Here is a 179,514-nt window from a genome sequence, read left to right on the forward strand (position 1 = left end):
GTGGGGCCGGAGCAGGTTGTCGCCGTGCGGCTGCCGCGCTCGGTCGAGCTGGTGGTCGCGGTGCTCGCGGTGCTCAAGACCGGGGCCGCCTACCTGCCGGTCGACCCGGACTACCCGGCCGCCCGCATCGCGTACATGCTGGAGGACGCGCGGCCGGCGGTCGTGCTTGACGACCTGGCGGACGTCACGCCGGCGGGGGAGCAGCCGGAGACCGATCCGGTCGTCGCCCTGGACGCGCGGCACCCGGCCTACGTCATCTACACCTCCGGCTCCACCGGCCGGCCCAAGGCCGTGGTGATGCCCGCAGCCGGCCTGGTGAACCTGCTCGGGTGGCACCACCGCGCCGTCGGCGGCGAACCCGGCACGCGCACGGCGCAGTTCACCGCGATCAGCTTCGACGTCTCGGCGCAGGAGATGCTGTCCGCGCTGCTGTTCGGGAAGACCCTGGTGGTCCCCACCGACGAGCAGCGCCGCAGCGCCGAGCTGCTGGCCCAGTGGCTGGACCGGCACCAGGTCGAGGAGCTGTTCGCGCCCAACCTGGTGGTCGAGGCGCTTGCGGAGGCCGCCGAGGAGGCCGGGCAGGCACTGCCGAGCTTGCGGCTGATCGCCCAGGCCGGCGAGGCCATGCGGCTGGGCAGCGCGCTGCGCCGCTTCCAGCTCCGCCGGCCGGGCCGGGAACTGCACAACCACTACGGCCCCGCCGAGACCCATGTGGTCACCGCCTACCCGCTGCCGACCGACCCCGCCGACTGCCCGCTGCCGGTACCCATCGGCCGTCCGATCGCCAACTGCCAGGTTTATGTGCTGGATTCGGCCCTGCGGCCGGTCGCCCCGGGAGTGACGGGTGAGCTGTACCTGGCCGGGGCGGCGCTGGCCCGCGGCTATCTGAACCGGCCCGGACTGAGTGCGCAGCGGTTCGTGGCGTGTCCGTTCGGCCCGGCGGGCTCCCGGATGTACCGCACGGGTGACCTTGTCCGCTGGCGGGCCGACGGGGAGCTGGAGTTCGCCGGCCGGGTGGACCACCAGGTGAAGGTCCGCGGCTTCCGGATCGAGCCGGGCGAGATCGAGGCGGAGCTGGCCGCGCACCAGGGCGTGGCCCAGGTCGCGGTGCTCGCCCGCGAGGACCGGCCGGGGGAGACCCGGATCGTCGCGTACGTCGTGCCCTTGGCCGGGAGCGGGCCGACGGCGGCGGAGCTGGCGGCGTACCTGCGCGAGCGGATGCCGGACTATCTGGTGCCGTCGGCGTTCGTGCTGTTGGACGCGTTGCCGCTGACGCCGAACGGGAAGCTGGACCGGGCGGCGCTGCCCGCGCCCGACACCGGGAGCGCGGGGACGGGCCGTGCGCCGCACACCCCGCAGGAGCAGATCCTGTGTGAGCTGTTCGCCGAGGTGCTCGGGCTGCCCCAGGTGGGCGTCGACGACGGCTTCTTCGAGCTGGGCGGGCACTCGCTGCTGGCGACCCGGCTGGTGTCGCGGGTGCGGGCGACCCTCGGGGTCGAGCTGGAGCTGCGCAGTCTGTTCCGGACACCCACGCCGGCCGCGCTCACGGCCCAGCTGCACGACGCCGGCACCGCGCGGAAGGCGCTGCTGCCCAGGCCGCGCCTGGAGCCGATGCCGCTGTCGTTCGCGCAGCGCCGTCTGTGGTTCCTGCAGCAGTTCGGGACGCCCAGCGCCACGTACCACATGCCGTTGGCCCTGCGGCTGTCCGGCGACCTCCACCAGGGGGCGCTGGGGGCGGCGCTGGCGGACGTGGTGGCCCGCCATGAGACGCTGCGAACGGTGTTCCCGCACACCGCGGGTGTCCCGCGCCAGCGGGTGCTGGACGCCGCCGAGGTCACCATCGAGCTGACGGTACGTCACTCGGTTGAGGCGGAGCTGCCGGTGCTGCTGCGGGAGGCGGCGGTGCGAGGATTCGACCTGGAGACCGAAGTGCCGCTCAGGGCCGAGCTGTTCACGCTCGCCCCGGATGAGCACGTGCTGCTGGTCGTCATGCACCACATCGCCGGTGACGGCTGGTCCATGGGCCCACTGGCCCGCGACCTCGCCACCGCGTACGCCACCCGGCGTGGCGGCGGGGCGCCCGCGTGGCCGCCGCTGCCGGTGACGTACGGCGACTACACCCTGTGGCAGCACGAGATCCTCGGCGACGAGCGCGACGCGGACAGCGTGTTTGCCCGCCAGGTCGCCTACTGGAGCGAGGAGTTGTCCGGGCTGCCCGAGCAGCTGCGGCTGCCCGTCGACCGGCCGCGCCCGGCCGCCATGTCGTACGGCGGCGACCTGCTGGAACTCCGGATCGACGCTGAACTGCACGCCGCTCTAGTGGAGTTGGCCAGGAGGTCGGGTGCAAGTTTGTTCATGGTGCTGCTGGCGGCGTTGGTGGCGCTGTACACGCGGTTGGGCGCGGGGACGGACATCGCGATCGGGAGTCCGATCGCGGGGCGTACCGACGAGGCGTTGGACGATCTGGTCGGGTTCTTCGTGAACACGTTGGTGCTGCGGACGGACACGAGTGGCGATCCGAGTTTCGCGGAGTTGTTGGGGCGGGTGCGGGAGACGGCGCTGTCGGCGTACGCGCACCAGGACGTGCCGTTCGAGCACCTGGTGGAGGTGCTGAACCCGTCCCGGTCGCTGTCGCACCACCCGCTGTTCCAGACCGGGCTGGTCGTGCAGAACGCTCCGGGCGGCGACTTCGACCTCCCCGGCCTCCGGGTCTCCGGGGTGACCGTGCCCACCGGGACCTCGCGGCTCGACCTGACCTTCGGTCTTGCGGAGGAACGCGGTACTGACGGCGCGCCGGCCGGAATCAGCGGTGCCGTCGAGTACAGCACCGACCTGTTCGACCGCCCGACGGTCGAGGCCCTGGTCGCCCGGTGGACCAGGCTGCTGGCCGCGGTCGCTGTCGCGCCCGACCGGCCGATCGGCGGGATCGACCTGCTGTCCGCCGAGGAGCGCAGCGAGCTGCTTCCTTCCGTTGAGGGCGGGGTGGCCGCGGTGAGCCCACTGGAGATGTTCGCGGCGCAGGTAGCGGCGACGCCGGAGACCGTCGCTCTGGTCGGCGGCGAAACCGAAGTGACCTATCGTCAGCTCGATGCCTGGGCGAACCGGTTCGCGCATGCGCTGATCGCGCGGGGAGTCGGTCCGGAGCAGGTCGTGGCGGTGGCGTTGCCGCGGTCGGTGGAGTCCGTGGTGGCCATCCTCGGCGTCCTGAAGGCGGGAGCCGCTTATCTGCCGGTGGATCCGGCGTACCCGGAGTCGCGGATCACGTTCATGCTGGAGGACGCGCGGCCGACGGTGGTGATCGACGACCCGGCGCTGGTGGCTGAGGATGACTGGCCGGACACCGATCCGAAGATCGCGCTCGACGTCCGGCATCCGGCGTACGTGATCTACACATCGGGTTCGACCGGCCGGCCCAAGGGCGTCGTGGTCAGCCACGCCGGTGTGTCGGGCCTGGTGGCGGCGCAGGTCGAGCGGCTCGGCGTGGTGCCGGGCAGCCGGGTCCTCCAGTTCGCCTCGCCCAGCTTCGACGCGTCGTTCTGGGACCTCTGCAGCGCCCTGCTCACCGGCGCCACCCTCGTCCTGGCCCCGGCAGAGGCGCCGCTGGAGGCCCTGACGGACCGCCGACTCTCCGTCACCCATGTGACGCTCCCGCCCTCGGCCCTGGCCGCGCTGGACGGTGCCGAACTCACGGCCGCCACGCTGGTGGTGGCGGGTGAGGCCTGTGCGGCGGAGCTGGTGGCACGCTGGGCGCCCGGGCGGCGGATGATCAACGCGTACGGTCCGACCGAGACCACGGTGTGCGCGACCATGAGCGAACCGCTGTCGCCGGGGTCCGGTGTGCCGCCGATCGGCCGACCGGTCGCGGGCTTCCGGGTGTACGTGCTCGACGAGCAGCTGCGCGTCGTGCCGCCGGGGGTGGCAGGGGAGCTGTACGTCGCCGGCCCGGGGCTGGCCCGCGGCTACCTGAACCGGCCCGGGCTCACGGCCACGCGCTTCGTCGCCAACCCGTACGGGCCGGCGGGCGCGCGGATGTACCGCACCGGCGACGTGGCGCGGCGCCGGGCCGACGGCGAGCTGGAGTACGTCGGCCGCGCGGACCAGCAGGTGAAGGTCCGCGGCTTCCGCATCGAGCCCGGCGAGGTCGAGGCGGCGCTGGCCGAGCACCCGGCCGTCGCCCGGGCTGCCGTCCTCGCCCAGGACGACAGGCTCGTCGGCTACGCGGCGGCCCGTCCCGACGAGGCCGTCCGTCCGGCGGAGCTGGCGGCGTACCTGCGCGAGCGGCTGCCGGACTATCTGGTGCCGTCGGCGTTCGTGCTGTTGGACGCGTTGCCGCTGACGCCGAACGGGAAGCTGGACCGGGCGGCGCTGCCCGCGCTCGAGACGGCGTCCAGGGCGACGGTCCGGGCGCCGCGCACGCCGCAGGAGCAGATCCTGTGTGAGCTGTTCGCCGAGGTGCTGGGCCTGCCGGGGGTCGGGGTCGACGACGACTTCTTCGACCTGGGCGGGCACTCCCTGCTCGCCACCCGGCTGGCTGCCCGGGTTCGCTCGGTGCTCGGTGTGGAGCTGGGGCTGCGCGCGCTCTTCCAGGCGCCCACCGTGGCGGGCCTGGCTGCGGCGTTGGCCGGGGCCGACCGCGTCCGCCCGGCGCTGACCGTGCGGGAGCGGCTGGAGGCGGTGCCGCTGTCCTTCGCCCAGCGCCGGCTCTGGTTCCTGCACCGCATGGACGGCGCCGCCGCGACGTACCACATCCCGCTGGCGCTCCAACTGACCGGGACGCTCGACCGGGCCGCGCTGGACGAGGCGCTGGCCGATGTGGTGGCCCGGCACGAGAGCCTGCGGACGGTGTTCCCGGAGGTCGACGGCGTCCCGTGCCAGCGCGTCCTGGACCCGGCTGCGGCCCGGCCCCGGGCCCGGCTGGCCGAGGTGTCGGAGGCCGAACTGCCGGAGCGGCTCGCCGAGTTCGCCCGGCGGCCCTTCGACCTGGCGGCGCAAGTGCCGCTGCGGGCGGGGCTGTTCGCGGTCGCGCCGGACGAGCACGTGCTGCTGCTGGTCATGCACCACATCGCCGGTGACGGCTGGTCCACCGGTCCGCTGGCCCGAGACCTGGCCGAGGCCTACGCCGCCCGGAGCGAGGGCCGCGCGCCGAGCTGGCCGGACCTGCCGGTGCAGTACGCCGACTACACGCTGTGGCAGCGCGACCTGCTCGGCGACGCCGCCGACCCCCAGAGCCGGTTCGCCGAGCAGCTCGACTACTGGAAGCGGCAGCTGTCCGACCTGCCGGAGCTGGTCCAGCTGCCCGCCGACCGGCCGCGGCCGGCCGTCGCCGGCTGGCGCGGGGATCACGTCGGCCTGGAGCTGAGCCCCGAACTGCACGCCGCCCTGGCGGAGTTGGCGCGGCGCACCGGCACCAGTCTGTTCATGGTGCTGCAGGCGGCGTTGGCGGCGCTGTACACGCGGTTGGGCGCGGGGACGGACATCGCGATCGGGAGTCCGATCGCGGGGCGTACCGACGAGGCGTTGGACGATCTGGTCGGGTTCTTCGTGAACACGTTGGTGCTGCGGACGGACACGAGTGGCGATCCGAGTTTCGCGGAGTTGCTGGACCGGGTGCGGGAGACGGCGCTGTCGGCGTACGCGCACCAGGACGTGCCGTTCGAGCACCTGGTGGAGGTGCTGAACCCGTCCCGGTCGCTGTCGCACCACCCGCTGTTCCAGACCATCCTGGCCGTGCAGAACGCTCCGATGGGCCGGTTCTCGCTGCCCGGGCTGGACGTCGCCACCTACGCGGTGGCCACCGGAACCGCCAAGTTCGACCTGGGTGTGAGCCTCGCCGAGCAGTTCGGTCCGGACGGCAGCCCGGCCGGGATCGTCGGCGCGGTGGAGTACGCCACCGACCTGTTCGACCGCTCGACGGTCACCGCCCTCGCCAGGCGCTGGACGCTCCTCCTGGAGGCGGTCACCGCCGACCCGGACCAGTCGATCGGCGGGATCGACCTCCTCGACGCAGACGAGCGGCACCGGCTGCTGGAACGGGGCAACGCGACCGCCCGTGAGGTGGCGGCCGCCCCGGTGCCGCAGGCGTTCGCGGCACAGGTGGCGGCGACACCGGACGCGGTCGCGCTGGTGTGCGGCGATGTCGAGTTGACGTACAGTCAGTTGAATGCCTGGGCGAACCGGTTCGCGCACTCACTGATCGCCCGGGGCGTGGGGCCGGAGCAGATCGTAGCCGTGGCGCTGCCGCGTTCGGTGGAGTCAGTGGTGGCCGTCCTCGGTGTGCTGAAAGCCGGGGCCGCCTACCTGCCGGTGGACCCGGCGTACCCGCAGTCGCGGATCGCGTTCATGCTGGCGGACGCCCAGCCGGCACTGATGGTCGACGACCCGGCGCTGGTGACCGAGGTGTCCCCATGGCCGGAGACCGACCCCGTCGTCGCGCTCGACGTCCGGCAGCCCGCCTACGTGATCTTCACCTCGGGTTCGACCGGCCGCCCCAAGGGCGTCGTGGTCGGCCACGGCGGTGTGGCGAGTCTGGTCGCCGGACAGATCGAGCGCTTCGCGATCGAACCCGAAAGCCGGGTGCTCCAGTTCGCCTCGCCCAGCTTCGACGCCTCGGTGTCCGAGATCTACACCGCCCTGCTGCGCGGCGCGGCCCTGGTGCTGCCTCCTGCGGCCGAGCCGCTTGCCGCGCTGACCGACTCGGGCCTCAAGGTCACCCATGTGACCGTTCCCCCGTCCGTCCTCGCTGCCGTGCCGGAGGGCTCGGTGACCGTGTCGACGCTGGTGGTGGCGGGGGAGGCATGTCCGCCGGAGCTGGTGGAACGCTGGGCACCGGGCCGGCGGATGATCAACGCGTACGGCCCGACCGAGACCACGGTGTGCGCGACCATGAGCGACCCGCTGTCCCCGGGGGCGGGTGCACCACCGATCGGCCGTCCGATCGCCAACACCCGGGTGTACGTACTGGACGGGCAACTGGGGCCGGTGCCGCCGGGGGTGGCGGGGGAGCTGTACGTCGCGGGCGCGGGTCTGGCGCGCGGCTACCTGAACCGGCCGGGCCTGACGGCCGGACGGTTCGTCGCCTGCCCGTTCTGGGCCGGTGAGCGCATGTACCGCACCGGCGACCTGGTGCGCTGGCGCAACGACGGCCAGCTGGAGTACCTCGGCCGCGCCGACGACCAGGTGAAGGTCCGAGGCTTCCGGGTCGAGCCCGGCGAGGTCGAGGCGGTGTTGGCCGAGCACCCGGCCGTCGCCCGGGCCGCCGTCCTCGCCCAGGACGACCGGCTCGTCGGCTACGTCGTCCCGCGCCAGGACGCGGCCCGCGACAGCGGCCTCGAAGCGGATCACGTGGGCGAGTGGCAGGACATCTACGACGCCCTGCCCATCGCTCCCGAGGAAACCGCCTTCGGGCAGAACTTCGTCGGCTGGAACAGCAGTTACGACGCGAGCCCGATCCCCGTCGAGCAGATGCGGGAGTGGCGGGACGCCACCGTGGAGCGCATCCTGGCCCTGCGCCCCCGTCGGGTGCTGGAAGTCGGTGTCGGCACCGGTCTGCTGCTCTCGCAGATCGCTCCGCACTGCGAGAGCTACTGGGCGACCGACTTCTCCGCCACCGCGATCGACGCGCTGACCGCGCAGGTGGCCCGGCAGCAGGACCTGGCCGGGCGCGTCGTGCTGCAGACCCGCCCGGCGCACGACACCGACGGGCTGCCCGCCGGGGAGTTCGACACCATCGTGATCAACTCGGTGGTCCAGTACTTCCCGTCCGCCGACTACCTCGCGGACGTGATCAACCGGCTGATGGGCCTGCTCGCCCCCGGCGGCGCGCTCTTCGTCGGCGACGTACGCAACCTGCGGCTGCTGCGCCCGCTGGCCACCGCCGTCCAGCTGCACCGGATCGGCGACGGCGCCGACCTCACCGCGGTGCGCCGCGCGGTGGAGCAGGCCGTCAGGGTGGAGAAGGAGCTCCTGGTCGACCCGGACTTCTTCGCCGTCCTGCGGGGGCGCGGCACGGACATCGGCGCGGTGGCCGTGGAGGTCAAGCGCGGTCGGCACCACAATGAGCTGACCCGCTACCGCTACGACGTCACCCTGCACAAGCCGCCGGTCACCCCGGCGGCCCCGAGCCGGCGCGTCGAGCTGGAGTGGGGTCGGCAGGTCGCCGATCTGGCCGAGCTGGGCGAGCTGCTCGCCCGGCCGCACGCGGACGTGCTGCGGATCACCGGGGTGCCGAACCGCCGCGTGGTGCGGGAGTCCGCCCTGGCCCGGGCGGTGCAGAACGGGGACGGGTCGCTCGCCGAGCTGCTGGAACGGCTGCACGCCCCGGAGAAGAGCGACCTCCCCGACCCGGACGACTTCCACGCCCTGGGGCGGGAACTCGACTGCTGGGTGGGCGTCACCTGGTCGGCCACCGCGGCCGACGCCGTGGACGTGGTCTTCGCCGACCCGCGGGCGCTTCACGGCTTCCCGGTCGAGCCGTACCGGCCGGCCCGGGGTGCAGGCAGGGCGCTGTCGTCGCTGACCAACCACCCGACCGGCAGCCGGGGCACCGGTGCCCTCATCGGCGAACTCCGCGACTGGCTGCGCGGGCGGCTGCCCGACTACCTGATCCCGTCGGCGCTCGTGGCGCTGGAGGCGCTGCCGCTGACGGCCAGCGGCAAGCTCGACCGCCGCGCGCTGCCCGCTCCCGACTTCGGCTCGGCCGGAGCCGGGCGGGCGCCGCGCACCCCGCAGGAGCAACTCCTCGCCGAGCTGTACGCCGAGGTGCTAGGACTGGCACAGGTCGGTGTCGAGGACAGCTTCTTCGACCTGGGCGGGCACTCGCTGCTGGCGACCCGCCTGGCCGCCCGGGTCCGGGCGACCCTCGGCGCGGAGCTGGAAGTCCGGAGTCTGTTCGAGACCCCGACCGTGGCCGCTCTGGCGGCCCGCCTCGACGGCTTCGGAACGGCGCGGCCCGCGCTGACCGCCCGGCCGCGACCCGAACGGGTGCCGCTGTCCTTCGCCCAGCGCCGCCTGTGGTTCCTGCACCGGATGGACGGGCCGAGCGCGACCTACAACATGCCCTTCGCGCTGAGCCTGACCGGCGGCCTCGACCGGTCGGCCCTGCACGCCGCGCTCGCGGACGTGGTCGCCCGGCACGAGAGCCTGCGAACGGTCTTCCGCGAGACGGACGGTGTGCCGTACCAGGTCGTGCTGAGCGCCGCACAGGCGCACCCGGCGCTGCCGGTGGTCGAGCTCGACGAGAGCCGGCTGGCCGAGCGGCTGGCGGAGGCGGCCCGGCGCGGGTTCGACCTGGCCGCGGAGCCGCCGGTGCGGGCGGAGCTGTACGCGCTCGCGCCCGACCGGCACGTGCTGATGGTCGTGGTGCACCACATCGCCGCCGACGGCTGGTCGATGGGCCCGCTCTCCGGCGACCTCGCGGCGGCCTACGCGGCGCGCTGCCGGGGCGAGGAGCCGCGGTGGTCCCCGCTGCCGGTGCAGTACGCCGACTACACCGGCTGGCAACGCGACCTGCTCGGCGACGCCGCCGACCCGGACAGCCTGTTTGCCAGTCAACTTGCCTACTGGAAGGACGAGTTGGCGGGAATTCCGCAGCAGGTGCAGCTGCCCGTCGACCGGCCCCGGCCGCCGGTGGCCTCCCAGCTGGGCGGCCGGGTGGTGGTCCGGCTGGACGCCGAACTGCACCAGGCGCTGCGGGACCTGGCCACCACGCGCGGCGCCAGCATGTTCATGGTGCTCCAGGCCGGCCTCGCCGCGCTGCTCACCCGGCTCGGCGCCGGTACGGACATCCCGATCGGGAGCCCGATCGCCGGCCGTACCGACCAGGCCCTGGACGAGCTCGTCGGGTTCTTCGTCAACACCCTGGTGCTGCGCACCGACACCAGCGGCGACCCCGGCTTCGCCGACCTGCTCGGTCGGGTGCGGCAGAAGGCGCTCACCGCGTACGACCACCAGGACGTGCCGTTCGAGTACCTGGTCGAGGTGGTCAACCCGGTGCGGTCGCTGGCGCACCACCCGCTGTTCCAGATCATGCTGGCCCTGCAGAACGCGCCGCTCGGCGAGTTCGCGCTGCCGGGGCTGGAGACCGGCCACTTGGAGGCGCCAACCGGCACAGCGCGGGTCGACCTGACGTTCAGCCTGGCCGAGCAGTTCCGCCCGGACGGCGGCCCGGACGGCCTGGTCGGCGCGGTGGAGTACGCCACCGACCTGTTCGACGCGCCCACCGTGGAGCTGCTGTTCGAGCGCTGGGCACGGCTGCTGCGCGCAGCAGTCGCCGACCCCGACCGGCCGATCAGCCGGATCGACATCCTGTCGGGCGAGGAACGCCACCGGCTGCTCGGCGAGTTCAACGACACCGCCGCCGAGCTGCCCGAGGCTGCGGTGCCGGAGCTGTTCGCCCGCCAGGTGCGGGCCATCCCGGACGCGGTCGCCGTCGTCGCGGACGGCACCGAACTGACCTACCGGGAACTCGACCTGCGGGCCAACCGCCTCGCGCGGGCGCTGATCCGTCAGGGCGTGCGGCCGGAGACTCCGGTCGCGGTCATGCTGGACCGCTCGGCGGAGCTGGTCGTGGCGATCCTGGCGATCATCAAGGCGGGCGGCGCCTACGTCCCGCTCGACTCGCGCTTCCCCTCGTCCCGCATCGACCTGATCCTCCGGGAGACCGAAGCCGCGCTGGTGCTCACCGAGGACGTTCTGACCGCGCTGATCCAGGGTGAGCCGAATACCTCGGACGTGGAAGTCCGTTGTGACCAAGGGCAGTTGGCGTACATCATGTACACCTCCGGCTCGACCGGGCGGCCGAAGGGCGTGGCCGTCACCCACCGCGACGTCGTGGGCCTCGCGCTCACCCCCGAATGGCACGGCGGCGGGCACGAGCGGGTGCTGATGCACTCCCCGACCGCCTTCGACCTCTCGACCTACGAGCTGTGGGTGCCGCTGCTCAGCGGCGGCCGGGTCGTGGTCGCACCGCCCGAGCGCCTCGACCTCGACCTGCTCCAGCACACGGTCACCGCGCACGGGGTGACCGGCCTGTGGCTGACGGCCGGCCTGTTCCGTCTGGTCGCCGAGGAACGGCCAGGCCTTCTCGCCGGGGTGCGCGAGGTGTGGACCGGCGGTGACGTGGTCTCCCCGGCCGCCGTCGCCCGGGTTCTGGCGGCCTGCCCCGGCATCGAGGTGGTCAACGGCTACGGGCCCACCGAGGCCACGACCCTGGCCACCTGCCACTCGGTGCGCACCCTCCCCGAGCACGCCGCGACCGTGCCGATCGGCGGGCCGATGGCGAACATGCGTGCCTACGTGCTCGACGACCAACTGCGGCCGGTGCCGATGGGCCTGGTCGGCGAGCTGTACCTCGCCGGAGTGGGCGTGGCCCGGGGCTACTTCGGCCGGCCCGGCCTGACTGCGGAGCGCTTCACCGCCGACCCGTACGGGCCGCCCGGAAGCCGGATGTACCGCACCGGTGACCTGGCATGGTGGCTGGCCGACGGCACGCTGGAGTTCGCCGGCCGCGCCGACCACCAGGTCAAGCTGCGGGGCCTGCGGATCGAGCCCGGAGAGATCGAGGCCGTGCTCGCGAGCTGCCCGGGTGTCGCCCAGGCGGCCGTCGTCGCCCGCGAGGACCAGCCGGGCGACAAGCGGCTGGTCGCCTATCTGGTGCCCGCACCCGAGGGCGCTCCCGAGTCGGGCGAGCTGTCCGAGCGGCTGCGCCGCGAGCTGCCCGAGTACATGGTGCCGTCGGCGTTCGTCACCCTGGACGTGCTGCCGCTGACCGCCAACGGCAAGCTGGACCGGGCCGCCCTGCCGGCCCCCGAGTACGGCACGACGGGCACCGGCCGCGGCCCCCGGACGCCGCAGGAGCAGCTGCTGTGCGACCTGTTCGCCGAGGTCCTCGGTCGGCAGCAGGTGCGCATCGACGACAGCTTCTTCGACCTGGGCGGGCACTCGCTGCTGGCCGCCCGCCTGGTCTCCCGCGTCCGTGAGACCCTCGGCGTCGAGGTGGGCCTGCGCACGCTGTTCGAGGCGCCGACCGTGGCCGGGCTCACGGAACGCCTGGTCATGAACGATCCCGACGACGCGCTGGACGTGGTGCTGCCGCTGCGCACGACCGGGACCGGTACACCGCTGTTCTGCATCCACCCCGGCGGCGGCATCAGCTGGTCGTACTCCGGCCTGCTGAACCACGTCGGCCCGGAGTATCCGGTCTACGCGATCCAGGCGCGCGGCCTCGGCCGGCCCGAACCCCGGCCGACGTCCTTCGAGGAGATGGCGGCCGACTACACCGACCAGATCCGCAAGATCCAGCCGGAGGGTCCGTACCTGCTGCTCGGCTGGTCCGCCGGCGGGCTGATCGCCCACGCGATCGCGTGCGAGCTGCAGGCACGCGGCGAGCGGACCGCGCTGCTCGCGATCCTCGACGCCTACCCGGTGAAGGACGTGGTGTTCGAGGAGATGCCCGTTCCGACCGAGCGGGACGTGCTCGTCGGTGTGCTCGACGTCGACCCGGACGAGCTGGGCGATCGGCCGCTGACCTACGGCGAGGTCGCCGAGGTCCTGCGCGAGCGGGGCAGTGCGCTGGCCGGCCTGACGGAGCGGCAGATCGAGGTCATCGTCCACATCATGATCAACAACGCGAAGCTGGCAGTCGACTTCGTCCCCGGCAGGTTCGAGGGAGACCTGCTGCTCTTCAACTCCACGATCGACCGTGCCGAGGACAATGCCGGGCCCGGGACCTGGCGCCCGTACGTCGCCGGCCGGATCGAATCGCACGAGATCACCACCCGGCACGACCGGATGACCCAGCCCGGCTCGCTGGCCCAGATCGGACCGATCCTGGCCGCCAGGCTCGCCGAGGCCACCGGTGACACCCCAACCCGCAACCAGGAGGACTGATCCCCATGACCAACCCGTTCGACGACCAGGACGGCACCTTCCTCGTGCTCGTCAACGAGGAGAACCAGCACTCGCTCTGGCCCCAGTTCGCCGACGTCCCCGCGGGGTGGACCGTCGCCCACGGCCCCGACACCCACGCCGCCTGCCTGGAGTTCGTCGGGCAGAGCTGGACCGACATGCGGCCCAAGAGCCTCGTCGACGCCATGAACGCCCAGCGGTAGAGCGGCAGAAGTGAACCCCACCGACACTGTGGGCGAGACCCGCACCGCGGCGGGCCCAGTGGGGCCCGGTGACCCAGCGGCGGATCCGGAGGGGCCCGGCGACCTGGCGGCGGAGATGCACACGCCGGAGTTCCGCCGGGACCCGTACCCGCTCTACGCGCGGATGCGCCGAGAGTGCCCGGTCCACCGCAGCCCGCAGGGTATCTGGTACCTCACCCGGTACGCCGACGTCGAGGCGGCCCTGGGCGACCTGCGCCTGTCCAACGACCGCGACCGGGTGACCCGGGCCCTGGGCGCACTGGGCGGCAACCCGAAGGAGCTGAGCCGGCTCACCAGCCGGCTCGGCAGGGTGATGACCAACACCGATCCGCCGGACCACGCCCGGCTGCGCAAGCTGGTGAACAAGGCGTTCACAGCCCGGCGCGTCGAGGCCCTGCGGGAACGCGTCCAGGCGATCGTGGACGGGCTCCTCGACCGAGCCGTGGCCGCAGGGCCGGCCATGGACCTCATCGAGGCGGTCGCCTCGCCACTGCCGCTGTCCGTCGTCTGCGAGCTGTTCGGCATCCCGCCCGAGGACCGGTCGCGCGTCAAAACGTGGTTCCGTCGGCTGGGCAGCCTGACCCAGGACATCGTCCAGGCCGAGGCGGCCATCGACGAGTTCGAGGAGTACCTGTCCCGGCTCATCCGGCAGCGTCGGGCGGACCCGGGCGAGGATCTGATCAGCGCCCTGGTCACCGCGCAGGCACGAGGCGATCAGCTCACCGACGCGGAACTGTTGTCGACCTGCTTCGTCCTCGTCACCGCCGGCGACGAGACGACCACCCACCTGATCGGCAACGGGACCCTCGCCCTGCTGCGCCACCCCGACCAGCTGGCCCGGCTGCGGGACGAGCCTTCGCTGATCCGCACGGCCGTCGACGAGTTGGTCCGGTACGACACGCCGACCCAGGCGATCATCCGGGTTGCCGCCGAGGACGTCCCGATCGGTGGGGAGACGCTGCGCGAGGGAGAGCTGGTGTTTCTGTCCCTCGGCTCGACCAACCGCGACCCCGAGCGGTTCGACGACCCCGACCGGCTCGACCTGTCCCGCCCCGGCAACCGGCACCTGAGCTTCGGCAACGGCCCCCACTTCTGCCTCGGCGGACCGCTGGCCAAGCTCCAGGCCGAGCTGGCCATCGGCACGCTGGTCCGCCGGCTCCCACAGCTGCGGCTGGCCGACGGGGCGGTCCTCGAATGGCGGCCCAACCCGCTGCAACGGCGGCTGAGCGCCCTCACCCTCACCTACTGACACCTGACCGACGACAAAGGAGAACCGATCATGGCCCGAGAGTTCCAGGTCCGCAGGGAGCAGGAGCTGCCTGCCACGCCCGACCAGGTCTGGCGCACGGTCGCCACCGCCGGCGGCAACCTCGGCTGGCTCTACCCCATGGAGATCGAGCCGCACGTCGGCGGGAAGGTCTCCCGCGGTGACGGGACCGTCGTGGCGTGGGAGCCGCCGCACCACTTCGCCGTCCGGGCGACCAGGGACGGCGGGTTCTCCAACACGCTCAGCTACCACATCGAGGCGGCTGACGGCGGAACGAGCCACCTGCGCATGGGGATCCACTGGGTGCACGAGGGCGTCGTCGACGACGGCTGGGACACCAGGGCGGACGCGGCCGAGAAGCACGTCGACTTCTACCAGCACAGCCTGGCCGAGTACCTGACGCACTTCGCGGGGCGTCCCGCCGTCTACGTCAAGGCCGACCGGCCTGGGCCGAGCGCCGATCCCGCCGAGTTCGCCGCCCTGCGCCGGCGGCTCGGTCTGGCCGTCGGCACGGCCGTCGGCGACCGGCTCTCGGTCGACCTCCCGGGCGGGGACGGCCCGGTGGAGATGGTCGTGGACTGGCTCAGCCGCGACTTCGTCGGCCTGCGCGGCCCGGACGCGCTGTACCGCTTCTTCGACGGGAGCTCGTGGAACTGGCCGATCTGGCTGGGCCACCACCTGTTCGCCGATGACGCGGACGAGCAGCAGGCCACCAAGGCGTGGAACGCCTGGCTCAACGGCGCCTGACTCGTCGAACGACAGACAGCCGGAGGACCTCTGGTGGAAACACTGCTCTTTGCCGCCGAACTCATCGAGGAAGGCGGTACCTACAAGCTCGTCGTGCAGGACGTGGTGCGGGAGACGGTCCAGATCACCCCGGTCCCCAAATCCGCGGTGGACAGGCTTCCGACCTTCCTGTCGGCGCTCAGCGCCAAGCTCAACTCCGCACCGGGACGCGGCCGCTGGTAGACCGCCTCGGACTCCATGAAGCCGGTGCCGTCCGGCGCAGCAGTTCCGGACGGCACCGGCTTCGCGACGACAGCGGCCCAAGGCCCGGCGGTCCCCGTCAGGTGGAGAGGGCATCCGGTTTCCCGGATGCTCCGCCGGTTGAGGCCGCCGCTTCCCGCGGGTCGCGCACACGGCCGGGTGACACCTGCGAGGACTCGAGGACGTCCTCGTGCTCGCTGGTGGGGGCCGGAGTTGGGCAGGGCCCCACAGCTAGTTCCCTGTGCCTGCTGAAGCGGCATCCGTCCAGGTCGGATCCGGTACGCGGGCGGCAAGCGGTCCTTTCATCGCGCCTCGGTCACCCTCGTTGCCAGGTGGCTGCGAGGTGCACGCCGGCGAACGCGAGGGCCGTGCCGGCGGTCAGCGCGAGTGTCAGGGCGGACCAGCGACGGCCGCGGCCGGGGGCGGGTCGGCCGGGCTGGCTGGAACGACGGCGCAGGTCGGCGCCGAGCAGTCGGGCCAGGCGGGGCAGGTGCAACAGGACGTGCAGCGAGGTGACGCCGACCCAGCACAGGAACGCGGCCTTGTGCAGCAGCAGGACGGGAACGGGCCCGGTGTCGCGTCCGACCAGTGCGAGGGTCAGGCCGGTGGCGAGGACACCGACCGTGCTGGCCACCATCAGCGGGCCGAGTAGCCGTTGTGCGAGCGGCGGAGGGCCCTGGCGGCGGTAGGCGGGGGCGCCGGTGTAGTACCGGACGAACCGGTAGCCGGTGCTCGCGAGCTTCAGACAGACGGGCCCCGTCAGCAACAGCCCGACGAAGACGTGGACGGTCACCAGTCGGCTGATGGACAGGATGGTCCAGCCCTGTACGGCAAGCAGCAACACCAGCACCGCACCGGTGACGGCGGTGAGTCGGGCGTTTCCCTCGGGGTTGCCGGCGCCGCCGGGGTCCACGCCATTCACCTGTGGAGCATCGCTCGTCAGGGTCACCAGGCCATCCTCATGCTCGGTCCGGGCGCGGCTCGTCGACCGTGCCCTGTTGGCGGCTCGTGCCGGCGGGCTGCCGGTCGGTGAGCAGTGTGCCTGACGGATGCTGAAGAACCGGTTCAGCCGGCTGACAGGCACGGTGAGCCGTCAGTGGGGCCGAGCGGCCGCGCCGCGTCGAGTATCCCGCCCAGCGCCCAGGCGGCCGGCCCGCGTCGACGTGAAGACGGCCGGACACCGCAGCCGATGTGGCCGCACTGCAGCACGTAGTCGTTGAGCCCGTGCCGCGGTGCGACCCCGCCGTGTACCCGGTCACCGTCGACGATCCACTGGAGAATCAACGTAACGTGGTCACTCGGTAGCGGAACGGCACGAGGAGTGCGGTATGAGCACGGGCGAGGAGAGCGCCGTGGACGCCGTGGAGACGGCGCGCAAGTACTACGGGAACAGCGAGGTCGACGGCTTCTACTCCGTCGTGTGGGGTGGCGAGGACATCCACACCGGCACCTACCGCGACGAGCGCGAACCCATTGCGGCCGCGTCCCGGCGCACCATCGAGCTGGCGGCGGCGAAGATCGCCGATCGGCTCGGCCGCCCCGGGGCCACGGTGCTGGACCTCGGCTCCGGGTACGGTGGCCCGACCCGCTGTCTGGCCGAGCGCTTCGGGTGTCGGGTGGTCGCGCTCAACATCAGCGAGACGCAGAACGAGCGGCACCGCAGGACCAACGCCGAGCGCGGACTCGACCGGCTGATCGAGGTGGTCACCGGCTCGTTCCAGGACATCCCCTTCCCCGACGGTCACTTCGACGTCGTCTGGTCGCAGGAGGCCTTCTGCCACAGCCCCGACCGCGACCGGCTGCTCGGTGAGGCGGCCCGAGTGCTGCGGCCGCAGGGGGACCTGGTCTTCACCGATCTGATGGCGGCCGACGGTGTCGCGCCCGAGTCACTGCGGGCGGTGGTCGCGCGTCTTGGGGTGGACGCCCTCGCCACACCGGAGTACTACCGGAAGCGGATTGCCGAACTCGGGCTGACCCGGATCGACTTCGACGACCGCAGCGGGCAACTGCTCACCCACTACACCCGATTGGAGGAGGAGACCAGGCGAAGGGCGGCGGAACTGCGCCGGATCATCGGCCCCGCCTATCTGGATGAGCTGCTGGAGAACCTACCGCTGTGGGTGGACGCCTGCCGGGCGGGCCGGTTCAGCTGGGGAGTCTTCCACTGTCGCAATGACCGGTAACTTCCCCGCTTGCCCGGGAGGTCGGCTGTTTTCGGCGATCACCCGCCCGAGTCGCCGACAGCGAGTGCGCCGACCTACCGCAGTGCGCCGGTAGAGATTCCCTTCGGGCCCTGCTGCTCACCGCCTGGACGCCCGGTTGCCCGGCCGTCCAGTACGCCCTCGACGTCCGGGCCGTCCGGCGGGAGGCAGCCGCAGCGTGACCGCTGGTGGAAGCCGGGATCGCCCCACCGTCAGGAAGCCGGCGTGCCCCACCGGATCGCCGCCGCACCCGCGTAGTCACCCGCGTGTGCGAAGCCGCCCAGCACCACCAGGTCGCCGTCCTTCACCTGCCCCGACCGCAGGGCCCGGTCCAGCGTGACGGGGATGGCGGCGCCGAAGAGGTTGCCGCAGCTGTCGAAGGTGTCGGGGTGCCGCTCGGGTGGAAGCCCCAGCGCCTGGCGCCAGTTGTGCAGGAACGTGCGGTTGGGCTGGTTGGTGACCAACAGGTCGATCTCCTCGGTGGGGACGGCGATCCGCCCGCAGACCTCGGCGACGATCTCGGGCACCAGGCGGTTTCCGCGTTCCAGGACCGTACTGACGCTCTCCTCGGTGAAGCCGATCCGCAGCTGGGACCGTCCTGGTTCCCAGTAGCGGCGCCCGTCGTCCAGGAGGGCGGTCATGTCACCGCCGTACGCGCCTATGTGACGGGCGGACACCTCAAGTACGGGCGAGGCCGTGGAGGTGGTGACGTAGCCGACTCCGCAGCCGTCGCCGGGAATTGCGGCCTGGGCGAGACGTCGTACCTCGGACTGGGTGAAGAGCTGGCCGGCGGATGTCTGCGCGTTGCATATCAGCGCCGTCCTGGCCTCGGTGCTGCGAAGGATCTGCCGGGCCAGCTCCAGCATGTGCACGAAGGAGGCGCAGCCCCCGTTGGCGATGTCGATCAGCCAGGACGGGTTCAGTCCGAGCCGGCGGGCGACCTCGGTGCCGGCGCCCACGAACGGGGTGTCGGGCAGCTGACTGTGCACCAGCAGAACGTCCACGGAGCGGATCTCGGTCCGGCCGTGCCGCTCGATCAGCGGCTGTACCGCTCGCTCCACCAGGTCCACATTGCTCTCCCCGGCCACGTGGTGCCTCAGCGGCGGGACCCGGAACATCGGGCTGTCCCTGAGCCGGTCCTCCGCGCCCGGGTGGTCGGTGTAGAAGGCGGCCGGGACGGGTTCCCCGGGCAGGTAGCCGGAGACGTCGGTGAGGCTGACCGTCCTCACTGCGCGACCGCCGGACCCGTGGCGGCACCCGCCGGGCGCGGCGGGACGCTCACCGGAAGACCGCCCAGGTGGCGGTGTTCCAGGATCGCCTTGAGGTTGGCCAGCTCCACCGTGTGGCCGGCGTAGAACAGGTCCCAGTACGCGCCCACCCAGGCCCGGTCCGAGCGCGGGGCGAGGTCGGGGCGGGGGTTGGCGTCGTAGAACGGGTGCCGGCAGTTCGTCCACGTGATCACGGAACCGGGCCGGTCCAGCACCAGCTCGGCGGGCACGACCCGCATCAGGTAGATCATCCAGAGCTTCTCGCCCTGGTCCCAGGAGCAGTGGAAGTCCACGGTCCTGGCCTCGGCATTGGTCTCCACCCGGCAGTAGATCCGGGTCTGCGCCTCCAGCAGATCGTCACCGACCCACAGCCCGGCGGTGCCGGTGGGCGCGAAGTTCCGCAGGCTGAAGGTCCACTCCTCCAGGTGGTGACCCTGCCTCAGGTACGCGTACGCCTCATCCGGCGGGCAGTCGACGTACTCGTGGATCGTGCAGTACCGCCCGTAGACCTCCTGGTGCGGGTAGGCCGGGCGGGTGAGCTCCGCGCACCGGGCCGCCAGCACGGCCGGGTCGGTGTTCTCCACCCTGGTCAGCCCGGGAATCCCGGTCAGTCCGCGAACCTCGGTCGGGCCCGAAGGCCCGGTCAGGTGCGAAGGCTCAGCCGACGTGGACGGTGCGACGCTCATGGACGGACTCCTCGTGTTCGGCCGGCAAGTGGCCGGCGGCGGTCAGAAAGGGAAGGAACGGGGGAATCTCGGCGGGGTCGAGGTCCACTGCCACCAGGGCCGGACCGCTCCCCGCGTTGCTGCGCAGCAGCGCCCGGCGCAGCTGCGCGCCGGTCTCGGCCCGGCTGACGTCCAGGGTGGGGAACAGGCCCGCCACCCCTGCGGCGATGTCGGAGGGGAGGAACAGGTTGCCGGGGTGCGGGGCGCCCTGGAACAGCTGCTCGCGGGTGGCGCACATGGCGTGGGCGTTGTTGTTGAGGATCACGAAGGTGACCGGCGCGGCGTACTCGAGGGCGGTGTGCACCTCCATGCCGTGCATGAAGAAGGCGCCGTCGCCCGCGAGCACGTAGGTGCGCCGTCCGGTGGCGAGCGCCGCTCCGATGCCGGCGCCGAAGGTGTAGCCCATGCCGCCCATGCCGACGGCGACCACGAACCGCCCCCGGCGTGGGGCCGGGAGGCGGTGGATCGCGCTGGCGCCGGCGTTCCCGGCGTCCACGAAGACATGGGCGTCCGGGGGGAGCGCGTCCGCCACCGCCGCCACTGCCTCGGCGTGGGAGATGCCGTCGCTGGTGGGCGGGGTCGCCAGCGGGACCGGTCCGGCGTGCTCGGGGGCCGGGCGGCTGCCGGGAGCGAACCGGGCGGCCAGCCCGCGCAGCGTGTCGCGCAGATCGCCGGACAGGTGGAGCCCGGGGGAGCACGGGACGAACGGAGGCTCGGGATCGACGCAGATCACGGGCGTCCGGGCCAGCTCCTGCTCCAGTCCGCCACGGGCCATCACCGACAGCCGGGTGCCGACCAGCAGGCAGAGCCCGGCCCGCCGCAGGCAGTCCAGGACGTTGGGGTGCCCCATCACCCCGGCCACCCCGGCGAACCGCCGGTCGGTGTTGTCGAAGACGTCCTTGGCGTCCGGTACGACCGCGACCCAAGACCCCAACCTCCGGGCCAACTCAGCCAGTTCGACCTTCGCTCCGACCGTGGCGACACCCTCGCCGGCGATGATCAGCACCGGCCCGGCATCCCGGAGGCGCTCCGCCGCGAGGTCCAGCTGCCGCGGTAGCGTTCCCGGTTCGACGGGTGCGACGGGTTCGACCGGGAGCGCAGGTGGTGCGGGCCGAGGGGATGTCAGCGTGGCCTGCTGCACGTCCTTGGGCAGCAGCAGGACGGCGGGCCCCCGAGGATGCGCGTCGGCCGCCGCCAGCGCCCGAGCCAGCAGCCGCGGCAGGTCATCGGCCGCCTCGACCCGGGCGCAGAACCGGCTGACCGGCTCGAACACCGCACGGGCGTCGAGGGATCCGGCCCGCCCGCTGGAATCCTGGAAGGCGCCGCGCCCGTCCAGCGCGGTGGGCGGCTGCCCGACCAGGGCGAGCATCGGTACGCGTGAGGCGTAGGCCTCCGCCAGCCCCGGCAGCAGGTTCATCGCGCCGCCGCCGGAGGTGACCGCGACCACTCCGATCCGGCCGGTGGCGCGGGTGTGTCCGTCCGCCATCGTGACGGCGGAGAACTCGTGTTTGGCGATCACGGTACGCACCGCGCCGCCGGTGGCGTTCAGGGCGTCGTACAGGTCCTCGATGTTCGCGCCGCCGATGCCGAACACCTGCCGGACGCCGGCCCCGGCCAGAGCGGCCGCCAGGTGGTCGACGACGCGGACGGCGGTGGCTGCGGGAGCGATGGCGACCGCCTGCTGGGTCACCCGGATGTCGGTGGTCACGGGGTGGCACTCCTCTCCTCCGGAACGGTCGCGAGGACCAGGCCGGCCGGCGCCACGGCCTGGAAGCGCCGGCGGTACTCGTTCGGGGTGAGTTCCAGCGTCCGGCCGAAGGAGCGGAAGAACGTCTCGGCGGAGGCGAAGCCGCAGCGAACGGCTATCTGACCTGCCGTCAGTTTGGTGGATTCCAGGAGCTTGCGGGCCCGGGCGATGCGCATCTGCTCGATGTACTGGCCGGGCGGCGTGCCCACCTCGCGTCGGAACACCCGGGCGAAGTTGCGCACGCTCATGTTGGCGCGCTCGGCTATCTCGGGTACGGGAAGCGGCTGTTCGAGGTTCTCCAGGATCCACTCCTGGGCCGCGCGGATCGGCGGGCGGTCGGCGAGCTGGGCGTCCAGGATGGTGCTGAACTGCGACTGGCCGCCGTTCCGCTTGAAGAAGAGCACCAGGAAGCGCGCCACCTCCAGGGCGAAGGCCGCACCGTGGTCGGCCTCCACCAGTGCGAGGGTCATGTCGATCCCGGTGGCCACCCCGGCCGAGGTCACGTAGTTGCCGTCCCAGACGAAGATGGGCTCCCGCTCCACCGTCACCCGCGGGTACCGCCGGGCCAGTTCCTCGCAGTACGCCCAGTGGGTGGTGGCCCGCCGCCCGTCGAGCAGCCCCGCCTCGGCGAGGAGGAACGCACCGCCGCAGACCGACACGACCCGGCGCGAACGCGTGGCCGCCCGCCGGATCCAAGACACCAGATCCCGGTCGGCCAGCGCCTCGTAGAGACTCCAGCCACCCGGCACGAGGAGCGTGTCGATCGGCCCCTCACCCGCCTCCAGCGGCTCCGCCTCGATCACCATCCCCGCACTGGTCCGCACCCGTGGAGCATCGGCCGAGACGAACTCGACCCGGTACCCGCCCTCGCCACCTGGACGCTGCCGGCCGGCGGTGTCGAACACCTCGGCCGGCCCCGCGATGTCCAGGGCCTGGGCACCGGGGTAGACCACCACAACAACTCGTCGCTGAGACACCGTCACAGCCTGTGTCCGGATCCAGGGTGGCGGCAATGACGGCTTAGTGACGAATTCGGCCATCACGGCCGGTCACCACTCCGTCGACCAGCAGTGATGGCACAGCGTGACGATCGGATGTGAGGCGCGTCATAGTCGCCGTGCACGATCTGCTGCTCGCGTCACCCCGGGGCGAACCCGGCGGAGCCGTTCCGGAGCACCGGGACGCGGCCGGGGCGCCGGCGGTCCCGCCGGCTCGCCCGCGAGTTGAGGTACCGGGGAGGGAGCACCTCGTCCATGGTGGGATTCCGTTCTCGTCATCGGCGATTCCTGGGGCCGCAGCAAGTCCAGGACTGCTGTTCCTCGGGAAGGCGCAGGATCGCCTGAAGCCGGTCGCGGCGTGCGAGCGTCTCCGCCTGCTCGTCCTCGTTCGGTGGCCCTGGGCCGACTTGTCGGCCCGTGTCCGGAACTCGCCGCCCGGCCCGGGGGCATACCGGATCCGTACCACCGGTAGACCGGCTCTGAATCGGGCCTTCCTAGCTTCGGGGCTGCCAGGTCGCATCATCAGATCCACTTCCCCGAAGGCGACTTGCTCGACAGAAAGGGTTCGCCAGATGATCAGTCTCCGCACGCGTGCCTCGGCCCTCGCGGCCGTTGCCGCGATCGGGCTCGCTCTGACCACCGGAACGGCCAACGCCGCACCGGCCGAGCCGTTGAGGACCGGCCGACCTGCCATGACGGCGGCGGCGACGCTCAGCGGGGCGACCCAGATCGGCATGAACAGCGTGCTGGCGAAGAACACCGCGTGGTACTCGCCGGACGGGAGCACCGCGCTCTGGGTCCAGGACGACGGCAACGTCGTGCTGTACCACAACAACAAGCCGGTGTGGGTGGCCAACGGTGTCATACCGAACGGCAACGTCCTGGTCATGCAGAACGACGGCAACCTGGTCGTCTACTCCGCCGCCAACGCGCCGCTGTGGTCGAGCGGGACGGCAGGCCACGCCGGTGCGTACCTCGCGATCTACAACGACGGTCACATGAACGTCGAGCAGAACGGCACCGTGCTCTGGACCTCCGTCCACGTGGTCGTCAACCCGTGCTGGGTCTTGTTCCCGAAGCCGTGGTGGTGCCCGACGTTCCCGTGACCGGCCTGCCGGCGGCTTGCCGTGCGGCCCGGGCCGGGCGTGGGGTAAGGGGCTGTGGGCCGGGACCCCTGAGTCCCGGCCGAAGCAGCCGCCGAGTCCGACCGCGCCCCACTGCTCGGGTCGGGCCGCACCTCTCGTGCTGAAACGTCGTCGCCGCCCCGGCCGGCGGGGCGGCGACGACCGCATGGTCAGACCAGGGCCGCCTCGATCACGTCGGCGGCCTTGGCCGAGCTGCCGCCCGCGCGCACGTCGCGGCTGATCTCGGCCAGCCGGGCCGCCACCACCGGGTCGCCGATCAGCTCCAGCACCGCGGAACGCAGCGCCTCGGCGGTGGCGTCCGCAGTGTCCAGCCGCCGTCCGACACCCAGCTCGACCAGCCGGTCCGCGTTGGCGAACTGGTCGGCGGCCTGTGGCACCGCGACCATCGGCAGCCCGCAGTACAGGCCCTCGCTGCATCCGCCCATCCCGGCGTGGGTCACGAAGGCGTCGGCCTGCTGGAGCACGGCGAACTGCGGCACCCAGCGGTGCACTTCGATGTTGGCCGGGATGTCCCCCAGTTCGGCCAGGTCGGTCGTCTTGCCGACCTGGAGCACGACGTGCCAACCGGGCAGGTCGCCGAAGGCCTTCAGGCATTCGCGGTAGAAGCCGGGCTGGTGGGTGAAGGCCGAACCGAGTGAGATCAGCAGCACCTTCTCCGCGCCCTCCGGACGGGTCCAGCCGCCCTGGTGCTCGCGGGGGCCGAGGCAGGGCCCGACGAAGGAGAAGACCTCGGGGTCCACCAGGTCGATCTTGGGTTGGAGGACCCGAGGGATGACCGCGATCGCGCGATCCGGGCGCAGCATGTACGCGAACGGGTCGGGGGACTCCAGCCCGTTCTCGAGCAGCCACTGTGCGAACCGCTCCTGGTACCCCTCCGTCGCCAGGGCGTCCCGTGCCATCTGGAACCGGTCCGCCATTTCCTGCTCGAAGCCGTCCCAGGCGACCATGGACGGCGAGATCGCCATGGCCGGTACGCCCCAGCCGTCGGCCAGCACCCGGCCCGCGTACGCCATGAAGTCGTACAGGACGAGGTCGGGCCGGTCGTCCTGGAACGCCTCCCGCAGCCGGGGCAGCATCGTCTTCGCGTCCTCCAGGATGAGGCCGTGCACATTGGCGCTGGTTTCGGGGTCGACCGCGCCCTTGAGGAACGGCAGGGTGGTGTCGTAGGGCACCAGCCGGGCGCCGGTGGACTCGATCTGCTCGGCGAACGAGGGGTCGTTGAGGTAGCTGACCCGGTGGCCGCGGGCGACCAGCTCCCGGATCACCTCCAGGCTGGGGTAGACGTGGCCGTGCGCCGGGATGTTGACCATGGCGATGTGTGCTGGGCGGGACATACCGGGTCCTCTCGTCATACGTTGTTAAGCGTCCTGCACCCGCAGCCTGACTCGCCGTCAGCTTTACTGTCAAAGGCAATACCTATCCTCGCCTCGCCGAAGCGTGCGGCGGCTATCGGCTCCCTGACTGCGGACCTCGATCAACTCCTCGTCCGTCATTCGCTCCAGCGCCCCGTACGGGTGCCGACGGCGAGGTCGGCCCGGCCCCCGGACTGCTCCCGCGCCCGCTTGATGACCGCACAGCCGTGCAACGGCCCATCCGGCAGCGCGGCGAGGATGAAGTGCGTGGCCTCGCTCATCACGCTTCGTCGTCTGCTCGCGCGCCGACCATGTATCGACCGTCGAAGTAGGTGAAGAACCTTGGGGTGGCACGCGCCTGTCGGTCGGCGGACCTTCCGGATCGTCAGCAAGGTCTGCGTGGAGCTGGGTTCAGCGGGGCGCTCGACGTGATCGCCGCTATGGGCCTGCTGGTGGCCGGGTGCCGGTTGAGGGCGTGTTCTCGACCTACCTGTGCCAGGGCTGGGACGCGCAGGTCCTGCACAAGGTCTGACGGGCGCCGAGGGGGCGGTGCGCGGCTCGGGCAGGACGACCCGAGCCGAAGGCCGTCGCGAGCTGGTCGATCGCTCGGTCAGCGACGCGAAGTGCGGCGCGTGGGCGGTGTGATGCGTACCCGCTTCGCGGCGGGCGCCTCCTCGATGTCGTCGAGCTGCGCGATGACCGTGCTGCGCAGGTCGTCATAGTCCTCGAAGCAGTAGTCGTTGAACAGCGTGTAGCCCGTCCACATCAGGTTGGCGCACACCTGCGCCGGCACCCGGCCGGTCTGGGCGCCCATGCCGACCAGCGCCACCGACTCGATGCTGCCGGGCGACTTCCTGTTCTGCTGGTGGATCGCCTGGAACGCGGCGGCGCAGGCCAGGGCCACGTTCAGAGTCTCGCTCACGTTCTGCGAGGACGCTTCCATCGTCGGTGCCGAGATCAGGAACTTCGGGTTGACCGCCCCGGACGGAACGAACACCGCGCTTCCCACCGGAAGCTTTCCCGCGAACTGGGCGCGTATCGCACGCTGGACGCGCAGTTGGACGCCCGCTCCGAGGTGCCGCTTGATGACCGCGTCGACCCCGCCGTCCATCCGGCCGCGGGAGTTGGTGGGGCTGACCCAGGCATCGACGTTCTCATCGAGGATCGATCCCTTGCGGATCTCGATCCCTGGGGTGTCGGCGAACGCCGCTCGCCACGCCTCCACCACCGTCGCGTTGATGTCGGTCAGCACCACCTTGAGCGGCGACTGCACGCGGTCGTTGGTCATGGTGCACTCCAATCGAGATACGGTCTCTCTGCCGATCAGGAAGCTACCGTGGCCCACTGACAAGGCAGGTGCGGCCGGCAGGCGCTGATCCGCACCGACTCCGGTGACGCGAAGGAGTCCGTCGCCCGGCTCACCGTGCCGTGCCGGTGCTGTCAGACCCGGGCGATATGACTGTGGAGTCCGCCAGGCAAGCTGACGGCCTCTCATCAGCACGGTTCGATGATCTGGAGTCCCTCCACAATGAGCGATGCCAACGCCCCCGCCCAGCCCGACCCGAACGACCCGCTGGCGCTCGCGGAACTCTTCAAGGGCGGCGGTGAACCGTGGCTTCCGCTGCTGAAGCCGGTCATCGAGGCGCAGCCCGACGCGGCCGCGTTCATCGGCCCGGGCCGCAGCCCGGAGGTCGTACCCGTCCGCGAACTGACCTTCCAGGCGCTCAAGCCCAATGCGCCGCACAAGTGGAAGGTCGTCATCTTCGGCCAGAACCCGTACCCGCGGCCGGAGAGTGCCACCGGCATCGCCATGTTCGACAACACCTTCCACGACTGGAAGGACAGCCAGTTCGGCAGGGTCGTCAGCATCCGCTGCATCATCAAGGCCGCGGCGATGTGGAAGTACGGCATTCCCAAGAAGACCCCGATCGCCGACATACGCGCGCTACTGAAGAAGCAGGACACCGTCCAGCCGCCGGAGTGGTTCCAGGCGATGCTCACACAGGGTGTGCTGCTGCTGAACGCGGCACTCACCGCCAGCAGCGACGGGGCGACGGGAACCGACCGGCACACCGCGTTCTGGCGTCCGGTCGCCGAGCGGATCGTCGAAGAGATCCTCAAGGCAAAGCAGAACGCCGCCGAGGAGGACCGTGGGGTCGTCTTCGCGTGGTGGGGGGCACACGCGCGGAACCTGAAGAAGGTCGTCCTCCAGCTCCAGGAGAAGTACCCGGAGGTCGAAGTCCGGCACATCGACCACTCCAACCCCGCGGCGCAGGGTGACATCTTCTGCGACGGCGACCATTTCGGAATGGTGAACGACGCCCTCGCGTCGCTGGGCGCCGATGAGGTCGACTGGCTGCCGAGCAAGGGGTGGAACGAGCTCGCGGCGGAGACCGGCGGGACGGACAGCGACCTTGCCGAGCGCATGGGCGCGTTCATCGCGTCCACCATGGAGCTGCACCAGCTGTATCTGGAGCGACTCGCCAGCGTCAAGGACGAGGGGCTCGTCCTCCCCGCGATCACCGGTGTGTTCGACACCCCGATCATGGAGTTCCGCGACGCCGTGAGCCCGGTTGCCAAACTGCTCTCCGGTCTGGACCGGCATGTCCAGCGGTCGCACGAGTTCGGCAAGAGGCGGGCGGACGAAGCGACCGGCGGCCTGTCCGCCGACGCGATCGCCGCCCTCTACCTCTACACCTGCGAGTCCGCCTTCTACCGGGAGATCAACGCCATCCTGCGCTCCCCGGACCGGACCAGGCTCGTCCCGTACCTCCCGTACCTGCGGCTGCTGTTCTCGGCGGTGTCGCAACTCCCGGTCCGCACCGAACCCTTGTGGCGCGGGGTGCCGCTGGACCTGCGTGCGCAGTACCCGCTCGGACGGACGGTGACCTGGTGGGGCGTCTCCTCGTGCACGTCCCAGCTCGGCGTGGCCAAGGCGTTCCTCGGCAGCCGCGGCAAGCGGACGCTGTTCGAGGTGGTCCCCGCCCGGGCCGTGGGCATCCGCGACTTCTCCGCGTTCACCGGCGAGGAGGAGTTCATCCTCCTGCCGGGCACGCAGCTGAAGGTGACGGACGTGAAGACCGAGCGCGGCGGTCTGTGCACCGTGACGCTGGCGGAGCTGGAAGAGCAGACCCTGGTGTCCTGACGCAGCGCCGGCACTCCGCGGAGTGGATTGATCCGCATGCATGCGCGGAGTCCGGGCGCTCTGCTGCCGGAACCTCCCGCAGACGTGAAGCCTCTGGTAGGACAGCTCTCGTCACGGGACGCCGTCCAGGGCGACCGGAGGCTTCACGTCGTTTTCGGCACAGCAGAGATGACCGGAGGTCAGCACGTGCACCCGCAGTGTCCGCTCACCTATGAGGCGTTCCTCGACCGAGCCACCGCTGACCCCGACGTGGTCGGACTCATCCTCAAGGGTTCCCACACGCACGAGGGCATGGCCACCGGGCATTCCGATCACGACGTCTACCTCATCCTCGTGGACGACGCCACGACCGAGCTGGCCGCTCTCGACGGCTACCGTTCCGCCGCACTGGACGTCGTCGTCACCACGGTCGGCGGGCTCCGCCACCGTGGCGGCCTGGAGCGCTGCGCCCTGGCCCGGGCCCGTGTTCTGCTCGACCGGGCCGATGGCGAGATCACGGAGATCATTACGAGGAAGGGCCGACTCGGTGCCGAGGAAGCGCGCACGGCCGCCGCTCACCGGCTGGACGCCTACGCGAACTGGCTGTACCGCTCGGTGAAGAACGACCGCGACGGCCGCGGCCCGGCCGCCCACCTGGATGCCGCGGAGAGTCTCGGTCACCTGCTCGAACTGCTCTTCGCCCTCGACCGTCGGCCTCGCCCGTACAACAAGTACCTCGCATGGGAGTTGGAGAGGTTTTCCCTGCCGGGCTGGGACACCGGCATCCTGCTCGACACGATCGAGAAGATCCAGCGAACCGGTGACGTGTCCCTTCAACGACGGCTCTTCGCCCAGGTCGAGAAGACGGCCAGGGCAGCCGGCCACGCGGCGACGCTGGATGCCTGGGGCGAGGACCTGGCGCTGATGCGCCCACCGGCCAGGCGGGTTAGTGCCTCGTAGGGCGTCGGCGCAGCGCGGCATCCGGCAGGGCCCATAGCCTGGTCGGGCCGTTCGCCCGGGGTGGCCCGGAAAACCTGTGGCACCGACCCGGCCGGGGCGGGACCGTAGTGCCATGCTGATTACCCAATGTCAACAAGCCGATGTCGCGCTGCTCGAGGAGCATCTGCCGTCGCCGAGCCGGACTTCGTTCCACGCACAGCGCTTCGCCCGACAGGGAGTCGGCACCAGCACCTACCTGGTGGCCTGGCTGGCGGATCGCCCGGTCGCGAACGCCGAGATCCGCTGGAACGGGTGCGCCGCCACCGAGGTACGACAGGCCGTGCCCAACTGCCCCGAGATCAACGGACTTTCCGTCACCGAACCGCTGCGCGGCGGCGGCATCGGCACCGCGCTGATCCGCCATGCCGAGCGGCTGGCCGTCGAACGCGGCGTGCAGCGGATCGGCCTCGGAGTCGACGACGATGGAAACCCGCGGGCCGCAGCGCTCTACGCCCGGCTCGGGTACCGGCCCGTGGTCCGCTATCTCGACCGCTGGTCCTACACCGCCCACGACGGTGAAGTCCACGACGTCGAAGACCCTTGCGTCTTTCTGGCGAAGGAGCTCACCTCCGCTCCGACGCCAGACCTTGGCGTACGTGTGCAGTGATGCGGGTGGCGCCGCGGGCGCGCGGTATGGCGGAGGCTGGCGCGATGTCAGGGTGCGGCTGTCGTGACAACCGTCACGACCAGCCCGTGATCATCTGCGCTGGTGCGGGGTCCTGCCCGATCGGGATGATGGGCTGCGTGAACGGGGCGAGGTCGCCCAAGGCTGTTCGGACGGGGGTCCGGCGATGTCGCCGCACGAGATCGGGTTGTACGCGAGCGCCGCTGTGGTGGTCAGTGTGGGACTGCGGACGCTGGTACTGGTCAGCCCCACGGACGGCTCCGGGGCCGGCGGTTCCGCGGGGAACGGTGGCTCGCCGGGCGAGGTGCTCGCCGTCGTCCGCGCCGCCCTGGCGCGGCGGCCCTGGGCCACCCTCACGCTGTTCGCGGTGATGGCGGTGATGGCCGTGGTCCAGTACGCGCTGCCCGCCGTGGTCGACGACTTGATCCGCCAGCCGGGTGCGCTGACCGACGGGCAGTGGTGGCGGGCTGGAACCGCACTACTGGTGCAGTCCTCGGGAATCACGCAGATCGCGTGCAACCTGCCGGCCCTGCTCGTGGTCGGCGCCGTAGCCGAGTCGGTCTTCGGGCGCTGGCGGACCCTGGCCGTGTTCCTCATCAGCGGTGTCCTCGCCCACGTGGTCAGCCTGGCCGGCTGGTCACCGCGAGGAGGCGGCGACTCGGTGGCCATCTGCGGCCTGGCGGGCGCCCTGGCCGTCACCTGCCTGCTGCGCGGGAAGGCCCTGGGCCTGATGTTCAAGGGCAGCTGGTTCGTGCTGCTCGTCCCCGCAGCCGGTCTGTTCCTGTGCGTGCTGCACAACAACCACGGCGTCGGACTGTTGGCGGGCTGCCTGCTCGGCCTGGTCCTCGCCGTCCGTACGAGGACCAGGCTTGCGCAGCCCGGCGCGGCGTGACCTGAAGCCACTGGGGCGCGGGTCGGCGGTTTCGCGCAACCCCGGCCGTGCCCTCCCAACTCCCAAGCGGGTGAACCTATCTGAGTGCGGTGCAGTCGACGCCGCGCTCGCCGCAGATGCCGACCATAGCGCCAGGCCGGCCAGGTAACCGGGCCTCACCAGGTGGGCCTCGCGTTCGGGACCACCCGGTCCGCCACCGGGAATCCCGTCCCGCAGTCGGCGCAGGAGGCATGCCCGAACAGATACGACAGCCTTCGGGTGACCACCGGCAGACGTGCTCGATCCGGTCGGCAGTATTGCTCACAGTTGATCGATATCGCTATAAAGAGCTCAGCTTCGAGCAGGCGCTGGCGGCATTGTGCGCACAGGAGGGTCCGTCATGAACCACGTCGAGCGGTTCGATCCGGCCGCTGCCGGCATCGCGGTGCCGGGCACGGCCGACGAAGGGGCGGGAAGCTCGGTGCTCGCCGCCGACCTCGGCCGGAAGCGGTTACCGGTCCGACGCCAACTCGCCGAACATCCGGGCCTCCAGGGCGCCTTCGGCCACGACGTCCGGGCCGGCTGCCAGGGCGCGGCGCTGCCCGCCCGGGACCTGCTGAACGGGGAGGCCCGAGCGTGATCCTCACCGTCACGCTCAATGCCGCGCTCGACGTCACCCACCGCCTGGACCGGCTGCGCCGGTACGGCAGCAACCGGGTCCGCGACGTGGCGGAACGGGCCGGAGGTAAGGGCGTCAACGTCTCCCGGGTCCTGCACGCGCTCGGACAGCCCACCGTCGTGACCGGCCTGGCCGGCGGCCTCACCGGCGCCGCACTGCGCCGCGACCTCGTGGAAGCCGGACTGGCCGATCAGCTGCTGCCGATCGAGGGGGAGAGCCGCCGCACGGTTGCCGTGGTCGAGGAGCAGGCGGGCGACACCACGATCCTGCTGGAGCCCGGGCCGGTGGTCCGGCCCGGGGAATGGGCGCGCTTCCTGGGCCGCCTCGACGCGCTGCTGCCCGGCGCGGCGGCGGTGGTGTTCTCCGGCAGTCTGCCGCGCGGCGTGCCCGAGGACGCGTACGCCGTCCTGGTGCGCCGCGCGCACGCCCACGACGTGCCCGCGGTGGTGGACGCCGACGGCGCTGCCCTGCGCGCCGCGCTGCCCGCCGGCCCGGCGCTGGTCAAGCCGAACGCGGGAGAGCTGGCCGCCGCCACCGGCCTTGCCGATCCGGTCGCCGCCGCCCGTTCCCTGCGCGCCGCCGGCGCCGGAGCGGTGGTCGCCTCGCTCGGCCCCGATGGCCTCATCGCCCTTACACCGCACGGAGGTTGGCGAGCCCGATCGCCCGAGCGGCTGGCTGGCAATCCGACCGGCGCCGGGGACGCCGCGGTGGCCGCCCTCACCCTCGGGCTGGTCGCCGGTGCTCCCTGGCCGGACCTGCTGGCCGAGGCGGTGGCGCTCTCCGCGGCCGCCGTCGCTGCGCCGCTGGCCGGCGAGTTCGACCCCGCCGTCCACCGACGCCTGCGATCGCTGGTGGACGTCCGACCCCTTCGTACCTGAGGAGTTCCCGTGCCCCTGACCGGTACCGGCGCCATCGTCACCCCCGCTGTGAGCGCCGCGCGCGGGGTCGGCGCGTTCAACGTCATCCAGCTCGAACACGCCCAGGCCATCGTGGCCGGTGCCGAGGCAGCCGGATCGCCGGTGGTGCTGCAGCTGAGCGAGAACGCCGTCCGCTACCACGGTGCGCTCGCCCCCGTCGGCTCCGCGGTGCTGGCCGTCGCCCGCGCCGCCGAAGTGCCGGTGGCCGTCCATCTCGACCATGCGACCCGCCCGGAACTCGCCTACGAGGCTGTGGAGTTGGGATTCTCCTCGGTCATGTTCGACGCCTCCGCGCTGGACTACGAGGAGAACGTGCGCACCACCGCCGAGGTGGTCGCGCACTGCCACGCCGCTGGTGCCTGGGTGGAGGCCGAACTCGGGAAGGTCGGCGGCAAGGACGGTGTGCACGCGCCGGGCGTCCGGACCGACCCGGGCGAGGCCGCGGCCTTCGTCACCGCCACCGGAGTCGACGCGCTCGCCGTGGCCGTCGGCACCTCGCACGCCATGCTCACCCGCGACGCCGCGCTCGACTTCGAGCTCATCGCCGCGCTGCGCAAGGCCGTTCCGGTGCCGCTGGTGCTGCACGGCTCGTCCGGAGTGGGCGATGAGCACCTGAGCCGCGCCATCGAGCACGGCATGACCAAAGTCAACATCGCCACCCACCTGAACAAGGTCTTCACCACCGCGGTCCGCCGGGCTCTCGCCGAGAACGCGGAACTGGTCGACACCCGCCGGTACCTCGGGGCCGGACGAACGGCCGTGGCGGGCGAGGTCACCCGGCTTCTCGGCGTACTGAAGGCGGTGCCTTCCACGGCCTGAGCCCGGTCGGAACCTCAGTGCATCGGACGCGCCACAGGCCCGGCGGCGCGGCGCTGACACGCCGGTCGGCCGATCATCCTGTCGCGTTGCGGTACTTGCGCACCGACAGCCAGGAGAACAGCCCCAGGATCAGCAGCGACCAGAGCGTGGACGCCGTGACCGGATGCTGCATCGGCCAGGCGGGCGCGCCGTCCGCCCCCGGATTGCCGAACAGGTTCCGGCAGGCCTGGACGGTCGCGCTGAACGGGTTCCAGTAGGCGATCGCCTGCAGCCAGCCCGGCATGGTGTTCACCGGCACGAAGGCGTTGGAGAGGAAGGTGAGCGGGAAGAGCCAGATCAGGCCCGCCGAGGTGGCGGCCTCCGGGCTGCGCACCGACAGGCCGATCAGCGCCCCGATCCAGGAGAAGGCGTAGCCGAGCAGGAGCAGCAGCAGGAAGGCACCCAGCGCCGCGAGCACCCCGTGGTGCGCCCTCCATCCCACCAGCAGCGCCACGATCGCCAGCACCAGCAGGATGAAGGCGCTCTGCACCAGGTCGGCCAGGGTCCGCCCGGCGAGCACCGCCGAGCGCGCCATGGGCAGGGAGCGGAAGCGGTCCACCAGGCCCTTGGTCATGTCCTCCGCGATGCCGGCGGAGGCACCCGCCACCGCGAAGGTGACCGTCTGGGCGAAGATCCCCGCCATCAGGAACTCCCGGTAGCCCCCGCCCGGTACCTTGATCGCGCCGCCCATCACGTACGAGAAGAGCAGCACGAACATCACCGGCTGCAGCAGCCCGAAGACCACGATCTCGGGAATCCGGGTCATCCGGCGCAGGTTGCGCTTCGCGACCACCCAGGAGTCGCGCGCCATCTGGACGAGTCCGCCCCGCGGCTGCGGAATCCCGGGTCCCCCCGCCAGGTCGGTGACGACCGTCATGGTCATGCGTCCTTTCCGGGGCCGGTCTCCTCGGCCGCGTGGCCGGTCAGGAAGAGGAAGACGTCGTCGAGGGTGGGCCTGCCCAGGCCGATGTCGTCGATGAGGATGTCCCGTCCGTCCAACTCGCGGATGACGTCGGCGAGCACCCGGGCGCCCCCGCGCACCGGCACGGTGATCCGCCGGGTGTGCTGCTCCACACTGAGCCGGCCCGTCCCGTACGGGGTGAGCGCCGCGACGGCCGCACCGATCAGCTCGCGCTCGTGGACCACCACTTCCACCCGCTCGCCGCCGATCCTGGCCTTGAGGTCGTCGGCACAGCCGCGTGCGATCACCCGGCCGTGGTCGACCACGGCGATGTCGTGCGCCAGCCGGTCGGCCTCCTCGAGGTACTGGGTGGTGAGCAGCAGGGTGGTGCCCTCGGTCACCAGCGTCTCGATGACCTTCCAGAGCGCCAGCCGGTTGCGCGGGTCCAGGCCGGTGGTGGGTTCGTCGAGGAACATCACCGGGGGCCGCACCACCAGCGCGGCCGCCAGGTCGAGCCGGCGGCGCATACCGCCGGAGTAGGTCTTGGCCAGCCGGTCGGCCGCCTCGGCGAGGTCGAACGACTCCAGCAGCTCCCGGGCGCGCGCCTTGGCGTCCCTGGTCCGCATCTGGTAGAGCTCGCCGACCATCTGGAGGTTCTCCCGGCCGGTGAGGTACTCGTCGACCGCCGCGTACTGGCCGCAGAGGCCCATCAGGCTGCGGACCCGGCCGGGGTGTCTGAGCACGTCCACCCCCGCCACCTGGGCGCGGCCCGCGTCGGGCCGCAACAGGGTGGTGAGCACCCGCACCGCGGTGCTCTTGCCGGCGCCGTTGGGGCCGAGCAGACCCAGCACCGTCCCCTCCGGCACGTCCAGGTCGACCCCGTCCAGGGCCCGTACGTCGCCGAAGGTCTTCACCAGGCCCTCGGCTCGGATGGCTGCCCTCATGTGCCTCTTCCTCCTCCCGGTGAACCACCTGACGGTTAGGGCCGCTCCCAGCACCTGGCAGGACCTCTCATTGTGCTTTCCGGCGGGGGAACGACCCGGTAGCCCACGCGTCCCGTCGACCACCCCGGCCGACGACCGGCGGTCCGCTGCCGCCGGGCACCCGGGAGGCTGAAGCACCCCGTCCTCGCCCCGTCCGGATGCGAGCCACCCGGGTGTGATGAAAGGTTGGAGGAGGACTGGTCCCCGCCCCGGCCGGGCCACGGGTCCTCGACGGCCCGGCGCACCGGCCGAGGGCGACCGAGGACCCGCACAGAGCCGCGGCGCCGGCGCGGCGCCCGGCCGGAGGTCACCCCGTCCTTCGCACCACGTCAACACCGGATGCGTTCCCTGCCGAATCGAGGCGGTACCAGTGGATCTCAGGATGTCGGTCGAAGACCGGGAGAAGTTCCTCGCCGGCCTGCACGTGGGGATCCTGGGAGTGGACGATCCGCGCAACGGCGGTGGGCCGTTGCTGGTACCGCTCTGGTACTCCTACCGGCCCGGTGGGCTGGTGACGATCCAGACCGGGCGGGAAACGCAGAAGGCGCGGCTCATCCGCGGCGCGGGCCGGTTCAGCCTCTGCGCGCAGGACGAGACGGCACCCTACCGCTACGTCAGTGTGGAGGGGCCGGTGGTGGCCGTCGAGGACCCGCTGCCGCCGGCCGAACGCGAGGAACTGGCCCGCCGGTACCTGGACCCGGACACGGCGGAGGCGTACCTGGCGGCCAATCAAGGGCAACTGGCCGACGACGTCCTCATCCGCATGAGGCCCCGGAGATGGCGGACCGCCGACTTCGCCGCCTTCGCCGAGGAGTTCGAACAGTAGCTTCCCGTGCCACGTGGTCCATGCGCGGCAGAGAGCGTGATCTTCCGATGGACACTCAGACATTGACGCATCAGGCGGCGGCCGAGCAGACCGGGACGGGGTGCTATCCACGCGATCGCTGTCTACACGAGCTGTTCGATGCCGGGGCGGCGCACCGCCCGCAGGACACCGCCTCCGTGCAGCACGGTCGCAGCATCAGCTACGGCGAACTCAGGATCCGCTCCGACACGCTGGCCGCCCGGCTGCACGACTCCGGTGTGCGGCACGGTGACAAGGTCGGCGTGTGCGGAAGCCGGTCGCCGGAAGCACTGGTCGCCTTCCTGGGCATCCTCAAGACCGGCGCGGCGTACGTTCCGCTCGACGACACCTCACCGCCCGCGCGCCTGCAGGCGATGGCCGAGGACGCCGGCGTGCACACCGTCGTCACGCTGCCCGGCAGCACCCGCCGCATCCGGCGCGTGCGCACCCGCATCGACCTGGGCGGCCTCGCGGCGACCGCGCCGGTCGCGGTACCACAGGCCCGGGTACACCCAGTGGACTGCGCCTACGTGATGTTCACCTCCGGCTCGACCGGCCGCCCCAAACCGGTGGCGATCCCGCACCGCGGCGTCGTCCGGCTGGCCGCCTCCGACCTGGTCGGGCAGCGGCCGCGGCCCGGTGAGCGGGTGCTGCACGCCTACGGCCTCTCCTCGGACGCCTCCTCGATCGAGATCTGGCCCGCGCTGCTGGCCGGCGCCTGCATCGTGATCGCCGAGCAGGAGGAACTGCTGTCACCGGCCGCGCTGGAGTCACTGCTGCTCTCCGAGCGGGTCGGCATCGCCTACCTCACCACCGGGGTGTTCCACCACATCGCGCGCACCAGGCCGTCGGCACTGCGGTCGCTGAGGTTCGTCTCCGCCGGCGGTGAGGCGATGGACGCGGAGCTGGCCCGCGCGATACTGGAGGCCTGTCCGGACACCACCGTGGTCAACTTCTACGGTCCGACCGAGAACAGCGTGGTCTCGACCGCACACCTGGTGCACGACCTGGCTCCCGAGGTGACGGCCGTGCCGATCGGCCACCCGTTGGAGAACTCCACCTGCCGCGTGCTGCGCGCGGACGGCACGCCCGCAGGCGTGGGCGAGGAGGGTGAACTCCTCGTCGGCGGAGACGGGCTCGCACTCGGGTACCTCGGCGACCCCGAGCTGACCGCCGAGCGCTTCGTCGACGACCTCGTCGAGCCCGGCGCGCGGCTCTACCGGACCGGTGACCGGGTGGTCCGGCGCGCGGACGGCGTACTGGAGTACCGGGCCCGGATGGACCGGCAGATCAAACTGCGCGGGCACCGCATCGAGCCGGACGAGGTGGAGACGCGGCTGCGGGCGGACGACGCGGTGGGCGAGGCCGTCGTCGAACGGGACGGCGACGCCCTGATCGGATACGTGACGCCGGCCCGCCCCGGCCAGGCGCTGCCCCTGGACCGCATCCGCGGCTCCCTCGCAGGCTGGCTGCCCGCAGCCGCGGTGCCCGCGCGGCTGGTCGAGGTCGCGCGGTTCCCGGTGACCGCGGGGGGCAAGGTCGACCGCCACCGGCTGCGCAGGCTGGCGGCGACCGGGCCGACCGCCACCCCGGTCGCGGTGGACGGCCCCGGTCCCGGTCCGCAGGACACCCTGGCGAGGGTCTGGCAGCTGGTGCTGGGCGTGCACCCGGCACCGGGAGACGGCTTCTTCGACATCGGCGGTGACTCCCTGCTGGCAGCCGAGGTCGTCACCCGTACGCTGACCGCCTTCGACCTCGACGCCAGGTACGGCCGCACCCTGGTCCACAGCCTGCTGCGCCACCCCACGCTGGAGGAGTTCACCGCCGCCGTCGCCACCGTCAAGGACCGGCACGGCGGCGAGGGAGCCGACACGCGCCCGGTGGACTTCCGAGCCGAAGCGCGGCTGGGCTTCACCCTGCCGCCGCAGCGCGGACCGGACCCGGACTGGCGGCACCCCGGGGAGGTGCTGCTCACCGGCGCCTCCGGATTCGTCGGCGCCTTCCTGCTGCTCGGGCTGCTGCGCCGAACCGACGCCCGGGTGCACTGCCCGGTGCGCAGCCGGGACCGCGCCCACGCCCGGCAGAAGGTGACGCGGAACCTGGCCCGCTTCGGCCTGGCCACCGCCGAAACCGCCGATCGCACCGTGTGCTTCCCCGCCGACCTCGCCGAGCCCGGCCTCGGTCTGGAACCAAGCCATGCCGAGGAACTCGCCGACACCCTCGACCTGGTGGTCCACGCGGCCGCGCAGGTCAACTTCCTCTATCCGTACGATGCGCTGCGCCGCGCCAACGTGGAGGGCACCAGGGAGCTGGTACGGCTGGCGGCCGGACGCCGGGTGCCGGTGCACTTCCTCTCCACCATCGCGGTGCTGGCCGGCTTCGGGACCGCCGGCGTGCGGCACGTCGACGAGGACCTGCCGCTCGACCACGCCGACTGCCTCACCATGGGCTACGCCGAGAGCAAGTGGGTCGCCGAAGAGGTGCTGCGCGCCGCCGCGGGCCAGGGCCTGCCGGCGGCGGTCTACCGGCCGTACGAGATCACCGGGGAGCGGCGGACCGGCGCCTGCAACACCGACACCGCGATCTGCTCGCTGTTCAAGACGATCAGCGAGACGGGGCTGGCCCCCGACATCCCGCTGCCGCTGGACTTCGTCCCGGTGGACTACCTGGCCGACGCCCTGGTGCACATCGCCACCACGCACCGCACCACGCGCCGGACCTACCACCTGACCAATCCCCGCCCGGCGAGCCTGTGCGACATGCTCGACCGGATGGACGCCGCGGGCCACCGGATCCGCCGGCTCCCCTACGAGGAGTGGGTGGGCGAACTCGTCCGCCATGTCGCACAGCACCCCACGAGCCCCACGGCCCCGTTCGTCTCGCTGTGCGTGGACCGCTGCAGGCAGGCCGACATGTCCGTCAAGGAGATGTACTTCGAAGGCACCTTCCCGACCGTGGGGCGGGCCAACGTCGAACGTGACCTGGCCGCTTCGGGCCTGCGCTGTCCTCCGGTCGACGCGGAACTGCTGGACCGCTACCTGGAGTACTTCTACGCCACCGGCTACATCGAGCGCCCGTAGCCGGAGCAGCCGGGAAGGGGAGCGCGCATGACCGCACAGTCACCCGGTGCGCGGGGAAGCGGACCCGAGCCGGACGTCCTGGACTTCCCGCTCCCGCCGCCGGGCACCATGGGGCCGCCCGCGGAGGCCGCGCGGCTGCGCGAGAACTGCCCACTGGCGAGGGTCAGGATGCCGATGGACGCGACCGCCTGGTACGCCACCCGGTACGAGGACGTCCGGATGCTGCTCGCGGACCCCCGGCTGATCAGGCCGACCATCAACGACTGGCCGTCGCGCCCCGGGCAGCCCGCGGACGACGGGCCGCGCCTGGTCACGATCGCCGAACTCGACGGCCCCCGGCACGCGGCCCTGCGCCGGGCCCTGGCCCACCCGTTCAGCTCCCGGGCCGTGCGGGACCACCTGCCGCGCATCCGCCGGCTCGCCGAACGACTCCTGCGGGAATTCCATGAGGACGGCCCACCCGGCGATCTGGTCGCCGGCTTCACCGACCCCTTCCCCCTGCTGGTGCTGTGCGACCTGGTGGGTATCCCCTTCGAGGACCGGGACTGGTTCCTGCCGGTGCTGGAAGCGGCCCTCGGCGGGATGGTGACCTCGCAGGAGGGGCGCCGGGTCACCGATCTGCTGCGCGGGTACGTGGGCGAACTGATCGCCCGCAAGCGGAACCGGCCCGGCGACGACGTCCTGACGCAGCTGGTCCGCCAGTGCGACGACGGAGCGCTGACCCACGACGACGTGATGGCGTTCGGGCTGTCCATGCTCACCGTCGGCTTCGGCATCAGCAGCTTCTTCCTGGCCGACTCGGTGCACACCCTGCTGGAGCGGCCGGACCTGTGGGCCCACCTGCGCGACGACCGGGAGTCGATGCCCGGCGCGGTGGAGGAGTTCCTGCGCTACATGCCGGTGATGAACGGCACCGTGGTCCTCCTGGCGACCGAGGACATCGAGTTGCACGGGCGGACGATCGGCAAGGGCGACGCAGTCATCCCCGTGCCGGCCTCCGCCAACCGGGACGAGCGGGTCTTCGCCGACGCCGACCGGCTCGACCTGAGCCGGACCGGCGCGATCACGGGCCACGGGGGCCATCTCGCCTTCGGCCGGGGGACCCACAACTGCCTGGGCGCCCATCTGGCACGCGCCGAACTGACCGTCGGTCTGGAGGCGTTGCTCGACTTCTTCCCGCGACTGCACCTGGCCGAAGGACGGGAACCCACCTGGGACGACGAATCCGTGACCAAGTCACCGCTGACCCTCCCGGTCAGCTGGTGAGGCCGACCCGGCCACCTCGCACCCGACCAGGGGAGCCAGCCAGTGAGCAGCACACCGCCGGAACCCGCCATCGAGTGGCCCGTCATCGACCTGCCCCTCCCGCCGCCGGGCACCATGGGGCCGCCCGAGCAGTACGGCTGGCTGCGCCGCCAGTGCCCGCTGGCGCAGGTCCGGCTGCCGGCCGGCGCCACCGCCTGGTACGCCACCCGCTACGAGGACGTCCGGGACCTGATCGCGGACCCCCGGCTGATCAGGCCGACCATCAACGACTGGCCGCCCCGGCACGACCGGGCCGCCGACGACGAGCCGGGCCTGATCACGATGATGGAACTGGACGGCCCCCGGCACGCGGCCCTGCGCCGGGCCCTGGCCGAGCCGTTCAGCGTCCGGTCCATCCGGCGCCGGCTGCCGCGGCTGCGCCGGTCGGCCGACCGGCTGCTGGACGAGTTCGTGGCCGGCGGGCAGCCCGGTGACCTGGTCGGCGGCTTCCTGGAGCCCTTTCCGCTGCTGGCCATGTGTGAGCTGGTGGGCATCCCCTACGAGGACCGCGAGTACTTCCTGCCCAGGGCGGACGCCGCCCTCGGGGCGATTCTCACCCTGGACGAGGGCCGCCAGGTCACCGCCCAACTGCGCGATTACATCGCGTCGTTGCTCGATCGCAAGCGGCGCGAGCGGGCCGACGACATCCTCACCGAGCTGGTCCACGCGTGCGGGCGCGGCAGCCTGGACGGGGAGAGCGTGGTGAACTTCGGACTCTCGATGCTGGTCGCCGGCTACCGGACGAGCACCATGTTCCTGGGGGACGCCGTGGTGGCGCTGCTGACCGTGCCCGGCCAGTACGCCCGACTGCGTGACGACCGCGGCGTGATGCCCGGCGCGGTGGAGGAACTCCTGCGGTTCATACCGGTGATGAACGGTGTCGTGGTCCTCCAGGCCGTCGAGGACATCGAGTTGCACGGGAGGAGGATCCGCGCGGGCGACGCCGTACTGCCCGTCCTCGCCTCCGCCAACCGGGACGAGCGGGTGTTCGCCGACGCCGACCGGCTCGACCTGTGCCGAGCGGACAACCCGCACCTCACCTTCGGCCGGGGCGCGCACAACTGCATCGGCGCGCACCTGGCCCGGGCCCAGCTGACCGTGGGACTCCAGGCGCTGCTGGACCGCTTCCCGGACCTGCGCGTGCCCGACGGCCACCACCCCACCTGGGACGACGAATCCCCGAGCAAGTCACCGCTCACCCTCCCGGTCAGCTGGTGCGCCACCGACGCCGCGTAGGAGGCAGCCCTGCAACACGGGCTGGTACGGCCGGAATCCGGCAGATCGACGCGACGTGTTGGTGGTCCTCGAGGGACCGGCCCTTCCGCCGGGCCCCGGCGCCGTGGCCGCACCCGAGTGGGCCGGTGCCGACGGTGATAAATATGCACAGATATCTGATCTCAGCGGGTTCGCCCGGTAGATTCCGCAGCTCGGAGCGACTGCCGACACGGTGCGGTCCCGGTGGGAGCAGGTGCAGGATGCGCAATCAATCCTTGAGCAGGGCCGGTACGGTCATGGGGACGGAGCTCGCCCGGGTGCTCCGCTCCGGCCCCTTCGACCTAGCGCTGCGGACGGCGATCCGCGAGCAGGGCCTGAGCCTGGAGGCCATCCAGCGGCGGTTGGCCCGCCGCGGGATCCAGGTGAGCGTGTCCAGCCTCAGTTACTGGCAGCGCGGCCGGAGCAGACCCGAGCGGGCTGCCTCGCTGGACGCCGTACGCGCGTTGGAGGAGGTCCTGGAGCTGGAGCGCCACTCGTTGATCGTGCTGCTCGGCCCGCGCCGGCCGCGCGGCCGGTGGATCGACCATATCCCGGGCTCGCTGGACCACCGCCGGACCTTCGGCGATCAGGCCGTCGAGCGGGTCCTCGCCGACCTCGACCCGCGGGCCAACACGCGGGTGGAGACTCTCCACACGCGCATCGACGTACACATCGGACCCGAGCGCGAGGAGCGCCGGGTCGACGTCCTGCAGATCGTGCGAGCGCTCGACCGGGGCGCGGACCGGCTGGTCCTGGTCACCCGGGCCGGGCCGGAGACGTCGGCCGACGCCGATCTGTTCGGGCTGGTCGGCTGCCGACTCGGCCGGCGCCGCATCGACCGCGAACACGGCGTCACTGCCGCCGAGTTGCTCTTCGACCTCCCGATACCGCCGGGCGGCAGCACGATCGTCGAGTACAGCTATGCGTACCCGTCCTCGCACGTCGCCACGGAGTACGAACGGAAGGTGGGCGTCCCCGGCCGAAACCTGGCGCTGCGGGTGAACTTCGACGCCGGCATGCTGCCGGCCGGCTGCACCGCGGCCTGGCGGCCGCACCACGACACGCCGGCCCGGACGCTCCAGGAGGTGCGGATCTCCTCCACGGGTCAGGCGTGCCTGGTCGTCCCCGACGTCGCCCCCGGGGTGCACGGGCTGTACTGGGAATGGGACGGCACCTCCGCGGATCGGCTGGTCAGACCGAACCTGCCGATGAGTGCAGGGAGCTGAGCTCGACGATCGCTGCCGCCACCTCATCGGCCAGGCCCGTGGCCGTCCCCGGGGGTGGTGGGCCGCCCGTCTCGGCCAGCCGCTCGATCCGACGGCACCGGGCCGCCAGCGAGCGGGCGCCGATGGTAGCTGCAGCCCCTGCCAACCGGTGCGCCGCGGCACCCAGGGCGGGCAGGTCCGCTGCCCGGACGGCGGAGGCCACCGCCTGCGCGAGTCCGGGGGCGGTGATGCCGAACGCCTCTGCCGCGGCTGGAAAGGCCCCGCACTCCGCCAGATCGGCCACCACCTCGCTGTCCCATTCGATCCGCCCGGCCGGTGGCGGATCCAGGAACGGCGCACCGCCGGCCGTCGCAGCGGTGACCGGTGTCCGGTCGCCGCGCTCCGAGGCGCCGGTGCCTCGGAGCGCAGCGACCAGCGCTGGCCAGTCGACCGGCTTGCCCACCACCGCCTGGATGCCGGCCTCCCGGCAGGCCTTGAGCACCGCCGGTTCGCGTTCCCCGGTCACGGCGACCACGGGCGGTGAGGCGTGGTGCCGCCCGGCGCGGATCGCCCGGGCGGCGGCGAGCCCGTCCAGCCCCGGCATCCGCAGGTCCATCAGCACCAGGCCGTACTCGGCCCTCCGGGTGGCGGCCACCGCCTGCTCGCCGTCCGGTACGAGGTCCACGGTGAAGCCGGCACCCTCCAGCACGTCCCGGGCCACCTGTCGGCAGACCTCGTCGTCATCGGCGACCAGGACGGCCCTGCCCACCGCATCCAGGAAGGGCGGCAACCCGGCCTCGCCAGGCCCGGGGGCCGGCGCCAGCCCGAGCGTGAACCAGAAGCGGCTGCCCCGCCCGGGCGTGCTCTCCACGCCCATGCGCCCGCCCATGGCGGCGACCAACTCCCTGCTGATGGCCAGCCCCAGTCCCGCGCCCTCCACCGCCTGGCCCGATCCGGCGCACCGCGTGTAGTGGTCGAAGATCCGCTCCTGCTGGTCCGGCGTCAGCCCGTCCCCGGTGTCGCGGACCCCGAACCGCACCACGTACCCACCCGGCCCGGCCGCGTCGGCGACCAGATCGACCAGCACGTCCACCCGCCCGAGCGGAGCGTACTTCACGGCGTTGCCCACCAGGTTGACCAGCACCTGCCTGATCCGCCCGGAATCGCCGGCCAGCCGGTCCGGGACCTCGGGCGCAATCTTCGCGTCCAGCCGGAGCCCCTGCTCCGCCGCCTGCGGTGCCATCAGGTCGAGCACCTCGGCGCACAACCACCGGGGATCGAAGGAGATATGACGAAGCATCAGCCTGCCCGCCTCGATCCTGGACAGGTCCAGCAGGTCGTCCACGATGGTGAGCAGGGCCGCGGCCGAGCTCCGGGTGGCGGCGGTATAGCGGCGTTGGAGCTCGTCCAGTCCGGTGGCCTCCAGCAGCCCCGTCATGCCGACGATGCCGTTCATCGGGGTCCTGATCTCGTGGCTCACCTCCGCCAGGAGGGTGGACTTCCGCTCGGAGAGCAGCAGTGCCTCGTCCCGGGCCGCCTGCAGGGCGTCCTCGGCCCGGCTGCGCGCCCAGGCCAGCCTGACCTGGGCGGCCAGGCCGATCAGCAGGACCGTGCCGAGCAGCAGGACCGCGCCGACCACGGCTGAGCGCAGCGCGAGCAGCGGGGCGAGGGCCTGGCTCTCGGGCACCGTCGCGGTCGCGATCCAGCCGAAGCCGGGCACCGGCCGGGTCGCGGTCAGGACCCGGCCGTGACCGTCCGAGGACCGGGCGGACGGCCGGTCGGACGCCGACGACGCGACGGGCGCGCCCGTCTGGTCGGTGATCACCAGGCCGATGCCCTGTGCCGCGGCGATCTGGTCGGTGAAGGTCTGCAGCGCGTCCAGACGATATGCGGCGGCGAGCACGCCGCCGGGCCGGCCCGTCCGGTCGCGCACGGGTGCGGCGATCACCACCGCCCGCCCGGTGCCCTGCACCGCCGGCGCGTATCCTGCGGACAGATAGGTGCGCGGACTCGCCACCTCGGCCCGGAACCAGTCGGTCGCGGTCGGATCGCGCAGGTAGCCCAGGTCCGCCGAGTCGGCCAGCGGAAGACCGTCGCGGTCGCACAGCAGCACTTCGGCCACCCCCGGCTGGGAACTGCGCAGCTGCGTGACCTCCTGCATCGGCGACTCGCCCTCGGCGATGTGCCTCGGGTCGGACAGGTACGCGGCCAGTGCCGGGTCGTTCGCCGAAGCGGTGACCAGATCGCCGAGTGCTGACAACCGGTCAGCGGTGGCCACGGCGCTGGTGGTCGCGGTGGTGGTGAGCCCCGTGCTGACCTGGTGCCGTACCGCGTCCTGTGCCGACGACAGGCAGAACTGGGCCAGCGTCAGCAGGGGCAGCAGCCCGAACGCCACGTACAGCGCCGCCAGGCTCAGCACCGGCCGCCGGGGGCCCAGCAGCATGGCCAGGCGACCGGTTCGTCTCTCCATCCGCACCTCTCGCCAACCGGCCGGGACGCGCCCCATCCGGTGTCGCAGCATTATGGTGGGCCGATGCGGAGCGGGCCAGGGCCGGCGGACATGGACCTGCCAGCCGCTGACCGGCCGAGGTCGGGCATGCGTGGTGCAGATGTTCAGCAGGAGCGGGGCGGACTTGATCGCGACTCTTATCGTCGAGGACGATCCGGTGGCTTCTGCTGCCCTGACCCGCTTCGTCGCGCATGTGCCCGGCTTCACCGTGGTGGGCGTCGCCGCCTCGGTGACGGCTGCCCGGGCGGTGGCCGCGCAGCGCCGACCGCAGCTGGCCCTGATCGACATCAGTCTTCCGGACGGCAACGGTCTCGAACTCGCCGCGGAGCTGCGCGGCGGCTGCACCGGCACCGACGTGATCGTGGTGACCAGCAGATCCGACCTGTACGCCGTCCGGGCCGCCATCCGCAGCGGAGCCCTTCACTATCTGGTGAAACCGGTACGGCTGGCGGCGCTGAGCCAGCTGTTGCGCCGGTACCAGGCCCTCCAACGGGATCTGGCCGTGGAGGGGCTGGTCTCGCAGCCGCAGATCGACCGGCTCTTCGGCACCCTGCACGCCCCCGCGGAGCAGTTGCCCAAGGGACTGAGCGAGCCGACCCTGGACGCGGTCCGGGAGACCCTGCGGAGCGGCCCCGACCTGTCGGCCGCCGAACTGGCCGACAGACTCGGCGTCAGCCGGCCCACCGCGGGCCGCTATCTGGAACACCTGGTCCAGAGCGGCGTTGCCGAGGTGGAGCTGCGCTACGGGCAACGGGGCCGGCCGCAACGCCGCTATCGAGCACTGGGCTGAGCGGTGCGGCCGGCCGGAGCAGGTGCCCGGACCATCGGATGACGGCGGCGGCGAGCGTCGCCCGCAGCTGTGGCGTCGGGGCGCCGCCGTCGGTACACGGGTGACAGGGCGGCCTTCGTGGGGGAGAGGACGTCAGCACCGGCCGGGGGCGGGGCGCAGATGCGGGCGGAGGCCGTGCCTCAGCGGCGGCAGGACGGTCAACCCGGTCGGGGCGGGTGGCGGCTCACAGGCAGAGCACGGTCCGACTCTGTGGACACCGAGAGCCGCCGGACCGTCGCGGTACCCGGAACGTCGCACGGAGGGCAGGGCGGCACCGGCTCCAACTCTGCGGATTCGCCTGCTGCGTGGCGGCCGTCACCGTCCGGCCCAGCTGCTTCTGGCGAATCCACAGAATTGTCCGGCACACGGGGCGCTCGACCGCGTCGCCGCAGGTCGGAGGGTGGGTCAGCGGTTGTCGCGTTGCCAGACAACCCGCCGCTTCCGAAGTTCCGTTGACGTCAGTCCCAGCTCAGGGAACGCTCGGTGGCCAGATCCCGGCGGGTTCCCTCCGGATCCCCCCAGCAGCCGGCCGGCTGTGGCGGCCGCCCGCCGAAGCGCCCCTACGACAAGGAGACTTCATGCCCGTCATACCCAACTCGCCAGCACCGAGGGCCCGGAGACCGGTCGTCGCGGCCATCGCGGCCGCGGCCCTGCTGGCCCTGGGCCCGGGGCGTTCGTCTTCCGGACCTGCCGCTGCCCCCGGCACACCAGAGGAACCCCAGCCTCGAGCCACGGTCCGCTTTCCCCACAGGAGACAAGCAATGCTCAAGAAGCTCGCCATCGGTCTGATCGCCGGCACCGGCGTGTTCGCCACCGTCCTCGCCCCCGCTGCCCAGGCGTCCTCCGGCCTGCCCGGCAAGAGCCAGTGGGAGTCCGACGTCAACGCCGTCGCCAAGCCCCTCATGAGCTACGTCCAGCAGCGGCTGGCCGGGAGCAAGCCCGGTGACCACCTGGCGCTGGTCCTCGACATCGACAACACGTCCCTCGCCAGCCACTACGACCCCGGAAAGCCCGTCAAGCCCGTCCTGGCCGTCACCCAGTACGCTCACCAGCACGGTGCGGCGATCCTGTTCGCCACCTACCGCAGCGACAGCTCCCGCCGGTCCACCACCATGGAGCTCCACAACGCCGGGTACACCGTCGACGGCCTGTGCATGAAGACCAAGAGCGGCGCCGGCAAGGCCGACGTCAAGCTCTCGTGCCGCGAGTCCTTCGAGAAGCAGGGCTACACCCTCGTCGCCAACATCGGTAACAACGACACCGACTTCAAGGGCGGCCACTACGAGAAGGGCTTCGAGCTCCCCAACTACGGCGGGGCCCTGAGCTGACGACCCTGCCGCCTGCCACCCCCACCGGCCGGCTGATCGTCAGCGGAATCCGACGGTGACGCGGACACCGTGAAACGGTGAGATCCGCGGAGCCACAAGACCCCCTGACTGTCCGTGGGGCCGTCAGGGGGTCTCTCGCGCGCGGCTCGACCCAGACCGGCCCCGCCCCGGCGGGGCCGGTCGACCACCGGGAGTTCGCCTCCGAAGCGACCTCGATGATCACGGGGTTTCGCCCCTCCTCCCTGGCATCTAGGATCACGCGAGCGTGACCGAAAAGCTGGGGAGGGAAAGTGGGCCAGACGGGCTCGGAGCGATACCGGTCCATCGCTGCCGACACGACGGAGCCGCACCAACGGCGGACGGCGCCCGGTCGTGCGTCTCGACCAGGCAGCACTCGGCATGGGTGATCGGCTGGCGAACGTGGCCGCTTATCTCGCCTGCGGACTCGCCATCACCGGAACCGTGTTGAAAGCCCGGCTCGACCGCCACCGCCGAAAAGATCCCGCGATGCGCTTCGCCTCTGCCTTCGGCCTGAGCATAGGTACGGCGATGGCGGTCACGGCCCCGGCGACGGCAACGGCGGTCCGTCACTTAGGTCCCCTGCCCGACCTGCTCACGCTGATCGGCGACCAGTTGAAGCTGGTCGCGGCGGGCTCGCTGGCGATGATGGCGCACTCCCTGAACGCCCCTGGGCGGGCGCGGACCGGACTACGGCGCCAGAGCGTGCTGCTCGGCGTCACGGTGGTGCTGGAGATCGTCGCCTACCTCTCCGCCGGCGCCACCCGGGTCGGGGACGAGGTGACGGTGCGGGGCACGGGCCGGCTGATCCTGGTCGGGTACATCGTGCTGTTCACCGCTTACGGCATCTGGTGCCTGGGAGTGTTCAGCCTCCTGATCGGCCGCCGTGCGTGGGACGTGCCGCCGGGCCTGCTGCGGCTGGGGTCACTGCTGATGTCGGTGGCATCCGCGGTGGGACTGGCCTGGCTGGCCGACAACGGCCGCGACATGGCGCACGTCCTGACCACCGGTGGCGAGGATGCCGCCGAAAGCCCCTTCTCCGCCCTGGCGGCGCTCGTCTGCGTGACGGTGGGCTTCACCGGTGCGATGGTCTCGTCCTGGGTGGGCGCCCGGCCCGGTGCGGCACCGTCACCTCCCGCCACGCAGAACGACCACGGGCCATCCGACCACAGGCCATCCGACCGGACCGGCAGATGATTCCGAGCCGAGGGCCGGTGGCTATCTGAATCCCATCAGGACCGCCGCCGGAGCTCCCGGGGTTGCACGGGTGCGGCTGATCAAGGGAGTTGAAACAGGCATGGGCGAGGGGAGAAGCAGGCCCCGCCGTGCAGTTCGCCCGTGACACCAGTGGGGCTGCACGAGACCCGAAGAAAGCCCTCAACCGACGACGGATTATGACTGCCTCTCAGGCACCGCGGCCCGGCGGAGCGCGAAGGCCGCCGGGCGCATCGTGGTCGGCTACCGCGGTCCCGCCGTCAGGGACACCACGGCCTCGGCCGTGTGGACCAGGAATGTCAGCGTCTCCTCGACGTAGAGTCGGACGGTCCTCTCGTCGTGCGACTGGTAGCCGATCGAAACGTCCTGGCCGATGTACAGTTCGAAGTCGCCGCCCCGGGTGGACAGCAGAAAGGCACCGCCGATGGCCGGCGCCCAGACGATCTCGCCGTCCAGGAGCCGGGCGATGTGCTTGATGACCGGGTACCCGTAGTCAGAGGTCTCGCTGACGGCGGTGTACGCGTCGGCGCTCAGCGCCAGCGTGTAGGGTTCGCCCACTCCGGCCAGCCGCAGTGCGGTGACCGCCCGGCTGATGGTGTTCGGGTAGTCACGTACCTCAACCGGCAGGCTCAGGGCGGGGTTCGACGAGCTCTCGCGCATTCCGGCGATGCCCGCAGCCGCATATCCTTCGAACACCGTGCGGTCCTCGGCGAAGGCCATCCGGCGGGCGGCGTCCTTCACCGGCTGCCAGTCGGCGTCCTCGGCTCCGCGTGCGACGTCGTCGACCTGCCGGCGATCGACGGTGAACGGAACGCGTAGTTCCACCATCGGCTGGAAGTGGCGGGTGTGGGCGATGATCCCGTCGGCCGGAGGGTCGACCGCCTCCAGGTGTCCGGTGCCCACCCCGGCCAGTCGAAGGCCGCCGGGCGCGGAGACGTCCGCGATCCGGCGGGCGGCCACATGGCGCTCGAAGGTGCGTCGCGCTTCGTTCTCCAGGTCGGCCCAGGCGACCGCGGAGATGGGCGCAAGTTCACGGTGCAGATTGTTCATTGACGATACCTCTTCATATCGCCGATCCCCAGGGACTCGTCGGCGGTCGGCGACCGGACATCGGGTGCCGGGTCCGCCGCCGACTCCGTGCGGCTCGCGCCGGGCGGATCGGGAAGGTCGTCGAGGAAGTCGGTCGTGGGCACGAAGAACAGGGACCCGGTGACCGCGGTGGAGAAGTCCAGGATCCGGTCGTGGGAGGCCGGCGGGTTGCCCAGGAACATGCGCGTCAGCATCGTCTCGGTCACTGCCGGGGTTCGGGCGTACCCGATGAAGTACGTGCCGAACTCTCCCTCTCCCACGCTGCCGAAGGGCATGTTGTCGCGCAGGATCTCGTGCTTCGTCCCGTCGGGATCGACGAGCGTGTTCAGCGCGACGTGTGAGTCGGGCGGCTTGATCTCGTCGCTCAGCTCGATGCCGGACAGTTTCCGACGCCCGATCACCAACTCCTGCGCCTCGGTCGGGAGGGCGTCCCAGCCCGCGAGATCGTGCAGGTACTTCTGCACGATCACATAGCTTCCACCGGCGAACTCCGGGTCCTCGTCGCCGACCAGGACCGCCGTACGGGCGGCCTCCTCCACCGGGTTCTCCGTCCCGTCGACGAAGCCCAGGAGGTCACGCTCGTCGAAGTACCTGAACCCGTGCACCTCGTCGCGCACCGTGACAGCACCGCGGAGCCGGTCCATGAGAAGGGAGGCCAGCGCGAAGCAGAGGTCCATCCGCGCGGCCCGGATGTGGAACAGCAGGTCACCGGGGGTCGACACCGCGAGGTGCCGTGGCCCTGCCAGTTCGCGGAACGGGTGTAGCTCCGCCGGGCGTGGCGCACCGAACAGGCGCTCCCAGACCTGTGACCCGATGCCGGTGACACAGCTCAGCGTCCCGTTCGGCGCCCGGAAGCCGACGGCCCGCTGCAACCCGGAAAGGTCGGGAAACAGCTCCCGTACGACCGGCTCGCCGCCGGGATCGACCGTCACCACCAGAAAGACCGCTGCCGCCGTCAGCGGGGACAGCACCGGCTGTGGAACCGGCTTCCGGGAGACCGCGGCCATGGCCACACCCCTCCCCAGTCGTCACGAGCAGGGTACGGACGGGCGGCCGAAGCGGGCAGCTGTCCGATGGCCGCTCCGCACCGGCCCGAGGGCAGGCGCATCGGCCGCCCGGTGTGAAGGAAACCCGACTGGAAACGCCTTCTCACCATAGGCCGAGCGGTATGGCACCTGCCACCGCTGCACCGTGACCGGCACGGCCGGTTCCGACGGGGGCCGGGCCACGGCAGCGTGACCCGGCTTCCCGGCTCAGGGGGCTGACCGAGGCCAGGGCGGCTTCCGCTTCCGCGGCCTGCCGGTCCCGCAAGTGCTCTCGGCGGCGACGGTCCGCCTCCGGGCCGGCCGCGTCCTGTCGGGAGGCCCGGCCCGTGCCTGACACGCACTGAGCGCGGGTCGGGCAACAGGTCGCCTGCTCCGGGGCGCGGGTGGATGCTGTTGCGGGTGATGCCCACTGACCCGTACCGACCAGTCCACCGACGGAGGTGCCGACCATGTTGCGAATCCCTGTCCTCGCCGCGCTCCTGAGCCTCGCCTGTTGCGGTGCGGCCGCCGGCGTGCCTCAACCGGGAACAGCCGTCGATCAGACGGCTTCCCCCACCCCGGCCGGCTGTCTGACCCCGCCGCCCGTCGCTCCGGGTGAGACCGCGACACAGACGCTGACGTCCGGCGGGCAACAGCGGAGCTACCTCGTCCACGTGCCCGCCAGCTACCGGAACACCGAACTGACACCGCTGATCCTGGCCTTCCACGGTTCCGGTGAGAGCGACACGCAGATCGAGTCGTACAGCGATCTGTCGGCCCTGGACGCCATCGTGCTGTATCCCGAGGGGACCACCGGCACCAACGGCGAGACGTCCTGGGAAGGCGCGCCCTACTCGTCCGGCGCCGACGACGTACGGTTCGTCGAGGACCTGCTCGACCGGACGCAGCAGCAGTTCTGCGTCGACCAGGGTCGGATCTACGCGACCGGGAAGTCGAACGGCGGTGGCTTCACCGCCCTGCTCGCCTGCCAACTGCCGAGCCGGATCGCCGCCTTCGCGCCCGTCGCGGGCGCCTACTACCCGGAGACGACGCAAGGCTGCCCAACGAGCCCGCCCGTGCCGATGCTCGAGTTCCACGGCACCGCTGACCCGGTCATCCACTACGACGGGGGAACCAGCCACGGTGAGCAGTACCCTTCGATCACCCAGTGGTTGGGCACCTGGACCGAGAAGGACCAGTGTCCGGCGGGGAGCCGGCGCAGCATCGGCTCGGACGTGGTCGAGTTCGACTGGACGCCATGCGCCCAGGGCACCGAAGTCACCCACTACCAGGTGATCGGTGGCGGCCACACCTGGCCCGGAGCGGTGGCGCCGAGCGGCCCGGGGCACACGACGCAGACGATCTCGGCGACCGCGGTCATGTGGGACTTCTTCACCCGGCACCCGCTCAACCGGCCGACACGCCCTGGCGGAAGGTGACGAACGGAGCGGAGCCGCAGCCCGCGCGTTCGCCGATCCCGCCCTTCCAGCGGGGGCGGGTCCGGGCCGCGTACGCCCGGTGGGGAACACGCGGGCAAGGAGGGAACCCGGGCCCTGCCCGCGCACCGCATGTTGCGCACAGGGACTGCGGGCCCGGCCGGTGGCAGCTCACGGTTCACCGGAGCAGCGGGATCTCGCCCAGCTCATGGACGCAGCGTGGTCGGGACCGGCGCACGGCCATCTCGAAGAGCGCCCCTGAGCGATTGCCGGTGACCGTTCTGACCCACTGCCAGCCGTGGGCGCGGTAGTAGGCGTGCAGACCCGCGTTGTCGCTCCAGGCGTTGGTGCGGACCAGCTCGGCGCCCGCGCCTGCGGCCCGCCATCGGGCCCAGTCGGTCAGGTGTGCGCCGATGCCCCGGCCGGCGTAGCGGCGGTCGACGATGAAGCGGCTGAAGTAGCGTGCGGGGTCCGCCAGTTCCTGCGGCGTCCAGAGCAGGCGGCTCCCGGTCGGCCGGTCCGTGACGGTGGCCACCGGCTCGCCGTCGGGCTCCAGCAGCGCCACCACGGTGGCGGCCCGCTCGATCCAGACGAGACTGCGGGTGGCGTCGAAGGGATCGGACCACTGGCGCGAGCCGTGCTGCCGGGCGATCCAGGCGGCGGCCTCGGTGCGCAGCGCGGCCAGTCGGTCCAGGTCGGCCGGTACGGCCGCGCGGACGTACAGCGGAGGCGGCGCGCTCAGCACGGCTCGAGTGTGAACTGCGCGTGCAGCGCGTCCACCAGTTGGCGTCCGTGGGGGCGGAGAGTGCTCCCGTCGGGTGTGGTCAGCGAGTAGCGGGCGACGAGGCGGGCCAGTGGTGCGCCGGGGTGCAGTACTGTGCCCGCACTTGGCAGTTGGAGCAGGACGCAGTCGTCCGTTCCGCATTCCAGCAGGCCGAAGCCGTCGCCGCAGCGGTGCAGCAGGCCGTCCTTGAGCCGGTGCACGCCGCCGGTCGGCGCCGCCAGGACTCGGGCGGGAGCACCGGTGTGCCGGATCACCAGCTGGCAGCCGCCGGCCGGGTCCAGGCCGGGATCGGCCCGGGTGGTGAGGCCGTACCGCTCCAGGACGTGCCGCAGCGAACTGGGCAGCGCGTTCTCCGCCAGTTCGAGCTCGCCCAGCAGCCAGGTCGACCCCTGCATACGGCAGTTGGCCTCCAGCAGCAGCGGCTGATCCCCGCACAGGACGAAGTCCGCGCCGAACAGGCCCCGGTATCCCAGGCCGGCGAGCTGCCGGCCGATCCGCTCCACCACGTCACGGGCACGGGAGAGCGCGAGCGGCGGCAGCAGCGCGGGCGCCTCGAAGTCGCAGCCGGAGTAGGCGCCGAACGGTGCGCCGATGCCGTCGGTCCGGGTCAGCTGAACGGAGGCGCGCAGTACCGAGACCGCGTCGTCCGCCGAGACCAGCCCGTGGATGTTGACCGGGACTCCCTCGGTGTACTGGCTCACCAGCCAGGGGCCGGTGGGCGTGATCCGGCCGAGGTCCTCCGCTCCGGTGACGAGGTGCGTGCCCCGGCCGTTGGAACCCCTCGGCGTCTGCACGACGTAGCTGTGGCCGAACCGGCGACGCAGCACCAGGTGGTCGAGGTCGCCGACGACGGTGTCGAGCGGCGTCCGCGCTCCGATCGATCGGAACCACTCACGCTGCGCGATCTTGTCGGACAGGACGCTGACGGCGGGCGGGGAGTACGGGAGCACCAGACGGGCGCCCAAGTCCTCCAGTGCGCTCTGCCAGCGCGGCTTCAGTGCCAGATAGGAGATCAGACCGAGTTCGCGTCCCCGCCAGGTGCCGCCGTCGGAGCCGGGGAGCCGGCGCACCAGGTCGTCGATCCCCGCCGAGGTGACCGTGTTGTCACGGACCCGGGTGAGCTTCTCCAGGGAGTGGAACTCGGCGTCGAACTGGCCCTCCCAGGCCTGATCCGCCGCCTCGACGCTGAGTACGTGCGAAAGGCATCCGGCTCGCAGCAGCGGCAACAACAGGAACGGACGGGCGGCGAGGGCGAGACCGGGCCGGACCGTTAACCGGCGGATCGCTTCGTCGTAGGAGGTGATCACCAGGCGATTATGGGGACCGGCGAAGGCGGCCCGTGTCCCGCGCGGTGCCGGTGGCGGCGGCACGGCTGGCGGGCGTTGGACGCCGACACGCACAGCCGTCACCCTTGGGGACACCGCGCCCTGTTGACGACCCGGACGAAGGCACGGATCGGCGGATCCGTCGGTTGCCACCGGCGGCAGGTCCGCCGACTCCCCGGCAGGGTCCGGCGGGCGCGGGACCTCACCCGCCGAGCAGCAGCCGCTCCAACGCCGCCCGGGCGCGGGCGTCGGAGCGGGCCCGGGCGGTGACGGCCGCCGCCAGCTCGCGCGTCCACTCGTCGAGCGGGACCGGCCGTCGCGACAGCACCATCTGCCGCTCGACGTGACGGCCGTCCGCCCCGGTGCGGACCAGGCCTCCGCCCCGATGCCCGGTCGGCCCGGCGGAGAGGCACCTTCTCCACCGGGCCGGCCGATCGCGTCGGGCTGGTGCTCAGGAGAGCCGACCGTTGTACGAGGGCAGCTTGAAGCCCTTCTCGTAGTAGCCGCCCTCGAAGTCGGTGGACCGGTTGCCGATGTTGGCGGTGATCCGGTAGCCCTTGTTGGTGAGCTCCTCCCGGCAGCGGGCCTTGCCGCCGTCCTTGCTCTCGCCGTGCTGCCGCGTGCAGATGGCGTCCACCGGGTATCCGGCGTCGGTCAGTTCCTGGCGGGCGGACGACGAGGAGGTGCGGGCCGTGACGAACAGGACGGACATGTTGTGGTCCTTCGCCCACTGGGCCACTCTGAGCACCGGCACGTTGGCGTTGCCCGGGTGGTAGTGCGTCTCCAGCGCGGTGTTGTGGTGAACAGGCGGTCGGTCGCCCGAGGCCATGGTTGCGCTCGGTGCGGGGCGCCGCACCTGTGGGAGGCCTTTCGGCTGGTCTTCTGCGGTCCGCTTCTGGGAACGCGGAGGATGACGACCGTCCGTCTCCCCCTGGGCAGGCCCGGGAGCTGAACTCCGGACGGGCTGCGGAGAGGCGAGAACGCCCGTGGCCCGCTCCGGGTTCACCCGGTCGGCCGCGCGGGGCGAGCGCCTGGTGGCGACGGACGGCAGATCCGCCGAGACTGCCGATTGCGGGTTGATGGGCGCGCCGGCCGTCGTGGCGGGGCGGGCCGCCGGGAGGCCCGTCCCGCCAGGGAGTTCATGGACGGCCCGGGAGTGCTGTCGCCGTACCTCCGACCCCGGTCCGGGGTCGGAGGTACGGCCTTCGGTTTCGCCGGGAGGTACCGCCACCCCGGCGGGTGCCGGTGGTGAGGGAACCCAGTTGAAAGGATGGCGCCGATGCATTTCGGGGTCTCGACGTTCGTCACCGACGAGGGCATCGCACCGGTCGCGCTCGGCCGTGCGCTGGAGGAACGCGGGCTGGACTCGCTGTTCCTGGCCGAGCACACCCACATCCCGGCCAGCCGGGAGACGCCGTACCCCGCCGGCGGCGAGCTGCCACGGATGTACTACGGCACGCTGGACCCGTTCCTGACCCTGGCCGCCGTCGCGGCCGTCACCAGCAGGCTGCGGTTGGGCACCGGGATCGCCCTGGTGGTCGAGCGCGACCCGATCACCACCGCCAAGGAGGTCGCCACCCTCGACCTGATCTCCGGTGGGCGGGCCGACTTCGGCATCGGCGCCGGCTGGAACCTGGAGGAGATGCGCAACCACGGCACCGATCCGCACACCCGCGGCCAGCTGTTGGACGAACGGGTGCGCGCCATGCGGGAGTTGTGGACCAAGGAGGTGGCCTCCTTCGACGGAGAGCTGGTGCGCATCGAACCGTCGTACTGCTGGCCCAAGCCGGTGCAGCAGCCGCACCCGCCGATCTGGGTCGGCGGGAACAGCCCGCGCACCTTCCGGCGGATCGCTGAGTACGGTGTCGGCTGGCTGGTGGTCGGCCTGTCGCCCGGACAACTGGCCCAGCGGATCGCGGAGTTGCGAGAGGTGGCGGGCCCCGAGAAGCAGGTGCTGGTGTACCTGACGCGACACCAGGAGGAGCAGGTCGACGAGTTCCTGAAACTCGATGTAGCCGGAGTGCTGTTCCAACTCCCGACAGTTCCCGAGGAGCAGACCATGCCGTTGCTCGACCGGTTCGCCGAGCTCGCCGCCGCGCGCCGCTGACCGGCCCGTGCCCGAACTGACGGCAGGAGAAGCCCGGCGGCGCTTCGCGGCTGCCAGGGTCGCCGTGCTGGCCACCGTGGACCGGGACGGCCGTCCGCATCTGGTCCCGGTCACCTTCGCCGTCGCCGACGACCGGGTGGTGACCGCCGTCGACCGCAAGCCCAAACGCACCCCGCGGCTGAAGCGGCTGGCGAACATCGCGGCGAACCCGGCCGTCTGCCTGCTGGTGGAGCACTGGGACGAGGACTGGCGGCTGCTGTGGTGGGCCCGGGCCGACGGCGAGGCCCGCCTGCTGCCGGACCCTGAGGCAGTCGAACACGCCGCCGCCGTCGGCCTGTTGACCGCCAGGTACCCGCAGTACGCGGACCTGCCGCCGGACGGCACCGTTATCGAGGTGGCCGTCCGGCGCTGGCTCGGCTGGTGTGCCGGCCCGAGCTGAGAGGGTGCGGCCGCCGGGGGAGTTCGCAGGTGTCATGCTCCGGTGGGGGCCAGACGGTCCAGCCGGCCGTGGCGATCTCCGTCTCGATCGCCACTCGCTCGTCTCGCGGTCACCGCCCCGACGCCAGGTACCGGCGGCCCGCTATCTGCTCGAAGATCAGGTTGGTTCGGGTCTGGGCCACCGCCGGGTGGGTGGTGAGGTTGTCCACGACGAAGTCGCGCAGGGCCTCGGGGCCGGCGACGCCGACGTGGAGCAGGTAGTCGTCGGATCCCGCCATGTGGAACACCGCCAGGACGCCGGGAAGCTCGGGGGCCGCGCTCCGGAAGCTCTCGTTCTGCTCCCGGGTGTGCGCCCGGAGCCGGACCGAGATCATCGCCTGCAACGGCAGTCCGATCGCGGCGGGGTCCACCTCGGCGCGGAAACCGCGGATGATCCCGCGGTCCTGCAGTGCGCGTACCCGGGCCAGGCAGGTCGAGGGGGCGATGCCCACCGCCTCGGCCAGCGCGTTGTTCGGCACCCGGGCGTTGCCGGCGAGGGTGCGGATGATAGCCCGGTCCACGTCGTCGATGGACGCCCGCCGGTTCTGCGGATTATTCGGCACGCCCTCCAGGATCCCCGCAGATACCGTCGATTTGCAAGACAACACGCGTCTGCACCGAATTTCATTCGGGAGACCTTTCGCAGAACGTCGAGAAGTTCCATCCTTGCCGCGAGCGGCGAACGCCCCTCCGCCGTTCCCCCGTGCTGCGGATCGGCCGACCAGTGACCCCGGAGTTCCGTGCCCATGAGCCCGACCGCCACCTTCGCCGCCGCGCCCGCCGTCGACCCGGGGCCCGACCTGGACGACCGCGACTTCGAGCTCCCGGCGAGCGGCCTGGACGACGCCCGGCGACTGCGCGCCCTCGACACGGTGGACGAGTACCTGACCCGGAAGCGCCGGCACCTGGTCGGCTACCAGGCCACCCAGGACATGCAGGGCTGCGCGCTGGATCTGGCCCGGTTCATGCCGAACAACATCAACAACCTCGGCGACCCGTTCCAGAGCGGCGGCTACAAGCCGAACACCAAGGTCATCGAGCGCGCGGTGCTCGACTACTACGCGAAGCTGTGGAACGCCGAGCGGCGGTACGACCCGGCCGACCCCGAGTCGTACTGGGGCTACATGCTGTCCATGGGCTCGACCGAGGGCAACATGTACGCGCTCTGGAACGCCCGGGACTACCTGAGCGGCAAGGCGCTGATCCAGCCGCCGACAGCCCCGTTCGACGCCCTGCGATACGTCAAGGCCCGCCCCGACCGGAGCAACCCCAACGCCCACCGCCCGGTGGCGTTCTACTCCGAGGACACCCACTACTCCTTCGCCAAGGCAGTCCGGGTGCTGGGCGTCGAGACCTTCCACGCCGTCGGCCTGGAGCTCTACCCGGACGAGTGCCCGCTGGTCGACCCCGCCACGGGGCGCCGCGAGTGGCCCACCGAGGTGCCCTCCAGCCCCGGCCCCTCGGGCCAGTCCTGGGACGGTACGGGCGAGATAGACGTCGACGCCCTCACGGTGCTTGTCGAGTTCTTCGCCGCGAACGGGCACCCGGTCTTCGTCAACCTCAACCTCGGCAGCACCTTCAAGGGCGCCCACGACGACGTCCGCGGGGTCTGCGAGCGCCTGCTGCCGATCTTCGAGAAGCACGGCCTGATCCAGCGCGAGGTGGTCTACGGCACCGACCCGAAGACCGGTGAGCCGCTGGTGGACCTGCGCCGGGGCTTCTGGATCCACGTGGACGGCGCCCTCGGCGCCGGCTACGCGCCGTTCATGCGGATGGCCTCCCAGGACCCGGCGGCCTACGGCTGGGCCCCCGAGGCGGAGCTGCCGCAGTACGACTTCGGCCTCACGCTGCCCACCCGGGAGTTCGGCGACCTCGACATGGTCTCCTCGATCGCGATGAGCGGCCACAAGTGGCCCGGTGCGCCGTGGCCGTGCGGCATCTACATGACGAAGGTCAAGTACCAGATCTCGCCGCCGTCCCAGCCGGACTACACCGGTGCGCCGGACACCACCTTCGCCGGTTCCCGGAACGGGTTCTCCCCCCTGGTCATCTGGGACCACCTTTCCCGGCACTCCTACCAGGACCAGGTGGACCGGATCCGCAGCGCCCAGGAGCTGGCCGGCTACCTGGAACGGCGTCTGCGTGAGATGGAGCAGGAACTGGGCGTCGAGCTCTGGCCGGCACGAACCCCGGGCGCCATCACGGTGCGCTTCCGCAAGCCCAGCCCCGAGCTGGTGGCGAAGTGGTCGCTGTCCTCGCAGGACGTGCTGATGGTCCCGGGCGACGAGTCGACCCGCCGCTCTTACGTGCACGTCTTCCTGATGTCCTCGGTCGACCGGACGAAGCTGGACGCCCTGCTGGCGGAACTCGCCGACGACCCCGCCATCCTGGGCCTGCCCACCCGGATGCCGTGACCACCGGCCGGGGCCTCCCGGCGGCGTCGGGGCGTCGACAGTCCACGCTGCCGTCGGGATGTTGACGATCCGAGCTGGAACATCCCGCCCCGGAACGGTCCGCGCCGGCTCGCGAGCCGCCCGGTCGTAACCGCGTGGGGCGGTCGACTACGCCAGCGCCAGCGCCGCTTCCGCGGCCACCGCCGCGGCGACGGCCGCCAGCGCGGGCGAGTCGAGACGCCACTGCTGCCAGTGGAGCGGGACCTCGACCGTGCGGCCCGGGAGGAACTCGACCAGCGCACCGGCGCGAAGCCGGGGTTCGGCCTGGCCGCGCGGGACGAGGCCCCAGCCGAGGCCGGCCGTCACCGCGTCCGCGAAGCCCTCGCTGGACGGAACGTAGTGCCGCAGCAGGCTTGCGCTCTGACCGCCGGTCAGCTCCCGGGCGAAGGCGTCCTGCAACTCGTCGCGACGGTCGAAGCAGACCACGGGGGCGTCCGGCAGCAGCAGGGCCGGGTCGCCGTCGAGCCAGCGGGCGGCGAACTGCGGTGCGGCGACCGGGAGGTAGACCATCGCGCCGAGCCGGCGCACCGAGCAGCCGGCCACCGGATCGGGCGAGGAGGTGACCGCCGCCATCACCTCGCCCGCGCGCAGCAGGGCGGTGGTGTGCGCCTCGTCCTCGCGGCGCAGGTCGACGTGGATCCGCGCGTCCCGCGCGAGCGAGGCCAGCGCCGGTACGAACCAGGTCGCCAGCGAGTCCGCGTTGACCGCGATCGGCAGCCAGGAGGGCCCCGACGACTCGCCGTCCTCCCCGCCCTCGGCCATCCCGAGCGCGGTACGCGCATCGCCTTCCAGGCGGGTGAGCTGACGTCCGAAGCGCACCACGATCTGCCCGGACTCGGTGGCCCGGACCGGTCGGGTGCGGGTCAGCAGCACCCGACCGGTGCGCTGCTCCAGCGCCTTGATCCGCTGGCTCACCGCGGAGGGCGTGACGTGCAGGGCCGCGGCGGCGGCGTCGAAAGTGCCTTCGTCGACCACCGCGAGCAGGGTCTGGACCAGGTCATGGGGCAGCTCGCTCTTCATGGGTGCTAATGATACGTAAAAATCTTTAGCTGGCCTTATGCGGAATCCGCTGCCTACGGTGGCGCCCATGGGAAACACGCTCACTGCCGCCGTGGCCGGATTCGGGACCGGCATGTCACTCATCGTCGCCATCGGGGCGCAGAACGCCTTCGTCCTTCGCCAGGGCGTCCGCCGGCAGGCGGTGCTGCCGGTGGTCGTGATCTGCGCGGCCTCCGACGCGCTGCTGATCGCCTGCGGCGTGGCCGGACTCGGTGCACTGGTCACGGCGTGGCCGACGGGGCTGACGGCGGTGCGCGTGCTGGGCGCGGCCTTCCTGCTCTGCTATGCCGTGATCGCCGCGCGCCGCGCCCTGCGGGCCTCCAGCCTGGAGGGCGGCGGACCGGCCGTCAGTTCCCGGCGTCGCGCGGTGCTCAGCTGTCTCGCGATGACCTGGCTCAACCCGCACGTCTACCTCGACACGGTGCTCCTGCTCGGCGCCGTCGCGGCCACCCACGGCACGCTGCGCTGGCAGTTCGCGCTCGGTGCTGCACTGGCCAGCCTCTGCTGGTTCGCCGCGCTGGGCTTCGGTGCCCGACTGCTCGCCGGCTTCTTCCGCAGGGCCTCCTCCTGGCGGGTCCTGGACGCCCTGGTCGCTGCGACGATGCTGTTCACCGGCCTGTCCCTGGCGGCGGGAGCCTGACGTCCGCGAACTCCCGACGGCGGACGGCTCCGGCCGTCCGCCCGGCCACGGGGGAGCGGGAGGGCGGAGCGGCTGCCGAGCTGCCGCGCGGCCGGCGGGGCCAAGTCCCGGGCGGTGCGGGCGCGGTGCGCACTCAGGACGGAGGGAGCTCGATCGCCTTGCAGGCGGCCGCGGCCAGGGTGTCGGCGGTGGCGTCGGAGAGCTGCCCGGTGAGTAGCCAGTGGTAGATGAGCGGGCCGAACAGCAGGTCCCGGATGGTGTCGGGGGCCAGGGCCGGGTTCAGCCGGCCGTCGGCGATCCCCTGCTCGATCAACTTGGTGATCAAGGCGTCGCGGGGATTGAGGTAGTGCTGCCGCAGGGGAGCGGCGAGTTCGGGGCGGCGGCCCGCTTCGGCGTGCACGGCCAGGACGGCCCGTCCGAGCGGGGAGCCCGCCAGCCGTAGCGCGAACCCGACGGCGAGTTCCCTGAGATCGTGCACCGCGTCGCCGCTGTCCGGTGCTTCCAACGGCGGCACCGCGTGGATGAGGGCGTGCACCACCAGGTCGTCCCTGGTGGGCCAGCGCCGGTAGACCGCGGGACGGCCGACCCCCGCGCGCGAGGCGACCGCCTCGATGGTGAGTACGCCGTATCCCGGCTCGATCAACAGCTCGACGGTGGCCGCGATGACGGCCTGGTCGACGTCGGTGCTGCGCGGGCGGCCGCGGCGCGGGCGCGCATCCCTCTTGCTTTCCTCGCTCACTCGATGAATATTACGTTACGGCTCGTAACGTAATCTAGGGAGGGTGCTGATGGTCAGCAAGAAGGTCACCTGGGGGCTCCTGCTGGCGTGGGCGGTCAACGATGCCGAGGAGTGGTTCACCATGGCGCCGTGGTCCCGGCGGTACGGCGGCCAGGCGCGGGGGAGGGTTCCCGGCCCGGTGTGGCTCCGGCGCGAGATCTCGCCCGCACAGGCCCGTACGGCCATCTCGCTGATGGGAGTGATCATGCTCGCGGCCTCGGCGGACGGAGACCGGACAGCGGGGCGCTCGCGCTTCTTCCAGGCGGCCCTGGCCGCCTTCGGGCTGCACGGGGTCGGGCATCTGGCGCTGAGCGCCCGGCACAGGGGTTACACGCCGGGGGTGGTCACCGCGCCGACGGTCGTCCTGCCGTTCTCGCTGTGGGCATGGCGCGAGCTGGGCCGAGCCGGGGTGCGCCGCAGCGCGGCGGGTGCCGTACGCGACGCGGCCGTGCTGCTGCCGGCCTCGCTGGCGGCCGTCCACCTGGCCGCGGGTGTGCTGACCGGTGAGGCCCGCCGCCGCGGCGTGAACGGACGGGCGACCTCCCGAGCGGACCGGCTCGGCTAGGCGGGCCGAGGAGTGGACACGGCCTGGTCGTCGACGGGCGTCAACGACCAGGCCGGCTGCGGGTGTTCCCCCGGTGGTCGGTGAGTCGGCCCGGCCTCGGGGCGGGCACCCGCCTGCCTGTGCGGCGGAGGTCTCCTCCGCGGGGGACCGAGGTGAGGTGGCTCGGTCCGGGCGGCCTCCGGGTGGCCGGGACCACGGCCGTGTCGTCACACCTCGGTTTCGGGGCGGCCGGGTTGCGCCCAGTGGGTGTGGAAGGTTCCCGGGCGGTCGGTGCGTTGGTAGGTGTGGGCACCGAAGTAGTCGCGCTGGCCCTGGATGAGGGCGGCGGGCAGGCGTTCGGCGCGCAGGGTGTCGTAGTAGGCCAGGGCGGCCGAGAAGGCGGGCGTGGGGACACCGCGGTGGGCGGCGGAGGCGACGACCTCCCGCCAGGGAACCTGGGCATCGGCGATCTCCGCGGCGAAGGTCTCCTCCGCCAGCAGGCTCACCAGGCCCGGATTGGCGGCGTGGGCGGCCCGGATCCGGTCGAGGAAGGCGGCACGGATGATGCACCCGCCGCGCCAGATCCTGGCGACCGCGCCGAGGTCGATGTCCCAGCCGTACTCGGCGGCCGCGTCCCTGATCATCGTCCAGCCCTGGTCGTAGGCGATGACCTTGGACGCGTACAGCGCATGCTCGACCTGCGAGACGAAGCGGTCGGCCTCGTCGTGGCGCACCGGCGGGCGGGTTCCGCCGGGCATGGCGCGGTAGGCGGTGCGCAGTTCACCGCGGCTGGAGGCGACGCGGGCGAAGGTGGCCTGGGCGATGGCGGTGACCGGGGAGCCGAGGTCGAGCGCGGTCTGCACGGTCCAGCGGCCGGTGCCCTTCTGGCCGGCGGCGTCCGCGACGATGTCGATGAAGGGCTGCCCGGTGGCCGCGTCGGTGTGGGCGAGGATGTCGGCGGTGATCTCGATCAGATAGGAGTCCAGGCGCCCCTCGTTCCAGCCGCGGAAGATCTCCGCGATCTCGGCGGGGGTGTGGTCGGTGACCTGGCGCAGCAGGTCGTACGCCTCGGAGATGAGCTGCATGTCGGCGTACTCGATGCCGTTGTGGACCATCTTGACGAAGTGGCCGGCGCCGTCGGAGCCGATGTGGGTGCAGCACGGCTCGCCGTCGACGTGCGCGCTGATGGTCTCCAGCATCGGCCCCAGGACGGCGTACGCGTCCACCGAGCCGCCGGGCATGATCGAGGGGCCGTTGAGGGCGCCCTCCTCGCCGCCGGAGACACCGGTGCCGACGAAGTGGATGCCGCGCTCGCGCAGCGCGGCCTCGCGGCGGCGGGTGTCGGCGAAGTGGGCGTTCCCGCCATCGATGATCATGTCGCCGGGTTCGAGCAGCGGGGTGAACTCGTCGATGACGGCGTCGGTCGCCTCGCCGGCCTTCACCATGATCATCATTCGGCGGGGGCGCTCCAGGGCCGCGACGAACTCCTCGATCGACTCGGCGGGAACGAAGGCCCCCTCGTGGTTGAACTCCTCGATGAGCTCCCGGGTACGGGCAGGTGTGCGGTTGTGGACGGCGACCGTGTATCCGTGGTGGGCGAAGTTCCGGGCCAGGTTACGGCCCATCACCGCCAACCCGGTGACGCCGATCTGGGCACGTGCCTGCATGGTGCCTTCTCCTCCGTCTGTGCTGCGTCCGTCTGTGCTGCGTCGCGAGGCTCCGGGCCGGCAGATGTGGGCGAGCCCCACACGGCGGCCGTGCCTCCACAGTGGCTGCTCGCGGTCCGCCCCGCGACTGGGAGCCGGTGACGTCGGGTATGCCCGGCCGCCCGTCCTCGGCCGTGGGTGACCGGGAGGCGGCCTTCCGCGCCGGTGCGCCGCCGAGCCGGTCGTCGTAGCCGACGGTTGCACCGAGCCGGTGATCGCCCCGAGCCGCGACCCCCGACGCCCTGGCGGCGGTCGAGGTGGCACCCACGGCCGAGCTGACGACACCCTGCTGCGCTGGACGGGGTACTCGGTGCGAAAACGGGCTGCAGTGCGGTGGTTGGACGGCGGTGGCGCGCTCGGGCGTTGCTAGGCGAGGGGCACGGGCCCTGCGACCGGGGGCGGATGGTCCTGGACCGTGACCACGGCCTGCCGGGCGGCGCTTCGATCTCGCGGAGGCGTCGCTCGCGTCGTCGAGGAGGGACTGGAAGTCGCGGTCCCCGCTCAGGACTCCGCCGCAGTGGGCCGGGCCGACGCGGTGGTGAACGCGAGGACCGCGAAGACCAGCAGGACGGCGGACGCCGCCACGAAGCCGGCGCTGGCGGGGGTCAGATGGAGGGCCAGGGTGACCGCGGCGACACCGAGGGCGGTGCCCAGGCCGCGGGTCATGTTGACCATGCCGCCGCCGGTTCCGGCGGCGCTGCGCGGCAGCGCGTGCATCACCACGGCGTTGTTGGCCGGGATGAACACCCCGAGCGCCAGGCCGAGCAGGAGGAGCGGCACCGGCAGCAGCACCGCGTCGACCGGCAGCAGGATGAGCAGGACCAGCGCCGCGACGCATCCCGCCGCGCCCGCTCGGCTGCGCCTGCGGTCGTCCCAGCCCAGTGGCAGCGCACGCTCGGCCAAGGTCGCGGCCAGGGCGAACCCGACCGGCAGGGCGGTGAGGACCAGCCCGGCGGTGAGGGACGAGAGCTGTCGGCGGGCGAGTTCGACGGGCACGAGCACCAGCGGTCCGAACAGCACCAGGTATCCGCACAGTCCGCCGAGCAGACCGGATCCGACCGGGCCACGGCGCAGCAGGTCCAGGTCGATCAGCGGATCGCGGTGCCGGGCCTGACGGCGCAGGAAGGCCCAGCTCGCGACGGCCGCGGCGGCGCCCAGGGCGGCGGCGGTCCATGCCGGGGTGCCGAGTCCGGAGACGACGGACAGGGCGAGCAGGGCGGAGGTGGTGGCGCCGGCCAGCAGGGCGACGCCGGCGGCATCGGTACGACGGACGCGGGCGCGTTCGCGGGTGCGGGGCAGCAGGTAGTGCCCGGCGATCAGGGAGAGGACGCCGACCGGGACGTTGATCCAGAAAACCCAGCGCCAGCCGAGGGTGGCGACGATGGCGCCGCCGACGGTCGGTCCGAGGGCGAGGCCGATCGCCTGGCCGGCGGCCTGGATGCCGAGGGCGGCGCGCATCCTGCCCGGCGGGGCGCTGGTGGTGACCAGGGCGACGCTGTTGGCCTGCATGAGCGCGGCACCGACGGCCTGCACGAGGCGGAAACCGACCAGGGCCGCCAGAGTCGGAGCCAGGCCGCAGGCGGCGGAGGCGAGGGTGAAGACGGCGAACCCGTACAGGTACATGAGCTTGCGGCCGTGCATGTCCGAGAACCGGCCGATCGGTACCAGCAGGGCCACGAGCGTGAGCAGGTAGGCGAGCGAGACCCACTGCACGGCGGCGAGCGTGGTGTGGAACTCGTCGCGCAGCGCCTGGTAGGTGAGGGTGACGATGCTGGCGTCGAGCTGGCCCATGAAGGCGCCGAAGCAGACGGTGAGCACGGCGAACCGCCACGCTCCCGCATGGCTGCGGACGGCCTCGGGTCGCGGGCGTTCGACGGTGAGAAGCGTACGGATCATCGGTGCGGCCGGTCGGGTGTCGGGGCGGCGTGAGCGGACCGCCATCGGCGTTCCCCCCTCGGCGAGTGCCCTGCGGGTCGGAGGTCGGTGGGCCTCGACGGCAGCAGGCTGCCCCAAGGCATCTCACATCCTGATATTACATCGCCATCAGACATAATCGGAAGGGGAGGTAGTGGGGCGGGAGTGACGGGCGCCGGGCGGGCCCGCCGCCGGCGCCTGCCGTGGCGCGGTTGCGAGCGGTCTCCGAGCCGGTCCACGGCGGTGGTTCCGCTGCGCGCGGGACGCACCACAGTACATCGGTCACCGATTGAATTGGTGACCGAACCTCGTCGGCGCGCCCTGTCCGCCGGGACGCGCCGACGCCCGCCGGACGGGCGTGACCACGCGGGGTGCGGCGGAGGCCGCCGGGCGGGCAACGGCGCGTGCTGAAGGGGCAGCTCGATGGTCGCCGGGAAGGTGAGCAGTGCGACGGCCGGGCTCAGGACACCGGTGGCGTGCTGTGCGCTGCGGGCGCGCCGGTTCAGTCCCGGAGTCGGCCGAGCCATGGCACGCATCGCCACCCGGGGGAACCCTGGAACTGAGGGGGCGGTACGCCGCCTGCTCGATGGCCGACGGAGGTGATCGGAGCATGAAGGCGCTGACCTATCACGGACCTGGCTGTCGCATCTGGGGCGAGGTGCCCGACCCGGTGGTCCGGGTGCCGGAGGACGCCGTCGTCCGGGTGGACGCGGTCACCATCTGCGGCACCGACCTGCACATCCTCAAGGGCGACGTCCCCGAAGTGACCGACGGCCGGGTCCTCGGCCACGAAGCCGTCGGCACCGTCGTCGAGACCGGCCAGGGCGTACGGACCGTGGCCGACGGCGACCGCGTGCTGGTCTCCTGCATCTCCGCCTGCGGCCGCTGCGCCTACTGCCGACGCGCCGTCTACGGCCAGTGCACCGGCGGTGGAGGCTGGATCCTCGGCCACCGGGTCGACGGCACCCAGGCCGAGTACGTCCGCACCCCGTTCGCCGACAACTCGCTGTACCGGCTCCCCGACAGCGTGGCCGACGAGAGCGCACTGCTGCTCGCCGACATCCTGCCCACCGCCTTCGAAGTCGGCGTCCGCAACGGCGGCGTCGAGCCGGGCGACACGGTCGTGATCGTCGGAGCCGGGCCCATCGGGCTCGCCGCGATCACCACCGCCCGTCTCTACAGCCCGGCCCGGATCATCGCCGTCGACCTCGCCGCGAGCCGCCTCGCCGCCGCCAAACGGGTCGGCGCCGACGCGACCGTGGACGCCGCCAGGGCCGACGAACGCACCATCCGGGCCCTCACCCCCGACGGACTCGGCGCGGACGCCGCCATCGAGGCCGTCGGAACTCCGGAGACCTTCGAACTCTGCACCCGAGTGGTGCGCCCCGGCGGCCGGGTCGCCAACGTGGGCGTCCACGGCAGACCGGCCACGCTCCACCTCGAAGACCTGTGGGGCAGGAACATCACCATCACCACCGGACTCGTCGACACCAGCAGCACACCGCTGCTCCTCGACATGCTCGCGGGCCACCGGCTGGATGTGGCAGACCTGGTCACCCACCGCTTCGGGCTGGACGAGATACAGGACGCCTACGAGATGTTCGTCGAGGCCGGGCGGCACGACGCCCTGAAGGTCGCCCTGTTCCGGACCTGACCGAGCCCCTCCGCGGGCCGGTGCCGGCCCCGCGGAGGAGCTTCCGGACGGTCGGGACGGCCGCCTCCGCCGCGAGGAGGATCACCCCCCAGCGGCCTTCCTGAGCCGCCGTCGCCGCAGCACGGAGCGGATCAGCGCGGCCTCCACCGCGCCCATCACGCCGTAGAGGACGTACGTGGCCGGGTCGGTGAGCATCGAGGTGTCGCCGGCCGCCCCCGCCACCGCGAAAGCGAGGATGACGCCCCAGACCCAGGCGGCGGCGGTGAACACGGTCAGCATGAAGCGCTGCACCTTGGTGAAGGGCGGTCCGGCCGGTGCGGCTTTCGCGGCCTGCGCGGCGGCGGTTCTGGGGGCGGCCGGGCGCTGCTGACGGGGCGGCATGCGGACCAGGGCGTGGGCGGGGACGGCGGCGTCGACCATGGCGAGGGACTGCACGTCGACGTCGAAGCAGCCGGGTTCGAGCTGGATGGTGATGCCGTCCGTGCCGATCAGCCGGCGGCCGCCGTCGGGCCAGTTGAGCACGGCCGCGCAGGCGTCGTACCGCACGGTGGCGGCGCCCTCGTCGTCGACCAGGCTGACGCCCTCGGGGCCGAGCACGAGATCCGGGGCGTCCTTCTCCCGGGAGCGGTGGCGCTTGCCGGCGACGGCCACCGACGAGGTGGTCGGCGCGGCGGTGTACCCGGCCCAGTCCGCGCGGCGGCCGTTCGGCACCCGCAACAGCCCTGCGGCGTGGGCCTGTCGGGCGACGGCGTGGACCTCCTCCGCGGTGGTGGACCAGAGTTCGGCGCGCAACTCCTCGATGGTGCGCGGCGGCAGTCCGCTGAGCAGGTCGGCGGCGAGGCCGGAGAGCCGGCCGGCCTCGGCGTCGGGCTGGGTGTACTCCTCGTCGACCCGCCTGCGCAGCGCGTCGAGTTCGTGCTGCGGCACGCCCACGGCGGCGAGGCGGGCGAGCACGTCGACGAAGCCGCCGAGCACGGCGTCCTGCTGCTCGGGCAGTGCGTCGGCGAGCGCGACCACGGTGGACCAGCCGTCGCCGCGGTGGGCCTGGGCGGCGGTGGCGGTGTACGAGTAGCCGCCCTCCTGCCGCAGGACGCGGAAGAGCTCGCGGTCGAGGCAGGCCGCGTACAGCGCGGTGGCGGTGGACCGCGGCAGGACGGTCTCGAAGAGCACCTGCCCCTTGCCGCCGGAGAAGTACGCGGGCGTGACGGGAAGCGCGGAGGTGGCGGCGGGGACCGGCATCCGCCGACCGGGCCGCAGCGGCAGGCGCAGCCCCTGGGGCAGCCGCTCGCCGGCCACCCAGAGCGCGGCGTTGCCCTGGGTGAACCAGGTGTCGGCCCACTGCTGCACGGCCCGCTCGTCGACGCCGTGCAGCCCCCACTCCGGGTAGCTGCACAGACCGTGGCTCTGCGCGCCGTACCGCCACTGGCCGGTGGCCTCGGCGGCGCCAGGCGAACGGCCGGCCTCCTCGGTGCGCAGGATGTCCTTCTCGGTCTCCAGCCGCTCCATCGGAAGGGCGGTCAGCGACTGGCAGACGCTGAGCAGGAAGGAGCTGACGTCCGCTTCGGTGCCCTCCAGATGGAAGTGCGTGTGCAGCGGGCCGGTGGTGCCGTTGAGGTGGTGGTCGGCGACACCGCTGCGGTACAGCGCGAGGTGCTCCACGAGGTGGGTGACGCCGTGCCGGGCCAGGGTCTCGTCGGCCCAGCCGACCCGGAAGACCAGGCCGGCGGCGAACCGTCCGGGGCGCTGGACGAAGACGGCGGGAACGCCGTCGACCTCGAACTGGTGGATCACGGTGGAGCCTCCGGCAGTGGGGAGCACGTCAGCCCTGGGCCAGGGCGCGGTCGCGGTGTTCGGTGAAGACGGCCTCGGCGTCGCCGCCGAGGAGCGCCCAGGGGTAGGTGTGGCCGTACGGGCCCATGGCGCGGAAGTGCGCGGCGGCGGCCCGCTGGTCGTCGGCGAGCGAGGCGAGCATGGCGAACATGCTGTGGGCGGTGATGAAGCCGTAGCGGGCCCGGCAGGCGGGGTGCAGCACCGAGGCGGCGGCCTCGGCGAGCTCCTGGCGCACCTGGGGGCGCCGCAGGTACTCGGGCCGGTCCTGCGCGGCGAAGCTGCTCCACCGATCGACGTGGTACATCGCCACGATCGCGCCGCCCAGCCCGCCCGGCGGGGCCTCGCGCAGGCACGCCTGGGCGAAGGCGTGCGCCGCCTCCCAGCTGCCGCCCCACTTGGGTAGCAACTGCTGGAGGCGGTTGCGCTGGCCGCCGTACGGCGAGGGGCTCGCCTTGGCGAGGTTGCGGTAGCGGCGCTCGGACTCGCTCTGGCCGAGTGAGAGGCCCATCGCGGTGGTGATCCGCATCGTCCAGGCGAGGGCATGGCCGGGGTCGAGCGCGGTGGCCCGGATGAGCAGCTGCTCGGCCTGGTTGAGGTGGGCCCGGAAGCCCGCCCACCCCTCCGGGGTGACGCCCTTGGCGGGGGCGTCGGTGCGGGCGTCCCAGGCGAGGTGGGTGTGCCGGCCGGCGAGCAGGGCGGTGGCGAGCAGGTTGTGCGGCTGGTACTCCAACACCCGGCCGAGCAGCTGTTCGACGCCCGCGATCTCGCTGAGGGTGTCGGCGAGGACGACGATGCCGTAGGGGTCGGGTTCCTCGGCGAACAGGGTGTCGATGGCCTGCCAGTCACCGGCCACGGCGGCGTGGTGAAGCCGCGTGAGCTCGGGGACGACGGCAGCCGGGTCGAAGACGGGGCGCATGGCGGCGATCGTAGAGGCCTCGATCCGAAGAATAGTTCGGGTGAAATTCGGTCATAGTCGGGCAATGGCACCGTCTTGTGCCAAGTTTTTACGGAACCGTTCCCTCCGGTTGTGTTTGATCTGCCTACGCTTCCGACGCCTGATCGGACATCAGTGCGATCACCGACCCAAGGAACAACATGAACAACAAGCGTCGGCAGCAGCTGCTCGAGGTCGCCAACCCCCTGCTCACCGCCGGCGAGCAGGTCGAGCTGGCGACCCTCGTCAAGGTCGGCTCCGTCTCCGTGAAGCGCAAGATCGCGACCGCCGCGGTGGTCGGCGTCCTGACCGCCGGCACGGTGATCGCGACGGCGAGCCCGCGCCCGATGTACCTGGCGATGACCAATCAGCGCATCCTCTTCTTCGAGGTGGACGGACTGACCGGCAAGCCGAAGAAGCTGCTGATGGTCGTGCCGCGCGAGCTGGTCACCGCGACCCCGGTCGCCAAGGCGCTGCTCGGCCTCGGCCGGGTCACGCAGCTGGAGATCGACGGCCAGGAGCGGGGCCTGAAGGTGCTCTTCCCGCCGGCCACCAAGGCCGATGCCGCCGGTTTCGTCGCGGCGCTCGGCACTGCGGTCTGACCCCGTCCCGCCGCGCCGCCACCGGGCGGCGCGGCGGGTCCGCGGCCTGAGCGCCGCGGCAGGACGGAGACGTCCAGGACCGTGAAGTCCCGGTGGACGGCGCCCGATTCGCATCGATCGCCGCGAGCCGGCGCGATGCACGGGCGGACGGCGGGTGCCCGGTCGACGGCAGAGCACCGGATGGCGCGCCGGCCCGGTCCCGGCCTCGTAGTCCGGCCGGGCGCTGCCTGAGACGGCGCCCGGCTCGTTCGGGTGCGGTCCGGCTCAGGCCAGGCCGAGGGCGCGCATCACCTTGATCTGCGCCTCGTCCCGGGCGGACTCCAGCTCCTCGACCGACGCGCCGAAGTCGGCTTGTTCGGAAAGGAGTTGGACGGTTGCCTGGTCGGGTTTCGGGGTGCCGAGGTCACGCCACATGCCTTCGAGGCCGGGGCCGAGGTGTTGCAGGAAGTGCGGCAGGCCACCGGGGCCGCCGCCGAGATGGAAGCTGCGGAAGGGGCCGGCGACGGCCCAGCGCGGACCGATGGACGAGGTGACGATCTCGTCGAGCTCCTGCTCGGTCACCACGCCCTTGACGACGAGGTCGACCGCCTCGCGGAAGAGCGCGGCCTGCAGCCGGTTGGCGACGAACCCCGGCACCTCCCGGCGCAGGACCTGCGGCTTCTTGCCGAGCGCCGTGTAGAAGGCGACCGCGCGCCGCACGGTGTCCGGATCGGTCCGCTCACCGGGGACGACCTCGACCAGCGGAACGAGGTGCGGCGGGTTGAAGGGGTGGCCGATGACCAGCCGTCCGGGGTGCTTCATCGCCTGGGCGATCCCGGTGGCGCGGATGCCGGAAGTGGAGCTGAGCAGCAGGGTGTCCGGACGGGCGGCCTGCTCGATGCGGCCGAAGAGCTCCTGTTTGAAGTCCAGGCGCTCGGGTCCGTTCTCCTGGACGGCGTCCGCATCGGCGACCGCCCGGTCCAGGTCGGCCTCGAAGCGCAGGTTGCCCTCGAGGCCTGCGGTGGGGAGACCGAGCGCGCGCAGGCCGGGGACGGCCTGACGCAGCTGGTCGTGGACGACCCTCTCCACGTCGGGGAGCGGGTCGTTGACGGTGACGGTCAGGCCCCTGGCGAGGAACAGGGCGGTCCACGAGGCACCGATGACCCCGGCGCCGATGACGGTGACGCGCCGGACGGTCTCCGGAGGGCCGGCGGTGGCGGCGGGAGTGTCGTTCATGGTGGCTCCAGGGGGACTTCACCGGGTGAGGTAGTCGTGGACGGGCTCGGGCGGCGGAAGGGTGAGGTCGGTCAGGACGTGGTCGGCGGAGAGGACTTCCAGGACCGGGAGGTCCGCCAGCGGCGCCAGTGCGTGCTGGAACAGCTGCAGCCGGGCGGGACCGGTCCACGCACCCCTCACGGTGATGTCCTCGATCCGGAACCGGACCAGTTCGCAGATCCGCGGCTCGCCGGTGTATCCGGGCAGGATCTTCAGCATGAAGGTGGGACAGCAGATCCCCTCCCGGGCCCGGTCCGCGTCGAGCGGCGCGTGCTTGTAGCCCATGGTGGCGGTGGCGACCCGCAGCGAGCCGTAGTCGAGCGTGCCGACCAGGGTGTCGGAGTCGACGGCCAGTCTCGGTGCACCGAGCTTCTTCGGCTAGGCGCTGATCTCCCGGCCGCTGGCGATGGCCGGGAGGCTGTCCGCGTACATCGCCAGGACGTACTCGCCGCGCTCGCCCTGGTACTCGACCGAGAGCAGCTGGCCGGACTCGGTGTAGTCGCCCAGGCCCGTGGTGTCGGGCATCCGGATGACCTCGAAGCGCGCACGGTCGGCTCGGCGATCCGCAGGGGTTCGGGGACGAGGCGTTCCAGCGGACGCGGGTCGGTGCGGTAGGTGATGGTGAAGTACTCCCGGTCGGTGAAGCGGTACGGGCCGGGAGGGTAGGCGGGGGCGTTCAACGGGGTGGTGAGCTGCTGGGTCACGTCTTGGCTGCGCATGGTCCGACCTGGGTTTCCTCGCGTGGGACGGACGGCTGCGCCCGCAGGCGCAGCCGGTGGCGGCTGGCGGGGGCGAGGTCAGCGGCGCTGCCAGTGCGGCTCCCGCTTCTCCGCGAAGGCGCGGGCGCCCTCCTTGGCGTCTGGGAAGCCAGCACGGGTACGACGATCCGGTCATGCCGCGAATGCCTTGAGGTCCATGCCCGCGCTGAAGACGCCGCCGACGCCGGTGAGGACGCCGACCATGAGGTCGTCGCGGGCATCGAGCTGGTCGAGGGCGGCGGCCAGTGCCCGGGCGGTGGCGCCGTCGATGGCGTTGCGTGCCTTCGGCCGGTCGATGGTGATCACGAAAGTGCCGTCGTGTTCCTCGGTGCGCACCGTGGCACTGTCAGCGGCCTCAGTCATGACGAGGACTCCTTCTCTTCTTCCTGGGTTCAGGCGATGGCTTCCGCCTTGCGCAGGTCCTCGATGCCGGCGTCGTCGAAGCCGAGGTCGCGGAGCACGGCCTCGGTGTGCTCGCCGAGGTCGGGGGCGGGCCGCGGGGGGACCTTCCGTTCCTGGTCCAGCCGCACCGGGCTGTCGATGGTCAGGTGGGGTTCGGCGCTGCCGTCCTCGATGGGTACCAGGACCTGGTTGGCGAGGAGTTGGGGGTCGTGGGCGCACTCCTCGAGCGTCTGGACGATTCCGTAGGTGAGGCCCGCGGCGTCGAGCAGCTCACGCCACTCGGCCAGGGGACGGCTCGCGAACGTCCGGTCCAGCACTTCGACGATCTCGGCGGCGTTGGCGCGGCGGCTCACGGTGTCGGCATGGTGCGGGTTCCTCGCCGCCTCGGGCTGGCCGATGGCCATCAGGAACAGCGGGACCTGCTTGTCCTCGTTGGCGAAGGCCAGCAGCAGCCAGCGGTCGTCCGCCGTCCGGTACACGTTCGCCAGCGCGTTCGGCGGGTGGAACCGGTCGACCGGGCGGGGATGGCGTGCACCGACCAGCATGGCCTGGAGCCATACGCCCGCCGCCCAGGCGCCTTCCGCCAGCAGTGACGCGGTGACCCGCGCCCCCTGGCCGGTCCGCTCACGGCGGTAGAGCGCGGTCATGATCCCGGCGTACAGGCTGATCGCCGTCGCGTGGTCGCCGGCCCCCGACACGTTGATCGCCGGCGGCGCGTCCCGCTGGCGGGTCACGTCCATCAGGCCGCTGCGTGCCCAGTACGCCGTCACGTCGAAGCCGGGAAGGTGCGCGTCCGGGCCCACCTCGCCGAAGCCGGTGACATCGGCGTAGATCAGCCGCGGATTCCAGACGGCCAGATCCTCGTACTCCAGACCCAGCTTGGCCCGCGTCCGTGGCGGGAAGTTGGTCACCAGCACGTCGGCCCAGTTCACCAGCCGTTCGAGCACGGGCCGGGCGCCGGGCGACTTCAGGTTGAGCGCGATGCTGCGCTTGTTGCGATTGTCCAGCTGCCAGGCGTAGTTGACCCCTTCGACCTGGGGGTTGGGAGGCACCCGGGTGAGCGCGCGGTAGGTGTCACCGACGTGCGGTGGTTCCACCTTGACGACGTCGGCGCCGAAGTCGCCGAGCACGGTGGCAGCGGCGGGACCCGCGATGAAGCTGGCGAGATCGACGACGTGCAGCCCCTCCAGCAGGGGTGTGTTCTCCATGACCGATCCTCTCCTCCGGAGGGCTGCGGTACGGCGAGTGCGCTCGCACCCGCGGCGGTCGGCGTCGGTGCGGGGCGTCCCGGCTCAGCGGCTGGGAGCCATCGGCGCGAAGGCGTTGTACCCGGTGATGTCCCGGCCGACGATCAACGCCTGCACGGTGTCGGTGCCCTCGTAGGTGTCGATGGCCTCGATGTCGCACAGGTGCCGGGCCACGTGGTAGTCGAGCACGATCCCGTTGCCGCCGAGAAGTCGCGGACCCGCTGGCGAAGGGCCCGCTGCTCGTCCGTCAGGAGTTCCCCCAGCAGGTAGTAGTCGGAGTGCTCCGGTCCGCCCAGCACCGGCGGCTCAACCTGCCCGTTGCCGCTCGGGACGGCTGCACCCGGGACGCCCTGCCCCTGGCCGGCTCCGGTGGCGTGCGTCGAGTTCATGGCCTGCGCTCCCTCCGGTTCAGGATCGGATTGCGCCACGTCACACAAGCTAGGGGCAGGCGGACGGGCGGCCATCGGGCGCGGGACACCATGTTCCGGCCCGGGCTGGTGCGCACGGACCAAACCGCCAGGTGCGGTGCCGGGATCCGAAGACCAACCCGCGAGCCCCGCAGCGAACAGCACTGCGAGGCTCGGTGTTGCTGCGGTCAACGGATCGCCCTCGATGGTTTCGCCGCGCCGCTACCTAGCACTGCGGAAGCGAATTGGAGCTGAGATTCACGAAGTCACGGGGAATGTAATATCCGCCGGAGCTGGACATCTTGAAGAACGGGTACTGATGCGTAGGGTTCGTCCAGCAGGCGAAAGAAATCTTCTGATCCTTATAGGCCATTCCCATCTTCTGGCTGTCGAGGGATGGGCTGAAGTAAATGCCAGTGTCGCGTATAATCGTCCCCTCGACGCTCGCAGGGGCTTGGGGAGCGGCGAGAATTTCCGCCGCAGACGCAGGTCCAGCGGCCAGCAGGCCTATCGATGCCACAGTCACGATTGCAGCAGTGGCGGGGAATGCGCGAAGGTTCATGTTCATCACGGACACCCTTTGAGCTGGGGGAGACCTTCTTTCCCTGGGTAGCAGACGGTGTCAGGTGCCGCAATCCGGGCTTCAGATCGTGATGCCGGATTACTCCGAGCCCTTCCGATGGCCGGGGGAGAGCCCCCGAGCAATGACGTTTTCCCAACCGGATTCCCTCAGTCACCCCGCCGTCACCAACCTAGCCGCCCCGACCAGCGAGATCGTCACCCGGACACTTCTGAATGCTCCGTAGGTTCCGGACACCTCGTGCCCGAGACTGAGCGCACCGGCGGGCGAACGCCGGTGGCCGCCCGCCCGGCGGCTCAGCGCCCGCCGACCATCGCCGAGGTGCCTTGAACTTCCCCGAGGGCGCGGCGGGTTCAGCCGCGGGACACCGTTCTCTTGGTCAGCTCCAGGAGTGATTCGAGGTCGTGTGATGCCTCCGCGGCACACAGGCCGGTGGCGATGAGCAGGACGATCAGGGCGCTTGAGGACAGCAGGTGCCCGCGGCGGCGCGGGGCGAGCAGGGCGGTGACGCGACGGGGGACCGGACCGGTGCCGCCCGGTCGCAGGCGGTCGAGGACGCCCCGGGCCGCCGCCGCTCCGAGGAAGCCGAAGAGGGGCTGCCGGTTGCGGGCCCGGGTCCGCTTGGCGGCGATGGCCGCCTTGCCGATGGTGCGGGCGACCCGTTCGCGGCTGCCGGTCGCGGCGGCGGCGCTCTCGTCGGCCCAGCGCTCGACGGTGTAGCCGACGGTGTCGGCCAGCGGCCGGAGCAACGGGTTCGCGGCGGCGGCGAGTTGGGCGAAGGCGACGAACAGGTAGTGGTGGTGGCCGAGATGGGCGCGCTCGTGGGCGAGCAGGATCTCGCGTTCGGCGGGGTCGAGGGCTTCCAGCATGCCGGTGGAGACCACGATCCGGCCGGGCCGTCCGGGGAGGGCGTACGCCTCGGCGGCCCGGTCCTCGACGACGACGAGCTGGTCGCGGCCGGGCAGGCAGGCGGCCTCGGTGGCGCAGTCGGCCAGGGCGCGGGCCCGGCGCCACAGCAGGCGGCCCGCCATGGCGGCCGCCACGGCCAGGAGCAGGCCGGCGAGCACGGCGGTGGAGAAGGCGGCGGGGTCGTGGCTCTGGGCCGCGTGCGCGGACCAGTGGTCGTGTGCGAGCCTGGCGAGCAGCGGGATGCGGATCAGCCCGGTGATCGCGAGCATGCCCAGGACCGCCGTGCTCCCGGCGGCCAGCACCAGTGCGCCGACGGTCAGCAGCCAGGTCGCCTGACGGGGCGGCAGCCGCTCGCCGGCTGGGCGGGCGATCAGCGCCGCCAGCAGCGGGAAGAGGAGCGGCAGGTAGACGGCGACGCGCATCCGGGCGGCTCCTACTTCCCCGTGTCCAGCAGCCGGCGCAGCAGCTCCTCGTCGTCGTCGGACAGCTCGTCGACGAAGTGGGTCAGGACGGCCTCGCGGTCGCTGCGCCCGTCCAGGAGCTTGCGCATCTGGCGGGCGGCGAGCCCTGAGTCGTCGGCGACGGGGGAGTAGGCGAAGGCCCGGCCGCGCTTGGTGCGCTGCAGCAGGCCCTTGGAGTGCATGCGGGACAGGGCCGTGACGACGGTGGTGTACGCGAGCCGGCCGTCGAGGCGTTCGCGCACCTCGCCCGGGGTCAGTGCCCCGGGGGTCGCCGCGTGCAGCGCGGCCAGGACTTCGGCCTCCAGCTCGCCCCTGGCCCGGCCCTCGGACGTGCTGGGTTCGTGTACGCCCATGGATTTGATCGCCTCCTCCGCCATCTTCTACCTTCTCGTAGAAGTTCTACGATCTCGTAGAAGTTGCTGCCTGCCCAGATTCTGTCATGCCCGCACACCCCGGGCCGGCTCAGGGCGGCGAACCCAGGAGGATCTGCGTGAGCACAACAATGGCGGTCGACACCCCGCCGCCGGCCGCCGCGGCCCGCGCCGAGGGACTGACCAAGGCGTACGGCTCCGGCGAGACCCGGGTGGTGGCCCTGGACGCGGTCAGCGTCAGCGTGGCGCGCGGCGAGTTCGTCGCGATCATGGGTCCGTCGGGTTCGGGCAAGTCCACCCTGATGCACTGCCTGGCCGGCCTGGACACCGCGACCGGCGGGCAGATCTTCATCGGCGAGAGCGAGATCACCCGGCTCAAGGACAAGAAGCTGACCCAGCTGCGCCGGGACAAGATCGGCTTCATCTTCCAGGCGTTCAACCTGCTACCCACCCTGACCGCGCTGGAGAACATCACCCTCCCCACGGACATCGCGGGCCGCAAGGCGGACCCGGCGTGGGTGCAGCAGGTGATCGACACCGTCGGCCTGGGCGCACGCCTGAAGCACCGCCCGACCGAGCTGTCCGGCGGCCAGCAGCAGCGCGTCGCGTGCGCGCGGGCGCTGGCGGGCAAGCCGGAGATCATCTTCGCGGACGAACCCACCGGCAACCTGGACTCCCGGGCGGGCGGCGAGGTGCTCGGCTTCCTGCGCGGTTCCGTCGACGACCTGGGCCAGACCATCGTGATGGTCACCCACGATCCGGTCGCCGCCTCCTATTCCGACCGGGTGCTGTTCCTCGCCGACGGGCGGATCGTCGACGAGCTGCTCGACCCGACGGCGGACTCGGTCCTCGACCGGATGCGCAAGTTCGACGGCGCCGGACGGAAGAGCTGACCGATGTTCGAAGCAAGCTTCCGCAACTTCCTGGCCCACAAGGGCCGGATGGCGCTGTCCACGCTGGCCGTGCTGCTGGGTGTGGCGTTCGTCTCCGGCACGCTGGTGTTCTCCGACACCATCAACGTCGCGTTCACCGGCATCGCCGGCTCCACCGCAGCAGACGTGACGATCAAGCCGAAGCAGGCGTTCACCCCGGAGGTGGAGGACCGCGGTCTGTCCGGCGAGGTGCCGGCCCTGCCCGCGTCCGTGGTGGCGAAGGTCTCCACCGTCCCCGGAGTGCGGGCCGCACACGGGCAGGTGAGCCTGCAGACCCTGACGGTGGTGGACCGGGCCGGCAAGCCCGTCGGCGCGACCACCGGCGCACCCACACTCGGACAGAACTGGTACGACGATCCCCAGGTCCGCCTGGTCCAGGGCCACGCCCCCACCGGAGCCGGCGAGTTGGTGATCGACCAGGCCAGCGCGGAGCACAAGGACATCCGCCTCGGCGACCCGCTGAACATCCTCACCCCGACCGGATCCACCCCGGGCACCGTGGTCGGCATCGTCGCCTTCAGGAGCGGCAACCCTGGCGTGACGATGGTCTACACCGACACCGCGACCGCCCAGCGGCAACTGCTCGGCAAGCCCGGCCAGTTCACCGGAGTCACGGTGGACACCACCCCCGGTACCAGCCACACCACCGCGCAGACGAGGATCAAGGCGGCGCTCGGCGACGGCTACTCGGTGGCCACCAAGGAGGAGCAGGCGCAGACCGCCGCACAGCAGATCAGCTCCTTCCTGAGCGTGGTCACCCTCGCCCTGCTCGGCTTCGCCGCACTCGCCGTCCTGGTCGGCGCCTTCCTGATCCTCAACACCTTCGCCATGCTGGTCGCCCAGCGCACCCGCGAACTCGGCCTGCTGCGCGCCCTGGGCGCCGGACGCGGCCAGGTGATGCGCGCGGTGCTCACCGAGGCACTGCTGCTCGGCGTCATCGGCTCGACCCTCGGACTCGGCACGGGCATCGGCCTCGCGACCGGACTGAAGAGCCTGATCTCCGGCTTCGGCGTCGACCTGTCCGGCACCGCGCTGGTCATCAACCCGCTCACCCCGGTCGCGGCCTACGCCGTCGGCGTCCTCGTGACCGTCGTCGCCGCGTACCTGCCGGCCCGCCGTGCCGCCCGGATCTCCCCGATGGCCGCGCTGCGCGAGGCGGCCGCACCGCCCACCAGGCCGCTCGGCCCGCGCACCGCGCTGGGCACGGCGCTGCTGCTCGCCGGCGGCGCCGCCCTGGCCGGGGCGGCCGAGTACCACGACACCCTGGTGACCGGCGCCGGCCTGCTCGGCGGCGGCATCCTCGCCACCCTCATCGCTCTCGTGATCCTCGGCCCGGCGCTCTCCAGAGCGGTCGTGTACGGGCTCGGTGCGGTCTATCCGAGGCTGTTCGGCGCCGTCGGCCGGATGAGCCGCCTGAACGCCGTACGCAACCCGAGGCGCACCGGCGCCACCGCCGGCGCGCTGATGATCAGCCTCTCCCTGGTCGGCGCGGTCGCCGTCCTCGCGGCCTCGCTCACCACCTCGGTCGACCGGGACGTCGACAGCACCTTCGGTGCCGACTACGTACTGTCCGGCAACGGTGCCACCCCGATCGGCCAGGAGGTCACGGCCAAGGTCAGGGCCATCCCGGGCATCCAGACCGTCACCCGGCAGCGCTACGCGGTCGCCCACCTGAACGGGTACCAGCTGGTGCTCTCCGGCGTGGACGTCGCCACCGTCGACCGGGCCGTCAAGCCGCAGTACCTGACGGGTTCCACCGCCGATGTCGCGGCCGGGAAGCTGATGGTCGACCAGACCACCGCGAACGCCGACCACCTCGCGATCGGCTCCAAGGTCGAACTCCACTTCCTCAACGGCAACGTGGGCACCCTCACCGTCGGCGCGATCTCCAAGCCCCCGGCCGGCGCGGGCAAGGACGGCGGCAGCTGGGAGGTCTCGCTGGACACCCTCAACAGGTTCGCCCCCGAGGCCCGGGACTTCACCCTCTACCTCAACACCGCGCCCGGCGCCGACCGGAAGCGGGTCCAGGCCGCGCTGGACGCCGCGCTCGCGGGCTACCCGCAGGTCAGTGCGCAGAGCCAAGCCGACTACAAGAAGCAGATCACCGGCCAGGTCGACACCGTCCTCTACCTCGTGTACGCCCTGCTCGGCCTGGCGATCGTGATCGCCGTCCTCGGTGTGGTCAACACCCTTGCCCTGTCGGTGATCGAGCGCACCCGGGAGATCGGCCTGCTCCGGGCGATCGGCACCTCGCGCAGCCAGGTCGGCAGGCTCATCCGGCTGGAATCCGTCCTGATCTCCGTCCACGGCGCCCTGCTCGGCCTCGGTCTCGGACTGGCGTGGGGCATCGCCGGGCAGAAGGTGCTGGCCCTGTACGGGATCACCGCACTCAGCATTCCGTGGACCACCATCCTCGCCGTGCTCGCCGGATCGGCGCTGGCGGGCCTCGCCGCGGCGGTCCTGCCCGCCACGAAGGCTGCCCGGATGCCGGTGCTGGGGGCCGTCGCCACCTCCTGAGACCGCCGGTCGGCCCCGCACCCCGGACAGCCGGGGCCGACCGGCAACCCGCGTCGGGGGCCGCCCCCTGAGGGGGAGCGGCCGACCTGTGGACGCGACGATCCGGGGAAGTCAGGGGCGGACGCGGGGTGGGTGGGGCCGGCCGGCCCGGCGTCCCCGTACCCGGACCCGGGGTCGGGCGGGCCGCAGGCCGCGGTCGTCCGGGGCCCGTGGTGGGGAACGCCGTCGGTCCGGCTAGAATCGCTGTTCAGCCTGTGCAATCAAGAGGCTCGGCCCAGCAGGTGCGCGGGGCTTCACCGGCCTGGCACCTCCCCGCATCCGAGGAAGACGTGAGTAGCGAACAGTCCGCCCCCGTCCTGCACGTCCTCAGCGAGGCCGGCCGCCGCCGGACCTTCGCCGTGATCAGCCACCCGGACGCCGGCAAGTCCACGCTCACGGAAGCCCTGGCCCTGCACGCGCGGGCGATCACCTCGGCCGGCGCGGTCCACGCCAAGGGCGGGCGGCGTGGCGTGACCAGCGACTGGATGGAGCTGGAACGCGAGCGCGGCATCTCGGTGACCTCGGCGGCCCTCCAGTTCGAGCACCGCGGCCAGGTGATGAACCTGGTCGACACGCCCGGTCACGCCGACTTCTCGGAGGACACCTACCGGGTCCTGGCGGCCGTCGACTGCGCGATCATGCTCGTCGACGCAGCCAAGGGTCTCGAGGAGCAGACCCGCAAGCTCTTCGCGGTCTGCCGTCATCGCGGTGTCCCGGTGATCACCTTCATCAACAAGTGGGACCGCCGGGGCCGTGACGCCCTGACCCTGCTCGAGGACATCGAGACCCACCTGGGCATCACCCCGGTGCCGGTGGTCTGGCCGGTCGGAAACGCGGGCGACCTGCGCGGCCTGGTCGAGGCCGGGAACACCGAGCAGATGCTCCGCTACACCAAGGTGCCCGCCGGGACGCACGCGGCGATCGAGGAGAAGCTCACCGCCGGGCAGGCCGCCGAGCAGGAGGGCGAGGCGTGGGAGACCGCGCTGGAGGAACTGGAGCTGGTGCTCTCCTCCGGCCCCGGCTACGACCAGCAGGCATTCGAGGAGGGCAAGATCAGCCCGGTCTTCTTCGGTGCGGCGCTGACCAACATCGGTGTGAAGCTCCTCCTGGACGCCGTGGTCGACCTGGCCCCGTCGCCCGGGCCGCGTCCGCTCGCCAACGGTGGCGTCCGCGAGGTCGGGGAGGAGTTCTCGGGCCTCGTGTTCAAGATCCAGGCGAACATGGACCCCGCGCACCGCGACCGGATCGCGTTCATCAGGGTCTGCTCCGGCGTGTTCGAGCGCGGCATGAACGTGACCCGGGCGGCCAGCGGTCGCTCCCTGACCACCAAGTACGCGCACACCGTGTTCGGGGCCGAGCGCACGGTCGTCGACAAGGCGTACCCCGGCGACGTGGTCGGCCTGATCAACGCGAGCGCGCTGCGCGTCGGCGACACCCTCTACACGGGCGGGAAGGCGGAGTTCCCCGGACTGCCGGCCTTCGCCCCCGAGTACTTCGCGGTGGCCCGTCCGAAGGACATCAGCCGCTCCAAGCAGTTCCGCAGGGGCGTCTCGCAGCTGGACGAGGAAGGCGTCGTCCAGGTGCTGGTCTCCGACCGGCGCGGTGACCAGGCGCCGGTGATGGCGGCGGTCGGTCCGATGCAGTTCGACGTCGTGCTGCACAGGATGGAGCACGAGTTCTCCTCCCCGATCACCCTCGACCACCTCCCGTACCGGCTGGCCCGCGTCACCGACGCCGCCGGCTCCGACGCGCTGGCCAAGGACCGTCTCACCAACGCCGAGGTCCTCACCCGCCGCTCGGACGGCGTTCTGCTGGCCGTCTTCGCCGACAAGTGGCACCTGAACTCCTTCCAGCGCTCCAAGCCGGACGTCCTGCTCCAGCCGCTCATCGCCACCGCGGACTGACCGACAGCCGCCCGCCCCAGCGCCGCCTGGGGGCCGTCACCACCTCCTGAGACCGCCCGTGGGCCCCGCACCCCCCAAACGCCCCTCGGCGGTCCGATGACTCAGGGACATCGGACCGCCGAGGGGCGCTGTCGTCTCCGACACCCCGGTGCGTCAGGTCCTACCCGGCGTCATTCGTTGGTCAGCACCACGCTTCCGTAGCGCGGGCGGGATCCGGGCGGGGGGACCGTCAACGCGGCGGCCAACTCGGGAGGCGCCTCGAGAGGCACGGGTGCCAGGACGACGGAGGGAACGCTGGTGCCGTCCCACAGGCCCTGCTCGCGCAGCGCACGGAGCTGGTCGGTCACGTCGAAACTGAAGTCGAATCCGCGGCCGCCGTGGTGGTGGATGTCACCGCCGATCGCGCCGAAGAAGTCGAGGTGGCCGACGAAGTACGGGCTGTCCGGGGCGAGGTCTGCCTCCCGGTCCTGGTCCGCGCCCAGCAGGACCCGGAAGGTGGTCCCGGGCGACTCGTCCGCGCGCACGTCCCTGATGGTGAGCACGACGCGTTGCCCGTTCCGCGCGCTCTCGGCCTCGGCCATGCTGCTCAGTGCCCGGGTGGCGCTGGTCTCGGGCTGGACCGGGACCGTGACCGGCTCGGGCCCCAGTTCCCCTCCTCCCGCGGTGCCGAGTACCTGGCCCGTGGGGCCGGGGTTGGCGGCGACCAGCACCACAGCCTTGCGCTCGGCCTTCACCGGGTCCTCCCAGACCTCCAAGTCCTCGTACTTGTAACCCAGTTGCTTCTCGGTGTCGAGCATGCTCTTGGCGGAGATGGTCTGCTTCTTCGCGGTGCGGTCCCAGAAGGTGAACGGTTTGAGGAGCCAGTCCTCGGTCTCCGGGTTCTTGCGTCCTCCGCCCTTCGCCAGCCAGGCGGGCCAGATCCGGTCGATGTTGGCGTGGTGGAGCCAGAAGATGGGGTCGCGCGGGGAGATGAAGACGCCCATCCAGCCGCCCACGAAGAGGTGGATCTTGTTGTGCGGCACCGACTCCAGGCAGCCGAAGTTCCCCTTGTCATGCGGTAGTTCGGCGCCGGTGTCCTTGCTGCCGAAGTGGTCCGGCCGCACGCCGGGGTACCTCAGGGAGCGCATGGCGTCGGTGGGATTGACCAGCTCCCAGGCGACACCGAAGCCCTGGTTGGCCGTGCTGTTCCGCTTGATCATGTCGTACAGCGGGTTGTCGACCTCGACCCCCAGTGCGTAGTGGGGGATCTTCGGAGTCCGGAACGCCTCCGGGAGCTTGCGGAACTCCTTCGAGGCGTCGTTCAGCGGATCGTGGTTCGCCACGCGGGTGTAGTTCCAGTACGGAAGTGCCCAGTTCTCGGGCCCGCCGAGCTTCTTGACGACCGAGCGTACGATGTCCTCGAAGTAGTACAGATAGCCGCGGTGCCAGGGCAGGAAGAACCATCCACCGTGCGGACAGTGGTTCCAGTCCGGGTTCGGCTTGGGCGGGGGGCTGTCGGGATCGGGGCTGCCGGAGCCGTGGATGTTCGCCTGCCAGCGCCAGCTGCGCGGGTCCTCGTCGTAGTCGTTCATCATCACGCCCACCGCGTGGGCGTACCAGAAGATGTCCGAGTTCACGTCCCAGCCGCTGGGCCCGGCCTTCATCTTGGTGACGTCACGTCGTATGCGCACGCTATTGGTCATGGCGATCTCCTCTTCCGAAGTTGCTCACACGGAGCTTGAGTTGGGCGGCGGACAGACTGTTCGGGATGGTGCGGCAGCGGGGATGTGCGGCGGAACGCCGGATGGCCCGTCAGTGCAGCAGCAGGACGACCACGGTGGTGACGGCCAGTGCCGCACCGAGGGCCAGCACCGCGAGCGGGCCGCCCTGCTGCGTCGCCAGGTGCCGCCGCCGGGCCAGGGCGGCGGCCGCGGCCGCGCCGCGCAGCAGCACACCCGCGGCCGCGGCCACCAGCAGCGCCTGGGCGCTCTCCGGTAACCGGGCGACCTCGGTGACCAGGCCGCCGAGGAGCGGGCCCGCACAGGCCAGCGCCAGCCAGGGGGCCAGTCGCCGTCGTCCCTCGGCCTCCAACAGGGCCGTCAACGCCAGCCCTTCGCCGGCGGAGTGTGCAACCAGGGCCGCGACGACCGGGAGTGAGGGGAGCAGGACCACCGCCATGCCCTCGATCACCCGGTGCAGGACGAGGGCGGCCGCCGTGCCCACGCCGTGCGGCCGCCGCCCCCGATCGCACCGGGCGAGCAGGGTGCCGCAGGCGGGCACCACGACGCACCCTCCGACGACCATGGCGGGCACCGTCCACAGCGGAAGCCCCGTCTCACGTGCGTCGTCAAGTGCGTGCGGCAGGAGGTCGACCGCCGCCATGGCCAACAGGACTCCGCAGGCCGCGGGCAGCAGAACCATCCCGTGCCGTGGCCAGTGCCGAACGGACCAGGCGCCGGCCAGCGTCCCGAGGGTGATCAGCAGTAGCCCGAGGTAGGCCCCGGGTGCGAAGCCCAGCAGTGAGACGGCCGACAACGTCCCGGGGGTCGTCGCAGCTCTCATGGAAGTCCTCTCGCACGACCATCTGCATGCATACTTACCTGTGATGTGGATCCTTGCCATCCAGCGGCCCCATCGTGACGCTCAGTTGCGTCTTCGATGGACCGTCACGCATCGCCGAGCACGGCGATCCGGGTGGTGAGGAACGTCCACCGTGCGCGCCACAGTGCCGGGCAGGCCGGGCGGCGAACGCGTACCCGGTGTCGTCACCACCGATTGCGGGGCAGAGTCGGCCAGACGGTGATGGCCTCGGGCGGCAGGTGGATCCGGCAGTCGCCGGTGGTCGCGGGTACGGCCGGTGTGGTCACGGCGATGCTCAGGGAGTGCCCGTTGGCCAGTACGGCGTGCATCTCGGTGACGGCGCCGACCTGCACGGTGTCGAGGATGGTCGCCGGGTGGCCGCCGGTGTTGGTGAGGCGGACGTCCTCGGGTCGGATGCACCAGGTGACCGGCGTGCCGGCGGGCAGGTCAGTGGCGGCCACGGTGATGCGGGTGCCGTCGACCACGAGGGTGCGCGGGTCGGCGAGGCGTCCGGTGTGCAGGTTGCGGATGCCGAGCAGATGCGCGGCTTCCGGGGTGGCGGGGTGAGCGAAGACCTCCCGCTGGTCTCCGGCCTGCAGCAGTCGGCCGTGGGCGACGATGAGGATCTCGTCGGCGAGCAGGGCCGCGTCCTCCGGATCGTGGGTGATGATCACGGTCGTGGGAGCGGTGCCCTGCTGCAGCCGGCGCAGCTCCCAGCGGAGTTCGTCGCGTACCGGGGTGTCCAGGCCGGTGAACGGCTCGTCGAGCAGGAGTAGCCGCGGGTCCCGCGCGAGGGCGCGGGCCAGGGCGACGCGCCGGCGCTGGCCGCCGGAGAGCTCGTGGGGCAGGCGGTGCTCAAGACCGTCCAGGTGGAGCTGGCGCAGCCAGTAGACGGCCAGGGCGGGGTCCGTGTCGGGGCCGAAGGTGATCTGGTCCCAGACGGCCAGGTGCGGCAGCAGGCTGGCGTCCTGCGGCACGTAGCCGACGCCGCGGCGTTCGGGTGGCAGTGCCGTGAGGTCGTCCTCGTCGAGGCGGACGTAGCCGGCCTGCGGAGTGGCGAGCCCGGCGACCAGGCGCAGCGTCAGTGACTTGCCGGACCCGGACGGGCCCAGGATGGCCAGGTGGCGGCCCTGGGCGGCGTGTGCGATCCGCAGTTGGAAGGTTCCGGCCCGTGCGCGCAGGTCGAAGGTGAGGCGTGAGCTGGTCCGGGCACGGGGGGCCCGGGGCGGGGGCAGCGCGGTTCGGTGGCGGCGGTGTAACCGCAGGTGCGCGGTGTAGTGGCTGACGGCCAGGACGGCCACGGCGGCGACCAGGCTCACCGCGACGGGCAGCACGGTGGTGTCGAGCCCGGCGCTGCCGAACTGGACGTAGGTGTACACCGGCAGCGAGTAGGGGTGGTAGGCGAGGACCACGGTGGCGCCGAACTCGCCGAAGGCGCGCAGCCAGGCCAGCAGCAGCCCGGCCCGGATGCCCGCGGCGGCGCCGGGCAGGGCGACCCGGGCGAACCGGGAGAGGCGTCCGTGGCCGAGAGTGGCGGCCACGTCCGCGAGATCCGGGTCGAGGGCGGCGAAGGCCGAGCGCGCGGCGACGATGAGGAAGGGGGCCGCCACGAAGACCTGTGCCAGCACGATCCCGGCCGCGTGGTCGGTGAGCCGGCCGCCGAAGAGCCGTCCGAGTGGGGCGTAGGGTCCGACGACGTACAGCAGCAGGATGCCGCTCATCAGCGGTGGCAGGGCCAGCGGGAGCTGCACCGCGATCCCCAGCAGGGTGGCGATCCGGCCGTGGACCTGGGCGAGCAGGTAGGCCAGGGGTACCCCCAGGACGGTGATGATCGCGGTGGCGACGGTCGCGGTCTCCAGTGAGACGGTCAACGCGTCGCCGATGCCGGGCGCGGTCAGCACACCGGGAGGCGCGTTGGTCGCCCGCGCGACGAAGGCGCCCAGCGGTGCCAGCAGGTACAGCAGGAGGAGGGCGCCGAGCCAGGGGAGCGGCGTGCCCAGGAAGCGCACCTGGTCGCGGGGCTGCGTCGGTCGTGGACTCACCGTCCGGCTCCTTCCTCGGGCCCGCGCGCCGTCAGCCGGTGGTCCCCGGCTGCGCCAGTTCGGAACGCAGCGACGCCGGGACGGCCGCTCGGTCGCCGGAGACGGTGGGCGGTGAGAGGGTCACGTTGTGCGCGGCCAGGCTCGCCCTGCCCCGGTCACCCAGCAGGTATTGAACGAAGGCGGTGGCGCCCGCGGGGTCGGGTGCGCGGCCGACCACCGTCACGGTGAAGTGGGCGGCGACCTTCACCTCGCCGAGGTCGACCGCGGGTACGTGCTGCTCGACCGCTTCGTTGCTGTAGAAGAAGGCGGCGTCCAGTTGTCCCGCTTCCAGCCGTCCGTCGAGCTCCTGTTCCGGGAAGACCTGGGAGGACTTCTCCACCGAGGAGGCCAGGCCGGGATCCCGGTAGATCTCGGACGCCTGCTGGAGGGCCTGTACGGCCAGTTCTCCCTTGGGATCGAGCTTGGGGTCGGTCCGGCCCAGCCGGAAGCCCGGTTCGGTGATCACCTGGTACCAGGGTTTCGTCTTCAGCTCGGCGGCGAACGGGCTGTGCGGGTTGTAGGCGATCATCACCGGTGCGCTGCCGAACGTCACGTACCAGGACACCCAGTCGCCGTTGGCCGCTCCCGCCAGGGAGTCGTTGACCTTCGGGCTGGCGCTGACGAAGACGTCGGCCTGGCGTACCTTGCCCTTGATCTGGTTGGCGAGCTCGGTGGAGCCCCCGCCGACCCCCTGGTACCGGTAGCCCGTCGTGGCACTGAACTTCGGGCCGAGGTCGTGCTCCATCAGGTTCTGCAGCGACCCGCAGTACAGCACCTGAACGGTGCCGTGGCCGCCGCCGGCCGCCTGGCCGCCCGTCCGGTCGCCGCCGTCCCCGCTGCAGCCGGCGACCAGGGCCACGGCCGCCGCCAGCACACCCGCCACCCGCAACCGCGTCCGCCGCCGAGCCGGCACTGCCATCCGCACGAGCCGTCACCCTCTCCGTCCACCGCGGGGGAAGAGCACGCACCGATCGGAACACAGCGGTCCGGCCGGCATGCTCCGGAGGGCGGCTGCCGGACTTGGTGACGCTGCCGCACGCCGACCAGGCTCCGGGGATCGCGCTGGAACGCGCGCTCCGCTCCATGCGTACTGGCCACCCGGACCCGCGGACCTGCGTGGGAGCCCCGGGCGCGTTTCACGTACCTCGGCCCCGGACGGCCCGGGACCGAGCCGACCAGGAAAGATCCGTCGAGCACCACACTATCCGCATCCGCGTTGGACCACCTCGTTCGCATCCGCGGACGCCGGAGCGGCCGTGGTCGGCGAACTCTCGGCTCCGGGCAGCAGGCTCTCGACGGAGCGCGGCCGCAGTGGGCGCACCGTGGTCGACGACCCGTCCGTCGCGCACATCACCCCGCTTTGGAAGGGCGGTCGCGGAGCGGGCACCGCCGACTGGCTCGCCGAGCACGGCTGGCGGACCGAGATCCATCCGCTGGGCGAGGTGGCGGCCCGGTACGGACGGGCGGTTGTCGGCCCGGCCCACACGGGTTTCCTCACGGCCGTGCGGGAAGGGACCGCCGCCGCGTCGGGACGCTGAGGAGTCCTCCGCCTTTCAGTCAGCCCAACCGGCTCCGGATCACCGGAGGGCGCCCGAGGCACCTCATCCGCCGCACCGTGGACCGGCGCAGCATGCGGACGCACAGCCGCCACAATCGGACAACTCCCGTTCCCTGCAAGGCCGTAAGAGCTGGCTTGGATCAGGTCAGCTCGGTGCTCCGCCGCGGCTGGGCAGAGCCGGCCGAGTCGGCGGCGGTGTAGCTGCCGAGGAAGGCCAGAGCCTCCTCGGCGGGACTGCCGGGCGGGGCCGTGTAGATCACGAGGAGGTGGTGGGCGGCGCCGGGGGCCCGGAAGGTCTGGTAGTCGAGTGTCAGGTCACCGACGGCGGGATGCCGGAAGTGCTTGAGCCCGTGGGTCTTCTCGTGTACGTGGTGGCCGGCCCAGAGCTTGCGGAAGACCGCGCTGCCCAGGGAGAGTTCGCCGACCAGGCGGACGAGTTCCGGGTCGTGCGGCCGGCGTCCGGCGGCCATGCGCAGGATGCCGACCGTGGTCCGGGCGGCTTCGTCCCAGTCGAGGTGGACCTCCGGTGCGTCCGGGTCCAGGAAGATCCGGCGGGCCATGTTGCGCTCTCGTGGCGCGAGGTTGGGGAAGTCGGCGATCAGTACGGCCGCCAGCCGGTTCCAGGCCAGGACGTCGTTGCGGTCGTTCATGATCAGGGCGGGGTTGGCCGGGATGGCCTCGACGACCTGACGCAGTGCGGGGCGCAGCACGGCGTCGCGTCCGGTGGCGGCCGCCCTCGCCACGGCGCGGCGGGGCGGCCGGGCCAGGTCGTACAGATGGGCGCGCTCGGCGGGTCCGAGCCGCAGAGCTCTGCCGAGCGAGTCGAGGACCTCGTCGGAGGGGCGGTCGGCGCGGCCCTGCTCCAGGCGTATGTAGTAGTCGGTGCTCAACCCGACCAGTTCCGCGACCTCTTCGCGGCGCAGGCCGGGTACGCGGCGGCGGCCGGTCGGCGGCAGGCCCACGTCGGCGGGTGACACCAGGGCCCGCCGGGTCCGGAGGTAGTCGCCGAGGCTGTTGGCGGTCATGAGGGTGTCGGCCATGGGCCCCAGTATGGGGGCCGCCATCGGGGGCGCGGCGGCCGGAAGGTGGCCCTGTCACTCCCAGGGAACGGCGGTCTCTTCATCCGGCGATCACGCCGGCGAACGATCGGGGGCATGACCACATCCCCCTCTTCCGAAGTCTCGGACCGCCCTGGTCCGGAGCGCACCCGCGGCACGGGCGGTGCCGAGGCCGCACCCTCCTCGGCATCGGCACCGCACCGAGGTGTGGACGGCGGTGAACGCGGCTACTGGGTCACGGTGGTGGCGGTCGCGTGTGCCGCCATGCTGCTGCCGTTCTCGGTGACCGGGGCCGCGGTGGCACTCCCGAGCATGGCGGCGCACCTGGGCGCCTCGGCGGACACGGCCCAGTGGATGCTGAACGCCTTCAACGTCACTTTCGCGGCCCTGCCGCTCGCGGCCGGCGGCCTCGCCGACCGGTTCGGCAGGCGCCGGGTGCTGCTGACCGGTATCGCGCTGGTCGGCGGCAGCTCCCTGCTGGTCGCGGTGGCGGCCTCGATGCCCGTGGTCGACGCGGCCAGGGCGGTCCAGGGGTGCGGGGCCGCGGCCGTCCTGGCCTCGGGAGCGGCGGTGCTCGCCCACGCCACCTCAGGACGGCGCAGGCAGCTGGCCTTCGGGATGCTCGGTACCTCCTTCGGTACGGGCCTGGCGATCGGACCGCTGGCGGCCGGTGCGCTGGTAGACGCGGCGGGCTGGCGGTCGGTGTTCCTGTTGGTCGCGGCGGTGTCCGTACCCGTGTGGCTGTGCGCGACCCGGGCTCCGGAGTCCCGTGACACCGACCAGCCCGCCTTCGACCTGGTGGGGCCGGTCTGCTTCACCGCCGGGCTCGCCGCGCTGTCCTCCGCGTTCGTGCGGGCCGGCGGTGCCGGCTGGACGGCGTGGAGCACCCTGCTGCTGCTCGGCACCGCCGTCGTGCTGATCGCACTGTTCGCGGTGGTGGAGCTCTGCCTGGCCGAGCGTGCGATGTTCGACGTCCGGCTGTTCCGCAGGCCGGAGTTCCTCGCCGTGGTCTGCCAGCCGTTCACGGTCACCCTCGGCTTCGTCGTGCTGCTGGTCTACCTCCCGGCCTACCTGCAAGGAGTGGGCGGCCGAAGCGTCCTGAGCAGCGGTCTGATTCTGCTTCCGATGACGACGCCGGTACTGCTGCTGCCGCTCGCCGCAGGCCACCTGGCCGCCCGCAGCTCCGTGCGGGCGGTGCTGACCGGCGCTTCCGCACTGATCGCGGTAGGCGCCCTGCTCCTGGTGACCGTGCGCAGCGACGGATCGTGGACGGCCCTGGCGCTGCCGCTGCTGCCCTTCGGTATCGGCGTGGGTCTGGCGTTCGGTGTGATGGACAACGCGGCCGTCAGCACCGTCCCGGTCCAGAGGGCCGGGGCCGCCGCAGGCATCTTCAACACGATGCGCATCACCGGGGAGTCCGTCGCGGTCTCCGGAGCCGCAGCCCTGCTCACCACGCTCGCCGCCGCCCGGCTGAACGACAGCGGCCTCTCCTCCGGCGAGGCGGCCCGGATCGCCGGGCAGGCCGTCCAGGGCCACGTCGCCGAGGCGCACCGGGCGGCCCTGGCCGCGGGCCTCACCAGCGCCGTCCACACCCTCGGCCTCGCACTCGCCGCCCTGTCCGCACTCGGCGCCGTCCTCACCCACCTCGCGCTGGCACCCACCACTTCGCGGCAGGAGAGGACGAGGGGCTGAGGCTCGGTCAAGCGCGAGCCCGGACAGGCGCCGGGCGCGGGTGGAACGCCCCCATGGCGCGGGACGCCCGGACTTGCGTGAGACCCGCATGCCAAGGGCGTCTCACACGAGTCCCGGCCCGTACGCATCGAGGGCGGCGGTGAACGCGCCGGTTCATCGGCGACCTGGTTCTTCATCGCGTCGGAGAACGCGTCGCCGTTGAGGAAGACCATGTCCCGCCCCGCGGCGCGGGCGAGGCCGGCGGTTGCCGCGGTGCGGTACCAGCCGGCCGTGGCGGTGCGCCGCGGGCCGGGTGCCTTCTCGAAGCAGACGCCGATGCCCCGGATGCCTGCGCGCTTGAGTCCGGCGAGGGTGGCAGCGAGGCCGTACCCGGCTGACGAGCCGATGACCACGGCGACCGGCCCCTCATCTCCGGGCTCTTCGTTGGGGGAGGGAATGTCCCGCCACATGCCGGCCACCAGCTCGTCGCAGCCCGCCGGGTGTGAATCGAGGAAGAGGAAGCCGCGGCTTCGGGGGGTGATGACGCGATCGTTCGCCAAGGGAGTCCTCCTACTGGCCCGGACGGGACGCGACGACCAAGCCGGCTGTCGCGTCCTGCAAGTCTTGTGTGTTGTGGACACGGGCAGTGATCTCATCGGGCACAACAATGCCGTGGCGGTTTTGGAGTGTTTCCATCACTCCGAGGAGCGCCGAGCTGTCCGGCTCCGGGCCGCGTCGGTCCGGGCGCTCATCCCGCGGCCTTGACGGCATGGTGCGTCGGCAGTTGTTGTCTTTGACGGTGCATCAACAGAATAAGAGGGCCGTGCCGATGTGGTGTTGATGGAGTGACGCACCGTCGGCGGAAACGGGATGCAGCTCCGACCGGTGTGACGGCCTGCCGATTGTGGCGCTCACCGTGGACCGTCATGGTTCGTCAACATCCGGGCCGGCGCCCTGATGTGGCGGATTCGAGGAGGAATTCAAGAGATCGCGCCAGGCTGGCAGGCCGCCGTTTCAGCATGATCGCTAGCCTGTGCTAACGTCTGACGCATTGTTATGCATGCATCTGTTCACGGGGGTATCTGATGCAGCTCGCACCAAAAGTAGGTTCTGCCGCAGCCTTCGAGCCGGCAGCTGTCAAGCGAAGCCGACAGCAGGCCATTTCCTTCCCGCTCTCCGCAGCTGTTTCTTCCGCCGAATCCGGCCGCTGACACCTGCTGAAGCGGTCGGCCGCAGAATCGGCCACCGACTGCCGTGTTCAGCGAACACCCGCTCCGGTCGGTGCCGGATCGGGTCGCATCTCGCCGCCCTGCGGTCCGCCATTCTCGGTTCCCTGTCGCCGGACCGGCAGACGATCCATTCTTGCCCGGAGTAATTGAGTGCCATCCTTCTCGATCCTTGTTCCATTTGTGCCGCGCCGACCGGAACAGCTGGCCACATATGCGGCGCTGGTGCACTGGACCCGGGCCGAACGCCTGTGGCAGGGGCAGTCGTTGGCGGTCGAGGCGCACCAGGGGTTCGCGCACGCGGCGGGGACGGGTTTCGGCGTGCCGACGGGGCTGGGCGTCAGCCTGATGCCGCTACGCCACCCCTATGAGGCGGCCATGCAGGCCCGCTCGCTGGCGCTCTCCACCGGGCACCCGGTGCTCGCGGGCTTCGGCCCCGGCGGGCGCTCGCTGCAGAGCGCCATGCGCGGCGAGCCCTACGCCAGTCCGCTGACCGCGGCCGAGGAGTACCTCACCATCGTCCGCGGCCTGCTGCGCGGGCAGTCGCTCGACTTCAGCGGCGAGTACTACCACTGCCAGGGCGCGCTGCTGCCCTCTCCGTCGCCGGAGGTGCAGGTCGGGCTCGGGGTGCTGCGACCGGGTATGGCGCGTCTCGCCGGCCGTCTCGCGGATGCCGCCATCACTTGGCTGACTCCCGCCTCCTATCTGCGCGAGACGGTGCTTCCCGCGCTGCGCGAAGGCGCCGAGGCGGCGGGACGGCCGCTTCCCAGGCTGGTCGCGATGGTGCCGATGGCGCTGCCGCTGCCCGACGTGGACGCCGAGGCCGTCGCGGTCGCCAGCAACGGATCGCACCTGCAGGCGCCGCACTACGCCGACATGCTGAAGCGCGCCGGAATCGACGTCAGCGGCAGCGACCCGCTGGTGAACGCGCGAGCCCTGATCGAGGGAGGCGCCTTCCTGGCGGGCGAGGTCGACGAACTCGTGGCGCAGATCGAGGAGTTCTGGAATTCCGGTGTGGACGAAGTGGTCATCAACCTGACCGGAGTCGCCAATATCCGCGGGCCGCAGGCGGCCATGCGTCAGGTCAAAACGATCGTCACTGCGCTGAGTGGCATGGAGGAAACGCGATGAGCGGCGAGAAGCGCGATCTGATGGCTTGGGCCACCGGCAGGCCGGGCCGGAGCCGGGCCATTGTCCTGGAGGACACCCGGCATGTCGGGACGGTGCAGGAAATGCTCGGCGCGGAGTCCGAGGGCCGCAGCCACCTGATCTTCGCTCCGGGCGAGGGGACGGAATCCGACGAGAACGTGGTCGGTTACGGCGGCTCCTTCGCCGAGTGCAACGCCGAAGCATCCCTGGGCGACGACTTCTATCTCCAGGTACAGAATTACAGCATCAGCCAGTACGTTTCGACGATGGGGCCGACACTGGTCCGCATCGCCGACGAAGCAGATTTCGAGGTCTGGCTGAGCGACGCCGACACCGCTCGCGAGAAGGGCGAATTCGCGGAGTTCCTGGCGGATCCCATGCTGCTGCTCGCGGATCTCCCGGGGCTGGGCGCGCCGCTGGACGGAGCCGGTCCGCGTCATCGGCTCTACGTCCGGGCCGACGGCGAGGTGACGGTCTCACCGTACGGTTCGGCGCTGGGCAGGGTGGGCGACGACCTGAAGGACCTGGAGGCCGCCTGGCGACAGGCGAACGCTGCCGGCGCGCACCCCTGCGCCGTCACACTCGCCACCGCGGTCCCCGAAGCCCTGCGCGCCGCGGCTCTGGAGAGCCGTCCGTGGCTCGCCGAGTACCTCCTGGCGGTGGACGCCCTGCGGGACCTGCGATCCCGCGGCGTCCTGCGGGCGCACGTCTCCGGCTTCGGCGGACGCCTGCGGCCGGAGAACCGCACCACCGAACAGGTTCAGACGCAGCACGTGCTGCTGTGGACCGACGAGTCCGCCTACCTCCATACCTCGGAGGGATCCCGGACGTTCGCCCTCAACCGTGCGGCGGGAGAACTCGCCGAGTTGATCCTCTGTCAGGGGTCCGTCGACGCGGCCGCTCAATACGCCGGTCGGCCAGCGGTCCTGAAGGTCCACGAGTTCTTCGAGCGGGCGGGAGTCGTCCTGTGAGTGCACAGCTGAGGGCCGCCGTTCCCGGCCAGGCCGGTGCGCTGCTGGCCGAACTCGGCGACAAGGCCGTGGTCCACGACCTGTACGACGAGGTGGGCGCACTGGTCTACCACGCGATCGCGGGCGACGACACCTTCGAGGTGCGCGAGCTGGTCGGTTCGCTGCGCTCGACCACCGGCCCCATCCTCGAGCTGGCCGCCGGCTCGGGTCGGCTGACGCTGCCACTGCTCACCCTGGGACGCGAGCTGGTCGCCCTCGAACTGGCGCCGGGCATGATCCGGCTGCTGGAGCAGCGCCTGCGGACCGTACCCGCCTCGCGCAGCGACCGCTGCACCGTCGTCGCGGGCGACATGAGCGACTTCGACCTGGGCCGAACGTTCGGTGCGATCGTGCTGGGCACGACCTCGATCTCGCTGCTGGACGCGGCCGGCCGGGCCGGCCTCTACCGGTGCGTGCGCCGCCACCTCGCGCCCGGGGGGAGGTTCCTGCTCACCGCGGTGGACGTGCCGGGCTTCGGCTGCTCCACCACCGAGCAGGTGCTGGACGTCGACTGCGCCGACGGCACCCGGTTGCGCATGCACGAGCACTGGACGGAAGGTGCCGACGTGCGCACGGTCACGATCTTTCCGCGTCCCCTCGAGACGGCGGAGCCGCCGATCACGGTGTGCACCACCCGGATCGGGGTCTTCCCGGCGACGCAGCTGGAAACCGAACTCGCTGCGGCCGGACTGCTGGTGACGACTCGCCAGGCCCTTCCGGCGACCGCCAGTCACCACCACGACGTGCTGCTGGTCGCGGAGGTGGCCGGATGAGCGCCCTGTGGCCCGCACTGCTCGCCCCGAGCCGGCACGGCCGTGACGATCTGTGTGCGGTATCGGCCCACGGCGTACGAGTGCGGTTCGCGGACGGCCGTGAACTGCTCTGCGGCTCCAGCGGGTTGTGGAACACCGCACTCGGGTACGGCAACGAGGCCATCGCCGACGCCATCGCCCGGGCTGTCCGCGACGCGTCGTACCTGAGCGTCTTCCGCTACGAGAACACCCATGCCCGCCGAGCCGCCGAGGCACTGGTCGACCTGTGCGGCAGCGACCACTTCAGCCGGGTGCTGTTCTCCACCTCCGGCGGCGCGGCCAACGACCTGGCGATGAAACTCGCCCGCCAGTCGCAGGCCCTGCGCGGCGAGGCGCAGCGCACCCTGGTGGTCGGCCTCCGTACGAGCTACCACGGCCTCACCTTCGGGGGCTTCGCGCTCTCCGGCAGTGACATGGGCCAGCGGACTTACGGGGTGGACCAGCGGCTGATCCGTCACATCAGCCCCAACGCGGTCGACGAGCTGAACGCTCTGTTCGCCCGCCAGGGCGGGCAGATCGCCGCCGTGGTCGTCGAACCGGTGCTGGGCAACGGTGCGGTGCCGCTCGACGAGGAGTTCCTCGCGGAGCTGCTGCGGCTGCGCGAGGAGCACGGCTTCCTGCTCGTCGCCGACGAGGTCGCCACCGGATTCGCCCGTACCGGCCCGTACTTCGCCTCCAGCCGGTGGCCCGTGCGGCCGGACCTCCTGATCCTGTCCAAGGGGCTGACCAACGGCACCTGCGCCGCTGCCGCGGTCCTGGTCGCCCACCAGGTGGATGCGGCCTTCACCGACGCCGACGCGGTGTTCGTCCACGCCGAGACCCAGGCCGGAACTCCGATGACCTGCGCGGCGATCGTGGCCACACTGGCGGAGATGCGGCGGCTGGACGCGGAGGCGCTCAGCCACCGCCTGTCCTCCCGTCTGGACGTCGAGTTGAAGTCCCTGAGCGACCGGCTGCCCTTCCTGACCACCACCGAGGGCGTCGGCTGCTTCCGCTACCTCGGCTTCGGTACCCCCGACGGCGGTCCTCTGACGGCGCAGCAGGTCGCAGACCTGGTGGCGGCCATCCGGGAGGCCGGTGCGATCGTCCACCCCGGCCCGCAGGGCGTTCAGCTCATCCCGGCGCTCACCTACACCGACGAGGACCTGGACGAACTGCTGGACTGCGTCGCCCGCGGCGCTGAGACGTTCTTCGCTGCCCTCGGCACATCGGCGGGAGGCGGCCGGTGACCGGCGGATGGCAGCAGCCCACCCGGGTGCTGTACAGCGCGGCGGAGTTCGCCTCGTGGGCGGCCGAGCAGGAGCCCGGGACCGCCACCACCCTGCTGGTGGACGCCCGGCTCACCGACAGCGCGATCACCTCGCTGGTGGCACGGGCGCTCGGGGTGCACGAGGTGATCCCGCTCGACGGGCCCGGCGAGGTGGACACCGTCGTCGACCTCGCCGACCGCCTGCGGCACGGCCCCGGCCGGCTGGTCGCCGCCGTCGGAGGTGGCAGCCTCCTGGACCAGGCGAAGCTGGCGACCGCACTGGCGGGTGACCGCGGTGTGCTGTCCCGGCTGACCGCCCCGCAGCGCAGCGGGCTGATCCTGCTGCCCCGGCACACCTCGCGACCGCTGTCGCTGCTGGCCGTTCCCACCACCCTCGGCACGGGCTCCGAGGTCAGCCAGGTCGCCTGTCTGCGCACCCCGCAGGGCAAGCGGCTGGTGGCGGGCCGTTCGCTGCTGCCGGAGCTGGCCGTGCTCGATCCGCTGGCCACCAGCACGCTGCCGGCCGAACTCGTGGTCGAGGGCGTGCTGGAGGCGCTGTTCCGGGTGGCCGGGGTCTACGCGGGCGATCTGCGGGACCGTCCGGTCGAGGACGCGCTCGCCCTGACGATCGCCGGCCAACTCCTGAACCTGGGCTACCGGGCGGCCGACGACGGCGGGGACGACCAGGTGCGCGGCGCGATCGCCCGGCTCAGTGCCCTCACCCAATGCGACTGGCTGCAGCTGGACCGCGAGCCCTTCGCCCTGCGGGGCTGGTACATCGCCAACGAGTTGTCCACCTCCCTCGGCGTCCGCAAGATGACGGCCGTCGCGGCCCTGCTCCCCTCGCTGTTCCGGCGCATCGCCGCCGGCGACCGGCGGCTCGGCTCGGCCGAACGGCTCGAACGTCTGTGGCGCGGGCTGCGTCCGGCCGCCCCCAGGCCGCTGCCCGCCGATCCGTCGGCCGGCATCGCAGCCCTGCTGGAGCACTGGGGCGTCGAGCGCCGTCTGACGGCGCATCCCGCCGACCTGGGCGCGATCGCACAGCGCACGGTCCGCGCCTGGGGAGCAGGACTGCCCGCCCTGGGCGAGCTGACGCTGGGCGACGTCCGGGCGGTGCTCGGCGACGCCGTAGCCACCACACCCGGACCCGAGGCGGGCTGAGCAGCCCGCAGCGGCGCCTGACCAACAGCTTCCGGTCCATGCCCGAGCGCGGACGCGGACCGGACCACTGACCGTTTCCGAGCACCGGAGAGGAGGAGAACACAATGCAGGAGAACATCAACAGCTCGCTGGAGCTGGAGCTGGGCATGCAGGACCTGGAGCTCGACATGCAGGAGCTCGAGGGCATGGACGCCCCGTTCAACGTCAACTGGAGCAACGCCGTGTGGAGCGTTGCGACCGTCAGCATCGGCAGCATCATCGTCGCGACCTGACGGCATGACACCGGGACCGCCGCGGGATGCCCGACGTCCCGCGGCGGGCCACGGAGTCCGACCGTTCCCGACCGTCGGAGAGGAGGAGAACAGAGTGCAGGAGAACATCAACAGCTCGCTGGAGCTGGAGCTGGGCATGCAGGACCTGGAGCTCGACATGCAGGAGCTCGAGGGCATGGACGCCCCGTTCAACGTCAACTGGAGCAACGCCGTGTGGAGCGTTGCGACCGTCAGCATCGGCAGCATCATCGTCGCGACCTGACGGCATGACACCCGGCGGTGCCGGGCCGCGGCGGAGCCCTCCCCGCGTCCCGGCACCCGCTCCCGTCCTCGGCCGCAGCCGGGTCCCGGAGCGACCTGAGGGAGAGACCTTGACCAGCGATACGGCCGTCGCCCCGCAGGAGGGGAACGGAACGGGCGGCGAGTACGTCAGCCGCCCCCGGCTTGCCGACGACGTGTTCGTCCATCCGCCGATCAGTGTGGACGCACCGTGGATCATCCAACGCGGCGAGCACTACCTGCGGGTGGGTGCCGACCTGGCGCGGCTGGCCCAGGCCGCCGACGGCACCCGGGGACACGAGGAACTGGCTGCCGTCCTCGGCGCTCGCTGGACCACCGCCGCGGTGGACACGGGTGTGCGCAAACTGGTTGCGGCGAAGGTGTTCCACGGCGGTGCCGACATGCATCGCAGCGCGCCCCGGCGCCTTCCCCGCCTGAAGGTCGTACCGCCGTTGACCGTGCAGCTGACCGTCGTCCACCCGCAGCGGCTGCTGTCCGGCGTCCTTCCCGCCATGGCCCTCCTGGGGCTGAAGCGGTGGGGCGTCATCGGCGCGCTCCTCGCCGCCGGCGGCCTGGCGGCGCTGGCGGGGCTCGGCCCCGAACTGTCCGGGCTCCTCGGACGACCACTGCCGCTGAGCGTGTACGCCGGCGTCATCGTCGCCATGCTCGTCGCCAGCGCACTGCACGAGCTGAGCCACGCGGCGGTCCTCGCCTACTACGGCGGACGGCCGAGCCGCATGGGCGTGATGCTGTTCTACCTCTCGCCCGCCTTCTTCTGCGACGTCTCCGACGGCTGGCGGCTGTCCCGCAACGAGCAGCGCGTCCGGGTCTCCCTGGCCGGCATCGCCACCCAGTGGGTCATCGCCGGCTCCGCGGCGCTGGCCGCGCTCGTTCCGCCGCCGGGCCGGTGGCAGGACGGCCTGCTGCTGTTCGCCACGGCCTGCTACCTCGGCGGAACGATCAACCTGCTGCCGGTGGTCCGGCTGGACGGCTACCTGGCCCTGATGAGCCACCTGGACATCCCGCACCTGCGCGACCGGGCGATGGCCGATGCCCGCCACCGGATCGCACGACTGCTCTACGGTGGCCGCTACCGACCGGAGCTGCCGCAGCTGCGGTGGGCCGTCGCTTTCGGCCTCGCCTGCATGGCCGCCCCCCTGTTCATCGTGATCCCAGCGCTGGGCAACTTCGCCTCGCTGCTCCAACGGATGGGCACCGCCGGAGCGATCCTGATGGTGTGCGCATCGGGCTACCTGATCTGGCTACTGATACGCGGCGTGGTGCGCACGGCCGTCGAAGCCCGCACGGCCGGCGCCACCCGGTGGCGGATCGCCCTGTCCGCCACCGCGGTCACAGCCGCCGTGGTCTGCGCCCTGCTGTTCGTCCGCATTCCCTGCACCGTGGCCGGCGGCTACACCGTACGTGACGGCGGGCAGGTGGAACTGCTCCTGCCGTCCTCGGTCGACCGTTCCGTCATCCACGCGGGAACGGCCGTACACCTCTACCGAGCCGGGTTGATGGGACGCACCACGACGGGCGAGGCCGTGATCGGGTCCGAGCGGAGCACGGCCACCACCGCGCCGCTCTCGGCATTCGCCCCCGTGACCAGCACCACCCTGTCGCTGCCCGCTGCTGCTTACCCGCTCATCACCACCCGGCCCCCTTCGGACCGGACCGGCAACGCCCAACTCGCGCTGGGGAAAAGCACCCTGGCCCACTGGCTGTACGACACCTATCTGGCTCCCTGCTGGCGCTGAGCCGCTCCGCCACCCGACCTGACCCTGGAAGCACACGGTGTTCCTCCACTACCTCCAGCACTGCCAACCGGACAGCCCGTACTTCGACCTCCCGTCAGAGGACCATGCGGCGGCCGACTATCCCGCTGTCCGCGAGCCGCTTCCCGATGGCTGGACCCGTGAACTCAACCCCCACTGGTCCTTCCACGTCCCCCACGGCTGCCGGCTTCCGCTGCAGGGCTGGAAGATCCACGTCTCGACGGTGCCGGACCGGGCCGAGCCGGTCCTGGCGATCGTGCGCGCCTTCTGCGAGGCCCGGCGGATCCCCTTCAAGTTCATCCGCAACCCGCACGTCCTCACGAACCGAAACAGCAAGTACGGCGACCGCAGCAGCAGCGGCAAGTTCATCACCGTCTACCCGCTCGACGAGCAGCAGTTCACGACCATCCTCACCGAGCTCGGCGAACTGCTCGACGGCGAGCCGGGGCCGTACATCCTCAGCGACCTGCGCTGGCGCAACGGCCCCCTGTACGTGCGCTACGGCGGTTTCGTACTGCGCTGCATCACCGACGCACGCGGCCGGCAGATCCCCTGCATCGAGGACCAGGACGGTCGCCTGGTGCCTGACAAGCGCGGCCCCGGCTTCCACCCGCCCGCCTGGGTGACCCTGCCGGAATGCCTCGACGAGGCCGTGGCCGCCCGCAGCGCCGGCACCACCCGCGCCCTGCCCTTCAAGGTGCGCAAGGCCCTGCACTTCTCCAACGGCGGCGGAGTCTACGAGGCGACGGAACTGGCGACCGGTCGCACCGTTCTCGTCAAGGAAGCCCGGCCGCTGGCCGGCCTGGACGGTCAGGGAACGGACGCGGTCACCCGCCTGGAGCAGGAGCGCTGGGCACTGCAGACGCTGGCCGGGATCCCGGCCGTTCCGGAGCTCATCGACTATCGCAAGGGCCACGAGCACTACTACCTCACGCGTGAACTCGTCGACGGGGTCGCGCTGAACCGCGGCGGCGGCATGGCCAATCCATGGGTGGAGGGCACGCTCGACGACCGAAGCGGCCACCGGTACACCGCCTGGGCGCTCGACGTCCTCGCGCAGACCGAGCAGACGATGGACGCCATGCACGACCGCGGCGTCGTCTTCGGTGACCTGCACCCCGGAAACGTTCTCGTCCGGCCCGACGGCACCGTCGCGTTCATCGACCTGGAGACCGCCACCCCGATAGCGGCCGCAGCACCCCAGGTCATCGGTGTCCCCGGGTTCCGCGCCCCGAACCACTACCGCGGTGCGGCGCTGGACCGCTACGCCCTGGGCTGCCTCCGGCTGGCCCTCTTCGCGCCGATGACCGCCCTGCTCGACCACTCACCGCAGAAGCTGGACCAGCTCCTCGCCCTGATCACCGCCCGCTTCCCGGTCCCTGACGACTTCGAGCAGCAGGTACGCCGTGACCTCGGCGCCGGACCGGACGCCGGACCGGCCACCGACCGGATCCGGCCGACGACTTCGCCGTCGGAACCCACGGCGGCGGACTGGCCCGCGCTGCGGGACGCCATCGCGGGCGGCATCCTGGCCAGTGCGACCCCCGACCGCACCGACCGCCTCTTCCCCGGTGACATCGAGCAGTTCACCACCCCGGGCGGTGGAGCAGCCTTCGCCCACGGCGCGGCCGGAGTGCTGTGGGCCCTGGCCGAGACCGGGGCCGACGTCCCCGACGCCCACATCCGCTGGCTGGAGGACGCCGTGCACGCCATGGCCGAACCCCGGCTCGGCTTCTACGACGGCCTCACCGGCATCGCCTTCGCCCTGCACCGGCTGGGCCGCACCGACCGGGCCCGCGAGATCCTGGACCGGGTGGTCGGCTCCGGCCCGGACGGCCTGGACCACAGCTTGTTCGCCGGCCGGGCCGGCATCGGACTCGCCCTGCTGCACTTCGCCGAGTGCACCGGCGAGAAGGAACTGCTCGTCCACGCCCGGGCACTCGGCGACCGGCTGACCAGTGCCACCGGGGCGGCCAAGCCCGGACTGCTGCACGGACGTTCGGGGGCCGCGCTCTTCCTGCTGCGTCTCGCCGAGGCGACCGGCGACCAATCGCTGCTGCCGGCTGCGGCCGAAGCGCTCCGGCAGGACTTCGCCGACCTCGGCCTCCCGGCGGCCGGACCCGACGAGCGGCCCGAAGCCCGATGGCGCATCCCGTACCTTCGCGCCGGCAGCGCGGGCCCGGCTCTGGTCGCCGCTCAGTTGCTGCCGCACCTGGCCGAGCCCGATCCTCACCTCAGCAGGGCACTGGAACGCAGCCACTCCGCGCTGACCAGGGAGTTCCACCCGCGGGTCGGCTTGTTCACCGGCCGGGCCGGCGCGGTGGTGGCCCTGCGGCAGCTGCACCGCGGCACCGCTGACGACACCGAGGCCATGCACCGCCACCTCGCCGCCTTCGACTGGCACGCCATCCGCACCGGGCAGCACACCGCCTTCCTCGGCGAGCACTCCCTGCGCCGTTCCACCGACCTCGGCACCGGAGCGGCCGGGGTGCTCCTCGCCCTGGACGCCGTGCTGGGCACCGGGGCCGCCAGCCTGCCGTTCCTGGCCGGCCGGGGGTGAGCCGGGCCGTCCGGCAGCCGGCCCGGGAGCTCATCCGGGCCGGTACTCGGTGAGCAGCAGGGCGATGTCGTCGGAGCGGAGCGGCGAACGCCGGGCCTTGCGCAGCAGGTGGTCGGCGAGTTCATCGAGGCTGCCGGCGCGGGCGTGGGCGAGTGAGGCCCGCAGGTGGTCGATGCCCAGACCGACGTCGCTGCCGCGCTCCTCGACGAGCCCGTCGGTGTAGAGGGCGAGGATCGATCCCGGCGGAAGGTCCACCCGGGTCTCGGGGTAGGTGCTGGCGACGTCGACGCCGAGGAGCGGGCCGCCTGCCAAGTCCAGCACGTCGGTGCCGCCGTCGGGGCGGCGCAGCAGCGGCGGGCAGTGCCCGGCGCGGACGGCGTGGGCACGGTCGGTGCTCGGGTCGATGCGGATGTAGCAGCAGCTGGCCAGCAGCCCGGGGTCCAGGTCGGTCAGCAGCCGGTTGGTCCCGGCCAGGACTGCGCCGGGGGAGTGGCCGGCCGTGGCGAAGGCCCTCACCGCGCTGCGCAGTTGGCCCATGGTGCCGGCGGCGGCCACGCTGTGGCCCTCGACGTCCCCGACGACCAGGGCGACCGCGTCCTCGGTGGGGATGACGTCGTACCAGTCGCCTCCGATGTCCATTCCGCTGGTGCCGGGCAGGTAGCGGCCGGCGGTGCGGATACCGGGCAGGTCGGGCAGCCGGTGCGGCAACAGCGCGGTCTGCAGGCCGTGGGCGAGGGCGGACTTCGCGTCGTAGAGGCGGGCGCGTTCGAGTGCCTGGGCGATCAGTCCGCCGAGCGCGGTCAGCAGGCTCCGGGCCTCGGGGGTGAAGCGGTGGATCTCGTCGAAGCCGAGGATGCAGGTGCCGACGGGACGGTTGGAGGCGATCAGCGGCAGGTACGCCCAGGCCCCGGCACGGTCCAGGGAAATCACCGGCGGGACTTCGGTGAGATCCTGCTGTGACTCGATGAACCTGGGCAGCCCGGAGCCCGGCGTCCGCGTCCCGGGTAGCGGGGCACCGAGCGGTCTGCCCTCCAGCCAGCGCAGGAAGTGCTCGTGGCGGCTGGTGTGGAAGAGCAGGCGGAGCCGGCCGTCGTCGATCACGTAGATGGCCAGGTGCTGCCCGCCGAAGGCCGGCAGGAGCTGGTCGGCGACCACATCGCACACCTCACCGGTGGTGACGGCCTCGGTCAGCGCGCTGCCCAGCTGCAGCACGTGGTAGATGGCGCCCAGCCGCGCCGGTACGGCCTGGGCCGCCGGGGGAGGGCCGAGCGCGGTGAACGCGGGTGGGGAGACGGACCGGGTCTCCCGCCCGGGCGCCACCGCGGGCCCGTCCGGGGCCGCCGACGGGTGGGGTGGCCCCGAGGATGCCACTCGGCCGGTCACGCCGTTCGCGTCCGGGTGGAGGGCGAAGGCGAGCCACCGGTCCGGCGGGCGGCAGGCCAGGAAGGCGGTGGGCAGCTGCGAGACCATCGCGGCCCGGTGCCGGTCCTCGAAGGCCGGATCGGACAGCCACGGCAGGACGTCCCACAGGCGGTGGCCGAGCAGCTCCCGGCCACTCACGCCGAGCAGTTGCTCCAGGCTGCGGTTGGCGTAGGTGATCCGCCCGTCCGGGTCGAGGGCGAACAGCCCGTCCCGCAGCCGTTCCACCGCGGTGACCGCCGCAGCGCCGGGCCCGGCGTCGAGTACGCCGCCGATCAGGTGGGCCCGCGCCTCCTCCCCTGGAGCCTCGGGCACCCGGCCCCAGAGCTCCACGGTGCGGTACCCGTCGCCGGCCCGGACGCGCAGCCGCCTGGCGAGGACCCGGCCGTGCGTGACGGCCGCGCGGGCGGCGGCCCGGAGCGAGGCCCGGTCGCCGGGGTGGAGCCGGGAGGCCAGTGTGTCGGCCCGCCCGTCGAAGGCGCCGGGCGTCAGCCCGAAGATCGCGCACAGCTCCTCGTCGGCGGCCAGGGCGCCGGTGTCCAGCCGCCAGTCGAACAGGCCGACCCGTACCGCCGGTGCGTACGGCGCCGGGATCTCGACCGGGACGGTCCTGGTGCCGCATTCGAGGGTGTCCCCGCGGGCCCGTAGCGCGGCGAGAGCGGTGCCGAGGCGGTTGGCGACGGCCCGCAGGTGGCGGAGCTGCGATTTGGCGAGCCCCGGGTGCCCGGGCGGTGCCGCCCACACCACCGCGAGCGCTCCCAGGCTCTCCGGCCCCGCCCGCACCGGTACCGACGCCGATCCGAAGGCGTACGGCAGGGCCACCGCGAACTGGGGGAAGCGGCGCACCGCCTCGTCGGCGTTGGCCAGGTGGACCGTCCGTCCCGACCGGTAGGCCACGGCCACCGGGATCGGGCTGTTCACCGGGATGAACCGCCAGCCGCCGATCAGGGAGGGCGGTGTACCGCAGGCGGCGGCCAGCACGATCGAACGGCCGTCCCGGGAGCGGAGGAAGACGCTCCCGGCGTGGGCGCCGGTCTCCCTGACCGCCCTGACGGCGGCCGCCACCAGCACGTCCTCGCGCTCCGCCGCCATCAGCTCGGCCACCGCGGTCTCGGCAGCCCGTCCGGGACGGCGAGCACTTCTCACGACATCCGGGCTCGTCGCCGTACCGTTCCCGACGTGCGGGCCTGCCCGCTCCGCCGGCTCGGGCCGACCCATGCTTCTTCCTGTACGTCCGGTTGCTGCCGGTGTCAAGGCGGGCCACGCCGGACCGGGTCCTCGACCACCGCACAATGCAGGTCAGGAACGGTCCTGACCTGCAACGTGCTCACCGCCTCACATCGAGACCTGGGCGCCCATGATGACGCAGCGGTCGCTGGGAAGCCCGAAGTACGTGACGGGGCTGCTCGTGTTGTTGGCGATGGTCAGGAAGAGCTTCTTGCGCCAGCGCCGCATGCCCGGCTCGTCGGTCCTGATGATCGTCATCCGCGACAGGAAGTAGGACACCTCGTCGACCTGCAGCCCGTGGATCTGGCCCGCATCCGGGAGCTGTGAGGCGAGCCGCAGGACCTGCGGGATGTTCGGCTCGTCCATGAAGCCGAAGCGCGCGGTGAGGTGCGTGATGCCGTCGTCGCTATGGCCGAGGTCGTCGAAGACGCATCGCTCCGCCTCGGGGACGTGCGGCACCCGTTCCACTACGGCCGACAGGATGACCACGTTCTTGTGCAGGGTGTGGTTGTGCTCGACGTTGGCGCGCAGTGCCAGCGGAGTGGTCTCGGCGTTGGCGTTGAGGAACACCGCGGTGCCGTCGACCCGGTGCACGGGCGGGTCCATCGCGTCGACCTCGTCGACGAACGCGCGCAGCGGGCCCTCCAGCGCCGTCCGGTTCGGGGTGACGATCTGCCGTCCCCGCTGCCAGGTGATGAGGATCGTGAAGACCGAGAACGCGACCAGCAGCGGCAACCAGCCGCCGTGCGTGACCTTGGTGAGGTTCGCCGCGAAGAACGCGATCTCGCTGGTCAGGAAGACGACGGCGCCGAGCACGATCATCCAGACCGGCTTGCCCATCATGATGCGGGCAACGGCCAGGAAGAGCACGGTGTTGAGCACGAAGGTGGCGGTGACCGCCACGCCGTACGCGGAGGCGAGCGCGGCGGATGAGCCGAAGCCCAGCACCAGGGCCACGACCGCGCCGAACAGACCCCAGTTGATCATCGGTGCGTAGACCTGGCCGACCTCGTGCTCCGAGGTGTGCCGGATCGTCAGGTGGGGGAGGACACCGAGCTGCACCGCCTGGCGGGTGACGCTGAACGCACCAGAGATGACCGCCTGCGAGGCGATGACGGTGGCCACGGTCGCCAGGATCACCATCGGGAACTGCGCCCAGCCGGGCATCAGGAGGAAGAACGGGTTCGCGATCGCCGACGGCGAGCGCAGGATGAGCGAGCCCTGGCCGAGGTAGTTGAGCGTCAGGGCCGGGAAGACCAGGAAGAACCAGGCACGGTGGATCGGCGCTCGGCCGAAGTGCCCCATGTCTGCGTAGAGCGCCTCGGCACCGGTCACGGCCAGCACGACCGAGGCCAGCGCGACGAACGCGATCATCCCGTGGTCCACGATGAACTGCAGGCCGTACACCGGCGACAGCGCCTTGAAGATCGCGGGGTGGCTCGCCACCTCGAACGCGCCGGCTGCGCCGATGATGACGAACCAGACCGTCATGATTGGGCCGAACAGGTTGCCGACCAGATTGGTGCCGTAGCGCTGGATCGCGAAGAGCAGCACCAGCACCGCGATCGTCACCGGGACCACGAAGTCGCTCAGACCTGGTGCCGAGACCTTCAGTCCCTCGACCGCCGACAGCACCGAGATCGCTGGCGTGATCATTCCGTCGCCGTAGAACAGCGACGCCCCGAAGATCCCGAGCGCCACCAGGATCACCTTGGTGCGCACCGACTTGAAGGACAGCTTCTGGACGAGGGCAGTCAGCGCCATGATGCCGCCCTCGCCGCCGTTGTCGGCGCGCAGGATGAACGTGACGTACTTGACCGACACGATCAGTGTGATCGCCCAGAACACCAGCGAGATGACCCCGTACACCTGGTCCGGAGTCGTCCCGACCGCGCCGTTGTCGGCGGTGAAGACGGTCTGGATCGCGTAGAGCGGGCTGGTGCCGATGTCACCGAAGACGACACCCAGCGCACCGAGAGTCAGGGCTGCCGTACCGGGGCGGATGCGGCGGGGTCTGTTGCCGTCGGGCGCGCCGCCGGGTTCGGGGGAGGCAGGACTGTCAGGCGCGCTCTTAGCGGGTTCTATACGCATAATGAGCGACGATGATACGCATGGCGCGATCGGGCGACGGAGCCCTGGCGCCCCCCGGAACACAGCAGGAGCCGTTGTTTCGGGACGGCTGTCGGACCTGGCGGAGATGCACATCGACGCAGGTCAGCTGCTACGGTCCAGTCGTCCCTTAGTGGTTGTGCCTTCTGGACGACGTCGGGACGCCAACAGGACAAGGCCCAGCGGAAGCCGGCTGGCCCGTCATCCGTTAACGCTTCTCTAACACTCCTTTTTACGATTCTTTGACGGGTGGCGATCCATGCGTCGCGGAGGGCACGCTCGTCGGTCTCCGAACGGTAGCCGGTGGACGACTCTCGGTGCTCGGCGGAATCACCTCTTATCCGCACCAGGGACGAGGGGAGCCCATGGGGAACGTCGATGCGCGTGGTCGGCTCGAGGACAGGATCACCAATGGTCGTCTCGCATTCAGGCACCACACCCTGAACCGGTATCAAACCCCTGAACGGGTGGAGTCCCCACACCGCTTCCTGGACGCAACCGCAACCGCAACCGCAACCGCAATCGTCGACCAGGTACTGCGACATCCCGGCCTCCAGCGACGTGCCGCGCACCAGGACACCGACCCGCGCCGCGTATTTGGCGAAGTGGATCGCGGCCTGGCCAGGGAGGCGCGCCTACACCTCGATGTGCGAGCCCATGATGACCGTGCCGTCGCGGGGGAGACCGAAGTACTCGGCGGCGTCGGCGGTGATGTACGAGGTGGCGATGAACAACCGCTTGCGCCAGGGCGCCATCGTCGGCGCCGTCCCGCGCCTGAGCTCGATCTTCGACAGGAAGTAGGAAGCGTGCTCCAGCTGTAGCCGCCCTTCGGTTTCGGCTGGCTCCAGCAGCGCCAGCGCGCCGGGCACGTCCGGTGTCTCCATGTAGCCGAACCGGGCGGCGACGTGGATGATCCCGTCCTCGGCATAGCCGAGGTCGTCGACGACGATCCGCTGGTCGGCCGGGACACGGGGCACGGGCTCGGTCTCGATGGACAGAATCACGACCTGGTCGTGCCGGACGTGGTTGTGCTCGACGTTGGCCCGCATGGCCAGTGGCGCGGTCTGCTTGCCCCGGTTGAGGAAGACGGCCGTGCCGGACACCCGGAGTGCCGGCATCTCGCCGGTGTGCAGCTGGTCGACGAACTCGCGCAGCGGGCCTTCGTGTCGTGCTCGCTCCGCGGTGACGACCTTGCGGCCGCGTTGCCAGGTCGTCATGACGGTGAACGCGGTGAGGCCGATCAGCAGGGGCAGCCATGCGCCGTGGAGAAGCTTGGTCGCGTTGGCCGCCACGAACAGCAGGTCCACGGTGAGCAGCACGGTCGCGCCGACGGTGACCAGCCACACCGGCGTGCCCCACCTCGCGCGGGCGACGTAGAAGAACAGCAGGGTGGTGATGGTGATGGTTCCGGTGACCGCCATGCCGAACGCGAAGGCCAGCGCCGTGGAGCTGCGGAACGCGAAGACCAGGGTGAGGACCGAGACCATCAGCAGCCAGTTGATCCAGGGCACGTAGATCTGACCCATGGTGGACTCGGAGGTGTACGCGATCCGCAGCCTCGGCAGGTAGCCGAGCTGAGCGGCCTGGGAGGCGACCGAGTACGCGCCGGTGATCACCGCCTGGGAGGCGATCACCGTCGCCGCCGTGGCGAGCACGACCATCGGCAGCCGTCCCCACGCGGGAGCGAGCAGGAAGAACGGGCTGCTGATGTGCTTCGGATCGGCGAGGATCAGCGCGCCCTGGCCGAGGTAGCTCAGTACGCACGCGGGGAAGACGAGGATCAGCCAGGCGCGGGTGATCGACCGGCGGCCGAAGTGCCCCATGTCGGCGTAGAGCGCCTCGGCGCCGGTGACCGCGAGCACGACCGCGGCCAGGGCGAAGAACGCGGTGCCGAGGTGGCCGACCAGAAACCCCAGGGCATAGCTCGGTGACAGCGCTCTGAGGATCTCCGGGTGGTCGGCGATGCCTGCCACACCGCACGCGCCGATGGCCGCGAACCACGCGATCATCACCGGCCCGAACACCCGGCCCACGGCTGCCGTCCCCCTGCGCTGTACCAGGAACAGCACCACGATGATCGCCGCGGTGCCCGGCACCACGGCGCTCTCCAGCGACGGCTCGACGACCTTGAGCCCCTCGACTGCGGACAGTACCGAGATCGCCGGGGTGATCATGCTGTCGCCGAAGAAGAGCGACGCCCCGAAGATTCCCAGCGCGGCCAGCGCGGCGGTGGTCCGGCGGCCGCGCCGTGAGTCCGACCGCCGCAGCAGGGTGATCAGTGCCATGATGCCGCCCTCGCCGTCGTTGTCGGCGCGCATCGCCAGCAGCACGTAGGTGACCAGGACGATGATCACCACCGACCAGAACACGAGCGACACGACCCCGTACACGTTCTGTGTGGTGACCGGGACGGGGTGCGGGTCGCTCGGGTTGAACACGGTCTGCAGGGTGTAGATGGGGCTGGTCCCGATGTCACCGAAGACCACGCCGAGAGCACCGATGACCAGTGCGACGCGCGCCGTGTCGTGTTCGCTCGAATGGCGAGCCTCCGGCGGCCGCGGTGTGGAACCGCTATCGGCCATGGTGGTGGTCCTCCTCCGGGCGAGCTGCTCCGCTTCAGAACTGGTTCCTTGCGGCGGACGATACCGATCACATGGCGCAACCGTCGGCAGGCGTGCACAGCTTCATCCCGATCGGTGTCCGTTGCCTGGCTCATGATCAGCGAGCGTCCGGCGGAGGTTCCTCGCGCAGGCATCGGGACGGCCCGGACGCGGCGGGCGCCCGCTCGGGTCGAGCGGGCGCCCGGAACCTGTTCGGGTCCACCCGGCCGCTGCGCCACTCGCGACCGGTGCGCGGGTGGACGCCCACGAGCCGGGACGCCTCTTTGCTGCTATTGCACTGCACGAGCCGGAAGTGTTCCTCCCGCTCGGCACGGAGCTTCCCGGGCCCCTGCGGCTTCCGGTCCCGGCGGATCTCGAAGTCCATCGCATCCCCTGAACCGGGATGTTGCGACGAACGCTCGAACCCAAGCGCGGGGTTCCCGGGGCTTAGGTGGTGGTGAACCCGGCGCCGGTGGCACGCGGCGCCGGGTGGCTCGGGACGGTTACTGGCCGGACTTGCGGCCGTGGTTCGCCTTCTTCTTGCGGCGGGCTTTCTTCTTCCGGGCGCGCTTGGACATGGCTCTCCTGATCTTCGGGGGATTCAGGCCCTGGTGGCGGTCAGCTGGTCGGCGAGCTTGGCGAGGCGTCGCTGTGAGCGCTCCTCGTGGACGGCGACGGCGGTGGGCGCGATGTCGCCGCCGTCGTAGTACTCACCGTTGCTGAGCGGAACCGTGGGCAGGCAGAGGCGGACGACCGCGGCCGCTCCCTCGGCCGGCGGCGCGCCGACGCGCCCGTACAGCGGGAGCAGAGCGGTGTCGCACAGGCCGGGGTTGACGCTGACGGCGGTGATGCCGGAAGCCTCGGGAGCCATGTAGCGGGTGGCCATGCTCAGCGCCAGCTGGGACTGGGCGTAGGCGGCGACCCGGGAGTACTTCTTGACCCGGTTGGGGTCGGTCCAGTTCATCGAGGCGGTGCGGTGCAGGGAGGAGGAGACGTTGATGACCCGGGCGCCGCCGGCGGCCGCGAGCGGGCTCTGCAGCAGCTTGGCGAGCAGGTGGGCGGCGAGGAAGTTGACCTGGAAGGAGACCTCCACTCCGTCATCGGTCAGGGTGCACCGCTCGGGGGCCATGATCGCGGCGTTGTTGATCAGGAGGTGCAGTGCGGGGAAGGTGCCGGTGATGGTGTCCGCGAGGTTCGCCACTGAGGCGAGTCGGGTGAAGTCGGCTGCGACCATGTGGAGTTGGCTGCGGGACGCGCCCCGTGCCACCAGCCGTTCGAGGGCGCGCTCGCCCTCGTCCGCGGTGCGGGCGTGGACGATGACGGTGGCCCCTTGATCGGCGAGCAGCCGGGCGGCCTCCCACCCGATGCCGGAGGAGGCTCCGGTGACGAGGGCGGTGCGGCCGGAGAGGAATGCGGACATGTTCCATCCATGGGTGTGCGGGCACGCCCGGGGTGTCGGAGGCGCACGAGCGCGCGCAAGGCCGGGTGCCGGAGGTGCGGGAGGTGAAATCGGAAGGCCCGGACGGCTTTTGACCCCAGTGGCCGGGCGGCGGGAAGCGCAGACGCCGCTGCCGTCGTCCGTCTGCGCTGAGCGCTCGGTGTGCCGCTGCGGGGAGGCCGCGGCGCTACCGGAGGGCGCTGGTGGCCGTGGCGGCAGCGCGCGTCCGCGGATGCGGCGGACGGTCGTGGTGGCGTGCCGGACGGTTCATGTCGTTCATTCAAATCCAAAGGCAGCGGAGGGACAAGGGAGAGGCGCCCGCTCTGATGATTCCTTGATGCGCCGGTCAGAAGAGGAACTGAACGACCAGCAGGTCGATCAGCTTGATGCCGATGAACGGCAGGATCAGTCGACCACGTTCGAGCCCAGCTGATCGACCTGCTCCAGCTGCGCGGCTGCCGCTTCGAGTACGGCCCGTTCCTCGGCCACCCGCCGCGCCTGGAACACGACGGCTCGATCGCCGTCGGATGCAGGGCCGGGGCCACCGATGTCCTCGGGATGCCCGCCGAGGAGGTGGAGCTGCGGCTGTTCGACAACGGCAGATACATCGGGCGCTTCATGCTCGACCCCGTGCCGGGGAGCATGCCCGGTCGGCAGGTGCTGCTCGTCGCGGTGACCCTGGCCGACCAGGCCGGTGCGGCGCTGGACTCCGTATCCCGGCCCACGGCGGCGGCCTGAATCCCGTGCCGCGTTCGGGGCATCCGTTCCTACGGGCTTCCGAGTGCGGCTTCCTCCCGGTCGAGGTCGTGCTGCAGGCGTCTGCGGGTGGTGTCGCTGACGAGGTGCTCGTCGTACAGACGGTGCAGTTCGGCGTTCTGGACGGCTATCACCTCACGCCGCAGCTGGCGGTAGGTGGCCTCCGCGTTGCCGCCGTCCGGGCCGTCCGGGCTACGGTCGAGCCGGGCGCTCAGGTTCCGCCGGACCCGGTCGACGACCATCTCCGGTACGGCCTCAAGGGTGGCGAGGTGTTCGACGTGGTCGAGCCCGGAGCGGTTGAGGGAATCACGGGCATCGGCCTCTTCACGTGCGGTGTGCTCGGGCTCCAGTGCCAGCCCCGAGCGCCCGACCACCGCCGCCAGCGTCAGACCCTGCACCACCAGGGTGAAGACGACCACTGCCGTCGTGAGCACGAGGATCAGCGGGCGTCCGGCCAAGGCGGTGCCGCCGGTCCCGGTGAGCGGGATCGACAATGCGGCGGCCAGCGGCATGACGCCCCTGGTCCCGGCCCAGGTCACCACTCCGGCCACCCGCCAGGACAGCCGCCCCCGGCTGGGCTTGACCGTGCGGGTCAGCGGCAGCGTCCACAGCACCCGCACGGCGATCAGCACGACGGCCAGAGCGAGCGCCTGCAACGGCCACTGCCCGCTGCCCTTCGGCAGCCCGCGCACCAGCTCGGGCAGCTCCAGGCCGACGATGCTGAACACGACGCTCTCCAGCAGAAACACCACCACGGCGTAGACCGCGTGCAGCTGCAGCCGGATGTGGGCGTCGGTCAGGCGGTGGCTGGAGCGACCCAGCAGCACGCCGGTGACGACCACCGAGGTGACGCCGGAGGTGTGCGCGGACTCGGCCAGCACGTACGCCGCGTAGGGAGTGACCAGGGCGATCACGGTCTCCAGCACCGGATCGGTGGTACGCCGCCTGACCAGCGTGACCAGGCCCGCCACAGCGGCGCCGATCACACTGCCGCCACCCCCGAGCAGCAGCAGCTCCCAGCCCGCCGCCGGCAGGTCCACCGCGCCCCCGGCCACCACGGCCACGCCGACCGCGACCTTGAACAGCACCAGCGACGTCGCGTCGTTGAACAGGCTCTCCGCCTGCACCAGCACCTGAACCCGGCCTGGCAGGGCCAGGCGCCGCCCGAGTGCCGTGACGGCTACCGGATCCGTGCTGGACAGCACCGCGCCTAGGACGAACGCCATCGCGGGCGGCAGGCCGGTCACCGCGACGGCGACGAAGCCCACGGCCGCCGCAGAGGCGAACACCAGCCCGAAGGCGAGGATCGTCACCGGCCGCCACACGACCCGAAGGTCGCGCAGCGACAGCTCCTCTGCCGACGAGTACAGCAGGGGCGGGAGTACCACCAGCGCGATCGCCTGTGGCGGGACGTGCAGCGCCGGCACACCGGGTATAAGCGCCACCCCCAGTCCGACCAGGACCAGAAGTGACGGAGCGGGCACACGCAGGCGCCCGGCGAAAGTGGACACGGCGGTCGCCAGGACCACCAGGAGGAGAACGATTCCCACGGCGTGCATCTACCGAAAGACCCCATCACGACGAGCGGGGTCACCGCCGCCCGTCGCTGCAGTCGTCCCCCGAGCCGACCAGGCTTCCCGGCACACCTTGAATAATTTTATCGGGACATTAGCACTGATCGACAGATTTTCGTGGGCGCCGTCTGCAACGGGGGAGCCGCAGCGGTCGGTCGGCGATCGCGCCGACCGACCGCTGCGGCTGCTCATCACGTCAGCTGGCCGGTTGTAGCTGAAGGACGCTGTCACGATCGGCACCGCACCCGGTCAGTCCAACGCCGACCTCGACCTTCTCGGGCTGTGCGAAGCCCCTCCGAAGTACGGCCCAGCCACCGGACTGCGGAGTTTGCGGACGGGCCTTCCGAAGAACCAGGAAGCCGGGGGCACCAGGCGGACGGGCGGAGCACACCGTGAGCAGCGACCGACCCGCCTGACCGGTGGTAGTCGAGCCCGACGACACGCGACCCGCCGGGTGCGCGCGTCAGGATGCCGCTAAGAAACCGCACGCGGACACCGACGGACAGGACAGACCCAGGTGACCCGCCTACTGTCGGGGCCGTGGAACGCAGTAACCCTCCCCGACCTCTCCCGGCAGCCGGTAGTGGCCAGCGCCGCGACAGCCAACCGGAACCGGTCGTCAGCGACCGGCATTGGCCTGCCGCCTCACGCTGTGCCATTGGCAGCGGCGTCATGTTCCTCGTGCTGGCGGTACTGGTCGACTGGGAATCGGGCGGACTGACGCCGGAGCGCGCCGCACTGTGGGCGCTGTTGGGGGGCGCTGTCTTCGCGCTTCTCCTACCGCCCCGGGTGGTCGCAGGCGAAGGATGGCTCGAGGTGCGCACCCTGGCTCGCCGCCGTCGAGTGCGCACCGATGCCCTGGTGACGGTCCAGCACTCGGGGGCCATTGCCGCGCGCCTGATCCTTTGCGATGCCTTCGGTGGCCGGGCCGAGGTCGACCCGCGAGTTCTCGCGGCCAATCCGCTTCTGTGGCACCGTCTGGACACCGACGCCGGCCGCGCACGGCGGCGCGGCACGCTGCGGGCGGGCGTGGACGTGCTCCGCCGACTGGAGGAACAGATCTCCGGCGACCAGGCCTGGGCAGTGTTCACGTTCTCCGGCCTCATACAGCGGCCCGGGTCCGGCAGCGGTACCCGACCGGGTTCCTCCGATGCCTGAGTTCTCCCGATAAATGCTGCGACCGGCCCCGACCCGGCCGGCCCGCCATCGAGGACACCCTGGCCGCACTCCGGGGATGACCGCTGGCCGGGCCCGCGCCGTCCGGTGGATCGGCCAGCGGTCCGAACGCCCGGCCGTAATACCCCCTGAGGTATGCTGATGGGATACCGGGATCAGTCCAGCGGAGGTGGCCCATGCAGGTCGACGATGATGCGGTCGGCGCGGTACTGAACCGACTCCGCCGTGCGCAGGGGCAGCTCGCGGGCGTCATCGCGATGATAGAAGCCGGTCGCGACTGCAAGGACGTCGTCACCCAGCTGGCCGCAGTCTCCCGCGCCCTGGACCGTGCCGGATTCAAGATCGTCGCTAGTGGCATGCGCCAGTGCATGGCCGCCGCCGACGGCGACACCCCGCCGATGACCGAGGCCGAACTCGAGAAGCTCTTCCTGGCCCTGGCCTGACGCCCGGCACCGGGGAGCCGGGCGCGCCGTTCAGCAGTCCGCCGCTCGGTGCCCGGGCGGCGGGCGGGGCCAGCAGGGCGGATGGTGGGCGGGGCCGAGTGGGCCCCGCCCTGGCCGGCCGGTGGATCAGCTCTGGACGAGCTTGCCCATGGCGTGGACCTCCTGGACGTCGCCAGTGTCGAAGAAGCTCCACGGCACGGTGACGAAGCCGCCGTCGCCCCAGCTGCTGCCCCAGCTGTTCTCGATCTTCACGCCCTGGTCGTTGTAGCCGAGGATGGTCACCTCGTGGCCGCCGACGATCGGGTCGCTGTCGGAGTCACCGGGCAGGTAGCTGTAGTTCGAGGCCGACTGGGCGTTCAGGTCCATGAAGCTCTGGTGCACCTGGAAGCCGATCGGCACCGGCATGCCCCGGGATATCGCGTTCTCGATGGCGCTCCTCGCCGCCGAGCCGCTGGTGGGCAGCTCGGTGAAGCCGGACAGCTTGTACCGCGCGGCGTTGGCACGCTCGTTGTCGTCCGGCTGGGTGGTGTAGTCGGAGTCGCCCTGCCAGTAGTCGGACTTGGTGTCGATGCCCTGCTGCTGCTCCATGGGCAGCGCGACGCTCGCGTAGGTGCCCGTGTCATTGCCCTGGGCGATCTGCGAGTAGATGAACATCGGGGCCATCGGGGTGCCGCTGATGTTCTGCTCGTTCATCAGGATCCCGTAGCCCGTGTAGCCGGTGGCCCAGGTGACACAGGCGCCGACCTGGCCCTGGTCGCCGGGCGAGAGCGCGTACCCGCTCAGGTCCGCGCTGGCCGGCGCGGCGCCGGCCCGGGCGAACGGGGCGAGCGCGTCCGCAGCAGCCACCGCGGAGGGGTGGGCGGCGCGCTGGTGGGACTTGAGCGCGGCGAGGTCGAGGCCCAGGCCGTGCCGCAGGTGGTGGGAGTGGTGGGCGGCCGGACGCTGGACGTCGGGCGTCGCCGCCGTGGCGGCGGTCGTGGTCGTGAGACCGGCGAGGGCAACGGCGGTGGCGATGCCGATCGCTCTGGTGATGCGCATGCAGAGGCTCCTAGGGGGTTACCCGGCTGGGTCCCAGCGGGCACGCCGTGCCCGCCGCGTTGGGGGTGCGGCGGGCACGGAGAAGCGAATGGTGGGGGTGACCCGGATGACTGTTCGTCAGGCGGGCTGCGGATCACCGTAGATGACCGGGCATGCTCCTGTCATGGGGGGTTCATGACAACGTCGTGAACCTGACATTCCTGAATCGGCGGCGGGCCGCCCTGGTAAGGCCGCAGGCCCACTCGCAATTGGGCGCGCCCCGGTGGTTGCCGGATGCCGAGGCGAGGCCGGCGGTCGCGCCGGTCCGCACATGGGCTACGTTTTTACTGGTGTGGCGTTCTCATGGCCGCGGAACTCGGGTCGACCAACTTGCTTGATGGACAGGAAAGTTGGTCGAAGCCCGGGCCGGGATGAGCCGGCCGGGCAGCTGTCGGAGCTGCTGGCTCGGGTCCGAGCCCATCGGGGTGGGGCGGGTGGGTCCACGCCACACTCGCCACGGCGCACCGGCCGCTGACCGCGTCCCGGTTCCGCTCGTCGGCACCGCTTCGTCACCGTCCGTGGCGTCGGCTGGAGGAATGGCCACAGAGGTACCGCCACCGGCTCAGGGCCCGGTGCGGGCAGGAGTGCAAGGCCTCGTACCCGGTGGTCCGGCCCGCATCCGAGTGCTCCGCGTCCGGCTTGTCCCGGCCGTCGCCGCGTGCGTCACTGGGAGCACGGGTCGTCCAGCAGGCCGAGACGGGAGGGGCCGCCCATGGGAGCCGTCCGCACCGTCGGGGTGGTGCTGCACCCCGAGCGCGACTGCGTGCGCGTGTTCGAGGCGATCTCCGGCTGGGCGCGGGGGCGCGGAGCCACCGTGATCGCCTCCAAGGACGAGTTGGCTCGGCTGGCCGGCCTGGCGGTCCCGGTCGATCCCGAGTACCTGGCTCAGCACTCGGACCTCATCGTCAGCCTGGGTGGGGACGGCACCATGCTGCGGGCGATGCGGATGGCCGCGCGCGGCCACGCCCCGGTCCTCGGTGTCAACCTCGGCCGCCTGGGGTTCCTGGCCGAGATCGACGTCCCCGAATTGCCGCAGGCGCTGACGGCCATCGACGAGTACCGCTTCACCATCGAGCCCCGCTCAGGGGTGAGAACCGTCATCGCCGGTCGGGAGGCGACGGCCTTCAACGACATCGTGCTGGTCCGTCGGCCCGGATGCCGCACGGCGGCCGTCTCGCTGCAGGTCGACGGACGCCCCTTCGTCCGCTACGTCGCCGACGCGGTGATCGCGGCGACGCCGACCGGGTCCACGGCGTACAGCTTCTCCGCCGGAGGCCCACTGGTCTCCCCGAACACGGAGGGCATGCTGGTGGTCCCGGTCGCCCCGCACTCGGCGTTCAACCGGGCGTTGTTCCTGTCGGCCGGCGAGAACCTCACCCTGGAGATCCTGCCCACCAGTGGCGAGCTCTCCGTGGAGGCGGACGGCGAGCTGGTAGGGGAGGCCCACCCCGGCGATGTGATCGACATCGTGCAGCTGCCCGCCGCCGCCCGGGTGGTCCGGCTCGGCGGAACCACCTTCTACCAGCGCGCCCAGCGCAAACTCCGGCTCACCGGCTCGGTGGAGGCGGAGTGAGGCGGTCCGCACGGCGCGGCCACCGGGCGCGGGCGGACCGCCGGGCAGTGCGCCCCGGAACTCGGCGGCGCCGGGCCGTCGCGACGGGCGGCGGGACGACGCCGGCGCCGTCCTCGGTGGTCAGCGGCTGGCCTCGACCAGGCGGGCGACCAGCCGGACCAGGGCGGCGGCGCCTCCTGCGGCCACGGCGGCGAGCCGAGCCAGCAGCCGCATCAGCGGGGCTGTCCAGAGCCGGAGTTCAGCCGTCGGAGCCGGCGGGGAAGTCGGACGAGACCAGTCCGGCAGCGCGTGCGGGGTCGCCGTCCGCGCGGTCGAGCAGCAGCGGTACGGAGTACTCCGTCGGCCCGGCGGGGGTCGCAAGGCCGAGGGACAGGCCGGGGTCGAAGCGCTCCATGGACACGCTGGCGCCCAAGTCGGGGCGGAGCCGGTGGAGTTCGCACACGAGGTCCCAGGCCGAGGCGTCCAGCCGTGCCCGGCGTACCGGGTCGCAGGCGTGCACGGCCTCGGTGACTCCGGGGCTGCCCGGGTCGTAGTCCAGCAGATACGGCAGCAGTTCGGGACTGCCCATGATCTGTGCCGCGCTGAACGTGAGGTGGTGTGCGCCCTCGGGTTGGTCGAGCAGCTCGGCCAGCAGCGGGACGGCGCGCGGGTCGTGCCGTCGGGCGAGTCCGTGGATGCCCTCCTCGCGGGTGTCCATGTGCTCGTCGGCCGTCCGCTCCCAGAGCGCGGACCGGATCGCGGGGCTGTCGGTACAGATCTGGAAGCCCAGTGTGAAGGTCGCCCAGTTGCGGACCTCGGGGTCATCGTCGCGGGTGAGTTCGACGAGTGCTCGGATGTCCGGTCCGTCCGGCCGGTCGGTTGAGACCCCCGCGAAGGAGATGGCCGCCCGCCGGCGGACCTCGGCGTCGGGATGCCCGGCGAGGGAGACCAGGACGGGCACGGCGCGCTGGTCGTACGTCAGCTCGATCGCACGCGCGAGGGACCACAGCACGTCAGGGTCGGTCTCGTGCTCCGCGAGCGCGACCAGCGCGTCCACCGTGGCGGCGCGGACGGTTCCGTCCTGGTCGCTCGCATGTCCCAGCAGGTCGCAGCCCGTCGCACGCTCGACCCGGTCGCCCGAGCCGATCAGTTCCAGGCCGAGCCGCAGCGACCGCTGCCCGTCGGCGGCGGCCCGTCGCAGCAGCGCCTCGTACCCTCCCCACTCACCCGTCGTCTCGGCGTCCCGCGCCGTGGCCAGCGCCTGTCGGACCAGTTCCACGACCGGCTCTCCCTTCAGCTTCGGACGATTCGGACCGCTCCGCCTCGGCGTCTGCTGCGGCGATGGCGCCAGCGTTCGGTGCGGGACATGCCTTCGAGTACGGTTCGGTCGTGCTCGTCCGGCGGCAGTCCCAGCCGGGTACGGACCGCTAGCCGGCCCTTGGCCACGAGGCTGAACGGGCGGATCGCCGACCGACCGGCCGGTGGGGCGTCGGGCTGGTCCAGCGCGAGGACCAGCAGCAGGGCCGCGTCGTAGTCGGTCAGGGCGTGTTCCAGCCGGCCGGCCCGGACCAGGTATCCGGCGAACTCCTCGTACGCCTCCCAGTCCTGTTCGGCGGCGGCCCGTTCCTCGACCGCGCGGGCCGCGGCCCGGCCCTGCTCCTCCCGGCCGACCCTGAAGAGGCAGTAGGCGAGCAGCGGGTCCGCCGCGCACTGTGCGGGGTCGGGGCTCTGCTCCGCGACCAGGTCCAGCAGGTCGAGCGCCCGCTGGTGCTCGTCCGCGTCGGACCAGAACTCGGCGGCCTGGTAGAGGTGGTTCAGCCGGTCCGCACCCTCGCAGCGTGCGGCGACCTCCTCCTCGTAGCGGGCCTCGGCCGCCCAGTCCCACTCGGTGCTTCCCACTGTGCTCTCTCTTCGGTTCCGGGTGACGTTCCGTCAGGTCGTACTGCGCATCCCGCGCAGGCGGTCACGCAGGGTGCGCCGGGACGCGGGCTGCTCGGCGGCGAGCTCGCGCTCGGCGGCGAGGTCGTGCTCGTCCCGGGGGAGGCCGAGCTGTTCGCGCAGGCGGCGGCGGTCGGTGCGGATCCGGGCGACCGGCGAGGTTTCCCGAGGGTGGCGCGTCACCGCCGGTTCCCGGTCGCCGCCGTCGAGCAGCAGGTCGAGCGCGGCGGTGTAGTTCCGCTCCGCGCGCTCCAGTTGGCCGGCGCTGTCCAGGTAGTCGGCGAGCCGCTGGTGGGCGGCGGAGCTGTGCCTGGCGCGGGCGTGTGCCTCGGCGGCGTCGACCGCGGCCCAGGCCTCCTCGGTCCGGCCCACGGCGAACAGCGAGTACGCGTACGCCGGGAGCGCCCAGTCCAGTTCGGGGTACTCCCGGCGGCTCTCGATCACCTCGGTGAACAGGGTCAGTGCCCGTGCGTGCTCGTCGTCCTCGGCCCAGTGCTTGGCAGCGTGTGCGAGGAGGTCCAGACGCTCCTCGCCGTGACTCGCGGCAGCCGCCTCCTCGAGTTCGAGGGCCATCTCGGCCTGGGTGTAGGAGAACGTGCCGGAGCGCCTCGTCATGTCGTCTCTCTCGCTTCGGTGGTCACGCCGCTCTGATGTTACTCGGCCGTAAGCAGCGTCGGCCGTGGGGTGGTCGGCGGCGCGCGGTCCTGAGTGCTGGAGTGCTGTCCGGGACCGATGTGGGAGACGAAGAGTAAGGAGGCCTTAGGGCTATGAGAACCAACTCGCTTGGGAGAGAACGGGTTTCGGACATCGTGAGGCTCTGGGCGACACCGTCGCAGCCTCCGTCCCACGTCGGCGGGAGCGGCGATCGCCGCGTCGGGTGTCCGTGCGGTGGGCTACCTTCGGCGCATGGAATCCGAGCCCAGGGTCTTCCCGCCCCGTCCGATCCGAGGTGTCCGGGCGCGGTATGCCCGCCAGGCCGGCTGCCCCTCCGACTTCGCGGACGTCACCGTGGACTTCGAGCCCTGGGAGGAGGGTTTCGCGTTCGAGGCGGCCGACAGCGCCGATGTGACGGAGGGCTCCTGCCGGGAGCAGCTGCCCGGGTTCCACGCGGCCCTGGCCGCCGGTATGCGCGAGGAACTGGCCGACCAGGGAGACGGTTTCGCCGTGGCGGTGGCCGTCGTGCTGCGGAGCGTCCGGGTGCACGATGTCGACTCCCACGACCGGTCGTTCCACATGGCGGGCCGCCTGGCCGTCCGCGAGGCCCTCGCCCAGGCCTACGGTCCGCCGCCCCTGCCCAAGCACCGCGCCTGATCCGCTCCGCGCCGCCCCGGGTTCCGCGATCGCGAACTCGCCCTGGGCGACGCTGACTTGTTCGGCCTCGACCAGGTGCCGGCCGGTGCCGACGACAGACCGCCCGGCCGTCATGAACGCCTCGCTCTGCGGTCGTGCGAGGCGTTCACGATGGTCGGGCGGCGTTCAGTCGGGCGGTTCCTCCGGGCGGGGATGTACCGGATCCGGCGGGGGCTCGGGCTCCCCGCCCGGCTCTCCCGGCTCCTCTCCGGGCCCTGTCGGCTCCGGCGGCACCGGAGAGCCGGGTGGTTTCGGCGGGTCGGGCGGCACCGGCGGGGCGGGTGGCTCAGGCGGGGCGGGCGGAGGCGGTGGCGCGGGCGCGACATCGGGGTCCGGCGGTACGGGTATGGAGGCCATCGCGCTCCTCCTAGCGGCCGAGAGCGTTCGCGAGCTGCTTCTTGTTCATCTTGGAGCGGCCCTTGACGCCGCGCTGCCTGGCCTCGTTGTACAGCTGGTCGTACGTGGGGCCCCGGGCTCCGCTGCGCGAGCGCAGGCCGCCGCGGCGGCCGGAGGAGATGTCCTCGATCGAGGTGCGGCTGGCAGTCCTGGACTCGCCGTGCCGGGCGCGTTCCTTGTTGACGGTGCGGGCCGCGATCTCCTCCGCGGTCTCCTCGTCCCGGCCGCGATCGAGCAGGCCCTCCTTGATGTGCTCATACTGGCGTTCCCGCTTGGGGCTTGATCCTCGGGGCATGTCTCACGCTCCTCTCCTGCTGCCGCACGGCGCGCCTACCCCGCATTCCCGCTCGCAATCCGCCAGGCCCCACCGCCCGTTCCCGCCGCCCGTTCCCCCACCGCTGGGGAAGGTCATCAGGCGGGCCCCGGCGACAGCGCGGGCGGTGGCGACGCGCAAGAGTGGCAACAGCCCGTCGTCGGAGGGGGGTTGTCACTCCGACGCGGCCAGATCGCCCACCTCGCGGGCGACGGCCCGCCAGAGGGCCGCGGGCAGGTCGTGACCGACGCCGGGGAAGGTCACCAGACGGGCCCCGGCGATGGCGCGGGCGGTGGCGCGGGCCGCGGCGACCCGCAGGAGCGGATCCTGTTCCCCGTGCAGGACGAGGGTGGGCCGGCGCAGCTCGCGCAGCGGCGGACCGTGCCACTGCGCGCCGATCTGGCGGCTCTGTGCCCTGGTGTCGCGCGGGCCGCTGTCCACCTGGGCCTCGACCCAGGCCCGGGCGGCCGCCTCGTCGAAGGGGTAGCCGGGGGAGGCGATACCGCGCCAGACCGCCAGGGACGCTTCGATGTCGCCCTCGCGCCCCTCGGGGAACCTGGCGCGCGCGAGCCTGGCGGGCAGGCCGAACCGCAGGTAGCGCAGCACCCTCAAACCGGAGACGTCGCTGGGTAGCGCCGCCGAGGACGTCACGCTGAGCACCCGGTCGGGGTGGCGAAGGGCGAGTCGCTGGGCGATCACTCCGCCCAGGGAGTGGCCGAAGACGTGCGCCCGGTCCCAGCCGAGCGCATCCAGCACCGCGACGGCGTCGTCGGTCATGTCCTCGGAGGTGTAGGCGTCGCCGCGCCTGCCGAACAGCGCCTTGAACGGGTTGGTGGTGGCGGTGTCGGGCATCCGGGTGGATTCGCCCGCGTCGCGCTGGTCGTAGCGGGCCACGGCGAACCCGGCGTCGGCGAACGCCTCGCACAGGCCGTCCGGCCACCAGAACCGGGCGGTGGCCAGCCCCATCACCAGCAGCAGGGGCGCGCCGCGCGAACCCCCCAACGCGTCGTAGGCGACATCCACGGATCCGTTGTGTGCGTACCGGGTCCCGGACCATGTCAACCCCGGTCGTGCCTCGACCATGACGGCCTCCCCTTCCGTACGGCGACTTACTGCGATCGATGTTCGCAGTTCTGATGTCCACTAAGGTACTGCATACGACGTTCGCGGAAAAGGAGGGGCCCGTGACCGACCAGCCCACCACCAGCATCTGGCTGCGCCCCGAACGCTCCGGGCGGGGACCGGCACCGACCTTCGACCGCGACCGCCTCGCCGCGGCCGGCGTCGCCCTGGCCGACACCCACGGCCTCGCGGCCGTCACCATGCGGGCGGTGGCGCAGTCCCTGGGATCGGCTCCCGCCTCCCTGTACCGCTATGTGACCACCCGTGACGAGCTGCTCGAGTTGATGATCGATCAGGTCAACGGCGAGATGTGCTACGACGGCCTCGGAACCGGGCGCTGGCTCGACGACCTGCTCGCCCTCGCCCGCCAGGGCAGAGGCACCTATCTGCGCCACCCGTGGCTGCTGGACGCGCTCGCCTCGAGAAGCCCGCTAGGGCCCGAGGCGGTCGGCTACCTCGAACACGCCCTGGCCGCGCTCGCCGACCACCCGGCCACCTGGCGGACCAGGCTCGAAGCCGTCAGCGTCATGAACTCCGTGGTCGCCTCGCTCAGCCGGGCCGAGATCACCCGGCAGCTCCCCGGGCAGACCGCGCCGCAGTGGCAGCAGGCGCAGCAGGAGTACCTGGCCGACGTGGTCGCCTCCGGCCGCCACCCCTACCTGACCGCCGCCCTGGCCCAGGCGGCCCCGGCCGCCGGGCCCGAACCCGCTGACCGGATCTTCGACCGCATCATCACCCGCGTACTGACCGGGCTGCTGGGGGCCGACGGCGTCTGACCAGCCCCCCGAGGAGCAGCCGCGGCAACGCCCGCTCACGGCCGCCGCACCGCGTCGACCCGGTGAGGACCGGTGTCCGGCCCCGCGCTGCTCAGGAGTGGAGCAGCTGCTCGGTCCAGACGGTCTTGCCCTCGTGCGTGTAGCGGGCGCCCCACCGTTGCGTGAGCTGCGCGACCAGGAAGAGACCGCGGCCTCCCTCGTCGGTGATCCGGGCCCGGCGCAGGTGGGGCGCGGTGGTACTGCCGTCGGAGACCTCGCACATCAGGGTGCGGTCGAGGATGAGCCGCAGCTCGATCGGGCCGTTGCTGTAGCGGTAGGCGTTGGTGACGAGTTCAGTGGCGATCAGCTCCGTGGTGAACGCCATTTCGTCCAGCCCCCAGGAGTTCAGCTGCTTGATGACCAGTGATCTGGCCAGGGCGGCCGCCTGGGGCTCCGGCGCCAGCTGCCAGACCGCGACCTGGTCGTCGGCGAGTGCTCGGGTCCGCGCGATCAGCAGGGTGGTGTCGTCGACGAGGGGCGGGGCCAGCAGGGCGGTGACGACGGCCGTGGCGGTCTCCTGGAGCGAGCCGTGCGGGGCGCTCAGCGTCCGGCACAGCCGGTCGAGGGTCTCGTCGAGATCCTGGTCGGCCGCCTCGATGAGGCCGTTGGTGTACAGGGCGATCGTGGAGCCCTCGGCCAGGACCAGCTCCGCCGTCTCGAAGGGCAGCCCGCCGAGGCCGAGCGGAGGGCCGGTGGGAAGGTCCACCAGGCTGGCGGTGCCGGACGGCGTCACCACGACGGGCGGCGGATGGCCGGCCCGGGCGAGGGTGCAGCGCTTGGTCACCGGGTCGTAGACGGCGTAGAGGCAGGTGGCGCCGATCAGGTTCTCCTGCGGGGAGCCCGGGGCTGAGGCCTCCTCCTGTTCGCTGGCCAGGCGGTCGACGAGGTCGTCCAGGTGCGTGAGCGCCTCGTCCGGTTCGAGGTCGAGATCGGCGAGGGTCTGGACCGCGGTACGGAGGCGGCCCATGGTGGCTGCGGCGTGGATGCCGTGGCCGACCACGTCACCGACGATCAGGGCGACCCGGGCACCGGAGAGCGGAATGACGTCGAACCAGTCGCCGCCCACCCCGGTGACCGAGTCGGCGGAGAGGTAGCGGTGCGCGACCTCGACCGCGGGATGGCCGGGCAGCACGCTCGGCAGCATCCTGTGCTGCAGCGCGAGGGCCGCCTCGTGCTGCTGGGTGAACCGGCGTGCGTTGTCGATGCAGACGGCGGCGCGGGCCGCGAACTCACTGGCCAGCACGAGGTCGTCCGCCTCGAACGGCTCGACCTGCTGGGTGCGGCTGAGGCTGATCACGCCCAGCACCAGGCCCCGGGCCACCAGCGGCACCGCCATCAGCGAGCGGATCCCCAGGTTGCGCGCACGTTCGACCCAGTGCGTGCCGATGAGGGGCGCGGAGAGGAAGAGGTCGACGTCCCGTTCGAGGACCGGTTGGAGCTCGGCCAGGCACCGGCCCTGAGGGGTGTCCGGGGTGAACCGGATCGACTCGCCGATCGGGACGAGGAACCGCTCGCTCTGCGGGACGACGGTCTTGATGGCCACCCGCAGCACCGGTCCGAGGGCGAACGGCGCCGGCTCGCCGCCGCGGGCCACGGATTCCAGCAGGTCCACGGTGATGCAGTCGGCGAGGCTGGGGACGGCGACCTCGGACAGCTCCCTGGCCGTCGTGGTGACGTCCAGGGTGGTGCCGATGCGGACACTGGCCTCGTTCAGCAGAGCCAGCCGGCGCTGCGCCCGGTGCCGAGCGGTGACGTCCTCCACCAGCTGCGCGACCCCGAGAACGGCCCCGGTGGAGTCCTCCATGCGGAACGCCGAGACGGACACGTACCGCTCCTGGGTGGGTTCTCCGCGTAGCCTGCACGATTGCTCGGTGAAGATCATCGGCTTGCCGGTCTCCAGGACGCGCTTCAGACCCGCCTCCACGGTGCGGGCGTCCGCCGCGACGAGGAAGTCGGAGATGCGGTGCCCTTTGGCCGCCTCCGCGGTCGGCAGGCCGCCGACGTGGGCGAGAGCCCGGTTTATCCGCAGGACGCGCAGATCGGGGGCGTGGCTGGCGAACCCGATCGGAGACCGCTGGAACAGGCCGTCCAGGACCGCCCGGTCGGTCTCCCACCGGATCACCTCCTCCGCCGGTGCGCCGACCAGAAACCATTCGCAGCCCACTTCGGCACGCAGCACACACCGAGCGCGGATGCCCAGCATCACGCGGCTGCCGTCACGGTGACGAATGGGCAGCACCCCGAACCAGCCGGTCATCCGCTCGCAGGAGAGCGCCGCCTGCGTGATCCACTTCTGGTCGTCCGGGCCGACGAGCAGCTCGGCCGCGGCCCGGCCGATGACCTCCTGCGGCCGGTAGCCCAGCAGCTGCTGCGCCCGCTTGCTCCAGCCGGAGACCTTGCCAGTCCGGTCCAGCGCCGCAGTGGCGCCGTGGTGCAGCGCGAACGGGTCATCGGGGCTCTCCCCGAACGCCGTCACCGTTTCGTCCATCACGGCCATCCCTCTCCGGGTTTCCGGCCCGCAGGCGAGCATCCGACCGTCATGTCCAGCGTGACGCGCTTAGCGCCGCTCCGCCGCCCCAACGGGGGTCCGGGCCGCGGAGAGCACGCAGCGGACCCCGAGCGCACGATCACCCGGGCCTCGCCCGATCGGGTGACGGTCCGGTGCGGGCGGCGTATCGCGGCGCGCTGCCGACGAGTGTGCGGGGCGAGGATCGGCGCAATCGCACCATTCCCATTCACACGCCATCCCTGAAGGAGTAGATGTCCCATGCTGGAGCGTGTTCGGAGCAAGAATCTGGCTGAGGTGACCTTCGTACTGCCCGCCGACCATCCCGCCGGGGAAACGAGCGTGGTTGGCGATTTCAACGACTGGACGCCAGGCATCCACACCTTCGGTATGCGTCCGGACGGCACCCGGGCGGTCACCGTCGCGATGTCGCCGGGTGAGCGGCACGCCTTCCGCTACCTCGCGCATGGGGACTACTGGTTCGACGACCAGGGGGCGGACGGCCACGACGGCCGGAACAACATCCTGCAGACCTGACGCGCTCCGGGCGCCCCTCCCGTGAACGGAGATCGCGGGAGCGGCACCGGCCGTGGCGCCGGGTTCGCCGCCGCCGGCCGGAGGTCCTCAACGCCGCAGCTCCATCCTGCTGGTTGACGGACCGCGCTGATCAGGTGGGGGAGCGTCGGGCCGGGCGGGGCAGCTCGCTGGACGGGCTTGGCCGGCCCGGCCGGCTGCGGCGATCGCCGTGGGAGGACTGTGCTCGATCAGCCGTCCCGAAGGAGGACCACGGATTGAACGCCAAGTTGTCACCCCCGATGAGAGCCGACGCCCGGCGCAACCGGGCACGGGTGCTGGAGGCGGCGCAGGCCGCCTTCGCCTCCGAGGGCCTGTCGGTCCCGCTGGACGAGATCGCCTGCCGTGCCGGGGTCGGCGCCGGGACGGTGTACCGGCACTTCCCGACGAAGGAGGCGTTGTTCGACGCGGTGATCCTCCATCGCCTCCAGGGCCTGGTCGACCGGGCACGGGAGCTGGCCACGGCCGAAGATCCCGGCGGGGCGTTCTTCGACTTCGTGGCCATGCTGACCCGGGAGGGCTCCGCGAAGAAGGACCTGATCGACGCGCTGGCCGGGGCCGGTATCGACGTCACCGCGAACCTGGTCGAGGTGAACCGCGAACTACGGGAAGCGATCGCCGAGTTGCTGGTCCGTGCGCAGAACGCCGGCGCGGTCCGCCCGGATCTCGGTATCACCGATCTGATGGCCCTGCTGCGGGCCGTGTTCCTGGCCACCTATCGGGCGGAGGGGGACGAGGGCATGGCCGGCCGGGTGATGTCCGTGCTGTGTGACGGGATCGGGGCGCGGGGCCAGGCCGGCTGACCGCGCCGGGACCGCGCGTGCCCGCGCGGCGCGCCGAAACGCGCGGCCGGCCGCCGGAGCCGGCCTGACCTGTGCGGCGCGTCGCGGCGGATCGGGTCACACCCCTCGCGCCGATCTGCGTGGACCGCTCGGGGGCGATGTGTGGCGGGTCTGCCCGGCCGCGCATGGAGGGCTGCCGCCTCAGTCGCCTTCAGGTGCCCGCGATGCCGTTCGGCATGTCGAGGAAGGGCTCCAGGGCGGGCTCGTCCGCGGCGGTGACCAGCGTGTGCAGGGCCTGGACCAGCGTCGATCGCTGGTCGGGCGACAGGCGTGCGACGATCTTGGCGATCTCGCGGTGCCGGTGGGTGAGGACCTGGTCCACCAGGCGGTCGCCCTGCGGGGTCAGACGCAGGACGACCTCGCGCCGGTTGACCGGGTTGGTCTGGCGATCGACCAGCCGCAGTCCCTCCAGCTTGTCGACCGTGCGCATGGCCGTGGACGGGTTCACCGCCAACGCGCCTGCGAGAACGGCGAGTTTGATCGGCCCCTGGTTCTGCAGGACGACCAGGGCCCGCAGCTGCGGCAGGCTGAGTGGCGCGTCGACCCCGGCGACCGCACGAGCCGACAGGGCCACGAAGAGCCGCGATGCGGTCATGACCGCCGAGACGACCTCGGTCGTGTCGCGGGACAGGCCGTCCTGTCCGCCAATGGGCCGACTCGGCTCGGTCTGCGCGTCATGTCCCATGCCGCCCTTTATATCGCGCGGTCAGGAGCGGAACGTGCGACTCGTGTGGCGAGTGGCCAGGGTGATCGTGCGCGTGATACCGCGTCGGGGGCGGATCGTACGACGTCGAGCCGGCCGCCCGGCCAGGGCAGGGCGCCCGCCTCAGCCGCCGATGGCGGACATCGGCCGTTCCGGCTGGTGGAAGTCCGGATCACCGATCCCGCCGCCGGCCTTCTTGCCCCACATGGCCGCCCGCCACAGCTCGGCGATCCGCGCGTCCGTGCGCGGGTCGTCGCCGCCCTCGCGCAGGGCGGTGCGCAAGTCCGTCTCCCCGGTGGCGAACAGGCAGTTGCGGACCTGGCCGTCCGCAGTGAGCCGGGTACGGTCGCAGGCACGGCAGAACGGCTGGGTGACGCTGGCGATCACACCGACCCGGGCCGGCCCGCCGTCGACGATCCACCTCTCGGCCGGTGCGGAGCCGCGCCGCCCCGCCGGCTCCGGGGTGACCGTGAACCGCGTGCTCAGCCGGTCGAGGATCTCCGCCGCGGTGACCATCGTGCTGCGGTCCCAGCCGTGCTGCGGGTCCAGCGGCATCTGCTCGATGAAGCGCAGCTCGTAGCCCCGCTCAAGGCACCAGGCGAGCAGGTCGGGTGCCTCGTGGTCGTTGATTCCGCGCATCAGTACGGTGTTCACCTTGATGGGTGAGAGGCCTGCCGCCCGGGCGGCCGTCAAGCCGGCGAGCACGTCGTGGTGGCGGTCCCGCCGGGAGAGCCGCTGGAAGGTCCGCGGGTCGAGGGTGTCCAGCGAGACGTTGACCCGGTCCAGGCCCGCCCCGCGCAGTGCCGCGGCGGTACGGGCGAGGCCGATGCCGTTGGTGGTGAGCGAAAGCTCCGGCCGAGGCTGGAGGCGGGCACACGCGGTGAGGATGCCGACCAGACCGGGCCGCAGCAGCGGCTCGCCGCCCGTGAACCGCACCTCCCGTACACCCAGCAGGGTGACGGCGATCCGGACCAGCCGGACCACCTCCTCGTCGGTCAGCAGCGTGGGCTTCGCCAGCCAGGTCATGCCCTGCTCGGGCATGCAGTAGGTGCACCTCAGGTCGCAGCGGTCGGTCAGCGACACGCGCAGATCGACGGCCTGCCGCCCGAAGGTGTCCAGCAGCACGCGACCCCACCTCCTGACCGGGACCTCCGCCACTACCTGCCCCTCACCAGTGTCCGTCGTCCGCAGCGGTCGGAGGTACCGCAGTCCCTCATCCGGTGCCGGTCACGGCCTGCAGAGCGAGGCTGGTCAGCGAGACGGTCACCCACAGGCAGCCGCCCAGCAGGAGCGGACGCGGACCGGCCCGGCGCAGCCCGGGCAGGTCGGTGGACAGTCCGATCGCGGACAGCGCCATGGTGATGAGGAAGACCGAGATCTGGCTGAGGGCGTGGTGCGCGTGGGACGGAACCAGGCCGGCGGTGTTGGCGGCGGCCACCAGCAGGAAGCCGACGAGGAACCACGGCACCAGTCTCCACGGGCGGACCCGCGAACCCGGGGTGGCCCCGCGCCGCCCGCGAGCGGCCAGCGCGGCGAGTCCGAGGCAGATCGGGATGATCAGCAGGGTCCGGGTCAGCTTGACGACGACGGCGTAGTCGGTGGCCGCCGGGCCGTACGTGGTGGCGGCGGCGACCACCGAGGACATGTCGTTGACGGCGGTTCCGGCGAACAGGCCGAAGGCGTGCTGGCTGAGTCCCAGCAGGTGGCCCAGCGCAGGGAAGGTGAGGACGGCGGCGATGTTGAACAGGAAGATGGTGGAGACCGCGTAGGCGACCTCGGCGCCGGCGGCGCCGATCACCGGCGTGACGGCGGCGATGGCGGAGGCGCCGCAGATGCCGGTGCCCACGCCGATCAGGGTGCGGAGGTCGCCCACGACGCCCAGCCGGCGGCCGATGAAGTACGCGGCCGTGAGACAGGCCGCCAGCGACCCGACCATCACCGGCAGTGACCCCAGCCCGACACGGAGGATCTGGGCCAGAGACAGCTGGGCGCCGAGGAGGACGACCGACAGTTGCAGCACGAACTTGCTCGCGGTGGTGATCCCCGGGCGCAGCCTCGCGCCGGGCCTGATGACGGCGGCGACCGCGATGCCGATGAGGATCCCGCTCACCGGCCCACCGACCAGCGGCACCAGCCCTCCCGCGAAGGTGGCGACCGCGGCGATGCCCACTGCGAGGGCCAGACCGGGGACTCGGGAGAACGGGCCGGCCGATCGGGGCACCGGCGACGGGTGGGACGGGGCCGCTTCGGCGTCCGGAGCGTCCACGATGTGAGCTGTCATGCCTCCACACTGGCTTCGGCGATCCAGTCGTGGTAGAAGCCGATCGCTGATGGATGCATAGGGTGACTCTATGGCTTGATCGAGGCGGACCGGCGAGGTGACCGCCTGTGGTCCACCACCGTGCCGGCTCGCCGCCACAGCGGACGCCGCCGGGCGCATGTCCCTGGAGCATCCGCGCAGCCGCCACTGACAGAGAAGCAGCCGCCCGGCGAACAGGCCCGCCCGCTCCTGGCACGACGAGCCGTCACCGTGCACGGAGCGGCCGCCAGACGGCGATGCACCAGGCCGGACGGAACGCCGCCGCGTCCGCACCGCCACTCCTCGCACCCCGGGCACTGCAGTGGCGATCCGGACCGGGAGGGAGCCGTCGTGGAGATCCTGCTCACCGGCGCCGCGGGACGGATCGACGCCCTGCTGCGCACCCCCGACCTCGGGTTCGAGATCGTGTACGGCATCTCGGCCAACTCCCGGGCCTGGTGGGACCTCGGCGCGGCCCGCCGCCTCGACTACCGGCTGCAGGGCGACGCCGAGCGGTACGCGGACGCCGTGCTGGCGGCCCACGGACCGCTCGACCCCGCAGACCCCGACGCCCGCTACGGCGGCGGCCGTTTCACCGTGTGGTCCGACAGCGGAGACGGCGTCCGCAGGGCAGGCCGAGCCGGGCTGGAAGGGCCCTGAACGGACCGCCTCCGGCCGCCCGCGGCGCCGGACTCCCGGCAGCCGCCGCCGGCATGCGCTCGCTGCCGTTCAGGTCATCCGTCTTCGACGTCGTCCTCGACGGGGCGGAGCAGGAACCAGGAACGACGGGGCGGAGCAGGAACCAGGAACAGGGACGGACGGGCGTACCCGCCAAGGGTCCTGACCGCCCGTCTCCCGGCAGCTCGTCCGGCCCTGCCCGGGTCGGCTGCCGTAGCCCCCTGGGGTCGGGAAGCGGCTCGGCCGCCTGCCTCAGCCGGGCGAGACCCGGCCGCGCCAGGCGCCGGTCTCCTCGCCGCGGGACTCGACGAAGCCCTTGAAGCGGCGCAGATCGCCCCTGACCCGGCGGTCGAGCATGCCGAGCATGTCGGCGGCCTTCTCGACCATGCCCTCCGGTTCGACGTTCATGGCGAGCCTGACCCGGGTGTGACCCTCGTCCAGCGGCTGGAACGTCACCACGCCCATCTGCTTGACATCGCCCCCGACCGTCCGCCACGCCACCCGCTCGTCGGGCAGCTGGTCGACGATCTCGGTGTCGAACTCCCGGTCGACCCCGGCGATGGAGGTCCGCCAGTGGTTGTGGCGGTCGTCCAGCTGTCGTACCTCCTTGACGCCCTCCATGAAGCGGGGGAACTCCTCGAACTGAGTCCACTGGTTGTACGCCGTGTGCAGCGGGACGTCGACGTCGATCGACTCCTGCACCTTGCTCATGGCCTTCCTCCTTCGCGCGACTCATGCGGACGGCCCGGTGCTGTGGACCATGGAGCGCGTCTGCCCCGGTTCCGCCGGTCGAATCCCGCAGGCGGCGGTGGGCCGTCGGGAGGGCGGTCCCGCAGGAATGGCCGCGTGGATTCGGGGCAGGCGCGGGCGCGGAGGTTGATAGCCATGGTTCTGCTGATCGTCGTTCTGCTGCTGGCCGTGATCCTGGCCGGTGCCGGGTTCGCCCTCCACCTGCTGTGGTGGATCGCGCTCGCCGTCTTCATCCTGTGGCTGCTCGGGTTCGTCGTCGCGGGCGGTGAGCGCCGGCGCTGGTACCGCTGGTGACCGGACGGTGCGAGCATTGGGCCGGCGAGGTCGCTGCTCCTCGCCGGCCCGGCTCGACGCCGCGCGGAACCGGGCCGCGCGGTGAGGGCACCGGGCGGCCCGACAACGGCAGGAGCCGTACGCCCTACCCGGCGGCGGGCAGTATGCCGAGCCGGTGTCGAAACCGAGCTCCGCAAAGGCTCCGCCTCGGCGCGGGAGGGTTCGCCGAGCCTGGTGCGGGTAGGAAGTTCACACGGAGGGATCCGGGCCCGTGGCCCGCCTCCGTTCCGGCGACTCCTCGCCGTCGATCCAGCGGCACGCCCGCCGTGCCGGGACACCGTGGCCTCAAGCAGCCGGGCCGAGCGGTCTCCCACCCCCGCACCTCGTGCGAAGACGTACCGTCGGCATGTACCTCGTCGCGACGACACGCGCACCGGTGTGGGCCCGACGACCCGGGAGATGACCCCGTTGTCCACTCCTACCGCCCTGCGTACCGTCATGGCCCCGCCCGCCCCGGCGACGGCCGGTGCCGCCGTGCACACCGCGGCCCCCGTCCCGGAGGAGGCCGCGCCCGTCCTCGATGCCGAACAGCGGCCCACACCGGAGCAGATACGCCGCCTGGGCAAGAGCGAGGCGCGCGAGCTCAGCGACGCGCTGTTCCGCCGTCTCGCCGAGCTGGAGCCCGAGACGCACGCCTACGGCTACGTCCGCGGCACCATCATCGAGCTCAACATGCCGCTGGTCCGTTTCGTCGCGGCGGGCTTCCGCCATCGCGCCGCCGAGATGGACGACATCCTCCAGGTCGGTACCATCGGCCTGATCAAGGCCGTGGACGGCTACGACCCGGACCGCGGCGTCGAGTTCGTCACGTACGCCCTGCCCACCATCACCGGCGAGATCAAACGGTTCTTCCGCGACACGTCCTGGCCGCTGCGCGTTCCCCGCAGCGTCCAGGAGCTCTACCTGATGACCGCCCGCGGCTCCGACCGGCTGGAGCAGCGACTCGGCAGGCTGCCCACGCCCGAGGAGCTCGCCGACGACCTCGGCCTCACCCGCGAGCAGGTCGCCGCCGGCCTGGACGCCGGACGTGTCTACCGCTGCGACTCGCTGGACGCCCTGCACGACGACGGCACCGACGACTCCGGCAGCGCCCTGCTCAACCGGCTCGGCGACTGCGACCGGAACCTGGACCTGGTGGTCTTCCGGGAGGCCGTCCGCCCGCTGCTCCGCCAGCTCACCGACCGCGAGCGCACCGTCCTGCTGCTGCGCTTCTGGGGCGATCACACGCAGTCGGAGATCGCCGAGCGGATCGGGGTCTCCCAAATGCAGGTCTCCCGGGTGCTGAGCGCCACCCTCGCCCGGCTCAGGGCGCAGGTCGAGAACGGCGAAACCGGCCGCCGAGCAGACGGTTGACCGGCCGCGGCCGGGGTAGGCGCGGACACCGTCAGGAGACCAGGCAGAGCCGGGGTGAGGTGGTGTGTGTCAGATGCCCGTGCTCGCGCTCGACCTGGACGGGCGCGTCGGATCGGTCCGCAGGGCCCGCCACGCGACCGAGCAGTTCTTCGCGGAGCTCGCGGCCGGAGCGGGACCCCGCTTCCGGGACGAGACCCGGGGCGACGTTCTACTCGTGATCGCCGAACTGGTCTCCAACGCCTGCCGGCACGCGCCCGGGCCGTGCCGGCTGACGGTCGCACCCGCCGCTGACGGCACCGTGGAGGTGGCCGTCGAGGACACCAGCCGGGAGCTGCTGGCCACCGCCTCGCCTCCGGCGGGATACGGGCTGGTCGTGGTGACCGGGCTCTGCCGGGGCGTGCACGTCCTCCGGATGCCCCAGGGCAAGATCGTCCAGGCCACCGTGGTCGAGCGGCGACTCTGGTGAGCGCCCTGCTGGCCGCGCCCGACCGGCCCGGTGACTGACCGCCCGCACCGGCGCTGGTCTCCGCAGAGTGATCCGGCCTACTCTGGTGCCGCACTTGCAGGGCGTTTTGCGGCGTTTTGCACCCGGAGGCTTCCGATGAGTGACGATTCGGTCGATCGCGCCGTTCTGCAGGCCACGGTGGACCGGTTGCGAGCCGAGGTGGACGGCCTGCGCGCCGCGATGCGCACCAGAGGGGTCATCGAACAAGCCAAGGGCCTGCTCACCCAACGGCTCTCCTGCACCCCTGACCAGGCCTTCGAGGAACTGGTACGGCGCTCACGAGACAGCAACCGCAAGGTGGTCGAGCTGGCCGCCGAACTGCTGGGCGTCGCCGCCCCGCCCGAAGCCGCCGGCACGGAAGCCGAGCCCGAGTCCCCGCCAGGTCCGGAACCGGTACCCCCGCCCGCGACCGGTGCCGCGCGACCGCAACCGCCGAGCGACGGACCCCCGCCCGCCGAGGGCTTCGCCGCCCGCTACCACCTCGCTGCCTCCGCCCTCGCCTCCGCCGACGGCCCCGACGACCTCGCCCGACTGCTCCACCAGTACGCGCTCAGCCCGCTCGGCGCAGCCGCGGTCGTCCTCGCACTGCTCGAACCGGACGGCGCGCTGCGCCTGGTGGGCAGCCACGGCGTGCCCGCCCACCAGGTGAGCCAGTGGCAGCGGATCCCGCCGCGCACCGCCGTACCGCTCACCGAGGCGGCCCGGCTCGGCACCACCGTCTGGGTGCACAGCCGGGAGGAGTTCGCCGTCCGCTACCCCGACCTCACCGGCGAGGACCTGATCCCCGGACGTACCGTCTGCGCGGTGCCGCTGCGCTCCGGCCAGCGGCTGATCGGCGCGATGAAGCTCGGCTGGCCCGAGGACTTCCGGCCCGATGCGGCCGCAACCCGCTACCTCTCCGCGCTCGCCCGGCTGACCGCCGCGCAGCTGGTGCGGGTGGTAAGCGCGGACGCCGAGGGATTCGGTCCGCTGGAGCCCGCCACCGAGCCCTGGTTCCGTGCGGTGCTGGACGCGCTGCTCGACCCCGTGCTGATCCTCGCCGCCGTCCGCGAGCCCACCGGCAAGGTGGTCGACCTGCGGGTCGAACACGCCAACGCGGCCACCGTCGACATGGCCGACCGCACCGGCGAGGACATCGTCGGCCACCGGGTCACCGAGCTCTACCCGGGCATGGTGGCCTCCGGTACCTTCCAGCAGCTGCTGGACGTGGCCGCCACCGGCACGCCCTACGAGGGCCAGATCGAGCAGTTCATCGAGGTGGTCGGCGGGAGGGTGCACGCCTCGTGCATGAAGCTGAACGCCACGCCCTTCCTCGACGGTGTCCTGGTCAGCTGGCGCACCCACGACGAGCAGGAGCGGCGGGAGACCCAACTCGCCCAGGCCCAGCGGCTCGCCCGGCTGGGCACCTGGAGCTGGCAGGCCGGTGCCGGCAGGATCGCCTGCTCGCCCGAGCTGCGGCGGCTGCTGCGGCTGCCCGAGGGCTCCGAGGGGCTCGAACCGGGCATCGTGCTCGCCGCGATCGCCCCCGAGGACCGGGACGAGGTCCGTGCGGCCGCCGCACGGGTGCTCGCCGGACAGAGTCCCGCGACCGCCGAGTTCCGGCTCGCCGGGCTCGGCAGCGGGGCCGGTGACACCCGTCGCAGCCTGCGGGCGATGGCCGAGACGGTGCCCGACACGGCTTCCGGTGGGGTGGTGGCCGTCCGCGGCGTGGTCCAGGACGTCACGGCCTGGCGCCGCACCGAGCAGGCCCTCACCAGCACCCGCAGCCAACTCGCCGAACAGCGAAGGAAGACCGCGATCGAACACCGCGCCGTCCAGGCACTCCAGCACGCCCTGATGGACGTACCGCGCGGCCCGCACGAACCCGGCCTCGAAGTCGCCGTCCGTTACCTGCCCGCCGAACGCGAGGGCAAGGTCGGCGGCGACTGGTACGACGTCCTCACCCTCCCGAACGGCGCCGTCCTGGTCGTCGTCGGTGACGTCTCGGGCCACGGACTGCGCGCCGCCGCCGGAATGGCCCAACTACGCCACGCACTGCGCGGCATGGCCTACACCGGGCTCCCGCCCCAGGAGATGCTGCGCCGGCTCAACGGCATGCTCTGCCATGAACGCAGCGAGTACATCGCCACCGTGGTCTGCGGACTGCTCGACCCCGCCGTCCGCACGCTCACCTGGGCCCGCGCCGGACACCTGCCGCCGGTGGTGGCGCTGGACGGGTCCGTCCGCCTGCTCGGCCTGCCCGACGGGCTGGTGCTCGGCGCGGCGCCCGCCGCGCGGTACCAGAGCGCCGAACTGCCGCTGCCGCCCGGCAGGACCGTCCTGCTCTACACCGACGGGCTGGTCGAACGGCGCGGAGACGACCTCGGCAGCGGCCTGGACCGGCTGCTCAGAGCCGTCGAGGAGTACCGAGCCGCGGAACTGGAGGGCTGCCTCGACCACGTACTGCGCCGCCTCGGTGCCCCCAACCCCCAGGACGACACCTGCCTGGTCGGCCTCCGGCTGCACTGAGCGCGCCGCCGAGCGGCCTCTGCGGGATCCCGGGACGGTGATCTATGGTGAGAATGCGTGGCCCCGGGGGCACGGGAGGAGCGCAGTCGATGGATGCACACCCGACGGAAACCGGTGAATTGACCGTCTCCGCCCGGCCGTGGGTGTACGGGATCGTGCTCACCCTGGAGGGCGAACTCGACCACGACAGCGCCGGGCCGCTGCGCGAGGCGCTGGACGAAGCACTCCGGCAGTCCCCGGAGCAGCTGGTGGTGGACTGCTCGGGCCTCGCCTTCTGCGACTCCACCGGCCTCAACCTGCTGCTCAGGGCCAGGCTGACCGCCGAGGCGGCCGGCGGACGGATCGTCCTCACCGGACCCTCGCCGATCGTCGCCCGGATGCTGGAGATCACCGGCGCGCAGGACGTGTTCCAGGTCTTCGCCACGGTCGAGCAGGTAACCGCGGCGCCGGACGGGGACTGACGGCGGGTATCTGATGGCGGACGCCGCGGGGCAGGCACCGGGCTCGCAGAGCCGAAGGCTGGTACTGGCCGACCCCCGGGGGGCCGTCCACCGCTGCCGTGAGTTCACTCGGGAGGTCCTGCACGACTGGGGCTGGCTGCCGGCCGTCGGAGCCGAGCAGCGGATGGCGGCCGAGGACGTGCTGATGATGACCAGTGAGCTGGTGACCAACGCCTGCCGGCACGCCGGAGGGCCGAACGAGCTGGTGCTGCGCCGTACCGGCCCGGTGCTGCGGGTCGAGGTCTCGGACAGCAGCCCCCGCCCGCCGGTGCTGCTCCTGGCCGGCCGGCCCTCCCAGCCCGGCGGCCACGGACTGAGGGTGGTCGACCGGCTGGCCCGGGCCTGGGGCAGTGAGCCGGCGGGCCCGGGGAAGCGGGTCTGGCTGGAGGTCCGCTCCCCGCAGCCGTGTCGACCGGACTGACCCGGCGCCTCCCGTGGCCACCGGCACGCCGGGCCGCGAACGGTGGGACAGTGGAACCGGCGCAGGTCCACGGCACGGTCGCGGTCCGGCGCGAGCACCACCAGCCGAGGCCAGCCGAGGTCCGAGAATGAACGAGCCTGCCCGGCGTACGAATGAACCCGCCCGGCCACCCGCCGAACACTGGCGGCGGACCGGCACGCCGACCGGGGAGCGGGACACCGCGGCGGCCCCGACCGACGATGGCCTGCGCCGGCTGCTGGCCGGACTGACCGCCGTCCGTGACGGCGACTTCGGGATCCGCCTGCCTCCCGACCCCGGACTGCTGGGCGAGATCGCCGCCGTCTTCAACGACATGGCCGACCAGCTCTCCCGGGTGAACTCCGAGGTGACCCGGGTGGCCCGTGAGGTCGGCACCGAAGGCAGGCTCGGCGGCCAGGCCCAGGTGCCGCAGGCGGTCGGCACCTGGCGGGACCTGACCGACTCGGTCAACGCGATGGCGGGCAACCTGACCGCCCAGGTCCGCAATATCGCCCAGGTCACCACGGCGGTGGCCCGGGGCGACCTGACCCGCAAGATCGACGTGGCCGCCCAGGGCGAGATCCTGGAGCTCAAGACCACCATCAACACCATGGTGGACCAGCTGTCCGCGTTCGCCGGCGAGGTGACCCGGGTGGCCCGCGAGGTCGGCAGCGAGGGCAGGCTCGGCGGCCAGGCGGACGTCCGGGACGTCTCCGGCACCTGGCGGGACCTCACCGACTCGGTGAACTCGATGGCGGGCAACCTGACCGCCCAGGTGCGCTCGATCGCCCAGGTCGCGACGGCGGTGGCCAAGGGCGATCTGACGCAGAAGATCGACGTGGACGCGCGGGGCGAGATCCTCACCCTGAAGAGCACCATCAACACGATGGTCGACCAGCTCTCGGCCTTCGCCGGCGAGGTGACCCGGGTCGCCAGGGCGGTCGGCACCGAGGGCGACCTCGGCGGCCAGGCCACCGTCCAGGGCGTCTCGGGCACCTGGAAGGACCTCACCGACAACGTCAACGTGATGGCGTCCAACCTGACGGGTCAGGTCCGCTCGATCTCCCAGGTGGCGACGGCCGTCGCCCGGGGTGACCTCTCGCAGCGGATCACCGTGGAAGCCAAGGGCGAGGTGGCCGCGCTGGCCGGCGCGATCAACACCATGGTGGACACCCTGTCGGCGTTCGCGGACGAGGTGACCCGGGTGGCCCGCGAGGTCGGCACCGAGGGCATCCTCGGCGGCCAGGCGCGGGTCCCCAACGTGGCCGGGACGTGGAAGGACCTGACCGACAACGTCAACTTCATGGCCCACAACCTGACCAGCCAGGTCCGGAACATCGCCCAGGTCACCACGGCGGTGGCCCGCGGCGACCTCACCCGCAGGATCGACGTGGACGCGCGCGGCGAGATCCTGGAGCTCAAGACCACCATCAACACCATGGTCGACCAGCTGTCCGCCTTCGCCGCCGAGGTGACCCGGGTGGCCCGCGAGGTCGGCAGCGAGGGCAGGCTCGGCGGCCAGGCGGAGGTGGCCGGCGTCTCCGGCACCTGGAAGCGGCTCACCGAGAACGTCAACGGCCTGGCCGGGAACCTGACCCGGCAGGTGCGGGCCATCGCCGAGGTCACCAGTGCGGTGGCCGAGGGTGACCTGACCCGCTCGATCACCGTGGACGCCTCCGGCGAGGTCGCCGACCTCAAGGACAACATCAACGCCATGGTCGAGTCGTTGCGCGTCACCACCAGGGCCAACCAGGAGCAGGACTGGCTCAAGACCAACCTGGCCCGCCTCACCGGCCTGGTCCAGGGGCACCGGGAGATCGCCGCGGTGGCCGAGCTGATCATGGACGAGCTCACCCCGCTGCTCTCCGCCCAGTACGGAGCGTTCTACCTCGCCGAGGAGGCGGTCCACGCCGGGCAGGGCACCGGACTCGTCCTGATCAGCTCCTACGGGCTCCAGGACGGCACCAGTACCGCTCCCGAGCGGATCCCGCTCGGACACCGCCTGGTCGGCCAGGCCGCCCGCAGCCACCGGACCATCACCGTCACCGACCTGCCGCCCGGCTACGCCGCCATCTCCTCCAGTCTCGGCCGGGCCGCGCCGCGCGAGTTGGTCGTGCTGCCGATCGTGGTCGAGGAACAGCTGCTCGGCGTGGTCGAGGTCGCCTCCCTGCACCCCTTCACCCGGCTGCACCGCGACTTCCTGGAGCGCTTCGGTGAGGCGGTCGGCGCCAACCTCAGCACCCTGCTGGCCAACGCCCGCACCGACGAACTGCTGGAGGAGTCCCGGCGGCTGACCACCGAACTCCAGGCGCGCTCCGAAGAGTTGCAGCGAGGCCAGGAGGAGCTGCGCCGCTCCAACGCCGAACTCGAGGACAAGGCCGACCTGTTGGCCGACCAGAACCGCGACATCGAAGCGAAGAGCCTGGAGATCGAACAGGCCCGCCGCGAACTGGAGGACCGAGCCAGGCAGTTGACCCGCACCTCGATGTACAAGTCCGAGTTCCTCGCCAACATGAGCCACGAACTGCGCACCCCGCTCAACAGCCTGCTCATCCTCGCGCAGCTGCTCGCCCGGAACCCGGCCGGCAATCTGACCCCCAAACAAGTCGAGTACGCCGAGGTGATCCGCTCGGCCGGCTCCGACCTGCTGCAACTGATCAACGACATCCTCGACCTGTCCAAGGTCGAGGCGGGCAAGATGGACATCAGCGCCGAGCGCTTCCCGCTGCGCGAACTGCTGGAGTACGTCGAGTCCACCTTCCGCCCGCTCGCCGGACAGAAGAACCTGGACTTCGCGGTGGTCACCGCCCCCGAGGCCCCGGAGGAACTGGTCACCGACCAGGCCAGGTTGCGCCAGGTGCTTCGCAACCTGCTGTCCAACGCGGTCAAGTTCACCGACCAGGGCCGGGTGGAACTGCGCATCGAGCCCAGCAGCGCGGACGAACTCCCCGAGGAACTGCGCCACTCGGGGGGCTGCCTGGCCTTCCGGGTCAAGGACACCGGAATCGGCATCCCCGAACAGCACCTGGAGTCCATCTTCGGAGCCTTCCAGCAGGCAGACGGCACCACCGGCCGCAAGTACGGTGGCACCGGCCTCGGCCTGTCCATCAGCCGTGAGCTGGCCCATCTGCTCGGCGGCGCCATCACCACCAGCAGCACCCTCGGCGCGGGCAGCTGCTTCACCCTGCACCTGCCCGCCGTCGCGCCCCGGGACGTCTCGACCCCCGCCGAGCAGCAAGCCGAGCCACCCGGACTCCTGGTCGTCGAGGCCGACCCGCCGGGTCTGCTGACCCTGCTCGCCGAGAGCACCGCGGCCGGCCGGGACCCGGCGATCACCGTCAGCAGCGCCGGTACCCCGGCCGAGGCGCTGACGGCGCTGGCGGCCGGGCCCTGCCGCTGCGTGGTACTCGACCTCGCCCTGCCCGAGGACGGCGCCCGGCGGTTGCTGGCCGCGCTGGCGGAGGGAGGGCACGCCGTCCCCGTACTCGGCTGCCTGGGCGGGCCCACGGAGCAGGGGCAGACTCCGCAGGCCGAGCTCCTGTACGTGGTCGCGGGCCTGGACGAACTGCGCGAGCGGATCGTCCGCGCGATCGAGGGCGGGAGCGTCGTCCCTCCCGGCGTGCCCGTCGCCGCGCCCGGAGCGGCCGGGCAGCCCGCCGAGGCCGAGGACCCGCTGTCCGGGCGGACCGTACTGGTCGTCGACGACGACACCCGCAACGTCTTCGCGATCACCGGGATCCTGGAGCAGCACGGCGTCCGGGTGCTGCACGCCGCGAACGGGCGGGCCGGGCTCGACCTGCTGTACGCCAACCCCGACACCTGCCTGGTCCTGATGGACATCATGATGCCCGGAATGGACGGCTACGCTGCGATCGAGGCGATCCGGGACACCGCCGAGTTCGCGGCCGTCCCGATCATCGCGGTGACCGCCAAGGCGATGCCGGGGGACCGCGCCAAGAGCCTCGCCGCCGGTGCCGACGACCATGTCACCAAGCCCGTGGACGCGGACGACCTGATCGGCCGGATCCGGCGCCGGCTGGAGCGCTGACGAGACCCGATGACCGGCACCGAACCCACCGCCACCCCGCGACCGGGATCCCCGCGGCCGGGATCTTCGGCACCGGACCGACCCGGGCCGGGCACCCCCGGAGCCGAGGCGTGCGGACCCGGCGGACGCGAGCCCGGTACCGGCGAACCGGGTGCTCGGGAACTGGCCGCGGCCGTCTGCCGGCTCCAGGGCGAACTGGCCCGGTTGCGAGCCGAGTCGGCCGCCAGGCCGGTCGTCGAACTGGCCACCGGCATCCTGGCGGAACGACTCGGCTGCCCGCCCGCCGACGCCGCCGAGCAGCTCGCGGTACTCGCCGACCGGGCCCACGTCCGGGTGGCGGAACTCGCCGCCGAGATCGTCGGCGAGCGCGTCGGCATCGGCACCGCGCCCGGCGCCGGGGCCGGGTCGCCCGAACCGGATTCGCCGTCCACCGCAGGTCCGGCGCCGCCCGCGACCGCCCGCACCGACCCGCAGGCCGCCGCTGAAGCGGTGCTCGAACACGTCGGACTCCTGACCGGCGCCACCGGCGTGCTGGTCTGGGCCGCGGAGAGCGGCGGAGGGCTGGCGCTCGCCGGAGCAGCCGGCTTCCCGGCGGCGGCGGTCAGCGGATGGCGGCACATCCCGCCCGGAGTGGACTGCCCGGCGCAGCTCGCCGCCGCGACCGGACGTGAACTCGGCCCGGACGAGCCCGAGGTGACCCGCGCCCCCACCCCCGGCCGGAAGGAGGCCCCCTACCGGGCCGCACTGCCGATCCGCCGCCGCGCCCGCCTGCTCGGTGCGCTGGAACTGGCCTGGCCCACCCGACCGGCCGAGCCGACCGGGGCGGTCCGCCGCCAGCTCCGGGCGCTCGCCGACATCTGCGCGCTCACCCTGCCCGCGGCCCTCCCACCGCCCGGCCCGGCCCCGGACCGGCCGGCGGCCGACACAGGACCGGACTCCGTCTTCGAGACGGCATCCGAGTCGGCCCTCGATGCGGTGCTGACCCCCGCGCTGCTGCTCGTCCCGGTCCTCGGCGAGGACGACGAACTCACCGACTTCCGGATCCTGCGCGTCAACGCGCACTTCACCGACCCGGCCGGCCGCTCCGCCCACACCCTGGAGGGCGGCTCCCTGGTCGAGGCGTATCCGCTCGCCTGCGCCGACGGGCTGCTGGAGCGGCTCCGGCGGGTGTACGCCACCGGCGAGGCGATCCGGGGTGAGGAGCTGCGCCTGGGCTTCCTGATCGGTGAACTGTCGCTGCCGACCGGCCTGGAGATCGCCGCGGCCCGCCTCGACGACCACCTGCTGCTCAGCTGGCGCTTCGCTGAGGACGACGCCAGACAGAACGCGCTGGTGCGCAACGCCCAGCGGCTGGCCCGTCTCGGCGGCTTCGAGGAGGACCTGACCACCGGCACCATCCGCTGGAACGCGAGTCTGTACGAGCTGCACGGACTGCCGCCGTCGGCCGTCCCGGTGCCGTTCGCCGCGCTCCCCGCCCACGTCCACCCCGAGGACGAGCAGACCGTCCGGCGGCTGGTGCGCAGCGTGCAGCGACAGCGCAAGGCGTCCTCCGCGGTCTTCCGGCTGGTCAGGCCCAACGGGCTGACCCGCTACACCCGGGTGGTCGCCGAACCGGTGCTCGACACCACCGGGCGCCTGGTCGCCCTCCACGGCGCCTACCAGGACGTGTCGGCGCAGCACTGGATCGAGATCGCCCTCGCTGCCACCCGCGAACGGCTCGCCGACAGCGAGCAGCAGGCCGCCGAGCGACACCGCCTCGCGCTCCGGCTCCAGCAGGCCATCCTGCCGCCCGAGCCGCCGTCGCTGGACGCCGCCGGGCTGCGCGCCGCCGTCCGCTACCGCCCCGCCGCCCAGCAGGAACGGGTCGGCGGTGACTGGTACGACGCGGTGCTGCTGCCCGACGGCGCCGCCCTGTTGGTGGTCGGGGACGTGGCCGGGCACGGCGTCGAGGCCGCCACCGGGATGGTCGCGCTGCGCAACGCCCTCCGCGGCCTCGCGGTCACCGGGGCGGGACCCGCCCGGCTCCTCGACTGGCTCAACACCGCGGCCGTCTCGTTCACCGAGCCGGCCACCGCCACCGCCGTCTGCGCCCGCTACGACCCCGCCCGCCGGCAGCTGTGCTGGGCCAGGGCCGGGCACCTGCCGCCGATCCTGCTCCGGGCGGGCCGGGCCCGGCCGCTGCCCATGCCGTCCGGCGTCCTGCTCGGCGCGGACCACGGGGCGGTGTACGAGGAGCAGGCCCTGCGACTGGAAGCGGGTGACATCCTGCTGCTCTACACGGACGGACTGATCGAGCGCCGGGACCGCTCCGTCGAGGACTCGCTGCGCGAACTGGTGGACGACGTCGGCAGGTCGGAGGAGGACCTGGACGACCTGCTGGACCGGCTGCTGGACCGGAGCACCGCCGACACCGACGACGACATCTGCCTGATCGCCGTCCAGGTGGCCGCCGAACCCCGGGACTGACCGGACCGCCCGGGCGCCCGGGCCGGGCGCGGGATGCGCCCCGCGCCCGGCTCAGAGGTCGGATGCATCACCGCCTGCGGCGTCCGGTCGGCCGAACCTCCGCCAGGCGCTGTAGTCGCCCGTCACCCGGCGGCCCGGCCCGGCGGGCCGGCAAGGCCGGGGGTGTCCCTCACGAAGGTGTCGAAGCCGGCCGGGGGGCGGCCGAGGAGCTCGGCGACACCGTCGGTGGCGCGGTCGTACCGGTTCTGCCGGTGGAGCCGGGCCATCGTGGCGATGTGGTTGCGCAGGTGGGGCGAGAGGTCCAGTGCTCCGAGGTCCTTCTCGAGCCACTCGTCGTAGGGCACGTCGACGTAGCTGACCGTCCTGCCCAGGGCGGCGGAGAGCTCGGCGGCGATGGCGGTCATGTCGCGGGACGAGGCACCGGTCAGCTCGTAGACCCGGCCGGCCTGCGGCGAGGGGTCGGTCAGCACCCGGGCGACCGCGTCGGCGACGTCGCTGATGGCCACCGGTGAGGTGCGGGCGGAGCCGAACGGCAGCCTGATCGTGCCGTCCCGACGGATCGAGGCGACGGCGAGCATCGCGAAGAGCGGGTTCTCCATGAACACCGTCGGCCGGATGTGCGTGACGGGCAGGCCCGACCAGTCCAGGACCTGTTCGGTCAGCCAGTGCAGTCGTTGCTGCGTGGACTCGGTCGTGCTCGTGACGTCCATCTGCGAGACCGTCATCTGCGACATGTTCACCAGCAACTCCACGGAGCCGTTGTGGCGGGCGGCGACCGCCACCGTGGCGGCGGCCTCCAGGTAGTCCGGTGAGACGCTCATCCCGAAGTAGAGCCGCCGGCAGCCGTCGAGGGCCGCCACCACGTCGGGGGCCCGGGTGAGCTCGCCGACCACCACCTGCACGCCGTCGAGCGCCCGCAGCGACTCGGCCCGCTCGTCGTCGTGGTGCACCAGGGCCCGGACGGGTACCTGCCGGGCCCGCAGCTGCTCGACCACTCGCCGTCCCACTCCGCCGACGGCTCCGGTCACCAGGATCGGATGGGGATCCGACATGGCCATCTCCTGTCGTTCCGGCCCCGGGCGGTCCGGGGCGTGTCACCCGGGCGCGGTACCGGGGGCCTCCCGGCCGAGGCCCTTGACGAGCACCGTCGGGATGCCCCGGCCGCCGCTCCGCGACAGGTGCCGCGGAGCAGGGCGGGGTTTTCGCGCCGCAGCGGTTTACCACCACCAGGGGCAGTGTGCCGGTCGGAGGCCGGTTGCCGCAGTCCGTGCGCCGGAGCGGGGGAGCGTACGCGGCGCGATCGGGTGTGCCGGGCGCCGGCCTACGGGCTTCGGGCGCACCCCGCGCGCCGGGCGGCCGATGCCCCGGGCGGCGGAGGGGGCCGGGCCGAGCGCTCGCCGGAAGGAACCCCGGAGCTTACGCTGGCACGGCGGTGTGAAGCACCGGCATCCCCGATTCGGGCTTCGGCGCATCCCGCGGACGGGGAGCAGCACCGCGGGAGTGCTCCTGCTGGCCCGTCGGTGCGGTCTCGGTGGGGCGCCCGGCGGGGCATCCGGACCCGGCGCGGCCCGGACCTGATCCTCTTCCCTCCGATGTGAATCACCGATCCGCGGGCCCGCCCCGAGGAGGACGCACGGTGGCACTCAACGCACGGTGGCACTCATGAGCGAGCCGGGCACGGGTGGGGCCGGCGCTGGGCGGCGGGCCGTGCTGGTGGCCGTCGTCGCGGCGGCCGACGAGCTCGGCCACGCCAGCCTGAGCGGACTCGACCCGGTCGCGGACGGGCTGGAGGTGCGCGCCGACCTGGTGGGCGACCCCGAACCGCGCAGGCTGCGGCGGCTGTTCGGCGGCCGGCTGATCTACACCCTGCGCACCCGCCGCCAGGGCGGGAACCACGGTGGGGCTCCGGCGGAGCGGCGGGAGCGGCTGCTGCGTGCCGCCGCCGAGTACGACCTGGTCGACCTGGAGTGGCCCGACGACCTGGTACCGGAGCTGACCAGCCGCATCCCGCCGTGGCAGCGCCGGGTCTCCTGGCACGGTCCGGAGCGCGAGCACGGAGGTATGCGCTCCCTGTTCGGCGCCATGGCGGGCGTACCGGCGGCGCTCTACCTGCTGGTGCCCAAGAGCAGCCCGGCAGCGGCGCCGGGCCTGCTCGCCGCCCTCGGCCGGTCCGATGTGACGGCCTTCGGCATCGGCGAGTCCGGCCTGTGGACCCGGGTGCTGGCCCCCTGGCTGGGCGCCCCGGTGGCCTTCGGCCGGGTGGGTGAGGCCGGAGCGGACGGGATGCCGAGCGTACGCCGACTCGCCCTGGACTACGGGCTGCCCGCGCTCCCGCGGCTGGACGCCCTCTACGGCATCGCCGGCCCCGCCCCCGAGCACTCGCTCGCACCCCGGCTGTACAACGCGGCCCTGCGCGAACTGGGCCTGCCCGCCCTCTACCTGCCGTTCGCGACCGACTCGCTGGCCTGCCTGCTGCGCAGCGCGGCCGTCCTCGGCGGGCGGACCGGACTGGCGCTGCGAGGGCTGACGGTGACCGCACCGCACAAGGAGGACGCGATGGGCCTCGCCGACCAGGTGACCCCGTCGGCGCGCGGAGCCGGGGCCGCCAACGTCCTGTGGCACCGGGACGGCCGCTGGCACGCCGACACCACCGACGCCGCCGCAGCCCTGGACGCGCTGGCCAGGGCCGGCGTCGACCCGGCCGGGCGGCGCGCCGCCGTCATCGGCTGCGGCGGCGCGGGCCGGGCCGCCGCCCTCGCCCTGCACCTGGCCGGCGCCTCGGTGACCCTGGTGAACCGCGGCCGGGCCCGGGGCCGGCAGGCCGCCGCGCTGACCGGCCTGCCCTTCGTGCCACTGGCCCGGTTCTCCGCCCGGGGCTACTCGCTGCTGGTCCACGCCACGCCGCTGGCCGACAGCGCGCCGTTCCGGCTGGCGGCCGCCGATCCCGGCGCGGCGGTCCTGGACCTGGTGTACCGGGACGGTCCCACCGCCCTGGCGGCCGCCGCCCGGTCGCACGGCCTGCCGGTGATCGACGGCCGGGAGGTGCTGCTCGTGGAGATGCGGGAGCAGTTCCGCCTGCTGACCGGGCGGCGGATGCCGCTCGGCCCGGCGCTCTTGGCCCTCGGCCTGCGCCGCCGCACCGAAGTCCGCCCGGCCGGCAACCAGTGAGACGAGGAGCCCCCATGACGGCCGATACCGGAATCCGGAACCCCGAACCGATCACCCCGCTGCTGGGCGACTGGCTCAGCACCGAGGGCCACGCCTCGCCGGGGATCGCCAGGCTGGAGGTGAGGCAGCGCGGCGGCGCCGCCTGGCTACGGGCCTTCGGCGGCGGCTCCCGGGACTGGGGGGAGACCCCCGCCGTGCTGTACCGGACACTGGGCGTGCCGGCCTCCGCGCTCACCGCGGTCTTCGACCTCGGCTTCCTGCGCACCGTGGTCTCGGCCCACCACAAGGGCGGGATCCTGGTCGTCACCACGTCCAACGTCTTCCGGGACGGCAGCTCGCGCGCCGACTACTGGACCCGCGAGTTCTTCCACCTGATCGGGCGGGCCGATGGACGTGCCGGTGCGGGCGGCGACGGGCCCGTGGCGAGCGGCGGCGACACCGGGCCGGACACCCCTGGCCGCCGGCGCGGCGAAGCGGTGGCCGTACCGGAGATCAGCCGGGAGCAGGACCGCCCGACCGGCACCGGACCGACCGGGCCGCTCGACGTCCGCCCGCTGCTCGGCCGGTGGGCCAACTTCGACCGCTCCACCACCGGCGTCCGGCGCGCGGAGACCCAACAGCAGGGCAGCCGGTTACTGCTGAGGCTGTGGGAGGCCGACGGCGCCGACTGCGGTCCGCTGCCCGTCCAGCCGCTCGCCGCCGACGTCGGCAGCGGGCAGGCCATAGGCTTCGGTGCCGAGGCGGAGCTCGCCCCGGGGCTCGGCTCCCGGAAGGTCTACCACTGCGGCTACCTCAACCGCGGCCTGCTCACCATCGACGTCCACGCCGCCGTACCCGGCGAGCCGGCGGCGAACGTGATGTACCGCGCCCACTTCCACCGCACCGAGGGGGATGGCACATGACCCCGGCCGCGCACACCGACTCCGTGGCGGCGCTGCGGCAGGCGGCCCGACTGGCCCGCGACAGCTTCGCCGCCCGCGCCGACGGCTACGACCGCAGCGCCGCCTTCCCGGCCGACGACTTCGACGACCTCTTCGCGGCCGGCCTGCTGGCCGCTGCCGTACCGACCGCCTACGGCGGCCTGGGCCTGGGCCCGCAGCAGCGCGACACGCTGCCGCTGTGGCAGCTGACGACGCTGCTGGCGAGTGCCGACCTGTCGCTGGCGCGCTGCTGGGAGGGCCACACCAACTCCCTCGTGATGATCGACGCCCTGGGAACCGCCGAGCAGAAGCGGCGCTGGTTCGCCGGGGTGGTGGAGCGCGGCGAGATCTGGGCCGCCTGGAGCGGCGAACCGCAGTCTCCCAAGCCGGGCGAGGACCGTCGCTTCGGCACCACGGTGGCCGCCGCCGACGGCGGCTGGGTGCTCCACGGCACCAAGGCCTTCGCCACCAGCGCCACTGGCGCCCGCTGGGCGATCCTGCTGGTGGACCCGGCCGGGCCGGGCGGTGCCCGGCACGCCCGGGGAACGGCGGACGGACTGCTGCTGCTCGCCTGCGATCTGAACGACCCGACCGTGACCGTCGACACCTCCTGGTGGGATCCGGTCGGCATGCGGGCCACCGCCAGCCACGCGGTGCTCTTCGACGGCACGTTCTTCCCGTACGACCGGGTGATCGGCGAACCGGGCAGCTACCTGGCCGGGCAGTGGCAGACCGCGTTCGTCCCGCACTACGCCGCCAGTTTCCTCGGCGCCGCCGAAGCCGCCTACGACTACGCGCTGGCCTACCTCAAGCACCAGGGCAAGAGCCAGGACCCGTACGTCCAGCAGCGGGTGGGACGGATGGCCGTCAACATCGACACCGGGCGCCTGTGGCTGCGCCACGTCGCCGGGCTGTGGGACGAGGGACGGCTGGAGGAGGCGCGGATCGCCGGAAGCCGGGCGCGGCACCTGATCGAGCATCTGGCCGAGGAGACGGTGCACCACTGCATCCGCGCGTGCGGTGCCCGCAGCCTGGTCCGGCCCTCACCGGTGGAGCGGATCCTGCGGGACCTGACCTTCTACCAGCGGCACGACAACGACGACCACATCCTGGCCACCATCGGTCGGGCGGCGCTCGGCGAGAGCTTCGACCCCTCGTTCCACAAGCCCTGAACGGAGCGCCGGATGCCCGCTCGGCCCTTCCCCTTCGGTTACACCGACCCGTCCGAGACGCACGCCGAACTCGCCCGGCTGCGGGAGCGCGAACCGATCAGCCGGGTGGTGCTGGCGAGCGGTCATGAGGCCTGGCTGGTGACCAGGTACGAGGACGTCCTGCTGGTCCTCGGCGATCCCAGGTTCAGCGCCGCCGAGGCCGCCGTGCCCGGCGGGCCCAGCCTCGACCGGGTGCCCATGACGCTGCCGGGCGTCGTCCAGCTGCGGGAGACCGACCAGGAGGACCACAACCGGCTGCGCAGGCTGGTGGCACCGGCCTTCAGCGCCCACCAGGCGGAGCGGCTGGCGCCACTGGTCGAGCGGACGGCCGACGGACTGCTGGAGGCGATGGCGGAGGCGGGCCCGCCGACAGACCTCGTCTCCGCGCTCACCGCGGTGCTGCCGATCAGGGTGGTGTGCGCCTGGCTGGACCTCCCGACGGCGGACGTGCCCCGCATCCTGACCTGGAACTCCGAGCTCACCGGTGCCAGGCCGGCCGACGAGGTGATGGCGGCCCAGCGGAAGATGCGCGACTACATGGTCCGGACGCTGGCCGCCCGCCGGACCGCGCCCGGCGACGACCTGCTCAGCTCACTGGTCGCCGTGCACGACGAGGAGGGCACGCTGGACGAGCCGGAACTGGTGGGCCTGGGCCTGGCCATCGTCTTCGTCGGACACACCTCGGCGTCCCACCTGATCACGGCCTCGGTGGACGGGCTGCTGCGCCGTCCCGAGCAGTGGTCGCTGCTGCGCCGCCACCCCGAGCTGCTGCCCGAGGCGGTGGAGGAGATGCTGCGCTGGCACCTGGTGCTGACGGACGGCCGCCTGCGGGTGGCCACCGAGGACGTCCGGCTGGCCGGCGTGCTCATCCGCGCGGGCGATCCCGTGGTCGCCTCGATCAACGCCGCCAACCGGGACGCCGCCGTCTACCCCAACCCCGACCGCTTCGATCCGCGACGCTCCGGAAGGCCGAACCTGGCCTTCGGACACGGCATCCACCGCTGCCTGGCCGCGTACCTGGTGCGAGTGGAACTGCGCGTCTGCCTCGCCCGGTTGCTCGACCGCTTCCCGGAACTGCGGTCCGCCGCCCCCGGGTCGGGCCCCCGCTGGAAGGACCAACCGCGCATGCAGGGCATGACGGAGCTGCCGGTCACCTGGTGAGCGGCAGTCCGTGCGGTCCCGGGACCGTCCACAACCAGCCGAGCGCGTACGGCCTTCGGCGCCGCACGGACTCGGCCGGTGTGATGCGGCCCGGAGGCGTCACCGGTCGGAGAGCTGCCAGGGGAAGGGGGAGAGGTCGGGTTCGACCCAGGCGGTCCTGGCCCGTTCGCTCTCCAGCGTCGAGGGCCGGTAGTAGCGGGAGAGCAGCTGCTTGTCGAGGAGTTCGGCGTGCCGGTCGGCGAACGTGTCGAAGTCGCCGAGGCCCGTCAGGTCCGCGTGGTGGCCCACCAGCTCGACCCAGGCCCGGCTGACGGTGACGTGGAACTTATGTGGTGCCCCCGCGTTGGTGGCGACCTGCCGGATGCCGTCGCTGACCAGGCTGACCGCGTCGGCGGTGCCGTGCCGCCGTACCGCGAGCCAGGTCAGCTGGACGTGCTGGCGATGGCCGAAGCGGACCGCGCTCGCCATGACCTCCCGCATCAGTGCCTGGAAAGGGGTTTCCTCGCCCGCGTCCGGGGCGTGCCGGGGTGCCGGGGCGTGCTGGGGTGCTGGGGCGTGCTGGGGTGCGTTCAAGAGGACACCTTGGTCAAGGCCTGCAGGACGGTGTGGAAGCCGGCCACCTCCGCGGGGGAGAGTCCGACGAGCGCGCGGCGTTCCAGGTCGGTGAGGGTCTGCCGGATCAGGTCGGCCGCCAGGTGGCCGGAGGGGGTCAGCTCGATGAGGACGGAGCGGCGGTCACCGGCGCGGGTGCCGCGGGTGATGTGGCCGCGGCGTTCGAGCCGGTCCAGTACGCCGGTCAGCGTGGTGGGACGGGTGCCTGCCGCGGCGCCCAGTTCGGACACGGTGCGGCCGTGCCCGTCGGCGAGGTTGGCCAGAGCGTTGATCTCGGAAGGGGTCAGGTCGAGGTCGACCAGCTCGGTGGCGAGGATGTGCAGAGTGGCATGGGTCGCGCGCTGCAGCGCGAGCAGCGCTGACTGCGCCGGCTGCGCCGATGGTGCGGATTCGGACTTCACGGTCCCGGATATTACGGTTTCGTAGTATCGGCATTCAAACTGGGCGGGCTGCTCGGGCGAGGGCGTGACGCGGGCGGCGGACCCGCGCGTGCGGGTGCCGCCCGGACCGGTGATGCGGGCCGGCCCTGCCGAGGGCGCCGAGGGCGGCCGACCGGCGGCGGTCGCTGTGCGGCTCCGCGCGTCCGGGCTGATCCTGGGGAGCGTGGGAGATCGAGCTGCCGCGGACGGCGGTGCGGACGGCGGTGCGGACGGCGGTGCGGAGGGTGACGCGCCGAAGCCGTCCGCCGGAGGCCGGACTGACTACGCCGGGGCCGTCTACGGCTCGATCCTCGCGGCGTCGGTGGTGGCCACCGCGGGGACCCTCGGTCCGTTCCCGCGGATCAAGCTGGTGGCGCTGCTGCTCATCACCGGTCTGGTCTTCTGGGCGGCGCACGTCTACGCGCGCATCGTGGGGGAACGGCTGCTGCACCAGCCCCTGACCGGGGAGGACGTCCGCAGGGTGGCCGTCGCCGAATGGCCGATCGTCAAGGTGGCCGTCCCGCCGGCCGTCGCTGTGGCGATCGGCCCGCTCCTGGACCTGGGGGTGGAGGGGACCGCGTGGCTCGCGCTGGCTGTCGCCCTGGCCGAACAGGTCGGCTGGGCGACCGTCCCCGTCCTCCGGGCAGGCGCCTCGCGTCGCATCGTGCTGCTCAACGGTGGCGTCAACCTCCTGCTCGGAGTGGTCCTCGTGGTGGCGAAGGCGGCGCTCCACTACTGAACGCGCCGCCGTCACCCAAGCCTCCTCGCACCAGGCGGCCATGCACCGTGCTGCGCCCGAAAGGCCGTGCTACGCCCGCTAGTTGCCCTCGCCCGGCCCCTGGCCAGTACGCTGGTACGCCGGCAGGCCGCCCACCGGGAAGCCCCTCGGGGTCACGGCTGCCGGCGGCTGCGACCCGCCCGGGTCGCGATGGTGTGACCACCAGCTCACCAGCCGATCGAGTACGTCGGTCCGGGCGGATGACGGTTCGAGGAGGAGTGGCCGGCTCCAGGCGTGCGCCTGTCGGGCCAAGCCGTGGAGCGGTGAGACATCGTCATAGTTATCTGGCATATGCGAAGCTTTCCGCTGCAGCGTCACCACTGCGTAGTCGGTCCAGTTGCCGGCCGCAGCGTCGCCGGGAAGGCCGCGCCAGGCAGGGCCGAACGCCGGCGCCGGGCGACGGACCACGAGGGTGTCGTGCCGGGCCGGGTTCCGCCGGGAACACCGACCGCCCTACCGAGCCCCGCACAGTTCACGGCCGGGTGATTGTGATCAGCCTTCGCACCGTCGGCCACCTGCACATGGCCAACCACACCCTGCGCGCTCTGGGCCTGGGCGAGCTGACCGAGCTGTGAGGTCGCGCGACCCCGCGATGAGGAGCGGGAAGGCGGCGCGCGAAGTCCGTCAACCGCTGACGGCCTTCCCCTGCTCGGTGGACGCCCGGTCAGCCGAACGGGACGACCGCGACCGGGCAGCGGGCGTGGTGGATCACGGCGTGAGCGGCCGGGCCCAGATGCGATCCGATCGGCGCGCGCCGGGTACGGCGGCCGATCACCAGGAGCCCGGCCTGCGGTGTCTCCTCCAGCAGCGTGACGGCGGCGTTGCCGAGCGCCACCGTCGTCAGGACCTCCACCTGCGGGTACCGCTCGCGCCAGGGCGCAAGCCGCCGCTCGACCGTGTCGTGCTCGATCCTAGCCAGGTCCTTCTCCAGACCGCCGATGGAGCCGAAGGCCAAGTACTCGGTGCCGCTCGGCGGGCCCCAGGCGCGGACCACCCGCAGCGGCGCCGAACGGACCGAGGCGGCCTCGAAGGCGAAAGCCAGTACCTCGTCGCACGGATGCTTGGTGTCCAGGCCGAGGGCGACCTCGCGGTAGGGGGCGTCGGCCGGCGGCGCCGCCGCCTCCGGTGACGCCGGGTGCTCGTCCGCCGCGGTGATGCCCGCACGGACGAGCACCACCGGGCAGCCCGCCCGGGCCAGCACCTCCTGGCTCACCGAACCGACCAGGAACCCGCGCAACGCGCTGAGGCCGCGCGAGCCGAGCACGAGCATCGTGGCGTTCCGCCCGGCCGTCGCAAGCACCTCCGCGGGTACGCCACCGGGGATGTGGGCGGCGGTCACCTCCACACCGGAGAGCAGCGCGCCCAACTCGGCCTCCTTCCGCGCCAACTGCTGCTTTCCCCACCGCTTCGCCTCCTCGCTGCCCAGCGGCTGGCCGTGCTGCCAGGGCCAGGCCTGGAGCAGCTCAAGCGGCAGTCTGCGGCGCTGCGCCTCCCGCGCCGCCCAGTCGGTGGCGGCCGTGCTCTCCGGCGACCCGTCGAAGCCGACGACGATGGGTCCGTTCACGATCTCCTCCAGGGCTCCCGGGGCGGTCGGCCCGCCGGCCACTGACCGGCACAGCCCCGCGGCGCCGATCGGCCCGGCCGGGACCGGGTGCCTGCGGACCGGCGGAGACCGGAGCGCCGCCGCCGGATCGGCCCGACACCGGCCTCGGTGTCTCCACCGTGGTTCACCCATCCTGCGCGCTGGGCTTCGCCGCACACCACCGGAAGGGCACGGACCCGGGTCGCCCGGGGTGGAACGGACCGGACGAGCTGGAGCGAACTCCCGGGACGGCAGCGAGGCCCGGCTCGGGCATCCGCGTTCGGCCGGTGCTGCGCCGCGCGCCTCGGGGCCTCACCATGGAATGGAGATGAGCGTCATGCCCGAGATGCCCGGTGAGTCGGCCGAGGACCGGATCGTCCTGATCGGCGTCGGCGACGAGTACCGCCACGACGACGGTGCGGCCGTAGCCGTCCTGGCCGAACTGGCCGCCGACCGGCTCCCCGCCGACCGGATCGCCCTGAGCGACGGCGAGCCGTCCCGCCTCATCGAACTCTGGGAGGGCGCCGGCCTGGCCGTGGTGGTCGACGCCGTGCACTCGCACCCCGCCGAGCCCGGCCGGCTCCACCAGGTGCGGGTGAGCCCGGACGACCCCGGCGGCGCGATGGCCGAGAGCCACGCCGCCGACTCCCACGGCCTCGGCCTCGGAGAGGCGGTCGGACTGGCCGCCGTCCTCGGCCGGCTGCCGCGCGAGCTGCTGATCGTCGCGGTCGAGGGCGCGGACTTCACCGAGGGCGAGGGCCTCAGCCAGGACGTGGCCGCGGCGGTGCCCCGCGCGGCGGACCTGGTCCGCCAAGCCGTCGCCGAGCACCTGGCGTGGCGGGACGGACCGGCCTGATCCTCCAAGCACCGCACCACCGCACCGAGCCGGCACGTCCCGGCGGCCGGAGTCGAACAGCCCGAGCCGTGCCCGCCGGATCGGCCGCACGATGGATGGTGAGGGCATCCGACCCACCGCGTACCACTGAGGAGGCCCGCGATGACGTACTGGTACGGCCACGGCGCGCATCTCCTGGGTTTCGGCCTGATGGCCGTCGGCATGCTGCTCGTCTGGGCGCTCATCGTCCTCGGCATCGTCGCCCTGGCAAGGCACCTCGGCCGCACGGCCCAGCAGCATCCCGCCGCCTGGACCCCGACCCCGCAGACACCGCCCGCCCAGCCCGAAGCCGAGCAGGTGCTCGCGGAGCGCTTCGCCAGGGGCGAGATCGACGCGGACGAGTACCGCCACCGTCTGGAGGTCCTGCGTTCCGGAGCAGGGCCGACCGGGCCCGCCCCCGGCTGACCGAAACCACCCAGGAGACCGCCATGGCCGCCATGGCTCCGGACGCCGCCGCGCTGGAGAAGCTCATCGCCGCCGCGGTGGCCGCTCCGTCCATCCACAACACCCAGCCCTGGCACTACCGCTTCCGGTCCGAGAGCGGCGTCCTCGAGGTCCGTGCCGCGCCCGAGCGGTCGCTGCCGGCCAGCGACCCCGAAGGGCGCGCCCTGCACATCTCGGTCGGCGCGGCACTGCTCAACCTGTGCACCGCGGCCCGCCGGCTCGGCTGGGCACCCGAGGTGAACCTGCTGCCGGACCCGGCCGAAACCGGCCTGCTGGCCGCCGTCCGCCTGGACGAACCGTCCCGGACGCAGTCGCCGCGGACGGCCGAGCTGTACGACGCGATCTGGCACCGGCACACCGTCCGCACCCCGTTCACCGGGCCACCGATCGCAGTCGAGATACGCAACGAACTCGTCGAGGCCGCGCACGGGGAGGACGCCGTGCTCTACTTCCCCGACCGGGAGGAGAGGACCAGACTGCTCCACCTCACGGCCGAGGCCGAGCGGCGCAACGTCACCGATCCGGAGCACCGCGCCGAGAGCCGCGACTGGGTCCAGGGGCCGGGTGGCGAGCCGTACGGCATCCCGGCCGCCGCCCTCGGCCCGCAGGACGCCGCCGGGCGCATGCCGATGCGGGACTTCTCCGCCATCCACCCCGCCGAGCACCAGGCCCCCGAGGCCTTCGAGGCCGAGCCGTGCATCGCGGTGCTCGCCACCGATCACGACCGGCCGGTGGACTGGCTGCGCGCCGGGCTGGCGCTGGAGCACGTCCTGCTGACGGCCACCGTCCACCGGGTGCGCGCCTCGTTGCTGCACCAGGCGATGGAGTGGCCCGACCTGCGCTGGGCGGCCCGCGATCCGCATCGGGGGCCGGGACACGTGCAGATCCTGATCCGCCTCGGCTACGGACCGGAGGGGGCGCGGACGCCCCGGCTGCCGGTCTCCGAAGTACTGGAGGCGGACGGCGGCTGAGCCTCACCCGCGTGGCACCGTACCCGCGCGTGCGTCCCGTCCCCGGAGCCCGGTGTCCGTCCCGGGCCCCACACCGCGCTGTGGCACACCCGGGCTCCATGGAGAACCCTGGACACGACGGGGCGGAGCGGCCGGCCCGGACACCCTGACCGGAGGCCGGCGGAGAGGAACCACCGTGAACGAGAACACCCCGGCCACCGATCCGGCGGTGCGACCTGTTGCTCCGGGCGTCCTCGCGCGGCACATCGCCGAGCGATGTGCACAGCTCGGCTTGACCGAGGCAGAGCTGGCGAAGCTGGCGGCGATGTCGCCCGGCTACCTGCGGCATCTGGCGGAGGCGGGGCCCGAGCTCGACCCCAACGGTTTCCTCCGCGTCGCGGCGGCGCTGCGCCTCACCCGCCGCGAGCTGCTCGAAGGGCGGAGCGACGCCCCACCGGGACAGCCCGGGGCGGCCGCGCGGCCGGCCCTGTTCCGCCTCACCGAGCCCGAGTGCTGGGAGATGCTCGGCGACCACGGCATCGGCCGGATCGCGCTGGCGGCCGAACCCGGCCCGGTGGTCTTCCCGGTCAACTACCTGATCGACGCCCGGACGGTCGTCTACCGCACGGACCCGAACGGCGGTGCCGCCGTCGCCGCCGACACCTCGGTGTCCGTCCAGGTCGACCACATCGACGACCGTCTGAGACAGGGCTGGAGCGTGCTCGTCGTCGGTACGACGCGGCACGTCGACGACCTCGAGGCCGTCGAACGGCTGGCGAGGCTGCCCGGTAGCCGGCCGTGGGCCGGCGGGCACCGTCCGCTGTGGGTGCGGATCCAGCCGGAACGGGTCACCGGGCGGCGCATCGGTAGCATCTGAGCCGTCCACGGCCGGGCCTCCGGTCCGGGGTGGACGTCGTCCACGGATCGCAGGCGGCTGGTACGCGGTGGCGGCGGTCACGGGTGGTCGGCTGCGGCCAGCAGTGCGTGCACCGTCGCCGCCATGGTGCGGCGGGCCGAGTCGACGTCCAGCCCGGCGACGCTGCGCCAGTGGTGCCAGGTGCTCCAGGTGGTGACCGCGTCCAGCCCGTTGAGCAGGTCGCTTCGACGGTCCTCGGGCAGCCGGTCGAGTTCGACGGCGAAGATCTCGGTCAGCCGCTGCCTGGCGAAGAGCAGCATCTGCTGGACGACCTGCTGGACGCGTTCGGACGGGTCCTCCAGTCGCATCACCGCCAGCCGGGTCGGGGTCAGCCACTCCAGGATCCGTGCGCGCTGTTCGGCGAGCGCCGCCACCCGTTCGTCTCTCGGACCCTCGGTCGGCAACGGCCTGACCTGGGCGGCGAGTTGGTCCAGTCGGCGGTTGATGGCGGTCTCGGCGAGCTGGGCCATGTCCTCGAAGTGGTGGAACACCAGGCGCCGTGACACTCCGGCGCGTTCGGCGATGCGCTCCGCCACGAACCGCGACTCGCCCTCGTCCAGCAGGGACAGCATCGCATCGGCGATCTTCTCGCGGGTCTGTCGCCCGCGCTCCGTCCGGCCGTCCGTAGCACGGCCCTCCGGGGCACGGCCGGTCGCGGCCTGAGCCGACTGCTTCACCTCGGGTCCTCCGTCCTCTCGTTGACATTGTTGCACTGTGGATGCAACCGTAATGCTGCACGCCAAGTGCAATTAGTTCACTGGCGGGGGCGCGGTGCGTCCACCGCCGCAGGAGAGGGCAATTCGCCGATGTTCATGACGGTGGGGCGCTGGTGCGCCCGCAGACCGAAGCGGACCGTGGCCGCGTGGCTGCTGCTGATCGCCACCGCGATCGCCGCCGTGACCTGGTACGGCCGGGTCACAGTTGAGGCGGTGTCCATCCCGGGCAGCGACAGCCAGGCCGCGCGGGACATCGGCGAGGCGTTCTTCGCAGGCGCCCCGTCGGGCAAGCAGCCCGTCGTCCTGCACACCGGCGCCGGTGCCGCGCCGCTGACCGCGCCGGATCCGGCCGCGGCCGTCCAGCAGGCGGCCGGTGCCATCGCACGGGTGGACCACGTCGTCGCCGTCACCACGCCGTACGACCAGGCCGGCCGGACGGCCATGAGCTCGGACGGCCACACGGCCTATCTCTCGGTCGAACTCGACGTCACCGGGCGGGACATCACGCCGGAGATCACCCGGCAGATCGTGGCCGCGGCCCGGCCCGCCGCCCAGGCCGGGATCGAGGTCACCCCCGGCGGCAACCTCGCCACCGCGGCGGACCGGCACTCCACCGAGTACAGCGAGGTCATCGGCCTGGCGACGGCGTTCGTCATCCTCGCCGTCTCCTTCGGCGGCCTGGTCGCGGCCGGGTTGCCGCTGGTCGCGGGGGTGATCGGGCTCGGCGTCTCGCTCTCCGTGCTCGGGCTGGTGGGGCACCTCATCGACATGCCCTCCTCGGGCACCACCATCGCGGCCATGATCGGCCTCGGCGTGGGAATCGACTACACCCTGTTCTGCCTCTCCCGGTTCCGCGAACTGCGCGCGGCCGGCGTGGGCATCGAGGACGCGGTGGCCCGGACCACGGCCGGATCGGGCAAGGCCGTGGCGTTCGCCGCGAGCGCGGTGGTCGCCGCGCTCGCGGGCCTCGCGCTCGGCGGCCTGCCACTGCTCTACGCGCTGGCCCTGGCCCCGGGCATCGCGGTGCTGGTCGCCCTGGCGGTCAACCTCACCCTGCTCCCGGCCGTCCTGGCCCTGCTCGGGCGCAGTCTCACCCCGAAGGCGGCCCGCCCCGGCGGTACGGGGAGCCCGGCCGGCGAGGCGGAACGGGCAGCAGCACAGGCCGCCCCCCGGCCCCGCGGCTGGGCCCGGATCGCGGAGCACGTCGCCGCCCGGCCCTGGCGCAGCCTGCTGGCGGGCCTGGCCCTGATCGGCGTCCTGGCCGTTCCCGCGACCCAGTTGAGGTTCGGGCAGCTCGACGCCGGCTCGAACGCCGTCGGCACGAATGGCCGTACCGCGTACGACCGACTGGCCGCCGCCTTCGGTCCCGGCGTGAACGGCACCCTCCAGGTGGTCGACACGCTCCCCGCCCGCGCTGCCGGTTCCCAGGACAGCCGCGTCGCCGCCGTCACCCGGGCGCTGCAGGCCACCCCGGGCGTGGCGTCCGTCGGCCCGGCGCAGCTCGGCTCCGACGGTACGCACGTCCGCTGGGTGGTCACCCCTGCCACGGCACCCTCGGACCCCGGGACCGCCGCGCTCGTCCACCGGCTGCGCGACGACACCTTGCCGCACGCCACGGGCGGCACCGGCCAGGTCACCCACGTCGGAGGCACCCCGGCCGCCCAGGTGGACCTGAACGACCGGCTCGCCCGGCGGATGCCGCTGGTGGTCGCCTTCGTCCTCACGATCGCCGGACTGCTGCTCCTGCTGGCCTTCCGCTCACCGGTCGTCGCGGCGAAGGCGGCCGTGATGAACCTGCTCTCGGTCGCCGCCGCCTACGGCATCCTCACCGCGATCTTCCAGTGGGGCCGGGGAGCCACCCTGATCGGGCTGGACGGCCCGGTCCCGATCCCCGGCTACGTGCCGCTGCTGATGTTCGCCGTGCTCTTCGGCCTCTCGATGGACTACGAGGTCTTCCTGCTGACCGCCGTCCGCGAGGCCTACCTGCGCCACGGTGACAACCGCCGCTCGGTGGTCAGCGGCCTCGCCGGGACCGGGCGGATCATCACCTCCGCCGCCCTGATCATGGTCAGCGTCTTCCTCAGCTACCTGCTGTCGGACGACCCGGTGGTGAAGATGTTCGGCATCGGCCTGGCCACTGCCGTCGCGCTCGACGCCACGATCGTCCGCGGCATCCTCGTCCCGTCCACGATGGTCCTGCTCGGAACCGGCAACTGGTGGCTGCCGGGCTGGCTCGACCGCCTGCTGCCCCATGTGGACATCGAGGGCGACGGCCACTACGACGGCCCCGCTTCGCAGCCTGGCGAGCCCGCCCCCGCGGCCCGGCCCGCCGGAGTCGGTGCGGCCTGATCCGCGTGGCGGGTTCGCCGGAGGAGGGCGCCGCGCGGGTCGGGGCCGGGCCGGGACCCGCAAGTCCCGGCCCGGCCGGAGGTCAAGGGCGCAGGGTGGAACACTGGATCGCCGCGAGGCAGGCTGGACGCATGCGGTCGATCTTCCGCTCAGCCCCTCGACCGGGAGCCGGTGGTCGCGGTCACGGCCGGCTCTTCGCCGTCGCACAGTGTGTGCCGTTCGCGATCGCGCTGGTCGTGGTGGGCATCGAGCTCTCGCCCGCGCACTTCGTGTACACCGGCCCGCTGCTCACCGCGACCCCGGCGCTGGCCGCGGTGACCATGGGCCCCAAGGGCACTGTCGCGGCGGCGGGTGTCGCGGTGGCCGTCAGTGTGACCACCGCCAGCTACAACCAGGCCTGGGGCGGCCAGCAGGTCTATACCAACCTGCTGGCCATCCTCCTGGTCTCCGCGGCCAGCGTCGCGGCCAGCAGCGCGATCAGTGCCCGGCGGCAGAGCGAGCTGGACCAGGTCCGCCGGATCGCCGCGGCGGCGCAGCGGGTGCTGCTGAGACCCGTGGCCACCCGGTTGGGCCCGGTGCGGGCGGCCAGCCTGTACCTCGCGGCCGAGGAGGGGGCGCAGATCGGCGGGGACCTGTACGAGGCGGTGCAGACCCGGTACGGGGTCCGGATGATCGTGGGGGACGTCCGGGGGAAGGGGTTGCCGGCCGTGCGGCTGGCCGCGGCCGTACTGGGTGCGTTCCGGGAGGCCGTGCACTACGAGGACGACCTGGTGGAGGTGGTGAACCACTGTGCGGCCGCGCTGCAACGGGAGTTCGCCATGCCGAGTGTGGCCGGCCTGGGCGACGCGGGCGATCAGACCGAGGACTTCGTCACCGCGATCGTCGCCCAGGTCTCCGACCGGCCCGTGGTCGAGGTGGTCAACCGCGGCCATCCGCCGCCCCTGATGCTGCGCGAGGGCAAGGTGCAGGCACTGATTCCCGGTTCACCGCTGCCGCCGCTCGGCCTGGAGGGCTTCATCACCGGTCCTCCCGCCGAGCCGGACAGCTATCGCTTCGCGCCCGGCGACCGGCTGCTGCTGCACACCGACGGCGTGATCGAAGCCCGTAACCGCGACAACGACTTCTTCGCCCTGCCGCAGGCCATGGAGGCGGAGGCAGCGATGCGGACGTGCACCCCGGCGGAGTTCCTGGAACGGCTGCACCAGGGCCTGATCAGCCACACCGAGGGCTGTCTGGCGGACGATGTGGCGATGATCGTCATGGACCGGCTGGACGAGGAGAGCGGGGAGCGCGCCGGCGCGGCCACGACCTCGGTGGGCGTGGGGCAGGACTGCCGCGCCGTGGACGGTGGGGTGCCCGAGACCGTCGCGTCCTGGTCGTCGGACCCGGTCCGGGCACGCCGGCGGTGAAGCGGGCCGGGCACGGATGCTTTGCCGATCCCGGGTTCTGCCGATCCCGCGTTCCGCCGGTCCCGGGTTCTGCCGATACCGGCCGGGGGCGGTGCCGTGGAAGTGCCCACCGCTGGTCCAACCCGCTGTTTCGGTCCCGCCGTTCGGGCTCGACCGCGTACGCGCTCCGCCGCGGCGGCGGCCCGGGCGCGGTCAGGCCCGACCGGGGGCCGGTCCGCCACCTGCGGGTTCGACGCGGATCACGATGGACTTCGTCGCCGGCGTGTTGCTGATCTCGGCCGTGGAGTCGAGCGGCACCAGCACGTTGACCTCCGGGTAGTAGGCCGCGGCGCAGCCGCGCGGGGCCGGGTACCGGACGGCGCGGAAACCGCTCGCGCGGCGTTCGCCGTCGGGGTAGACGCTGACCAGGTCGACCAGGTCGCCGTCGTGCAGGCCGAGGTCGCGGAGGTCGTCCTCGTTGAGGAGGACGACGCGCCGGCCGCCCTTGATGCCGCGGTAGCGGTCGTCGAGCCCGTAGACGGTGGTGTTGAACTGGTCGTGCGAGCGTACGGTCGTCAGCAGCAGGTGCCCTGGCGGGACTTCGACCGAGGTCGGCGGGTTGACGGTGAACCGGGCCCGGCCGGTGGGTGTGTTGAAGGTGCGGGAGTCGTGCGGGCCCCGGGGGAGCATGAATCCGCCGGGCTGCCCGGCCCGCTGCTCGAAGGCGTGGAAGCCGGGGACGACGTGCTCGATGTGGCGGCGGATCACGGCGTAGTCGTCGCGCATGGCCCGCCAGCCGAGTTCGTCGCCGAAGAGTTCGTGTCCGAGGTCGGCGATGATCGCGACCTCGCTGCGCAGGTGCGGTGATCCGGGCAGCAGGCGGCCGCGGGAGGCGTGCACCATGGCCATGGTGTCCTCGACCGTGACGAACTGCTCACCGGAGGCCTGCCGGTCGCGTTCGGTGCGGCCGAGGCAGGGCAGGATCAGCGCCTCGGTGCCGTGGCACAGGTGGGACCGGTTCGGTTTGGTCGACACGTGGACGGTCAGGCCGCAGTTGGCCATCGCGGCCTCGGTGACCGCCGTGTCGGGGGTGGCCGAGACGAAGTTGCCGCCGAGGGCGAAGAACACGTCGATCCTGCCGTCGCGCATGGCCCGGATCGAGTCGACGGTGTCCAGGCCGTGCGCGCGGGGCGGATCGAAGCCGAATTCGTCGCGGAGCCGGTCCAGGAAGGCGTCGGGCATCTTCTCCCAGATGCCCATGGTCCGGTCGCCCTGGACGTTGCTGTGCCCTCGGATCGGTGCGGGACCGGCACCGGGACGTCCGATGTTGCCGCGCAGCAGAAGGAAGTTGACGATTTCGCGGATGGTGGCGACCGCGTTGTGGTGCTGGGTGATCCCCATCGCCCAGCAGACGACGATGCTGTCGGCGTTCAGCACGTCGGCCGCGCAGTCCTCGATCCGGTGCCGGGACAGGCCGCTCATCGTTTCGAGCCGCCGCCAGTCCAGCGCGCGCCAGCCGGTCGCGGCCGCCTCGAAACCCTCGCAGTACCGGTCGATGAAGTCGTGGTCGAGGGTGCTGCCCGGCCGGGAGCCCTCCCGGTCGACCAGGACGCGGTTCAGCCCCGCGAACAGGGCGAGGTCGCCGTTGATCCGCACCGGGAGGTAGCGGTCGGCGAGCCTGGTGCCCGGCCCGGCCAGTCCGCGTACGGTCTGCGGGTTGTGGAAGCGGCCGAAGCCGGCCTCGGGGAGCGGGTTGGCGGCGATGATCCGCGCGCCGCGGCGCTTGGCCTGCTCCAGGGCGGTGAGCATCCGGGGGTGGCAGGTACCGGGGTTCTGGCCCACCAGGATGATCAGATCGGCGTGGTCGGTGATGTCGGAGAGCGTCACCACGCCCTTCCCGATGCCGATGGTCTCCGCCAGGGCCGCGCCGCTCGACTCATGGCACATGTTGGAACAGTCCGGCAGGTTGTTGGTGCCGAGCCGGCGGGCCAGCAACTGGTAGAGGAAGGCGGCCTCGTTGCTGGTGCGGCCGCTGGTGTAGAAGACGGCACGGTTCGGGTCGGCCATGGCGCGCAGGCGGGCGGCGGTGAGCGCGAGCGCGTGCTCCCAGGAGACGGGTGCGTAGTGCGTCGCATCCGGGGCGAGGTACATGGGCTCGGTCAGCCGGCCCTGTGACTCGAGCCAGTGGCCGTCCCGCTCGCGCAGTTCCGCGATCGAGTGCGCGGCGAAGAACTCGGCGCCGACGCGCTTGCGGGTCGCCTCCCAGGCGACGGCCTTCGCGCCGGTCTCGCAGAACTCGGCCCTCTTCCGGTGCTCCGGAGCGGGATCGGCCCAGGCGCAGCTCGGACAGTCGAACCCGGTCTCCTGGTTCAGCGCGAGCAGGGTCCGCAGGCTCCGCCCGGGTCCCATCTCCGTCAGCGAGTACCGCGCCGTCTCGGCGATGCTGTGGATCCCGACGCTCGACTTCCTGGGGCCCGAGGACTTCGGGACCTCGCCGGACGGGGCGCCGCTCGCCGGGCCGGTCGGGACGGCCGGTTCGGCCGGTTGCTCAGCCATGGCTGCCTCTCCGTCCGTTACGGGCCCATCGTAGTCGGGGGGACGGCGGCGTGTGCCGCTCAGTCGGCCGTCCAGGGTGAGGAACCCCGCGGCGCGGGCGGGCGTCCGTGCCCCCGCGAGCCGGGCCCCGTGGCTCACCGCGGTACACGCGCCAGGGCGAGGTTGGTGGCCCGGGAGGACTGGACGTCGAGGTGGGCGGTGGTACGGCGGAGGCGGTGGAAGGACTCGGCGGCGGCGAGCAGCAGCAGTCCCGGGAGCAGGTCGGTGCAGCGTGCGACGACCCACCGGGTGCCTCGGGTCGCCATCCACCACAGGTCCGCGGTGCGGCTCGGCGCCCGGGTGAACGGCTCGGCGAGCGGGGCCGGGCCGAGCTGGTGCCCGGCCGCGGCGAGCAGTGCGTGGAAGTCGCGGGCGATCAGCTGGGCCGCCCGCGCTGGGGTGCAGCCGGTCCACGCTCAGCAGGGCGCGCTCGGTCTGCCAGGGCAGCTCGGCCAGGTGCAGATGGACCGCCCGGTGGCGCTCGGAGAGCTCGTGCACCACCGTGTTGAGCGCCCGCATCCGCCGGGCCAGCGGGTCGGCCAGCGGCTGCGGGAGGCGCAGCAGCCGGCCGGGGTCGGGGAGGCAGGCGGTGAGCAGCTCGGCCGAGCCGGCCCGCAGCGCGCCCATCGCGGTGTCCAGGTGCCGCGCCGTCCGGCCGATGTCGAAACCGGCCCTGAGCGTGTCGTTGCCGCCGACCACGAGAGCGGCCAGACGCGGGCGGAGCTCCAATGCCGAAGGCAGTTGACGCCCCGTCAGGTCTTCGGCGAGCGCACCGCTCCGGGCGAGGTTGTGGAACTCCAGCGGACCGTCGGACAGTGCCGGGGCCAGTACCGCGGCCCAGCCTCGCCAGCCGTCCGGCACCGGATCGCCCACCCCCTCGGTGAGTGAGTCACCGAGGGCCGCGAACCGCACGGTCATCGGACGCGACCGGCCGGTCGCGGTGCGCCGGACCCGGCAGGGTGATGACCCGGCCGTGATCGGTCCACTCGTCGCTGTGCCGGGCGCCGGGCACGACCAGTACCGGTTGGTGCCCGGCCGCCAGATAGCCCGCGCCGAGGTGCTTCAGGGCGGTGCGCAACCCGCCGGAGACCGGGGTCACGAAGTTGGCGACCCGGACGATGCGCAGCGCGGACCTCATGCGGGCTGCTCCTCGGGGAAGGCCGGTGCCGGAGCCGTCGGCAGTGCCGGTGAGGCGACGGACAGCGCCGTGCCGTGGTGTGCCGCGAGGGCCAGCCGGTAGTGCTCCAGCAGCCGGTCGCCGACGCTCTCCCAGGTGCGGGCCGTCACGTCCGCCCGCCCGGCCCGGCCGTAGGCCGCCCTACGGGCCGGGTCCGCCGCGAGCTCGGTCACCGCCCCGGCTGGTGGCCGCGGCGGACCAGGTGCTCGGCGGTCTGCAGAACACTGTGGGCGACGCCGTTGACCTCGGGCGGGAACGACTCGGTGACGATGGCGACTCGCATGCCCCTGTTGCTTCCGGGCGGAGCGAGCAGCCAGCCAAAGGGATCTTTCGTATGTGCGAACGGAATCCAGCTATTCGACCGGAGTCCGCAGGGCGGGGAAGCCTGCTGGTCGACGGATGCCGGCCGGTCGACGGCGGCCGTCCGGCCAGACGCTGCCCGATCGATCGGTGACCTCCCGGTGCCGGTGTCCGAATCACCTGTTCAGGGACTTCAGGACCACGGGACCGGCTGCTTGGGTAGCAGTTGGTGGTCCGTGGCGACGCAAGGTGGCTGGAGGCTGTGGGTGTCCGATGAGGAAGTCCCGGAATCCGGATCTCCGGATTCTGGAGCAATCTCCGAGTCGCATGCGGACGGCATGGAGAAGTCGGCCGCGAGCAAGACGGAAGAGGACAGGAAGGGCGGAAAGCGAAAGTACCTGGACACCTCCAGTAAATGGGTGTCGCTGGTGGCCGCGATCTCGGCCCTGATCCTTTCTCTCTACAATTTCGTCGGGCTCCATTCGAGTCCGGATGTCAGCGTTACCATGCCGAACATGATCCGCCTGCTCAGCCTTGCGAACCAGGCGGTGATCATCGCACAGCCTGTCATCTCCGTCTCGAACGAGACCGAGAACACGGAGACCGTGACCGGGCTCGTCCTCCACCTGCGGCGAGAGGGATCCACCGCTCCGCAGGGCCAGGTCGACTTCCTCTGGTACGCGGACGGCCACTGGCAGAGCGACGTCGCGACGCAGAAGAGCTTCTGGGTCGAGGACGAGGACGCCGGTGCCTTTCTGCTGGCGAAGGACAAGCCGTGGACGAAAATCATGTCCTTCCGTGCGGACGGCTGGTCCTTCCTACCGGGAAGATACGATGCCACGCTGACGGTGAACCGGGCGACGACGTCGGTGCCTCTCGAGGTCCGTTGGTGCCTGCTGCTCACCTCCGGGGGTGCCGATCAGATCAATGTGCAGCACGCCTATTTTCCCATCCGGAAGGACTGGCCCGGGAGTTCAGGGCCGAAAGACCAGCAGTCCTGCTACCGGGGGGAGCCGACCGGCGCTTCCCGGGGCACGTCCTTGGGCGCCGCCGCGCAGAGCGGTGCGCCGACGGCCGCGGGCAGGAGCCGACCCGGTGCGACCGGGGCGGCGGCCGGCCCGGGGCCGCCGGGTTCCCGGTGGTGCCCGAGGGGCGGGGTGACAGTGGTGTGGCATGGCTCTCGGCGCAGGTCGGCGGGCTGCCGGCCGGGCGGTCGGCACCGGGAACCATCGCGGTGCGGATGGCGTGTACATCGCGTGACAGCTACCGACACCGACCCGCGTCCGCGTGCCTGTCCACTGGGTACGTGGGAGACCGCGTTCGCACTTCCCCACCCCCGGCTGAGGCCCGGGGTGATCGGATACCGGGGCTTGAGACTCGCCTTCGACCGTCCGCGCCGCCGACTGGAGGCGCCCGTAGGAGCGGCGACGCTGCTACTCGCCTTCGAGGACCACCCCATCACCCTGACCCGACTCGGGCGCCAGCGGCCGCCCGTGACCCTCGTCTCCGTACTGTCCGGGCTGTCCACGGGCCCGATGCTGGCCGTGCACGGCGGGCGGTTGTGCGGTGTCGAGGTCAACTTCGCGCCCTGGATGGCGTTCACGCTCCTCGGACTGGACCAGCACGAGCTCGCCGGGGGACCCGTCGACCCGTTCGCCCTGCCCGGAGACCGGATCCGCGCCCTGACCGACGCGCTCGCCGAAGCCCCGGACTGGGAGGCGCGGTTCGAGCTGCTCGACAGCACCCTCCAGCGGTGGGCCCGCCGCGGCCCGTCGCCGGCGCCGCAGACCGTACGGGCCTGGGCCGAGCTGACCCGGACCGCGGGGACGGTGCCGGTGCCACGACTGGCCGACGAAGTCGGCTGGAGCGTACGGAAGTTGGAGAATTGCTTCCGGGAGCAGATCGGGCAGCGGCCGAAGGCGGCCGCGCGCGTGCTGCGGATCCAGCGTGCGCGCCGACTGCTGGTCTCCGGCGAGCGGGCTTCGGTGGTCGCGGCGAGCTGCGGGTTCTACGACCAGGCCCATCTGTGCGGCGAGTTCAAGGCGATGACGGGCTGCACGGTGCGGACGTTCATGGCGGAGCGGGCCAGGGACCACGGCGGCCCGCCGATGGTGGACCGGCTGCCCGGTGAGGTCACGAGCCTGGTCCTGGCCGGCTGAGGCCGGTGCCGGCGCCGATGGGCGGCACCGAAGAGCGGTGCCCGGCGGTGCCGGGATGCGGCCGGCCCCAACAGGCGCCCGGCGCCGAGGCGATGCGACTCCTCGGATGCGATCAGTCCGCTTCCGTGCGTTTTCTTCCAAGACGGCGGAGCGGCCGGCCCGGCAGGCTGTTCTGCGGGGGATTCACCCAGCACAGCGTCGTCATGAACGGGGGAGAGAGACGACATGTCCGTACCCAAGCGCACCCTGATCGCGACGGGCGTCGCGGCCATCAGCGCGGCCGCGCTCCTGATGGCACCGACGGCGGCCCAGGCCGCCGAGCACCAGACGGCCCCGACGCACAAGACGGTGTACGTCACCGGCACCAACGTGCACCTGCGGGAGTACCCGCGGACCAACGCCACCATCCTCGCCACCGTCTCGCACCAGTACCTGTGGGACTGGTGCCAGACCAACCGGAACACCACGCCGGTGCAGAGCCCGAAGGGCGGCACCAACAGGTGGTGGAGCAAGGTCACGCTGGTCGGCGGCAGCGACATCGCGTACGTCAGCAACGTGTACCTGCAGAGCAGCGGTCAGAAGATCGCCGGCGTCCCGGACTGCTGAGGGAGGCCGACGATGTTCCGAACGGGTCGCACACTCGCCGTGGCGGCGGCCGCCGCCCTGCTGTCCGTGGTCGGCTTCGCCGGGGCGGCCGACGCGGCCACGCCGAGCGCCGCCGCAGCCGCCGCACCCGGGGCGGTGTCCCCGCGGGCCGCCTGTGCCTTCTACGACGGCCGCGCGCTGACCGTCTACGGGGACCACGGGCCTCGGGTCTCGCAGGTCCAGTGCCTGCTGGCGAACCGGAAGTACCTGCCGTGGAGCGGGGTCGACGGGAAGTTCGGCAGGACCACCCTCGCCGCCGTGAAGAAGTTCCAGGCGAAGAGCCATCTGGCCGCGACCGGCAGGGTCGACACCAGGACCTGGGCGGCGCTGTACCACTGACGCTCGCCGCCCGCACCCGCTGAACGGCGGTCGCGGGAGAGCACGTGACGGGCCGGACCCCGGACGGGGCCCGGCCCGCCAATGCTGGGCGATCGGCATCACGAGCCCCGTACCGTCGGAGAAGCAGATCCTGCCGCAGCCACTGACATCGCGATCGGGGGCCTGCCGGCGCGGCTTCGGTTCGGCGCCGGTCCGGGCCTGCCCAGGAGTGCCGTCAGCCGGCGGGCTGCTGGGGGGTGCCCGGGCGGACGGCGGCATCGGCGGCGGGGCCGGCCGGAACGGGTGCGCGGTGGCCGGCCGGGGCGTGGGGCAGCCGGCGGACGGTGCCGGAGAGCAGCGGGGCCACGGCCGCGACCAGGTAGACGAGTCCGGCGGTGGTGGTCACCCGGAAGCCGCCGAACCTGTGGGCGAGCGGACCGACGCAGAGCTGGCCGATCGGGATCGCGACGTAGGAGAGCAGGTCGTCGTAGGAGGAGACCCGGGACAGCGCGTGCGGGGGAACGTGTTCCTGCAGCGAGGTGTCCCAGCCGACGGCGGCCACGGCGGAGCCGAGACCCGCGACGAAGGCACCGGCGATCAGCCAGGGACTGTGCAGATGCGCGCCGAGCACCAGCAGCGGCAGGGCCCCGAGCGCGCTCATCAGCTGTCCGAGCCGCAGCAGGTGCCTGACCACCAGCCGGTACATCAGGGAGCTCATCACCAGCAGGCCGAGCCCGCGGGCGCTGAGCACGAATCCCCAGGTCGCCTCGCCGCTGAGTTCCCTGGTGAGCTCCGGCCCCAGGATCTGCCAGGTTCCGGTCTGCACCATGTTGATCAGGCAGAAGGTCAGGGAGACCACCCAGACCCAGCGGATGCGGCGGAACTCCGTCCAGCCGTCCCGGATGTCGGCCGCCATGGTGGTCTTCCGGGGCGCGTCCACCCGGCCGACGGGGGACAGACGGGTGAGGCACCCGGCGGCGACGAGGTAGGTCACCGCGTCGAAGGCGATGGCCGGGCCGCTGCCGACGACCACCACGAGCACCCCCGACAGGCTCGGCCCGAAGATCTTCGTGGCGTTGCGCATCGACCCCAGCAGTGCGTTCGCCTGCTGGAGCCGGTCCCGGTCGACGAGTTGGGGGACGATGCCGCGCAGCGCCGGTGTGGTGAACGCGGCCAGCACACCGTTCAGGAACTCCAGCGCGGCCACCAGGGGGAGGGAGTAGTGGCCGGTCAGCAGCAGTGCCGCGACGCCGCCCTGGGTGAGGGCCGAGCCCAGGTTCGCGGCCACCAGCACCGTGCGCCGCCCGAACCGGTCGGCCGTGGCGCCGCCCACCAGGAGGAACGCGAGCAGTGGCACCATGTGGGCGGCGAGCACGATGCCGAGGTCACCGGTACTGCCCGAGGCGTTGAGGACCGCGAAGGCGAGCGCGACCGGGGCCATCGACGTGCCGAGCAGGGACACCAGTTGGCCGGCGAAGAACCAGCGGAAGTCGGTCTGTCGCAGAAGGGAGAGGCGCACGGGCCGAAGTCTCCAGGGTTGCCGGGCGGGCCGCCATCGATTTCGGCGGGGGAGCCGGGCATGTCGCCCGCCGCAGGCGGATCCGCCGTCCTCGTCGGGGTACCGGTCCCTCCCGGCTCCGCGCGGTACCCGATCCGCCCGGACTGCTTCGGCCGGGTCCCCGCGCGCGGCCCCGTACCCACCAGGCCGGATGTCCTCGCGGGAATCCTGTCGCGGAAGCGCGGCAGGCGATTGACTGTGGAGGGGGAACGGTTCGGCCGAGGGGCGAGCGGGACGGAAGGGCAGTCCGGTGTTTGATCTCCTGAAGGACGGGGCGCGGTTTCGGCCGCGGCTCCTGCCCAAGTGGTCGCGCAGGCTCACGGCCGGCGGCTACGCGCTGGTCGCGGCAGCCGTGGTGGCGGACGTTTTCACCGGGACCGGAGTCACCCTCGCCCCGATCCTCGCCGCCCTTCCGGTGCTGGCCGGAGTGGGTACCCGCCGGGTTTCGGACCCGCTGGTGGCCGGGGCGGGCGCCGTCGTCGCCGTCGCGGCCCTGGCGCTCTACGACGTCGATGTGCCGGACGTCGTGATGCTCACCGCGGCCGTCACGGTGGCCGTGATCACCTTCTTCAGCTGCGCCAACGTGATGGTGGTGACGGCGCAGGAACGGGAGCTGGCCAGGGTCCGCACGGTCGCCGAGGCCGCGCAGCGCGCACTGCTGCGGCTGGTTCCCCGGCGGATGGGGCCGCTGGTGGTCGCGGTGCGCTACGTGGCGGCGGAGGCCGAGGCGCGGATCGGCGGGGACCTGTACGAGGTGATCCGGACGCCGTACGGCGTGCGGCTGCTCCTCGGCGACGTGTGCGGCAAGGGCCTGGCCGCGGTGGAGACCGCCGCCGACGTGCTCGGGGTGTTCCGCGAGGCCGCGCGGGCCGAGCCGGACCTGGCGGAGGTCGCCAAGCGGCTGGACTCGGCGCTGGCGCGCCGCCCGGTGAGCGAGGAGTTCGTCACGGCGGTGCTGGTCGGCATCCCCGACGCACCGGGCCCGGCCACCGTGGTCAACTGCGGGCACCCGCCACCGCTGCTTTGCCACGACGGCGAGGTCAGCGAGGTCGACCCGCCCGTCGCGGCACCGCCGCTCGCCCTGCTCGACCTGGTCGGCGGGGACTACTGCGCCCGGTCCTTCACCTTCGAACACGGCGACCTCCTGCTGCTGTACACGGACGGCGTGGCCGAGGCCCGGGACGCGGCCGACCGGTTCTACCCGCTGGCCCAGCGCCTGGCCGTCCTGCCGCACGGCGAGCCGGAGGCCCTGCTGGACGAACTGCTCGTGGACGTACGGGCGTACGTCGGTGCCGGACTGAGCGACGACGCGGCCCTGCTCGCCATCCGCCGGGAGCGGTGAGCCGGCCCCGGCGGCCGGCTCCCGCGCCCCGGCGGGGCCGGACCGATGCTGCCGTGTCAGCCGGTGCCGGCCTGCGGCGGAGTCGCGGACGGCCGTCGGGGCCTGAGCCGTGAGCGCCGCCCCGGTCCCGTTAGCGTTCGCGACGGGTCACGCGTCCGGGGTCCGTTCACGGCGCAGCGCCCAGGGGAGCAGGAACCACAGGACGGCGAACATCACCATGCTCACGCAGGTGATGGCGGCGGCGGCCGCGCGGCCGAGGACCACGTCCATCAGCAGCAGGACCGCGCCGTTGAGCGCCAGCGCGAGGAAGCCGAGGCCCACCTCGGTGAAACGGGTCGACAGGTCGACGATGCGGCGCTTGGCGCCCCGGTGGAACAGGCCGCGGTGCAGTGCCACGGGTGTGGACAGGACGGCGGCCGAGACGAGGGTCAGCAGGAACGTCACGACGTAGAGGGCCTGTTGGGTGCGGTCGAGCCGGGTGAAGCGCTCTGTGAACGCCATACCGAGCAGGAAGGCGAGGAGGATCTGCACACCGGTCTGCACCACGCGCAGTTCCTGCAGGAGTTCGATGAGGTTGCGGTCGGCTCGCTGCTCCGCTGTTTCGGGGCGTGGGCCGGCAGGCTCCGGCGGTGTGTGCGGTGTCGGCATCCCCTTACTGTCCATCCAGCGCCCGGCCGTGCGTTCGCGCCGCGCCGCACGGCCGTACCCGGGCCCCGAGCGCCGCGCGGGGCAGCCCGGCGTTGCCGGCCGGCGGCCGTCCCGAGCGCCGATGCCGACGTGGCGGAGGACACCGGTGCGCAGACGAGGGCCTCTTGCGCTTCGTCGCCGGTTCGGTACCGTCGGTGGTGGTGTGCCGGGAAGTCTGGTCGGCGGCAGGGTCGCGGCTGCCTCGCCGAGCCTCGGCGGCAGCGGTCGACAAGGTTTCGACCAGTGGAGGCGCCATGGGCGTCATCGTCCCGATCGTGCTCTTCGGCTGCCTGGCCGCGCTGGTGCTGGGCGCCCCGCGGTTCGGTCCGTACCGTGAACGGCGCCGCGCCGGGGCGGTCTCCAACCTCCTGACAGGCAGTCATGCGTTCCGGCCCCGGCCGGAGTTCGGGCTGGAGCAGCTGCCGACGACGCCGCCGTTCCACTACGGGACGTCGCGGCGGCTCGCCGGTCAAGTCACCGGCGAGGTGGACGGGTTGCCGCTCACGTGGTTCTGCTACAGCTGCCGTGAGAACGGCTCGACCCACGTGTACGGAGTCGCGAGGGTGGAACTGTCGGTGCCGCTGGGCGAGGTGGAGGTGCGGCACGAACCCGCGTTCCACTCCGTGCGGGTGGTCGAGCCCGTCCCGGACTCTCCGGTGCCCACAGGGGTGGCCGCCTTCGACGGCCGCCACCGGACCTACGCGCGCGATCCGCACCACGTCAGGACGGTACTGCCGGCCGCCGCGGTCCGCGAACTGCTCGCCGCGCCCGAGCCGTTCAGCTGGCGGGTGGCCGACGGCGAGCTGCTGCTCTGGCGTTCCGGCGGGTGGTCGTCCGCGGCGGCGCTGCTCGGCTGCGTGCGGGCCGTGACCGCCGCTCTCCGCCCGCGGCGGGAGAGCGTCACCGCGTTCCACGCCGATCGGTCGGACCGGTAGCGTCCGCCCACCGCGGGGACCGGACCGCGAGCGGCAGGGCCGCCTCGTCGACCGCAGGCCGGTCTCGACCACGGTCCGGTGACGGGGCGGCCACCGGCCGGCCACCAGCCGTTGCCGCGTGGGCGGCCGGCGGGGGGAGCGGCGCGAGCCGGTACGAGCCTGCGGCGCGGGCCGTGGCATGGGACCCTGTAAGAGACGTCCGTTGTACGGGCGGTCACCCCGCCCGGCGGGTGCCCGCTGCCGATGGGCTGGGGCCGCGGTGTCGGTGCGGCAGCCCCCCGTCCGGCCGCGCTGCGGTGGGGCGGACCGACAGCTCGGACACCCGCCGGTCCGCACGGTCGGTGGTGGACACCACGGCCGGGCGGTGGGGGCCCTGGCCAGCGAAGGAGAGTCTCATGCCGGGCGACGAGTTGATGGGCGACGAGGTGTACCAGCCCAACGGCTCCGAAGTACAGGACGACATCGGGCCTCTGGAGCCGGAGGACACCCTGGTCGACCGGGGCCTGGAGTCGGCACTCGACGAAGGCTACGCCCCGCCGGAGCGCCCGCTCGCCGTGGAGCGCCACGGGACCACCGCCTCCGAGCAGCACGACCGCGAGAGCCTCGAAAAGCGGCTGGCGGCGGAACTGCCGGAGGTCACGGCACCTGACAGCAACGGAATCGGCGACACCTCCGGCACCGATCCGGAGCCGATCGATCCGGAGGCGGGCGACCGGCGGAGCGGGAGGCTGGTCGCGGCCACGGACGCGCGCAGCGACATGATCGCGGAGGATGTCGGCATCTCCGGTGGCGCCGCGACGGCCGAGGAGGCCGCCATGCACACCACCGACGACCCGGAGGCACTCGACTGGTGAGCGTTCCGCTCCTGGCTCTGCCACAGCCCCGGTCGGATGGTCCCTGCCGGGGCTGTCTGGCGCTTTCGACTGGTCGGTCAGCCGGTCGGGAAGTCCCCCGCCTTGATCCCGGCGACGAACGCCGACCATGCGTCGGTCGGGAAGACCAGCACGGGGCCGTCTGGATTCTTGGAGTCGCGCACTGGCACAAGGCCCGACGTTGCCAAGGCCCGCGAGAACTCGACACATTGTCCGCCGTTCGAGCCGCTGTATGACGACTTCTCCCATGTGGCGCTGTCTATTGGGTTCCGAATTGCGATCATTGCAGATAGTCCTTACTGAGCTTCTCGATGAACTCTAGTGAGTCATCGGGGGCAAGTGCGTGCGACCGCAGGCGGTCATAGTTTTCGGAAAAGCTTCCCATTGTTTCCGATGATTGGTAGAGCTTTCCACCCTGCGGGTCTTCCACGTACAACACCGTAGGCGCGTTATCGAACGTGAGTAGTGTGAACGGGAGCATGTGAGCCGCCACTGCCCCTGCCGAGAACGGGATCACCTGAAAATCCACGCAGGGAGACTCCGCTGATTTCATGAGGTGCATCAACTGGGCAGCCATCACTGACCGGCCGCCCACCACGGTTCGCAGGCACGCTTCGTGAAGCACAACCCAGAGCATGGGCGGGTTCTGCCGCTCCAGGATCTCGCGGCGAGCGATGCGCGCCATCACCTTGGCCTGTACCGCTTCCAGCGAGTGGCGGGGGTGCCCGGCTCGGAAGATGGCGCGCGCGTAGTCTTCCGTCTGAAAAATCCCCATGATGCAGGTCGCCGAAAAATCAAGGATGCGCGACGCCTTCCGTTCGAGCTGGAGATACGGGATGAACCATGAGGGGTTGTCGCCGTTCTGGACCAGCTCTCGCAGGCGGGTGAAGAGACCACTCGTTTGGAAGACGGTGTCACATTTCTGGGCGAACGTCTCGGAGGGCATCATCACGCCCTTCTCGACCTTGCTGACGTACGCCTCCGAGTAGCCGGAGGCCAGCCCGAGGCCCTTTTGTGTGATCTTGCGACCGCGCCTGATCTCTCTGACCTCCACTCCGAACCGCTGCAACGGAGTCAAGTACTCGGATCGTTCTTCCTCCGCCACCCCTCTGACCTCCCCTTATGGCAGTACAGCTAGGTCCGGAACTTGCGGCAAATCTTGACTGATCACTCGTCAAGTTCTTTCAGGGTACCGCGGCCGTGGTCTAGTGATGCCACTCAGTAACCGGCCGGAACGATGGACCCCGGCGACCGTGCGACCGGTCCCGGGGCGTGGCCAACCTGGAAAAAGCAGGCAGACATGCATGACTCTAGCGACCTTCCGTGCGTGGAAGCGATCGAGGTGCCGAAACGGCTTGATCGGCCGCTGACCGTGGCGACTGAGCGCTCGGCGTGGCTGCCGCGACACCGGAAGTCGGGAGGCGTGGCGCGGCGGTTGCTGCGCGGGTTCCTTGCGGACATGACCGATGGGGAACTGTACGTCGCCGTCGGCGAGTTGGTGTTGACCGAGCTGGTCAACAATGCCGTGCAGCACGGGCGTACGTCCCCCGGTCGCTTGATCTTCGTGCGGTTCGAGTTGTCGCCGGGGGCGTTGCGGGTAGAGGTTCACGACGCGAGCAACGACCGGCCGACCGTGCACCGGGCGGGTGTGGATGACGAGTGCGGCCGGGGGCTGTGGCTGGTCGATCAGCTGTCGGTGCGCTGGGGCTGCTGTCCGCGTGCGGGCGGCGTCGGCAAGGCGGTGTGGTCGGTCGTCGGTCCGGCGGCCGCCGCCCGGCCCTCGACCGCGCCGTCACAGGAAAGCAGCGGTGTGTCGAGGATGGGTGAGTCATGACGGACACGGAGAGCGCCGGCAGGACGCGGGAAGCGGGGACGGACTTCCCGCACCCGGTCATGGTCGAGATCAAGGGCCTGACGCGGACGGCCACGTTCACCCGGCTCGCCGACGCGGTCGCGGCGGTGCGGACCACCCTTGCCACGCTGTCGCTGGACGACGCCCACGCCGCCTACCTCGCCGAGCAGTTCGCGCCGGAAGCGGTCGACCGCATCGGCCGCCAGCTGGCCAAGGTCGGCATGGTGCGGTCCATCGCGTTCGTCGGGATCAACGCCCACCCGATCTACATCCGGCCGGCGGCGAAGCGGTGAGGCAGGCGAAGCGGTGAGGCAGGGGCAGGGGCGGCCGCGTTACCTCGGGGAGACTTCCGTCGCTCGTGGTGGCGATGGGCCGCCCGGGCGCGACCGCGCCGAGGGTGACGTCCTCGCCCGCCGTACGGGACATTCGAAGCCGTCGGCGCGAATATGGGAACAACGAGGCCGTCGCGGGCGCACCTCGTCGGCTGGAGGCAAGGTGATCGCGGTGGTGAGCACGTCGTCCGCACTCTCCCGGCCCGGGACCACCGGGGTGCAAACACCTGCCGACGGCGACCTGGGTGCGCTGGCATCGGCCCTGCGGTCGGGCGCCACCCGGCTCGGCGCGCACATCGGCGGACTGTACCTGCTCTCGGACGACCTGCAGGTGCTCCAGCTGGAGCTCACGCTGGGCGCGGGACGGCAGTTCATCCGACCCTGGGTACGCATCGGCCTGGCCGCGCCGATCCCGGTGGCCGACGCGGCGCGCGACGGCCGCCTGGTCTGGGTCGGCGGCGCGGCGGAGATGGCGCGGCGCTATCCGCGGGTCGCGGTGAGCATGCCCTATGCCTTCTGCCTCGCGGCCATCCCGCTCACCGCGGGGCAGCGCGTTTACGGCGCGGTGTTCCTGATGTGGCCGGCCGGCCATCCCGCCGAACTGCCGGCCTGGGAGCACGACGGGCTGATGGAGCTCGCCGAGGACCTGGTCGGCGTACTGGAACGGGCGGACCACGCCGGCCGGCCGGTCAGGCCCGGACCGCGGCCGATGGCGGTCAGCACCGAACGGAGCAGCGGGGTCACCGCGATGATCTCCCGGTTGCCCGACGGCATCTGCGCCATCGACCAGCGCGGCGTGCTGACCATCGTCACCGAGCGAGCCGTCGAGCTGCTGGGGGAGCCCGCCGACCGCCTGCTGGGCGCCCGGCCCTGGACGGTGCTGCCCTGGCTCCGCGACCCGGTGTACGAGACCCGGTACCTGGCGGCGGTGATGAGCGGGCAGCCCATGTCGTTCGTGGCGCTGCGGCCGCCGGACCGGTGGCTGTGCTTCCAGCTCTACCCGAACGTGTCCGGGCTCACCGTGCGCATCACCGACGCCGAGGTCGCCCAGCAGGACCTGCCGGACGCCGAGGTGGTCGTCGGACCCGCCGTACCCACCCGGGCCGGGGTGCTGTACCACATCCTGCACCTCGCCAGCGCGCTGACCGAGGCGGTCAGCGTGCAGGACGTGGTGAGCATGGTCTCCGAACAGATCGTGCCGGCCTTCGGCGCCCAGGCGGTGGCCGTGCTGATGACGGAGAGCGGCCGGCTGCGCATCGTCGGTCACCAGGGCTATCCGCCGGGCCTGGTCGACCAGTTCGACGCCACTCCGCTGACCGCCGCCACACCGGGAGTGCAGGCGCTGACCGACCCGGCGCCGGCCTTCTACGAGAACCGGGCGGAGCTGGAACGGCTCTACCCGGGCCGCCGGGAGACCCAGGACGCCATGGCCGCCTGGGCCTATCTGCCGCTGGTGGTCTCCGGCCGGCTGATCGGCACCTGCGTACTGGCGTTCGCCGAGCCGCACTCCTTCACCGTGGACGAACGCGCCGTGCTCACCGCGCTCGGCGGCCTGATCGCGCAGGCCCTGGACCGCGCCCGGCTGTACGACACCAAACTCCGGCTCGCCCAGGGACTCCAGGCGAGCCTCCTGCCGCACGCCCTGCCGGTCGTTCCGGGCCTGGAGAGCGCGGCCCGCTACCTCGCCTGCACCGACGGCATGGACATCGGCGGCGACTTCTACGACCTCATCCGCATCGACCGGGACACCGCGGCGATCGTCATCGGCGACGTGGAGGGCCACAACGTCAACGCCGCCGCCCTGATGGGGCAGATCCGGACCGCCATGCACGCCTTCGCGACGGCCGACGCCGATCCGCGCACCGTGCTCGCCCGCACCAACCGGCTGCTCTTCGAACTGGGGACCACACTGCTGGCCACCTGCGCCTACCTGAGGGTCGACCTGTCCCAACGGCAGGTCTGGCTGGCGAACGCCGGACATCCCCCGCCCCTGCTGCGCGCTCCGGACGGCCGGGCGCGGGTGCTGGATCCGCGGGGCGGTCTGGTGCTGAACGTGGAGCCCGACGCCGACTACCCGCTGACCCGGATCGGCCTGCCGGTGGGCACCACCCTGGCGCTGTTCACCGACGGCCTGGTGGAGAAGCCCGGTGCCGACATGGACCGGATGCTGAACGGCCTGACCTCGACCTTCGCCCGCTGCGGAGATGAACCGCTCGAACGGGTGGCCGACGAGCTGATCGGCCACGCCGGGCAGGCCGGCCACCGCACCGACGACGTGGCGCTGCTGCTGGTCCGGTCCGTCGCCCGTTGAACCGGCCCGTCGCCTGTCGTAGCGGAAGGGGGTACGCCGATGGGGGCCCGGTGCGTGTGCACCGGGCCCCCTTCGGGTCACTGGAGCCTGTGGGTCGGCTTAGTACCAGTGGTGGGCGGCCCACCAGGACCAGGCGGCGTTCGGGCTGCCGTAGCGCTCGCACATGTACTTGTAGGC

At 72.2% G+C, this 179,514-nt stretch carries 144 protein-coding genes and 5 pseudogenes; 81 read left to right on the top strand and 68 right to left on the bottom strand.

Annotation, left to right across the window (positions count from 1 at the left end; genetic code table 11):
• The 5 genes from ACWDAK_RS11525 to ACWDAK_RS11545 form a co-directional block, all read left to right on the top strand.
• On the top strand, window positions 1–12,885 hold a 12,885-nt coding region (locus ACWDAK_RS11525), incomplete at its 5' end, for a non-ribosomal peptide synthetase (RefSeq protein WP_427394812.1).
• A gap of 5 nt (window positions 12,886–12,890) precedes the next feature.
• A complete protein-coding gene (locus ACWDAK_RS11530) occupies window positions 12,891–13,106 on the top strand; it encodes an MbtH family protein (protein ID WP_344637585.1) in 216 nt (71 codons plus the stop codon).
• A gap of 10 nt (window positions 13,107–13,116) precedes the next feature.
• Window positions 13,117–14,394: a cytochrome P450 family protein gene (locus ACWDAK_RS11535; protein ID WP_427394813.1), complete on the top strand. Its 1,278-nt coding sequence runs from the start codon at window positions 13,117–13,119 to the stop codon at window positions 14,392–14,394.
• A 30-nt stretch (window positions 14,395–14,424) separates the two neighbouring features.
• Complete coding sequence (locus ACWDAK_RS11540) at window positions 14,425–15,159, top strand: SRPBCC family protein (RefSeq protein WP_344637583.1); 735 nt, start codon at window positions 14,425–14,427, stop codon at window positions 15,157–15,159.
• Between the two features lie 33 nt (window positions 15,160–15,192).
• Window positions 15,193–15,381, top strand: coding sequence for a hypothetical protein (locus ACWDAK_RS11545; RefSeq protein WP_344637582.1), 189 nt, complete (start codon window positions 15,193–15,195; stop codon window positions 15,379–15,381).
• Between the two features lie 334 nt (window positions 15,382–15,715).
• Here the strand turns inward: ACWDAK_RS11545 and ACWDAK_RS11550 are convergent, their stop codons facing one another.
• Complete coding sequence (locus ACWDAK_RS11550) at window positions 15,716–16,321, bottom strand: hypothetical protein (RefSeq protein WP_344637581.1); 606 nt, start codon at window positions 16,319–16,321, stop codon at window positions 15,716–15,718.
• A 406-nt stretch (window positions 16,322–16,727) separates the two neighbouring features.
• Here ACWDAK_RS11550 and ACWDAK_RS11555 point away from each other — a divergent pair, with 406 nt between their 5' ends.
• Window positions 16,728–17,582 carry an SAM-dependent methyltransferase gene (locus tag ACWDAK_RS11555; protein ID WP_344637580.1) on the top strand — a complete coding sequence of 285 codons (855 nt, stop codon included), beginning with the start codon at window positions 16,728–16,730 and terminating at the stop codon, window positions 17,580–17,582.
• Between the two features lie 230 nt (window positions 17,583–17,812).
• Here ACWDAK_RS11555 and ACWDAK_RS11560 read toward each other — a convergent pair whose 3' ends face one another.
• Genes ACWDAK_RS11560 through ACWDAK_RS11575 form a run of 4 tightly spaced genes read right to left on the bottom strand, consistent with a single transcriptional unit; the run spans window position 17,813 to window position 22,317 of the window.
• Entirely contained in the window at window positions 17,813–18,829 is a 1,017-nt protein-coding gene (locus ACWDAK_RS11560) for a ketoacyl-ACP synthase III family protein (protein WP_344637579.1), read from the bottom strand.
• Window positions 18,826–19,554 carry an SRPBCC family protein gene (locus tag ACWDAK_RS11565; RefSeq protein ID WP_427394814.1) on the bottom strand — a complete coding sequence of 243 codons (729 nt, stop codon included), beginning with the start codon at window positions 19,552–19,554 and terminating at the stop codon, window positions 18,826–18,828. Before ACWDAK_RS11565 ends, ACWDAK_RS11560 begins: the two co-directional genes overlap by 4 nt.
• Entirely contained in the window at window positions 19,526–21,301 is a 1,776-nt protein-coding gene (locus ACWDAK_RS11570) for a thiamine pyrophosphate-binding protein (RefSeq protein WP_427394815.1), read from the bottom strand. The genes ACWDAK_RS11565 and ACWDAK_RS11570 overlap by 29 nt, the downstream gene beginning before the upstream one ends.
• Window positions 21,298–22,317 (bottom strand): GlxA family transcriptional regulator, encoded by a 1,020-nt coding sequence (locus ACWDAK_RS11575; RefSeq protein WP_427394816.1) that lies wholly within the window; start codon window positions 22,315–22,317, stop codon window positions 21,298–21,300. Before ACWDAK_RS11575 ends, ACWDAK_RS11570 begins: the two co-directional genes overlap by 4 nt.
• A gap of 593 nt (window positions 22,318–22,910) precedes the next feature.
• Here ACWDAK_RS11575 and ACWDAK_RS11580 point away from each other — a divergent pair.
• Window positions 22,911–23,444, top strand: a complete 534-nt coding sequence (locus ACWDAK_RS11580) for a hypothetical protein (RefSeq protein ID WP_427394817.1) — start codon at window positions 22,911–22,913, stop codon at window positions 23,442–23,444.
• 188 nt (window positions 23,445–23,632) lie between these two features.
• On the opposite strand, the gene ACWDAK_RS11585 is transcribed toward ACWDAK_RS11580, so the two are convergent.
• The 3 genes from ACWDAK_RS11585 to ACWDAK_RS11595 all read right to left on the bottom strand — a co-directional run bounded on the left by ACWDAK_RS11585 (window position 23,633) and on the right by ACWDAK_RS11595 (window position 26,123).
• Complete coding sequence (locus tag ACWDAK_RS11585; protein ID WP_427394818.1) at window positions 23,633–24,835, bottom strand: macrolide family glycosyltransferase; 1,203 nt, start codon at window positions 24,833–24,835, stop codon at window positions 23,633–23,635.
• A gap of 137 nt (window positions 24,836–24,972) precedes the next feature.
• The gene (locus ACWDAK_RS11590; RefSeq protein ID WP_344637573.1) at window positions 24,973–25,116 is read right to left on the bottom strand and encodes a hypothetical protein; all 144 of its coding nucleotides are present in this window, start codon (window positions 25,114–25,116) and stop codon (window positions 24,973–24,975) included.
• Between the two features lie 329 nt (window positions 25,117–25,445).
• Window positions 25,446–26,123, bottom strand: a complete 678-nt coding sequence (locus ACWDAK_RS11595; RefSeq protein WP_427394819.1) for a macro domain-containing protein — start codon at window positions 26,121–26,123, stop codon at window positions 25,446–25,448.
• A 240-nt stretch (window positions 26,124–26,363) separates the two neighbouring features.
• On the opposite strand from ACWDAK_RS11595, the gene ACWDAK_RS11600 reads away from it, so the two are divergent.
• The 7 genes from ACWDAK_RS11600 to ACWDAK_RS11630 all read left to right on the top strand — a co-directional run bounded on the left by ACWDAK_RS11600 (window position 26,364) and on the right by ACWDAK_RS11630 (window position 32,869).
• Window positions 26,364–27,980 carry an ADP-ribosyltransferase domain-containing protein gene (locus ACWDAK_RS11600; protein ID WP_427394820.1) on the top strand — a complete coding sequence of 539 codons (1,617 nt, stop codon included), beginning with the start codon at window positions 26,364–26,366 and terminating at the stop codon, window positions 27,978–27,980.
• A 168-nt stretch (window positions 27,981–28,148) separates the two neighbouring features.
• On the top strand, window positions 28,149–28,919 hold the full coding sequence (locus ACWDAK_RS11605; protein WP_427394821.1) for a hypothetical protein: 771 nt from the start codon (window positions 28,149–28,151) through the stop codon (window positions 28,917–28,919).
• Between the two features lie 112 nt (window positions 28,920–29,031).
• Complete coding sequence (locus ACWDAK_RS11610; protein ID WP_427394838.1) at window positions 29,032–29,565, top strand: GNAT family N-acetyltransferase; 534 nt, start codon at window positions 29,032–29,034, stop codon at window positions 29,563–29,565.
• Window positions 29,566–29,749: 184 nt separating this feature from the next.
• Window positions 29,750–30,475 carry a rhomboid family intramembrane serine protease gene (locus ACWDAK_RS11615; protein WP_344637568.1) on the top strand — a complete coding sequence of 242 codons (726 nt, stop codon included), beginning with the start codon at window positions 29,750–29,752 and terminating at the stop codon, window positions 30,473–30,475.
• A gap of 379 nt (window positions 30,476–30,854) precedes the next feature.
• Window positions 30,855–31,094, top strand: coding sequence for a hypothetical protein (locus tag ACWDAK_RS11620; RefSeq protein WP_344637567.1), 240 nt, complete (start codon window positions 30,855–30,857; stop codon window positions 31,092–31,094).
• Window positions 31,091–32,011, top strand: coding sequence for a 1-phosphofructokinase family hexose kinase (locus ACWDAK_RS11625; protein WP_344637566.1), 921 nt, complete (start codon window positions 31,091–31,093; stop codon window positions 32,009–32,011). The genes ACWDAK_RS11620 and ACWDAK_RS11625 overlap by 4 nt, the downstream gene beginning before the upstream one ends.
• A 9-nt stretch (window positions 32,012–32,020) precedes the next feature.
• Complete coding sequence (locus ACWDAK_RS11630) at window positions 32,021–32,869, top strand: class II fructose-bisphosphate aldolase (RefSeq protein WP_427394822.1); 849 nt, start codon at window positions 32,021–32,023, stop codon at window positions 32,867–32,869.
• Window positions 32,870–32,942: 73 nt separating this feature from the next.
• Here the strand turns inward: ACWDAK_RS11630 and ACWDAK_RS11635 are convergent, their stop codons facing one another.
• Together ACWDAK_RS11635 and ACWDAK_RS11640 are read right to left on the bottom strand one after the other, a co-directional pair.
• On the bottom strand, window positions 32,943–33,785 hold the full coding sequence (locus tag ACWDAK_RS11635; protein ID WP_427394823.1) for an ABC transporter permease: 843 nt from the start codon (window positions 33,783–33,785) through the stop codon (window positions 32,943–32,945).
• A 2-nt stretch (window positions 33,786–33,787) separates the two neighbouring features.
• Complete coding sequence (locus ACWDAK_RS11640) at window positions 33,788–34,753, bottom strand: ATP-binding cassette domain-containing protein (RefSeq protein ID WP_344637563.1); 966 nt, start codon at window positions 34,751–34,753, stop codon at window positions 33,788–33,790.
• A 421-nt stretch (window positions 34,754–35,174) separates the two neighbouring features.
• On the opposite strand from ACWDAK_RS11640, the gene ACWDAK_RS11645 reads away from it, so the two are divergent.
• The 5 genes from ACWDAK_RS11645 (at window position 35,175) to ACWDAK_RS11665 (ending at window position 42,501) form a co-directional block, all read left to right on the top strand.
• Entirely contained in the window at window positions 35,175–35,618 is a 444-nt protein-coding gene (locus tag ACWDAK_RS11645; RefSeq protein WP_344637562.1) for a pyridoxamine 5'-phosphate oxidase family protein, read from the top strand.
• Between the two features lie 47 nt (window positions 35,619–35,665).
• Window positions 35,666–38,716, top strand: coding sequence for an amino acid adenylation domain-containing protein (locus ACWDAK_RS11650; protein WP_449806457.1), 3,051 nt, complete (start codon window positions 35,666–35,668; stop codon window positions 38,714–38,716).
• A gap of 27 nt (window positions 38,717–38,743) precedes the next feature.
• Entirely contained in the window at window positions 38,744–39,982 is a 1,239-nt protein-coding gene (locus ACWDAK_RS11655; RefSeq protein ID WP_344637560.1) for a cytochrome P450, read from the top strand.
• A gap of 42 nt (window positions 39,983–40,024) precedes the next feature.
• Window positions 40,025–41,257, top strand: a complete 1,233-nt coding sequence (locus tag ACWDAK_RS11660; RefSeq protein WP_344637559.1) for a cytochrome P450 — start codon at window positions 40,025–40,027, stop codon at window positions 41,255–41,257.
• Between the two features lie 239 nt (window positions 41,258–41,496).
• Window positions 41,497–42,501: a helix-turn-helix domain-containing protein gene (locus ACWDAK_RS11665; protein WP_427394825.1), complete on the top strand. Its 1,005-nt coding sequence runs from the start codon at window positions 41,497–41,499 to the stop codon at window positions 42,499–42,501.
• Here the strand turns inward: ACWDAK_RS11665 and ACWDAK_RS11670 are convergent.
• Window positions 42,467–44,950, bottom strand: coding sequence for a hybrid sensor histidine kinase/response regulator (locus ACWDAK_RS11670; RefSeq protein ID WP_427394826.1), 2,484 nt, complete (start codon window positions 44,948–44,950; stop codon window positions 42,467–42,469). The two genes, ACWDAK_RS11665 and ACWDAK_RS11670, sit on opposite strands and share 35 nt — an antisense overlap.
• Before the next feature lie 163 nt (window positions 44,951–45,113).
• On the opposite strand from ACWDAK_RS11670, the gene ACWDAK_RS11675 reads away from it, so the two are divergent.
• The 3 genes from ACWDAK_RS11675 to ACWDAK_RS11685 all read left to right on the top strand — a co-directional run bounded on the left by ACWDAK_RS11675 (window position 45,114) and on the right by ACWDAK_RS11685 (window position 48,361).
• A complete protein-coding gene (locus ACWDAK_RS11675; protein WP_344637556.1) occupies window positions 45,114–45,779 on the top strand; it encodes a response regulator in 666 nt (221 codons plus the stop codon).
• 800 nt (window positions 45,780–46,579) lie between these two features.
• Window positions 46,580–47,146: an HAD family acid phosphatase gene (locus tag ACWDAK_RS11680; protein ID WP_427394827.1), complete on the top strand. Its 567-nt coding sequence runs from the start codon at window positions 46,580–46,582 to the stop codon at window positions 47,144–47,146.
• Between the two features lie 372 nt (window positions 47,147–47,518).
• Entirely contained in the window at window positions 47,519–48,361 is an 843-nt protein-coding gene (locus ACWDAK_RS11685) for a hypothetical protein (RefSeq protein WP_427394828.1), read from the top strand.
• A 261-nt stretch (window positions 48,362–48,622) separates the two neighbouring features.
• On the opposite strand, the gene ACWDAK_RS11690 is transcribed toward ACWDAK_RS11685, so the two are convergent.
• Entirely contained in the window at window positions 48,623–49,429 is an 807-nt protein-coding gene (locus ACWDAK_RS11690) for a family 1 encapsulin nanocompartment shell protein (RefSeq protein WP_344637553.1), read from the bottom strand.
• Window positions 49,426–50,475: a Dyp-type peroxidase gene (locus ACWDAK_RS11695; protein ID WP_427394829.1), complete on the bottom strand. Its 1,050-nt coding sequence runs from the start codon at window positions 50,473–50,475 to the stop codon at window positions 49,426–49,428. Before ACWDAK_RS11695 ends, ACWDAK_RS11690 begins: the two co-directional genes overlap by 4 nt.
• Before the next feature lie 488 nt (window positions 50,476–50,963).
• On the opposite strand from ACWDAK_RS11695, the gene ACWDAK_RS11700 reads away from it, so the two are divergent.
• The gene (locus ACWDAK_RS11700) at window positions 50,964–51,932 is read left to right on the top strand and encodes an extracellular catalytic domain type 1 short-chain-length polyhydroxyalkanoate depolymerase (protein WP_427394830.1); all 969 of its coding nucleotides are present in this window, start codon (window positions 50,964–50,966) and stop codon (window positions 51,930–51,932) included.
• Window positions 51,933–52,107: 175 nt separating this feature from the next.
• On the opposite strand, the gene ACWDAK_RS11705 is transcribed toward ACWDAK_RS11700, so the two are convergent.
• The 4 genes from ACWDAK_RS11705 to ACWDAK_RS11720 form a co-directional block, all read right to left on the bottom strand.
• Window positions 52,108–52,674 (bottom strand): GNAT family N-acetyltransferase, encoded by a 567-nt coding sequence (locus ACWDAK_RS11705; RefSeq protein WP_344637550.1) that lies wholly within the window; start codon window positions 52,672–52,674, stop codon window positions 52,108–52,110.
• Window positions 52,668–54,020 carry an ATP-grasp domain-containing protein gene (locus ACWDAK_RS11710; protein ID WP_427394831.1) on the bottom strand — a complete coding sequence of 451 codons (1,353 nt, stop codon included), beginning with the start codon at window positions 54,018–54,020 and terminating at the stop codon, window positions 52,668–52,670. Before ACWDAK_RS11710 ends, ACWDAK_RS11705 begins: the two co-directional genes overlap by 7 nt.
• A 220-nt stretch (window positions 54,021–54,240) precedes the next feature.
• Window positions 54,241–54,369 carry a hypothetical protein gene (locus ACWDAK_RS11715; RefSeq protein ID WP_344637548.1) on the bottom strand — a complete coding sequence of 43 codons (129 nt, stop codon included), beginning with the start codon at window positions 54,367–54,369 and terminating at the stop codon, window positions 54,241–54,243.
• A gap of 120 nt (window positions 54,370–54,489) precedes the next feature.
• Window positions 54,490–54,867: an HAD family acid phosphatase gene (locus ACWDAK_RS11720; protein ID WP_344637547.1), complete on the bottom strand. Its 378-nt coding sequence runs from the start codon at window positions 54,865–54,867 to the stop codon at window positions 54,490–54,492.
• Between the two features lie 450 nt (window positions 54,868–55,317).
• Here ACWDAK_RS11720 and ACWDAK_RS11725 point away from each other — a divergent pair, with 450 nt between their 5' ends.
• Window positions 55,318–56,145 (top strand): LLM class F420-dependent oxidoreductase, encoded by an 828-nt coding sequence (locus ACWDAK_RS11725; protein WP_427394832.1) that lies wholly within the window; start codon window positions 55,318–55,320, stop codon window positions 56,143–56,145.
• 7 nt (window positions 56,146–56,152) lie between these two features.
• Entirely contained in the window at window positions 56,153–56,584 is a 432-nt protein-coding gene (locus tag ACWDAK_RS11730) for a TIGR03668 family PPOX class F420-dependent oxidoreductase (protein ID WP_344637545.1), read from the top strand.
• 109 nt (window positions 56,585–56,693) lie between these two features.
• On the opposite strand, the gene ACWDAK_RS11735 is transcribed toward ACWDAK_RS11730, so the two are convergent.
• Entirely contained in the window at window positions 56,694–57,185 is a 492-nt protein-coding gene (locus tag ACWDAK_RS11735; protein ID WP_344637544.1) for an Lrp/AsnC family transcriptional regulator, read from the bottom strand.
• Between the two features lie 183 nt (window positions 57,186–57,368).
• Between ACWDAK_RS11735 and ACWDAK_RS11740 the strand changes: the two genes are divergently transcribed.
• The gene (locus tag ACWDAK_RS11740; protein ID WP_344637543.1) at window positions 57,369–59,036 is read left to right on the top strand and encodes a PLP-dependent aminotransferase family protein; all 1,668 of its coding nucleotides are present in this window, start codon (window positions 57,369–57,371) and stop codon (window positions 59,034–59,036) included.
• Between the two features lie 147 nt (window positions 59,037–59,183).
• Here the strand turns inward: ACWDAK_RS11740 and ACWDAK_RS11745 are convergent, their stop codons facing one another.
• On the bottom strand, window positions 59,184–60,095 hold the full coding sequence (locus tag ACWDAK_RS11745) for a LysR family transcriptional regulator ArgP (protein WP_344637542.1): 912 nt from the start codon (window positions 60,093–60,095) through the stop codon (window positions 59,184–59,186).
• A gap of 67 nt (window positions 60,096–60,162) precedes the next feature.
• Here ACWDAK_RS11745 and ACWDAK_RS11750 point away from each other — a divergent pair, with 67 nt between their 5' ends.
• Complete coding sequence (locus tag ACWDAK_RS11750) at window positions 60,163–60,774, top strand: LysE/ArgO family amino acid transporter (RefSeq protein ID WP_427394833.1); 612 nt, start codon at window positions 60,163–60,165, stop codon at window positions 60,772–60,774.
• Window positions 60,775–60,907: 133 nt separating this feature from the next.
• Here the strand turns inward: ACWDAK_RS11750 and ACWDAK_RS11755 are convergent, their stop codons facing one another.
• Window positions 60,908–61,513, bottom strand: a complete 606-nt coding sequence (locus tag ACWDAK_RS11755; protein ID WP_427394834.1) for a TetR/AcrR family transcriptional regulator — start codon at window positions 61,511–61,513, stop codon at window positions 60,908–60,910.
• Between the two features lie 49 nt (window positions 61,514–61,562).
• On the opposite strand from ACWDAK_RS11755, the gene ACWDAK_RS11760 reads away from it, so the two are divergent.
• Entirely contained in the window at window positions 61,563–62,117 is a 555-nt protein-coding gene (locus tag ACWDAK_RS11760; protein WP_344637539.1) for an HXXEE domain-containing protein, read from the top strand.
• A gap of 206 nt (window positions 62,118–62,323) precedes the next feature.
• On the opposite strand, the gene gndA is transcribed toward ACWDAK_RS11760, so the two are convergent.
• Both gndA and ACWDAK_RS11770 read right to left on the bottom strand, forming a co-directional pair.
• Window positions 62,324–63,763 carry an NADP-dependent phosphogluconate dehydrogenase gene (gene gndA, locus ACWDAK_RS11765; RefSeq protein ID WP_427394835.1) on the bottom strand — a complete coding sequence of 480 codons (1,440 nt, stop codon included), beginning with the start codon at window positions 63,761–63,763 and terminating at the stop codon, window positions 62,324–62,326.
• Window positions 63,764–64,303: 540 nt separating this feature from the next.
• The gene (locus ACWDAK_RS11770; RefSeq protein WP_344637537.1) at window positions 64,304–65,698 is read right to left on the bottom strand and encodes an MFS transporter; all 1,395 of its coding nucleotides are present in this window, start codon (window positions 65,696–65,698) and stop codon (window positions 64,304–64,306) included.
• A gap of 628 nt (window positions 65,699–66,326) precedes the next feature.
• Here ACWDAK_RS11770 and ACWDAK_RS11775 point away from each other — a divergent pair.
• Window positions 66,327–67,370: a zinc-dependent alcohol dehydrogenase family protein gene (locus tag ACWDAK_RS11775; RefSeq protein ID WP_427394836.1), complete on the top strand. Its 1,044-nt coding sequence runs from the start codon at window positions 66,327–66,329 to the stop codon at window positions 67,368–67,370.
• An 81-nt stretch (window positions 67,371–67,451) separates the two neighbouring features.
• On the opposite strand, the gene ACWDAK_RS11780 is transcribed toward ACWDAK_RS11775, so the two are convergent.
• A complete protein-coding gene (locus ACWDAK_RS11780; protein WP_427394837.1) occupies window positions 67,452–69,161 on the bottom strand; it encodes a peptidase M16 family protein in 1,710 nt (569 codons plus the stop codon).
• A 28-nt stretch (window positions 69,162–69,189) separates the two neighbouring features.
• Complete coding sequence (locus tag ACWDAK_RS11785; protein ID WP_344637534.1) at window positions 69,190–70,116, bottom strand: hypothetical protein; 927 nt, start codon at window positions 70,114–70,116, stop codon at window positions 69,190–69,192.
• 179 nt (window positions 70,117–70,295) lie between these two features.
• Here ACWDAK_RS11785 and ACWDAK_RS11790 point away from each other — a divergent pair, with 179 nt between their 5' ends.
• Window positions 70,296–70,736: a hypothetical protein gene (locus tag ACWDAK_RS11790; protein ID WP_344637533.1), complete on the top strand. Its 441-nt coding sequence runs from the start codon at window positions 70,296–70,298 to the stop codon at window positions 70,734–70,736.
• 264 nt (window positions 70,737–71,000) lie between these two features.
• On the opposite strand, the gene ACWDAK_RS11795 is transcribed toward ACWDAK_RS11790, so the two are convergent.
• The 8 genes and pseudogenes from ACWDAK_RS11795 to ACWDAK_RS11830 form a co-directional block, all read right to left on the bottom strand.
• The gene (locus ACWDAK_RS11795) at window positions 71,001–71,951 is read right to left on the bottom strand and encodes a 3-hydroxyacyl-CoA dehydrogenase NAD-binding domain-containing protein (RefSeq protein WP_427394230.1); all 951 of its coding nucleotides are present in this window, start codon (window positions 71,949–71,951) and stop codon (window positions 71,001–71,003) included.
• Window positions 71,952–71,969: 18 nt separating this feature from the next.
• Window positions 71,970–72,709 (bottom strand): annotated as a pseudogene (locus ACWDAK_RS11800) (acetoacetate decarboxylase).
• 183 nt (window positions 72,710–72,892) lie between these two features.
• A pseudogene (locus ACWDAK_RS11805) lies at window positions 72,893–73,111 on the bottom strand (enoyl-CoA hydratase-related protein); the annotation flags it as partial.
• Window positions 73,112–73,140: 29 nt separating this feature from the next.
• Window positions 73,141–74,358, bottom strand: a complete 1,218-nt coding sequence (locus ACWDAK_RS11810; RefSeq protein ID WP_427394231.1) for a CaiB/BaiF CoA transferase family protein — start codon at window positions 74,356–74,358, stop codon at window positions 73,141–73,143.
• 84 nt (window positions 74,359–74,442) lie between these two features.
• Window positions 74,443–74,595: pseudogene (locus tag ACWDAK_RS11815) on the bottom strand (hypothetical protein); the annotation flags it as partial.
• A 435-nt stretch (window positions 74,596–75,030) separates the two neighbouring features.
• The gene (locus ACWDAK_RS11820; protein WP_427394232.1) at window positions 75,031–75,372 is read right to left on the bottom strand and encodes a hypothetical protein; all 342 of its coding nucleotides are present in this window, start codon (window positions 75,370–75,372) and stop codon (window positions 75,031–75,033) included.
• Between the two features lie 365 nt (window positions 75,373–75,737).
• Window positions 75,738–76,715: a M56 family metallopeptidase gene (locus ACWDAK_RS11825; protein ID WP_427394233.1), complete on the bottom strand. Its 978-nt coding sequence runs from the start codon at window positions 76,713–76,715 to the stop codon at window positions 75,738–75,740.
• Window positions 76,716–76,726: 11 nt separating this feature from the next.
• Window positions 76,727–77,107: a BlaI/MecI/CopY family transcriptional regulator gene (locus tag ACWDAK_RS11830; protein WP_427394234.1), complete on the bottom strand. Its 381-nt coding sequence runs from the start codon at window positions 77,105–77,107 to the stop codon at window positions 76,727–76,729.
• A 149-nt stretch (window positions 77,108–77,256) separates the two neighbouring features.
• On the opposite strand from ACWDAK_RS11830, the gene ACWDAK_RS11835 reads away from it, so the two are divergent.
• From ACWDAK_RS11835 to ACWDAK_RS11845, 3 genes are all read left to right on the top strand, one after another.
• Entirely contained in the window at window positions 77,257–78,018 is a 762-nt protein-coding gene (locus ACWDAK_RS11835) for an ABC transporter ATP-binding protein (protein ID WP_427394273.1), read from the top strand.
• Between the two features lie 3 nt (window positions 78,019–78,021).
• Window positions 78,022–80,574, top strand: a complete 2,553-nt coding sequence (locus tag ACWDAK_RS11840; protein WP_427394235.1) for an ABC transporter permease — start codon at window positions 78,022–78,024, stop codon at window positions 80,572–80,574.
• 329 nt (window positions 80,575–80,903) lie between these two features.
• Window positions 80,904–82,517 (top strand): peptide chain release factor 3, encoded by a 1,614-nt coding sequence (locus ACWDAK_RS11845; RefSeq protein ID WP_344637526.1) that lies wholly within the window; start codon window positions 80,904–80,906, stop codon window positions 82,515–82,517.
• 170 nt (window positions 82,518–82,687) lie between these two features.
• Here the strand turns inward: ACWDAK_RS11845 and ACWDAK_RS11850 are convergent, their stop codons facing one another.
• The 4 genes from ACWDAK_RS11850 to ACWDAK_RS11865 all read right to left on the bottom strand — a co-directional run bounded on the left by ACWDAK_RS11850 (window position 82,688) and on the right by ACWDAK_RS11865 (window position 88,076).
• Entirely contained in the window at window positions 82,688–84,199 is a 1,512-nt protein-coding gene (locus tag ACWDAK_RS11850) for a tyrosinase family protein (protein WP_427394236.1), read from the bottom strand.
• A gap of 109 nt (window positions 84,200–84,308) precedes the next feature.
• On the bottom strand, window positions 84,309–85,058 hold the full coding sequence (locus ACWDAK_RS11855) for a ZIP family metal transporter (protein WP_427394237.1): 750 nt from the start codon (window positions 85,056–85,058) through the stop codon (window positions 84,309–84,311).
• Window positions 85,059–85,261: 203 nt separating this feature from the next.
• A complete protein-coding gene (locus ACWDAK_RS11860) occupies window positions 85,262–87,118 on the bottom strand; it encodes an ABC transporter ATP-binding protein/permease (RefSeq protein WP_344637523.1) in 1,857 nt (618 codons plus the stop codon).
• Between the two features lie 31 nt (window positions 87,119–87,149).
• On the bottom strand, window positions 87,150–88,076 hold the full coding sequence (locus ACWDAK_RS11865; protein WP_344637589.1) for an extracellular solute-binding protein: 927 nt from the start codon (window positions 88,074–88,076) through the stop codon (window positions 87,150–87,152).
• 337 nt (window positions 88,077–88,413) lie between these two features.
• On the opposite strand from ACWDAK_RS11865, the gene ACWDAK_RS11870 reads away from it, so the two are divergent.
• The gene (locus tag ACWDAK_RS11870) at window positions 88,414–88,695 is read left to right on the top strand and encodes a class I SAM-dependent methyltransferase (protein ID WP_344637522.1); all 282 of its coding nucleotides are present in this window, start codon (window positions 88,414–88,416) and stop codon (window positions 88,693–88,695) included.
• A 160-nt stretch (window positions 88,696–88,855) separates the two neighbouring features.
• Here the strand turns inward: ACWDAK_RS11870 and ACWDAK_RS11875 are convergent, their stop codons facing one another.
• Window positions 88,856–89,755, bottom strand: a complete 900-nt coding sequence (locus ACWDAK_RS11875) for a helix-turn-helix transcriptional regulator (RefSeq protein ID WP_427394238.1) — start codon at window positions 89,753–89,755, stop codon at window positions 88,856–88,858.
• A 114-nt stretch (window positions 89,756–89,869) separates the two neighbouring features.
• Here ACWDAK_RS11875 and ACWDAK_RS11880 point away from each other — a divergent pair, with 114 nt between their 5' ends.
• Window positions 89,870–91,465: an MFS transporter gene (locus ACWDAK_RS11880; RefSeq protein WP_427394239.1), complete on the top strand. Its 1,596-nt coding sequence runs from the start codon at window positions 89,870–89,872 to the stop codon at window positions 91,463–91,465.
• A 155-nt stretch (window positions 91,466–91,620) separates the two neighbouring features.
• Here ACWDAK_RS11880 and ACWDAK_RS11885 read toward each other — a convergent pair.
• A pseudogene (locus ACWDAK_RS11885) lies at window positions 91,621–92,004 on the bottom strand (enoyl-[acyl-carrier-protein] reductase FabV); the annotation flags it as partial.
• 849 nt (window positions 92,005–92,853) lie between these two features.
• Between ACWDAK_RS11885 and ACWDAK_RS11890 the strand changes: the two are divergent.
• From ACWDAK_RS11890 to lanKC, 9 genes are all read left to right on the top strand, one after another.
• Window positions 92,854–93,801 (top strand): LLM class flavin-dependent oxidoreductase, encoded by a 948-nt coding sequence (locus tag ACWDAK_RS11890; protein WP_344637519.1) that lies wholly within the window; start codon window positions 92,854–92,856, stop codon window positions 93,799–93,801.
• Window positions 93,798–94,790, top strand: a complete 993-nt coding sequence (gene mpaB / locus ACWDAK_RS11895; protein WP_427394240.1) for a daptide biosynthesis RiPP recognition protein — start codon at window positions 93,798–93,800, stop codon at window positions 94,788–94,790. Before ACWDAK_RS11890 ends, mpaB begins: the two co-directional genes overlap by 4 nt.
• Window positions 94,787–95,602, top strand: coding sequence for a daptide-type RiPP biosynthesis methyltransferase (mpaM, locus tag ACWDAK_RS11900; protein ID WP_427394241.1), 816 nt, complete (start codon window positions 94,787–94,789; stop codon window positions 95,600–95,602). Before mpaB ends, mpaM begins: the two co-directional genes overlap by 4 nt.
• Complete coding sequence (mpaD, locus tag ACWDAK_RS11905) at window positions 95,599–96,870, top strand: daptide-type RiPP biosynthesis aminotransferase (protein WP_344637516.1); 1,272 nt, start codon at window positions 95,599–95,601, stop codon at window positions 96,868–96,870. The genes mpaM and mpaD overlap by 4 nt, the downstream gene beginning before the upstream one ends.
• Entirely contained in the window at window positions 96,867–98,051 is a 1,185-nt protein-coding gene (mpaC, locus tag ACWDAK_RS11910; protein WP_344637515.1) for a daptide-type RiPP biosynthesis dehydogenase, read from the top strand. Before mpaD ends, mpaC begins: the two co-directional genes overlap by 4 nt.
• 104 nt (window positions 98,052–98,155) lie before the next feature.
• Complete coding sequence (locus ACWDAK_RS11915; RefSeq protein WP_344637514.1) at window positions 98,156–98,323, top strand: daptide-type RiPP; 168 nt, start codon at window positions 98,156–98,158, stop codon at window positions 98,321–98,323.
• A 94-nt stretch (window positions 98,324–98,417) separates the two neighbouring features.
• Entirely contained in the window at window positions 98,418–98,585 is a 168-nt protein-coding gene (locus tag ACWDAK_RS11920) for a daptide-type RiPP (RefSeq protein WP_344637514.1), read from the top strand.
• 109 nt (window positions 98,586–98,694) lie between these two features.
• A complete protein-coding gene (gene mpaP, locus ACWDAK_RS11925) occupies window positions 98,695–100,359 on the top strand; it encodes a daptide biosynthesis intramembrane metalloprotease (protein WP_427394242.1) in 1,665 nt (554 codons plus the stop codon).
• Between the two features lie 37 nt (window positions 100,360–100,396).
• Entirely contained in the window at window positions 100,397–102,937 is a 2,541-nt protein-coding gene (gene lanKC / locus ACWDAK_RS11930) for a class III lanthionine synthetase LanKC (protein ID WP_427394243.1), read from the top strand.
• A gap of 30 nt (window positions 102,938–102,967) precedes the next feature.
• On the opposite strand, the gene ACWDAK_RS11935 is transcribed toward lanKC, so the two are convergent.
• The 4 genes from ACWDAK_RS11935 to ACWDAK_RS11950 form a co-directional block, all read right to left on the bottom strand.
• Window positions 102,968–105,502, bottom strand: a complete 2,535-nt coding sequence (locus ACWDAK_RS11935; RefSeq protein WP_427394244.1) for a SpoIIE family protein phosphatase — start codon at window positions 105,500–105,502, stop codon at window positions 102,968–102,970.
• A 189-nt stretch (window positions 105,503–105,691) separates the two neighbouring features.
• A complete protein-coding gene (locus ACWDAK_RS11940; RefSeq protein ID WP_449806458.1) occupies window positions 105,692–107,674 on the bottom strand; it encodes a potassium transporter Kup in 1,983 nt (660 codons plus the stop codon).
• A gap of 653 nt (window positions 107,675–108,327) precedes the next feature.
• The gene (locus ACWDAK_RS11945) at window positions 108,328–110,274 is read right to left on the bottom strand and encodes a potassium transporter Kup (protein WP_344637509.1); all 1,947 of its coding nucleotides are present in this window, start codon (window positions 110,272–110,274) and stop codon (window positions 108,328–108,330) included.
• A 619-nt stretch (window positions 110,275–110,893) separates the two neighbouring features.
• Window positions 110,894–111,712: an SDR family NAD(P)-dependent oxidoreductase gene (locus ACWDAK_RS11950; protein ID WP_344637508.1), complete on the bottom strand. Its 819-nt coding sequence runs from the start codon at window positions 111,710–111,712 to the stop codon at window positions 110,894–110,896.
• Between the two features lie 576 nt (window positions 111,713–112,288).
• Here ACWDAK_RS11950 and ACWDAK_RS11955 point away from each other — a divergent pair.
• A complete protein-coding gene (locus tag ACWDAK_RS11955; protein ID WP_344637507.1) occupies window positions 112,289–112,468 on the top strand; it encodes a hypothetical protein in 180 nt (59 codons plus the stop codon).
• Between the two features lie 29 nt (window positions 112,469–112,497).
• Here the strand turns inward: ACWDAK_RS11955 and ACWDAK_RS11960 are convergent, their stop codons facing one another.
• A complete protein-coding gene (locus ACWDAK_RS11960) occupies window positions 112,498–114,045 on the bottom strand; it encodes a Na+/H+ antiporter (protein WP_344637506.1) in 1,548 nt (515 codons plus the stop codon).
• 687 nt (window positions 114,046–114,732) lie between these two features.
• Between ACWDAK_RS11960 and ACWDAK_RS11965 the strand changes: the two genes are divergently transcribed.
• The gene (locus ACWDAK_RS11965; RefSeq protein WP_427394246.1) at window positions 114,733–115,218 is read left to right on the top strand and encodes a hypothetical protein; all 486 of its coding nucleotides are present in this window, start codon (window positions 114,733–114,735) and stop codon (window positions 115,216–115,218) included.
• A gap of 194 nt (window positions 115,219–115,412) precedes the next feature.
• A complete protein-coding gene (locus ACWDAK_RS11970; RefSeq protein WP_344637504.1) occupies window positions 115,413–115,679 on the top strand; it encodes a metal-sensitive transcriptional regulator in 267 nt (88 codons plus the stop codon).
• Window positions 115,680–115,805: 126 nt separating this feature from the next.
• Here ACWDAK_RS11970 and ACWDAK_RS11975 read toward each other — a convergent pair whose 3' ends face one another.
• Window positions 115,806–116,717, bottom strand: coding sequence for a C1 family peptidase (locus ACWDAK_RS11975; protein ID WP_427394247.1), 912 nt, complete (start codon window positions 116,715–116,717; stop codon window positions 115,806–115,808).
• A gap of 751 nt (window positions 116,718–117,468) precedes the next feature.
• On the opposite strand from ACWDAK_RS11975, the gene ACWDAK_RS11980 reads away from it, so the two are divergent.
• The gene (locus tag ACWDAK_RS11980; protein ID WP_344637502.1) at window positions 117,469–118,329 is read left to right on the top strand and encodes an NAD(+)/NADH kinase; all 861 of its coding nucleotides are present in this window, start codon (window positions 117,469–117,471) and stop codon (window positions 118,327–118,329) included.
• A 238-nt stretch (window positions 118,330–118,567) separates the two neighbouring features.
• On the opposite strand, the gene ACWDAK_RS11985 is transcribed toward ACWDAK_RS11980, so the two are convergent.
• The 3 genes from ACWDAK_RS11985 to ACWDAK_RS11995 are packed head-to-tail and all read right to left on the bottom strand — an operon-like array spanning window position 118,568 to window position 120,861.
• Window positions 118,568–119,587 carry a HEAT repeat domain-containing protein gene (locus ACWDAK_RS11985; RefSeq protein WP_344637501.1) on the bottom strand — a complete coding sequence of 340 codons (1,020 nt, stop codon included), beginning with the start codon at window positions 119,585–119,587 and terminating at the stop codon, window positions 118,568–118,570.
• Between the two features lie 14 nt (window positions 119,588–119,601).
• On the bottom strand, window positions 119,602–120,207 hold the full coding sequence (locus tag ACWDAK_RS11990; RefSeq protein WP_344637500.1) for a hypothetical protein: 606 nt from the start codon (window positions 120,205–120,207) through the stop codon (window positions 119,602–119,604).
• 33 nt (window positions 120,208–120,240) lie between these two features.
• Window positions 120,241–120,861: a hypothetical protein gene (locus ACWDAK_RS11995; protein ID WP_427394248.1), complete on the bottom strand. Its 621-nt coding sequence runs from the start codon at window positions 120,859–120,861 to the stop codon at window positions 120,241–120,243.
• Between the two features lie 291 nt (window positions 120,862–121,152).
• Here ACWDAK_RS11995 and ACWDAK_RS12000 point away from each other — a divergent pair, with 291 nt between their 5' ends.
• On the top strand, window positions 121,153–121,557 hold the full coding sequence (locus ACWDAK_RS12000; RefSeq protein ID WP_344637498.1) for a hypothetical protein: 405 nt from the start codon (window positions 121,153–121,155) through the stop codon (window positions 121,555–121,557).
• Between the two features lie 406 nt (window positions 121,558–121,963).
• Here the strand turns inward: ACWDAK_RS12000 and ACWDAK_RS12005 are convergent, their stop codons facing one another.
• Together ACWDAK_RS12005 and ACWDAK_RS12010 are read right to left on the bottom strand one after the other, a co-directional pair.
• Window positions 121,964–122,287 carry a plasmid stabilization protein gene (locus ACWDAK_RS12005; RefSeq protein ID WP_344637497.1) on the bottom strand — a complete coding sequence of 108 codons (324 nt, stop codon included), beginning with the start codon at window positions 122,285–122,287 and terminating at the stop codon, window positions 121,964–121,966.
• A gap of 192 nt (window positions 122,288–122,479) precedes the next feature.
• Window positions 122,480–123,367, bottom strand: coding sequence for an alpha/beta fold hydrolase (locus ACWDAK_RS12010; RefSeq protein ID WP_427394274.1), 888 nt, complete (start codon window positions 123,365–123,367; stop codon window positions 122,480–122,482).
• Between the two features lie 122 nt (window positions 123,368–123,489).
• Here ACWDAK_RS12010 and ACWDAK_RS12015 point away from each other — a divergent pair, with 122 nt between their 5' ends.
• The gene (locus ACWDAK_RS12015; RefSeq protein WP_427394249.1) at window positions 123,490–124,203 is read left to right on the top strand and encodes a TetR/AcrR family transcriptional regulator; all 714 of its coding nucleotides are present in this window, start codon (window positions 123,490–123,492) and stop codon (window positions 124,201–124,203) included.
• 91 nt (window positions 124,204–124,294) lie between these two features.
• On the opposite strand, the gene ACWDAK_RS12020 is transcribed toward ACWDAK_RS12015, so the two are convergent.
• On the bottom strand, window positions 124,295–126,730 hold the full coding sequence (locus ACWDAK_RS12020; RefSeq protein ID WP_427394250.1) for a SpoIIE family protein phosphatase: 2,436 nt from the start codon (window positions 126,728–126,730) through the stop codon (window positions 124,295–124,297).
• Window positions 126,731–127,009: 279 nt separating this feature from the next.
• On the opposite strand from ACWDAK_RS12020, the gene ACWDAK_RS12025 reads away from it, so the two are divergent.
• Window positions 127,010–127,285: an isoamylase early set domain-containing protein gene (locus ACWDAK_RS12025; RefSeq protein WP_344637494.1), complete on the top strand. Its 276-nt coding sequence runs from the start codon at window positions 127,010–127,012 to the stop codon at window positions 127,283–127,285.
• Window positions 127,286–127,539: 254 nt separating this feature from the next.
• Window positions 127,540–128,124, top strand: coding sequence for a TetR/AcrR family transcriptional regulator (locus ACWDAK_RS12030; RefSeq protein WP_427394251.1), 585 nt, complete (start codon window positions 127,540–127,542; stop codon window positions 128,122–128,124).
• 190 nt (window positions 128,125–128,314) lie between these two features.
• Here ACWDAK_RS12030 and ACWDAK_RS12035 read toward each other — a convergent pair whose 3' ends face one another.
• The 3 genes from ACWDAK_RS12035 to ACWDAK_RS12045 all read right to left on the bottom strand — a co-directional run bounded on the left by ACWDAK_RS12035 (window position 128,315) and on the right by ACWDAK_RS12045 (window position 131,147).
• Window positions 128,315–128,848, bottom strand: coding sequence for a MarR family winged helix-turn-helix transcriptional regulator (locus ACWDAK_RS12035; RefSeq protein WP_427394252.1), 534 nt, complete (start codon window positions 128,846–128,848; stop codon window positions 128,315–128,317).
• A gap of 141 nt (window positions 128,849–128,989) precedes the next feature.
• Window positions 128,990–129,991 (bottom strand): GTP 3',8-cyclase MoaA, encoded by a 1,002-nt coding sequence (gene moaA / locus ACWDAK_RS12040; protein ID WP_427394253.1) that lies wholly within the window; start codon window positions 129,989–129,991, stop codon window positions 128,990–128,992.
• Window positions 129,992–130,079: 88 nt separating this feature from the next.
• The gene (locus ACWDAK_RS12045; RefSeq protein ID WP_344637491.1) at window positions 130,080–131,147 is read right to left on the bottom strand and encodes a YeiH family protein; all 1,068 of its coding nucleotides are present in this window, start codon (window positions 131,145–131,147) and stop codon (window positions 130,080–130,082) included.
• A gap of 369 nt (window positions 131,148–131,516) precedes the next feature.
• Between ACWDAK_RS12045 and ACWDAK_RS12050 the strand changes: the two genes are divergently transcribed.
• A complete protein-coding gene (locus tag ACWDAK_RS12050; RefSeq protein ID WP_344637490.1) occupies window positions 131,517–131,825 on the top strand; it encodes a hypothetical protein in 309 nt (102 codons plus the stop codon).
• Window positions 131,826–132,095: 270 nt separating this feature from the next.
• Here the strand turns inward: ACWDAK_RS12050 and ACWDAK_RS12055 are convergent, their stop codons facing one another.
• Window positions 132,096–132,554, bottom strand: a complete 459-nt coding sequence (locus tag ACWDAK_RS12055) for an SRPBCC family protein (protein ID WP_344637489.1) — start codon at window positions 132,552–132,554, stop codon at window positions 132,096–132,098.
• Between the two features lie 174 nt (window positions 132,555–132,728).
• Between ACWDAK_RS12055 and ACWDAK_RS12060 the strand changes: the two genes are divergently transcribed.
• From ACWDAK_RS12060 to ACWDAK_RS12095, 8 genes are all read left to right on the top strand, one after another.
• On the top strand, window positions 132,729–132,887 hold the full coding sequence (locus tag ACWDAK_RS12060; RefSeq protein ID WP_344637488.1) for a hydrophobic protein: 159 nt from the start codon (window positions 132,729–132,731) through the stop codon (window positions 132,885–132,887).
• 438 nt (window positions 132,888–133,325) lie between these two features.
• On the top strand, window positions 133,326–134,279 hold the full coding sequence (locus ACWDAK_RS12065; RefSeq protein ID WP_427394254.1) for a SigB/SigF/SigG family RNA polymerase sigma factor: 954 nt from the start codon (window positions 133,326–133,328) through the stop codon (window positions 134,277–134,279).
• 73 nt (window positions 134,280–134,352) lie between these two features.
• Window positions 134,353–134,745 (top strand): ATP-binding protein, encoded by a 393-nt coding sequence (locus tag ACWDAK_RS12070; RefSeq protein ID WP_344637486.1) that lies wholly within the window; start codon window positions 134,353–134,355, stop codon window positions 134,743–134,745.
• Between the two features lie 135 nt (window positions 134,746–134,880).
• A complete protein-coding gene (locus ACWDAK_RS12075) occupies window positions 134,881–137,292 on the top strand; it encodes a SpoIIE family protein phosphatase (protein ID WP_427394255.1) in 2,412 nt (803 codons plus the stop codon).
• A gap of 89 nt (window positions 137,293–137,381) precedes the next feature.
• Window positions 137,382–137,753 (top strand): STAS domain-containing protein, encoded by a 372-nt coding sequence (locus ACWDAK_RS12080; protein ID WP_344637484.1) that lies wholly within the window; start codon window positions 137,382–137,384, stop codon window positions 137,751–137,753.
• Between the two features lie 13 nt (window positions 137,754–137,766).
• A complete protein-coding gene (locus ACWDAK_RS12085) occupies window positions 137,767–138,213 on the top strand; it encodes an ATP-binding protein (RefSeq protein WP_344637483.1) in 447 nt (148 codons plus the stop codon).
• A gap of 127 nt (window positions 138,214–138,340) precedes the next feature.
• Window positions 138,341–142,279 (top strand): HAMP domain-containing protein, encoded by a 3,939-nt coding sequence (locus ACWDAK_RS12090; RefSeq protein WP_427394256.1) that lies wholly within the window; start codon window positions 138,341–138,343, stop codon window positions 142,277–142,279.
• A 9-nt stretch (window positions 142,280–142,288) separates the two neighbouring features.
• The gene (locus ACWDAK_RS12095; protein ID WP_427394257.1) at window positions 142,289–144,745 is read left to right on the top strand and encodes a SpoIIE family protein phosphatase; all 2,457 of its coding nucleotides are present in this window, start codon (window positions 142,289–142,291) and stop codon (window positions 144,743–144,745) included.
• Window positions 144,746–144,867: 122 nt separating this feature from the next.
• On the opposite strand, the gene ACWDAK_RS12100 is transcribed toward ACWDAK_RS12095, so the two are convergent.
• Complete coding sequence (locus ACWDAK_RS12100) at window positions 144,868–145,797, bottom strand: NAD(P)H-binding protein (RefSeq protein WP_427394258.1); 930 nt, start codon at window positions 145,795–145,797, stop codon at window positions 144,868–144,870.
• A 610-nt stretch (window positions 145,798–146,407) separates the two neighbouring features.
• Here ACWDAK_RS12100 and ACWDAK_RS12105 point away from each other — a divergent pair.
• The 4 genes from ACWDAK_RS12105 to ACWDAK_RS12120 are packed head-to-tail and all read left to right on the top strand — an operon-like array spanning window position 146,408 to window position 151,205.
• A complete protein-coding gene (locus ACWDAK_RS12105; RefSeq protein ID WP_427394259.1) occupies window positions 146,408–147,913 on the top strand; it encodes a type I 3-dehydroquinate dehydratase in 1,506 nt (501 codons plus the stop codon).
• A gap of 14 nt (window positions 147,914–147,927) precedes the next feature.
• Window positions 147,928–148,815, top strand: coding sequence for a hypothetical protein (locus ACWDAK_RS12110; protein WP_344637478.1), 888 nt, complete (start codon window positions 147,928–147,930; stop codon window positions 148,813–148,815).
• The gene (locus ACWDAK_RS12115; protein WP_344637477.1) at window positions 148,812–150,005 is read left to right on the top strand and encodes an acyl-CoA dehydrogenase family protein; all 1,194 of its coding nucleotides are present in this window, start codon (window positions 148,812–148,814) and stop codon (window positions 150,003–150,005) included. The genes ACWDAK_RS12110 and ACWDAK_RS12115 overlap by 4 nt, the downstream gene beginning before the upstream one ends.
• Before the next feature lie 12 nt (window positions 150,006–150,017).
• Window positions 150,018–151,205: a cytochrome P450 gene (locus tag ACWDAK_RS12120; RefSeq protein ID WP_344637476.1), complete on the top strand. Its 1,188-nt coding sequence runs from the start codon at window positions 150,018–150,020 to the stop codon at window positions 151,203–151,205.
• Between the two features lie 99 nt (window positions 151,206–151,304).
• On the opposite strand, the gene ACWDAK_RS12125 is transcribed toward ACWDAK_RS12120, so the two are convergent.
• Window positions 151,305–151,778: a hypothetical protein gene (locus ACWDAK_RS12125; protein ID WP_344637475.1), complete on the bottom strand. Its 474-nt coding sequence runs from the start codon at window positions 151,776–151,778 to the stop codon at window positions 151,305–151,307.
• Window positions 151,775–152,218, bottom strand: a complete 444-nt coding sequence (locus ACWDAK_RS12130; protein WP_344637474.1) for a MarR family winged helix-turn-helix transcriptional regulator — start codon at window positions 152,216–152,218, stop codon at window positions 151,775–151,777. The genes ACWDAK_RS12125 and ACWDAK_RS12130 overlap by 4 nt, the downstream gene beginning before the upstream one ends.
• 202 nt (window positions 152,219–152,420) lie before the next feature.
• On the opposite strand from ACWDAK_RS12130, the gene ACWDAK_RS12135 reads away from it, so the two are divergent.
• Entirely contained in the window at window positions 152,421–152,975 is a 555-nt protein-coding gene (locus ACWDAK_RS12135; protein ID WP_427394260.1) for a hypothetical protein, read from the top strand.
• Window positions 152,976–153,678: 703 nt separating this feature from the next.
• On the opposite strand, the gene ACWDAK_RS12140 is transcribed toward ACWDAK_RS12135, so the two are convergent.
• Complete coding sequence (locus ACWDAK_RS12140) at window positions 153,679–154,578, bottom strand: universal stress protein (RefSeq protein ID WP_344637473.1); 900 nt, start codon at window positions 154,576–154,578, stop codon at window positions 153,679–153,681.
• A gap of 346 nt (window positions 154,579–154,924) precedes the next feature.
• Here ACWDAK_RS12140 and ACWDAK_RS12145 point away from each other — a divergent pair, with 346 nt between their 5' ends.
• The 4 genes from ACWDAK_RS12145 (at window position 154,925) to ACWDAK_RS12160 (ending at window position 157,762) form a co-directional block, all read left to right on the top strand.
• Window positions 154,925–155,452, top strand: coding sequence for a hydrogenase maturation protease (locus tag ACWDAK_RS12145; RefSeq protein WP_344637472.1), 528 nt, complete (start codon window positions 154,925–154,927; stop codon window positions 155,450–155,452).
• A gap of 141 nt (window positions 155,453–155,593) precedes the next feature.
• On the top strand, window positions 155,594–155,896 hold the full coding sequence (locus tag ACWDAK_RS12150) for an SHOCT domain-containing protein (RefSeq protein ID WP_344637471.1): 303 nt from the start codon (window positions 155,594–155,596) through the stop codon (window positions 155,894–155,896).
• A 23-nt stretch (window positions 155,897–155,919) separates the two neighbouring features.
• On the top strand, window positions 155,920–156,906 hold the full coding sequence (locus tag ACWDAK_RS12155; protein WP_427394261.1) for an Acg family FMN-binding oxidoreductase: 987 nt from the start codon (window positions 155,920–155,922) through the stop codon (window positions 156,904–156,906).
• Between the two features lie 175 nt (window positions 156,907–157,081).
• On the top strand, window positions 157,082–157,762 hold the full coding sequence (locus ACWDAK_RS12160) for a pyridoxamine 5'-phosphate oxidase family protein (RefSeq protein ID WP_427394262.1): 681 nt from the start codon (window positions 157,082–157,084) through the stop codon (window positions 157,760–157,762).
• A 77-nt stretch (window positions 157,763–157,839) separates the two neighbouring features.
• On the opposite strand, the gene ACWDAK_RS12165 is transcribed toward ACWDAK_RS12160, so the two are convergent.
• A complete protein-coding gene (locus ACWDAK_RS12165) occupies window positions 157,840–158,478 on the bottom strand; it encodes a TetR/AcrR family transcriptional regulator (protein WP_427394263.1) in 639 nt (212 codons plus the stop codon).
• 129 nt (window positions 158,479–158,607) lie between these two features.
• Between ACWDAK_RS12165 and ACWDAK_RS12170 the strand changes: the two genes are divergently transcribed.
• A complete protein-coding gene (locus ACWDAK_RS12170) occupies window positions 158,608–160,866 on the top strand; it encodes an MMPL family transporter (protein WP_427394264.1) in 2,259 nt (752 codons plus the stop codon).
• Between the two features lie 212 nt (window positions 160,867–161,078).
• The gene (locus ACWDAK_RS12175; protein ID WP_427394265.1) at window positions 161,079–162,275 is read left to right on the top strand and encodes a PP2C family protein-serine/threonine phosphatase; all 1,197 of its coding nucleotides are present in this window, start codon (window positions 161,079–161,081) and stop codon (window positions 162,273–162,275) included.
• Between the two features lie 192 nt (window positions 162,276–162,467).
• On the opposite strand, the gene ACWDAK_RS12180 is transcribed toward ACWDAK_RS12175, so the two are convergent.
• The 5 genes and pseudogenes from ACWDAK_RS12180 to ACWDAK_RS12200 form a co-directional block, all read right to left on the bottom strand.
• Window positions 162,468–164,810 carry an FdhF/YdeP family oxidoreductase gene (locus ACWDAK_RS12180; RefSeq protein ID WP_427394275.1) on the bottom strand — a complete coding sequence of 781 codons (2,343 nt, stop codon included), beginning with the start codon at window positions 164,808–164,810 and terminating at the stop codon, window positions 162,468–162,470.
• 134 nt (window positions 164,811–164,944) lie between these two features.
• Complete coding sequence (locus ACWDAK_RS12185) at window positions 164,945–165,115, bottom strand: hypothetical protein (RefSeq protein ID WP_427394276.1); 171 nt, start codon at window positions 165,113–165,115, stop codon at window positions 164,945–164,947.
• A 178-nt stretch (window positions 165,116–165,293) separates the two neighbouring features.
• A pseudogene (locus ACWDAK_RS12190) lies at window positions 165,294–165,767 on the bottom strand (SGNH/GDSL hydrolase family protein); the annotation flags it as partial.
• Entirely contained in the window at window positions 165,739–165,987 is a 249-nt protein-coding gene (locus ACWDAK_RS12195; RefSeq protein ID WP_425557651.1) for a hypothetical protein, read from the bottom strand. The gene ACWDAK_RS12195 and the pseudogene ACWDAK_RS12190, both read right to left, overlap by 29 nt.
• Entirely contained in the window at window positions 165,984–166,199 is a 216-nt protein-coding gene (locus ACWDAK_RS12200) for a hypothetical protein (protein ID WP_344637463.1), read from the bottom strand. Before ACWDAK_RS12200 ends, ACWDAK_RS12195 begins: the two co-directional genes overlap by 4 nt.
• A gap of 465 nt (window positions 166,200–166,664) precedes the next feature.
• On the opposite strand from ACWDAK_RS12200, the gene ACWDAK_RS12205 reads away from it, so the two are divergent.
• The 3 genes from ACWDAK_RS12205 to ACWDAK_RS12215 all read left to right on the top strand — a co-directional run bounded on the left by ACWDAK_RS12205 (window position 166,665) and on the right by ACWDAK_RS12215 (window position 169,469).
• Window positions 166,665–168,485, top strand: coding sequence for a helix-turn-helix domain-containing protein (locus ACWDAK_RS12205; RefSeq protein WP_449806459.1), 1,821 nt, complete (start codon window positions 166,665–166,667; stop codon window positions 168,483–168,485).
• Window positions 168,486–168,710: 225 nt separating this feature from the next.
• On the top strand, window positions 168,711–169,091 hold the full coding sequence (locus tag ACWDAK_RS12210) for a peptidase M23 (protein WP_344637461.1): 381 nt from the start codon (window positions 168,711–168,713) through the stop codon (window positions 169,089–169,091).
• 12 nt (window positions 169,092–169,103) lie between these two features.
• Window positions 169,104–169,469 carry a peptidoglycan-binding domain-containing protein gene (locus tag ACWDAK_RS12215; protein WP_344637460.1) on the top strand — a complete coding sequence of 122 codons (366 nt, stop codon included), beginning with the start codon at window positions 169,104–169,106 and terminating at the stop codon, window positions 169,467–169,469.
• A gap of 214 nt (window positions 169,470–169,683) precedes the next feature.
• Here the strand turns inward: ACWDAK_RS12215 and ACWDAK_RS12220 are convergent, their stop codons facing one another.
• Window positions 169,684–171,327: an MFS transporter gene (locus tag ACWDAK_RS12220; RefSeq protein WP_427394267.1), complete on the bottom strand. Its 1,644-nt coding sequence runs from the start codon at window positions 171,325–171,327 to the stop codon at window positions 169,684–169,686.
• On the opposite strand from ACWDAK_RS12220, the gene ACWDAK_RS12225 reads away from it, so the two are divergent.
• On the top strand, window positions 171,257–172,348 hold the full coding sequence (locus tag ACWDAK_RS12225) for a PP2C family protein-serine/threonine phosphatase (RefSeq protein WP_344637458.1): 1,092 nt from the start codon (window positions 171,257–171,259) through the stop codon (window positions 172,346–172,348). The two genes, ACWDAK_RS12220 and ACWDAK_RS12225, sit on opposite strands and share 71 nt — an antisense overlap.
• Window positions 172,349–172,495: 147 nt before the next feature.
• Here the strand turns inward: ACWDAK_RS12225 and ACWDAK_RS12230 are convergent, their stop codons facing one another.
• Entirely contained in the window at window positions 172,496–172,996 is a 501-nt protein-coding gene (locus ACWDAK_RS12230) for a DUF6328 family protein (RefSeq protein ID WP_344637457.1), read from the bottom strand.
• Window positions 172,997–173,289: 293 nt separating this feature from the next.
• Here ACWDAK_RS12230 and ACWDAK_RS12235 point away from each other — a divergent pair, with 293 nt between their 5' ends.
• Together ACWDAK_RS12235 and ACWDAK_RS12240 are read left to right on the top strand one after the other, a co-directional pair.
• The gene (locus ACWDAK_RS12235; protein WP_427394268.1) at window positions 173,290–173,970 is read left to right on the top strand and encodes a hypothetical protein; all 681 of its coding nucleotides are present in this window, start codon (window positions 173,290–173,292) and stop codon (window positions 173,968–173,970) included.
• A 395-nt stretch (window positions 173,971–174,365) separates the two neighbouring features.
• Window positions 174,366–174,824, top strand: coding sequence for a DUF5709 domain-containing protein (locus ACWDAK_RS12240; RefSeq protein ID WP_344637455.1), 459 nt, complete (start codon window positions 174,366–174,368; stop codon window positions 174,822–174,824).
• Between the two features lie 77 nt (window positions 174,825–174,901).
• Here ACWDAK_RS12240 and ACWDAK_RS12245 read toward each other — a convergent pair whose 3' ends face one another.
• Window positions 174,902–175,126, bottom strand: coding sequence for a DUF397 domain-containing protein (locus ACWDAK_RS12245; RefSeq protein WP_344637454.1), 225 nt, complete (start codon window positions 175,124–175,126; stop codon window positions 174,902–174,904).
• Window positions 175,123–175,947 carry a helix-turn-helix domain-containing protein gene (locus tag ACWDAK_RS12250; RefSeq protein WP_427394269.1) on the bottom strand — a complete coding sequence of 275 codons (825 nt, stop codon included), beginning with the start codon at window positions 175,945–175,947 and terminating at the stop codon, window positions 175,123–175,125. The genes ACWDAK_RS12245 and ACWDAK_RS12250 overlap by 4 nt, the downstream gene beginning before the upstream one ends.
• A gap of 222 nt (window positions 175,948–176,169) precedes the next feature.
• On the opposite strand from ACWDAK_RS12250, the gene ACWDAK_RS12255 reads away from it, so the two are divergent.
• The 3 genes from ACWDAK_RS12255 (at window position 176,170) to ACWDAK_RS12265 (ending at window position 179,337) form a co-directional block, all read left to right on the top strand.
• Window positions 176,170–176,676, top strand: coding sequence for an ATP-binding protein (locus ACWDAK_RS12255; RefSeq protein WP_427394270.1), 507 nt, complete (start codon window positions 176,170–176,172; stop codon window positions 176,674–176,676).
• Window positions 176,673–176,987, top strand: a complete 315-nt coding sequence (locus tag ACWDAK_RS12260) for a hypothetical protein (RefSeq protein WP_427394271.1) — start codon at window positions 176,673–176,675, stop codon at window positions 176,985–176,987. Before ACWDAK_RS12255 ends, ACWDAK_RS12260 begins: the two co-directional genes overlap by 4 nt.
• A gap of 214 nt (window positions 176,988–177,201) precedes the next feature.
• Window positions 177,202–179,337 (top strand): GAF domain-containing SpoIIE family protein phosphatase, encoded by a 2,136-nt coding sequence (locus tag ACWDAK_RS12265; protein ID WP_427394272.1) that lies wholly within the window; start codon window positions 177,202–177,204, stop codon window positions 179,335–179,337.
• The last annotated feature ends 177 nt before the right edge of the window (window positions 179,338–179,514 follow it).

The sequence above is a fragment of the Kitasatospora sp. NPDC001175 genome, assembly GCF_053598215.1.

Bases quoted from the DNA above. Each gene is read 5' to 3' on its own strand.
- ACWDAK_RS11530 (WP_344637585.1), top strand. From the start codon at position 12,891: ATGACCAACCCGTTCGACGACCAGGACGGCACCTTCCTCGTGCTCGTC.
- ACWDAK_RS11540 (WP_344637583.1), top strand. From the start codon at position 14,425: ATGGCCCGAGAGTTCCAGGTCCGCAGGGAGCAGGAGCTGCCTGCCACG.
- ACWDAK_RS11555 (WP_344637580.1), top strand. From the start codon at position 16,728: ATGAGCACGGGCGAGGAGAGCGCCGTGGACGCCGTGGAGACGGCGCGC.
- ACWDAK_RS11565 (WP_427394814.1), bottom strand. From the start codon at position 19,554: ATGAGCGTCGCACCGTCCACGTCGGCTGAGCCTTCGCACCTGACCGGG.
- ACWDAK_RS11580 (WP_427394817.1), top strand. From the start codon at position 22,911: ATGATCAGTCTCCGCACGCGTGCCTCGGCCCTCGCGGCCGTTGCCGCG.
- ACWDAK_RS11585 (WP_427394818.1), bottom strand. From the start codon at position 24,835: ATGACGAGAGGACCCGGTATGTCCCGCCCAGCACACATCGCCATGGTC.
- ACWDAK_RS11590 (WP_344637573.1), bottom strand. From the start codon at position 25,116: ATGAGCGAGGCCACGCACTTCATCCTCGCCGCGCTGCCGGATGGGCCG.
- ACWDAK_RS11595 (WP_427394819.1), bottom strand. From the start codon at position 26,123: ATGACCAACGACCGCGTGCAGTCGCCGCTCAAGGTGGTGCTGACCGAC.
- ACWDAK_RS11600 (WP_427394820.1), top strand. From the start codon at position 26,364: ATGAGCGATGCCAACGCCCCCGCCCAGCCCGACCCGAACGACCCGCTG.
- ACWDAK_RS11605 (WP_427394821.1), top strand. From the start codon at position 28,149: ATGACCGGAGGTCAGCACGTGCACCCGCAGTGTCCGCTCACCTATGAG.
- ACWDAK_RS11610 (WP_427394838.1), top strand. From the start codon at position 29,032: ATGCTGATTACCCAATGTCAACAAGCCGATGTCGCGCTGCTCGAGGAG.
- ACWDAK_RS11615 (WP_344637568.1), top strand. From the start codon at position 29,750: ATGTCGCCGCACGAGATCGGGTTGTACGCGAGCGCCGCTGTGGTGGTC.
- ACWDAK_RS11620 (WP_344637567.1), top strand. From the start codon at position 30,855: ATGAACCACGTCGAGCGGTTCGATCCGGCCGCTGCCGGCATCGCGGTG.
- ACWDAK_RS11635 (WP_427394823.1), bottom strand. From the start codon at position 33,785: ATGACGGTCGTCACCGACCTGGCGGGGGGACCCGGGATTCCGCAGCCG.
- ACWDAK_RS11640 (WP_344637563.1), bottom strand. From the start codon at position 34,753: ATGAGGGCAGCCATCCGAGCCGAGGGCCTGGTGAAGACCTTCGGCGAC.
- ACWDAK_RS11645 (WP_344637562.1), top strand. From the start codon at position 35,175: ATGTCGGTCGAAGACCGGGAGAAGTTCCTCGCCGGCCTGCACGTGGGG.
- ACWDAK_RS11650 (WP_449806457.1), top strand. From the start codon at position 35,666: ATGGACACTCAGACATTGACGCATCAGGCGGCGGCCGAGCAGACCGGG.
- ACWDAK_RS11655 (WP_344637560.1), top strand. From the start codon at position 38,744: ATGACCGCACAGTCACCCGGTGCGCGGGGAAGCGGACCCGAGCCGGAC.
- ACWDAK_RS11665 (WP_427394825.1), top strand. From the start codon at position 41,497: ATGCGCAATCAATCCTTGAGCAGGGCCGGTACGGTCATGGGGACGGAG.
- ACWDAK_RS11670 (WP_427394826.1), bottom strand. From the start codon at position 44,950: ATGGAGAGACGAACCGGTCGCCTGGCCATGCTGCTGGGCCCCCGGCGG.
- ACWDAK_RS11680 (WP_427394827.1), top strand. From the start codon at position 46,580: ATGCTCAAGAAGCTCGCCATCGGTCTGATCGCCGGCACCGGCGTGTTC.
- ACWDAK_RS11690 (WP_344637553.1), bottom strand. From the start codon at position 49,429: ATGAACAATCTGCACCGTGAACTTGCGCCCATCTCCGCGGTCGCCTGG.
- ACWDAK_RS11695 (WP_427394829.1), bottom strand. From the start codon at position 50,475: ATGGCCGCGGTCTCCCGGAAGCCGGTTCCACAGCCGGTGCTGTCCCCG.
- ACWDAK_RS11700 (WP_427394830.1), top strand. From the start codon at position 50,964: ATGTTGCGAATCCCTGTCCTCGCCGCGCTCCTGAGCCTCGCCTGTTGC.
- ACWDAK_RS11715 (WP_344637548.1), bottom strand. From the start codon at position 54,369: ATGGTGCTGTCGCGACGGCCGGTCCCGCTCGACGAGTGGACGCGCGAG.
- ACWDAK_RS11720 (WP_344637547.1), bottom strand. From the start codon at position 54,867: ATGGCCTCGGGCGACCGACCGCCTGTTCACCACAACACCGCGCTGGAG.
- ACWDAK_RS11725 (WP_427394832.1), top strand. From the start codon at position 55,318: ATGCATTTCGGGGTCTCGACGTTCGTCACCGACGAGGGCATCGCACCG.
- ACWDAK_RS11740 (WP_344637543.1), top strand. From the start codon at position 57,369: ATGAGCCCGACCGCCACCTTCGCCGCCGCGCCCGCCGTCGACCCGGGG.
- ACWDAK_RS11745 (WP_344637542.1), bottom strand. From the start codon at position 60,095: ATGAAGAGCGAGCTGCCCCATGACCTGGTCCAGACCCTGCTCGCGGTG.
- ACWDAK_RS11750 (WP_427394833.1), top strand. From the start codon at position 60,163: ATGGGAAACACGCTCACTGCCGCCGTGGCCGGATTCGGGACCGGCATG.
- ACWDAK_RS11760 (WP_344637539.1), top strand. From the start codon at position 61,563: ATGGTCAGCAAGAAGGTCACCTGGGGGCTCCTGCTGGCGTGGGCGGTC.
- gndA (WP_427394835.1), bottom strand. From the start codon at position 63,763: ATGCAGGCACGTGCCCAGATCGGCGTCACCGGGTTGGCGGTGATGGGC.
- ACWDAK_RS11770 (WP_344637537.1), bottom strand. From the start codon at position 65,698: ATGATCCGTACGCTTCTCACCGTCGAACGCCCGCGACCCGAGGCCGTC.
- ACWDAK_RS11775 (WP_427394836.1), top strand. From the start codon at position 66,327: ATGAAGGCGCTGACCTATCACGGACCTGGCTGTCGCATCTGGGGCGAG.
- ACWDAK_RS11785 (WP_344637534.1), bottom strand. From the start codon at position 70,116: ATGCGCCCCGTCTTCGACCCGGCTGCCGTCGTCCCCGAGCTCACGCGG.
- ACWDAK_RS11790 (WP_344637533.1), top strand. From the start codon at position 70,296: ATGAACAACAAGCGTCGGCAGCAGCTGCTCGAGGTCGCCAACCCCCTG.
- ACWDAK_RS11795 (WP_427394230.1), bottom strand. From the start codon at position 71,951: ATGAACGACACTCCCGCCGCCACCGCCGGCCCTCCGGAGACCGTCCGG.
- ACWDAK_RS11810 (WP_427394231.1), bottom strand. From the start codon at position 74,358: ATGGAGAACACACCCCTGCTGGAGGGGCTGCACGTCGTCGATCTCGCC.
- ACWDAK_RS11820 (WP_427394232.1), bottom strand. From the start codon at position 75,372: ATGAACATGAACCTTCGCGCATTCCCCGCCACTGCTGCAATCGTGACT.
- ACWDAK_RS11825 (WP_427394233.1), bottom strand. From the start codon at position 76,715: ATGCGCGTCGCCGTCTACCTGCCGCTCCTCTTCCCGCTGCTGGCGGCG.
- ACWDAK_RS11830 (WP_427394234.1), bottom strand. From the start codon at position 77,107: ATGGGCGTACACGAACCCAGCACGTCCGAGGGCCGGGCCAGGGGCGAG.
- ACWDAK_RS11835 (WP_427394273.1), top strand. From the start codon at position 77,257: ATGGCGGTCGACACCCCGCCGCCGGCCGCCGCGGCCCGCGCCGAGGGA.
- ACWDAK_RS11840 (WP_427394235.1), top strand. From the start codon at position 78,022: ATGTTCGAAGCAAGCTTCCGCAACTTCCTGGCCCACAAGGGCCGGATG.
- ACWDAK_RS11850 (WP_427394236.1), bottom strand. From the start codon at position 84,199: ATGACCAATAGCGTGCGCATACGACGTGACGTCACCAAGATGAAGGCC.
- ACWDAK_RS11855 (WP_427394237.1), bottom strand. From the start codon at position 85,058: ATGAGAGCTGCGACGACCCCCGGGACGTTGTCGGCCGTCTCACTGCTG.
- ACWDAK_RS11865 (WP_344637589.1), bottom strand. From the start codon at position 88,076: ATGGCAGTGCCGGCTCGGCGGCGGACGCGGTTGCGGGTGGCGGGTGTG.
- ACWDAK_RS11875 (WP_427394238.1), bottom strand. From the start codon at position 89,755: ATGGCCGACACCCTCATGACCGCCAACAGCCTCGGCGACTACCTCCGG.
- ACWDAK_RS11880 (WP_427394239.1), top strand. From the start codon at position 89,870: ATGACCACATCCCCCTCTTCCGAAGTCTCGGACCGCCCTGGTCCGGAG.
- mpaB (WP_427394240.1), top strand. From the start codon at position 93,798: ATGAGCGGCGAGAAGCGCGATCTGATGGCTTGGGCCACCGGCAGGCCG.
- mpaD (WP_344637516.1), top strand. From the start codon at position 95,599: ATGAGCGCCCTGTGGCCCGCACTGCTCGCCCCGAGCCGGCACGGCCGT.
- ACWDAK_RS11915 (WP_344637514.1), top strand. From the start codon at position 98,156: ATGCAGGAGAACATCAACAGCTCGCTGGAGCTGGAGCTGGGCATGCAG.
- ACWDAK_RS11940 (WP_449806458.1), bottom strand. From the start codon at position 107,674: ATGCGTATAGAACCCGCTAAGAGCGCGCCTGACAGTCCTGCCTCCCCC.
- ACWDAK_RS11945 (WP_344637509.1), bottom strand. From the start codon at position 110,274: ATGGCCGATAGCGGTTCCACACCGCGGCCGCCGGAGGCTCGCCATTCG.
- ACWDAK_RS11950 (WP_344637508.1), bottom strand. From the start codon at position 111,712: ATGTCCGCATTCCTCTCCGGCCGCACCGCCCTCGTCACCGGAGCCTCC.
- ACWDAK_RS11955 (WP_344637507.1), top strand. From the start codon at position 112,289: ATGCCCGCCGAGGAGGTGGAGCTGCGGCTGTTCGACAACGGCAGATAC.
- ACWDAK_RS11960 (WP_344637506.1), bottom strand. From the start codon at position 114,045: ATGCACGCCGTGGGAATCGTTCTCCTCCTGGTGGTCCTGGCGACCGCC.
- ACWDAK_RS11965 (WP_427394246.1), top strand. From the start codon at position 114,733: ATGTTCCTCGTGCTGGCGGTACTGGTCGACTGGGAATCGGGCGGACTG.
- ACWDAK_RS11970 (WP_344637504.1), top strand. From the start codon at position 115,413: ATGCAGGTCGACGATGATGCGGTCGGCGCGGTACTGAACCGACTCCGC.
- ACWDAK_RS11975 (WP_427394247.1), bottom strand. From the start codon at position 116,717: ATGCGCATCACCAGAGCGATCGGCATCGCCACCGCCGTTGCCCTCGCC.
- ACWDAK_RS11980 (WP_344637502.1), top strand. From the start codon at position 117,469: ATGGGAGCCGTCCGCACCGTCGGGGTGGTGCTGCACCCCGAGCGCGAC.
- ACWDAK_RS11995 (WP_427394248.1), bottom strand. From the start codon at position 120,861: ATGACGAGGCGCTCCGGCACGTTCTCCTACACCCAGGCCGAGATGGCC.
- ACWDAK_RS12000 (WP_344637498.1), top strand. From the start codon at position 121,153: ATGGAATCCGAGCCCAGGGTCTTCCCGCCCCGTCCGATCCGAGGTGTC.
- ACWDAK_RS12005 (WP_344637497.1), bottom strand. From the start codon at position 122,287: ATGCCCCGAGGATCAAGCCCCAAGCGGGAACGCCAGTATGAGCACATC.
- ACWDAK_RS12020 (WP_427394250.1), bottom strand. From the start codon at position 126,730: ATGGACGAAACGGTGACGGCGTTCGGGGAGAGCCCCGATGACCCGTTC.
- ACWDAK_RS12025 (WP_344637494.1), top strand. From the start codon at position 127,010: ATGCTGGAGCGTGTTCGGAGCAAGAATCTGGCTGAGGTGACCTTCGTA.
- ACWDAK_RS12035 (WP_427394252.1), bottom strand. From the start codon at position 128,848: ATGGGACATGACGCGCAGACCGAGCCGAGTCGGCCCATTGGCGGACAG.
- ACWDAK_RS12045 (WP_344637491.1), bottom strand. From the start codon at position 131,147: ATGACAGCTCACATCGTGGACGCTCCGGACGCCGAAGCGGCCCCGTCC.
- ACWDAK_RS12055 (WP_344637489.1), bottom strand. From the start codon at position 132,554: ATGAGCAAGGTGCAGGAGTCGATCGACGTCGACGTCCCGCTGCACACG.
- ACWDAK_RS12060 (WP_344637488.1), top strand. From the start codon at position 132,729: ATGGTTCTGCTGATCGTCGTTCTGCTGCTGGCCGTGATCCTGGCCGGT.
- ACWDAK_RS12065 (WP_427394254.1), top strand. From the start codon at position 133,326: ATGACCCCGTTGTCCACTCCTACCGCCCTGCGTACCGTCATGGCCCCG.
- ACWDAK_RS12070 (WP_344637486.1), top strand. From the start codon at position 134,353: ATGCCCGTGCTCGCGCTCGACCTGGACGGGCGCGTCGGATCGGTCCGC.
- ACWDAK_RS12075 (WP_427394255.1), top strand. From the start codon at position 134,881: ATGAGTGACGATTCGGTCGATCGCGCCGTTCTGCAGGCCACGGTGGAC.
- ACWDAK_RS12080 (WP_344637484.1), top strand. From the start codon at position 137,382: ATGGATGCACACCCGACGGAAACCGGTGAATTGACCGTCTCCGCCCGG.
- ACWDAK_RS12085 (WP_344637483.1), top strand. From the start codon at position 137,767: ATGGCGGACGCCGCGGGGCAGGCACCGGGCTCGCAGAGCCGAAGGCTG.
- ACWDAK_RS12090 (WP_427394256.1), top strand. From the start codon at position 138,341: ATGAACGAGCCTGCCCGGCGTACGAATGAACCCGCCCGGCCACCCGCC.
- ACWDAK_RS12095 (WP_427394257.1), top strand. From the start codon at position 142,289: ATGACCGGCACCGAACCCACCGCCACCCCGCGACCGGGATCCCCGCGG.
- ACWDAK_RS12100 (WP_427394258.1), bottom strand. From the start codon at position 145,797: ATGTCGGATCCCCATCCGATCCTGGTGACCGGAGCCGTCGGCGGAGTG.
- ACWDAK_RS12105 (WP_427394259.1), top strand. From the start codon at position 146,408: ATGAGCGAGCCGGGCACGGGTGGGGCCGGCGCTGGGCGGCGGGCCGTG.
- ACWDAK_RS12110 (WP_344637478.1), top strand. From the start codon at position 147,928: ATGACGGCCGATACCGGAATCCGGAACCCCGAACCGATCACCCCGCTG.
- ACWDAK_RS12115 (WP_344637477.1), top strand. From the start codon at position 148,812: ATGACCCCGGCCGCGCACACCGACTCCGTGGCGGCGCTGCGGCAGGCG.
- ACWDAK_RS12120 (WP_344637476.1), top strand. From the start codon at position 150,018: ATGCCCGCTCGGCCCTTCCCCTTCGGTTACACCGACCCGTCCGAGACG.
- ACWDAK_RS12145 (WP_344637472.1), top strand. From the start codon at position 154,925: ATGAGCGTCATGCCCGAGATGCCCGGTGAGTCGGCCGAGGACCGGATC.
- ACWDAK_RS12150 (WP_344637471.1), top strand. From the start codon at position 155,594: ATGACGTACTGGTACGGCCACGGCGCGCATCTCCTGGGTTTCGGCCTG.
- ACWDAK_RS12155 (WP_427394261.1), top strand. From the start codon at position 155,920: ATGGCCGCCATGGCTCCGGACGCCGCCGCGCTGGAGAAGCTCATCGCC.
- ACWDAK_RS12170 (WP_427394264.1), top strand. From the start codon at position 158,608: ATGTTCATGACGGTGGGGCGCTGGTGCGCCCGCAGACCGAAGCGGACC.
- ACWDAK_RS12180 (WP_427394275.1), bottom strand. From the start codon at position 164,810: ATGGCTGAGCAACCGGCCGAACCGGCCGTCCCGACCGGCCCGGCGAGC.
- ACWDAK_RS12185 (WP_427394276.1), bottom strand. From the start codon at position 165,115: ATGGCGACCCGAGGCACCCGGTGGGTCGTCGCACGCTGCACCGACCTG.
- ACWDAK_RS12195 (WP_425557651.1), bottom strand. From the start codon at position 165,987: ATGAGGTCCGCGCTGCGCATCGTCCGGGTCGCCAACTTCGTGACCCCG.
- ACWDAK_RS12205 (WP_449806459.1), top strand. From the start codon at position 166,665: ATGGAGAAGTCGGCCGCGAGCAAGACGGAAGAGGACAGGAAGGGCGGA.
- ACWDAK_RS12210 (WP_344637461.1), top strand. From the start codon at position 168,711: ATGTCCGTACCCAAGCGCACCCTGATCGCGACGGGCGTCGCGGCCATC.
- ACWDAK_RS12215 (WP_344637460.1), top strand. From the start codon at position 169,104: ATGTTCCGAACGGGTCGCACACTCGCCGTGGCGGCGGCCGCCGCCCTG.
- ACWDAK_RS12230 (WP_344637457.1), bottom strand. From the start codon at position 172,996: ATGCCGACACCGCACACACCGCCGGAGCCTGCCGGCCCACGCCCCGAA.
- ACWDAK_RS12235 (WP_427394268.1), top strand. From the start codon at position 173,290: ATGGGCGTCATCGTCCCGATCGTGCTCTTCGGCTGCCTGGCCGCGCTG.
- ACWDAK_RS12240 (WP_344637455.1), top strand. From the start codon at position 174,366: ATGCCGGGCGACGAGTTGATGGGCGACGAGGTGTACCAGCCCAACGGC.
- ACWDAK_RS12245 (WP_344637454.1), bottom strand. From the start codon at position 175,126: ATGATCGCAATTCGGAACCCAATAGACAGCGCCACATGGGAGAAGTCG.
- ACWDAK_RS12260 (WP_427394271.1), top strand. From the start codon at position 176,673: ATGACGGACACGGAGAGCGCCGGCAGGACGCGGGAAGCGGGGACGGAC.